Here is a 223,002-nt window from a genome sequence, read left to right as displayed (position 1 = left end):
CCGGCGACACCAAGTACCAGGGCGCCTTTGGCGGCTACACCTTCGGCCTGTTCGACATCAAGGGCGCCAGCATGACCCCCTCCTTCGGCACCCAGTCCACCGACGACGGCACCGCCAAGGTCACCAATTCCAAGTTCGCCCTGCGCGTGAACTACACCTTCTGATCCCCTGGGCCTGCCGGGGTCAGGTCCGGCAGGCCAGGTTTTTCAGGTTTGAACGAGCGAGGGATCGCGGCGCCATGCATGGCACGGCGGCGCCGCGATGGTTGTCAGGGTGTGTTCCCGCGGGAGCACACCCTCTTTTTTTTGTGGCGCACCCGAGCCCCGCGCGCCGCACCCACGCCACTCAGGCGGTGCCGGGGCCGCGGCCTGCCCACTCGCGCGCCAGCAGCCCGTAAAGCGCTGAATCCGACACCTCGGACCCCACGATCCAGCGCTCCCGCAGCAGGCCCTCCTGCACAAAACCGAGCTTGCGTAGGCTGGCCGCCGAGGCCAAGTTGCGCGGATCGATGTCCGCCTCCAGGCGGTGCAGCCCCAGCGGGCCGAAGGCCCAGTCGATCAGCGCGCCCACCCCTTCATGCATCAGACCGCGGCGCCAGTGCGGCCGGGCAATGCCATAGCCCAGCTCCGCCCGGCGGCAGGCGTGGTGGAGGTGGAACAGCGAGCCGGTGCCCACCAGCGCTTGTGTGGTGCGCAGGAACAGCCCCAGGCGCACATGCTCACCGGCGGCCATCTCCTTCAGGTCGCCCTCAATCAGGCGCTGCGCCTGCGCCAAGGACGTCCACGGTGGCGAACTCCAATACCGCATGAACTCCGCATCCGCATAGATGGCCCACAGCGCCGGCGCGTCGGTGGGCTGCAGGGGGCGCAACAGCAGGCGGGGCGTCTGCAGGCGGATCTGAGGGAAGGGGGGCATGGTGGGTTGTGGCCGTTCAGTATCTGGACTCAAGCGCCCCCTGCCCCGCCGCACACGCCCGGCACACGCAGGCCCTGCCCGCCTGGGCGGCGGGCACACGGGCCAGCACCGCGGCTTCGATGCGCACCGTGGTGCACCAGCAGTCGGCCGTCCATTGGCCGGTGGTGGCGGGGGTGCAGCCGTTGGGGCCGCCGCACAGGGGGCAGCGGCAGGCGTTGGGCGAAGTGTCGGGGGGGCTGTCGGGCGGAAGCCCGGGGGCGGTGGAGGTCATGCGGCGTCGGGACGGGCGAGGGGGGTGACGGGCAAGGTGGGGGCGGCACGCGGGTGCTCACCCCCGCGTGGCGGCGTCAGGCACCTCGGCGGTGATGGGGCCGGTGCCGGCCCAGCGGTCCAGGGCCAGGTAAAGGACCGGGGTGATGTAGAGCGTGACCACCTGGCTCACCAGCAGGCCGCCCACCACGGCCAGACCCAGGGGTTGGCGCAGTTCGGCGCCGGCGCCCAGGCCCAGGGCGATGGGCAGGGCGCCCATCAGGGCGGCCAGGGTGGTCATCATGATGGGCCGCAGGCGCAGCAGGCAGGCCTGGCGGATGGCCTCGGCCGGCGGCAGGCCCTGGTGGCGCTGCGCATCCAGCGCGAAGTCGATCATCATGATGGCGTTCTTCTTGACGATGCCGATCAGCATCAGCAGGCCGATGGTGGCGATCAGGGTCAGGTCGTGCCCGAACAGCCACAAGGTGAGCAGCGCGCCCACGGCCGCCGAAGGCAGTCCGGCCAGGATGGTGAGCGGGTGGATGTAGCTCTCGTAGAGCATGCCCAGCAGCAGGTAGATGACGGCCAGCGCCGCCAGGATGAGCACCAGCTGCCCGCCCTGGCTGTCCTGGAAGACGGCGGCGTCACCGCCCCAGCTGGTGATGAGGGTGGGCGGCAGTTGCAGCTCGGCGCTCAGCTCGCCCATGCGGCGGGTGGCGTCGCCCAGGGCCACATCGGGCGCCAGGTTGAAGGACAGGGTGATGGCCTGCAACTGGCCCTGGTGGTTGACCGCGGTGGGGCCCAGCGTGCGCTGCACGGTGGCAAAGGCGGTCAGGGGCACCAGGGTGCCCCCCTTGGCGCGCAGCCACACGCTGCCGAAGGCGTCTTCAAACTGGCGCTGCTCCGGCACGGCCTCCAGCAGCACGGCGTAGCTGGCCGAGGGGCCGTAGATGGTGGAGACCTGTCGTTCGCCAAAGGCGGTGTAGAGGGCGCTGCGCACGTCGGCCATGCTCACGCCCAGGGCGGCGGCCTTGTCGCGGTCGATCTGCAGGCTGGCCTGCAGGCCGCGGTTCTGGCTGTCGCTGGTCACGTCGCGGAACAGCGGGTCGGCGCGCATCCGCTCCTGCAGCTTGACGGCCCATTCGCCCAGGGCGCCGGCGCTCACGCTCTGCAGGGTGTACTGGTAGCGGCTCTTGCTCTGGCGGCCACCCAGCTGCAGGTTCTGCACCGGGCGCATGAAGACCTGCACGCCGGCCACGCCGCGCAGCTTCTTGCGCAGCCCTTCCACCACCTCCTTCATGGGCGGGCGCTGCTCACGTGGCTTGAGGGTGACGAACATGCGCCCGTTGTGGGTGTTGCTGGCCTGGTTGCCGCCGGCGCCGATGAAGGAGGAGACGTTCTCCACCGCCGGGTCGGCGCGCAAGAGGGCGGCCACCCGCGCCTGGGTTGCCAGCATGGCGGTAAAGGAGATGTCTTCGGCGGCTTCGGTGGTCACCTGGATCTGGCCGATGTCCTCCTCAGGAAAGAAGCCCTTGGGCAGGTGCTGCACCAGCCAGACGGTGGCCACCAGGGTGCCCGCGGCCAGGGCCAGGATCCAGGCGCGGTGGGCCAGGGCCCAGTCCAGGCTGCGGCCGTAGCCGGCTTGCAGGGCGTCAAAGCCGCGCTCGAACAGGCGGCCAAAGCCGGTCTCCTGGCTGGCATCGTGGTGGCGCAGGTAGCGGCTGGCCAGCATGGGCACCAGGGTGAGGGAGACGCCGGCCGACACCAGGATGGACAGCCCCACCACCACCGCAAACTCATGCAGCAGCAGGCCGATCACGCCGGGCATGAAGAAGATGGGGATGAGCACCGCCACCAGCGAGATGGAGATGGAGACGATGGTGAAGGCCATCTCGCGCGCGCCACGCAGGGCCGCTGCGAAGGGCGCCATGCCGTCTTCCACATGGCGCACGATGTTCTCCAGCATCACGATGGCGTCGTCCACCACCAGGCCCACGGCCAGGGTGATGCCCAGCAGCGAGATGTTGTTGAGGCTGTAGCCCATGGCCTGCAGCAGGGCCACGGCACCGATGAGCGAGACCGGCAGGCTCAGCGTGGGGATGACCGTGGCGCTGAGCCGGCGCAGGAAGACGAAGATGACCATGACCACCAGGGCCACGGTGAGGGCCAGGGTGAGGTAGACGTCGTGCAGGGCCTCGCGGATGGAGCGCGAGCGGTCGTTGACCGGGGTCATTTCCACCGAGGCGGGCAGCTGCTCGGCAAAGCGCGGCAGCAGGGCGCGCACGCGGTCCACCACCTCCACGGTGTTGGCATTGGGCTGGCGCAGCACGGCCAGCGTGATGGAGGGCTCGCCGTTGAGTTCGGCATGGGTCTTGACGTTCTCGATGCTGTCCTGCACCTCGGCCACCTCGCGCAGACGCACCGGCACCCCGTTGCGGCTGGCCACGATGACGGCGCCCCACTCCCGGGCGCTGGCCAGCTGGCCGTTGGCCTGCACGGTGAGGATCTGGCGCGGCCCTTCCAGCAGGCCCACCGGCGTGTTGGCGTTGGCGGCGGCCAGGGCGGTGCGCACCTCGTCCATGGAGAGGCCGCGCACGGCGAGCTGGTCGGGCCGGGCCTGGATGCGCACGGCGTACTTGCGCTGGCCAAACAGGTTGACCTGGGCCACGCCGGGCAGGGTGGACAGGCTGGGGGCGATGAGGTTCTCGGCGTAGTCGTTGAGCTCGGCCAGGTTCATCGACGGCGAGGTGAGCGCCACCAGCAGCACCGGCGCATCGGCCGGGTTGACCTTGCGGTAGCTGGGGGGCGTGCTCATCTCGGCCGGCAGCTGGCGCTGGGCGCGCAGCAGGGCAGCCTGCACATCCACCGCGGCGGCGTCCAGGTCGCGGGTGGGGTCGAATTCCAGCGTGATGGAGGTGTTGCCCAGCAGGCTGGTGGAGCTGATGACCGAGAGCCCGGCGATGGTGGAGAACTGCTTCTCCAGCGGCAGTGCCACCGAGCTGGCCATGGTCTCGGGCGAGGCACCGGGCAGGCTGGCCTGCACATTGATGATGGGCGTGTTGTAGCTGGGCAGGGCGGCCACCGGGATCTTGCCCAGGGCCAGCACGCCAGCGGCCACCACAGCCAGGTTCAGCAGCACCGTCATCACCGGACGGCGGATGAAGAGTTCGACCAGCCCGCTCATGGGGTGGCTCCTGCGCTGGCGGGGCGGGCCGCGGCGGCGGCCGTGGCGCCGCCACCGGACTTGCCGGCGGCTTCCCGCACCGGGGTGCCGGGGCGCAGGTTCTGCTTGCCTTCCACCACCACCTTCTCGCCGGCCTCCACGCCTTCGACGGCCACCCACTCGCCCTGCGGGGCGCGCACGCGCACCTTGCGCAGCTGGGCCACCCCCTGGGCGTCCACCACATAGACCTGCCGCTCCTGGCCACGCAGGATGAGCGCGGCCTGCGGCACCACGGGGGTGTCGGCCAGGGTGCGCACCTTCAGTCGCACCGTGACGTATTGGCCGGGCCACAGGCGCTGTCCGGGGTTGGCCAGCTCGCCCTTCAGACGCAGGGTGCCGGTGCTGCTGTCCACCGAGTTGTCCACAGCCAGCAGGCGGCCTGGCAGCGGGGTGGCCCCCGCCCCAGTACCGCGTGCGCCGGGTGGCGGGGCCCCCACCATCACCTGCAAGGGCAGGCGCTGCAGGCCCTGGGGGCCGCCGGCCTCGGTCAGCAGCTGGTTCCACTGCACCTCGGGCAGGGTGAAGACCACCTGCAGCGGGTCGAGCTGGGCCAGGGTCACCAGGGCGGCGCCACCGGGCTGCACCACGCTGCCGGGGTTGACGGCGATGAGGCCGGCGCGGCCGGCCTGGGGGGCGGTCAGGCGGGTCAGGCTCAGGGCCACTTCGGCGGCCTGCAGGGCGGCCTCGTCCTGGGCCACCAGGGCACGCTGCGCCTCCACTTGGGTCTGCACGGTGTCGGCGGCGGCCTGGGCGATGAAGTGCTGCCGGCGCAGCTCCTGGGCGCGCTCATGCTGGCGTTGCAGGTCGGCCAGGGCGACGCGGTCGCGCTGTAGGGTGGCGCGGGCCTTGTCCAGGTTGGCTTGCTCCACCCGGTCGTCGAGCTGGAACAGCAGCGCGCCGGCGCGCACCGCCTGGCCTTCCTGCACGGCGATGCGCCGCACGGTGCTGCTGATCTGCGGCCGCACCTCCACCGTACTGGCCGCTGCCAGGGTGCCCAGGGCGGTGAACTCCACCGCCACATCGCGGGTGCGCACGGTGTGCAGGGTCACGGTCTGTGCCGGGCGCGGGGCGGAGGCGGCGGGCGCCGCGGTGGCGGCGGCGCCCGCCGCAGGCTCGGTCTTCTGGCAGGCGCCCAGGCTGGCCAGGCCGGCCAGCAGGGGCAGCAGGCCCAGGCGCAGGGGGCGCAGCAGTCCGCGCTGCAGGGGGTGGGGGTGCGGGCGGTGGCGGGTCGGGGGCATGCGGGGCTCGTCAAGGTGGCCCGCGGACAGGTCGCGCGGGCGGGGGCGGGCCACGTTACCAAGGGTGTCCGTCCCGGGGCAGGTGGAACACCCTGCCTGCACGCGGGGGCTTGCCGCGCGCCCGGTTCAGCCGGCGCGTTCCCAGTAGCCGGGGTCGCCGTAGCTGTGCTTGAGGAAGTCGATCCACAGCCGCACCCGTAGCGGCAGATGGCGGGCGCTGGGGAACATGGCGTAGATGCCATTGGGCGGCGCGGCAAAGTCGTCCAGCACGCTCACCAGGCGGCCGGCAGCCAGGTCGGCCCGCACCTCCCAGGTGCTGCGCCAGGCCAGGCCCAGGCCCTGCAGGCACCAGGCGTGCAGCACCTGGCCGTCGCTGCAGTCCAGCCGGCCGGGCAGGCGCAGGTGCTGCACCTCGCCATCCACCGCAAAGGCCCAGCCCCGGGTCTGGCTGGCGTCGGAGGAGAGCACCAGGCAGTCGTGCCGCGGCAGCTCGGCCGGATGCTGCGGGGTGCCGGCACGCGCCAAGTAGGCTGGCGTGGCCACGCACAGCCGCCGGTTGTCGGCCAGGCGCACGGCCACCAGCGACGAATCGGGGAAATCGCCCACCCGCACCGCGCAGTCGTAGCTCTCGTTGACGATGTCCACCACCCGGTCCGAGAGGTTGAGCGACAGGCTCACCTCGGGATGCTGGGCCAGGAACTCGGGCACCAGCGGGGCCACATGCCGCCGCCCAAAGCCGCCGGGGGCGGTGATGCGCAGGTGCCCGCTGGCCTTGACGCCCCCGGCGGAGACGCTGGCCTCGGCGCTGTTGAAGTCGGTGATCAGGCGCTGGCAGTCCTCCAGGAAGGCCGCGCCCTCGTGGGTGAGCTGCAGGCGGCGGGTGGTGCGCACCAGCAGCTTGACGCCCAGGCGGGCTTCCAGCGCGTCCATGCGCCGGCCAATGACCGCCGGGGCCACGCCCTCCAGCGTGGCGGCGGCGGTCAGGCTGCCTTTGGAGGCCACGGCCACAAAGGTCTCGATCTGCTTGAGGCGGTCCATCGCGGGGGTGCTTTCATTCCAACTTAAAAGTCACAAATCAATCAACTTTCGGTCTATTAATGTTTGTTGAAGTATCCAATACAGTGGGCGCATGGAAAAGCGCCATGCTCCCGCCCGTGTCCCGGCCGCCGCCCCCAAGGCGGTGCTGTTCGATGCTTTTGGCACCCTGTTCGACGTCTACAGCGTGGCGTTGACGGCCGAGCAGCTGTTTCCCGGCCACGGCCAGGCCCTGGCCAGCCAGTGGCGCACCCGCCAGATCGACTACACCCGCCTGGTGTCGATGAGCGCCCCCGACGGCGCACGCTACCGCCCCTTCTGGGAGCTGACCCTGGCCGCCCTGCGCACCAGCGCTGCGGCTTTGGGCCTGGCGCTCACCCCGTCCACCGAGCTGCGGCTGATGAACGAGTACCGCCACCTCTCCGCGTTCCCGGAGAACCGCGAGGTGCTGGCCGCGCTCAAGGCCCGGGGCATCCGCGCCGGCATCCTCTCCAACGGCGACCCGGACATGCTGGCCGTGGCCACCAAGAGCGCTGGTTTTGCCGAGCTGCTGGACCCGGTGCTGAGCGTGCATGCCGTGCGCCAGTTCAAGACCCACCCGGCCGCCTACCAGCTGGGGCCGGACGCGCTGGGCCTGCCGGCGCGCGACATCCTTTTCGTCTCCAGCAACGGCTGGGACGCCATCGGTGCCACCTGGTTCGGCTACACCACGCTGTGGGTCAACCGCAGCGGCGCGCCGCTGGAGCAGTTGGGCACCGAGCCGCACCGCATCGGCACCAGCCTGCGCGCCGTGCTCGATTTCTTTCCTGCGGCGGCCTGAGCCGGGCCGCCGCCTGCCTTCTTTCCCCTCCGACCCCCCTCAGGAGAACCCTCATGAAGACCAAACCCGTGCTCCAGGCCGAAGACGTGCAAACCCTGCTGGCCGCCGCCACCGCCGAGGCCCAACGCCAGGGCTGGGCCGTGACCATCGCCGTGGTGGACGACGGCGGCCACCCGCTGGGCCTGACGCGGCTGGACGGCGCCGCCCCCATGACCGCCTACATGGCCACCGAAAAGGCGCGCACCTCCGCCCTGGGCCGCAAGGAGAGCAAGGTCTATGAGGACATGATCAACAACGGCCGCACCGCCTTCCTCTCCGCCCCCGTGCTGCAGGGCACGCTGGAAGGCGCGGTGCCGGTGGTGGTGGACGGCCAGGTGGTCGGCGCCGTGGGCGTGTCGGGCGTCAAGTCTGACCAGGATGCCCAGGTGGCCCGCGCCGGCATTGCCGCCCTGCTGGGCTGAAGCACCACCCGCTGGCCCGCCAGCCCGCACACCCGCTCCGATTTCAGAACCCACGACAACCGCCTACCCGGAAGAAGGAACCACCCCCATGACCGCACGCACCCCGATCCACGGCCTGCAAGTGGCCACCGAGCTGCACCGCTTCATTGAAGAGCAGGTGCTGCCGGGCACCGGCGTCGACGCCGCCGCCTTCTGGGCGGGTTTTGACCAGATCGTGGCCGACCTGGCGCCCAAGAACGCCGCCCTGCTGGCCGAGCGTGACCGCATCCAGGCCGAGATGGACGCTTGGCACCAAGCCCACCCAGGTCCGATCGCGGACATGGCCGCCTACCAGGCCTTCCTGCAGCAAATCGGCTACCTGGTGCCCGTGCCGGCCGACGTGCAAACCACCACCGCCAATGTGGACGACGAGCTGGCCATCCAAGCCGGCCCGCAGCTGGTGGTGCCCATCCTCAACGCCCGCTACGCGCTGAATGCCGCCAACGCCCGCTGGGGCAGCCTGTACGACGCCCTGTACGGCACCGACGCCATCCCCGAGACCGATGGCGCCGACAAGGGCCAGGGCTACAACCCGGCCCGCGGTGCCAAGGTCATCGCCTTTGCCCGCCAGTTCCTGGACCAGGCCGCCCCCCTGGTCAACGCCAGCCACAGCCAGGCCGCCGGCTATGCCGTCGAGGCGGGTCAGCTGGTCGTGCGCCTGACCAATGGCACCTTCACCGGCCTGGCCAACCCCACCCAGCTGGTGGGCTACCAGGGCGCCACCCAGAACCCCAGCAGCCTGCTGCTGGCCCACCACGGCCTGCACCTGGACATCCGGATCGACCGCAGCACCGCCATTGGCGCCAGTGACGCCGCCGGCATCAGCGACGTGGTGGTCGAAGCCGCCCTGTCCACCATCCTCGACCTGGAAGACTCCGTCGCCGCCGTGGACGCCGAGGACAAGCTGGTGGGCTACGCCAACTGGCTGGGCATCCTGCGCGGCACGCTGACCGAGACCTTCACCAAGGGCGGCAAGGCCATGACCCGCGGCCTGAACGCCGACCGCGTCTACACCGCCGCCAACGGCCAGGGCAACGTCACCCTGCACGGCCGCAGCCTGCTGTTCGTGCGCAATGTCGGCCACCTGATGACCAATCCGGCCATCCTGTGGGGCGCAGAAGGCAAGGAAATTCCGGAAGGCATCATGGACGCGGTGGTCACCACCACCATCGCCCTGCACGACCTCAAGGGCCTGGGCACCCCCGGCCTGCGCAACAGCCGCAAGGGCTCGGTCTACATCGTCAAGCCCAAGATGCACGGCCCGGCCGAAGTGGCCTTCGCCTGCGAGCTGTTTGCCCGGGTGGAACAGCTGCTGGGCCTGCCCGACAGCACCGTCAAGCTGGGCATCATGGACGAGGAGCGCCGCACCAGCGTCAACCTCAAGGCCTGCATCGCCGCCGCCAAGAGCCGCGTGGCCTTCATCAACACCGGCTTCCTCGACCGCACCGGCGACGAGATGCACACCGCCATGCTGGCCGGCCCGATGATGCGCAAGGGCGACATCAAGACCAGCGCCTGGATTGCCGCCTACGAGCGCCGCAACGTGCTGATCGGCCTGCAATGCGGCCTGCGCGGCCGCGCCCAGATCGGCAAGGGCATGTGGGCCATGCCCGACCTGATGGCCGAAATGCTCAAGCAGAAGATCGGCCACCCCAAGGCCGGCGCCAACACCGCCTGGACCCCGAGCCCCACCGCCGCCACCCTGCACGCCCTGCACTACCACCAGGTGCTGGTGTCTGACGTGCAAAAGGCCATCGAAGCCAGCGGCGACGCCGACAACGCTGAAGTCACCGCCAAGCTGCTGTCTGACCTGCTGACCATCCCGGTCGTTGCCGAAGCCAAGTGGAGTGAGGCCGAGAAGCAGCAGGAAATCGACAACAACATCCAGGGCATCCTGGGTTATGTGGTGCGCTGGGTGGACCAAGGCGTGGGCTGCTCCAAGGTGCCCGACATCAACGACGTGGGCCTGATGGAAGACCGTGCCACCCTGCGCATCTCCAGCCAGCACGTCGCCAACTGGCTGCACCACGGCGTGGTGACTGAAGCCCAGGTGCGCGAGTCCTTCGCCCGCATGGCCGCCAAGGTGGACGCCCAGAACGCCGGCGACGCCGCCTACAAGCCCTTGGTGGCCAACCCCGATGGCGCCGCCTTCCAGGCCGCCCTGGACCTGGTCTTCAAGGGCAAGGAACAGCCCAGCGGCTACACCGAGCCGCTGCTGCATGCCTGGCGCTTGAAGGTGAAGGCCAGCGCCTGAGGCCCCGCAACGATTGAAGAGAAGAAGGTCTGAGGAGACATGAGCGGCGCCCTGCGGGGCGCCGCTTTTCATTCCGGGGTACGCCTGAACGGATCCCGCTCCCGCAGCTCATCCAGATAGGCCTCCACCCCTTGGCCCTCGCGGGCCAGAAAGTCCTCCACCGCGCGGGCGAACTGCGGGTGGGCCAGCCAGTGGGCGGAGGCCGTGGGCACCGGCAGCAGGCCGCGGGCCATCTTGTGCTCGCCTTGGGCGCCGCCTTCAAAGCGGGCAAAACCCTGGGCGATGCACCACTGCAGGGGTTGGTAGTAGCAGGCCTCGAAGTGCAGGCAGTCAATGGGTTCGGTGGCGCCCCAGTAGCGGCCCCAGGCGGTGCCCTGGGCGCGGTCGATGGCCACCAAGGACGCGGCCACAGGCGTGCCCTCCGGGCGCTGGGGGATGAACATCAACCAGTGTTCGGGCAGGGTCTGCGCCATGCGGGTGAAGAAGTCCCGCGTGAGGTAGGGCGTGGAGCGGTGGGCGGCGTAGGTGAGCTGGTAGCAGTGGTGGAAGAAGTCCCAGTCGGCTTCGGTGATGGCCGCGCCTTCCCGCATGCGGAAGGTGATGCCGGCGGCCTGCACGCGACGGCGCTCCTGCTGGATCTTCTTGCGTTTTTCGCGCTGGAGGCTGGCCAGGAAGTCAGGCCAGTCGGCATAGGGTGTGGGCTGGCGGTTGGTCCAGTGGAACTGCACGCCGCTGCGCAGCAGCCAGCCGGCGGCACGGGCGTCGGCCTGCTCAGCCTCGTCCAGGAACAGCAGGTGGGCGGAGGAGAGCTGCTGGCGGCGCGTCAATTCCCGCAGCGCCTCCAGCAGGGCGCGCCGGCTGGGGGCATCTTCGGCCAGCAGGCGGCTGCCGGGCACGGGGGTAAAGGGCACGGCGCCCAGCAGCTTGGGGTAGTAGGCCAGGCCGTGGCGCTGGTAGGCCTCGGCCCAGGCCCAGTCGAACACGTATTCGCCGTAGGAGTGGGTCTTGAGCCAGGTGAGGGTGGCCGCCGCCAGCGGGGCCTCGGCCGCCTCGCCCCGGTGCAGGGTGAGCCAGCAGGGCGTCCAGCCGGTGGATGGCGTGGCGCTGCCCGAGGCCTGCAGCGCGGCCAGGTAGGCGTGGCGCATGAAGGGCGTGGGCCGGGACTGGCGGGCGAGCAGGGCATCCCAGGCGGCGGCGTCCACGGCGGTGGGGTGGGTATGGACACGCAGGGTGAACGCGGGGGGCAGGGCGGTGTCGAGCACGATGGGGCGGGGGGACGTGGCGGCAGGCCCGCATCTTGGCGGCCCTGCGGCAGGTGGGGGGCGGCCGCGGCCAACGCCCCTGTCTGGGCGTGGGACATGCGTGCGGCGGACCGGCTGCCAGAATCGGCGGTTCCGATCCCCCGCGATCCGAACCACCCCGCACCGCCATGCCGCCCCTTCACGTGACCCCCGCGCCCGCCGACGCGCCGCTTTCCTTGCCCCTGCGTCGTGCCTGGTTGGCGCTGGCCGTGGGCACGCTGGCGCTGGGCGCCTGCGGCAGCAACCCGCCGGCCGCTCCGGCGGCCGCGCCCGAGCCCGTGGCGCCCCCGCCGCCGCCACCTCCGCTGGTGGCGCCGCCCGCGCCGCAGCCCAAGCTGGGCATCGCCCTGGGCGGCGGCGGCGCCAAGGGCTTTGCCCATGTGGGCGTGCTCAAGATGCTGGAGGCCTCGGGGTTCGTGCCGCAGTTCGTCTCCGGCACCAGCGCGGGCAGTGTGGTGGGGGCGCTCTACGCCTCGGGCCTGTCGGCCTTCCAACTGCAGGAGCAGTCCTTCGCCCTGGACGAGGGGCGGGTGCGCGACGTGACGCTGTTCGGCGCCGGCGGCCTGGTCAAGGGCGAGAAGCTGCGCGACTACGTCAACGAGCTGGTGCAGCAGCGTCCGCTGGACAAGCTGGCCAAGCCCTTTGCGGCCGTGGCCACCGAGCTGGACACCGGCAACCGCGTGATCTTCCGCACCGGCAACACCGGGCAGGCGGTGCGCGCCTCCTGCAGCATCCCCGGGGTGTTCCAGCCGGTGCTCATCAGCGGCAAGCGTTATGTGGACGGCGGCCTGGTGAGTCCGGTGCCGGTGGATGCCGCCCGCGAGTTGGGTGCCGAGCTGGTGGTGGCGGTGGACATCTCCAGCAAGGCCACCGATGGCCGCGCCGACAGCATCCTGGGCAACATCAACCAGACCATCACCATCATGGGCCAGAAGTTGGGTGAACAGGAGATGGCCCGGGCTGACGTGGTGATCCGGCCGCGGGTGGGCAAGATGGGCCCGGCCGACTTTGACCAGAAGCACAACGCCCTGCTGGAGGGCGAGCGCGCCGCCCAGGCGGCGCTGCCGGCACTGCGCGAGGCGGTGGCGGCCTGGCAGAAACGCTGGCAGGAGCAGTGGCTGGTGAATGCCCGCCGTGCGGCGGCCGCCGGCGCCACCGCCCCCGGGGTGGCCGCGGCGGCGTCCCAGGCCGGCGCGCGCTGAGTGCGGCGGCTCAGCCTCTCAGATCGACCAGGCGTAGTCGATGGTCAGCGGCGCGTGGTCGCTGAACTTCTGGTCCTTGTAGATGCTGGCCGTGCGGGCGCCTTCGGCCAGGGCAGGCGTGGCCAGGTGGTAGTCCAGCCGCCAGCCCACGTTCTTGGCATAGGCCTGGCCGCGGTTGCTCCACCAGGTGTAGCAGGCGTCGGTGGTGTCGGGGTGCAGGCGGCGGTAGACGTCCACCAGGCCGCCCTGGGCGGGGTCGAGCAGGGTGCTCATCCAGGCGCGTTCCTCGGGCAGGAAGCCTGAGTTCTTGAGGTTGCCCTTCCAGTTCTTGAGGTCGGCCTCGCGGTGGGCGATGTTCACGTCACCCACCAGGATGAACTCGCGCTGGGCCCGCAGCCGGGCCAGGTGCGGCGCCATCACGTCCAGAAAGCGGAACTTGGCGGCCTGGCGTTCCGGCCCGCTGGAGCCGCTGGGGAAGTAGCAGCTGATCAGGCTCAAGGCGCGGCCGGGGATGTCAAAGCGCAGCTCCACCCAACGCCCCTCGTCGTCGAACTCGGGCACGCCCAGGCCCACGACCACGTCGCTGGGCTCGTGCCGGGTGTAGAGCCCCACCCCGGAATAGCCCTTCTTCTGTGCATAGTGGAAATGGCCCTTCATGCCGGCAACGTCATCGAACTTGCCGGCAACGTCGGTTGCCTGGGCCTTGACCTCCTGCACCCCCATACAATCAGGCGCCACGCTGGCGGCCCATTCCGCAAAGCCCTTTGTCGCGGCTGAACGGATGCCGTTCAGGTTCAGCGTCACCAGCTTCAATCCCATTGGCTGTCTTTCCCTGCATTCATGACCGATACCGCACGCATCCACGACCTGGCCCAGGAATTCGTCAAGTTCTCCGTGGAGGCGGGGGTGCTGCGCTTCGGCGACTTCACGACCAAGGCCGGCCGGCAGTCGCCCTACTTCTTCAACACCGGTCTGTTCGATGACGGCGCCAAGCTGATGAAGCTTGGGGAATTCTATGCACGGCGTCTGATCGCTTCGGGCCTGGAGTTCGACATGCTCTTCGGCCCGGCCTACAAGGGCATCACCCTGGCCGCGGCGGTGGCCATCGGCCTGGCCAAGGAGGGCAAGAGCGTGCCCTACGCCTACAACCGTAAGGAGGCCAAGGACCATGGCGAAGGCGGCACCCTGGTGGGCGCGCCGGTGCGGGGCAAGGTCCTGATCATCGACGACGTGATCACCGACGGCGCCTCCAAGCGCGAGGCGGCCGACATGATCCGCGCCGCCGGCGCCACGCCGGTGGGCGTGGCCATCACCATGGACCGCCAGGAGCGCGCCAAGGACGATCCGGCCAACCGCCGCAGCGGTGTGCAGTACGTGGAGCAGGAGCTGGGCCTGCAGGTGGTCTCCATTGCCACCCTGGCCGACCTGATGGCGTTCCTGGACACCACCGGCGACGCCGCCCTGGCCGCCAACAAGCCCCGCGTGGCCGCCTACCGTGAGCGCTATGGCATCTGAGCGCGCGCTCGGCTGCGGCGCCTGCTGGCGCGGCCTGGGCCTGTCTCTGATGCTGCTGGGGGCGGTGCCGGCATGGGCCTCGCAGACCGATTACACCTGTGCTGACGGGCAGGTGCTGCGGGTGCGCAGCACCCCGCGCGAGGCCACCGTGCAGCTGCTGCCGGCCGAGGGCGGCAAGCCCAGTGGCCCGGGTGTGCGCCTGGAGCGCGTGCGCCAGACCGGCGCAGCGCTGTTCTTTGCGCCGGGCAAGAAGGCCAGCCTGCAGCTCGACCGCTCCACGGCCCTGTGGCAGACCGGCGATGCCCCGCCCCTGAACTGCCAGCTCAAGCTCAAAGAGTTCCGCGGCGGCACGCCCACGGCGCGCTGAAGCGGCCCAGGCATCCCGGGCAGGCACCGGCTTGGCCGGTGCCTGCCCCCGCGCCGGCGGCGCGGCCTCAGCCTGCCAGCTTGGCCTTGAGCAGCTCGCTGGCCTGGGCCGGGTTGGCCTTGCCCTTGCTGGCCTTCATCACCTGGCCCACCAGGGCGTTGAACGCCTTGTCCTTGCCGGCGCGGTATTCCTCCACCGACTTGGGGTTGGCGGCGATGACCTCGGCCACGATGGCTTCCAGGGCCCCCGTGTCGTTGGACTGGCGCAGGTCCTTGGCGTCGATGATGGCGTCCACGTCGGCGCCGGCACCGCTCCACAGGGCGTCAAACACCTGCTTGGCGGAGTTGTTGGAGATGGTGCCGTCCTGGATGCGCGTGATCAGCGCGGCCAGCGTGACCGGCGCCACCGGCGAGGCATCGATCTCGCGACCCTCGGTGTTCAGGCGTTTGCTCACCTCGCCCATCAGCCAGTTGGCCACCAGCTTGGGGGCCTTGCAGGCGTCGCGCGCAGCCTCGTAGTAGCGGGCGAAGGCCAGGCTCTGGGTCATCATCGTCGCGTCGTAGGCCGGCAGGCCATCGGCGTCGACAAAGCGCGTGGCCATGGCGCGCGGCAGCTCGGGCATCTCGCCCTTGACGCGCTCCACCCACTCCGGCGCGATCACCAGCGGCGGCAGGTCGGGGTCGGGGAAGTAGCGGTAGTCGGCCGAGTCTTCCTTGCTGCGCATGGCGCGCGTCTCACCCTTGTCGGGGTTGTAGAGCACCGTGGCCTGCTGGATGGCGTAGCCGTCCTCGATCTGGTCGATCTGCCAGTTCACCTCATAGTTCACCGCGTCCACCAGGAAGCGGAAGCTGTTGAGGTTCTTGATCTCGCGGCGGGTGCCGTAGGGCGCGCCGGGCTTGCGCACCGAGACGTTCACGTCGCAGCGGAACGAGCCTTCCTGCATGTTGCCGTCGCAGATGCCCAGCCACATGACCAGGGCGTGCAAGGTCTTGGCGTACTCAGCCGCTTCCTGGGCCGAGCGCATGTCGGGCTCGGAGACGATCTCCAGCAGCGGGGTGCCGGCGCGGTTCAGGTCGATGCCCGACTGGCCGTGGAAGTCCTCGTGCAGGCTCTTGCCGGCGTCTTCCTCCAGGTGGGCGCGGGTGAGCTGCACCACCTTCTTCTGGTCGCCCACGAAGAACTCCACCTTGCCGCCCTGGACCACCGGGATCTCGAACTGGCTGATCTGGTAGCCCTTGGGCAGGTCGGGGTAGAAGTAGTTCTTTCGGGCGAAGACCGACACCGGCGCCACCTTGGCGCCCACGGCCAGACCGAAGCGGATGGCGCGTTCGACCGCCGCGCGGTTGAGCACCGGCAGCGTGCCCGGCAGCGCCAGGTCCACCGCGCAGGCCTGGGTGTTGGGCTCGGCACCGAAGGCGGTGGACGCGCCGCTGAAGATCTTGGATTGGGTGGAGAGCTGGACGTGGTTCTCCAGGCCGATCACCACCTCGTAGCCACGCACCAGTTGGGGCTTGTTCGTCGTCGTCATGCTCAGATTCCTGCCGGGGCGCGGGTGTGCCAGTCGGTGACCTGCTGCAGCGCGTGGGCGGCGTGCAGCAGCGTGCCTTCCTGGAAATAGTTGCCGATGAGCTGCAGGCCCACTGGCAGACCCTGCGGGCTGAAGCCGGCCGGCACGCTCATGCCGGGCAGGCCGGCCAGGCTGGCGGGCAGGGTGAAGATGTCGGCCAGGTAGTCGGCCAGCGGGTCGGCGCTGTGGCCCTGCAGCGGCCAGGCCACCGTCGGCGCCACCGGCCCGGCGATCACGTCGCACTGGGCGAAGGCGGCCTGGAAGTCGTCGGCGATCATGCGCCGCAGCTTCTGGGCCTGCAGGTAGTAGGCGTCGTAGTAGCCGTGGCTGAGCACGTAGGTGCCCGTCATGATGCGGCGCTTGACCTCGGCGCCAAAGCCCTCGGCCCGGCTCTTCTTGTACATGTCCAGCAGGTCGCCGTGCTGCGCGGCGCGGTGGCCGAACTTCACGCCGTCAAAGCGGCTCAGGTTGGAGCTGGCTTCGGCCGGGGCGATGATGTAGTAGACCGGGATGGCCAGCTCGGTGCGCGGCAGGCTGATGTCCACCAGGGTGGCGCCCAGGCGCTGCAGCTCAGACAGGGCGGCACGCACGGCGCCGTCCACGTCAGCCGCCAGGGCGGCAGGGAAGAACTCGCGCGGCAGGCCGATGCGCAGGCCGGCCAGGGGCTGGCTGGCGCTGGCGCCTTCGCGCGCCTGCTGCATCTGGGCATGGAAGTCCTGCGCCGGGCGCTGGGCGCTGGTGGCGTCGCGCTCGTCAAAGCCGCTCATGGCCGAGAGCAGCAGCGCGCAGTCCTCGGCCGAGCGGGCCATGGGGCCGGCCTGGTCCAGGCTGGAGGCGTAGGCGATCATGCCGTAGCGGCTGCACACACCGTAGGTGGGCTTGATGCCGGTGATGCCGGTGAAGCTGGCGGGCTGGCGGATGGAGCCGCCGGTGTCGGTGCCGGTGGCGGCGGGCACCAGGCGCGCGGCCACCGCGGCGGCTGAGCCGCCCGAGGAGCCGCCGGGCACGCGGCCGCGGTCCCAGGGGTTGAGCACCGGGCCGTAGGCCGAGTTGGTGTTGGCCGAACCCATGGCGAACTCGTCGCAGTTGAGCTTGCCCAGGTTCACCGTGCCGGCGGCCTTCAGGCGCGCCACCACGGTGGCGTCGAAGGGGCTGCGGTAGCCGGCCAGGATCTTGGAGCCGGCCGTGGTGGGCATGTCGGCGGTGACGAAGATGTCCTTGTGCGCGATGGGCACGCCCGTCAGCGGGCCGGCCTGGCCGGCGGCGCGGGCGGCGTCGGCGGCGGCGGCGGCGGCCAGCGCGCCTTCGGCGTCCACATGCAGGAAGGCGCCCAGGGCGGCGTCGGCCTCGGTGCGGGCCAGCAGGTGGCGGGTCAGCTCGACGGCAGACACCTGGCCGGCGGCCAGGGCGCGGGCGGCCTGGGCCACGCCCAGGCTGTGCAGGGCGGGGGCGCTCATTCGATCACCTTGGGCACGAGGAACAGGCCGGCTTCCACGGCCGGGGCGCTGCGCTGGTTGAGTTCGCGCTGGTTGGTCTCGGTCACCACGTCGTCGCGCAGGCGCAGCTGCACGTCGTGGATGGCCGACAGTGGCGTGGCCAGCGGCTCGACGCCGGTGGTGTCCACCGCACGCATCTGTTCGACGATGGTGAAGAAGCCGTTGAGCTGGGCCAGCAGGCGCTCGGGTTCGTCGCCGGAGAGCTCCAGGCGTGAGAGCTGCGCGATGCGGCTCACGTCCGCAGGGGTGAGGGCCATGGGTGAGGGCAGTGCTAGTGGCTGCGGGGCCAGGGCGGCCAGGCATGCAGGGCATGCGCGGCAAAGGCCCGTCACAGCTGGGAAAACGACGGGAAATGACACCGGTCGCCCGCCGGCGGGGCGGGGGCTTGCGGTATTATCTCCGGTCAACCCCGATGCTCCCGTCGGCGTCTTATGGCGACACGGGGGCGGCCTTCCGGTGCAGGGTCTGATGCAGTCATGCGTCCCCGGCCAGAAGGCGCGCTCGCCCCGTACCGTCACCACCCGTCACCCATACATGCGCCCCGAGTCCTGGAGTCTGACCTGCCACCTCGGCCGGGCAGCCCTCGACCGCTCGCGGACGCACACCAAGCTTCCTCGCACTTGACCATGTTCTCTACGCTGCGCCGCTATGTGTCCACCGATCTGGCGATCGACCTGGGCACCGCGAACACCCTGATCTACGTCCGCGGCAAGGGCATCGTGCTCGATGAGCCCTCGGTCGTCTCCATCCGCCACGAGGGCGGCTCCAACGGCAAGAAGGTCATCCAGGCGGTGGGCCATGAGGCCAAGGCCATGCTGGGCAAGGTGCCGGGCAACATCGAGGCCATCCGTCCCATGAAGGACGGTGTGATCGCCGACTTCGTGATCACCGAGCAGATGATCAAGCAGTTCATCCGCATGGTGCACCCGAGCTCGATGCTCAAGCCCAGCCCGCGCATCATCATCTGCGTGCCGTGCGGCTCCACCCAGGTGGAAAAGCGCGCCATCCGCGACGCCGCCCTGGGCGCCGGCGCCTCTGAGGTGCACCTGATCGAGGAGCCGATGGCTGCCGCCATCGGCGCGGGCCTGCCGGTCTCCGAGGCCTCGGGTTCCATGGTCATCGACATCGGCGGTGGCACCACCGAGGTGGGCGTCATCTCCCTGGGCGGCATGGTCTACAAGGGCTCGGTCCGCGTGGGCGGCGACAAGTTCGATGAGGCCATCATCAATTACATCCGCCGCAACTACGGCATGCTGATCGGCGAGCCCACCGCCGAAATGATCAAGAAGAGCATCGGCTCGGCCTTCCCCGGCTCCGAGGTCAAGGAGCTGGAGGTCAAGGGCCGCAACCTCTCCGAGGGCGTGCCCCGCAGCTTCACCATCTCGTCCAACGAGATCCTGGAGGCGCTGACCGATCCGCTCAACCAGATCGTGTCGGCCGTGAAGAACGCGCTGGAGCAGACCCCGCCCGAGCTGGGAGCCGACATCGCCGAGCGCGGCATGATGCTGACCGGCGGTGGCGCCCTGCTGCGCGACCTGGACCGCCTGCTGGCCGAGGAGACCGGCCTGCCCGTGCTGGTGGCCGAGGAGCCGCTGACCTGCGTGGTGCGCGGCTGCGGCATGGCGCTGGACCGCATGGACGGCGTGCGCTCGCTCTTCACTTCCGAGTGAAGCCCGCGCCCTGCCGGGCGCCGACTCTGGCAGCACTGGGCTGAAGCGCGATGCCGCTGGGCACCCTGGACCGTTCCCCTCCGCCACTGTTCCGTCAGGGACTCTCGGCGGTGGGCAAGCTCGGCCTGTATTCCACGCTGGCCCTCTTCCTGATGGTGGCCGATCACCGCCTGGGTGTGACCACGCCCCTGCGCAATGCCCTGGCCACCGCCATGACCCCGCTGACCCGGGTGCTGGGCCTGCCGCTGGCGGGTGCCCAGGAAGCGCACGCTTACTTCGGGGGGCTGGAGGCTGCGCGCCAGCGTGAGGTGGACGCCGCCGCCCGCGAGGCCCGGCTGGCCGAGCGCGCGGCCCGGGCCGACCAGCTGGCGCTGGAGAACCAGCAACTGCGCACCCTGCTGCAGCTGCGTCCCACGCTCAAGGTGCGCAGCCTGGCCGCCGAGGTGCTCTACGAGGCCAGCGACCCCTTCTCCCGCAAGGTGGTCATCGACCGCGGCAGTGACAACGGTGTGCAGCCGGGCTCCCCCGTCATCACCGCCGAGGGCATCGTGGGGCAAGTCACCCGTGTGTATCTGCTCACTTCCGAGGTGACGCTGCTGGTGGATCGGGACGCCGCCATCCCTGTGCTCAACGCCCGTACCGGGCACCGGGGCGTGGCCTTTGGTGGCCAGGACGGCGGCCTGCTGGAGCTGCGTTTCGTGGCCGCCAACGACGATGTGAAAGCCGGCGACCTGCTGACCACCAGCGGCGTGGACGGCATCTATCCCGCCGGCCTGCCCGTGGCCACGGTGCGTACCGTGGACCGCCGCGGCGACGCCGGTTTTGCCCGCATCAGCCTGACCCCGGCCGCCCGTCCCGACACCGTGCGCCATGCGCTGGTGCTGGAGCCGGTGGGCCTGCAGCTGCCGCCACGGCCGCTGCCACAAGCCGCCGCCGCCTCGGCGCCGGCGGGCAAGAAAGGGCGAGCCAAATGATCATGCCGCGCGGTGACCAGCTGCTGCTGCCGGTCAACCCCTTCTTCCTGTGGTTCACGCTGCTGGCGGCTTTTGCCTTCAACCTGCTGCCCCTGGGGCGTCAGCTGGCCGCGCCGGACGTGCTGGCCCTGGTGCTGGTGTTCTGGAATGTGCATCAGCCCCGGCGCATCGGCGTTGGCGTGGCCTTCGTCTTTGGCGTGCTCATGGATGTGCATGAAGCGGCCCTGCTGGGTCAGCATGCCCTGGCCTACACCCTGCTGAGCTTTGGCGCCACCATGATCCACCGCCGCCTGCTGTGGTTCGGGGTGCTGGAGCAGGTCATCCAGGTGCTGCCGCTGCTGGCGGCGGCCCATCTGGTGTCGCTGCTGGTGCGGCTGGGGGTGGGCGACGGCTTTCCAGGCTGGACCTTGCTGCTGGCGCCGCTCTACGAGGCCCTGCTCTGGCCGCTGGCCACCTGGCTGCTGCTGGCGCCGCAGCGCCGGCCGCCGGACCCCGACAAGAACCGCCCGCTGTGACCCGCCGCCGCGCCGCCGGGGCCGCGCGGGCCGGGTCCCGCCGCTGAGGCCGCCATGCCCACGCTCTCCCACTTCGATTCCGACCAGGACCGGTTCCGCCTGCGCGTGGTCGTGGCCGCGGTGACGGTGCTGGTGTGCTTTGGCCTGCTGGTCTGGCGCCTGTTCAACCTGCAGGTGCTGCGCCATGAGGAGCTCTCTACCCGGGCCGAGGCCAACCGCATCGCGGTGCTGCCCATCGTGCCCAACCGCGGCCGTATCGTGGACCGCAACGGCGTGGTGCTGGCCACCAACTACACGGCCTACACGCTGGAGATCACGCCCTCCAAGGTGGAGGACCTGGAGGGCACCATCGCCGGCCTGTCGACCTTCATCGACATCCAGGCCCGCGACCGCAAGCGCTTCAAGCGCCAGTTGGAGGAGAGCAAGAGCTTCGAATCCTTGCCCATCCGCAACCGCCTGAGCGACGAGGAGGTCGCCCGCTTCATCGCCCACCGCTACCGTTTCCCGGGTGTGGAGATCAAGGCGCGCCTGTTCCGCCACTATCCCTTTGGCGAGGTGGGCAGCCACCTGCTGGGCTACATCGGCCGCATCAACCAGGCCGAGAAGTTGGCCATGGAGGACTGGGACGAGGAGCGCCAGGCCAACTATCGCGGCACCGAGTACATCGGCAAGCTGGGCCTGGAGCAGCGCTACGAGGAGGCGCTGCACGGCGTCACCGGCTTCGAGGAGGTGGAGACCACCGCCGGCGGCCGCGCGGTGCGCCGCCTGCGCAGCCAGCCCCCCACGCCGGGCCACACCCTGGTGCTGTCCATCGACATCCGCCTGCAGGCCATGGTGGAGGAGCTGTTCGGCGAGCGCCGAGGCGCCCTGGTGGCCATCGACCCGCGCAACGGTGAGGTGCTGGCCTTCGTCTCCAAGCCCACCTTCGACCCCAACCTGTTCGTCGACGGCATCGACGCCGAGAACTGGAAGGAGCTCAACGAGTCCATCGACAAGCCGCTGCTCAACCGCGCGCTGCGGGGCACCTACCCGCCGGGCTCCACCTACAAGCCCTTCATGGCCATGGCCGCGCTCAACAGTGGCAAGCGCGGGCCCTCGGTCATCATCCACGACAACGGTTCCTTCTTCTTCGGCGGCCACCGTTACGGCAGCCCGGAGAACGAGAAGGGCGGCGCCATGGACATGCGCCGCTCCATCGTCGAGAGTTCCAACGTCTACTACTACACCCTGGCCAACGAGATGGGCGTGGACCTGATCCACGAGCAGCTCTCGCCCTTCGGCTTCGGCCGGCGCACCGGCATTGACCTGGAGGGCGAACTCACCGGCGTGCTGCCCTCCACCGAATGGAAGCGGCGGGTCAACAAGCGCCCCGAGAACAAGAAGTGGTATGCCGGCGAGACCATCTCGCTGGGCATTGGGCAGGGCTACAACAACTTCACCATGCTGCAGATGGCCTCGGCCCTGTCCACCCTGGTCTCGGGCGGGCAGCGCTACGAGCCGCGGCTGGTGCGCGAGATCGAGAGCGCGATCGACGGCGGGCGCCGCCGCGTCTCGGCCGCGGCGCTGGCGCCGCTGCCGCTCAAGCCCGAGCATGTGGCGGTGATCCGCGACGCCATGTACGGCGTCACGGTGGCCGGCACCTCCACCCGCGTGTTTGCCGGGGCCCCTTACCTCTCGGGCGGCAAGACCGGCACCGCGCAGGCGGTGGGCCTCAAGGGCAACGCCAAATACAGCGCCAACCGCATGGCCGAGCACCTGCGCGACCATTCGCTCTACGTCGCCTTCGCCCCCCGTGACGAGCCGCACATCGCCCTGGCGCTGATCGTCGAGAACGCGGGCTGGGGGGCTGCCGCCGCCGCGCCCATCGCCCGGCGGGTCTTCGACCATGTCCTGCTGGGCCTGGACCCCAGCCCCGAGGACGTGGCCCTCACACGGCAGGGGCTGTCGGCAGCGCCGGTGGGCGCGCAGCGCCCCGCCTCCTCCGTGCCGCTGCCGCGCCTGGCCGGTGTGGAGCCGGCGGTGCCGGCGGCCCCGGCCAGTGCCGCCGCGCCGCGCGCGGCCCCGGCCGCCTCCGCCGCCCGGCCTGCCCGGCCCGCTTCCTCCGGAACCACTCCATGAACCAGGTGATCGAGCGGCCGCCCCTGTGGCGGCGACTGGCCCCCTTGGTGCAAGGCTATGACCTGCCCCTGCTGGTGGGGCTGGCCCTGCTGGCCACCCTGGGCATGGTGACCATGTACTCGGTGGGTTTCGACCACGGCACCCGTTTCGTGGACCATGGCCGCAACCTCTTGCTGGCCGCTGGCCTGATGTTCATCGTCGCCCAGGTGCCGCCCCAGCGCCTGGCCGCACTGGCGCTGCCGCTCTACACCGTGGGGGTGGCGCTGCTGGTGGCCACCGCGCTGTTCGGCATCACCAAGAAGGGGGCCACCCGCTGGCTCAACGTCGGCGTGGTCATCCAGCCCAGCGAGATCCTCAAGCTGGCCGCGCCGCTCATGCTGGCCTGGTGGTTCCAGAAGCGCGAGGGACAGCTGCGCACGGTGGACTTCTTCATCGCCGGTGCCCTGTTGCTGCTGCCTGTGGGCCTGGTCGTCAAGCAGCCCGACCTGGGCACCGGCTTGCTCATCTTGTTCGGTGGCCTGTACGTGCTGTTTTTCGCCGGGCTGAGCTGGAAGCTCATCATCCCGCTGGTGGCCACGGGTGTGATCGCCGTCACCGCCCTGGTGCTCTCCGGCGACTACCTTTGCCAGCCCGAGGTGGACTGGCGCGTGCTCCATGACTACCAGAAGCACCGCGTCTGCACCCTGCTCGATCCCACCAAGGACCCGCTGGGCAAGGGCTTCCACATCATCCAGGGCATGATCGCCATCGGCTCCGGAGGCGTGCCGGGCAAGGGCTTCATGAAGGGCACCCAGACCCATCTGGAGTTCATCCCCGAGCGCACCACCGACTTCATCTTCGCCGCCTTCGCCGAGGAGTTCGGCCTGGTGGGCGTGGGCGTGCTGCTGGCCCTGTTCACCCTGGTCATCCTGCGCGGGCTGGCCATCGCCCTGGCCGCGCCCACGCTGTTCTCTCGCCTGCTGGCCGGTGCGCTCACCCTGAGCTTCTTCACCTACGCCATGGTCAACATGGGCATGGTCAGCGGCATCCTGCCGGTGGTGGGCATCCCGCTGCCCTTCGTGTCCTACGGCGGCACCGCCATGGTCACCCTGGGCCTGTCCTTCGGCATGCTCATGTCCATCGCCCGCACCCGTCGCCTGATCCGGGCCTGATCCGGCACGGGCCCGGGGGGCGTGGCGGCTGCCTCAGGCCGGCCCGCCCGCGCCCTCGCTGGCCTGGGGGCCCGCTGGGGTGCCGGCCTCCAGCGGCCGCAGCGGAAAGCGCACCGTGAACTGCGCCCCCGGCCGGTCCTCCGGGTGGGTCGGCGTGCGCGCCGCGGTGATCTCCAGGCTGGCCTCGTGCTTGTCGGCGATCTCCTTGACGATGGCCAGCCCCAAGCCGGAGCCGTCCACGTTGGTGCCCAGCGCCCGGTAGAAGGGCTGGAACACCAGCTCGCGTTCGGCCTCGGGGATGCCCGGGCCGTTGTCCTCCACCTGCAGCACCATCACCTGCCCGAAGGGGTCGGGCGTCACCCGCACCGTCACCGTGCCGCCGGCCGGGGTGTACTGCAGGGCGTTGTCCACCAGGTTGCGCACCAGCTCCCGCACCAGGATGGGCTGGCCCAGCAGCAGGGGCACCGACTCACCCTCCACCGGGCCCTCGTAGCCCAGGTCGATGCGCTTGTCCATGGCCTTGGGCACGAAGTCCAGCACCGTCTCGGTGGCCAGGGCCACCAGGTCGAAGGACTTGAGCCGCAGGGCCTGTTCCTTGTCCTCGGCACGCGCCATGGCCAGCAGCTGGTTGACCATGTGGGCCGCGCGCTGGCTCGACAGCGCGATCTGCTGCAGCGAGCGCCGCACCGACTGCACGTCGCCGCTGGCGTCGATCTCGCGCTGGGCCAGCTCCGCCTGGGTGCGAAGGCCCGCCAGCGGCGTCTTGAGCTGGTGCGCCGCATCCGCCAGAAAATGCTTCTGCGAGCCCATCGAAGTGTCCAGACGCGCCAGCAAGTCGTTGATCGAGCGCACCAGGGGGGCCACCTCCTCGGGGGCGTCGTGTTCGTCGATCGGGCTCAGGTCATGGCTCTCGCGCCGGCGGATGCGTTGCTGCAACTGGTTGAGCGGCGCGATGCCCCGAGCCAAGGCAAACCACACCAGCAGCACCGCCAGCGGCAGGATCACGAACTGCGGCAGGATCACGCCCTTGATGATCTCGGTGGCCAGGCGCGAGCGCTTGTCCAGCGTCTCGGCCACCTGCACCAGCGCGATCTGCGAGGGCACCTCATCGCCTGCGGGCAGCCGCAGCAGCGCCACCCGCACCGGCTCGCCCTGGATCAGGTCGTCGCGGAACTGCACCTCGTTGTACGGTCCGGGCTCTCCTTCGGGTGTGGGGATCTCGCGGTCGCCGGCCACCAGGCGCCCGCCGTCGTCCTGCACCTGGAAGTAGATGCGGTCCACGTCATCGCTGCGCAGCAGGGCCGCCGCGGCCTCGGGCAGGCGGGTGGGCTGGCGCGACTCCAGCGCCGCCGCACCCTGCATCTGCTGGGCCACCATGCGCGTGAGCTGGCCCAGGTCGCGGTCGTAGGGGCGGGCGGCGATGTTCTGCGCCACCAGCCAGGTCAGCGCCACGCTCATCGGCCACAGCAGCAGCAGCGGGGCGAGCATCCAGTCCAGGATCTCGCCGAACAGCGAGCGCTGCTCGTGCGGCACGGCCTCACCGCTCTCGCTGCGGGCTCTCAGGCGGATGAGCATGTCGGCAGGCGGCCCGGTTGCCGGCCTCAGGCCGCGATCTTCTCCAGGCAGTAGCCCAGCCCACGCACGGTGGCGATGCGGATCGGTCCCTGCTCGATCTTCTTGCGCAGGCGGTGGATGTAGACCTCGATGGCGTTGTTGCTCACCTCTTCACCCCACTCGCACAGCCGGGCCACCAGCTGGTCCTTGCTCACCAGGCGGCCGGCCCGCTGCAGCAGCACCTCCAGCAGGCTGATCTCGCGGGCCGACAGCTCCACCATCTGGTCGTTGATGTAGGCCACCCGGCCGGTGGCGTCAAAGGTCAGCGGGCCATGCTTGATCACGCTGCTGGCGGTACCCAGGCCGCGCCGGGTCAGGGCCCGCACCCGCGCCTCCAGCTCTTGCAGCGAGAAGGGCTTGGCCATGTAGTCGTCGGCCCCCAGGTCCAGGCCTTTGACGCGTTGCTCGATGGAGTCGGCCGCCGTCAGGATCAGCACCGGCATGGCACTGCCCCGGGCGCGCAGCTTGCGCAACACCTCCAGGCCGTGCAGACGTGGCAGGCCCAGGTCCAGGATCACGAGGTCGAACTCGTGAGAGGCCAGTGCGGCATCGGCTTCGGTGCCCGTGCCGACCTGGTCCACCGCATATCCGGCGCCGCGCAGGGAGCGCAGCAGGCCATCCGCCAACACCTGGTCGTCTTCGGCAATCAGGATACGCATGGGGGTCTCCTTGGGGCCGGCTCCGCCAGGGGGCGGACGGCCCGTGTTCTTCGTGGGTTGATTCTAGGAGCCTGCCATGCCCTTGCCCTTGACGCCGCACGGGGTGCCGTCCGCGCACCCCGTCGCCAGGGGCCGTTGACGGCGGCGGCATACTGTACGAATATCCAGCCCAAGCCGAACTTTCCGGCACAATGGCGGCAATCTTCCCAACCTGTCGCCCTGACCCACCCCGCGGAGAAGCCCATGGAACCCAAGTCCCTCAACCCCGAAAAGGCCAAGGCCCTGCAGGCCGCGCTCTCGCAGATCGAGAAGCAGTTCGGCAAGGGGTCCATCATGCGCCTGGGCGAGGGCGAGGTGGCCGAGGACATCCAGGTCGTCTCCACCGGCTCGCTGGGTCTGGACATCGCCCTGGGCGTGGGCGGCCTGCCGCGCGGTCGGGTCATCGAGATCTTCGGCCCCGAGTCCTCGGGCAAGACCACGCTGACCCTGCAAGTCGTCGCCGAGATGCAGAAGCTCGGTGGCGTCGCCGCCTTCATCGACGCCGAACATGCCCTGGACGTGCAGTACGCCCAGAAGCTGGGCGTCAACCTGCACGAGCTGCTCATCAGCCAGCCCGACACCGGCGAGCAGGCCCTGGAGATCGTCGACTCCCTGGTGCGCTCCGGTGCCATCGACCTGGTCATCATCGACTCGGTGGCCGCGCTCACCCCCAAGGCCGAGCTGGAGGGCGAGATGGGCGACCAGCTCCCCGGCCTGCAGGCCCGCCTGATGAGCCAGGCCCTGCGCAAGCTCACCGCCACCATCAAGAAGTCCAACTGCACGGTGGTCTTCATCAACCAGATCCGCATGAAGATCGGTGTGATGTTCGGCAGCCCCGAAACCACCACCGGCGGCAACGCGCTCAAGTTCTACGCCTCGGTGCGCCTGGACATCCGCCGCATCGGCTCCATCAAGAAGGGCGAGGACGTCATCGGCAACGAGACCCGCGTCAAGGTCGTCAAGAACAAGGTCTCGCCCCCCTTCAAGGAGGCCGAGTTCGACATCCTCTACGGCGAGGGCACCAGCCGCGAGGGCGAGATCATCGACCTGGGCGTGGCCGCCCGCATCGTCGAGAAGGCTGGCGCCTGGTACTCCTACAACGGCGAGAAGATCGGTCAGGGCAAGGACAACTCCCGCGAGTTCCTCAAGGAGAACGCCGACCTGGCCTGCGAGATCGAGAACAAGGTCCGCGCCGCCTACGGCGTGCCCCTGCTCAACGTCCAGCCCCCGGCCCCGTCCGCCTGAGCCCTGACGCCCGCTGCGGCGCCGTCCGCCTGCCCGCCCCCCGTCCCCCGGCTCGCCTCGCGTCCTTCATCGCGTCCATGCGCCTCCTGATCCCCAGCGCGCCCACACGGGGCCACCGCGAGACGGTGGGCCCCGCCACCTCGGCGCCGGCAGCCCCCCGCGGCCCCCACCCTGAGCTGGCGGGCTTGCCGGCAGACCCGCCGGCCCGCCGCGGCCGCACCCCGCTGAGCCTCAAGGGCCAGGCCCTGGCCCTGCTGGCGCGGCGCGAGCACAGCCGCCAGGAGCTGCGCCAGAAGCTGCTGCAGCACGCCCGCCGGCGCCTGCCCCATGACGGTGCCGGTGCCGTGCCGGACCCGTTTGCGGTGACGGCGGCGGCCGATCCCTGGGGCGAGGACACCCTCCCGGCGCAGGCGCTCACCGAGGTCTTGCGCCAGGAGGTCGAGGAGGTTCTGGACTGGCTTGAAGCCCGCCAGTACCTCAGTGACACCCGCTTTGCCGAAGTGCGGGTCCACAGCCGCGCGGCACGCCTGGGCCAGTCCCGCATCCGCCAAGAGCTGTCCCGCGCCGGTGTCGAACTGCCCGATGCCCTGGCCCAGCAGCTGCGCGAGACCGAGTTCGAGCGCGCGCGCGCCGTCTGGCAGCGCAAGTTCGGTGGCCACCCCGCCACCTCGCCCCAAGACCGTGCCCGTCAGGCCCGCTTTCTGGCCGGGCGCGGGTTCGCGGCCTCGGTGGTCTGGCAGGTGGTGGGCGCGCGCCACGAGGAGCCGATCTGATCCGCCCGGGCGTCCGCGACCTTGCGGCGGTGCAGCACTCCCCCTGCCGACCCCTGGGTTTCCGCGATGTTGCGTTGCAACATGCGTGCTACATTCGCGCGTTCTGTGAAATCTTGATGTAACGCAAGCGGCAACGGTGCTGCGGACGTTGCCGCCACGGCCTCGCGCCGCCGTTCACACCTCCGCCACCGGCCGCGCGCAGCGGCGCTGCCCCCACCGCGTACCGCCGGTGCGGGTTTGGCGCATCCCGCACAGCCCTGGGTTTCGTCAGCAAGCCGCCAACAAACTGTCGCAGAATGCAGCGCCGGCCCGCGGGGCGGTGCGCTCCCCCCAGATGGCGCCCCCCGCGCCACTCCCTCTTTCGTCCTGACCTCACGAAAAGACCCCCATGAAGATCCACGAGTACCAAGGCAAGGAAATCCTGCGCCAATTCGACGTCCCGGTGCCCCGCGGCTATCCGGCGTTCAACGTGCAAGAGGCGGTGGAAGCCGCTCAGAAGCTGGGCGGCCCCGTGTGGGTCGTGAAGGCCCAGATCCACGCCGGTGGCCGTGGCAAGGGGGGTGGCGTCAAGGTCACCAAGTCGCTGGAAGGCGTGCAAGAGCTCGCCGGCAACATCCTGGGCATGCAGCTGGTCACGCACCAGACCGGCCCGGAAGGCCAGAAGGTCCGCCGCCTCTACATCGAGGAAGGTGCTGACATCGGCAAGGAGTTCTACGTTTCCCTGGTGACCGACCGCGGCACCCAGAAGGTGGCCTTCATCGCCTCCTCCGAAGGCGGCATGGACATCGAGGAAGTGGCCCACTCCACCCCCGAGAAGATCATCACCGAGATGATCGACCCGCTGGCCGGTCTGACCGACGAGCAGGCAGCCAAGATCGCCCGCGCCATCGGCATGGAAGGCCACACCGTGGACCAGGCCGTGTCGCTGTTCAAGAACCTGTACCGCTGCTACATGGCGACGGATGCCTCGCTGGTCGAGATCAACCCGCTCAACCGTGACAGCAAGGGCAACCTGATTGCCCTGGACGCCAAGTTCAACTTCGACGCCAACGCCCTGTTCCGTCATCCCGAGATCGTCGCCTACCGCGATCTGGACGAAGAGGACCCGGCTGAAGTTGAGGCCTCCAAGTTCGACCTGGCCTACATCAGCCTGGACGGCAACATCGGCTGCCTGGTCAACGGTGCCGGTCTGGCCATGGCCACCATGGACACCATCAAGCTGTTCGGCGGCGAGCCGGCCAACTTCCTGGACGTGGGCGGCGGCGCCACCACCGAGAAGGTCACCGAGGCCTTCAAGCTGATGCTCAAGAACCCGGACGTCAAGGGCATCCTGGTCAACATCTTCGGCGGCATCATGAAGTGCGACACCATCGCCAACGGCGTGGTCACCGCCAGCCGCGCGGTCAACCTGTCGGTGCCGCTGGTCGTGCGCATGAAGGGCACGAACGAAGACCTGGGCAAGCAGATCCTCAAGGACTCCGGCCTGCCGATCATCAGCGCCGACACCATGGCCGAAGCGGCCACCAAGATCGTCGAAGCCGTCAAGTAAGCCCGCCGAGACCGAAGGAACACGAGAAATGTCGATCTTCATCAACAAAGACACCAAGGTCATCACCCAGGGCATCACGGGCAAGACCGGTCAATTCCACACCCTGGGCTGCCAGGCCTACGCCAACGGCAAGAATGCCTTCGTCGCTGGCGTGAACCCCAAGAAGGCGGGCGAGAAGTTCTCGGACATCCCCATCTACGCCTCGGTGAAGGAAGCCTCTGCCGAGACCGGCGCCACCGTGTCGGTGATCTACGTGCCGCCCGCCGGCGCTGCCGCCGCCATCTGGGAAGCCGTGGAGGCCGACCTGGACCTGGCCATCTGCATCACCGAAGGCATCCCTGTGCGGGACATGCTGGAAGTGCGCAACAAGATGAAGGCCAAGGAAGCCGCCGGTGGCAAGAAGACCCTGCTGCTGGGCCCGAACTGCCCCGGCCTGATCACCCCGGAAGAGATCAAGATCGGCATCATGCCCGGTCACATCCACCGCAAGGGCCGCATCGGCGTGGTCTCCCGCTCGGGCACCCTGACCTATGAAGCCGTGGCGCAGCTGACCGAAATCGGCCTGGGCCAGTCCTCTGCCGTCGGCATTGGTGGCGACCCGATCAACGGCCTGAAGCACATCGACGTGATGAAGGCCTTCAACGACGATCCGGACACCGACGCCGTGATCATGATCGGTGAAATCGGTGGCCCGGACGAAGCCGAAGCCGCCCGCTGGGTCAAGGACAACATGAAGAAGCCGGTCGTCGGCTTCATCGCCGGTGTCACCGCCCCTCCGGGAAAGCGCATGGGCCACGCCGGCGCGCTGATCTCCGGCGGTGCCGACACCGCCGATGCCAAGCTCGCCATCATGGAAGAGTGCGGCTTCACCATCACCCGCAACCCGTCCGAGATGGGTCGCCTGCTCAAGGGCCTGCTCTGAGCTGAGACCCGGCCCGCCGCCGCGCGGGCCTGAGGGGCAGCCCAGTACTGCGCCCTCTTCGTCACCACAGGCCGCCTTCGGGCGGCCTGTCTCGTTTTTGGCCGCAGGGTCTGTAGTTCCACGCACGACCGGCGCGCCCCCGGCGCCTACACTGCCGCCAAAACGAACACTGCCCCCGCAGCCCACGGGGCCACCTCTGCCATGGAACAGTTCCTCCATCCCGACTTCTGGCTCGCCGTGGGCCAGATCATCATGATCGACATCTTGCTGGGGGGGGACAACGCCGTTGTCATCGCCCTGGCCTGCCGTGGCCTGCCGCCGCAGCAGCGCACCAAGGGCATCATCTGGGGCACGGCCGGCGCCATCCTGCTGCGGGTCATCCTCATCTTCTTCGCGCTCACCCTGCTGGGCATCCCCTTCCTCAAGTTGGCTGGGGCGGTGCTGCTGGTGTGGATCGGCGTCAAGCTGCTGGTGCCCGAGGATGAGGACGAACACGGCAACATCCAGAGCAGCGACAAGCTCTGGGCCGCGGTCAAGACCGTCATCGTGGCCGATCTGGTCATGAGCGTGGATAACGTCATCGCCATTGCCGGCGCCGCCCAGGCCGCCGGTGGCGATCACCAGATGCCGCTGGTTGTTTTTGGCCTGTTGGTCAGCATTCCCATCATCGTCTGGGGCAGCCAGCTGGTCATCGGCCTGATGAACCGCTTCCCGGCCATCATCACCCTGGGCGGCATGCTGCTGGGCTGGATCGCCGGCACCATGGCCGTGTCCGACCCCGCTGTGGCGGGTTGGGTGCCCACCGCCCCGGTGGCCGCTGACGGCCTGGCGGCCGAGGTGCTGCCGCTGTGGCGTTATGGCGCGGGCATCGCGGGTGCACTGCTGGTGGCGGCCATGGGCCTGTGGATCAAGCGGCGTCGCGCCCAGGTGGAGCAGGCCTCCGCCTGACCTGTCCACCGCTTCTGCGGCCGGGGACACCCTTGCCAGAGCCCGCTGCCTGCCCGCCCACCCCGGCGGGCTATCGGCTGGTGGCCCTGGCCGGTCAAGGGGGCCAGGCGCAGGTCTTTCAGGCCGTCCAACTGTCCAGCGGGCGGCCGGTAGCCCTCAAGATGGCCTGGCCGCCGGGTGGCCGGGACGATGGTTCCCATCCCACCGGGCTGACGCGGGAGCGTCTCGTCCTTCAGCGCCTTGGCCGGCAAGATGGCATTGCCTGTCTGCTGGACCACGGGCAACTGCCTGCCGCGCCACAACGCCCCCCCACGGCGTGGCTGGCGATCGAATGGCTGGACGGCCCCCGGCTGACCCAGGTGCTATCCGATGCCGACCGCCGGCTGACGCCCTATGACCTGACCGGTCTGGTGGACACCCTCGCCAGGCTCCATGCGCAAGGGGTCGTCCACGGCGATCTGCACCCCGACAATGTGCTGCAGTCCCTGGATGGGCGCCAAGGCTGGTGCCTGACCGACTTCGGCAATGCCGCCGCGCCAGGCATTGCGCCCCTGCGTCATGCCTCTGTGCTGCAGGGGCGCCTGGATTGGCTGGCGCCCGAGCAGGTGCTGGGCCACTCGCCCACGCCAGCCACCGATGTCCACGCGCTGGGCTGGATGCTGGCCAGCTGCCTGGGTGTCGTCCGCCCTGCCGCTTGCGTGGGCCTGGTCCAGCAGCTGCGGCGCCAAAATCTGGCTGCACCACCTGTGTGGCCGGCGGAGTTGTCGGTGACTTGGCGCGAGCTGCTGAGCCGAATGCTCCATCCAAAGCCCCGCGCGCGGCCCTCCGCCCAGGAGGTCGCGTCTCTCCTGCGTGACACTCGGTGACTTTGGGGGGCTCAGGCGGTTACGAAAGCCCTTGGGGCAGCGCAAAATGCGCAAGACGCCATCCCCAGCCCTGACGCCAGCCTGCCGTGAACATCAGCCTTGAATATTTCAGCGCCCTCGACCCCGGGCGCGCGCGGCGCAACAACGAAGACGCGGTGCTGGTGGACGAAAGCCTGGCCCTGTGCCTGCTGGCCGACGGCATGGGCGGCTACAACGCCGGCGAGGTCGCCAGCGACATGGCCATCCGCGAGGCCCGCGACGAGTTCGCCCGCTGGGTCGCCTCCGGCCAGGTCAGCAGCAGCGAAGGTGAGGTGCGGCGCGCCCTGGTGGCCAGTGCCCGCCGCGCCAACCGCTCGGTCTACGCCGCGGCCCAGCGCACGCCCGAGTACGCCGGCATGGGCACCACCCTGGTCCAGGCCCTGTTTGGCGTGGACCGCATGTGGGTCGGCCATGTGGGCGACTCCCGGGCCTACCGCTTCCGCCAGAACAAGCTCGAACAGATCACCCGTGACCACTCGCTGCTGCAGGAGCAGATCGACGCGGGCCTCATCACCCCCGAAGAGGCCAAGTTCTCTGCCCACCGCAACCTGGTCACCAAGGCCGTGGGCGTGGAGCCCGAGATCGACCCCGAAGTGCACGGGCACGATCTTCGCGTGGGGGATCTCATCCTGATGTGTTCGGACGGTCTGTCGGACATGGTGCCGGATGCGCAGATTGCCGACATCCTGCGCCTGCACCCCACCTTGCCTGCCATGGGCAAGGCCCTGATAGACGCAGCCAATGCAGCAGGCGGGCGAGATAACATTTCTGTCGTGCTGGCCAAGGTGCAGGGCGACGCCGCCGCGGCGCGCCGCCTGTGGTGGCCTTTCAACAAGCGCTGACGCCAAGACCAAGATTCCGGCCTAACAAATCAGAGGGAAAAGACCCATGGGCAAGCTGGTGGTGACGCTGGACAACGTCGTGATCAAGGAAGTGCAGATCCTCAAGGATCGGCTCACCCTGGGTCGGCGGCCGTACAACGACGTCGTGATCGACAACCTGGCCGTGAGCGGCGAACACGCGGTCTTGCATTGCGTGGGCAGCGACGTCTTCATTGAAGACTTGCAGAGCACCAACGGCACCTACCTCAACGGCAAGGCCATCAAGAAGCAGCTGCTGGCGCACAACGACGTGGTTGAGGTGGGCAAGTACCGCATTCGCTACGTGGCCGATGAGGCGCCGGACTACGAGAAGACCATGATCCTGCGGCCACCCAGCGCCGCCTCGCACGGGGGCATGCCGCAGCCCATGGCCGCGGTGCTGCCCGCCTCCATCCGCGTGCTCAACGGTGGCGCCGCCGGGCGCGAGGTGCTGCTCAGCAAGGCCGTCACCACCGTGGGCAAGCCCGGCACCCAGGTGGCGTCCATCGCCAAGCGGCCCACCGGCTACGTGCTGGCCCATGTGGAAGGCCCGCTGCGGCCCAAGGTCAACGGCAGTGATGTCGACGGCGACGTCATGCCGCTCAAGAACGGCGACCTGATCGAGCTGGCCGGCACCAAGATGCAGTTCATCCAGGGCTGAGACCCGCCCACCGGCGCACGCCGCCCCGGCGTCCCCCCCGGCGCCACCCCTACCGGGTGTGGGTCAGATTTCACGCCCACCCCCTGCAACAGGGCCACGGCCGCAGGGCCTGTGGCCCTTTTCCTTGTGGGGCCGCCGGGACTGCGGCAGCATGCAGCGCTTCTTGGCCCTGCAGCACCGCCCGTGAACCCCCTCGTCATGCCCCCCGCGCCAGTCCCCCTGCCGGCAGAGGACGTGCCGGCAGGGGGGCCCGGCATCCTGGTGTTGGGCTGTGCGGGCGGCCTGGCCGCAGGCTGCCACACCAGCGCCTTTCTGCTGGACGACGACGTGCTGCTGGACGCCGGCAGCGGCGTGGGCCGCCTCACCGTGGACCAGATGGCCGCCATTGACCATGTGCTGCTCAGCCACGCCCACCTGGACCATGTGCTGGCTCTGCCCCTGCTGGCCGATGCGGTGCTGGGCGCCCGGCGGGGTCGCCCGCCCATCCAGGTGTATGCCCTGCCGGCCACGCTGGAGGTGCTGCGCACCCACCTCTTCAACCACCAGCTCTGGCCCGACTTCACCCGCCTGCCCAGCGCCCAGGCGCCGGTGCTGGCCCTGCAGCCCCTGGCCGTGGGGCAGGCGCTGACGCTGGGCGCCCGCCAGCGCCGCATCCGGGTGCTGCCCGCCGCCCACTCGGTGCCCGCCGTGGGTTATGCCGTGGCCGGCACCGGCCCGGGCTGGTGGGTCTACACCGGCGACACCGGCCCCAACCCCGCCCTGTGGCAGGCGCTGCGCCACCTGCCGGTGCGGGACCTGCTGGTTGAACTCACCTTTGGCGACGACGAGGCCGACCTGGCCCGGCTGAGCGGCCACCACTGCCCCGCCAGCCTGCGGCAGGACCTGGCCGCGCTGCGGCCGCAGGGGGCCGACACCCGGCTGTGGCTCAGCCACTTCAAACCCCGCCCGGCGGGTGGCGCCGCGGCGGCGCCGGCCTGCCCCCCCGTGGACTGGTCGGCCCTGCTGGGCTGCCCCGCGGCGCCGCTGCGCGAGGGGCAGCACTTTGCCCTGGAGGCCTGAGCCGCCGGTCCGGTCCGGCCCTGTTCGGGCCGAGGCTGACACGTTATGTCACGGCCTGAACTGACAAAACTTGTCAGTTGATGGGTAAACCTGCCGCTAATCGTCACTTCACGGCCGACCCTGCCGTGGCAGCCGCCGGGATTGGCATGGGGCGCAAAAGCTGGCACGGTTCCCGCATAAGGGTAATCGTCGTTGGTTGCCAGGACCTCCTCAGAGAGGCAACCGCTTCCTCTACCGTCTCTCTCAAGTCAAGGAGTCAGCTATGCAAGCCAAGAAGCTCGTCCAAAAGGGTTTCACCCTGATCGAACTGATGATCGTGGTGGCCATCATCGGCATTCTGGCCGCCGTGGCCCTGCCGGCCTACCAGGACTACACCATCCGCGCCCGCATCTCTGAAGGTCTGGGCCTGGCGGGTGATGCCAAGAACATGCTGACCACCGGCGTGGCCTCGGCCAATGATCTGTCTGTGGCCGCCACCACCTGGAACGCCCAAGCCGGCGGCGCGGGTGCCACCAGCAAGTACGTCGACAACATCCAAGCTGACACCGCCACTGGCGTCATCACCATCACCTTCAACGCCACCGCCGTGGGTGTGGGCGCTGCCGAGAACACCATTGTCCTGACCCCCTGGATGCGTGACACCGCCGCCGGTCAAGCCTACGCGACCGGTCTGGCTGCCGGCGCCACCGGCGTGGTGGACTGGGGTTGCACCTCCGCCACCGGCACCACCGCCGGCAACGACGGTATCACCGCTGGCACGGGCACCCTGCTGGCCAAGTACGCCCCCAACAACTGCCGTTGAGGCGCCTGCGGGTGGTGGCTTGAGCTGAACCACCCGCCCGCCCCTCACCGCCCCCAAAGCCCGCCTTGGCGGGCTTTTTTTTCGCCCGTGTGACCCGGCGCCGCCGGGCGCAGCCCCCACGCCACACCGTGCCTCCCCCGGGTGGTGGACCCCTGAGGTGCTGCGTACCATATACATTCAGACTCAGTTTGAAACACAGGGATCCTCAATGAACGCTCGTTTCGACCCGTCCACCGTCCAGAACCTGCGCCGTACCGGTGCTGACCCGCAGACCGACGACCGCGCCGCTGAACTGCAGCTGGCCGACGCCCTGGGCCTGCCGGGTGTGCAGCCCCTGGTGACCGGCACCACCGGTGACGACACCCTGACCGGCACCGCGGGTGCCGATTTGCTGGACGGCGGCGACGGCAACGACTCCCTGGTGGGCCTGGACGGCGTGGACACCCTGCTGGGCGGCGCCGGTGCCGACACGCTGGACGGCGGCACGGGCAACGATTCGATGGTGGGCGGCGCGGGGCGTGACCTGTACCGCGTGGACACCGTGGGCGACCTGGTGGTGGAAGTGGCCGGCGGCGGCAAGGACACGGTGCAGCTCACCGGCACCACCCTGACCGGCTACACCCTGGGCGGCTTCGTCGAGCGCCTGGACCTGTCGCAGAGCACCGTGGCCACCACCGGCACCGGCAATGCGCTCAACAACGAGCTGCTGGGCAACGCCCTGGCCAACACCCTGGACGGTGGCGCGGGGGCCGACTCCATGGCCGGCGGCGCCGGCAACGACATTTATGTGGTGGACAACGTGCTGGACCAGGTGGTGGAAGCCGCCGCGGCGGGCACCGACACCGTGCGCACCAGCGTGAACTGGACCCTGGGCGCCAACCTGGAGAACCTGGAGCTGACCGGCAGCGCGGCCCTGTCTGCCACCGGCAACAGCCTGGCCAACAGCCTGGTGGGCAACACCGGCGCCAACACCCTGGACGGCGGCGCCGGCAACGACACCCTGGCCGGCGGCACCGGCAACGACATCTACGTGGTGGACGCCGCGGGGGACGTGGTGACCGAAGCCGCCGGCGCCGGCACCGACCTGGTGCGCGCCTCGGTCAACTGGAACCTGGGTTCCCTCAGCAATGTGGAACACCTGACCCTGACCGGTGCCGCGGTGAACGGCACCGGCAACGAGCTGGCCAACGCCATCACCGGCAACACCGCCGCCAACAGCCTGGTGGGCGGCGAAGGCGACGACACCCTCAACGGCATGACCGGCGCCGACACCCTGGTGGGCGGCGGTGGCAACGACACCTATGTGGTGGACAACGCCAGTGACGTGGTGACCGAGGACGCGGCGGCGGGCACGGCCGACCTGGTGCAGTCGTCGGTGGACTGGTCGCTGGCCGGTCAGGTCAACGTGGAGCAACTGACGCTGGTGGGCATCTCGGCCCTGACTGGCACCGGCAACGCCCTGTCCAACACCCTGACGGGCAATGCCCGTGACAACCTGCTGAGCGGCGGCGACGGCAACGACACCGTGGACGGCGGCCTGGGCGCCGACACCCTGGACGGTGGCAATGGCAACGACCTGCTGGTGGTCGACTCGCTGGGCGACGTGGTCGTGGACGCCGCGGGCAATGACACGGTGCAGGCCGGCGTGTCCTGGACCCTGGGCGATGGGCTGGAGCACCTGACCCTGTCGGGCACCACCCAGATCGACGCCACGGGCAATGCCCTGGCCAATGTGCTGACCGGCAACTCTGCGGCCAATGTGCTCAATGGCGGGGCGGGCAATGACACGATGCGCGGTCTGGCCGGTGATGACATCTACCTGGTGGACAGCGCCACCGACGTGATCGAGGAAGCCACCGGCGGCGGCACCGATTCGGTGGTGGCCAGCGTGAGCTACACCCTGGCCCAAGGCCAGGACATCGAAAACCTGACCCTGGTGGGCAGTGCCACGGTGGGCACCGGCAACAGCGGCAACAACTTCCTGCGTGGCACGGCCGGCGTCAACACCCTGAGCGGCGGTGATGGCAATGACCGGCTGGATGGTGGCGAGGGGGCTGACTCCCTGGTGGGCGGCGGCGGCAACGACGTGTACGTGGTGGACGACCTCAACGACAAGACGGTGGAGGCCGCCAACAGCGGCACGGCCGACCGCATTGAGGCCTATGTCAGCTGGGACATGGGGACCAAGTCCACCCAAGTTGAAAACCTGACCCTGCTGGGGGCCGAGGCCAACAACGCCACCGGCAATGGGTTGAACAACGTGCTCACCGGCAACGGCGCCTACAACCGCCTGCTGGGCGGTGCCGGCAATGACACGATGGTGGGCGGCGGCACGGCCACCTCGTCTGGCGGGGTGTGGACCTGGACCGGCAATGCCGGCGAGGCCGATTCCATGGAGGGCGGCTCGGGGGCTGACACCTACTTTGTCGACAGCCTGGACGACTTGACCGTGGAGTACGCCGCGGACACCTCGGTGGACACTGTGTATGCCACCGTGGACTGGACCCTGGCGGCCCACACCGAAAAGCTGGTGCTGCTGGGCACGGCGGCGCTGAACGCCAGCGGCAACGCCCTGAACAATGCCCTGACCGGCAACACCGGCGCCAATGTGCTCAACGGCGGGGCCGGCGTGGACACCCTGATCGGCGGCGACGGCAACGACACCTATGTGGTGGATGACGCGGCCGACGTGGTGCAGGAGTCGCTGCTGACCACCAATTCCAGCAGCGACCAGGTGCTGGCCTCGGTGAGCTGGAGCCTGATCGGCGCCGACGGCCTGGACGACGCCAACGACAAGGTGGAGAACCTGGTGCTGACCGGCGGCGCCGACCTGACGGGCCGCGGCAACAGCCTGGCCAACAAGCTCTGGGGCAATGTGGGGCAAAACACCCTGTGGGGCGCCGAAGGCAATGACACGCTGGACGGCGGTGCCGGCGCCGATGTGATGGAAGGTGGCACCGGCAACGACGTGTATGTGGTGGACAACGCCGCCGATGTGGTGACCGAGGCCGCGCTGGCGGGTCTGGACGAGGTGCGCTCTTTTGTGTCCTACACCTTGTCGGCCCATGTGGACAACCTCACCCTGCTGGGGGACGGGGGCGGCGCCGATGGCGGCGACCCGGCCCTGGACGGCACCGGTAACGCCGACGCCAACAAGATCACCGGCAACCAGGGGGCCAATGTCCTGTACGGCTTGGCAGGCGATGACACCCTGGACGGCCAGGGCGGCGCCGACACGCTGGTGGGCGGCCTGGGCAATGACAGCTATGTGGTGGACTCGGTGCTGGACAGCGTGAGCGAGGCCGCGGGCGAGGGCACGGACGTGGTGCAGGCCTCGGTGAGCTGGACGCTGGGTGACAACCTGGAGAACCTGACGCTGACCGGTTCGGGCAGTACGGCGGGCACGGGCAACGCCCTCAACAACCTGATCACCGGCAACGCCGGCAACAACACCCTGGACGGGGGCTCCGGCGGTGTGGACACCCTGGACGGGGGCGCGGGCAACGACACCTATGTGGTCGACAACGTGGGCGATGTGATCGTGGACGCCTCCGGCACCACCGACGTGGTGCGCAGCTCGGTCACCTACAGCCTGGCCGGGCTGAGCACCGTGGAAAACCTGGTGCTGACCGGCAGCGCCGCCATCAACGCCACCGGCAACGCCCTGTCCAACCTGCTGGTGGGCAACGCGGCGGCCAACTCGCTGGTGGGCGGTGACGGCAACGACACCCTGGACGGCGGCGCCGGCGTGGACACCCTGGATGGCGGCCTGGGCAACGACACCTTTGTGGTGGACAACCTGCTGGACGTGATCCAGGGCGAGACGTCCATTTCGGGCGGCGCCGATGCGGTGCAGTCCTATGTGAGCTGGACGCTGGGCGCGACCTTGGAGAACCTCTACCTGATGGAGGGTGCACTGGGCAACGGCGGCTCCATCAACGGCACGGGCAATGCCCTGAACAACATTCTGGTGGGCAACGGCGGCTACAACGTGCTGACGGGTCTGGCCGGCGACGACATCATGGCCGGTTCGGGCACGCTGACCAATTCCGGTTCCACTTGGACGTGGGCCAACTACAACCGCGACGCCGACTCCATGGTGGGCGGTGACGGCAACGACTGGTACTGGGTGGACAACATCGGGGACGTGCTGGTGGACAGCAGCGGCACCGACGACGAAGTGATCAGTGCCATCGACTGGACGCTGGCCGACGGGTTTGAGAGTCTCTACCTCCTCATCGGCTCCACGACCGCCCTCAATGGCAAGGGCAATGCCGCTGCCAACACGCTGGTGGGCAATGCACTGAACAACTGGCTGGATGGTGCGGGCGGCGCCGACCTGATGTCTGGTGGTGCGGGTGACGACACCTATGTGGTCGACAACGCGGGCGATGTGGTGACCGAGGCGGCCAACGCTGGCACGGACACCATCCGTTCCACGATCTCCATCAACCTGGGTCAGTTGACGCCCTACAGCCTGGCCAACGTGGAGAACCTCACCCTGCTGGGTTCTGCGGCCTTGAACGGCTCCGGCAACGCCTTGCACAACGTGCTCATTGGGAACGCAGGCGTCAACTTCCTGAGCGGCGGTGCGGGCAACGACACGCTGGACGGGGGCGTGGGCGCCGACAACCTGACCGGTGGCGCTGACAACGACACTTACGTGGTGGACAACGCCGGCGACCTGGTGACGGAGCTGGCCACTGAAGGCACGGCCGATCTGGTGGAGGCCTGGCTGACCTACACCCTGGCGGCCAATGTGGAGAACCTGGCGCTCAAGGGCGCGAACACCCTCAATGGCACGGGCAACACCCTGGCCAACCTGATGACGGGCAATGAAGCCGCCAACGTGCTGACCGGCCTGGACGGCCATGACACCCTGGACGGCGGCCTGGGTGACGACACCCTGGTGGGCGGCGCGGGCGACGACACCTACCGGGTGGACAGCGTGGGCGACGTGCTGACCGAGGCGGCGGCCGCCGGCACCGACACCGTGGAGACCTCGGTCAGCTGGACCTTGGCCGACAACTTCGAGAAGCTGACCCTCACGGGCACGGCAGCGGTCAATGGCTTTGGCAACGGGGCGGCCAACACCCTGGTGGGCAACAGCGGCAACAACATCCTGGGCGGCGGCGGCGGCGCCGACACCCTGAGCGGTGGCGCGGGCTCGGACACCTTTGTCATCACCGACCTGCTGGACACCATCAACGACTTCAGCACCTCAGGCGACAAGCTCTACATCACCCAGTCTTCTGGCGTGGTGGTGGGCGACGGCGACACGGTGGTGGATGGCGCGGTGAGCGTGGCCAGCACCGGCTTTGCCACCACGGCCGAATTGGTGGTCATCACCAACAACGTGGGGGGCGCCATCACCACCACCAGCGCGGCGGCGGTGATTGGCAATGCCAGCGCCAGCTACGCGGTGGGTGATACCCGCCTGTTTGCGGTGGACAACGGCAGCCAGTCGGCGCTGTTCCTGTTCACGGCGGCCAATGCAGACAACGATGTGTCTGCGGCGGAGCTGACCCTGGTGACGACCCTGGCCGGGCTGGGCACCGGCCTGACCACCACGTCGGTCGCGCTGGGGCTTTGAGCCGTGTTGGCAGCCCGGCTTGTTCGGGCTGCCCGGGTTGTCCGGGTGGCCACGGCCACCGTGCCGTGACCGGCCCGCCCTGGGGGCGGGCCGCAGTCAGCCGGCTGCGGGGCGCTGCCGCTGCCCAAACACGGCGGTGCCCACCCGCACCCAGCTGGCACCTTCCAGCACCGCGGCCTCCAGGTCGGCGCTCATGCCCATGGACAGGGTGTCCAGCGCCAGGCCCCGGGCCTGCAGGTCGCGCAGCAGGGCCTGCAGCCGGGCGTGCGGGGCGCGTTGGGCCGCCAAGGTGTCCGCCGGCTCGGGGATGGACATGAGGCCGCGCAGCTGCAGCCGGGGCAGGGCGGCCACGGCCTGGGCCAGGGCGGGCAGATCGGCCGGGGCCACGCCGCTCTTGCTGGCCTCGCCGCTCACATTGACCTGCAGGCAGACCTGCAGCGGGGGCAGCCAGGCCGGGCGCTGTTCGCTCAGGCGCTGGGCGATCTTGAGCCGGTCCACGCTGTGGACCCAGTCAAAGGCCTCGGCCACGGCGCGGGTCTTGTTGCTCTGCAGCGGGCCGATGAGGTGCCAGCACAGCTGGCCGCGCAGGTCGGCCAGCGCGGCCATCTTGTCCAGCGCCTCCTGCACGTAGTTCTCACCAAAGTCGCGCTGGCCCGCGGCGTGGGCGGCGCGTACCGCCTCGGGCGGGCAGGTCTTGCTCACGGCCAGCAGCCGCACCCCGGCGGATGGGCGGTCGGACAGGCGGCAGGCGGCCTGGATGCGGTGGCCAACCTGCAAAAGGTTCTCAGCGATACTCGACATGCGTGGTCTTCCCGCCGCCCGTGGTGTCGGACCGATCCGACGGGGCCCGGCGGCAAGGCCGCGAGCATAAGCCAACCCCCTCCCGGGCCGCCCCTCCCCTGCGTCTCCACCATGGACATCACCCAACTGCTGGCCTTCGTGGTCAAGAACAAGGCGTCGGACCTGCACCTGTCGGCCGGCATGCCGCCCATGATCCGCGTGCACGGGGATGTGCGCCGCATCAACGTGGAGCCGCTCAACCACAAGCAGGTCCACGCCATGGTGTACGACATCATGAACGACTCGCAGCGCAAGCACTACGAGGAGACGCTGGAGTGCGACTTCAGCTTCGAGGTGCAGGGCTTGGCGCGCTTCCGGGTCAACGCCTTCTTCCAGCAGCGGGGCTCGGCGGCGGTGTTCCGGACCATTCCGTCCAAGATCCTGACGCTGGAGCAGCTCAACTGCCCGCCGGTGTTTGCCGAGCTGGCGCTGCGCCCGCGGGGTCTGGTGCTGGTGACGGGCCCCACCGGCTCGGGCAAGTCCACCACGCTGGCGGCCATGATCGACCACCTCAACGAGAACGAGTACGGCCACATCCTGACGCTGGAGGACCCGATCGAATTCGTGCACGAGTCCAAGAAGTGCCTGGTCAACCAGCGCGAGGTGGGACCGCACACCCACAGCTTCCAGAACGCGCTGCGCGCTGCGCTGCGTGAAGACCCGGACGCCATCCTGGTGGGTGAGCTGCGCGACCTGGAGACCATCCGCCTGGCCCTGACCGGCGCCGAGACGGGCCACCTGGTGTTCGGCACCTTGCACACCTCCAGCGCGGCCAAGACCGTGGACCGTATCGTGGACGTGTTCCCCGGGGCCGAGAAGGACATGGTGCGCGCCATGCTCTCGGAGTCGCTGGTGGCCATCATTTCGCAGACGCTGTGCAAGACCAAGGACGGCAGTGGCCGGGTGGCGGCGCACGAGATCATGCTGGGCACCTCCGCCATCCGCAACCTGATCCGCGAGAACAAGATCGCCCAGATGTACTCCTCCATCCAGACGGGCCAGAACATGGGCATGCAGACCCTGGACCAGTGCCTGACGGACTTGGTGCGGCGCAACCGCGTCTCGCCGGCCGAGGCCCGCTCCAAGGCCAAGTTCCCCGACAACTTCCCGGGCTGAGCCGCCACGGCGGGCCCCGGTCCTCTTTTTCCAAGCCGTCCTTCAGGAGCGCGCAGGCCACATGGAACGCGACCAGGCATCCAAATTTGTCAGCGACCTGCTGCGGCTGCTGATCAGCCGCAAGGGCTCGGACCTTTTTCTCACCGCCGACTTTCCGCCCGCCATCAAGGTGGACGGCAAGGTCACGCGGGTCTCGCCCACGCCCCTGACCGGCGCCCACACCCTGACCTTGGCCCGTTCGCTGATGAACGACAAGCAGGCGGCGGAGTTTGAGCGCACCAAGGAGTGCAACTTCGCCATCGCGCCGCAGGGCATCGGCCGTTTCCGCGTCAACGCCTTCATGCAGCAGGGCCATGTGGGCCTGGTGCTGCGGGTCATCCCCACCACACTGCCCAGCCTGGACCACCTGGCCCTGCCGGCGGTGCTCAAGGAGGTGGCCATGACCAAGCGCGGCCTGGTCATCATGGTGGGCGCCACCGGCTCGGGCAAGAGCACCACGCTGGCGGCCATGGTGGACTGGCGCAATGAGCACTCGTTTGATCACATCCTGACCGTGGAGGACCCGGTGGAGTTCGTGCATCCGCACAAGAACTCCATCGTCACCCAGCGCGAGATCGGCATTGACACCGACGACTGGGACATTGCCCTGAAGAACGCCCTGCGTCAGGCGCCAGACGTGATCCTGATGGGGGAGATCCGCGACAAGCACACCATGGAGATGGCGGTCACCTTCTCGGAGACCGGCCACCTGTGCATGGCCACGCTGCATGCCAACAGCGCCAACCAGGCGCTGGACCGCATCGTCAACTTCTTCTCCGAGGAACGGCGCGAGCAGCTGCTGATGGACCTGTCGCTCAACCTCAAGGGCATGGTCTCGCAGCGCCTGATCCCGCGCGAGGACGGCCGCGGCCGCGTGGCCGCGGTGGAGATCCTGCTCAACACGCCGCTGGTGGCCGACATGATCTTCCGCGGCCAGGTGGCCGAGCTCAAGGAGCACATGAAGAAGTCGCGCGAGCAGGGCATGCAGGTCTTTGACCAGGCCCTGTTCGACCTCTACGAGGCGGGCTCCATCACCCTGGAGGACGCCTTGCGCAACGCCGACTCGGTCAACGACCTGCGCCTGAACATCAAGCTCAACAGCCAGCGCAGCCACCGCCAGGACCTGACGGTGGGCACCGAGCACCTGAAGATTCTCTGACCCCGCCCTCTGCCATGTCCCGCACCTACGACTCCATCGCCTCCCACCGCGTCGCCTTCCTGGGCTTGGGCGTGATGGGCGGCCCCATGGCCGGCCACCTGCAGGCCGCCGGCCATGCCGTCACCGTCTACAACCGCACCGCTGCCAAGGCCCAGGCCTGGGTGCAGGCCCACGCCGGGGGCGCTTGCGCGCCCACCCCGCGCGAGGCGGCCGCCGGCGCCCAGATCGTGTTTGCCTGCGTGGGCAACGACGACGACCTGCGCAGTGTGGTCCTGGGCCCGGACGGCGCCTTTGCGGGCATGTCGCCCGGCGCCATCCTGGTGGACCACACCACCGCGTCGGCCGAGGTGGCGCGCGAGCTGCACGCCGAGGCCGCCCGCCTGGGCCTGCATTTTGTGGATGCGCCGGTCTCCGGCGGCCAGGCCGGTGCGGTCAATGGCGTGCTCACGGTGATGTGCGGGGGCGACGAGGCGCCCTTCGAGGCCATGCGTCCGGTGGCCATGGCCTTCTCGCGCGCGGTCACCCGCGTGGGCGAGAGCGGGGCCGGTCAGCTGGCCAAGATGGTCAACCAGATTTGCATCGCCGGGCTGGTGCAGGGCCTGTCCGAGGCCGTGGCCTTTGGTCAGAAGGCGGGCCTGGACATGAAGCAGGTGCTGGGTGTCATCGGCAAGGGCGCCGCCCAGAGCTGGCAGATGGACAACCGCGGCCACACCATGGTGGACGGCCAGTTCGAGTTCGGCTTTGCCGTGGACTGGATGCGCAAGGACCTGGGCCTGGTGCTGGACGAGGCCCGCCGCAACGGCGCCAAGCTGCCCGTCACCGCCCTGGTGGACCAGTTCTACGCCGATGTGCAGGCGCTGGGCGGCGGCCGCTGGGACACCTCCAGCCTCATCCGCCGCCTGCGCTGAGGCGCGCTCAGCTCGCCGGCTTGGTGGAGGCGGGCTTGTCGCTGGCCGGACGGGCCAGGCGGGCCTTGATCTCCATGAGCTGGGCCTCGGAGATCGTCTCCGTCACCCGCACCACCTTCTGCACGCCGTCGATGGTGCGGATGAGGGTGGTGGCGCGCTCGGCCTCCTTGTCGGTGACCAGGCCCATCAGGTAGACGATGCCGCGTTCGGTCACCACCTTGAAGGCGTTGGCTTCCACATCGCCGGCATCCACCAGCGTGGCCTTGACCTTGGTGGTGATCAGGCCATCGCGGGTGCGCTCGCTCAGGGCGCTGGAGGTCATCACCGCGGCCTCGTTGACCACCGAGCGCACGTTCTCGATGCGGCTGGCGGTGTCGGCGGCCAGTGCCCGGTCGGCCTCGCTGGCCGCCTCGCCGGTGATCAGCACCACCCGGTTGTAGCTGGTGAAGTTGAGGTGGCCGCGGTCGCCCAGCGCCTTGGGCACGCGCATCATGGCCTTGACCTCGATGCTCTGGTCCTCCAGCTGGGTGCCGGAGGTGCGGCGGTCGGTCTGCACCAGCACGCCGCCGGCGGCCAGCCCGCCGATCATCAGCGGCACGGGCACGCAAGCGCTCAACAGGCTGGCCGCACCCAGCAGCAGGGCGGCGGAAGTCCATCCGGCCCGTCGCGGGGCCTGATGTTGTACGGTCATGGGGTCTCCTTCAGGAATGGCGGAAAAGACGGCGCACCGCCTGACGGGCCGGCGTCATTCGCCTTCGGCGGGCCCCAGCAGTTGCAGGTCGATCGCGTCGCACAGGGCATGAACGGCCACCAGGTGGATCTGGCGGACCTGCGCCGGCCGGCTTTCGGCCAGCGGCAGCCACACGTCGGTTTCCACCAGATGCTCGATCCAGGGTCCGGGTTCCCCGCCGGTGAACAGCAGCAGGCTCATGTCGGCCTCACGCGCAGCCTCGGCCAGGGTCAGCAGGGGCACGTGGGCCTCCACCGGGCCCGCCAGCAGCACCAGCAGGTCGCCGGGCGCGCCCAGCACCTGCAGCTGGCGCACCAGCGCATCCACCGGGTCGATGCCCGCGCCGGCGGGCAGGCCCAGCCCCGGGCCCAGGCAGAAGGCGGGCAGGGGTGGGCGCTCACGTTCATGGCCGTGCTGCAGCAGGCCGCACAGCAGGGCCGCCAGGCCGGCATCGGCGCCCAGGCCGGCGGCCAGGACCTTGCCGCCATTGGTCAGGCAGTTGACCACCGCTTCGGTGGCTTCTTCCAGCGGGCGCGCCAGGATGTCGGCCACCTGGTTGAGCAGGTCGGCCGCACCAAAGAACTGCTGCTGGATACGGGCTTGGAGCATGGGGCGGCATCATAAGTGGGGACAGGGCTGCCCCCGACCCGGCGCCGGCGCGGGGTCTGCACCAAAATGGGCCGATCGTTCAGGTTTCAGCCGGCCTCAAACGCCGCCTGCAGCCACTGGAGCTGCTCGCCGTCAACGGCCACCACGTCAAAGCGGCAGGGCGGCAGCCGGGGCCAGCGCTGCAGGTAATGCTGGGCCGCATGCACCACACGGCGCTGCTTGATGGCGGTGACACTGGCGGCCGCGTCCACCCGGGCCCCGGCCGCCCGGGCCCGCACTTCCACGAACACCACCGTGCCATCGCGGTCCTGCAGGATCAGGTCGATCTCGCCGCCGCGGCGGTAAGGCCCCAGGGCCACCCGATAATTGCGGGCCAGCAGGCGCAAGCCCTGCCGCTGCAGGAAGGCCGCGGCCCGCTCCTCGGCCTGCTGGCCGGTGCGGGCGCGGCCCGTTGCATCTGAAGAAGGCTTGCTGCCCGTGACCATCACCTCTCCTGCGCCGTCCCTGCTGCAGGCCGCCGCCTCGGCGGCCGGCGGCCAGCTCTTTCCGCCGGCCACCCTGTATGTGGTGGCCACGCCCATCGGCAACCTGGCGGACTTCAGCCTGCGTGCCCTGCATGCGCTGGCCCTGGCCGATGCCGTGGCTTGCGAGGATACGCGCGTCACCGGCGGCCTGCTGCGCCACCTGGGCCTGGAAGCCAAGCCCCTCATCCCCTTGCACGAGCACAACGAGCAAGCCGCCACCGACCGGGTGCTGGAGCGCCTGGCCCGTGGCGAGCGGGTGGCCCAGGTCAGCGACGCGGGCACGCCGGCGGTGTCCGATCCCGGCGCGGTACTGGTGTCGCGGGTCCGGGCGGCAGGGCACCGGGTGCTGCCCCTGCCGGGGGCCAGCGCCGTGGCCACCCTGCTCTGTGCCGCGGGGGATGCCGAGGCCGCCGCCCAGGGCAGCGGCTTCTCGTTTGCGGGCTTTCTGCCGCCCAAGGGGGCCGAGCGCCAGGCGGCGCTGCAGCAGGCCCTGGCGCGGGCAGGCAGTGTGGTGTTGTTCGAGGCGCCACACCGCATCGAGGCCTTGGCCGAGCAGTTGGCCCAGGCCTGTCCCGACCGGCGCGTGACCGTGGGCCGCGAGCTCACCAAACAGTTCGAGCAGATCCTGACCCTGCCCGCCCAGGCCCTGCCGGCCTGGCTGGCCGAGGAGTCCGGCCACCGCCGCGGAGAGTTCGCCCTGGTGCTGCATGCCGAGCCCAAGGCGGCGGCCGCTGCCGACGGCCTGCCGCCGCAAGCCCTGCGCACGCTGGAGGTGCTGCTGCGGGAGCTGCCGCTCAAGCAGGCGGCGGCCCTGGCGGCGGAGCTCACGGGGGTGCCCCGCAAGGCGCTCTACCAGGAGGCCCTGGCCCGGCGCCGCGGGCAGGAGGCGGGCGATGACCTGGACGACGCCCGCGGTGGGGCGGGCGACGAGGCGGGCGACGCGCGCGGGTAGGCCCGCCCGGACCGCTGGGGCCGCAGGGCCGATGGCGGGGTATCTCCCTTGGTTCGTCCCTGTAAATCCGGCGGCCGCCGCCGCAGCCCCCCTCCTACAATCATTTGATGATCTCGCGCGAAACCACCCTCGAACGACTGGCTGTCGCCCAGAGCCTCCTGCTGGACCCTTATGGCCTGGGCGAAGCCTCGCTCGCCAAGGCCTTGGGCACCATCGCCCAGCACCAGGTGGACGACGCCGACCTGTACTTCCAGTACACCCGGGCCGAGGGCTGGAGCTTGGAGGAGGGCATCGTCAAGAGCGGCAGCTTCTCCATCGACCAGGGGGTGGGCGTGCGCGCGGTGGCGGGCGAGAAGACCGCCTTCGCCTACTCCGACGACCTGTCCGAAGCCGCCCTGCTGGACGCCGCCACCACGGTGCGCGCCATCGCCGCGGCCGGGCAGAACCGCCGTGTCAAGCTGGCGCGCAAGCCGCAGGTGGCCCGCAGCCGCCTGCTCTATCCCGCGCTCGATCCCATTGCCACGCTGGACAGCACCCAGAAGGTGGCCCTGCTGGAGCGGGTGGAACGCATGGCGCGCGCCAAGGACCCGCGGGTGGTGCAGGTGATGGCCGGCCTGGCCGCCGAATATGACGTGGTCCTGGTCGCCCGCGCCGACGGCACCCGGGCCGCCGACGTGCGCCCGCTGGTGCGCCTGTCCATCACGGTCATCGCCGAGCAGAACGGCCGCCGGGAGGTGGGTTCCGGCGGCGGTGGGGGTCGATTTGGGCTGGGCTACTTCCAGCAGGAGCAACTGCAGGCCTATGTGGACCAGGCCGTGGGCGCCGCCCTGACCAATCTGGAAAGCCGGCCGGCGCCGGCCGGCATGATGACCGTGGTGCTGGGCCCCGGATGGCCGGGCGTGCTGCTGCACGAGGCGGTGGGCCACGGGCTGGAGGGCGACTTCAACCGCAAGGGTTCCTCCACCTTCTCCGGCCGCATTGGCGAGCGCGTGGCCGCCAAGGGCGTGACCGTGCTGGACGACGGCACCCTGGCCGACCGCCGCGGCAGCCTCAACATCGACGACGAAGGCCACCCCAGCCAGCGCAATGTGCTGATCGAGGACGGCATCCTGCGCGGCTACATCCAGGACAGCCTCAACGCCCGCCTGATGGGGGTCAAGCCCACCGGCAACGGCCGTCGCGAGAGCTACGCCCATGTGCCCATGCCGCGCATGACCAACACCTACATGCTGGCCGGCGACAAGGATCCGCAGGAGATCGTGGCCAGCATCAAGCGCGGCCTGTACGCCACCAATTTTGGCGGGGGGCAGGTGGACATCACCTCGGGCAAGTTTGTGTTCTCCGCCTCGGAGGCCTACTGGGTCGAGAACGGCAAGATCCAGTACCCGGTCAAGGGGGCCACCCTGATCGGCAACGGTCCGGACGCCATGAACCGGGTGAGCATGATCGGCCGTGACCTGAGCCTGGACGCCGGCGTGGGCGTGTGCGGCAAGGAAGGCCAGAGCGTGCCCGTGGGCGTGGGACAGCCCACGCTGCGCATTGACGGGCTGACGGTGGGCGGCACGGCGTGAGTGCGCCCGGGTCTGCTCCCGTGCACCGTCGACGGGTGAAAGAGGCATGAACAAGCCGTCCTGGATGAGTTGGGGCAAGCCCCTGGCCTCTGCGCAGAAGCTGGCCGACGGCTTGCGCGCCAAAGAGCGCAAGCAGGTGCTGGAGCAGGCCACCCACTTGGCTGACAGCAAGCGCACCGAAGAATCGCTGGCACTGCTCCAGGCCTACTTTGACCGCCACGGGGACGCTGTGGTGGGGCGGCGCCTGGCGGTGCAGCTGCTCAAGGCCGGGCAGTTCAAGGCGCTGACCGACCGCCCGGGCCTGCAGGCCCTGTCGTCCCGCGAGTTCAGCCTGGCGGCGCACCTCGCCGGCATGGACCTGGAAGACGTCTCCCCGGTGCTCACCCAGGGCCTGCCGCCGCGGCCGGACCTGGCCTACGTGGGCATGGTCAAGAACGAGGAGGACATCATCCTCTTCAATCTGGTCTGGCACTATGCCCTGGGCGTCAGGCGTTTCTTCCTGATGGACAACGGTTCCACGGACCAGACCGGCCCCTTGGTCTGCCTGTTCGAGCAGCGTTTTGCCGACGCCGTGGTCTACCGGTTGCATGACCCGGTCGTGGCCTACCTGCAGGGTCAGAAGATGACGGCGGCCTGCGCTTTCGTCGAGCAGATCTGGCCGGATGTGGCCTGGCTGCTGCTGGTCGATGCCGATGAATTCCTCTGCCTGCACCGGCCGTGGGACGAGGTCTTGGCCGACGCGGGCCCGGCCCAGGCGCTGGTGATGCCCAAGAGCGTCTACGGGCTGACCGAAGGAGACGATGCGCTGGAGAGCGCTCATTTTTCGGAGCGCCTCCTGAGCCGCAAGCTGCCGTTCCAAGTCTCCAACAAGGTGCTGGTGCGTGCGGGCCGCGGGGGGCTGGCCGTTGGTGCGGGCAACCACCGTTTGGTGGAGTCTGCTGCCGACGCCCCGCCGGTCGCGTACGCCTCGCCGCGGGGCCTGACCATGCGGGAGTATCCCGTCCGTTCCGAGGCCCAGTTCCTCGGCAAGATCGTCAATGGTGGTCGTGCGCTGGAGGCGGCCGCCCAGTTGGGCGCCGCGCCGATCGGCACGCACTGGTCCGCCTGGTACAAGCAGGTCTGTCAGCGCGGCGTGGCCGGTTTGCGGTCGGTGATGCGCACCCACCTGGAGCAACATGCCGCCGCCGCACTGCTCCGCGATCCCTTGCCTGTCACCGCAGTCATGGACCACCTGATGCCAGACTGGCGTGAAACCCTGGATCCCCTGCTTGCCCAGCGGCGCCGGGCGCACCAGGCCCTGATCGACGCGGGCCTGTCACCCGAGGCCCTGCTCGCTCCTCGGGCCTGAGCGCTGGGACAGGGCTCACTGCTGGCCCACATACAGGTGCCGGAAGCCACCACCGAGTTCGGCGCGGAACGCGGTGTCCGGGTTGTAGACCTCCTGGCCGACGTCGGTGGAGAGCAGGACCCATTGGCTGGTGTCGTTCCAACCGCCGCCCCAGAACTCGACCATCCGTGCCGCGTCCACGGAGGCCAGGGGCACGCCATGCTTGCGGGCCGCGATGATCTTCAGCGCATTCTGGAACTGCTCAAAGCTGATGGTCACGTCAAAGGTGCGTGCACTGAAGGTGCCGTGCTGCGTTGCGGAGCCTTGTGAGGACCACAGTGGCAGGCGGTGTTCGGCATCGACGGTGTCGGTGCCGCTGGTGCCGATGCGCCCATCCATGACGGCAATGCCGCCCTGCACCGGGTCGAACAGCACATTGGCCCGCCGGAACCAGCCCACCTCGGACCAGTCCTGCACCCCCCGGCGCACGATGGCCGTCGTGAGGATGTACTGCAGCTGGCACGGGGAGCTGCGCCGCTCTGCAAAGCACTGGCGGTTGAGGAAGCTCAGACCAATTTGCTGCTTGGCTTGTACCAGCTGGCCATTGCCGCCTTCCACCGTGGCCGTCCCCAGGGTTTGGGTGCTTTGCACCCGGGCTGGCTTGCCGCCGGCCCACGGCTTGAGCGCAGTCGTGGCGCTTGGGTTCATGCGGAAGGAGACGATGCCGACTTGCAGGTAGTTGTTGGTGCCCGCACCATCCTGTCCATCGGCCGTGAAGGTGTCGAAGAAGGGTTTGCTGCCGTCTTCCCGGGCGCCGGTGGTGGTCAGCAGCGCCACCCCTCCGTGCTCGTCGTCGGGCGAGAGGAAGGCGGCGGCGTCCCCCCCCAGCCAGGGCGCTTCGCCCGTGCAGCGGTCCACCGTGCCGACGGGGGTCCAGCGCAGCGTGGCAGGGACGGCCTGGGCGGCCATGCCGGTGCGTTGGGCCACGTCCAGCAGCCGGGCGTCATCGAAGGAGTCCAGCGGGCCTTGACGGCTGTTGTCGCACTGCGTGGCCCGACCGAAGAACAGCACCTTCATGCCCGGGCGCAAGGCCGTCTTGGCTTCAGAGGGGTTCCAGGCCAGGGCCAGGGCGGTGCCGCCGGCCACGCGGTCCAGTGTGGCCGCTTCTGTCATCTTGCTGTCCGGGCGGAACAGGAATTCGCCGTTGGCCGTGGCCAGTACCGGGCCTGTGCTCTGGCCGTCGTCCAGCATGTCCTGGTCGGGTGGGCTGTCTGGGTTGGCGTCTGCACTGCCACCGCCTCCGCAGGCCACGGAAATGACGCTGGTGGCCACCAGACCGCCGACGATTGCCGCAAAGCGCCACGCCGCGCCGCGTGGGCTCCGGCCCGCTGACAGTTGCGCCCAAGGGCGGGGCCGCTTTTCCATGGCCAACTCCTCATGCATCCAGGCGCACACACCGCGCCGTCTGACCGGGATGTCGGCAACTCCCTGGCGCAGCTTGAGGTCGTGTTGGCGCACGGGTAGGGGCGAGCGCCCGCGTGGGCGCAGCGGGCCAGGGCCGTTAGACTGCGATCGACTTCAGATCCACCCCTGGCGGCCAGGCACACGCATGAACATCAAGGACGAGGGCAAAGACAACCGCATCACCGTTGACAAGTCGGTGCAGGCGGGGCAGTTGTTGGTGACGGGCTCCGGCAATGAGATCACCATCGCCGCCGGTTGCCGGTTGCAGAACGCCCGGTTTGAAATCGCGGCCGACGGCTGCACGGTCCACATCGGCGCGTCCTGCGTCCTGATAGGAGAGTTCGTGCTCAAGGAGCGCGACACCGCGCTGACCATCGGCGAGAAGACGACCATGATGGGCGCCAAGATCACGATGCATGAGGCCGGGCGCATCCGCATCGGGCGGGACTGCATGTTTGCCGGGCAGGTGCGCATGGATACCAGCGACATGCACAGCATCCTGGATGCGGCCACTGGGGAGCGCCTCAACCCGCCGGGGGACGTGCTCATCGGCGACCATGTCTGGCTGGGCTTTGGCGTTTATGTGCTCAAGGGCGTCCAGATCGGGCAGGATTGCGTGGTGGGGGCGGGGTCGATCGTGGCCGACGACCTGGCCGCCGGCAGCCTGGCTGCCGGGGTGCCGGCCCGCGTGTTGCGCACTGGCGTGACCTGGGACCGCCGCCGCCTGCCCATGAAAGCCACCGAAACCCCTGCAGCGGTGCCGCGAGCCAAGCTGTTCAATTGGTGGCGTGGCCGTTGAATCTGATCCTCCAGAACCCAATTCATGCAACGACGCGAACTTCTTCAACTCGCCCTTGGCGCGGCACTGACGGGCTGCGGATCGGGCAGCGGGCAGCTCACCCCCAACATCCTCAACATTGCCCTGGATGACCTGAATGACTGGGTCGGTTTCCTGGGGCATCCGCAGGCCAAGACGCCGCACATGGATGCCCTGGCGGCCAGCGCCTTCAACTTCCGCCGTGCCTACTGCACGGTCCCGGTGTGCTCCGCCTCCCGGGCCAGCGTCCTGTCGGGCTTGTCTCCGCAGTCCACGGGCGTGTACGACCTCAGCGCGACCTTCAAGTCCAAAAATCCAGGCAAGCTGCAGTTCGACCAGATGCTGGCGGGCGCCGGCTATCAGGTGCAGCGCCACGGCAAGATTGACCATGAGTGGGCCGGCGCCCTGTCACAACCCGTGCCGGTGAGCCGGCCGTACCACAACAAGCAGTGCCCCGCGGTCCATGGCAGCACGGATCTGGACTTTCAGGGGGCATTTGACTGGGGGCCTGCCCCGGGACTGGAGTCCGGGCAGCCCGACTACATCCTGGCCCAGCGGGGCATTGACTTCCTCAAGGCACAGGCGGTCGGGCGGCCGTTCTGCCTGTCGGTGGGGCTCTATCGCAACCACGTCGCCTGGTACACGCCGCAGCGGTTCATCGACCTGTATCCGCTGGACCAGCTCATCCTGCCCACCGTGCCTGCGGATGAGCTGGAGGATTTGGGGCCGGAGGCCAAGGCCTTTGCGCTCAAGTGGAAATTCCACGAGTGCATCGTGCGGCAGGACCTCTGGGCCTCCGCCGTCCAGGGCTATCTGGCCACCATCTCCTGGGTGGATGAGCAGATTGGCCGGCTCATCGCCGCCCTGGAGGCCAGTCCCCATGCGGCCAACACCATCGTGGTGCTCTGGAGTGACCATGGCTTCCATCTGGGGGAGAAGTTCCATTGGCACAAGCTGGCGCTGTGGGAGCACGCCACCCGGGTGCCGTTCCTGATCCGCCTGCCAGGGCAGCGCCTTGGCCGCGCCATTGATTCCTGTGTGAGCCTGGCGGACCTGGCCCCTACCCTGATGAGCCAGTGTGGGGTGAAGCCCACCTACGCCATGGACGGTCGTGACTTGACACCGCTCATGACCCAGGCCGACCTCAGCTGGAGCGAGCCTGTGGTCACGACACTGGATCAGCACAACTTCGCCGTGCGTGACAGCCGCTGGCGCTACATCCGTTATGCCCGGGGAGAGCAGGAGCTCTATGACGAGCAGGCCGACCCGGGTGAGCACCGCAACCTGGCCGGGGATCCGGCCTACGCCGGTGTCATCGCCGAGCTGGCCCGGCACCTGCCCACTTGATCGTGCTACATTCAACGGCTATGCGCGCTTCGCGATTTTTCTTTGCCTACTTTTGGTTCTCGCCCCGTCTGGCGGCTGGAGAGGCAAACGCGCGCACCTGAGAAACAGCGAAGCGAACACCCCCAGAAGACCGCCGGCAGCCCCGGCGGTTTTTTTTCGCCGGTCCGCAGCAAGGCGCCACGTCCCTGATCGATCCACCCGATCCCATCCACCGGAGAAGACCTGATGAACGCCACCAAGACCGCCGCCCCCGTGGACAACCCCAGTGCCTGGTCGCTGCGTGAACGCACCAGCGAGACCGACGACCTGCGCATCCAGGAGGTGACCCCCTTGCCCCCCCCCGAGCACCTGATCCGCTTCTTCCCCATCGCCGGCGGTCCCGTCGAGCGTCTGGTCAAGGAGACCCGCCAGACCGTGCGCCACATCCTGCACGGTAAGGACGACCGCCTGCTGGTCATCGTGGGCCCGTGTTCGATCCACGACCCGGCCGCCGCCATCGACTACGCGCGCCGCCTGCGTCCGCTGCGCGAGAAGTACCAGGACAGCCTGGAGGTGGTGATGCGGGTGTACTTCGAGAAGCCGCGCACCACGGTGGGCTGGAAGGGGCTGATCAACGACCCCTACCTGGATGAGAGCTACCGCATCGACGAGGGCCTGCGCATCGCCCGCCAGCTGCTGCTGGAGATCAACCGCCAGGGGGTCCCCGCGGCCAGCGAGTTCCTCGACACCATCAGCCCGCAGTACATCGGCGACCTGATCAGCTGGGGCGCCATCGGCGCGCGCACCACCGAGAGCCAGGTGCACCGCGAACTGGCTTCCGGCCTGTCGGCCCCCATCGGGTTCAAGAACGGCACCGACGGCAATCTGCGCATTGCCGTGGACGCCATCCAGGCGGCGGCCCGGCCCCACCATTTCCTGTCGGTGCACAAGAACGGGCAGGTGGCCATCGTCCAGACCAAGGGCAACAAGGACTGCCACGTCATCCTGCGCGGCGGCAAGACCCCGAACTATGATGCCGTCAGCGTGACGGCGGCTTGCCAGGAGCTGGCCGCCGCCAAGCTGCCCGCCAGCCTGATGGTGGACTGCAGCCACGCCAACTCCAGCAAGCAGCACCAGCGCCAGATCGACGTGGCCCGGGACATCGCCGCCCAGCTCCAGCAGGGCAGCCGGCAGGTCTTCGGCGTGATGATCGAGAGCCATCTGGTGGCGGGTGCGCAGAAGTTCTCTCCGGGCAAGGACGATCCGGCCAAGCTCTGCTACGGCCAGAGCATCACCGACGCCTGCATCGGCTGGGACGACACGGAGCAGGTGCTGGCGCTGTTGAGCGCCGCGGTTCAGGCCCGCCGCGGCTGACCTGGCCCCGCCCCCTTCCGGCCCCGCATGACCGACGCTTCCGCCTCCTCCCTCCCGCCGCGCGCGCCTGGTCCGGTGCCCCTGTGGCACGACTCGCGCAGTCCGGTGTTGCTGGCCTTGCTGGCGCTGCCTTTCCTGGTGGCTTCCAGCCTGAGCCCGTCCACCACGGTGGTCAACCAGTTGCTGGCGGTGGCCGCCTGGGGCCTGCTGCTGCTGCTGGCACCGCCGGCGGCGTGCTGGTCCGGGGCCGTGGCCCGGCGGCTGGCGGTGCCGTCGGCTGCACTGTTGCTGATCCTGGCAGGCATTGCCCTGTCGGCCTGGCAGGGCCTGCCCGGGCCGCTGGCGCTGGGCCCGGCGCTGGGGGTGGCCGCCGCGCTGGGAGTGATGCTGTGGGCGGCTGCGCCGCCACGGCAGGGCGATGACGCCGCCACCGATTGGGTGTTGGGCGGGCTGCTGACGGCGGCGCTGCTGTCGGCGCTCGTCGGGCTGGTGCAAGTCTTCTGGCCGGCCGCCGCCGACGGCCAGTGGCTGGCGCGCACCAGCCTGGCCGGGCGTGCCGTGGGCAACCTGCGCCAGCCCAACCACCTCAGCACCCTGCTCATCTGGGGCCTGATGGCGCTGGCCGTGATGGCCCACCGAGGGCGCTGGCTGGGCCAGCGCCTGCCCGACGGGCTGGCCGCGGCCATGGGCCTGCTGCTGGTGCTGGCGGTGGTGCTCACCGCCAGCCGCACCGGCGTGGCGGGCATCCTGCTGCTGGCGGTGTGGGGGCTGTGCGACAAGCGGCTGCGGCCCGCGGTGCGCTGGTCCCTGGTGGTCACGCCTTTGTTGTACCTGGGGGGCTGGCTGCTGATGTCGGCCTGGGCCGAGGCCGCTGCACGCACCTTTGGCGGGCAGGCGCGGCTGGCCGAGAACGACCTGCGCTCCTCCCGGCTGGGCATCTGGCGCGACACCCTCACCCTCATCGCGCGGGAGCCCTGGACCGGCGTGGGCTTTGGCAACTTCAACTTTGCCTGGAGCCTCTCGCCCCTGCCGCAGCGGCCCCCTCCCTTCTTCGACCACAGCCACAACCTGGCCTTGCAGTGGCTGGTGGAGCTGGGCCTGCCGCTGGGCGGGCTGGTCCTGCTGGGGTTGGGGGCTGCTGCCGTGCTGGCCGGCCGTGCCGCCGCCGCCGCCCCGGGCGATGAGGGGGTGACCGCCCGCGGCGCCTGGATGATCGTGCTGCTGGCCGGTCTGCACAGCTTGTTTGAGTACCCGCTTTGGTACCTGTACTTCCTGCTGCCCACCGCCTGGGCACTGGGGCGTGCCCTGCGCGCCGGCGCCTGGGCCGCACCGGCCGACGCGGTGCAGGGCGTGCAGCCCTGGCCGCAGGGGCGGCGGCTGACCACCGCGGCCGGTGCCGTCCTGGTGCTGGGCGCCTTGGCGGCCGCGCTGGACTACCAGCGTGTGGTCGTCATCTACCAGCCCGGGCCGCACGCGCCGCCGCTGGATCAGCGCATCGCGGCCGGCCAGCGCAGTCCGCTCTATGGCCACCATGCCGACTATGCGGCGGCCACGCTGGCCGACCCGCTGGAGCGGGCCTTGGCACCGGCTTGGCGCACGGCGCACTCGCTGCTGGACACCCGCTTGATGCTGGTCTGGCTGCGTGCCCTGGAGGCCCAGGGCGACCGGGAGCTGGCGCGCCACCTGGCGCAGCGGCTGCGGGAATTCGGCAACCCCGATTCGCGGGAGTTCCTGGCCGAATGTCAGGACCCGCTGGCCCAGCAATCGCCGCGGCCGGTGCAGTGCGAAGCGCCGCAGACCCCGGCCGACTGGCGCGCCTTCCAGGCCCTGGATCCGGCACGCGCCCGGCGGTGAGCGGCGCCGGCGCGCCTCAGGCGGGCGCCACCCAATGCCCGCTCTTGCCGCCCTGCTTCTCCAGCAGGCGCACGTCGGTCATGACCATGCCCTTGTCGGCGGCCTTGCACATGTCGTAGATGGTGAGCAGGCCGACCTGCACGGCGGTCAGGGCTTCCATCTCGACGCCGGTCTTGCCCACTGTCTCCGCCTGCACGGTGCATTCCACCCGCGGCGGGTCCTGATGCAGGCTGAAGTCCACCGCCACGCGGGTCAGCGGCAGGGGGTGGCACAGGGGGATCAGCTCGCTGGTGCGCTTGGCCGCCTGGATGGCGGCGATGCGCGCGATGCCGATCACGTCGCCCTTGGCGGCTTGACCGGCCTGGATCAGGGCCAGCGTGGCCGGCAGCATCTGGATGACGCCGGCGGCGCGGGCGACGCGGTGGGTGTCGGCCTTGGCGGCCACGTCCACCATATGGGCCTGGCCCTGGGCGTCGAAATGGGTGAGGGGAGAAGAGGACATGGGGCGGCCACCTGCGCTTGACAAACCGGTGCGATGATATCGGCGCCCTTTTTCCCGGGCGTCCCGGCCCCGCGGCCGGCTGCCGCCCGCCAGCCAGGATTTCCCGCCTTGACCGCACGCCCCGCCTCAGCACCGCCCAGCCGCCTGCGGGCGCTGGCCCTGGCCCTGTGCCTGATGGGGGCAGGCGCCGCGCCCCTGGCCCCCGCCAGGGCCCAGAGCAGTCTGCCAGCCCTGGGCGATGCCTCCTCCGAGGGCCTGGACATCCTGGGCGAGCGTCGCCTGGGCGAGCGGATCATGCGCGAGGTGCGCCGTGATCCGGACTACTTGGACGACCCCCTGCTGAGCGACTACCTGCAGCCGCTGTGGAGCCGGCTGCTGCAGGCCGCGCGCGCCCGGGGCGAGATCAATCCCGACCTGGACCGCACTTACGGCTGGGAGCTCTTCCAGGTGCGTGACCGCTCGGTCAATGCCTTTGCCCTGCCGGGGGGCTTTGTCGGGGTCCACCTGGGCCTGATCGCCATGACGGCCAGCAGCGATGAGCTGGCTTCGGTGCTGGCCCACGAGCTGACCCACGTCACCCAGCGGCACATTGCCCGCAGCATGGAGAACTCGCAGCGGCAGGGCATGGCCTCCATGGCGGCCATCCTGCTGGGCATCCTGGTGGCTTCGCGCTCCACCGCGGTGGACGGGGCGCAGGCGGTCATCATGGGCGGGCAGGCCGCGGCCATGCAGGGTCAGCTCAACTTCTCCCGCGAGATGGAGCGCGAGGCCGACCGCATCGGCCAGCAGGTGCTCAGCGAGGCGGGCTTTTCCGCCTGGGGCATGGCCGGCATGTTCGAGAAGCTCGACGCCGGCGCGCGCTTGAACGACAGCAACCAGTACCCCTATCTGCGCAGCCACCCGCTGACCATAGAGCGCATTTCCGAGGCGCGCCTGCGCGCCTCGGGGGCCGAGCCGGGGGCCGCCCCGGCCGAGGTCCTGGCCCTGCACGCCCTGATGCAGGGCCGTGCCCGTGCCTTGGTGGACCGCAGCGAGCAGGCCTGGCGGCGGCTGCAGGACAGCGCCAGCGCCGCCGCCCCTGCCGGACAGCCCGAGACCACGCGCTTGGGGCAGCACTACGCGGCGGCGCTGGCCTCGCTGCAACTGCGTGAGCCGGAGCGGGCCGAGGCCTTCCTGCGCTCGGCCCAGGCGCTGGAGGGCGGCCGGCTGGCCACCCTGCCGGCGGTGGCCGGCGTGCTGGACCTGCTGCAGCTGGAGGTGAGCGCACTGCGCCAGGGGCCTCAGGCCCTGGCCCTGCTGCAGGACGGCGGCGCCTTGGCCGCACGCCCCGGTCGGGCGGCGTTGCTGGCCCGCGCCCAGGCGGGTTTGCTGCTGCGCCGCCATGGCGTGGCAGGCACCGAGGGCGTGCTGCGCCGTGAGACGCAGGCCCTGCAGACCTGGGTGATTGAACACCGCCGGGATGTGTTGGCCTGGCAGACCCTGTCGCAGTTGGCCGAGGCCCAGGGCCAGACGCTGCGCGCGCAGCGCGCCGCCGCCGAGGCCGCCGCCGCCCAGGGCGATGTGGTCGGCGCCGTGGACCGTTTCCGGGCGGCGCAGCAGTCGGTGCAGCAGGACCCCAAGGCCGACTACATGGAGGTGGCCATCGTCCAGTCCCGGCTGCGCGAACTGGAGGCCGAGAAGCGCCGGCTGCTGGCCGAGGCGCGCGGGGAGCGGCCGGATTAAGGGGGCGGAGCGGGCGGCAGGGCCGTTCGCCGGGGCGTGCGGGGCCTGCGTCGTGCCCCGGGGCGCTCAGTCGGTCCGGCGGGGCGCCGTCAGGCTGTCCAGCGCGGTGCCGATGACCAGGCCGCAGAGGCTGTAGATCAGCGAGCCCAGCAGTGCCGCGCCAAAGCCCTCCACCGCCAGACCTTCCAGCACCTCCGCCGCCAACCAGAACAGGGCGGCGTTGATGACGAACAGGAACAGGCCCAGGGTGAGCACCGTGACCGGCAAGGTCAGCAGCACCAGCACCGGCCGGGCCAGCAGGTTGAGCAGACCCAGCACGCAGGCGGCCACCAGGGCGGCGCCGTAGCTGTTCACGCTCACGCCGATGTCCAGGTGGGCCACCAGCAGCAGGGCGGCGGCCAGCAGGCCCCAGCGCAGGAGGAGCTTCATGGGAAAGGCCTCAGGTGAAGGAGAAGGCGGGCGATGGGCGCAGGTGGCGGCGATCACGCCCGTGGGCTCATCATGCCTGCAGGTGGCGCCGGGCCTGCCGGCCAGTGCGGCGGGCGGGCCACACTCGGCGCCCGCCGGTGGCGCTGCGAGGGCGGGAACCGCGTTTGCCGCGAGAATGCGGCTTCTCAGCCCCATACAGGGGCAGTACCATTACCCGCGCCGTGGTGACGCTCGAGCGAAACGGGCGCCTGGCGTGAGGCGCCGACACGGCAAATCGAAATTTCATCAGACGGAGAGATTCCACATGGCAACTGCGAAGAAGGCTGACGCCCCCGCCAAGAAGGCTGCCGCGGCGGCGACGCCCGCTGAGGCCGCCCCGGCCAAGCGCAAGCCCAACGCGGCCTTCATGAAGGCAATGACCCCCAGCGCTGCCCTGGCCGCTGTCATCGGCAAGCAGCCGATGCCGCGCACCGAGGTGACCAAGAAGGTCTGGGAATACATCAAGAAGCACAAGCTGCAGGATGCCGACAAGAAGACCTTGATCAACGCCGACGCCAAGCTCAAGGCGGTTCTGGGCAAGGATCAGGTCACCATGTTCGAGATGACCAAGCTGGTCAATGCGCACCTGAGCTGACCGTGCCGGGGCGGCCCACGCACCGCCCCTGCGCCGCTGCTGACGAGCCGGCCTTGTGCCGGCTTTTTTGCGCCGATGGTTTTGCCGCCCTGCCGGCGGCCCCCGGCTCGCCAGGGAACCTGCTGCCGTCTCCGGGGTCGGACGCTGTAGCGTACCGTTTGCTGTCGCACCCACCAGGAAAGCACACCCGTGAATCCCACCGTACTTCTGCCGTCCGATCCAGCCCCCCATGCGCCTGCCGCCCAGGTGGTGCCGTCCGGCGCCTCTGGCCCGTGGCGGCGGCGGCAATGGCTGGCCGCCACCGCTGCCGCGGGGCTGGGCCTGACGCCTGCCGTGGCTGTGCGCGCCCAGGGGCAGGCCGCCCCCCCGATCAAGTTGGCCCCCGAGGAGGCCTATGCGCTGGCCGCCGGCGGACATGGGCTGAGCGTGGGCCCGCTGATGGCCGCACACCCGGTCTATGTGTTCTTTGACACCACCTGCCCGCACTGCGCCCACCTCTGGCAGGCCAGCGAGGCCCTCACAGGCAAGCTGCGCTTTGTGTGGATGCCGGTGGGGCTGTTGCGCCCGGGGGTCTCGCTGCGACAGGGGGCGACCATCCTGGCCGCCGCCAGCCCCCAGCAGGCCATGCGCGAGAACGAGACGCGCGTGGCCCAGCGGCTGGGCGGCATTCCCATCGCCCAAGACCTGTCCGAGGAGGTGTTGGGCAAGGTCCGCACCAACACGCAGATCTTTGAAAAGCTGGGCGCCGACAGCGTGCCCCTGATGCTCTATCGCCATGCGCGCACCGGCGCCTATGGCGCGCGCGCCGGCTCGCTGGACGAGCCGCGCCTGCGGGAGCTGCTGGGCCAGTGAGGCCCGCGCCGCGGGGCTTTCAGCCGGCGGCGCTGATCACGCCGCCACCCAGGCAGATCTCACCGTCGTAGAGCACGGCCGACTGGCCGGGGGTCACGGCCCACTGCAGGTGCTCGGCGCCGAAGTCCAGCCGGAAGGCTTCACCCGCGCCGGCAGCCAGGGTGCCTGGCGCATCGGCCTGCCGGTAGCGGGCCTTGCTGCCCAGCAGGCCGGCCGCAGGCGCATGGCCCGCCACCCACGAGGTGTCCGCGGCCTCCAGCCAGCGGTACTGCAGCCACGGGTGCTCATGGCCCTGCACCACCACCAGCGTGTTGGTGGCCAGGTCCTTGCGGGCCACAAACCAGGGCAGGTGCTCCCCACCGCCCCGCGGCGCCTTCTTGTCCTTCACCCCGCCAATGCCCAGGCCCTGGCGTTGGCCCAGGGTGTAGAAGCTCAGGCCCACGTGTTCACCGAGCTTGCGGCCGCGGTCGTCACGGATCGGGCCGGGCTGGTTGGAGAGGTAGCGGTTGAGGAAGTCCCGGAAGGGCCGCTCGCCAATGAAGCAGATGCCCGTGGAGTCCTTCTTCTTGGCATTGGGCAGGCCGATGGCCTCGGCGATGCGGCGCACCTCGGTCTTGGGCAGCTCGCCCACCGGGAACATCGTCTTGGCCAGCTGGGACTGACGCAGCCGGTGCAGGAAGTAGCTTTGGTCCTTGAGCGGGTCCAGGCCTTTGAGCAGCTCAAAGCGCTCGCCCCCCTCCCGGCTGGCATCGGGCACCGCGCGCACGCGGGCGTAATGTCCGGTGGCAATCTTTTCGGCCCCCAGCCGCATGGCGTGGTCCAGGAAAGCCTTGAACTTGATCTCGGCGTTGCACAGCACGTCGGGGTTGGGCGTGCGGCCGGCCTGGTACTCGCGCAGGAACTCCGCGAAGACGCGGTCCTTGTACTCGGCTGCGAAGTTGACGTGCTCGATCTCGATGCCGATCACGTCGGCCACGCTGGCGGCGTCCAGGAAGTCCTGGCGCGACGAGCAGAACTCGCTGTCGTCGTCGTCCTCCCAGTTCTTCATGAAGATGCCGATGACCTCATGCCCAGCCTGCTTGAGCAGCCAGGCGGAGACCGCCGAATCGACGCCGCCGGACAGGCCGACGACCACACGTTGTGGGGCAATTTTCCGCATCATGAAATGCTTGGTGACCCCTGCTTACTTCTGGAGCAGGGTGACACTGGGGTGGGTATGGAGCAGGTCCAGCGGAAAGCGCCGTCCGGCCTGGTGGTCCTCGATGCATTGCAGCACCAGCGGACTGCGGTGGCGCGCCACGCTGGCGCGTACCTCCTCCAGGCTCATCCAGAGTGTGCGCTCGACCGGGGCGTCGAAGGTCCGTCCCGGCACGGGATCGCCCAGCTCACCCGTGAAGGCGAAGCGCAGGTAGGTGATGTCCTCCTCGGTGCGCGGATGCCGCAGCCGCGCCAGGTAGACCCCCACCAGCGCACGGGGCGTGAAGGGGCAGGTGGTCTCCTCCAGGGCCTCTCGGGCGGCCGCCTCGGCGAGGCCTTCGCCAGGGTCCAGATGGCCGGCGGGGTTGTTCAGCCGCAGGCCCTCAGAGGTGCGCTCCTCCACCAGCAGGTAGCGGCCCTCGCGCTCGATGATGGCCGCCACGGTGACGCTCGGTTTCCAGCGAATCTCGGACATCCGGGCATGTTACCGGGCCCCCGCCGGCGCCGTTCTGTCAGGGCCTTGCCACACCCCGCAAGCCCGGACTGATCCCAGGTGCGCCGCAGCGCGCCGGCTCCGCTAAGCTGTGCCCCCAAACCCATGCGTCATGCGCGGCCCCGGGGGCACAGGGAGAGCCCTGCCGCGCACGTCGGCACCGTACACCGGCGGTGTGCGCCGGCCCGTCCGGGCCGCCGCCGCCAGGCATCCAAGGCAACAGAGGAGAGTTCCATGCAGATCGGAGTTCCGCTCGAGACCGCGGCCGGGGAAACCCGTGTGGCCGTGACCCCCGAGACGGCCAAGAAGCTCGTGGCCCAAGGCCATGCGGTGCGGGTGCAGGCCGGCGCCGGCGTGGCCGCCAGTGCCACCGATGCGGCTTACGAGGCCGCGGGCGCGCAGATCGTCGACCGGGCCACCGCCCTGGGCGCCGACCTGGTGCTCAAGGTGCGCAAGCCAGGCGCTGACGAGCTGGGCCTGATGAAGGCGGGTGCCACCCTGGTGGGCATGCTCGACCCGTTTGACAAGGACGGCCTGGCCGCCCTGGCCGGCGCCGGCCTGACCAGCTTCGCGCTGGAGGCCGCGCCGCGCACCACCCGGGCGCAGAGCATGGACGTGCTGTCCTCGCAGGCCAACATCGCCGGCTACAAGGCGGTGATCATGGCCGCAGACCGCTACCAGAAGTTTTTCCCGATGCTCATGACCGCGGCCGGCACCGTCAAGGCCGCCCGCGTGGTCATCCTGGGCGTGGGCGTGGCTGGCCTGCAGGCCATCGCCACCGCCAAGCGCCTGGGCGCCGTGATCGAGGCCTCGGACGTGCGTCCGTCGGTCAAGGAGCAGGTGGAGTCGCTGGGCGGCAAGTTCATTGACGTGCCCTACGAGACCGCCGAGGAGAAGGAGGCCGCTGAAGGCGTGGGCGGCTACGCCCGGCCCATGCCGCAGAGCTGGCTGGATCGCCAGAAGGTGGAGGTGGCCAAGCGAGTGGCCGCGGCGGATGTGGTGATCTCGACGGCCCTCATCCCGGGTCGCGCCGCCCCGGTGCTCATCACCGAGGACATGGTCAAGTCCATGAAGCCGGGCTCGGTGATCATCGACATCGCGGCGGGCAAGGGCGCTGGCGGCGTGGGCGGCAACTGTCCGCTGACCGAGGCCGGCAAGACCGTGACCCGCCACGGGGTGGTCATCGTCGGCGAGACCAACCTGCCCGCGTTGGTGGCCGCCGACGCCTCGGCGCTCTACGCCCGCAACGTGCTCGACTTCCTCAAGCTGGTTTGCCCCAAGGACGCCGCCGCCGTGCAGGTGCCGATGGACGACGACATCGTCGCAGCCTGCCTGATGACGCAGGGCGGCGAGGTCAAGCGCCCGTAGGTCGTCGGCGGGTGGCCCGTGCCGGCCTCGTGCGGTTCCGCTGCGGCCCCCCGCCCCGACGTCCCCGTTTCCCACTTCCAGGAGCCTCCTCATGGATGCCGTCTCTCCCACCCTGATCAACCTGATCATCTTCGTGCTGGCCATCTACGTGGGATACCACGTGGTCTGGACCGTCACGCCCGCCCTGCACACGCCGCTCATGGCGGTCACCAACGCCGTGTCGGCCATCGTCATCGTGGGCGCCATGCTCGCGGCGGCGCTGACCGAGACAGGCCTGGGAAAATCCATGGGCGTGCTGGCCGTGGCGCTGGCCGCCGTGAACGTGTTTGGCGGCTTTCTGGTGACCCGTCGCATGCTCGAGATGTTCAAGAAGAAGTCACCGAAGCAAAACAAGGATCCCCAGTCATGAACGCCGCCCAACTCGCCCTCACCGTCGCCTTCGTCGTCGGTCTCGTCAACGCCGGATTCGTGGGCGTCGTCGCCTCTGAAGTCTCGGGCATTGGCTACGTCGGTGGCATCGCCGCTGTCATCACCCTGATCGCCGAAGCGGTGCTGGTGCACCGCCTGGGCAAATTCATCGCCGCACGTCCGGCAGAAAGCCAGGGAGGCACCGCATCATGAGCATGAACCTGGTGACGCTGCTGTATCTGGTGGCCAGCGTCTGCTTCATCCAGGCCCTCAAGGGCCTGTCCCACCCCACCACGTCGATCCGGGGCAACCTGTTCGGCATGGCGGGCATGACCATCGCGGTGCTCACCACCGCGGCGCTCATCGTCAAGCTGGCCGGCTCGGCCAACGGCTTGACCCTGGTGCTCGCCGGGCTGGTGGTGGGGGGCGGCCTGGGGGCCTACATGGCCAACAAGGTCGAGATGACCAAGATGCCTGAGCTGGTGGCCTTCATGCACAGCATGATCGGCCTGGCCGCGGTTTTCATTGCCGTGGCGGCCGTGGCCGAGCCCTATGCCTTCGCGATCACCGCCAAGGGCCAGCCCATCCCGGCGGGCAACCGCCTGGAGCTGTTCCTGGGGGCGGCCATCGGGGCCATCACCTTCTCGGGCTCGGTCATTGCCTTTGGCAAGCTCAGTGGCAAGTACAAGTTCCGCCTGTTCCAGGGCGCGCCGGTGCAGTTCCCTGGTCAGCACAAGCTGAACCTGGTGCTGGGCCTGGCCACTGTGGGCCTGGGCCTGGTCTTCATGGCCACCGAGAACTGGACGGCTTTCTTCGCCATGCTGGCCCTGGCCTTCGTGATGGGCGTGCTCATCATCATCCCCATCGGCGGTGCCGACATGCCGGTGGTGGTGTCCATGCTCAACAGCTACTCCGGCTGGGCGGCAGCGGGCATCGGGTTCTCGCTCAACAACAGCATGCTCATCATCGCCGGCTCGCTGGTGGGCAGCTCGGGCGCCATCCTCTCGTACATCATGTGCAAGGCGATGAACCGCTCGTTCTTCAACGTGATCCTGGGCGGCTTTGGTGGTGACACCGCCGCGGCCACCGGCGGCGCGCAGCAGCAACGCAACGTCAAGAGCGGCTCGGCCGACGACGCGGCCTTCATCCTGGGCAATGCCGAAACCGTGGTCATCGTGCCCGGCTACGGCCTGGCCGTGGCGCGCGCGCAGCACGCCGTGAAGGAACTGGCCGAGAAGCTCACCCACAAGGGCATCACGGTGAAGTACGCCATCCATCCGGTGGCAGGCCGCATGCCGGGCCACATGAACGTGCTGCTGGCCGAGGCCGAAGTGCCGTATGACCAGGTCTTCGAGATGGAGGACATCAACGGCGAGTTCGGCCAGGCCGATGTGGCCATCATCCTGGGCGCCAACGACGTGGTGAACCCGGCCGCACTGCAGAAGGGCTCGCCCATCTACGGCATGCCCATCCTGGAGGCCTACAAGGCCAAGACCATCATCGTGAACAAGCGCTCCATGGCCGCCGGTTATGCCGGCCTGGACAACGAGCTGTTCTACATGGACAAGACCATGATGGTCTTCGGCGACGCCAAGAAGGTGGTCGAGGACATGGTCAAGGCGGTGGAGTGACCGCAGGCGGGGGGCGTGGCGCCCCTTGCCGACCAGGGCGCCTGCGGGCGCCCTTTTTCATGGCCGGCCCACAATGCCCGCGCATTGAAGGAGCTTTTTGCCATGACCCTGGCCATCGTCTCGGCCCTGCCCGAGGAACTGGCGGCGATCGACGCCGCGCTGCACACCACCCGCACCGAGTCCCTGGCCGGTCGCCAGTGGCGCTTTGGCCGCCTGGGCGACGAGGAGGTGGTGCTGTGCCTGGCGGGGGTCGGCAAGGTGGCGGCGGCCACCACCACCGCGCTGCTGCTGGACCGCTTTGCGGTGCGGTCCCTGCTGTTCACCGGCGTGGCCGGTGGCCTGGGGCCGGGCGTGGCCGTGGGCGACGTGGTGGTGGGGCGCGAGTTCCTGCAACACGACATGGACGCCTCGCCGCTGTTCCCGCGCTGGGAGGTGCCGCTGACCGGCCGCAGCCGCTTTGGGGCGGATGCCCCCTGGGCCGACCGCCTGGCCGCAGGGGCTCGGCGGGTGCTGGCCCAGCCGCATGCGGCCCTGGCGGGCTTTGGCATCGTCCAGGCGCCGGCCTTGCATCAGGGCCTCATCCTGAGCGGTGACCAGTTCATCGCCTCCGGCGCGGTCTGCCGCCGCCTGCAGGCAGAGCTGCCCGATGCTTTGGCGGTGGAGATGGAGGGCGCGGCCATCGCCCAGGTCTGCGCCGATTTCGATCGGCCCTTTGCCGTGCTGCGCACCATCTCCGACCGGGCCGACGACCAGGCCCATGTGGACTTTCCGCGCTTCTTGCGGGAGGTGGCGGCGCCCTATTCGCGCGACATCGTCATGGCGACGTTGCAGGGCGCCTGAGCCGTCTTACTGCACGGCCGCCTCGGCGTCCACGATGCCGGCACCGCATTGCCGGCAGGTTGCCGGGAAGGGGCGCGCGGTGTCCACCAGCTTCTGCGCCACCTGCGCCGGCGTGAGGGCCGGATGGCGGGCCATCACCAGGGCCGCCACCCCGGCCACATGGGGGGTGGCCATCGAGGTGCCCTGCAGTTCGTCGTAGCTGTCGGCCTTGGGCTTGATGAAGCCGGCGTTGTAGGTGGAGAGCACGCCGGCGCTGCCGTCGCCGCCGGGGCCGGCGATGCGCACCACGCTGCCGAAGTTGGAGTAGGAGGCCTTGCCGCCCTGGCGGCCCACAGCCGCCACGGTCAGCACGTCCTGGCAGTTGGCGGGGTTGTGGCCGCTGGCGTTCTCGTTGTCGTTGCCGGCGGCCACCACCACCAGCGCGCCCAGCGCGGTGGCCTCGGAGATCGCCCGCTGGAAGAACGACGGGCAGGCGCCGCTGCCGCCCAGGGACATGTTGATCACCCGCGCGGGGTGGGCGTTGGCCGGCACGCCCTTGACCGCACCGCCGGCGGCCCAGTAGACCCCGGCGGCGATGTCGCTGGTGTAGCCGCCGCCACAGCCCAGCACCCGCACGGGCAGCACCCGGGCCGACGGCGCCACGCCGGCCACGCCCAGTGCGTTGTCGGTCAGCGCCGCCACGGTGCCGGCCACGTGCGTGCCGTGCCAGCTGCTGCCGTAGAGCTTGCCGATCGGGCCGCAGCCGTCACCGGGGTCGGTGGGGTCCGCATCGCGGCCATCACCGTCCACCGCCACGGTCTTCTTGCGGATGAAGTCGTAGCCGGGCACCAGGTTGGCGCTCAGGTCGGCATGGGGGCGCACGCCGGTGTCCACCACCGCCACCACCACGCCTTCGCCCTGGGTCAGTGCCCAGGCTGGCAGCAGGTTGATGCCGCCGGCCGGCTCATGGTAGTGCCACTGGTCGGGCCAACGCGGGTCGCTGGGCGCGGCCACCGGGGTGGCCGCGGTGGGGCGCAGGCGACGGTCCGGCTCCACCTTCAGCACGCCGGGATGGGCGGCCAGGCGCTGGCGCAGTTCGCCCAGCGTGGCGGCATCGGCCTCACGGTCCAGGCGCAGCACCTCCATCACCTGGCTGCCCAGTTGCAGCCGCTGGCTGGCCACCACCCGGGTGGCGGCGCCGCTGGTGCGTTGCTGCCAGGCGGCCAGGCCCGCGGGTTCGGTGCCGGGCTGCAGGGTCAGCACCAGCTGGTCGGTGCCGGCGGCGTGGGCGCTGGCGCCCAGCAGGGCAAGGGTGGCCAGGGCCACGGCGCGGCGCAGGGGTTTGCGCAGGGAGGGGGACGGCTTCATGGGCTCTCCTGAGGTGACTTCACATGGGGGGCCGGCAGCGTCGGGGCGGGTTGGCCCCGGCCGCGGGCGGCGCCGATCCTAGGCAGGCCCGGGGCCCGCGACGTGGGAGAAGCGCCCTTGTCCGGATGAAGGGTCGATCCGCTGTGCCGACCGTGCCCGCGGCGCCCGGCGCCGCAGGCGGGGCCGCAGGCGCCGACCTTGCTCGAATCCCCTGATGCCTGTGGCCGCAGGCCGCAGGAGAGAATGACTTGAAACTGACGGAGTCTTTCGCCATGCAGAAGCAGTGGGTCAAACAGTACCCGGAAGGGGTGCCCGCACAAGTCCGGACGGATCTGTTCCCGTCGCTGGTGGCGCTGATGGAGGAGAGCTTCCGTAAGTTCGGGACGCTGCCCTGCGCGCGCTTCATGGGCCGCGCCTTCAGCTTCAGTGAGTTCGACCAGCGCTCGCGCGAGTTCGCCGCCTACCTGCAGTCCCTGGGGCTGACCAAGGGCGACCGTGTGGCCATCATGCTGCCCAATGTGCCGCAGTACGTGGTGGCCGTGGCCGGTGTGCTGCGCGCGGGCTGCGTGGTGGTCAACGTCAACCCGCTCTACACCCCGCGCGAGCTGGAGCACCAGCTCAAGGACGCCGGCGCCAAGGCCCTGCTGATCCTCGAAAACTTTGCCGCCACCTTCCAGCAGATCCAGCACCATGTGCCGACCCAGCACGTGATCCTGGCGGCCATGGGCGACTCTATGGGCTGGCTCAAGGGCTTGCTCATCAACTATGTGGTGCGCAAGGTCAAGAAGATGGTGCCGCCCTTCGAGCTGCCCCAGGCCGTGCGTTTCAATGACGCGTTGTCCCAGGGGCAGGGCATGACACTGCGCCCGGTGCCGGTGGGACCGGACGACATCGCGGTGCTGCAGTACACGGGCGGCACCACCGGGGTCAGCAAGGGGGCTGTGCTGCTGCACCGCAACCTGGTGGCCAATGTGCTGCAGTGCGAGGCCTGGTACCAGCCGGCCCTGCGCAAGATCCCCGCCGGCGAGCAGGTGGTCACCATCTGCGCGCTGCCGCTCTATCACATCTTCGGTTTCAACACGAACCTGATGCTGGGCTTGCGCATGGGCGGCTGCAACATCCTCATCCCCAACCCGCGTGACCTGCCGGCAGTGCTCAAGACCCTCAGCGTCGAGCGCTTCCACAGCTTTCCGGCGGTCAACACCCTGTTCAACGCCCTGGCCCACCATGCCGACTTCAACACGGTGGACTGGAGCCACCTGAGGATCTCGGTGGGCGGTGGCATGGCCGTGCAGCAGGCCACCGCGCGCCTGTGGCTGGAGAAGACCGGATGCGCGATCTGCGAGGGCTACGGCCTCTCGGAGACCTCGCCGGTGGCTTCGTGCAACCCGGTGGATGCCACCGCCTTCACCGGCACCATCGGACTGCCGGTGCCCAACACCGAGATGCTGCTGCTGGATGACGACGGCGCCGAGGTGCCCCCGGGCCAGCCCGGCGAGATCGCCATCCGCGGCCCGCAGGTCATGGCCGGCTACTGGCAGCGCCCGGACGAGACGGCCAAGGTCATGACCGCCGACGGCTTCTTCCGCACGGGCGACGTGGGCATCGTGGACGAGCGCGGCTACTTCCGCATCGTCGACCGCAAGAAGGACATGATCCTGGTCTCTGGCTTCAATGTGTACCCCAACGAGGTGGAGGACGTCATCACCCAGATGCCCGGCGTGCTGGAGTGCGCCGCCATCGGTGTGCCCGACGAGCACTCGGGCGAGGCGGTCAAGGTGGTCATCGTGCGCCGCCAGCCCGGCCTGACCGAGGCCGAGGTCAAGCAGTGGTGCGAGGCCAACCTCACCGGCTACAAGCGCCCGCGCCACATCGAGTTCCGCCAGGACCTGCCCAAGACCCCGGTGGGGAAGATCCTGAGGCGCGAACTGCGCGACAAGCCCACCATCAAGACCTGAGTCGCCTGAAGTTCAGGGGAGGCAATCCCGCCGACCCGTCCCAAGGCGCCGTCGGTCAATCGCTTGAGGGAGGTGGCCTGTGCCCAATCGTTTCGTCAAGACGTCCGCGGGCCAGCAGGAGATCCAGGCCCGCGCCAGGGCCCTGTCGCGGCCGCTGCGCAACCTGCTGCTCGTCATCAACGACAGCCAGCCGGTCGAGTACTGGCTCGACAGCGTGCGCGGCCTGAGCGAGGGCGATCTGGACCTGCTGGTGGCTGAGGGCCTGATCGCCCCCGTGGTCGACCCCCGTGTTGCCAAGGCTGTGCCGGCTTCGCCCGGGACCACGCGGGTTGAGACCGTGAGCCCCGATTCCGACTGGACCGAGTTGCTGCAGGCTGTGGAGGCCGCGCCTTATGTGCCCCTCTACGACGTGCTCACCTCGCAAGGCAAGGCCCACCTGGGCCTGATGAAGGGCTACCGATTCGTGCTCGAAGTCGAGAAGTGCAATGGCCCGGAGGCCCTGCGCGCCTTGGCCCGCAGCTTTGTCACCCAACTGCGCGATGAGGCGGGCATGAACGCCGTGCGTGGCTTTGCCGAGGCGCTGCGCAAGGCCTGAGCCGGCGGCCTGGCAGCGGGGGGAGGCGCCGGCATGACACACTGCTGGCATGACTCTCCGCGTCTTTGTCGATCTTCCTTTGCAGGACGGCGCCACGCTGGACCTGCCGGCGGGCGCCGCCCGCCATGTGCAGGTGCTGCGCCTGCAGCCCGGAGACGGGCTGGTCCTCTTCAACGGCCTGGGCGGCGAATGGGCGGCGCAGGTGCAGGCCATGGGCCGCAGTTCAGTGCAGGTGGTGGTGGGCGTCCACGGCGAGCCGGGTCGCGAGCCCTCACGCCGCATCGGCTTGGCGCTGGGCATGCCCGCCAACGAGCGCATGGACGCCCTGGTGGAGAAGGCGGTGGAGCTGGGCGTGTCCTGGATACAGCCGCTGCAGACCCGGCGCTCGGTGCTGCGCCTGCAGGGTGAGCGCGCCGCCAAGCGCGTGCAGCACTGGCAAGGGGTGGCCCAGGCGGCGGCCGAGCAGTCGGGCCGCACCGTGCTGCCGCAGGTGCTGCCCATCCTGGAACTGGACCGCTGGTTGGCCGGCCTGCCGGCCGGACCCGAGGCGGCGGCGCCCGGGGTGGACCGTCTGCTGCTGTGTTTTCGTCCGGAGGCCCGCTTGCCGGGCCGGTGGGGTCAGCCGCTGGCGTCCACCGTCTGGTGCCTGAGCGGTCCGGAAGGCGGGCTGGAGGAGGCCGAAGAGGCGCTGGCGCTGGCGCGCGGTTTCGCGCCCCTGCGTCTGGGGCCGCGGGTGTTGCGGGCCGACACCGCCCCCCTGGTGGCCTTGAGCTGGGCCGCCGGACTGCTGGACGGCTGACCCCCGGGGTGCTGCGACCCTCGTTCGCGGGGGAAACAAGGTGTATCAGGGGCAAACCCTGTCTTGAAACCCGACCGATTGGCGCAAGCTCGGTGCAGGGGCTGGTACGCGACATGCAAGGCGTCCCCGGTGACGACCTGGCGGCAGTTCCAGGTCGCGCCAGTCCCGGGAGACAAGAACATGAGCATTGACATCGGTGAAACCGTTGAACGCCTGGGCAGGAGCCTGGAGGCCCTGCAGGCCGGGGAGATCACGCCCGATGTGGTCTGCGCGCGCTTCCGCCTGGCCAGCCTGCAGTGGCCCGACCTGCCCCCCCGCTATGACGCGGTGCTCGAGCGCCTGCTGCAGCCCCTGGACACCGCGGCCATGCTGGGCGAGGAAAGCTGCTCCTTCAGCCGCACTGAAGTGGTGCAGGCCTTGCGCCAGTGGTTGGAGCATGCGGCGGCCTTGAACCGCCACCACGTCTGAGGCGCAGCCGCCGCGCGGCTGCCGGCGGTGCCCCTGGCCGCCACGGCCGTGCCGCCACCATGAAAAACGCCCGACACCGTGAGGTGCCGGGCGTGTGCAGGTGTGCGGCGCGCCTGGGGCGCAGGGGGGCCGCGGTAAGCGGTGCGCCGAGGCCTGGCGGCCTCAGGGCTCAGGCCTTGCCTTCGTGGCGGGCGGCGGCGGCGTAGAGGTCGGCGGCAAAGCCGGGATCGCTCTTCTCATGCTCGCGCGCCAGGCTGCGCACGGCCTCGGCCTCCTGGGCACGGGTCAGCCGGGCCGGTTGGGTGCCGCCCAGCCAGTGGCGCAGCAGGCGCATGCCGGCAAGGAACACCTCGGCGCCGGCGCGTGCGCCGCGCGGCATGCGCGGCAGGGCGTGGGCGTGGAAGGTTTGGGAGGTGATGGCGGCCATGGTGGACTCCTGTGGTGATCGGTGACGAAAGGCGGGACGCTCAGTGCTGAACGTCGCGGGCCAGGCGGGCGAGCTGGTCGGCCAACTCGGGGCGGCTGCTGCGGTACATCGCGGCGGTGCGCTGCAGTTCCTGCACGGCGCGGCGCTGGCCCAGCTGCTCCAGGGCGGTCCAGACGCCCCGGGCAGCGGCCAGGGCCTGCTGGGTCAACACCTGGCGCAGCGAGGCGGCACGCATGGGGCGGAGACCGTAGGTGTGGGAGGTCAGGGTGCTCATGGAGCGGTCCTTTCATTGATCGATGGTTCGCATCCTAGGGTTTTCCCGGGTTGTGGGCCAATGAATGATGTTCAGGTACGCTATGCGCTAGACAAATATCAATAACGCCGAAACATGCGGTCACTGAATTTCCGGACGTTGGACCTGAACCTGCTGCGGGTCTTCGATGTGGTGATGTCCGAGCACAGCCTGACCCGCGCCGCCACTCAGCTGGCGATGACGCAGCCGGCGGTCAGCCACGCGCTCAAACGCCTGCACGATGCGGTGGGCGAGGCCCTGTTTGTGCGCAGCTCCCACGGCATGCGCCCCACGCCGCGGGCCGAGGCGCTGTGGCCCCAGGTGCGGTCGGCCCTTTCGGGGCTGCAGCAGGCCCTGGCGCCCACCGAGTTCGATCCCTGCGGGGATGCGGTGAGTTTTCGGCTGGCGATGGTGGACGCCACGGCGGTGCTGCTGATGCCGGGCCTGGTGCAGGCCATCGAGACCACCCAGGCCCAGGTCAACCTGCGGGTGCTGCCCCTGGCCACCCGTGACCCGCGCGGCCTGCTGGAGCGCGGGGACGCGGACCTGGCGGTGGGGCATTTCCCGGATGCACTGGCGGCCATCGTGGCCGAGGGCGATGAGGCGGTGCTGCGTCACCGCCGGCTCTACGACACCCGCTATGTCTGCGTGATGCGTGCCGGCCATCCCCTGGCCCAGGGGCCGCTGACCCTGGACGCCTACTGCGAGGCGCATCACCTGCTGGTGAGCTTTTCGGGCAAGCCCCATGGTTTCATCGACCAGTCGCTCAGCGCCCTGGGCCGACGTCGGCGCATCGTGCTCACCGTCAACCAGTTCTTCACCGCGGGAGAGGTGGTCACGGGCTCGGATCTCTTGACGGTGCTGCCGCAGTCCTTCCTGTCGGCCACCGGCTACCAGCAGGAGCTGGTGGTGCGGGAGCTGCCGTTTGAGGTGCAGCGCGTCCAGGTGGAGATGATGTGGCATCGCCGCCGCGATGCCGATCCCGCCCACCGCTGGCTGCGTGAGCGCATCGTGGCCACCCACCGCGCGGTGCCCGATCCGGCGCCGGTGCCGCCGGGGGGCTGAGGTGCAGCCGGTTCAGCCGGCAGGGGCGTGGCCGTGGGCCGCCGTGGGCCCCCACTGCACCCGCACCGACAAGCCGCCCAGCAAGGCGGACTCCCCGGCCTCGACCTGCGCGCCGTGGGCGGCGGCGATGCGGCGCACGATGGACCAGCCCAGGCCGCTGCCTGCAGCGGCGCCGGGGCGCAGCACGCGGAAGAAGCGCTCACCCAGCCGGGCGCGGTCGTCCGGGCCCAGGCCGGGCCCGCCGTCCTCCACCACCAGCGCCGGGCCCTGTGGGCCGTCGGCCGGGTGCAGGCGCAGCAGCACCTGGGCGCCGTCGGGGCTGTAGCGCAGCGCGTTGTCCAGCAGGTTGCGCAGCAGCACCCCCAGCAAGGTGGGGTCGCCGGCCACCGGAACAGGCAGCTCGGCGCCTTCCAGTGCCAGGGTTTGGGCGCGGTCCAGGGCGCCGGGCGCCAGGTCGGCGGCCACCTGTCGGGCGACGGCGGCCAGGTCGGTGGGGGCCAGGGCGGCGGGGCCGGCGGCTTCCAGCCGAGACAGCGTCAGCAGCTGCTGCACCAAGCGCGTGGCCCGATCGCAGCCCTGCAGGGTGGCTTGCAGGGCGTGCTGACGGCTGGGCTCGTCCTGGGCACCCTGGGCCACCTGTGCCTGCATGCGGATGGCCGCGATCGGGGTGCGCAGCTCATGGGCCGCGTCAGCGGTGAAGCGGCGCTCGGCCGCCAGCAGCTGGCCGATGCGGGCGAACAGGCTGTCCAGGGCCTGGCGCAGGGGTTGCAGCTCGGCGGGCTCGGGCTGGGCCGCCGGGGCCAGCGGGCCGTCGGCATCGGGCGGGCGCTGCGCCAGGGTCCGACCCAGGGCGTGCAGCGGGGCCAGACCCCGGCGCAGGATCCAGGCGCTCAGCAGCGCCACCGCCGGCAGCACCAGCAGCAGCGGCAGCAGCAGGCCGCGCAGCACGCCCCCCAGGATCTCGCGTCGGGCCCCGACCTGTTCGGCCACGTAGACCTGCACATCGGCCTCGCCGCCCTGGGCGGCGAAGAGCCGCCATCGCTGCCCGGACACCTCGCGTGTCTCAAAGCCCTGGGCCACCGTGCCCAGCGGCGTGGCGGGCGCGTTGCGTGAGCGGCGCAGCAGCCGCCCCTCGTGCCAGACCTGGTAGGCCACCCGGGGGGCGTAGCGGTGCAGCTGCGGGGTGTCGAGCAGGCCGTCGTCATCGTGGTGGCCGGGCAGCTGGCTGGCCACCAGCAGCGAGGCCGACTGGGCCAGGTGGGCATCCAGCAGCTCGTCCAGCTCGTGGCTGGTGTCCACCGCCAGCAGCAGGCCCGAGCCCAGCCACAGGCCCCCCAGCACCAGCACCAGTGGCCGCAGCAGGCGCCTGTGCAGGGAGGTGGGGGCGTTCCCGCTCATGGCTGGCCGAGGCCCTGCGGGGCGCGGGGCACGGTGTAGCCCACCCCGCGCACGGTGACGATCAGCGCGGCCCGCAGCTTGCGCCGCAGGTGGTGGATGTGCACTTCCACCGCGTTGGAGTCCACCTCGTGGCCCCAGCTGTAGAGATGCTGCTCCAGCTGTTCGCGCGAGAGCACGCGCCCCGCATTGAGCATCAGGGCCTGCAGCAGGTCGAATTCTCGGGTGGACAGGGCCACCGGCTGGTCCGCCAGGCAGACCACGCGGGCGGCCGGGTCCAGGCTCACGTCCAGGGCGCGCAGCAGCTCCTGGGGTTGGCCGTGGGCCCGCCGCACCAGTGCGCGCAATCGGGCGGCCAGTTCCTCCAGGTCCACCGGTTTGACGACGTAGTCATCGGCCCCGGCGTCCAGGCCGCGCACCCGGTCGGGCACGCCGTCGCGAGCGGTCAGCACCAGCACCGGCGTGGCCAGGCCGGCGGCCCGCACCCGGGCCAGCACGTCCATGCCATCCAGCAGCGGCAGGCCCAGGTCGAGCACCGCGGCGGCGTAAACCCCGCTGCGCAGCTCGCGCTGACCAGCGTCGCCGTCACGCACCCAGTCCACCTGAAAACCGTGCTGGCGCAGGCCGGCGCGCAGGCCGTCGCCCAGCAGGGGGTCGTCTTCCACCAGCAGGATGCGCATGGGTTCAATCGTCCTCGTGGTCGTCTTCCGCGTGGCCATGGGTGCCCGCGGCCTGCAGCCCCGCCGGGGCCTGAGGCGCACTCTGCCACTGCCAGGCCCAGAAGCCCAGCACGGCGCACAAGAGCAGGGCCGCCAGGGGGCGGTGCGGTGTGGCCAGGGCCTGCGCGGCCCGCTTGCGGCCGGTGACCATGGCGCGCGCCAGGTTCTCGCCATGTGCCCAGCTGCCGCTGGCCACCCCCAGCAGGTGCACGCCCACCAGGGTCAGCACGGCGGCGGCGGTGGCCTCATGGGCCTCTTCCAGGGCGGCGGGCAGCCACTCCATTTCGGTGGCCCACCCCAGCGCGACGGTGACGGCCAGGCCGGTCAGCAGGCCCAGCACGGCCCAGCCGCCGGCGGGGTTGTGGCCGTCGTGGTGCTCCGGCCGGCCATGCAGCAGGCTGCGCAGGTAGCGCGTCACGGCGGCCGGGCCGCGCACAAAGTGGCGGAACCGCGCGGCCGGGCTGCCCACCCAGCCCCAGACCAGGCGAAACGCCACCAGTCCGCCCACGGTGTAGCCCAGGGTGATGTGCAGCAGGTGCCAGCGCTCGCTCTCGGCGCTGAGCCAGGCGCCGGCAAAGCACAGGGCGGTGAGGGCATGGATCAGGCGCACCGGCAGGTCCCAGACCAGGGGGGTGCGGGTGGAAGGTGGGGGGCGGGACATGGGGGCTCCTGGTGTGACTCAGCGCGGAATGCGGATCTCGTGCTCGGCGTAGCGGCCTTCCGCAGCCCCGGCATGGCAGGCGGCGCATTGGGACGCCTTGCCGATGGCCGGGCGCTGCCAGACCTCGGGCCGGACCTCGCGGTGTTCGCGCTGGAACCAGGCGCTGCGGGTGAGGCGGTCCTCGGGCGGGGTGTCCTGTGCGCGGCGGCTGGCGCCGGCTTGCAGGTAGGCGCTGATGTCGGCGGCGGTGTCCGCATCCAGCGAGGCGTCGCTGCCAAAGTGCTGCGGCAGCCGGGCCATGAGCCGCTGCCAACTGGCAGTCGGCAGGCCCTGCGCCGGAAAGGCGGCGTGACAGGCGGCGCATTCCTGGCGGTAGCGCTCGGGCATGCGCACCCGGGGGCCGTGGTCGTCCGCCCAGGCGCCTGGGCTGGCCAGCGCCGCCAGCGCCGTCAGCATCAGCAGGGCGGTGTGCCGACGCAGGTTGCGGGAGGGTTGGGGTGGCCGGGCGGTCATCACGCAGGCTCCTTCACTTCAGACTGATCAGGTAGGCCAGCACGTCGGCCTTTTCAGCCGGGCTGCAGGCGCGGCCGAGCACGTCGCTGCAGTTGCGACGGAACCACTTCTCGGTCTTGCCGTCGTCGGTGAAGCGCGTGGCGTTGTAGGCCGGTGCCAGCGGCGTGATGCGCTTGCCGGTGCTGGCGTGCTGGCCGTCCTGGGTGGGGGGTTGGCCGTGGCACTGGCTGCAGCTCCATTCCCGGCCATGGCGGGCGGTGAACAGGGCCTGGCCCCGGGCGGCGTCGGCCGGCTGGCCGGCGGCAGCGGCGTAGGCGTCGCGCAGGGCCTGCGGGGTGGTGGGCGCGGCCTGCGCGCCGCGGGGCATCAGGCTGCCCAGGGCCAGCGCCAGGAGCGCGGTGGCGGCGCAGGCCCGCCGGCCCGGGGGGCGGCGGGCGGGGCGGGGGCGTGAGGTGGAAGGCATGCCGCCATGGTGGGCGGCGGCCATGAAGGCCGGCTTAAGGGGATGTCGCCGGGGTGGGCGCCCCGGCGGCGTCCAGGTTCAGGCCAGCACGGCGGCCATCGCCTCGGCGGTGCGCTCCACGTTGCTGTTGTTCAGGCCGGCCACACAGATGCGGCCCGAGCGCACCAGGTACACGCCGAATTCCTCGCGCAGGCGGTCCACCTGGGCGGGGTTCAGGCCGGTGTAGCTGAACATGCCGCGCTGGGTCAGGAAGTAGCTGAAGTCGCGTCCCGGCACCTTGGCGCTGATGACGGCATGCAGCCGTTCGCGCATCTGCTGGATGCGCACGCGCATGGCGTCCAGCTCGCCCACCCACAGGGCGTTCAGCTCGGGCGTGCCCAGCACGGTGGCCACCAGCTGGCCGGCGTGCAGCGGCGGGCTGGAGTAGTTGCGGCGCACGGTCGCCTTGAGCTGACCCAGCACCAGGTCGGCCTGGGCGGCGTCGGGGCAGACCACGCTGAGGGCGCCGCAGCGCTCGCCGTACACCGACAGGCTCTTGGAGAAGCTGTTGGCCACAAAGAAACTCAGGCCGGCGGTGGCCAGGGCCCGCACGGCGTAGGCGTCTTCCTCCACGCCGTCACCAAAGCCTTGGTAGGCCAGGTCCAGGAAGGCGATCAGGCCGCGCTCGCGCAGCACCGGGATCAGCGCGTCCCACTGGGCGCGGGTGAGGTCCACCCCGGTGGGGTTGTGGCAGCAGGCGTGCAGCAGCACCACGCTCTTGGCGGGCAGGGCCTGCAGCGCCGCCAGCATGGCGTCAAAGCGCAGGCCGCCGGTGGCGGCGTCGTAGTACGGGTAGGTGCCCACGGTCAGGCCGGCACCTTCAAACACGGCCTTGTGGTTGTCCCAGGTCGGGTCACTCACCCAGATGCCGCTGCCCGGGAACCAGCGGGCGATGAAGTCGGCGCCCACCTTCAGGCCGCCGGAGGAGCCCACGCTCTGGAGGGTGGCCACGCGGCGCTCAGCCAGCGCCGGGTGTGCGGCGCCGAACAGCAGCTTTTGCACCTCGGTGCGGAAGGCGGCCAGGCCTTCCATGGGCAGGTAGGGTTTGGGGCCGGTTTGTGCGGCGATGCGCTGCTCGGCCTGGGCCACCGCGGCCATCACCGGGATGCGGCCGGCGTCATCGAAGTAGATGCCGATGGACAGGTTGATCTTGCCCGCGCGAGGGTCCTTCTGGAAGTTCTCGTTGAGCGTGAGGATGGGGTCGCCGCCGTAGGGCTCGATGTGCGCGAACATGGTGGGTCCAGGGGGGCCGCGGGGGCCGGAGACTTGGGGGCCTGGATTATCGGACGGCGCCTCGGGTGCTCAGGCGCTCAACGCCCGGTGCAGCCAGGCGCGGGCCAGGGCCCAGTCGCGCTTGACGGTGGCCAGGGAGACGCCCAGGGCGCTGGCCACCTCCTCGTTCTCCAGGCCGCCGAAGAACTTCATCTCCACCACCTGGGCGGCACGGGCGTCCACCGCCTCCAGGGCCAGCAGGGCCTCATGCACCGCCTGCACCTCGGCGGCCGGGCCGTCGCTCACCGCCAGGGCCTCGGGCAGGGTGAGCGAGACCTTGACCGCGTCGCGCTTGGCGGCCCGGCGGGCCGCGGCATGGTTGAGCAGGATGCGCCGCATCATCACCGCGGCCACCGCCAGGAAGTGACTCCGGCTCTGCCAGGGTGTGCGCTCCTGGGCCGCCAGCCGGAACCAGGCTTCGTGCGCCAGGGCGCTGGCGCTGAGGGTGTGGCCGGGCGCCTCGTGGCGCAGTTGGCTGGCGGCCTGCCGGCGCAGGTCGGCATACAGCCGTTCGAACAAGGTGTGGGTGGTGGCCGCGGCGGGCGGGGCCGTGTCCGCCTGTGTGCTGGCCAGCCAGGCGGTCACTTCACCGCGGAGGTCCTGTGCGCTCATGCCGCGAATTCTCTGCGGACCTTGGCCCCCTATGGCTAGGGGGGGGTGAGCTTTCCCTGTGCCGTGCTCGGCGCTAGTGCACAGGAGGTCCGTCCACAGGGGGTGGCCGGCCCCGCACAGGAGTCCTCACCATGTCCGTCCTTCTCCATCCGATGCCGCCCGGGCTGATGCCCGCGCCCCGGCGCCTGAGCCGCTGGGCCTTGTGCCTGGCCGCCGGCCTGTCCCTCACCCTGGCGGGCTGTGGCGGCGGCGGGGCGCAGGACGAGGGCGGTGGTACGCCGCCCCCGGCGGACATCACCGTGATCGAGGGCGCGGTGGTCAAGGGGCCGGTGGAGGGGGCTGAGGTCTGCGCCCACCGGCCGGCCGGGGCCGGCGCCGGCGCGTTGCTGGGCGCCTGCGTGCGCACCGCCGCCGACGGCAGCTATCGCCTGGAGGTGCCGGCCGTCAGCGGCCTGGTCCTGCTGCAGGCCCGCGGCGGCAGCTATGTGGACGAGACGACCGGGGTGCGCACCACGGTGGCGGCAGAGGCCGTGCTCAGTACCCTGGCCACCCTGACGGGCGGCCGCTTCACGGCGGCCGTCACGCCCCTGACCACCTTGGCGGCCAATGCCACGCTGGCCGATGGCAGCCCCAGTGCGGCGGCCTTCGCCGCCCAACTGCAGACGGTGCGTGACACCTTCGGCCTGCCCGGCGCCCTGGACCTGGCGGCCACGCTGCCGCAGGTCGGCGTGGAGGGCGATGCCTATGCCGCTGCCTTGGCGGTGGTCTCGCGCATGGTGGCCGATGGCCTGCCGCTGGCGGAGCTGCTGTCCACGGTGGACCCGCAGGCGCTGCGCGAGGCCTGGGAGGCCGCCGCAGGGGGCGGCGGTGGTGGCGGCGGCACTGAGCCCCCGCAGCCGGAGATCAGCGCCACCGGCACCCTGACCGTGACCGGCGGCCGGCGCGACTTCACCCCGCAGGCCGACGGCTTTGAGGTCAAGGTCAACGAGCTGTCCGTCCAGTACGCCTTCACCCGGGAGACCGTGGTGCAGCAGGGCAGCGCGCTGGTCACCCAGACCGAGCGGGTGGAGCTCACCACCGACCGCAGCGGGCAGGTCACCTTTGTCTCCTACCTTGACGACGCCGATGCCCTGGCGCTGTACACCTGTTTCAGTGCTTGCGGCGTGACCGTGTCGGCCCCGGCGGGCACGCGGCATCCGGTGACCGTGCGCTTTGACGGCACGGCCTTGAGCGGTGGTCGCAGCCTGCAGGGCAGCCTGACCGGCGAGGTGGCCGGCGCGGTGTGGCACCCGCTGGAGATGCCGCGCGGCACCGATGGCCTGGTGGCCGTCAACGGCGTGTCGCAGACCGTGGCCTTTAGCCAGTACGACCGCAGCAGCCTGAGCGGCGTGGTCAGCCGCAACCTCTCGCTGTCGCTCATGGATGGCAGTACGGTGGGCGTGAGCCAGCGTGGCGACGGGGCCGCCACGGTCACCCGGGTCACCTCGGGCGGCGCTTTCCAGATGTGCTTCAGCGCCTGCCGCGTCACCCTCACCGACGTGGCCGGTGGCGTGACCGTGGCGTTTGACGCCACCCCGCTGAGCGAGGGCGTCACCCTGGGCAACACCCTGTTCGTGGCCCGCACAACCGGACAGGTCAGCGGTGGCGAGGGCCTGAGCGTGACGCCGGACGAGAGCTCGGTCAGCGCCTTCAACGACACCCTGCGCTATACCTTCGTCGACACCGCCGGCCTCTCCAGCGTGCTGGTGGAGTTCCGTGGTGGGCAGGTGGTCAGCGCGAGCGTGAACTTTGGCGGCAAGCTGGAGACCTACCAGTGCCAGGCCGGTGGCGGACTGGGTGCACCCACCTGCGCCGGCATCACCCTGGCCGCCGACCGGCGCACCGTGCGGCTGGCCAATGTGTCCCTGGCCCAGTTCACCTTGAGCGGCTTTGGTGCCACCCGCAGCTTCAGCGGCGAACTGGTGGCCACCGGCTACTGAGTCCTGCACAAGGAGACCGACCATGTCGACCCCGATGCCCTCTCGCCCCCGCCGGCGCCTGCTGGCGCTGGCCGCCGCCCCCGCGCTGGGGGCCACCTGGCTGGCCGCCGGCCCCGCCCACGCCGCCGACGCGCCCGAGCCCGTGCCGCTGGACGAGCGCTTTGATCCCGCTGCGCAGGCGGCGGGCCTGCTGGCGGTCAGCGCCACGCCGGCCCTCAAGGGGCAGCGCCGCGTGGCGGTGCCCATGTTCACGGTGGAGTTCGTCACCGCCGACCAGATCACCGCGCAGACCAGCGGCTTCGCCTCGGCGGGCCGGGCCAGCAGCAGCCTGTACTACACGCTTCACGGCCTGGATCCCGCGCTCTGCCAGGCCTTGGCCGAGCAGCTGCACACCGCCTTCCTGGGCCAGCTCAAGGCCGCAGGCCTGGAGGTGGTGGACACCGCGCAGGTGCTGGCCTCGCCCACCTGGGCCAAGGTCTCGGGCAGCGGCAAACCCCTGCCGGTGGTGGCCGAGCGCAGCCTCACCGTCGGCCCGGCCGGCATGCGCCTGTATGGCGCGGCGCAGGCCGCGCAAGGCGCCCGCGGCGGCGGGCTGATGGGGGGCTTGAGCGCCTTTGGCCAGATCGCCAGCGCCATCGGCAGCATGGGCGACCGGCTGACGCTGCAGAAGGAGCTGGATGCGGCGCTGCTGGAGGTGCAGCTGCGGGTGCATTTTGTGCAGCTGCAGAGCAGCACCCGAGGCTTCTGGGGGCGGATCTCGGACACGGCGCGGGTGGACGGCAAGGTCTACCCCGCCCTCACCCTGGAGGGCACGCAGGTGGAGGTGACGCAACCCGGCGGCGCGGTCTCCCGGGTGACCCTCAAGGCCCCGCTGGCCATGGACCCGGGCGCCATCGCCAAGGTGGCGCCCAAGCCCACCTCGGCCGGCGATGTGGCCGGTGCGGTGGCCGTGGGCCTGCTGCGCCTGGCCACCGGCAGCCAGGACCGCTCCAGCAGCGAGGAATTGCAGGCCTTCGTCGACCCTCAGCGCTACCCGGAGGTGCTGGCCGCCGGCCTGCAGCGCGCGCAGGCGGCCATCGTGCAGGCGCTCGTGGCGCCCTGAACGGCCGGCGGGCGCCGCGGCCCGGGCGGGGGGCCGGCCTTCAGCGCTGCAGCGCCGCCAGCAAGGCGGCTGCCAGGATCAGGCCGCCGCCCAGCAGCAGGGCCGGGCTGAGCGTGCCCGCACCGGTGGCCACTGCCGAGCCCGAGGCCCACAGCACCTCGGTCAGCATCACCACCGCCGTCACGCCCGCCGGCAGGCGTGAGGCCCCGTACTGCAGCGCCAGATTGCTCATCAGGAAGCACAGGGCCAGCGCCAGGGCCAGGCCCATCCAGCCCGGCGCCGCCGGCGGCAGGCCGGGCACACCCAGCACCCCCACCAGGGCCAGGGAGACCAGGCAGCCGCCCAGAAACATGGCCAGGCCGCGGGCCCCGTCGCTGCGCGCCGTTTCCCGGCGCAGCATGATGTTGTTGAGGGCGAAGCTGAAGCCGCCCAGCAGCCCCAGCAGGTCGATGGGCTGGAAGCCGGCGCCCAGCGACTGGCCCGGCGGCGGCCACATCACCACCGCCGCCCCGGCCATGGCCAGCCCGGACCGCAGCAGCGCCGCCCGCGTCAGCGGCTCATGCAGCAGCCAGCGCGCCAGCAGCACCGCCCACAGCGGCATCAGATAGAACAACAGCACCACCCGCACCACGTCACCCTCGGTCACGCCCCAGTTGAAGGCGGCGTTGGTGGTGCCGGCGGCGGCCACGATGATCCACAGCCGGGGATGGGCGCCGAACTCCTTCCAGGCCCCGGGCTGGCGCAGGCTGATCAGGCCCACCGCCAGGAGGAACACGAAGGCGGTGGCCCACAGCGGGTGCAGGCCGGCGGCATGCAGCTCGCGCATCGGCCACCACGACAGGCCCCAGACCATGGCGTTGAACAGCAGGCCGCCGACGGCCAGGGCGGAAGAGGGGGGGGCAGCAGGAGACACAGGCAGATCAGCCGGCCAGATGGGGCCGGCGCAGGGCAGGAGGAGGGCGGCGGGCGGGCCGGCCGCCAGGGGTCAGGCGCCTTCGCCCGAGCCGCAGCGCTGGCGGCGGCGGCGGCGCCACCAGACCACCCCGCCGGCCAGCAGCCCCAGGCCCAGCAGGCCGAAGATGCCGTACTGGAAGCTGTGGACCATGCGCCACATCCAGTCCCAGTTGCGGGCGCCGAAGTAGCCCAGGTAGACCCAGATGGGCACGCTGATGAGGGCGGCCACGCCGTCCATCAGCAGCCAGGTGAAGAAGGAGACGCGCCGGCTCATGCCCGCGGCGAAGAACACCGGCGTGCGCAGCCCCGGCAGGAAGCGGGCCACGAACATCACCCAGCGGCCGTATTTGGCGAAGGCGCCCTGGGCGGCCTGGAAGCGCTCGGGGGTGAGCACCTTGCGAAAGCCCGGCGCCCGCATCACCCGCTCGCCCTGGAAACGCCCCAGCGTGAACACCAGGCCGTCGCCGATCAGCACGCCCGCCATGCCCACCGCGAACATGGTGTGCACGTCGGCATAGCCCATGCCGGCGATCACGCCGCCGGTGACCAGGGTGACGTCCTCGGGCACCGGCACGCCGAAGCCGCACACCAGCAACATGACAAACACCGCCAGGTAACCGTATTCGGTGAAGATCGGGAGCAGTGCGTTGAAGACATCCATGGGGGTCGGTCCGGGGTCCGGCGATGAGCGGCAGGCTCCAGGCCGGCGGCCCGTCTGATGCGGCAGGGCGCGTTTATAGCAGTATCGCGCCGCTGATCGCCTTCGGGCCTCTCCCCGTCAGGGGCAGGGGTAGACCGGTATGACCCCGGTCAAGTTCCGCGGGGGTGGGCTTTCTGTGAGGTGGCCTGCGGCAGAATCCGGCCCGCCCGGGCGGGCGTTCGGACCGATCCCGAGCCGCTCCCACCGCCAGGCCAGGCCTGGCGCCCGCGGCCCCTCACCCCTGCCGAGAGACGCCCACCATGCCCCGTCCCATCGAGGCGCGCATCCACCCCCGCGCGCTCACCCACAACTTGGCCCGCGCCCGCGCCTGCGCCCCCGATGCCCGCGTCTGGGCCGTGGTCAAGGCCAACGCCTACGGCCACGGCGTCGAGCGCGTGTTCGACGCCTTGCGCGGGGCCGACGGCTTCGCGCTGCTGGACCTGGCGGAGGCCGAGCGCCTGCGCGCCCTGGACTGGCGCGGCCCCATCCTGCTGCTTGAGGGCTGCTTCGAGCCGCGTGACCTGGAGCTGTGCTCGCGCCTGGGCCTGTGGCATGTGGTGCACTGCACCGAGCAGATCGACTGGCTGGCCGCCCACAAGACCCACACCCCGCACCGCGTCTTCCTCAAGCTCAACAGCGGCATGAACCGCCTGGGCTTCCGGCCGCAGGCCTTCCGGGCCGCCTGGGCGCGGCTGAACGTGCTGCCGCAGGTGGAGGAGATCTCGCTGGTCACCCACTTCTCCGATGCCGACGGCCCGCGCGGCATCGCCCACCAACTGGCCGCCTGGGCCGAGGCCACGGCCGACCTGCCCGGCGAGCGCAGCCTGTCCAACAGCGCGGCCACGCTGCGCTTTGCGCAGGACGCGGGCGTGCGCGCCGACTGGGTGCGTGCCGGCATCATGAGCTACGGCGGCGTGCCCGACTTTCCTGAGCACGACATGGCCCACTGGGACCTGCAGCCCGCCATGACCCTGCGCTCCAAGTTGCTGGCCGTGCAAGACCTGCAGCCCGGAGACACCGTGGGTTACGGCAGCCGTTTCACGGCCGAGGCGCCCCTGCGCATCGGCGTGGTGGCCTGCGGTTACGCCGACGGCTACCCCCGCCACTGCCCCACCGGCACCCCGGTCCTGGTGGACGGCGTGCGCACCCGCACCGTGGGCCGCGTGTCCATGGACATGCTCACCGTGGACCTGGGGCCTGTGCCCCAGGCCCGGATGGGCAGCGAGGTCACGCTCTGGGGCCATGGCCCGGGCGGCAGCGTGCTGGGCATTGACGAGGTGGCGCAGGCCGCCGGCACCATCGGCTACGAGCTGATGTGCGCCGTGGCCCCGCGCGTGCCGGTGGTGGTGGACGGGGACTGAGCGCCTCTCCGGGGCGGCGTGTGCCGCCCGTCCCCTGTTCGTCCGCCCGCGCTCCAGGGCCATTGCCCCTTCGCTAGGATGCGGTCATGAGCTCCTCCCGTACCGACGCCCCGGCTGACGCGCAGTTCACCTGCAGCGTCATCACCCAGTACCTGCCTGAGCAGTCCTCGGCCGCGACCGGACAGTACGCCTTCTCCTACACCATCACCATCCGCAACACCGGTCAGGTGACGGGCCAGCTCATCGCCCGCCACTGGGTCATCACCGATGCCGCCGGCCACACCGAGGAGGTGCGTGGCCTGGCGGTGGTGGGTCACCAGCCCCTGCTGCGCCCGGGTGAGCAGTTCGAATATTCCAGCTGGACCCGCATTGGCACCCCCCGCGGCCAGATGCAGGGCACCTTCTTCTGCATGACCGAGGACGCCCAGCCCTTCGAGGCGCCGGTCGGCCCCTTCGAGTTGTCCCAAGCCCAGGCCCTGCACTGATGGCAGGGGTCTTGGTCGACCTGAGCAGCCTGCTGGCGCAGGCCGATCCCCAGGCCCCGGCCGCGCAGCGGCATGCCTGGCTGCTGGCCGTGCTGGACTGGCTGCGCCAGCCCGGACCGCCCAGTGCCTACGCCCCCGGCGACCTGCCACCGCCCGAGGAACTGAGGCCCTGGCCGGTGAGGCGCCTGGCCCACCTGCTGGAGGTGCTGGACCAGCAGCCCGAGCCCCGTGCCCGGGTGGTCGCGCTGCTGCAGGCCAGCCTGGCTGGCCTGGACGCCACAGGCCTGCTGGCCGATCACGGTTTTCCACCGCGGCCGGGCTTCCTCAGCGAGCTGGGGGAGCGCCTGCGCATGGCCTGGCTGCCGGGCACCCCCGAGACGCGCGACCTGGGCGAACTCTTCGCCCTGCTGTTTGCCCATGCCGAGGACGCCGTCTGGCTGCAGGCCCTGGACGCCCCGCTGCTGGCCCGCGTGGTGGCCCTGCTGGCGCCTGGGTCCGGGGCACCGGGCGAGGGCGCACGCCAGGCGGTGATCGAGTCGGTCCAACTGCTGGCCGGCCAGGTGCGGGCCTCGGGTCTCTCGGGGGGCATGCGCCGGCGCATGGACCCGCAGGCCCTGGGGGCGCGGCCTTTCCAGGCCTTGGTGCAATGCGCAGAAGACCTCGACGAGCCCGACCGGCGTGAGGCGGCGCTGGCCGCGCTGCCCGCCGTGCTGGCCGGCTGCACCCGGGCCGCCGACAGCGTGCGCCAGCACCTGGATGAGCACGGCATCTCGGTGGAGCTGGTCTTCCAGATCGAGCAGATCCATGCCCGGGCCGACCGTCTGCTGTCGCTGCTGCCCCTGGCCGCAGCGCCGCAGGACCTGGGCGCTTGGCAGGCGCTGCTGCTGCACCTGCTGCAGCGGGGCCAGGAGCGGCGCGGCATCGGGCGGCTCTTCGGCCGGCACTATGCGTTGCTGGCCCGCAAGGTCACCGAGCGCAGCGCCGAGACCGGCGAGCACTACATCACCCGCACCCGCGACGAGTACCGGGCCCTGCTGCGCCAGGCCGCCGGCGGCGGTGTGGTCATCGCCGGCACCACCTTCCTCAAGTTCGCCCTGGGCGCCCTGGGCCTGTCCATCTTCTGGGCCGGCTTCTGGGCGGGCATGAACTACGCCGCCAGCTTTGTGCTGGTGCAGCTGATGCACTGGACGGTGGCCACCAAGCAGCCGGCCATGACCGCGCCGGCCATGGCCGCGCGCCTGGAGGCGGTGCAGGCTGCCGCCGGTGCGGGGGGCGACCGCGACGCCGCGGTGGAAGGCTTTGTCGATGAAGTCGCCCACCTGCTGCGCTCGCAGATGGCCGGCATCCTGGGCAATCTGCTGCTGGTGGTGCCGGTGGTGCTGCTGGGGCAGGGTCTGGCGCAGGCACTGGTCGGCTCGCCGCTGGTGGGGACGGCCAGCGCCGGGTACGTGCTGCACTCGCTCACCTTGCTGGGGCCGACCGCGCTCTTTGCCGCCTTCACGGGCGTGCTGCTGTTTGCCAGCAGCCTGATCGCCGGCTGGGTGGAGAACGGCTTCGTCTACCACCGCCTGGAGAGCCGCCTGGCGCATCACCCCCGGCTGGTGCGCCTGGCCGGTGCGGCCCGCGCCGCCCGCTGGGCGGGCTGGTGGCGGCGCCACATCTCCGGCCTGGCCGCCAACGTGTCGCTGGGCCTGATGCTGGGCATCGTGCCCGCGGTGGGCACGTTCTTCGGGCTGCCGCTGGAGGTGCGCCACGTCACCCTGGCGGCCGGCCAGCTGGCTGCGGCCGTGGGCGCGCTGGGGCCGGACCTGCTGCAGCAGCCAGCCTTCTGGTGGTGTGTGGCGGCCATTCCGGTGATCGGCCTGCTCAACCTTGGCGTCAGCTTCACCCTGGCCTTCCGCGTGGCCCTGGCCTCACGCGGGCTGCGCCTGCAGGACCGCCACCTCATCACCCAGGCCCTGCGCCGCCGCTGGCGGCAGCAGGCCCGCAGCTTCTTTCTGCCGCCCCACTGAGCCGGCGCACACCGCGCCGGCCGCGGTGCCGGCGGTGTCCGCCGCCCGGCCCCGGCCCGGCCGCCCCCGAGCCGCCGCCGGGCGGTGGCGTGGCCGCCGATCTCCCGCCCCTCTCGCCTATCGTCTGCCCATGCGCCCGTTCCTGAACCGACGTCTTCTGCCTGCCGCTGCCGCCCTGGGGCTGGGACTCTTGCTGGCGGCCTGCACCTCCATCCCCCTGCCGCCCCTGGAGACCCCGCCGCCGGTGGCGCCTGCGGCCGCCGCCGAGCCCCCACCGCCGGCAGCACCCAGCCTGGAGCGCCCACGCGCCCGCTGGGTGGCCGCCCGTTTCGAGGACCTGCCCGGGTGGGAAGCCGACCGCCTGCAGGCCTGGTGGCCGGCCTTCCTGGCGGGCTGCGTGCGGCCGCCCGCCCCGTGGCAGGCGGCCTGTGCCCAGGCCCGGCAGCTGGCTGCCACCGGCCTGGCGGGGGATGAGCCCGCGCTGCGCCGCTGGCTGCAGGGGGAGCTGCGCGTTTGGCGCGTCGAGGGCCTGGAAGGCCAGACCGAAGGCCTGATGACCGGCTACCACGAGCCGCTGATGGCGGCCAGCCGCCGCGCCTCCACCCAGCGCAAGGTGCCGCTGCATGGCGTGCCCGCCGACCTGGCCAGCCGCCGCCCCTGGTGGACCCGCCAGCAGATCGACACCCTGCCCGCGGCCCAGGCCGCCCTCAAGGGCCGCGAGATCGCCTGGCTGGAGGATCCGCTGGACGCCCTGGTCCTGCACATCCAGGGCTCGGGCCGGTTGCGGGTGACCGAGCCCGACGGCAGCCAGCGCTGGGTGCGCCTGGCCTTTGCCGGCCACAACGACCAGCCCTACCGCAGTGTGGGCCGGTGGCTGATCGAGCAGGGCGAGCTGACCCTGGCCGAAGCCTCCTGGCCCGGCATCAAGGCCTGGGCCCGGCGCAACCCCAAGCGCCTGCAGGAGATGCTGTGGCAGAACCCCCGCTACGTCTTCTTCCGCGAGGAGCCGCTGACCGACCCGACGGTGGGGCCGCGCGGGGCCCAGGGCGTGCCCCTCACCCCGGGGCGCTCCATTGCCGTGGACCCGCTGAGCATCCCCTACGGCACCCCGGTCTGGCTGGACACCACCGAGCCCCTGTCGCCCCAGCCCCTGCGCCGCCTGGTGCAGGCCCAGGACACGGGAAGCGCCATCACCGGGGCGGTGCGGGCCGACTACTTCTGGGGATGGGGTGAGGACGCCGAGTCGCAGGCCGGACGCACCCGGCAGCCGCTGCGCGCCTGGGTGCTGTGGCCGCGCGACCAGACGCCCTGATCGTTGCCGAATGTAAATTTCCCCTAGACTGCGCGGCCCATCGGCCCAACGGCCGGGTTTTGAATCTCCAGGGGATCCTGTCATGCGTCCTTTCCGCTCCACCCACCTCCTCCGCGCCGCCTTGGCCGGCCTGGCCCTCGCTGCCGTTTCCCTGTCGGGCCAGGCCCAGACCCGCCCCTTCATCACCGGCATGATCACCGCTGGCGGGGACACCATGAGCACGGCGGAGTTCACCGACGGGACCTCGCGCGCCATCAAGGCCGGCGGCCTGTTCCAGTTCGGCGGCGGCCTGGAATACCGGCCGGAGGCGGCGGGCTACAGCCTGCAGGCGAGCCTGGGCTATCACGTGGACACCGTGGTGGCCCGTAACGGCGACATGACCTTCAGCCGCCTGCCGCTGGAGCTGCTGGCCTTTGCCCACGGGTCGGAGCAATGGCGCTTTGGCGCCGGCCTGCGCAAGGCGCTGCGCGCCAAGTACAGTGAATCGGTGGACGGCACCCCTGACTACTCCACCCGCATGACCGCCAAGCCCGGCTTCATCGTGCAGGCCGAGTACCTCTGGGACGAACGCGGCTCGGTCTTCGTGCGCTACGTCGCCGAGAAGTACGAGCACCACTACGCCGGCTGGGGGGGGGAGTACACCGACACCTACAAGGGCGACCACGTCGGCGTGGGGCTGTCCTTCCGCTTCTGAGCGTCCGACGCCCCCCACACCTGGGCGGCCCGCCGGCGGCGGGCCCCGGGGGTGCGCCGCTACACTGATCCGATGACAGGGTGATGACCCCCGCAGGTGGCGGGCGGCCGTCAGGCCCTGGGGACACAGTCAAGAGCGGAAAGGGTGGGCACATGCCTGCGGACAAGGAATCGGGGGGCTGGAAAGGCGCGTTGCGGCAGGTGGTGCGTTCGGGTCGAAAGGCCGACCCGGTGAGCGCGCCCGTGGCGGCGCCGGCGGCGGTGCCGCCACCGCAGGCCGTGCCTGCCCCGCCTGACCCCGACCTCACCCTGGACGCCTGGGTGCAGGCACTGCTGCAGGCGGCACGGCCCGGGCGGCAGATGGTGGACAGCTTCCAGCGCGGCGGCGTCATTCCGCTGCATCGCCACATCCAGCGCCTGCGCATCCGTGGCAGCCAGAAGGCGGCGATGCGCATCGAGGACCTGTGCCTGCTGGGCCGGGAGTGTGCGCGCCAGCTCAGCTGGGGAACCCGGGTCAAGCGGCTGGCGGCCCAGGCCCACTGGACGGCGGTCACCGTCGACGACATCGCCAACACACCGCTGGAGATCACCCTGGAGGAGCCCGGCCATGTGGACCAACTGGTCCTGCGCCTGGCCCAGCGCCAGTACCGGCAGCGGGCGGCGCACTACGGCATGAGCGTGGAGGTGCAGGAGTTGGACGGGCGCTGGGTCTCGGTGTTCGCACCGGCCCAGCCGGCGCAAAGCGCCCGTCGCCTGCTGGCCGCCCGCCGCGAGGCCGCCAGCGACGACGCTACGCGCCGCGCGATCGATTTCCACCTGCTGCGCCTGGGCGCGGCCTACCTGGACGACATCGAGGGCCTGCAGGCCCTGATGGAGCAGGTGCGGGCGCAGCTTGCCCAGGACAGTGCCGGCTTCAAGGTGCTCTACCGCGAGCTGCTGGAATGGGCCTATCCCCTGAGCCTGGCCAACCACGGCCTGCACCAGCGCTTGGGCACCCGTGACGAGACCGAGGTGCTGCAGGCCGTGGCCGAGGTGGCGCGCAAGGTGGCCACCCTGGGCTGGCCCGTCATCGTCAATTCCGGCACCCTGCTGGGCCTGGTGCGCGAGGGCCGTCTGCTGGCCCATGACGACGACATCGACCTGGCGGTGCTGCTGCCAGCCGGCAGTGCCGCCGAAGTGCGCCGTCGCCGGGCCGAGTTCACCCAGGCGCTGGAATCCGCCGGGCTGTCCATTTCCGAGCGTCCGGCGCACTGGAAGGTCATGCGCCTGGGCATTCCCTTCGACATCTTCCCGGGCTGGGTCGACCAGGCCGGGCAGGTGCACATCTATCCCTATTGCGGCGGGCAACTGCCGGCCACGGCCCTGTTGCCGTTGGTCGAACGCGAGTTCCGGGGCGTGGCCCTGCCGCTGCCGGCGCAGCCCGAGGCCTTGCTGGCCGTCAACTACGGCGAGGGCTGGCGGCAGCCGGACCCGACCTTCCGTTTCGACTGGGCGGCCTCCCGCCGCACCTTCAAGGACCTGTTGACCGGTCCCAAGGCCTGAGCCCCGGGCCGGCGGGGGGCCTCAGGGGCCCGGGTCCAGCAGGCCCTTGCTGCGCAGGGCCTGCTCCAGGCGCTCCACCTTCTGGGTCTGCACCACCAGCGCCTCGGCCAGCAGGAACACCAGCTCCTGGGTGTCCACGGCGTTGGACTTGGCGCGCAGCGGGTCGGTGTCGATCGGCGGCTGGCCGCCCTTTTGCAGCAGCTGGTCGACCAGCGTGCGGTCCTCCCGCGCTTCGTCCGAGGCGTCTTGCAGGTCTTGCGCCGAAGGCAGCAGGTGGGCCATGTAGCCGTCGGGCCGCTCGCCGCCGGACCAGCCGGTCTGCATGACCTGGTCAAAGCGCTCGGGCAGCACCTTGTCCTCGATCCGGGAATTGAACAGCGCGCGCAGCAGCAGCTCCGCGTTGCTGGGGGTCACGTTGTCCCGGCTGATGGTCAGCCAGTCCAGCTCGATGCCGCACAGCGCCATGAAATCCGGGATGGCGTCCTTGACCGCATCCAGGTTGCGCACGGTGACCCGGTCCGGGAACTGGGTCTCCAGGGACCACAAGGGCTGGCCAAAGCGCGCCGGATGCGACTTGATCCACTCCAAGAAAGGCTTGGCTGGCCCCTTGTAGGTCTTGTGCTTGATGCCCCACTGCGCATAGGCCGAGCGCAACCAGGCGTCGTGTCGCCGCACATAGGCCACGATGCGCACGTCCACGCCGGCGGCCAGCAGGGCCTGCAGCACAGGCCGCGCGCTGTGGTTGCGGTTGAAGAACGACTCGTTGCTCCAGATCAGCGTGTGGCAACCGCGCTGGCGGGCCTGGGCGCAGGCGTCCAGCAGCACCTCGGAGAGCTGCGCCGTGGCGGCCTGGGGCGGCAGGTTGTGGAAGATCTCGCTGCCCCCGGCCTTCTGCCAGGGGTGGCGCTGCAGCGGGGCGTGCTCCAGCATCAGGCCCAGGTACTGCACGCCGTGGCGGTGCAGGGCCTCCAGCGAGGCGCGCAGGCTCTGCTGGATGGAGCTGGTGCCGGTCTTGCCGGCGCCGATGTGGAAGATCAGCCGCAGCGGGCCTGGGGCGGTGGAGTGATCGGCCATGTCCATGTCCTTGGGGGTCTTGTGCCGGGCGCGGCGTGGGGCAGCGGGGTGTCAGGCCGGCTCGGCCTGTGGCAGGGTGGGGTCCAGCCTGCTCAGGGCGGCGGCGTCCTGCGCCAGCACCGCCTGCCAATAGGGCTGCTGCTCGGCAGGCAGGGTTTTCAGGCTGGCCTCATACGGCGCCACGGCGGCCTGAAGCTGGGCCAGCAGCGGCGCCAGGCGGGCGTCGGCCGGGGCGCGGCGGGCCAGGGCCGCCAGTGGCAGCACATGGCCCTTGAACAGGTGGGTGGAGAGCTCATGCTCCAGCGTGAAGCGGCGCTTGAAGCGCTCGCGCCAAGCCGGTGTCCGGGTGGTCTTGACCGTCTGCAGGATCTGCCGCATGCGGTCGGCCAGGGCCTCGGCGCTCAGCGCCCGCTCGCCCCGGGGGTTGAGCGTGCAGCCGGGTTGCTCGGGGTGGCGGGTGCAGGTGACCTGGTCGACCGCGCAGACGGTGGTGGCGGCCAGCCAGGCCTGTGCCATGAAGGCGGCCTCGGGATAGTGCCGCTGGGCGGCAAAGCGCAGGTCCTGCCCGCGCAGGAAGGCGGTGCGCCAGAGCACGCCCCGCAGCGACAGCGGGGCCAGTGCCTTCCAGGGCATGGCCTGCGGCGGCGACGGGGGCAGGGTCGGCGCCAGGCGCTGGGGCCGGCCGCGGCCGGTCTCGGGATCGATGCGGGTGTGGTTGCTCAGCAGCAGGTCGGCTTCGGGCGCCATGGCGGCGGCCAAGTGGCGCAGGCCCTGCTGGACGATCTGGTCCTGGGCCTCCAGGAAGAGCACCCGCCCGGTGGTGCAGCGGGACAGGCCCAGGTTCAGGGCCTCGCCGGCGGTGGCGCCCGGGGCGGCCAAGTGCTGCACCAGCGGGAAGTGCCGGCTCAGCCGGGCCACCGCGTCCGCGGTGCGGGGGTCGCCGGAGGCGTCAGCCACCAGGACCGGGGAGGACAGCCCGCCGTGGGCCAGCACCGAGACGATGGCCTCGCCCAGCGGGGCCTGGACGTCCAGCGCCGGGATGACGACGGTGATGTCTTGCGGTTCGATCATGGGCAGCGCACGGCGGGGGCCGTGTCCATCGGGTGAAGGCCAAAGGCGGTCAGCCCTTGAGCTCTTCCTTGATCTGAGTGGTGGAGATGCCGGGCGTGCGGGGCAGGTATACCACCTCGCACAGCGGCTTGAGGAAGTCGAACTTGCCGGTCCAGTCGTCGCCGATGACGAAGACGTCGATGCCCAGGCGCTGCACGTCCTCGACCTTCTGCTCCCAGGACACCTCGGGGATCACCTCGTCCACATAGCGGATGGCCGACAGTACGCTGCGGCGGTCGCCGTAGTCGTGGAAGCAACGCTTGCCCTTGAGGGCGTTGAACTCGTCGGTGGACAGGGCCACGGTCAGGTGGTCGCCCAGTGCGCGGGCGCGCTGCAGCAGGTTCACGTGGCCGTGGTGCAGCAGGTCGAAGGTGCCGTAGGTGATGACTTTTTTCATGGCTGCTGCCGGGGTCAGAGGGCGGGCTTGGTCACGCGCTGGTAGAAGGCCTGCGGCGAGAGGCCCGCCGAGAAGACTTGGTCCAGGTGGTGCACGATGGGGAAGCGGTCTGCTTCGGTCTGGGTGTGGGCGGCCAGCAGGCGGGTGGCCTTGCGGCCCTCCATGACCGGGCCGCCGGTCTGGCCGACGAAATCGAAGCCGCGGCCGATGAGCAGGCCCAGGGTGCGGTTGCGGCTGGCGTCGTTGAGCGAGGTCATCAGCATGTCGCCCAAGCCGGCGAAGGTGAACATCACCGACGGGTCGTAGCCGAAGTGCCCGACCAGGCGGTGGGCCTCGGCGATGAGCTTGCTGACGACCATGAAGCGGGTGTTGGGGTTGTCCTCGATCGCATCGCACAGGCCCATGGCGATGGCGATCACGTTCTTGACCGCGGCCACGAACTCGATGCCGGAGACGTCCGCATGTTCCTCCACCTGGACGTTGGAGCCCTGGAACCAGGCCTGGCCGCGGCCGGGGGCCACACCGGGAGGCAATGCAAGCGTCATGCCGGTGGGCGCGCCATGCAGCAGCGGCCGGGCAAAGTTGGGGCCCTTGAGGGCGCCCACGGCGCAGTGGGGCAGCACCTGCTGCAGGGCGCGGTCCAGGGTGATGTGGTGCTCGTGCAGGCCCTTGGCCAGGTTGAGCACCACCGTGCCGGGCCGCAGCAGTGGCTGCAGCAGGCCGGCGGTGGCCAGCAGGCTGTGGGAGGGCACGGCCAGGAAGACGGCTTGCGCGCTGGCGGCCACCGCGATCTCGGCGGTGGCGTGGATGCCCTTGGGCAGTCGGGCGTCGGGCAGGTACTTCTCGTTGACGCGGCGGGTCTGGATGCTGGCCACGACCTGGGGGTCGCGCACCACCAGCGTCACCGGCCGGCCGGTGCGGGCCAGCGCTGCCGCCAGCGAGGTGCCAAAGGTGCCGCCGCCCAGGACGACCAGGGAAGGTGGGGGCTGAGGAGTCATGTCGTGTGGCTGTGGGGTGGGGCCCCGGCCCAGCGGGGCCGGGCCGCTGCGGGTCAAGCGGGCGCGGTTTCGGCCTCGGGCCGTGACGGGGCGGTGTCCTCGACGGTGTCCGCCGGGTCCAGGCCGGGCCGCACGCCCTCGCGCAGGCGGTAGAGCAGGTCCGGTACCTGCCAGCCCGCCCCGTAGCGGGCTTGGAGGAAGCCCTCGGCCTGCTTGGGCACGCGGAAGTCGTGGCCCAGCAGGTTCAGCGGGCGGTGGTCCTCCACCAGCGACCAGGGCATTTCGCCGTAGGCCACGTTGCCCATGGGCAGGCGGGCGAGGGCGTCGGCGCCTTCACCGACTTTCCAGCCGATGAAGATGTCCACCGTCAGGGTGTCGGCGGACTTGCACTGCAGCAGGGCGTAGGGCGGCGTGCGGGTGCGCTTGCGCTCCAGGCTCAGGCCGGCGGCGCGGGCCACCTTCTCTATCCGGGGCAGTGCCTTGGTGTAGCTGTCCGGGCTGGGCAGCAGCACCAGCAGGTCCACGTCGTCGTCGTGGTCCAGCAGGTGCCCGTGGCGCACCGCACCCAGCAGTGCACCGTAGGCCAGGTAGGTGCGCTCGAAGCCCTCGGCCACCAGCCGGTCGGCCAGCGTGCGGGCCAGCTGCACCGCCGCCTGCGGATCGGCCTTCTTGCGCAGCGGCAGCAGGCCGTGGCTGAGGAAGGCGTAGGCCTCACCCAGGCAGGCCACCACCTGCGGCTCCTGCAGCCGGCGGTTGAAGTAGTCGTACAGCGCGTTGTCGATCAGGGCGGCCGGGCCGAGCTTGAGCTTGTTGAAGGCCAGCCGCGCGTCCTGCCCCAGGGTGGTGATCAGCAGCTCGGCAAAGAGCATGCACGGGCTGGCCTGGCCACGGGCCCGCAGCTGCAGGGCCAGGGTGAGCAGCAGGCGCGAGAGCTTGCGCAGCGAGGGCGCCCCGCTCGCGGGGCGGACGACGAAGCCGAAGCCCTGGGTCAGCAGGCGTTCGAAGAGCGCTTCGAAGCTGTTCAGCGCCCGCGCGTCCTCACCGGCCAGGAAGGCCTCGCCCAGCTGGCCCAGCGCCTGGCGGGTGCCGGCGTCCGGGCAGTCCACCCGGGTGCGGGTGAACAGGCGTTCAAAGTAGTGCCGGGTGCCGGAGGCCGTGTCCAGGTCCAGCCGCATCACATGCCGGCCATCCTGGGCCTCCAGGGCGACCTCAAGACGGGACATGCCCTGCCAGTTGGCATCAGGACGGTTGTGCACCCGCACCCCCGTGATGGGCAGGGAGGCCTTGAACTCCACCCGCAGCTCGATGCGGCGGCCCGCGCGCGTGGTCACCGGGAAGCCGCAGGCCTCATGCTGGGAGTGCCGGCCAAAGCCGGTGGAGCACTTGAGGGTACGCACCAGCGTGGCGTCCAGGGGCCGCCAGACCTTGCCGATCTGGACGTCGATGCCCTCAATGCGCAGCGGTTCTGACCGCGGGTGGCTCAGCCGCAGGGCGCAGGCCTCGGTCTCGTGGAAATTCAGGCTCAGTTCGCTGCCGTCGCCGCAGCCGAAATACACGGGCAAGAGGTCCTCCTTGATCTTTTGGCTTGCCATTCACGCAAACCCTTGATTGTGCTTTGTGACGGCGCCGTGACCTTGTGCCGCCTTGGGGGGACACCCGGGCTTCAGGCCATGGGGGCATGGGCTTGCGGGCGGGCGTCACGCCGCCCGGCGTTCAAGGCCCACAGCACGCCGGCCACCAGCAAGGCGGCGCCGGTCAGCGACAGCCCGTCGGGCCAGTGGCCGCGCCACGCGTAGGCATAGCCCAGTGCGGCCAGGGTTTCAAAGACGATGAGTTGGCCGGCCAGGTGGGTGGGCAGGCGCTGGCTGGCCTCGTTCCAGCACAGGGTGCCCAGCCAGGAGGCGCTCAGGGCGATGAGCAGCATCAGGCCGGCGAACAGGGCCGGGCGCGGCCCCAGGGGCATCGGCAGCGGGGCGTCGGTCAGGGTGAAGGTGATCCAGGTGGCGGCATAGCCGGCCAGGCCCAGGGGCAGGGTCATCAGGCCCTGGGCGGTGGCCCAGGAGCGTGGTGAGCGGTCGGGGTGGGCTTGCAGCCAGTCGGCGTTGCGCAGCGGGTACCAGGTCCAGCAGGCCACCGCCCCCACGGCCAGCAGCGCTCCCAGGGCGTAGCGGCCCAGGTCCGCCTGGGGGTCTTGCCGCAGTGCGGCCAGCTCCGCCTGGTTGACCAGGCCGATGCCGGCGGCGATGAGCAGCAGCGGCGGCGCCAGGCTCGTCCAGCGGGGCAGCGCCGCCGGCGTGCCGCCCTGGCGGGACCGCAGCCGGGCACTCAGGGCAATGACCACCGGCAGGGTGCCGATGAACAGGGTGGGCAGGGGCACACCCGAGCGCTGGATGGCCGAGGACAGCAGCAGGTAGTACAGCACGTTGCCCACGACCGCCAGGCGCAGGGCCTCGCGCCAGTCGGCCCGGCTGAAGCGCCGCAGGCTTGCCCGGTCCAGCCAGGCCAGGGGCAGGGCGATCAGGCCGAAGGCCAGGTAGCGGCCGAAGGTCAGCATCACGGCCGGGTAGTCGGATAGCAGGACCGGGCCGATGAAGACCAGGCCCCACATCAGGCCGGCGGCCAGGGCGAACAGGGTTCCAGAGAGCATCCGAGGGGCGGGAGCGCGGGCGGGGGCGCATTAGAACCCAGGGGGTGGGCGCCCGTCGCGGGCGCCGGAGGGCTCAGCGGCCCAGGGCCAGGGGCAGCAGGCCAGCGCACAGCGCCAGCATCATGGCGCCGATGACGGTGTCCAGCACCCGCCAGGCCACGGGGCGGGCGAACCAGCCGGCCATCGCCCGTGCCCCGTAGGCCAGGCCATGGAACCACAGGGTGCTGGCCAGCGCCGCACCGGCCACGAAGGCGGTGCGTTCCGTGGGGCCGGGCCATTGGGCGCCCACGCTGCCCATGAGCAGCACCGTGTCCAGGTAGACATGCGGGTTGAGCAGGGTGAAGCCGGCCAGCTGCAGCACCGCGGCGCGGCGGCTGAGCCCCGGACCGGCGGCCACGGCCATGGACTCCCCGTGCCAGGCGCGGCGCCAGGCTTGCAGGCCGTAGGCCAGCAGGAAGAGCATGCCGGCCACGGCCATCCAGCGTGACAGGCCGGGATGCGCGGCCACCAGGCCGGCCACGCCGGCCACGCCGGCGGCGATCAGCAGCGCGTCGCTGGCGCTGCACAGCGCGGCCAGCAAGCCCACGTGCTCGCGCCGCAGGCCCTGGCGCAACACGAAGGCGTTCTGGGCGCCGATGGCGACGATGAGGCCCAGGCAGAGCAGAAAGCCCTGCAGGGCGGCCGAGCCGGCGGTGCCGGCGGGCAAGGTGGAGGGGATCCAGTCAGACATGCCGCCATGCTCGCTGCCGTGGGGGTGGGGCGCCAGTTAGACTTTCTTCAGCCGGTGAAGCGCCGCTTCAGGCGGCGCAGCGGCCGCGGCCCGCCGTGCGTTTTCCACGATCCCGACCATGTTCGACTACAAGCTGCTGGAGGCCCTGGCCGCCGTGGTGCGCGAGGGCAGCTTTGAGCAGGCCGCACGCGCCCTGCACCTCACGCCCTCGGCGGTGTCGCAGCGGGTGCGGCTGCTGGAGCAGCGTGCGGGTCAGGTGCTGGTGGTGCGCGAGGCGCCCACCCGCGCCACGCCGGCCGGCCTGTCCCTGTGCCGGCATGCCGAGCAGGTCGCGCTGCTGGAGCAGGCGCTGCAGCAGGACTGGCCGCAGCTGGCCCCCGAGACGGCCGGCCCGGTGACCCTGCCGCTGGCCATCAATGCCGACAGCCTGGCCACCTGGTTCGTGGCGGCGGCGGCGGCGCTGTGCGAGGGCGGCACCCTGCTGCTGGACCTGCGGCTGGAGGACCAGGACCACACCGCGGAGCACCTGCGCTCGGGCGAGGTGGTGGCCGCGGTCACGGCCTTGGCCGCGCCGGTGGCGGGCTGCCGCAGCGTGCCCTTGGGGGCGCTGCGTTACCGCGCCACCGCCAGCCCCGCCTTCATGGCCCGGCACCTGCCTCAGGGGGCCACGCCGCAGGCCCTGGCGCAGGCGCCCTGCCTGACCTTCAGCCGTCGGGACCGTCTGCAGGCGTTGTGGCTGGCCCAGATCTTTCCCCAGCCGCCGCAGCCGCCCACCCACTGGTTGCCTGCCACCCAGGCGTTTGTGGACGCTTGCCGGGCGGGTCTGGGCTGGGGCATGAACCCCGAACCCCTGGTGGCACAGGCCCTGGCCAGCGGGGAGCTGGTGGAGCTGGTGCCCGACACCCCGCTGGACGTGCCCTTGTACTGGCAGCACCGCCAGGCCCTGCCCGGTGCCGCCGTCCTCACCGACGCGGTGTGCCGCGCCGCGCGCACCGGCTTGCGGCCGCCGGCCGGGCCGGTGCGCTGAGCGCGCCGCGGCCCGGGGGTCTGCCGCCGCTCAGCGCAGCGCCAGCTGCAGGCCCAGGGTGGTGGTGCGGCCGCGCGGGTCGGTGTAGCTGGGGTCGTAGCCGTTGATGAAGTGGTAGGCCTGGTTGGAGTAGGGCGGCGCGGTGTCCCGCAGGTTCTGCACGCCCAGGCGCAGGCGCAGCTGGGGCGTGGCCTGCCAGCTGGCGGAGGCGTCCCACAGCGAGTAGGCCTTGACCCGGTTGGCGGCCACCACACTGCCGGAATCGGTGTCGATGGCCGAGTTCTGGTCGGTGTAGCCCGCACTGTAGGTGTTGCCCAGGCTGGCGGCCCAGGCGCCGTGGCCCCAGTCCACCGAGAGGCGATGGCGCCAGCGCTGGACCACGCCGTCGGTGACGAATCGGCCCAGGTTGCTCACATAGGGGTCTCCGGGCGCCGTCTGCCGCTTGGCGCTCAGCACCTGGGTGCCGGCCAGCTTGGCGCCCCATTCGCCCCAGGCGGTGCGCGCACCGCGCAGCTGCACCACCAGGTCCAGGCCGCGCACCACCTCCTTGCCGCGGTTGGCCTTGTGCAGCTCGATCAGGCAGATCGAGCTGTCGTCGGGGTCGTAGTCGCACAGCCCCTCGTCCTCGTTGTAGCGGTGGATCAGGCCGGCGTACTTGGCCGGGTTGGCCAGGATCACGTCCTCGCCGATCTCGCTGATGAGGTCGCGCTTGTGGATGGCCCACCAGTCCAGGCTGACGAACCAGTGCCGGCTGGGATCCATCACCAGGCCCAGGGAGAACTGGCGGGAGCGTTCGGGCTTGAGCCGGGGGTTGCTGAAGTGGGCGGTGTCCCAGTTGTCGGCGCAGACCGAGTAGTCGTTGTCGTTGTCGGCGCAGTAGACCGGGTCGGGCAGCACCGAGGTCTGGCCGGCGCGGGCGGGCCGGTACAGGTCGGAGAGCGAGGGGGCACGGAAACCCGTGCCTGCCGAGGCCCGCAGCAGCCACTCAGGCGCTGGCTGGAAGCGCAGGCCGGCCTTGGGGTTGGTGGTGCCGCCCACCTGCTGGTAGTGGTCGTGGCGCACGGCCAGTTGCAGCAGCCAGGCCGGTGCCAGCGGCAGGGCCAGCTCGCCGAAGGCGGCGGCCACGCGGCGACGCTGGTCGGTGGCCTGGCCGTCGCCGGGGCTGGGATCCCCCTGGATTTCATCGCTGACCAGCAGCTCGGAGGGCTTGAACCAAGCGCGTTCGCGGCGCAGCTCGGCGCCCAGCGCCAGCTGGACCGGGCCGCCCGACAGCCGGCCCAGCTGGCGGCTGGCCTTGGCGTCCACGCTGTCCAGGGTGCCCTTGGCGCGGCGGGCCACGTCGTCGACCTGGAGGCTGTCCAGGTAGGCGCGGCCGGCGGCGTCCATCTGGCCGAAGGGGTTGAGCACGCCGCTGGCGTAGCCGTCCATCAGCGGGGTGTAAAGCAGGTAGCCGTGCGCGTCGCGGTCCTTCACGCCGTTGACGCTGTGGGTCAGCGCGGCGTCGTAGTCCCAGGCGCCGGAGGCGCCGCTCAGGCCCAGCACCCAGCGCTGGGCGGTGCTGGTCAGCTCGCTCTGGCGCCGTCCGGCCTCCAGAATGCGGGTGCGCACGGTGATGATGCGGTCCTCGTCGTCCTCGGCCAGGGCGCCCAGGCCGGTGGCCGCCAGCCGGGGGATGAGGCTGACGTCCAGGTCGGCGTTGACGCGGTTGGAGGTGCCCACGTAATAGGTTTTGGCCCGGGCCAGCAAGGCCTCGGCGAAGAGCTGGGTGCCGCCACCCAGGTCCAGGGTGCCGCGGGTCAGCAGGCTGAGGCTCTCCGACCGGGGGGCGAGCTCCACGTCGCGCATGTAGTCGTAGGTGCAGCCGTCCACCCCGCCCACGCCCTGGGGCAGGTACAGGCTGTGGGGCGCCTGGCAGTCGGGGGCGGAGAGGTTGATCGTGCGGTTCTGGATCACGTCCACGCCGTTGGTGGAGAAGCCTTCGGCCTGCAGCAGGTCGCGCTGTGAGCCGCTCAGCCGGATGTTGCCGGGGCTGGTGTAGCTCGACAGCAGGTGCGGCAGGCGCTCCGGGATGCGCAGGTCGGAGATGAAGCGGCGCTGCGAGGTGCTCAGGGCGTCGGTGCGCTGCAGGTCCAGCACGCCGAAGACGTTGAAGCCGTCGCGGCCGAGTTCGCCCGCGCCGGCGGCCAGCGAGGCGGTGCGCTTGCCGGCCCCACCTTCGCGGGTGCGGCTGACCGAGGCATTGAGCTCCAGCCCCTGGTAGTCCGAACGGGTGATGAAGTTGATGACGCCGCCAACGGCGTCGGTGCCGTAGAGCGCCGAGGCGCCGTCCAGCAGCACCTCCACCCGGTCCAGGGCGGCCGCGGGGATGTTGTGGAGGTCCACGCCCGCGTCGTCACCGGGCGAAGCGAAGTTGGCCAGGCGCCGGCCGTTGAGCAGCACCAAGGTGGAGGACACGCCGATGCCGCGCAGGTTGGCGGCGTTGAGTCCGGTCTGGTCGCGGTAGCCGCCGGTGGAGATGCTGACCCCGTCGGTCAGGCCCTTGGTGTTGGCGCTCACCAGGGCCAGCACCTCTGAAGCGGTGGTGGCGCCGGCCTTGCCGATCTCCTCGCGCGTCAGGGTCTGCACCGGCAGTGCGGTTTCGCCTTCCAGGGTCTTGAGGGCCGAGCCGGTGATCACCACCCGCTGCGCGCCGGTGCCGCTTTGGGCGGTGGCGGGCCCGGCGCACAGGCCAGCCAGCAGGGCGGCTGCGGCCCAGGCGCAGGCGCAGGCCTGGCGGGGCAGGGCGTGGGGCGGTGCCTCGTGCCGGAGGGCGGGGCAGAGGGCGGAGCGGGATGGGGACTGGGCGAGGGCGCGCGCGCCGGGGGCGCCGCGTCGGCGGGTGGGCATGGGGGCTGGACTCCGGGCTGGACGCGGGGGCCGGCGGTGGCGGCCCCCGCGGGGCATGTGTCGGGGGGGTGTCCGACATGTGTCGGCTTGCGCACGGAGTCTAGAGGGGCGGGCCGGGGCCGGGGTGGGCGTGGCGGCGCCGCAACGCCCGGCGGAGCGCTTCAGGCGGTGATGGGTCTCAGGCCTGGGGCGCCAGGTAGCGCCGCTCCCATTCGCTGATGTGGTTCAGGTAGCTGTCGTGCTCCAGCGCCTTGACCGCGCCGTAGGCCCGCACGAAGTCGGCGCCCAGCAGGCGGGCGGCGTCGGGGCTGGCGTTCAGGCGCTCGTGCGCGGCCAGGAAGGTGCGCGGCAGGCCGTGCGCGGCGTCGTAGCCGTTGCCCTGCACCGGCGGGGTGGGCGTGAGCTGGCGCTCCAGGCCGTCCAGGCCGGCGGCCAGGGACGCGGCGATCGCCAGGTAGGGGTTGGCGTCGGCGCCGGCGATGCGGTTCTCGACCCGCCGCGCGGCCGGGGCCGAGGTGGGCACCCGCAGGCCGACGGTGCGGTTGTCCACGCCCCAGTCCAGCGTGGTCGGGGCCTGGCTGCCGCTGACGTAGCGCCGGAAGGAGTTGACGAAGGGGGCGTACAGCAGCATCAGGTCCGCCCCGTGCGCCTGCAGGCCGGCGATGTAGTGGCCCAGGGCGGCGCTGTCTCGGCCCTGTTCGTCGGTGAAGACGTTGCGCCCCTCAGCGTCCACCAGGCTCTGGTGCAGGTGCATGCTGCTGCCGGCCTCGCCCTGGATCGGCTTGGCCATGAAGACCGCGCACAGGCCGTGCTGCAGCGCCACCTCCTTGGCAGCGCGCTTGAAGAGGAAGGCCTGGTCGGCCACCGCCAGGGCGTCGCCGTGCAGCAGGTTGACCTCGTACTGGCTGCAGCCGACCTCGTGGATCCAGGTGTCGGTGCGGATGCCCAGCGCGTCCACGGCGGCGTGGAAGGCGTCCCAGAACGGCGCCAGCGCGGTCAGCGCGTCCAGGCTGAAGGCGGACTGGCCCACCTCGGTCTGGCCGCCGCGGCCGCTGGGCGGGCGCAGGGGCTGGGCCGGGTCGGGGTTGGGAGCGGTCAGGTAGAACTCGATCTCTGGGGCGACCACGGGGGTCAGGCCACGCGCGGCGTAGCGCGCCAGCACCGCCTGCAGCACCTGGCGCGGGGCGAAGGCGCAGGGGCGGCCGTCCAGCTCCAGGCAGTCGTGGATCGCCATCCAGCGCGGCACGCTGGCCCAGGGCACCGGGCGCAGGGTGGACAGGTCGGGCACCAGGCGCACGTCGGGGTCGGCGTCCGGGAAGATCGGGTCGTAGGAGTACTCGCCGGTCACGCACTGCATCGGGATTGCCTGGGCGATGCGCAGCTCCTGGCCGCGGGCGAAGGCGGCGGCGGGCATCAACTTGCCACGCGGGTGGCCGCTGACGTCGGGGAAGACGCATTCGATGTCGCGCACGCCCAGGGCGGTGAAATGCTCGGCCAGGCGCTCGGGGGTCCAGGAAAGGCTCATGTCACTCCAGGGGGGCAGGGGCAGGCCGTGGGCGGCCATCACCGCGCATCGCCCCATCGTACGCCGTGCCCGTTGGCACCGCGGCCCGGCGGCTCAGCCGCGCCAGCGCGCCATCAGCGCCTGCCACTTGGGCCGCACCGCGGCCAGGTGGCGGGTCTTGACGTGGCCGAAGCCGCGGATGTCCTCGGGCAGGCGGGCGATCTCCAGGGCCAGGGGCAGCCGCTCGGCGCTCAGGCCGCGCAGCAGTTCGTCCACGGTGGCGCGGTACTCGGCGATCAGGGCGCGTTCCTCGACCCGCTCGGGGTGGCGGCCGAAGGGGTCGAAGGCGGTGCCGCGCAGGCCCTTGAGCCGGGCCAGCAGGCCCATCGCGTGGCGCACCCAGGGGCCGTAGGGCTTCTTGACCATCTGGCCGTGCGCGTCGGTCTTGGCCCACATCGGCGGGGCCAGGTGGTGCACCAGCTTGACCTCGCCGTCGAACAGGGACGCGACCTTGGCGCTGAACTCGGGCGCGGTGTGCAGGCGCGCCACCTCGTACTCGTCCTTGTAGGCCATCAGCTTGAACAGGTTGCGGGCCACGGCCTCGGCCAGGCGGGTGCCGCCCAGCGGGGCCTCGGCGGCGCGCACGCGCTCGACCACCGCCCGGTAGTCGGCCGCGTACGCGGCGTTCTGGTAGCCGGTGAGGAAGTCGGCGCGGCGCGCGACCAGCTCGTCCAGCGACGGCCGCTTGAGCACCCGGATCACCTGCGCGGTGGCGAACAGGGCCTTCACCGCGGCCAGGTCATGGGCGCAGCGGCGGCCCCACTCGAAGGCGGCCTTGTTCTTCTCGACCTGGGTGCCGTTGAGCTCGATCGCCCGCATCAGCGCGGCGTGCTGCAGCGGCACGCGGCCCTGCTGCCAGGCAAAGCCCAGCATCAGCGGGTTGGTGTAGATCGAGTCGCCCAGCAGCTGCACCGCGACCTCTTCGGCGTCGAAGGCGGCGAAGTGCTCGGCGCCCACCGCCTGGCGCACCGCGTCGTCGCAGGCGCCGGCCGGGAAGGCCCAGTCGGCGTCGTGGATCAGCGCGGCGGTGGGGGTGCGGTGGTTGTTCATCGCCACGTAGGTGCGGCCGGGCTGCATCGCGGTCAGCGTCGGCTTGGCGGCGGTGACGATGGCCTCGCAGCCGATGACCAGGTCGGCCTTGGCGGTGTCGACCTTGGTGGCCAGGATGTGGGCCGGGTCGTCGGCGATCTGCACATGGCTCCAGGTGGCGCCGCCCTTCTGGGCCAGGCCGGCGGCGTCCTGGGTGATGACGCCCTTGCCTTCGAGGTGGGCGGCCATGCCCAGCAGCTGGCCGATGGTGATCACGCCGGTGCCGCCGATGCCGGCGACGACGATGCCCCAGGCCTGCGGCGCGGCGGGCACGCGGGGTTCGGGCACCGGCGGCAGCGCGGGGGCCTGGCGGGCGCCCGTGCCGGGCTTCTTCAGCGTGCCGCCCTCGACGGTGACGAAGCTGGGGCAGAAGCCCTTCACGCAGGAGAAGTCCTTGTTGCAGGTGTTCTGGTTGACCTGGCGCTTGCGGCCGAACTCGGTTTCCAGCGGCTCGACCGACACGCAGTTGCTCTGCACCGAGCAGTCGCCGCAGCCCTCGCAGACCAGCTCGTTGATGACCACGCGCTTGGCGGGGTCGACCAGGTTGCCGCGCTTGCGGCGGCGGCGCTTCTCGGTGGCGCAGGTCTGGTCGTAGAGGATGGCGGTGGTGCCCTTGAGCTCGCGGAACTGGCGCTGGATGGCGTCGAGCTCGTCGCGGTGGTGCACGGTCACGCCCGGGCTGAGCGCCACGCCCTGGTACTTGGCGGGCTCGTCGGTGACGATGACCAGCTTGGCCACGCCCTCGGCGGTCAGGCTCTGCATGATCTGCAGCACGCTGTGGCCCTCGGGCCGCTCGCCCACGCGCTGGCCACCGGTCATGGCCACCGCGTCGTTGTAGAGCACCTTGTAGGTGATGTTGACGCCCGCGGCGATGCTCTGGCGGATCGCCAGCAGGCCGGAGTGGAAGTAGGTGCCGTCACCCAGGTTGGCGAAGATGTGGCCTTCCTTGGTGAAGGCGGCCTGGCCGACCCAGGGCACGCCCTCGCCGCCCATCTGGGTGAAGGTGCTGGTGGCGCGGCCCGGCATCCAGTTGACCATGTAGTGGCAGCCGATGCCGGCCACCGCGCGCGAGCCCTCGGGCACGCGGGTGCTGGTGTTGTGCGGGCAGCCCGAGCAGAACCAGGGCGTGCGCTCGCCGGTGTTGACCGTCAGCGCGGCGAGTTCACGCTCCTTGGCCTCGATCACGCGGATGCGCGCGTCCATGCGCGCCTTCACGTCCTCGGGCACGCCGAGCTTGGTCAGGCGCTTGGCGATGGCCTTGGCGATGATCGCCGGGCTCAGGTCGGCCTTGGCGCGCAGCAGCCAGTTGCCGCTGGGGTTGGCGTGGCTCCACTCGCCACCGGTGGCGTCGCCCTCGGGCTCGTCGAACTTGCCCAGCACGTTGGGGCGCACGTCGGGGCGCCAGTTGTAGAGCTCTTCCTTGAGCTGGTATTCGATGACCTGGCGCTTCTCCTCGACCACCAGGATCTCCTGCAGGCCCTGGGCGAAGTCGCGGGTGATGGTGGCCTCCAGCGGCCAGACCACGTTGACCTTGTGCAGGCGCAGGCCGATGGCGCGGCAGACCTCGTCGCTCAGGCCCAGGTCGGCCAGGGCCTGGCGGGTGTCGTTCCAGGCCTTGCCGCTGGCGATGATGCCGAAGCGGTCGTGGGGGGTGGCGACGACGTTGTGGTTCAGGCGGTTGGCGCGCACATAGGCCAGGGCCGCGTACCACTTGTAGTCCATCAGCCGGGCTTCCTGCTCGAGCGGCGGGTCCGGCCAGCGGATGTGCAGGCCGCCCGGCGGCATCGCGAAGTCCTCGGGCAGGATGATTTTCACGCGGTCGGCCGAGACATCGACGCTGCTGCTGGACTCGACGATGTCCTGGATCGTCTTCATGCCGGTCCACACGCCGGCGAAGCGGCTCATGGCAAAGGCGTGCAGGCCCATGTCCAGGATGTCCTGCACGCTGGACGGGAAGAAGGTGGGGAAGCCGCAGGCCTTGAAGACGTGGTCGCTCTGGTGGGCGGCGGTGGAGCTCTTGGCCACGTGGTCGTCGCCGGCGATGGCGATCACGCCGCCGTGCCGGGCGGTGCCGGCCATGTTGGCGTGCTTGAACACATCCAGGCAGCGGTCCACGCCCGGGCCCTTGCCGTACCAGATGCCGAAGACGCCGTCGTGCTTCTTCTTGTCAGGGAAGAGGTCCAGCTGCTGCGTGCCCCAGACCGCGGTGGCGCCCAGTTCCTCGTTGACGCCGGGCTGGAAGACGATGTGCTGCGCCGCCAGGTGCTTCTTGGCGGCCTGCAGGGACTGGTCGTAGGTGCCCAGCGGGCTGCCGCGGTAGCCGCTGATGAAGCCGGCGGTGTCCAGGCCGGCGGCCGCGTCGCGGGCGCGCTGCAGCATCGGCAGCCGCACCAGGGCCTGCACCCCGCTCATGAAGGCCCGCCCGGCGGGCAGGGTGTACTTGTCGTCCAGACTGGCCTGGGCCAGCGGGCGCGGTGTGCCACCGGGGGCAGAGCCTGCCGGCTTGGGCGAGCCGAGCGGGGCCGCACTGGGGAGGGACTCGGTCAGGACCTCGGACAGAGGGGCATTCATGGCGGCGGCTCCTGTGAGGGCGCGGCGTGGGGGCGCGCCGGGGGCGGGGGCCCGGCGGTCGGTGCACCGGCGCTTGTGGCGCGGTGCCGCCGCCAGGGAAAGGGGATGCAAAAAGTGTAGGCCTGGGGGCCGGAGAGGTGCTTTCTTTCGCTTGCCGCAGGGCGGTCGAGATAGCAACATCCTTTCTTCCATTTATAAAAAGGTGCAGATAAGTTGCCTGAAATCGAGGATTCGGGGAAAACCCTAGGCGCGGAGCGGCTCGGTGCACCGGTGCTGGACCGCTATGACGTGGCCATCCTGCAGGCCCTGCAGGCCGATGGCCGCCTGAGCAATACCGAGCTGGCCCAGCGCATCGGGCTGTCGGCTGCGCCCACCTGGCGACGGGTGCGCCGGCTGGAGGAGCTGGGCGTCATCACCGGCTACCGCGCCGAGATCGACCGCCGCCGTCTGGGCCTGGGGGTGCTGGCCTTTGTGCGGGTGGACGCCGAGCGCGACAACGCACCGGCCATGCAGGCCCTGGAGGCCGCGCTGCATGGCATGCCCGAGGTGCTCTCCTGCCACTACATCAGCGGCGCCGGCACCTTCGAACTGCAGGTGCTGGCCACCGACCTCGACGCCTATTCCCGTTGGGTGCGCGACGTGCTCTTTCGCCTGCCCAACATCAAGGACGTGCACACCAGCTTCTCCCTGGGTGAGGTCAAGGCCGGCGGCCCGCTGCCGCTGCGCCACCTGCTGCCCTGAGCCCGGGCGTCCCGCCGGGGCTCCACTTTGGAGGCTCGCGGCCGATACCGCTTCCATGAGCGCTGCCGCCGCCCCCTCCTCACCGGCTGCCTGCAGCCCGCCGCCGCCTGACGCGGGCTGGCGGGAGCGGCTGTCCGCCCGGCTGCTGGGGCCCCCGGGCCGTCAGCGGGTGCGCGTGGCCCAGACCCTGCTGTCCTTTGGCGTCATCGCCGCCTATGTCCCCATCCAGGGGGCGGCGGTGCTGCTGGGGCTCATGCCGGTGGCCGACATGCTGCTGTTCAATGCCTACAACCTGAGCTGGGCCTTCGCCTTCTACCTGCTCATCCGCAGCGGCTGGAACCTGCGCCTGTCCCGCGACCCGGCCCTGACCGTGCCACAGTGCGTCTTCGCCCTGGTCGGGTCGGCCTGGGCCTATGGCATCTGCGGACCCACCCGCGGCGCCATGTTGGTGGCGATGATGCTGGTGCTGGTCTTCAGTTTCTTCGGCCTGCGGGTGGGGCAGGCGCGGTGGCTGGCGCTGCTGGGCTTCGGGCTGCTGGCCGGGGTGATGGCCTACAAGGTCAGCACCGATCCCCTGGCCTATGAGCCTCGCGTCGAGATGATCCACCTCACCCTGGCGGGCCTGTTCCTGTTTGCGGTGGCGGTGCTGGCCGGGCGCCTGACCCGCATGCGTCAACGCCTGACCGAACAACGCACGGCGCTGCAGGAGGCCCTGACCCGCATCCAGGAGCTGGCCACGCGGGACCCTTTGACCGGCCTGCTCAACCGCCGCGCCATGGGCGAGCTGCTGGCGCAGGAAGCCGCGCGCGCCCAGCGCCTGGGCACCCCCTTCAGTGTGGTGCTGTTCGACCTGGACCACTTCAAGCAGGTCAACGACCGGCTGGGGCATGCCGCCGGAGACGAGGTGCTGCGCAGCTTCGCCCAGGTGGCCATGGGCCGGGTGCGCAAGACCGATGCGTTGGCGCGCTGGGGCGGTGAGGAGTTCCTGCTCTTGTTGCCGGATACCGTTCCCGCCTGTGCCCTGACCGTGGTGGCCCGGGTGCGGGAGGGGCTGGTGGCCCTGCCCTCACACATCGGCCTGCCCGGGGGCGTGCGCTTCTCGGCCGGTGTGGCCGCCTGCGTTGCGCCGGAGGATGTGCAGCCCGCCCTGGAGCGGGCCGACGAGGCCCTCTACCAAGCCAAGGCCGCGGGCCGGGACCGTTGCCTGGTGGCCGCCTGAAGGGCGCCCGACGGCGGCGCGACCCGGCCGACGCCGCGGTCCTGGGGCCTGAGGGCGGACCGGCGGCCCCTGGCCTCAGGCCTCAGGCCGCCAGCGGCAGCGCGGCGGACGACGGCAGGCGGCCCTGCAGCAGCCAACCCACCAGCTCCTGGTCGGCCAGGCTGGAGTCCGGCTGCTCATTCTTGGCGATGGCGTGGCTGCGCAGGTCCTCATGCGGCACCAGGGTCACGCCCTCCAGCCCGGCCAGGTGCTCGGCCCAGGCGCGGTCCCAGAACAGGTTGGCCGGGTAGTGCAGGCGCACCTGGACCTTCTGCGGGCACAGTGACAGGGCCTTGCGGCCATCGAACTGGTGCTGGCTGCCCAGGGCTTCCACCATGCGCTCACGGTGCCGGGCCACGCGGTCGCGGTCCAGCTTCTCGTCCTTGACCTTGCGCTTCTCCTTGAACCGCTCCTTGAACATGCGGTCGTAATAGTCGCGGGTCAGGATGGTGGCGGCGGAGAACAGCGCCAGTCGGCGGCCGCCCAGCGCGGCGGCCAGGGCGATGGCGCCCGGGCCGCCGCCGGAAGACGCGCAGCACAGCAGCTCAGTGGTGCCCAGCGCGCCCATCAGCCGTTGCACCGCCGCGATCATGGCCGCCCGGTCCGGACCGAACAGCTCCACGCCCTTGCCGAAGAACTGCTTGCTGAAGTCCTCGAGGATGAGCACATGCGCACCGCGGCCCAGCAGGGCCGACCAGAAGCCTTCATTGGGGGCGCCATTGGGCGGCAGGGGGCGGCAGACCACGACCAGCTGCGCACTGGCCTGGCCGCACAGGTAGAGCTGGGCCTGGGTCTTCTCGCCCTTGGGCCACTCCGCGCTGGCCTCACGCCAGCTGCCGCGGTCCAGGTCCACGATGACCTGACCCTGGGTTGGCAGCTCGGCAGGTATTTGGGGAAAGGCGCTTTGCAGCGCCGCCAGGTCCAGTGCAGACATGATGTCCTCTCGCTTGGAATCGTGCGTGGGTGGGGCGTGTGACCGTCTCAGGCGCCCGGGGCCGTGAGACGGGCCGCGGCGCGCCGCGCGAAGCGGAAGCGACCTGATGGCCAAACCAGTCTATGCAGCGTTCATGCCTGAAGCACCCCTAGAACGAAGGATTTTTGCCCGTCGTGGGGTCGGACGGTCGTTCTGCACGGATCGGGCGACGCTCGCCGCCCAGCCGGCGATTGGCGTGGTGTTGCCAGCCGTTGCGCAAAGATGCGGCTGCTTACGGTTGGGGCGGCGTCCGTCCGCCCATGGGGTGCGGGCTCAGCTCCGGGACACCTGAGGCGCTCAGGCCTGACCCATGATGGCCGCGGTGGCCACCAGCTCCTCGAACAGGGCCGCCGTGGCCCGGCCGGACACCGCGTAGGGGTCCAGCGTGGCCGTCTCGCCATACTTGAGCAGCACCGCCGGGTTCAAGCGGGTCATGTTGACCTGCCCCATGGACCAGCCGGCAAACCGCCGCTCGGCGATCTCCTCGTAGGTCAGCAGCACCACATCGGCGTGGCGGGGGTCGCCCACCAGGCGGGCATAGAGCTGATTGACCGCATTGCGGCCGCCTTCCAGCACCTGGATGAAGATGCCACCCGAGAAGCACAGCACCCCGGTGATGCCCAGGCCGGGGTTGCGCTGCTTGGATTGGCGCAGGATGGCGGTCAGCTCCTCCTGGTCCACCGGGCTGGCGGCCCGGCTCGCGTACATCAGGCGCACCAGCATGGCGGTCCCCTCAGTCCTTCTTGCTCAGCAGGGACAGGAATTCCCGCCGCAGGTTAGGGTCCTTCAGGAAGGCGCCGCGCATGACGCTGTTGGTCATGGCCGAGTCGCTGTCCTTCACGCCGCGCCAGTGCATGCAGAAGTGGTCGGCCTCCATCACGATGGCCAGCCCGTCGGGTTTGACCCGCTCCTGCAGGGCGTCGGCCAGCATGATCACCGCTTCTTCCTGGATCTGCGGGCGGGCCATGATCCAGTCGGCAATACGGGCGTACTTGGACAAGCCGATCAGGTTGGAGTGCTCGTTGGGCAGCACGCCAATCCAGATCTTGCCCAGGATCGGGCACATGTGGTGCGAGCAGGCGCTGCGCACGGTGATCGGGCCGACGATCATCAGCTCGTTCAAGCGCGAGACGTTCGGGAACTCGGTCACCGCCGGCATCGGCTGGTAGCGGCCGCGGAACACCTCCTCGATGAACATCTTGGCCACCCGCTTGGCGGTCTCTTGGGTGTTGTGGTCACTCTCGGTGTCGATCACCAGGGCCTTGAGCACCTCGGCCATCTTGGCCTGCACTTCGGCCTTGAGCTGGTCGAGTTCGCCCGGGCGGATGAACTCGGCGATGTTGTCGTTGGCGTGGTAACGGCGGTCCGCGCCCACCACGCGGTAGCGGATGCGCTCCGAGGCCGGCAGCCGGGCCAGATCCTCCTCGTGCAGGATCAGGGCGGGGGTCTGGGCGCGGGCGCCGCGCAGGGTGTGGCTCATGCCGATCTCCTGATGAGGGGCGGGCGGACAGGCCGCACCGCCGAGACGGGGTGGATCGGACATTCTGCGGGAGCAGCCAAAGCCGTGCCTGCAACCCTGGCATAGACTCGCCCGGTGAGTGCCAAAGAATCCGCTGTTTCCGCGCCCGCCGGCGCCCCCGCCCTCTCGCGTCTTCTGCTGAGCACCGCCCAGGCCGTGCGCGGCGTGCGCGAAGGCCGCTCCCTCTCCGACCTGCTGCCCCAGGTGCCGGCTGCCCTGCGCCCGGGCACCCAGGCCCTGGCGTTCACCGTGATGCGCCGCCTGGGCGTGGCCCAGGCACTGCGCGCCCGGCTGGCCCCCCGGCCCCCGGCCCCGCCGGTGGAGGCCCTGGTGCTGTGCGCCTTGGCCCTGCTGTGGCCGCAGGACGGCCCGCCGCCCTATGCCGACCACACCCTGGTGGACCAGGCCGTGGCCGCCACCCGGCGGCTCTCACCCGGGGCTGCGGGCTTTGTCAACGCGGTGCTGCGCCGCTTCCTGCGGGAGCGCGAGGCCTTGGTGGCCGCCGTGCGCCAAGACCCGGTGGCCCGCGCCAACCACCCGCGCTGGTGGATCCAGCGTCTGCAGGCCGACTGGCCTGACCAGGCCGAGGCCCTGATGGCCGCGGCGGCGCACCATCCGCCCATGGCCCTGCGCGTCAATTCCCGTCAGCAGGACCGCGACCGCTACCGGCAGGCCCTGGAAGCGGCCGGTTTGGCGGCCGACCTCCCCCAGGATCCGCAGCTGCCGGATGCGCTGGTGCTGCACCAGCCCTGCCCGGTGGAGCGGCTGCCAGGCTTTGCCGAGGGCACCGTTTCGGTGCAGGACCTCTCGGCCCAACGCTCGGCAGCGCTGTTGCTGGGACCTCAGGGCCAGGCCCTGCCACCCGGCGCCCGGGTGCTGGACGCTTGTGCGGCACCGGGCGGCAAGACCGCCCACCTGCTGGAGCGGGCCGACCTGGAGGTGCTGGCGCTGGACGCCGACCCGTCGCGCCTGACACGGGTGGACCAGACCCTGAGCCGCCTGGGCCTGCGCGCCCGCACCCAGGCCGCCGATGCCCGCGCGGTGGCCCACTGGTGGGACGGCCAGCTTTTCGACGCCATCTTGCTGGACGCGCCCTGCAGCGCGTCGGGCATCGTGCGGCGCCATCCCGACATCGCCTGGCTGCGGCGCGAGGCGGACATCACCGCCCTGGCCCAGGTGCAGGCCGAACTGCTGGACGCCCTCTGGCCGCTGCTCAAGCCCGGTGGCCGCCTGCTCTACGCCACCTGCTCGGTCTTCAAGGCAGAGGGTCAGGACCAGATCGCAGCGTTTTTGCAACGCCTGGGCACCGACCAGGTGCAGGTGGACCCGGTTTCTCCCGGCCACCTGCTGCCCCTGGCCGACAATGCGGCGGGCCGACCGGCCGCCCTGGCGGGCGACGGCTTCTTTTACGCCCTGCTGCACAAGCCCTCACCGGCCTGAACGGCCCCTCCGACCTCCTTCCGTCCGCCGTGACCCTGCGCCGACCGGCTTTCGCCCCACCGCAGCGCCTGCCGCGCCGCCGCGCCCTGGCCGGCTGGCTGGCGGCGTCGCTGCTGGTCACCGCCCTGGGCAGCCAGGGCGCCCCGGCCGCCCAGGCCAACGGCGTGGAGCTGCGCACGCTGGACGTGGTGCGTCAGGACAATGCCCTGCTGCTGAACTTCATCGTCCAGCCCAACCTCTCGCGTGCGGTTGAGGACGCCATGCAACGGGGCATCCCGCTGTATTTCGAGGCCCAGGCCACCGTCTACCGTCCGCGCTGGTACTGGCGTGACGAACGCGTGGCCCGCGCCACCCGGGTCTGGCGACTGGCCTATCAGCCCCTGACCTCGAGCTGGCGCATCAGCCTGGGCGCCCTGAACCAGACCGTGGCCACGGCCCAAGAGGCGCTGGACATGGTCTCGCGCACCGTGGGCTGGAAGATCGCCGAGGCCGATCAGGTCGAGGCCGGCGACAAGTACTACATCGAGTTCAGCTACCGGCTCGACAGCACCCAGCTGCCCCGGCCGATGCAGCTGGACCTGGCCGCACAGGCCGACTGGCGGCTGCAGGTGGAGCGCACCCTGCGCCTGGACTGAACGGGGCCTGCCATCCCCGTGTCCCTCCCATGACCATGCAGGCACCTTCCCTCCGCTGGGCTTGGGCCCTGGCGCTGCTGGGCATCCTGGGCATGGTGCTGGTGCTCAGCTTCGTGCTGTCGCTGCTGGCGCAGGGGCCGCTGGTGGTCGAGCGGCACTTTGTGTGGCTGTTCTGGGTCAACTTGTCGGTGACCACTGTGCTGGCCGTGGTGCTGACCGGGCTCACCATCCAGCTGCTGTCCAACCTGCGCCGGCGTTTGTTTGGCAGCCGGCTGCTGTTCAAGCTGGCGGCCATCTTCGGGCTGGTCGGGGTACTGCCCGGCGCCCTCATCTACACCGTCAGCTACCAGTTCGTCTCCCGCACTATTGAAGCCTGGTTCGATGCCCGGGTGGAGAGCGCGCTGGATGCCGGTCTGGCCCTGGGCAAGGGCACGCTGGCGGCGCTGTCCGAAGACCTCTCGCTCAAGACCCGCAGCGCCGCCGAGCGCCTGGGCGACGCGGGCACCGGCAGCCTGGCCTTGGCGCTGGAGCGCAGCCGCGAGCAAATGGGAGCCGAGGTGGTGGCCGTGGTGGCCGGTAACGGCCATGTGCTGCTCAGCGCCACCGAGCGCCCCGCCATGGTGGTGGACCGGCCGCCAGCGGCCATGGTGCGCCACGCCCGCGAGCTGCGGTCCATCAGCCAGATCGAGGGCCTGGACGACGAGACCGCCCCGGCCAGCGGGGTGGAAGCCCGTGTCCGCGCCCTGGCCCGCATCCCCAGCGTGCATGTCTCGCTGGCGGGTGAGGAGGAGCGCTACCTCATGGCCCTGCGGCAGGTGCCCGCCAGCGTCACCGGCCCTGCCCTGGTGGTGCAGGCCGCTTACAAGGAATACCAGCAGCGCCACCTGGCCCGTGACGGCCTGCGGCGCATGTACATCGGCACCCTGACCCTCACCCTGGCGCTGTCGGTCTTCGGTGCGGTGGTCCTGGCCGTGGTGCTGGGGCGCCAGCTGGTGCGGCCGCTGCTGGTGCTGGCCGAAGGCGTGCGCCAGGTGGCGCAGGGCGACCTCACGGCCAAGCCGGTACTGGCCTCGCGCGACGAGCTGGGGGGGCTGACCCGCAGTTTTGCCGACATGACCGAGCAGCTCAGCAGCGCCCGCGCCCAGGCCGAACGCAGCCTGCGGGCGCTGGAGGCCTCGCGGACCCGGTTGCAGACCATCCTGGACCACCTCAGCACCGGCGTCATCGTCTTCGACCCCGCGCGCCGGGTCGAGGTGTCCAACCCCGCGGCGGCCCGCATCCTGCATGAGCCCGCGGTGCCGGGCTGGTCGCTGGGCGAGGGCGATGCCTCCGCCCCGGTGGCCGCCTTCCTGGAAAGCCTGTGGCGCCATTTCGATGCCCTGGCCCAGACCGACGAGGACCGGCGTGAGGAAGGCTGGCAGGACTCCTTCCAGCTGCCCGTGCCCCAGGCCGACCACAGCCTGACCCTGCTGGTGCGGGGCGCGCCCCTGCCGGGGGGGGCGAGCTTGGTCGTGTTTGACGACATCACCGAGCTGGTTTCGGCCCAGCGCACCGAGGCCTGGGGTGAGGTGGCGCGTCGGGTGGCCCATGAGATCAAGAACCCGCTGACGCCCATCCAGCTGTCGGCCGAGCGGCTGCGCCACAAGCTGGAGGCCAAGCTCGCCGAGCCCGACCAGGCCTTCCTGGGCCGCGCCGTCGACACCATCGTGGTGCAGGTCCAGGCGCTCAAGAAGCTGGTCAACGAATTCCGCGACTACGCCCGCCTGCCGGCGGCCAAGCTCGTGGCGCTGGACCTCAACGCCCTGGTCGCCGAGGTGCTGGCCCTTTACGGCGACGAGTTGGAGCGCCAGCGCCTGGAGGCCCGCTGCCTGCCCGATCTGCCCCCGGTGCGGGGCGATGCCACCCAGCTGCGCCAAGTCATCCACAATCTGGTGCAGAACGCGCTGCAGGCGGTGGAGGGCCAGCCCGACGGCCGGGTGCTGATCGAGACCGATTTGGCCAAGGCTGCCGAGGGGCAGGCCCGTTTCGTGCGACTGCGCATCAGCGACAACGGGCCGGGCTTCAGCGAAAAGGTGCTCAAGCGGGCCTTCGAGCCCTACGTCACCACCAAGAGCAAGGGAACGGGCCTGGGATTGGCGGTTGTCAAGAAGATTTCAGACGAACATGGCGCTCGGGTGCGCATCGTCAATCTTCCGCCGCGTGAGGGGGTGCAGGAATTGGCCTCAGGTGCCCAGGTTTCGTTATCATTTTTGAGCATCACAGAACAGAGGGCTCCCACCGTGTCAGCGCCCAGCAACACTGGCGCGCCATCATGACCGGCGCAGGACATACATGGCAACGATTCTGGTAGTTGACGACGAGATGGGCATCCGCGCCCTCCTGTCGGAAATCCTCGCTGACGAGGGCCACACCATCGAGCTGGCAGAGAACGCTGCCCAGGCCCGGGGGGTGCGCGAGCGTCTTCGTCCCGATCTGGTCCTGCTGGACATCTGGATGCCCGACGTCGACGGCGTCACCCTGCTCAAGGAGTGGGGGGCCACGGGCTTGCTGAACATGCCCGTGATCATGATGAGCGGCCACGGCACCATCGACACGGCGGTGGAGGCCACCAAGTTCGGCGCCGTGGCCTTCCTGGAAAAGCCCATCACGCTGCAGAAGCTGCTGCGGGCGGTGGAGCAGGCCCTGCAGCGGCCCGCTGCGCCTGCCCCGGCACCGGCCCCTCTGCTGCGGACCCTGACCCTGCCGGTCGAGCCGCCCCGCACCCTGGTGATGCCGCTGGCCGAGCCGGTGATCCATGGCAGCGTCCTGGCTGGCGCCCATCCACAGGTCCACGCTGCTGTGGGACATGGCCACGACGGGTTGTTGCCACCCGAGCAGAGCTTCGACCTGGACCGCCCCCTGCGTGAAGCCCGGGATGCCTTCGAGAAGAGTTATTTCGAGTTCCATCTGGCGCGCGAAAACGGGTCCATGACCCGCGTGGCCGAGAAGACCGGGCTCGAACGCACCCATCTCTATCGCAAGCTCAAGCAGCTCGGTGTGGACTTAAACAGAGGAAAGCGAAATTCGCTTGCATGACGCGCTGAAATGCGTTTAGAATGCTAGCTTCAGCGGCCTGGTAGCTCAGTTGGTAGAGCAGCGGATTGAAAATCCGCGTGTCGGTGGTTCGATTCCGCCCCAGGCCACCAAAAAAATTCAGCACCTAGACTTCCGTCCTTGGGTGCTGTTTGCTTAAAAAGCCCGCTTTCAGCGGGCTTTTTTGCGTGCGTTTCATGAAATCCTCCATCCATGTCGTGGACGTGGATCGCCTGGAGACCTGGAGCCGCTACCGGCCTGGCCTGTGTGATCGCTGCGCCGCGAACTGCTGCACCATGCCCGTGGACGTGCGGCTGCCCGATCTGGTGCGGCTGCAGTTGGTCGATCCCTTCGAGACCGAGCATGAGGAGCCGCGCCGCATCGCGCAGCGACTGCAGAAGGCCCGGCTGATTGACCATTTCAATGCCCGCCACGGTCTGTTCACCCTGGCGCGTCGGGCCAGTGGCGATTGCCATTTTCTGGACCCGCGCAGCCGGCGCTGCACCGTCTATGCTCAGCGGCCCGACACCTGCCGCAAACACCCCCAGGTAGGGCCGCGCCCGGGCTTCTGTCCGTTTGGTGCCCGCAGCGCGCTGCCGACGACCTCCCGAATCGACTGACGCCCGCCGGGCCTCCGCGGGCCATCACCCGTGCCGCTCAGCCCGGCGGCAAGCCTTCCCAATCCAGCAGCGCCTGCTTGAGCGGCAGTCCGGCGGCAAAACCGGTCAATGTGCCGTCCTGGCCGACCACCCGGTGGCAGGGCACCAGCAGCAGCCACGGGTTGCGTGCCACCGCCTGTGCCACGGCACGCACGGCACGCGGGCGTCCCACCGCCGCTGCCACGTCGCCGTAGGTGCGCGTCTGGCCAGGCGGAATGGCGCGCAGGGCCTGCCACACGGCTTGCTGCAGCGGGGTGCCCACGGTGCTCAGCCTCGGGTCGGCGTCTGTCGCGCCGCGGCCGCTCCACCATGCCTGCACCGCGGCCACGGCCGGCTGCAGTGCGGGGTGTGTGGGCGGGACCTCGGTCACGGCCTCCACCACCGGGGCATGGCGTTGGCCGGGCACGTAGACGTGACGCAGCCGGCCGTCGCGTGTGTCGACCACCAGCACCAAGGCGCACAGCGGAGCGTCCAGCCGGCAGCGCAGGGCGGCGTTGGCGGGCAACGGGGTGGTGAGGGAGGGGCTCATGTCGGAAGGTTCCGGTCGGGGGGCCAGGGCGTTTGCCTTGCCCACAGGTGCAGCACGGCATAGGAGCGCCAGGGACGCCAGCGTTCGGCCAGGGCTTCGCGCCCGGCGGGGCTCAAGCCGGGGAGCCGCTGGGCCAAGGCGCCGTCGGTGGCCAGGAAGACATCTGGCCAGTGCCACGCCCGCATGGCGATCCAGCCGGCTGTCCAGGGGCCTACCCCGGGCAGGGCCTGCAGCCGCGCCAGACCGTCCGGCAGGTCGGTGGCGGTTTCCAGGTCCAGCGCCCCTTGGGCCACGGCCGTGGCCAGCGCGTGCACGGCCTGGGCGCGCAGCCGCGGCAGGCCCAGCGCGGCCAGTGCGTCCAGAGGAACCTGGGCCAGTGTGGTGGCGTCGGGAAAACGCCGGTCCAGCCCTGGCCACGGGGTGGGCTGCGAGGCGCCCCAGCGCTCGACCAGCCGCCCCAGCAGGGTGGCTGCCGCGGCGGTGCTCACCTGCTGTTCGAGCAGTGCGCGCACGCCGGCCTCCAGGCCGTCCACCGCCCCGGGCAGGCGCAGGCCGGGGCGTTCCTGTGCCAGCGGGCCCAGTGCGGCCAGGATGTCCTGGGGGGAGGCGTCCAGGTCGAGCAGGCGGCGTACCCGCGTGCGCACTTCGGCCCAGGCGGGCAGCAGGTCCGGCGCGCAGCGCAGGGTCAGGGCGTTGGCGTCTCCGGGGCCGACTTCGATCCAACCCTGGCGCAGGGTGCCGGCGTGCGGCACGCTCAGGGTACGGCGGTAGCGGCGTGCGGGCAGGTCGACCTGCTCCATGGCCGGCAGCGCACGCTGCGCCAGCCACCGCAGCTGCCAGTCCCAGTCCAGCGGCGGCCGGTAGGCCAGGCGCAGCGGTGGCGAGGCCTCGGGCGTGGCCCGCTGGCGCTGGGCCCGCTCACGCAGTTCGCTGGGCTGCATGCCGTAGCGTGCGCGCATCAGGGCATTGAAGCGCCGGAGGCTGCCAAAACCGGCCAGGGCGGCGACCTCGGTCATGGGCAGTGCGGTCTCACTCAGCCATTGCTTGGCCAGCAGCAGCCGCTGGGTCTGGGCCCAGGCGATGGGCGACACGCCAAAACGTTCACTGAACACCCGCCGCAGGTGGCGCTCCCCGATGCCCAGCCGGGCGGCCAGCGCGGCCATGCCGGCCCGGTCCAGCAGGCCCTGGCCGATCAGCGCCGCGGCGGCGTCGGCGTATCGCAGGCCAGCCTCCTGGGGCGCCCAGCCGGGGGCGAGTTCGGGACGGCAACGCAGGCAGGGGCGAAAGCCGCCGGCCTCCGCCGCGGCCGCGCTGGGGAAGTACAGGCAGTTCACCGCCTTGGGCGTGCGCACCACACACACCGGCCGGCAATACACCCCGGTGCTGCGCACGCCGATGAAGAAACGGCCGTCAAACCGCGCATCCCGCGCCTGGAAGGCGCGATAACGGGGATCGGAGGCGGCGGTGTCCATGGCGGTGTCGGACGGGTCAGGCCTGGCGGGGCGGGCGCGGCCACAGGCCGGTGGACAAGGTGACGCCGGCGAGGATGACGGCTGCGCCCAGCGCCATGTGCAGGGTCAGTGGTTCGTGTAGGAAGACGGCGCCCCACAGCACGGCAAAGGCGGGGATGAGGTAGGTCACGGTGATGCTGCGCGCCGGGCCCAGTCGGGCCACCAAACGGAAGAACAGCACGTAGGCCAGGGCGGTGCAGAGCACGCCCAGGGCGGCCGCGCTGACCCAGGCCTGGGCGGGCACGGCCTGCGCGGGCCAGCGCCACAAGGCCAATGGCGCCAGCACCAGGGCGGCACCCAGCTGGCTGCCGGTGGCCAGCACCAGGGGGGCGACCTGGCTGGCGTGACGCTTGGTGTAGCTGGCCGCCACGCCGTAGGACAAGGTGGCGGTGAGCGCGGCCACCACCGCCAGGCCGGCGCCCCCGGGCTGCAGTGCCACCCGACCCCACACCAGGGCCAGCACGCCGGCAAAGCCCAGGCCCAGGCCGAGCAATCGCCAGCGGCTGGGGCGGTCGCCCAGCCAGGCCCAGGCCACCAGCGCGCCCCAGAGCGGGACGGTGGCGTTGAGGATCGCCGCCAGGCCAGCCGTCAACGACAGCGTGGCGTAGCCGAGCAGCACAAAGGGCAGGGCCGAGTTGATGGTGCCCAGCAGCAGCAGCAGGCCCTTGTGGCGCCACAGCGCGGCCAGCTCGCCGCGCAGGGCCAGCCAGACCAGCAGCAGGCCGGCAGCGATGAGTACCCGCACCTCCATCAGGGCCAGAGGGCCGAAGTGCGGTGCCGCCACCCGCATGAACAGGAAGGAGGCGCCCCACAGGGCGGCCAGCAGCAGCATCTCGGCAAGGTCAGGGGTCTTCATGGGGGTGGGGGTGGTGCGGGCTGACCATGGTAGGCGCGGGGCGGCGCTGGCGCTCGCCATTTCCGGACATCACGGTGCCGCGCCCCGACAATGCGGTCATGAGTGAGCTGTCCTGCGCCGGCGCGCCGCCTTCCCCGGGCGCCCCTGACGATGTGGCCTTTCTGGCCGCCCTGGTGGCGGCGGTGGGCGCCGCCCACGTGCTGACCGACGCGGCGGAGATGGCCGCCTTTCTGCGCGACTGGCGCGGCCGCTTCCACGGCCAGGCCTTGGCGGTGGTGCGCCCGGGCAGCACCCCGGAGGTGGCTGCGGTGCTGCGCCTGTGCCATGGCCACCGCGTGGCGGTGGTGCCGCAGGGCGGCAACACCGGGCTCTCCGGCGGGGCCACTCCCGCGGGCGCCCGCCGCCAGATCGTGCTGCAGCTGGGCCGCCTGAACCGGGTGAGGTCCTTGGACCTGGCCAACGGCACGGTGACGGTGGAGTCAGGCTGCGTGCTGCAGCAGGTGCAGCAACTGGCCGAGGCGCATGACCGGCTGTTCCCGCTCAGCCTGGCGGCCGAGGGCAGTTGCACTGTGGGCGGCAACCTGGCCACCAATGCCGGCGGCACGGCCGTGCTGCGCTATGGCAATGCCCGCGAGCTGTGCCTGGGGGTGGAGGCGGTGATGGCCGATGGCACCGTGTTCCAGGGCCTGAGGGCGCTGCGCAAGGACAACACTGGCTACAGCCTGCGAGACCTGCTGATCGGCAGCGAGGGCACGCTGGGCGTGCTCACCGCGGCGGTGCTCAAACTCTATCCCCGGCCCCGGGCGCGGGCCACTGCCCTGGTGGCGCTGCAGGGCGTGGCCGACGCCGTGGCGTTGCTGGGTCAGGCCCAGGCCGCCCTGGGGCCGCTGTTGACCGGCTTTGAGCTGATGAGTGGCGCCTGCCTGCAGGCGGTGGCCCGCCACCGCCCCGCGCTGGCCCAGCCCTGGGCGGTGGAGCCGCCGCTGGCGGTGCTGGTGGAGCAGAGTGCGTTTGACGACCAGGCGGCAGCCGACGACCGCCTGCAGGCGCTGTTGGCGTCTGCGCTGGACAGCGGCTTGATCCAAGAGGCGGTGCTGGCCCAGAGCCAGGCGCAGGCGCAGCGGCTGTGGGCGATGCGCGAGGGCATCTCCGAGGCCCTGCAGCACGAGGGCGTGCAGGCCAAGCACGATATCGCGTTGCCCATCTCGGCCCTGGCCGACTTCCTGGCCGAGGCCCAGGCGGCCCTGGACGGGCTGGAAGCGCCGCTGCGGCTGATGCTGTTCGGTCATGTCGGCGACGGCAACCTGCATTTCAACGTCGTCTGGCCCAGCCGCGGCGCCCAGGCCGATGCGGCCCTGCACGAGGCGGTCAACACGCGGGTGCACGACCGGGTGGCGGCCTGGGGGGGCTCGATCAGTGCCGAGCACGGGTTGGGTCAGCTGCGCCGCGACGAGAACCGCCGGCTGAAGGATCCTGCCGAGCTTGGCCTGCAGCGGGCGCTCAAGCAGGCGCTGGATCCGCTGGGCCTGCTCAATCCGGGCAAGGTGCTCTGAGGCCCCGAGCGCCGGTCGGCGCCCGCCTCAGGGCAGGTGCTGCAGCACCGCCAGCCACAGCGGCACGGCCAGCAGCACCAGCAGGGTGGACAGCACCACGGCGGCGGTCACCTCCTGCTCCAGCACCCGGTAGCGCTGCGCGAACATCAGCGCATTGCTGCCCGAGGGCAGACAGGCCAGGATGACGACCACGCCCAGCGGCAGGCCGCCCAGGCCGAAACCCCAGTGGGCCACGGCCAGCACGGCGGCCGGCAGCACCAGCACCTTGAGCAGCACCAGCTCCAGCGCACTGCGCCAGCGTGCCGGCCAGCCCAGGTACGCCAGGGACATGCCGATGAGGGTCAGGCACAGCGGCACCACGGCCGAGCCCAGCACCTGCAGCAGCTCGTCCAGCGGGCCGGGCAGGGGCAGCCCGACCAGGTTCCAGGCCAGGCCGGCCAGCACCGGCAGCACCACCGGGTGGATGACCGTCTGGCGCAAGGTGCGGCCCAGCATGGCGGCCAGGTGGCCCTGCCCGGAGGCGCGGGCGATGTCGGCCTCCACCAGCGTGGTGGCCACCACGAGCAGGACCACGGCATGCAGGCTGACCAGCGTCAGGTGCAGGGCCAGCCCTGCCTCGCCGAACAGGGCCGCCGCCAGCGGAATGCCGATCTGCACCGAGTTGCCGAACGTGACCGTGATGGCCTGCACCGCCGGCGCCTCGCAGGGCGCCTGGGGCTGGCCGCGCTGGCGCCAGCGGCCCAGCGCATAGGTCAGCAACATGGCCAGCACGGCCGGCACGAAGAAGGCCGCCAGCATGCGCCAGGGCAGCGACCCCAGGTCCACCCGCGCGGTGGTGCGGAACAGCAGGGCGGGGGCGAAGAGGTAGAAAGCGGCGTTGGACAGCACGCGGGCCGGGTCGGCCCGCTCGTCGCCCAGCCAGCGCAACTTGCCCACGCCCCAGCCCAGGGCCGCCACGGCCACGATGGCCAGCAGCTTGCCCAACAGGAGGCTGTTCATCACGGAAGGATCTCCAGAAAGCGCCGACGGCGCCGCAGGGCGCCGTCGGACGGTTCGGCATCAGGGCGGCACCGGGGCCGCCCACGCTTTAGCCGGCGGTCGTGGTCTTGCGGGCGCCCTTGCGTGCCGGGCCCGCCGCGCGCGGCTCGAACTCGAAACCCACCTTGCCGGTCTTGGCGTCCCAGGCCAGGAAGGCCTTGAACTTGCGCTTGGTCTTGTTGGACACAAAGTTCTCCAGCAGGTCGGTCTTGCCGGCCACCAGCAGCTTGCTGAACTGCTCATGTGTCACCGGCTGCTGCAGGATCACCACGCCGCTCTTGAAGTCGCAGGTGGCCGGCTGGGCCACGGCGTGCTCGCACACATAGTTGCTGCCGTGCTCGAAGACCTGGCCCTTGCACTTGGGGCAATGGCCCAGCGGCGTTTGGTGGCTGAAGTCCGGCGCCTCGCCCTCGCCCTCGGCCGGTTGGTTGTCGTCGCCGAAGTCGAACTCCAGTTTCCAGTTGTTCAGCGTTTCGTCCTTGACCAGCTTGAGCTCGGCGGTGAAGGGCCAGCCAGCCTTGGAGCGGAAGCCTTCCAGCGGGCCGATGCGGTGCTCGGCCAGGAACTGCTCCACCTCGTGCAGCTCGAAGCTGCGGCCGCCCGGAATCTTGGTCATGGAGAAACCGCAGCCCTCGCCGTGGCCGTCGGCCCCGGTGCAGGTGAAGCGGCGGTAGTTCTCCTTGACCACACCGCCGCAGTGCGGGCAGGGCGCTGTGAGGGTGGCGTAGTCGCCCGGGATGGTGTCGCGGTCGTATTCCTTGGCCTTCTGCACCACACGCTGGGCCATGGTGGCGATCTCGGCCATGAAGCGCTCGCGCGAGAGGCGGCCCTTCTCCATCTCGGCCAGCTGGTGCTCCCAGTTGCCAGTCAGTTCGGGCTTGGTCAGGTCTTCCACGCCCAGCCCGCGCAGCAGCGTCATGAGCTGGAAGGCCTTGGCGGTGGCGATGAGGTCGCGCCCTTCGCGCAGGATGTACTTCTCGGCGATCAGGCCTTCGATGATGGCCGCACGGGTGGCCGGCGTGCCCAGGCCCTTCTCGGCCATGGCCTCGCGCAGCTCGTCGTCGTCGATCAGCTTGCCTGCGCCTTCCATGGCCGACAGCAGGGTGGCTTCGTTGTAGCGCGCCGGCGGGCGCGTCACCAGGGCCAGCAGGTTGACCGATTCGTTGCCCACGGTTTCACCCGGCTGCACCGGCACCAGGTTGGCGTCCTCATCCTGGGCCTCCTTGCCGTACACCGCCAGCCAGCCGGGGTTGACCAGCACCTTGCCGTGGGTCTGGAAATGGTGGGTGGCGCCGGCGGCGGTGGCCACCTTGGTCAGGCGCGTGGTGACCTGAAACTCCGCCGCCGGGTAGAACACCGCGATGAAGCGCTTGACCACCAGGTCGTAGAGCTTGGCCTCAGGCTCGGTCAGCGAGCGCGGCGCCTGCTGCGTGGGGATGATGGCGAAGTGGTCCGACACCTTGCTGTTGTCGAAGACCTTGCGGGAGGGTTTGACGTAGCCGTCATTGAGTGCCTTGCGGGCATGCTGGCTGAGCGGGCGCAGCGGGCCGGGAAGGTCCTCGTCGGCCAGCAGGGCCAGCGTGCTCTTGACCGTGGGCAGGTAGTCCTCGGGCAGGTGGCGCGAGTCGGTCCGCGGGTAGGTCAACACCTTGTGCTTCTCATACAGGGCCTGGGCCAGGCCCAGCGTGGTCTTGGCCGAGAAACCGAAGCGGCTGTTGGCCTCGCGCTGCAACGTGGTCAGGTCGTAGAGGAAGGGGCAGCTCTGGGTGCTGGGTTTGGACTCCTCGGTCACCACGCCGGACCGGCCGCGCACCGCGTCGGCGATGACGCGGGCCTCGGCCTCGGACCACAGCCGGTCGGCGCGGCGGTCGGCGTCCTCGTTCTTCTTGAACGCCGGGTCGAACCACTTGCCCTCGTAGCCGCCGGCGGCGGCCCCAAAGGCGGCCTTGATTTCCCAATAGGGGCGGGCCACGTGCTTGCGGATCTTCTCCTCGCGCTCCACCACGATGGACAGCGTGGGCGTCTGCACCCGGCCCACGGTGGTGAGGAAGAAGCCGCCGTCACGGCTGTTGAAGGCCGTCATGGCGCGGGTGCCGTTGATGCCGACCAGCCAGTCGGCCTCGGAGCGGCTGCGCGCGGCGTCGGCCAGGCCCTGCATCTGCTGGTCGCTGCGCAGCCGGTCAAAGCCGTCGCGGATGGCCTGGGGTGTCATGCTCTGCAGCCACAGTCGGCGCACCGGCTTGGCGATCGGCGTCTTGGCCGTGCCGGCGTACTGGACGATGAGCCGGAAGATCAGCTCGCCTTCCCGCCCCGCGTCGCAGGCGTTGATCAGCTCGGTCACGTCCTTGCGCTTGACCAGCTTGACCACGGCCGACAGTCGGGCCTTGTTCTTGTCGATGGGCGCCAGGTCGAAGTGCGGCGGCAGCACCGGCAGGTGGGCAAAGCTCCACTTGCCGCGCTTGACGTCAAACTCCTCGGGCGCCTTGATCTCCACCAAGTGGCCCACGGCGCTGGTGACCACATAGCGCTCGTTCTCGAAGTGGTCGGCCAGCTTCTCGAACTTCCCCGCCACGGGCGTGAGCGCCCGCACGATGTCCTGCGCCACGCTGGGCTTTTCCGCGATGATCAGTGACTTGCTCATGGTTCCGGGACTTGCGGAGCCCTTGAGGGGCCCGTGCCTACAATCGCTGCGCCTCGCGCGCCTGCCTGTGCAGGCACGCAGGCGTGCATGCCTGTGTGCGGGCGCGCTTGCACACTCGCTCACACGCGCGCCCATGGTTTCACTTTACCCACAATGAGCCAGCGTCCCGCCACTCCCGCCTCCGATTCCGCCGCCCGCCGTGGCCGCCGCACCCAGGTCCGCCGCAGCGGCGTGCATGGCAAGGGGGTCTTTGCCCTGCTGCCCCTGCAGGCCGGTGAACTTCTGTTCATGTACGAGGGCGAGCACATCAGCTGGGAGGAGGCGCTGGACCGCCATCCCCGCGATCCGGCCAATCCCGACCACACCTTCTATTTCCAACTCGAGGACGGCACCGTCATCGACGGCGAGGTCGGCGGCAACAGTGCGCGCTGGATCAACCACGCCTGCGAGCCCAACTGCGAGGCCGAGGAAATCGACGGCCGCATCTACATCCGGGCGATGCGTGACATCCCTGCCGGTGAAGAGCTGACCTACGACTACGGCCTGACACTGGACGAGCGCTACACCGCCGCCGTCAAGCGCCGCTTTGCCTGCCACTGCGGCAGTCCGCACTGCCAAGGCACCATGCTGCGGCCCAAGCGCGGCCGACGCACGCCGCGCCCAGCGCCATGAGCGGCCCGGCGGACCCGTGGGCCGGCTGGCCCGGTGCCGCACTGGCCCGGGGGCTGGCCGAAACCTGGCCCGGACTGCAGCTGGAGGTGGTGCAGACCTCGCCTTCCACCAATCAGGCGCTCGCGTCCCAGGCACAGGCCGCCTGGCGCGACGGCCAGACCGAGGTTCCGCCCTGCCTGCTGGTGGCCCGCCGCCAGACCGCCGGTCGCGGGCGCCTGGGTCGGCAGTGGGTGTCCGGACTCGATGACTCGCTCACCTTCTCCCTGCGCTGGCAACCCCGGCGCGCCGACTGGTCCGGGCTGTCCCTGGCGGTGGGTCTGGCCGTGGCCGAGGCGCTGGACCCCGAAGGAGGCCAACTGGGCCTGAAGTGGCCCAACGACCTGTGGCGCGTGGATGGACCGGGCCAGGGCCGCAAGCTGGGGGGCATCCTGATCGAGGGCCTGGGCACCGGCGCCCGCCGTACCGCGGTGTTGGGCATTGGCCTGAACCTGCGGCCTCCGCAGGTGGACTGGCCGGTGGCCAGCGTCTCGGAGTGGCGCGCCGACCTGGCTTCGCCACCCGATGTCCTGGACGCGCTGCTGCCGGGGTTGGTGCGGACCTTGCAAGCCTTTGATGCAGGAGGATGGTCTGCCATGTCGTCGCGCTACGCCGCCCGTGACCTGCTGCGGGGCCACCCGGTCATCACCACCCATCCCGACTGTCCGCAGGGAATCGCCGACGGTATCGGCGACGACGGCTGCCTGTGGGTGCGCGACGGCGCACGGCGGGTGGCGATCGTGGGCGGGGAGGTCAGTGTGCGGCCGGTGCCCGGCCGGTCGGAAGGCGCCAGATGCTGAGGGCCTTGGTGCTGCTGCTGGCGTTGGGCAATGCCGGCTTGGCGCTGTGGCTGTTCGGCCCCTGGCGCGACGGCCCGGAAGCAGCGGCGGCGGCGGGACAGGCCCGGGTGGCGGCCCAGATCCAGCCGGAGCGCCTACAGGTGCTGACCCCCCAGGCTTGGCAGACCCTGCAGGCTGGGGGACGCGCGCCGGCGGCGTCATCGACCTTGGCACCCCTGGGCAGCGAGTTGCTGTGCCTGCAGTCCCAAGCCGTGGACGCTGAAGCGTTCCGCCCACTGCCCGAGGCCTTGGCGGGTCTGGGACTGGGCGCGGCCGACTGGACTGACCTGCGGCGCGAACTGCCGGCCCGCTGGGGCGTGGTCATGGGGCCCTACAACGACCGGGCACTGCTGCGCCGCAAGGTGGAGGAGCTGCGCCGGCTGAAGCTCGAGTTCCAGGAGCTGGCACCGCCCTCGCCATGGGCGCCGGGCCTGCTGCTGTCGCAGGCTGGCAGCGAAGCGGAGGCCCTCAACCGCCTGGCCGGGCTGGCCAAGCGCGGCGTGCGCACCGCGCGGGTGGAGAGGCTGCAGGGCGACCGGGAGGAGCACCGGGTGCGCATCGACGCCTTGGCGCCGGAGCAGGCGCTACGCCTGCAGCAGGCGCTGCCGGCGCTGGCCTGGGGCGAGTGCCAGGACTGAGCTGACCTGGCGCTCTGCCCCGGCAAGCGGGTGCAGCCGGGGGGGGCGACGGGCTTACTGGGCCGGCGCAGCGGCCGGAGCGGCCGGTTCGGCGAACTTGGCACCGCCTTGGTTGGCCATATAGACCACGGCGCGGGCCACTTCGTAGTCGGAGAACTCGCCTCCACCTTGGGCGGCCATGTTGCCCTTGCCCTTGAGGGCGGAGTTCAGCAGCGCCTCGAAGCCATTCTTCACGCGCGGGCCCCAGGCGCCGGCGTCCCCCAGCTTCGGCGCGCCCAACGCGCCTTCCTTGTGGCAAGCCGCGCATTGGGCGGCAAACACCTGCTCACCGGTCCGGGCCGGGCCGGCCGCCGCCTTCTTCAGGGTGATCAGGCCCACCGGTTGGATGCGCTCGGCCACGGCCAGGGCTTCGGCCGACGCCGTGCCCGCGCCATTGGTGGTCGGGTGGATCAAGGTCTTGCCCAGGGCCAGGATCACCAGCACCGGCACGGCGAAGGCGGCGGCGATCTTGAGGGGCGAGGAAGAACCAGACGTGCTCATGGACAGGATTCCCAGGAAAAGTGGAAAAGACAAGCGATGCGGGAGCGCGCCTGCGCGCGCTGGCGCGGCGGGAACGGATCCGGCCGCGGCTTCTGGTTCCAAGCGCCGCAGGTCGGCCCGTAGGGCGCCTGGGAGGCGGCGGCCGGAGCAGCCATGCTCCTGCCGATGGACGGCCAAATCGCCAGATTGTAATAAGGGCAAACCTGGGGCTGGGCGACAACCCAGGGCAGCCCCCGGACTCTGTGCGGCGGATGGAGGTTGGGCTGTACCGAGCACAGCGCCGACTTTTCCTGCTAGACTGCAAAATTCGACATCACCAAGCAACGCGCCCGTAGCTCAGTGGATAGAGTACTGGCCTCCGAAGCCAGGGGTCGCTGGTTCGATCCCAGCCGGGCGCGCCACCCCTTCAAAGTCTCCGCCTACAGGTCTCCCACAGGCCCAGCAGTGCGGGGTGCAGCCGGTCCGACGCACGGACCCGCCGGGGTTCAGGCGCCATGTCTGCGCTTGCCGTCTCCAGCCGTGAGGCTGGTTCATGTTGTGATGCCTCCTCTTCAAGTACCGCTCTCCCGTTTCTGCGGACGTTGGTCGTTCGTCCTGATGGCCATGGTTCTCGTTTGGCTGACGGGCTGCGGGTCCACGCCCACCCCCTCAGGCACGCCGGGGCGCATGGCGGCCGATCCGGTGCTCCGTGATGGCGGTCCCGGGCCCGAGGCCGCTTCGCTGCCCTTGGTGGCCGACGCGATCCCGCGGGTCGAGCCCATACAGCCGGGGGGGCCCAACAAGCCCTATGTGATCGCTGGCAACACCTACCGGCCGGTGGCCGAGGATGTGGAAATGGTCGAGCGGGGTCTGGCCTCGTGGTACGGCCGGCGTTTCCAGGGGCGGCGTACGGCCAGCGGCGAGGCCTTCAACATGTATGCCGCCACCGCGGCCCACCGGACCATGCCGTTGCCCAGCTATGCCCTGGTGCGCAATCCGGCCAACGGGCGGGAGCTGATCGTGCGCGTCAATGACCGCGGACCCTTTTCCCGTGACCGGGTGATCGACCTGTCCTGGGCTGCGGCCCGTTCGCTGGGCGTGCTCAATGGGGTGAGCCCGGTGGAGGTGCGGCGGCTGACCTTCCGTGAAATCCAGGAGCGCTGGCCACCAGACGACAGCGGCAGCGTGCCTGCGGGGGTGACGGGGGCGGCCCCCGATGTGGCCCCGGTGGTCCGCGCACGCACCAGCGGGGCGGTGGGGTTCTGGCTGCAGTTTGGGGCGTTCCAGAAGACGGACGGCGCCCTGCGCCTGCAGCAGGACCTGGCCGATGCCCAGCCCTGGCTGCAGCACCTCCTGGCAGTGGTCAGCGAAGGGGGGCTGCACAAGGTGCAGGCCGGCCCCTTCCCGGACCGGGAGCAGGCACAGGCTGCGGCCGCGCGTGCCCGGGCGGCGCCGCGTCCGGCGCCGCTGCTGCTCGAGCGCCGGTGAACGTGGTGCCGCCGGTCGCCTGAGGCCGCGTTCCAGCGCCTCAGGCCGCGGCTGGTCGCACCCCTGCGGTGCGGGGTGCGGCGGCTGGCTACAGTGCCATCCATTGCCCAGGAGTCCCGCCATGCCGTCCGATGTCCTTGCCCGAGTCCACCCGCGCTGGCGCCGGCTGTCCCTGTCCTGCCTGCGCGCCTTCCATGCCTATGCCAGCTGGCTGGTGGCGATGCGCTGGCGTCGTTTCCTGCTCCTGTCCCTGCTGCTGATGATCGGGGTCTCGGTGCTGCAGAACCTGCCGCCTTTCAGCTGGACGATCTCTGAGACGGTGGAGACGCCGCCGTCCAAACCCCGGCGGGTGGCGCCTCCGGCGCCGCCCGCACCGCCGTCGGCGCCTGCGGGTGTCAAGCCGCTCGCAGGGGCGGCGGAGGTGTCGGCCGTCGGGCCGTTGATCATCCTGGGGCCGTCTTCCGCCGCCAGCGCGGGCGAGGCGGCTTCCAGCCCCAAGGTGGTCACCATCGACACCGGGCATCGGCGCATTCGCATCGAACTGCCGGCCGATCCGGATGGCGACGCGGTGCGCGAAGCCATCGGGGATGTGGCCGAGGCGCTGCGCGGCGCCGCCGAGGACGCGGCGGCTGAGGAGGAGGCGGCGGCTGCAGCCGACGAGGTGGTCGTCACCCGCCACCGGCTGGGCGACGGCCTGACCGATCTGGCCTTCTTATGGATCGTGGCGTCGGCCATCGTCAAGATCACCTACCGCGGCCAGCTGGCCGCTGAGGCCCAGGCGGCCCAGGCCACCGAGGCGGCGGAGGCCGAGGCGCTCAAGCGCCAGGTGATCGAGGCCCGCATGGCTGCCATGCAGGCCCAAGTGGAGCCGCACTTCCTGTTCAACACCCTGGCTTCCATCGAGCACCTGATCGAGACCGACCCGCCCCGGGCGGCGCAGATGCAGCGCAACCTCATCTCGCTGCTGCGCGCCAGCATGCCCACACTGCGCGAAACAGGGCAGGACTCTGCCTGCCGAGATCTGGAGCGCGAGATGGCGATGGTCCGCCCCTATATCGAGATCCTCAAGGTCCGCATGGAGGACCGGCTGCAGGCGCACATTGAGGTGCCCGACGGCCTGCTGTCCGCGGAGTTCCCCGGCATGATGCTGCAGACCCTGGTGGAGAACGCCATCCGCCATGGCCTGGAGCCCAAGGCGGAAGGGGGGCGGCTGCAGGTGAGCGCCGAGGTGCGCCATGGTCGCCTGCGGGTGAGCGTGCTCGACTCCGGTGTCGGCCTGGGGCGCTCCAGTGCGTCAGGCACCGGCATTGGTTTGGCCAATATCCGCGAGCGCCTGCAGCTGCTGTATGGTGGGCAGGCCAGCCTGACGCTGGCGGCCCCGGAGGGGGGGGGCACGGTGGCCAGCATCGAGCTGCCCTACCGTGTCAGCCCCAACGGGGCGGCCGCCCGCCACCCCCCTGCCTGAGGTGGGCCGAGGTCGCCGGTGCCGTCCAAGGCCCCCTTCACCCGCTGCTGCTGACCCTTCTGGATTGCCATGGAACCGTCTTTGCCCGCCGCCCGTGCCGTGATTGCCGACGATGAGCGTCTGATGCGCGACCAACTGCGCAGCCGCCTGCAGCAGGTGTGGCCGGCGCTGGAGATCGTGGCCGAGGCCCGGCACGGTGCCGAGGCGGTGGCCATGGTGCGCGAGCACGCGCCGGACATCGTCTTCCTCGACATCCGCATGCCGGGCATGACCGGAATCGAGGCGGCGCGCGACATCGCCCAGCTGGACCTGGGGGAAGACCAGCTCCTGCCGGACGTGGTCTTCATCACCGCCTACGACCAGTACGCGGTGGAAGCCTTTGAGCAAGGGGCGTGCGACTACGTCCTCAAGCCTGCGGAGCGCGAGCGCCTGGCCCGCACCACCGCACGCCTGGCGCAGCGACTGAGCGCCCGCCGGCAGCGGCAGGATCCGCCCGCCGAGAGCCTGCCGCAGGTCAGCCTGCAGCAGTTGCTGCACCGCCTGTCGCAGCCCATGGGCCAGGCGCCGCGTCCCGCCCTGGAGTGGATCCAGGCCAGCGTGGGCAGCACCGTGCAGATGATTCCGGTGGCGGAGGTGCTGTTCTTCATCAGCGACGAGAAGTACACCCGTGTGCAGACGGCCGCACTGGAGGCGCTGATCCGCAAGCCCATCAAGGAGCTGGTGGAGGAGCTCGATCCGCGCCGCTTCTGGCAGATCCACCGCTCCACCCTGGTGGCGGTGGACGCCATCGCCAGTGTCAGCCGTGATGACCGAGGGCGCCAGCTCGTGCACCTGCGCGGCCATCCGGAACGGTTGGAGGTCAGCCGCAGCTACCACCACCTGTTCAAGGGCATGTGAGGGCGCGTCGCGCTAGCGGGCGACTTCCAGTGTGTAGTCCATGGTCGAGGCACCGGGGGTACCCGTCACCCGGACGATCCGGATGAACAGGTCCACTCCGGCGCCGCTGCCGTTGCGCCAGGACAGCCGGTCGGCCAGTCCCGCAGCCCGATCGCTGCGCAGCATCACCACATTGGCCGCGTTGCGGAACACCAGGCTGAGGTTGGCGGCCGGATTGGCCAGCAGCCGGGCGGTGACCGTCACCCCAGGGGCCACGCGGACTTTGTAGGTGTCCACATCTTGCAGCGTCCCCAGGTGCCCGCTCAATTTGACCGGAAGGCTGCCCAGTGTCTGCGCCTGGGCGTGGGCGTCGTTGGGCTCCTGCTCCGCGGCGGCAGAGGCCACAGCCGCGCCCACGTTGGCCGCGGCCACGGCGGCGGCCGCGTTGGCGATGCCCGTGCCGCAGCCACTACAGGTCACAGGAAAGGCCCGGGCCGTGCTGCGCAGCAGGGTGCGGATCTCGTCGGGCCGCAGGTTGGGGTTGCGGGCCAGCATCAGGGCCACCAGCCCGCTGATGTGGGGCGCTGCCATGGAGGTGCCCTGCAGGAACTGGTAGCTGTCGGCCCCCGGTGCCAGGGAGCCGCTGTTGTGGGTGGACAGCACACCCATGGCCGTGCCGGCGGCCATGTTGCCGCCGGGTGCGGCCACGTCCACCCGGGGCCCGTAGTTGGAGTAGGGCGCCCGCGCGCCCCCCCTGCCGACAGAGGCCACGGTGATCACGCCCCGGCAATTGGCAGGGAAGAAGCCGGAGACGGCGGCGTTGCTGTTGCCTGCCGCCACCACCACGCTGACCCCGGCCGCCATCACCTCGTCGATCGCCGACTGGAAATCGCTGGGGCAGCCGCCCCCGCCGCCTAACGACAGGTTCAGCACCTTGGCCGGTTGCGAGGGCGGCGGCGTGCCATCGCTCAGCAGGCCGGCGGCCCACCGCATGCCATCGGTGATGTCCGAGGTGTACCCCCCGCCGCAGCCCAGCACCCGGACCGGCAGCAGCAGGGCGTCCCACGCCACGCCTGCACCGCCCTGTCCGTTGTTGGCCGCCGCGGCGATGGTGCCCGCCACGTGGGTGCCATGCCAGCTGCTCTGGCCGCTGCTGCACCCATCACCCGCGTCGCTGCCGTCGCCGTCGCGCCCGTCGCCGTCACGTGCGGCGCTGGCGCTGCTGATGAAGTCCCGCCCGGACAGCAGGTTGGCGGACAAGTCCGCATGGGGCAGCACGCCGGTGTCCACCACCCCTACCACCACGTCCTGACCGGTCGAAAGGTCCCAGGCCGCGGCCAGGTTCAGGCTGCCCGGCTGTCCTTGGTAGTGCCATTGCTGGCTGTAAAGCGGATCGGTCGGCACCCGCTGCGGCTGGGCTTTGAGGTCCGGTTCGATCCGGCGTACGCCTGCGATCTGGCCCGCCAGGGCCTGCGCTGCTGGCCTCAGCTGGGTGGCAGGCAGCGCTTGCTCCAGCTTCAGCACCGCGCGGTCCTGCCCGCGCGCCCGTGCCTGGATGACGACCAGGCCCTGGGCGTGGGCGGCGCTGCGCAGGGCCTGCAGTTGACTCGCGCGTGTCCGCGGTGCGGCCAATGCCCGGCTGCGTGAGGGGTGGAACTGCACGATCAGCTGATCCGTGGGGACCTCCTCCTGCGCCTCCTCCTGGGTCGCCTCTCCGTCCGGATCCCGGGCGGGGCGTGGCGCCAGGGGCTGGGCAATCTCCAGCACCTCGCCCGGCTCTGCCGAGGTCATCCAAGCCGGACGTGTGGCCGCCGTGCCCTGGGTGGCCCAGGGCGCCAGGCAACCCAACAGGAGGATCCACCTGCCTATGGGGAATCTGCCAAGGTGATGAGCCAGGCAAAGTTCGTCCCCTTTTAAGGTGACTTCTTTGGCGGTGTGAAAAAGGGCTTGTGTGGTTTTTGCGGATGCATTCCGCATCGTAAAAAGCGAAGTCGATGGATGGAAGTTGGGCCGTGTTGAGCTGGAACGCCACATGTCAACCCTTTCGCAGCGCTGGTTTTCACGTTCTTTTCGACCGAATGAGGCGGGTGTGTAGGGGGCAACCCGAATTCCTTCGTACCTCCGCGGTAACGGCGCCGCACCACAATCAGTCCCCTTCTTCGCCTCCGTGGATTCCGTGCCCCATGTCCCACGTCGACACGCCTGACTTCGACGCCTTGCCTGTGCCGCCCTGCGAACTGGGAGAGTCTCCGCTCTGGCATCCCGATGAGCAGGCGCTGTACTGGGTCGACATCCCTGGGCATGCGCTGCACCGGTTCGAGCCGTCCTGTGGGCGGCATGACCGCTGGGAACAGCCGAGCGAGCCGGCCTGTCTGGCGCCGATGCTGGGCGGTGGCCTGCTGATGGCTCGCCGAGACGGTCTCTGGCATGTGCAGCCACAGGCCGGTGCCCCCATGGCGGCCCCCGAACGTTTGGCGCCCCCTCCCTACGACCCGGCCAGCGAACGCTTCAACGATGGCAAGGCCGACGCCTGGGGGCGCTTCTGGGTGGGCACGATCTACGAGCCCCGCGACCGTGAGGCCGCCTCGCTCTACTGCTGGGAGCGGGGCCAACTGACCCGCATCGAGGGTGGTGCCACCGTGGCCAACGGTCTGGCCTTCAGCCCCGATGCCCGGTGGATGTACTGGAGCGATACCAAGTCCCACCGCATCGACCGCTTCGCGATCAGTCCTGTGGATGGTTCTGCTGCCCGTCGCGAGCCGTGGCGACAGTTTGAGCACCGCCCGGTGGGGGCTCCCCTGGAGGCCTATGGTGGTCGGCCCGATGGGGCGACCGTGGATGCAGAGGGCTGCTACTGGGTCGCCATGTTCGAGGGGCAGCAGTTGCTGCGCCTGTCGCCGAAGGGTGAGGTGCTGCGGCGGGTCCGGCTGCCGGTGCGCTGCCCCACCATGCCATGCCTGGGAGGCGCCGACCTGCGCACGCTGTTTGTGACCACCGCCCGCCACAACCGGCCGGCGGCCGAGCTCGCGGCTCAGCCCTTGGCCGGACGGGTGCTGAGCCTGCGTGTGGACGTGCCCGGGCTGCCGGCCCACTTCGCTCAGCGCTGAGCGTGGACCGCTGTGCCGGTTTGGCACGGCGGCCACCACGCGGCGGCAAGCGATGCACCGAATTGGTGCTTATCCTGCTTTGCGGGTGCTGTCACCGGTGCCTCCAACGCCCAACCAAGCGCGGCGGGCTAGCACATAAGAATGCGCTTGCGACAGTGTCCGACCCGACATCGGGTGTGCACTGTTTCGGGGCCGGGTAAGCCCTATAATCAGCAGGCTTTACCCCCGCAGAAGGAGTGTCCATGTCCGTTCCACCCAGCCCCACTGGCAGGCGTGACGGCTGGCAGGATACGGATGATGCGGACGATTCGCGGCCTTTCAAGGTCCTGTCTCGACAAGAGGCGCAGGCTTTGGCGGCGGCGAGCCCTTCCGTGTCACCGTGGAAGGTGGTGGTGGTCCAGGTGCTGGTCGGCGTTGTTGTCGCCCTGTGTGCCGGACTCTGGGGAGGGCAAGTCAGGCATGTGCTGTCCGCGCTCTATGGTGCATGGGTGGTGGTGGTGCCCGCTGCCTGGGTGGCTTGGAAACTGAGCCGCCGGCGCGGCGGTTCCACCCCGGCGCTGAGTGTCGTCAGTTTCATGTTGTGGGAAGTGGGCAAGATCGCGTTTTCGGTCGCCATGCTGGGCGCGGCGCCGTGGGTGGTGCCTGACCTGAGTTGGCCGGCGCTGCTGGTTGCCCTGGTGATGTGCCTCAAGGTTTACTGGGTCGCGCTGAAGTGGCGTGGCCCGAAGATGAGTTAAGAACGGACGTCATAGACATGTCAGCTGAAAGCAACGCCACGGCTCATGCGCCCACCGCGGGCGAGTACATCTCGCACCACCTGACGCACCTGACCAACCGTGCGCAGACCGGCATCGCCGATTTCTCGCTGAGCGATCCGGTGCTCAAGCTGGACTCGTTGTTCTTCTCGGTCCTGCTGGGCGTGCTGGGCAGCTTCCTGCTGTGGCGCGTGGCCCGCAGTGTCACCTCCGGCGTGCCAGGCCGCCTGCAGGCGGCGGTGGAGTTCCTGGTCGAGATGGTCGATACCCAGGCCAAGGGCATCGTGCACAACGCCGAGTCCCGCAAGGCCGTGGCGCCGCTGGCCCTCACCGCCTTCGTCTGGATCTTCCTGATGAATGCCATGGACCTGTTGCCTCTGGATCTGCTGCCTACGCTGTGGGCCGGCCTCTACGGCGCCATGGGCCACGACCCGCACCACGCCTACCTGCGCGTCGTGCCCACCGCCGACCTGTCGGTCACGCTGGGCATGTCCGTCACCGTGCTGCTGGCCTGCCTGTACTACAGCATCAAGATCAAGGGCCTGGGTGGCTGGGTGGCTGAGCTGTTCTCGGCGCCGTTCCATGCGCATGGTCCTGCTGCGCTGCTGCTGGCCCCGATCAACTTCACGCTGCAGATGATCGAGTTCGCCGCCAAGACGATCTCGCATGGCATGCGGTTGTTCGGCAACATGTTCGCCGGCGAGTTGGTGTTCATGCTGATCGCGCTGATGGGTGCCGTGGGCTTCGGCTCCTTCGGTGGCATCGCGCTGTGGGTGGGCAACGTCATTGCCGGCACCGCCTGGGCCATCTTCCACATCCTGATCATCACCCTGCAGGCCTTCATCTTCATGATGTTGACCTTGGTGTACGTCGGCCAAGCGCACGACAAGCACTGATCAGGCGCTCGCCCGCCCTCTTCGAAATCTGTACAGTCGCGCCGGCCCGAATCCGGGCCGGCGAGGCTGGAGGCTTGTCCTCCCGTCACGTTTTTTTCTCCCGTCCGTCAACTACCTTTCTCTAGGAGCAATCATGGAAAACATCCTCGGTCTCGTCGCTCTGGCTTGCGGCATCATCATCGGTCTGGGCGCCATCGGTGCTTGTATCGGTATCGCCCTGATGGGCGGCAAGTACCTGGAAGCGTCTGCCCGTCAGCCCGAGCTGATGAACGAACTGCAGACCAAGATGTTCCTGCTGGCCGGTCTGATCGACGCGGCCTTCCTGATCGGCGTCGGTATCGCGATGCTGTTCGCCTTCGCGAACCCGTTCGTGCTGAAGTGATCGGTCTTTCTCGTCGTTCCACGTTTTTCCAAACGACTTAAACGAGAAAGGTCGAAGCCATGAATCTGAACGCAACACTGTTGGCGCAGATCGTGGTCTTCGGGATCCTGTGGTGGTTCACGATGAAATTCGTGTGGCCGCCGATCACGAAGGCCCTCGATGAACGCGCCCAGAAGGTCGCGGATGGTTTGGCTGCGGCCGACAAGGCCAAGCTGGAACTCGCTAGCGCCAACAAGCGCGTCGAGGAGCAGCTCGCCCAGTCGCGCAACGAGACGGCCCAACTGCTGTCCGATGCCGAGAAGCGCGCCCAGGCCATCGTCGAAGAAGCCAAGCGGCGCGCCGAAGATGAGGGCGCCAAGATCGTGGCTGCAGCCAAGGCGGAAGCCGAGCAGCAGATGATCCAGGCCCGCGAAGCGCTGCGCAACCAAGTGGCCGCGCTGGCCGTCAAGGGCGCTGAACAGATCCTCAAGCGCGAAGTCAATGCCGGCGTCCACGCCGAGCTGCTGACCCGCCTGCAGACGGAGCTGTGACCATGGCCGAGCTCACTACCATCGCACGTCCCTATGCCGAGGCCCTCTTCCAGGTGGCCTCCAAGGGTGATCTGGCGTCCTGGAGCCGTCAGGTCCAGGCGCTGTGCGCCGTGGCTGCCGATGCGCAGCTGCAGCAGTTCGCCGACAACCCCAAGGTCACTGGCGCGCAGGTCTTCGACCTGATCGCCGGCGTCGTGGGCATGCCGCTGGAGACGGGTGTGCAGAATTTTCTGCGCACCGTGATCGAGAACGGGCGCCTGGTGGCGCTGCCGGCCATGGCCGAGCAGTTCCAGGCACTGGTCAACGGCGCCTCCGGCGTCGCAGACGCCGTGATCTTCAGCCCTTACCCGATCGAGGGCGCACAGCTCGCTGATGTGGTCGCCAGCCTCGAGAAGCGCTTCGCCCGCAAGCTGGCCGCTCGCGTCGAGCTGGAGCCGGCGCTGATCGGCGGCATCCGCGTGGTGGTGGGTGATGAGGTCCTGGACACCTCTGTCCAGGCCCGACTCGAACGCATGAAGGTGGCGCTGAGCGCTTGAATCGAATCCAACATCCGCATCGGTCGGTGGCAGCGTGTCCCTCGCTGTCCTGGCCGCCACGGACTGGGAGCATGCTATGCAATTGAATCCCGCAGAAATTTCTGAACTGATCAAGAGCCGCATCGACGGCCTTGGCGCCGCCGCCGACATCCGCAACCAGGGCACCGTGGTTTCGGTGACGGACGGTATCGTCCGGATCCACGGCTTGTCCGATGCGATGCAGGGCGAAATGCTCGAGTTCCCCGCAGGCAAGGACGGCCAGCCGTCCTTCGGCCTGGCGCTGAACCTGGAGCGTGACTCCGTGGGCGCCGTGATCCTGGGCGAGTACGAGCACATTTCCGAAGGCGACACCGTGAAGTGCACGGGCCGCATTCTGGAAGTGCCCGTCGGCCCTGAGCTGATCGGCCGCGTGGTGAACGCCCTGGGTCAGCCGATCGACGGCAAGGGCCCGATCAACGCCAAGATGACGGACGTGATCGAAAAGGTCGCGCCGGGCGTGATCGCCCGTAAGTCCGTGGATCAGCCGGTGCAGTCGGGCCTGAAGTGCATCGACTCGATGGTGCCCGTCGGCCGTGGTCAGCGCGAGCTGATCATCGGCGACCGCCAGACCGGCAAGACTGCCGTGGCGATCGACGCGATCATCAACCAGAAGGGTCAGAACATGACCTGCATCTACGTTGCGATCGGCCAGAAGGCTTCGTCGATCAAGAACGTGGTGCGTGCCCTGGAAGCCGCCGGCGCGATGGATTACACCATCGTCGTGGCCGCCAGCGCCTCTGAGTCCGCTGCGATGCAGTACGTGTCGGCCTACTCCGGCTGCACGATGGGCGAGTACTTCCGCGACCGCGGCCAAGACGCCCTGATCGTCTACGACGACCTGTCCAAGCAGGCCGTGGCCTACCGTCAGGTGTCGCTGCTGCTGCGTCGCCCGCCGGGCCGCGAAGCCTTCCCTGGCGACGTGTTCTATCTCCACAGCCGCCTGCTGGAGCGCGCCGCCCGCGTGAACGCCGACTACGTCGAAGCCTTCACCAAGGGTGAAGTCAAGGGCAAGACCGGCTCGCTGACCGCCCTGCCGATCATTGAGACCCAGGCTGGTGACGTGTCTGCCTTCGTGCCGACCAACGTGATCTCGATCACCGACGGCCAGATCTTCCTGGAAACCAACCTGTTCAACGCAGGTGTGCGTCCCGCGATCAACGCCGGTATCTCGGTGTCCCGCGTGGGTGGCGCTGCCCAGACCAAGCTGATCAAGGGCCTGTCCGGCGGTATCCGTACCGACCTGGCCCAGTACCGTGAACTGGCTGCCTTCGCGCAGTTCGCTTCCGATCTGGACGCTTCCACGAAGAAGCAGCTTGACCGTGGCGCCCGCGTGACCGAGCTGCTCAAGCAGGCCCAGTACGCCCCGCTGTCCATCAGCCTGATGGCGGCTTCCCTGTATGCCGTGAACAAGGGCTACATGGATACCGTGGACGTCAAGAAGGTGCTGGCATTCGAATCCGGTCTGCATCAGTTCCTCAAGACCAGCCATGCCGCTCTGCTGGCCAAGCTGGAAGCCGACAAGGCCATGGACAAGGCGGCCGAGGAAGAGCTGAACGGCGCGATCGCCGCCTTCAAGAAGTCCTTCGCCTGAAGCCCATGACCCCGGGGTGGCGCTGATCTCCTGATCGGTCCACCCCCGCAGAACAGGAGAAACTGTCATGGCAGTCGGAAAGGAAATCCGCGGCAAGATCAAATCGGTGGAAAACACCAAGAAGATCACCAAGGCCATGGAGATGGTCGCCGCGTCGAAGATGCGCAAGGCGCAGGACCGCATGCGCAGCGCCCGTCCGTACAGCGACAAGATCCGCAACATCACCGCCAACCTGTCCCAGGCCAACCCTGAGTACAAGCCGGCGTTCATGCGCACCGGCGGCAACGCCGGCGTGGACGGGTTTGTCGTGGTGACCACGGACAAGGGCCTGTGCGGTGGCCTGAACACCAACGTGCTGCGCGCCGTCACCAACCGGATGAAGGATGTGCAGGCGGCGGGTTCCAAGGTCGAGGCCGTCGCCATCGGCTCCAAGGGCCTGGGCTTCCTGAACCGCCTGGGTGTGACGGTCGTCTCGCAGGTGACCGGTCTGGGCGATGTGCCTCAGGTCGAGAAGCTGATCGGTGCCGTCAAGGTGATGCTGGACGCTTTTGTCGAAGGCAAGGTGGATAAGGTGTACCTGTGCTACACCAAGTTCATCAACACGATGAAGCAGGAACCGGTGGTCGAGCAGCTGTTGCCGCTGGCCCCCGAGGCGCTGAGCCAGTCCGAGGCGGAGAAATCGGCCTACGGTTGGGACTACCTGTACGAGCCGGATGCAGCCACCGTCATCGATGAGCTGCTGACCCGCTACCTCGAAGCCCTGGTCTACCAAGCCGTGGCTGAGAACATGGCGTCGGAGCAGTCGGCCCGCATGGTCGCGATGAAGGCGGCCACTGACAATGCCGGCACGTTGATTGGTGAGCTCAAGCTCATCTACAACAAGACCCGTCAGGCAGCGATCACCAAGGAACTGTCCGAGATCGTTGGCGGCGCGGCCGCGATCAGTGGTTGACGGCGGCCCAGCCGCGAACGAATCGAATCAAGATTGAAGGATCTGAAATGACTCAAGCCCAAGGCAAGATCGTTCAGTGCATCGGCGCCGTGGTGGACGTGGAGTTCCCGCGTAACCAGATGCCCAAGGTGTACGACGCCCTGAAGATGGAAGGCTCCGCGCTGACCCTGGAAGTGCAGCAGCAGCTGGGTGACGGCATCGTCCGCACCATCGCGCTGGGTTCTTCCGACGGCCTGCGCCGTGGTGTCACCGTGACCAACACCGGCAACCCCATCACCGTCCCGGTCGGCAAGGCCACACTGGGCCGGATCATGGACGTGCTGGGCAACCCCATCGACGAGCGCGGTGAGGTTTCCCAGTCGCTGACCGCCTCCATTCACCGCAAGGCCCCGGCCTACGACGAGCTGAGCCCGTCGCAAGAGCTGCTGGAAACCGGCATCAAGGTGATCGACCTGATCTGCCCGTTCGCCAAGGGCGGCAAGGTGGGTCTGTTCGGTGGCGCCGGCGTGGGCAAGACCGTGAACATGATGGAACTCATCAACAACATCGCCAAGGCCCACAGCGGTCTGTCGGTGTTTGCGGGTGTGGGCGAGCGTACCCGTGAGGGCAACGACTTCTATCACGAGATGGCCGACTCCGGCGTCGTGAACCTGGAGAAGCTCGAGGACTCCAAGGTGTCCATGGTCTACGGCCAGATGAACGAGCCCCCGGGCAACCGTCTGCGCGTGGCCCTGACCGGCCTGACCATCGCCGAGTCGTTCCGCGACGAAGGCCGTGACGTGCTGTTCTTCGTGGACAACATCTACCGCTACACCCTGGCCGGTACCGAAGTGTCCGCGCTGCTGGGCCGTATGCCTTCGGCTGTGGGCTATCAGCCGACGCTGGCCGAGGAAATGGGCCGTCTGCAAGAGCGGATCACGTCGACCAAGGTCGGCTCGATCACCTCGATCCAGGCCGTGTACGTGCCGGCGGATGACTTGACCGACCCGTCGCCCGCCACCACCTTCGCCCACTTGGACGCCACCGTGGTGCTGTCGCGTGACATCGCCTCGCTGGGTATCTACCCGGCCGTGGACCCGCTGGACTCGACCTCGCGCCAGATCGACCCGAACGTCATCGGCGAAGAGCACTACTCCACCACCCGTGCGGTGCAGGCCACCCTGCAGCGCTACAAGGAACTGCGCGACATCATCGCCATTCTGGGTATGGACGAACTGTCGCCGGAAGACAAGCTGGCCGTGGCCCGTGCCCGGAAGATCCAGCGTTTCCTGTCGCAGCCGTTCCATGTGGCCGAAGTGTTCACCGGCTCGCCCGGCAAGTACGTGCCGCTGAAGGAAACCATCCGCGGCTTCAAGATGATCGTGGCTGGCGAGTGCGATCACCTGCCCGAGCAGGCCTTCTACATGGTCGGCACCATCGATGAGGCTTTCGAGAAGGCCAAGAAGATGCAGTGATGAGGTCGGCGGCCGGAGTTCCGCTCCGGCTGCGGTCCTGTCCTGAGGTCTTCTCCTACCCTTTCACGAAAGATCGAACATGGAAAGCATCCACGTCGACGTGGTCAGCGCGGAAGAGAGCATCTTCTCCGGTGAGGCCAAGTTCGTTGCGCTGCCGGGCGAAAACGGCGAGCTGGGTATCCTGCCCCGCCATACGCCGTTGATCACCCGCATCAAGCCGGGCGCGGTGCGCATCGAGCGTGCCGACAACGGTCAAGAGGAGTTCGTCTTCGTCGCGGGCGGCATCTTGGAGGTGCAGCCCAACGGCGTCACCGTGCTGGCCGACACGGCCATCCGTGGCCACGATCTGGACGAGGCCAAGGCCAACGAGGCCAAGAAGCTGGCCGAGGAAGCCATGCGCAACGCCAAGAGCGACATCGACTTTGCTGCGGCGCAGAGCGAGTTCGCGACCATGGCCGCGCAGTTGGCCGCCATCCAGAAGTTGCGCCGTACGCGCTGAGTCCGCGGCTGGCTCCGGCCAGTCGGTCGCGATTTGGTGCGGGGCTGCCCGGATGGGTGGCCCGGCGCGCGGAGGACCCTCCACCACCCACCCCGGGGACGCCCGCGGTGGGTTTTTTCATGTCTTGCCGCAGCCTGGTCGGATGGGGGCGGCATCGAGTTGGGGTACCTGCCGGGGGATGAGCGCCCGGTCATGCCGGGGCTCAGAGGCGCTGGATGCGGCTGAAGCCGAAAGTCCGGGTGAGCAGGCGGGTGGGGAATTCAGCCACTGCGGTGTTGTAGTCGTCCGCGGCGGCGTTGAAGGCCTGCCGGGCGTAGGCCAGCTTCTGGGCCTGCTCATCCAGGGCGCGGCGGGTGGGCTTGACGGTCTCGTCCTCGCGCAGGGCTTCGCGTTGATCGATCAGGGCCTGAAGCCGGAGCAAGGGGGACACCAGGGCCAGCTCGGCCGCACTCCAGGCCTGGAGCCGGCCCGCGCGTGTGGGCTTGGGGCGCACGGCTCGCGCGGCGCTTCCCTGCTGCTCCAGGGCTTGGCGCAGGGCGGCCAGGCTGGCGGCTTCGTCTTGCAGGCTGGGGGCCACGGCAGCCAGCAGGGTTTCCAGGGTGGCGGCGCGGCGCTGCAGCAGTTCGTCGATTTGTAGCCAGGCGGTGTTGACGGCAGCGCGGTGGCGCATGAGGCGGTTGCGGGCGCCCACCATCCAGAACAGCAGGACCAGGATGAGGCCCAATTCCAGCAGCCAGGCGCCGATGCGCTGTCCGTCTTCCAGCAGGGCGGAGAGGTCTTCCATGCGGTCTCCTGGCGGTCGGGCGTTCAGGCCGACTGCAGGGCCTGACGGGCGCGCCATTCGGCGTGGCCGCGGGCACGCAGTTCGCAGGCGGGGCAGGTGCCGCAGCCGTGGCCCCAGTCATGGCGACGTCCACGCTCACCCAGGTAGCAGGTGTGGGTGTGGGCGACGATCAGGTCGTTGAGCGCCTCACCGCCAAGCTGGGTCGACAGGTCCCAGGTGTCAGCCTTGGTGAGGAACATCAGCGGGGTCTGGAGGCAGACCGGCTGGTCCAAGCCCAGGCTGAGTGCGACCTGGAGCGCCTTGAGGGTGTTGTCCCGGCAGTCCGGATACCCGGAGTAGTCGGTTTCGCACATGCCCCCCACCAGCACCTGCGCCCCCCGGCGGTAGGCCAGGGTGGCCGCGAAGGTGAGAAACAGCAGGTTGCGACCGGGCACAAAGGTGTTGGGCAGGCCGTTGGCCTGCATCTCGATGGCCCGCTCCTCGGTCAGCGCGCAGGCGCTGATCTGGGACAGCAGCGAGAGGTCCAGCAGGTGGTCCTCGCCCAGTCGGGCACCCCAGGCCGGAAAGCGCTGCACCAGCGCCTGGCGGACGGTCTGGCGGCAGTCCAGCTCGATGCGGTGACGCTGGCCGTAGTCGAAGCCCAGTGTTTCCACCTGGCTGAAGTGCTGCAGTGCCCAGGCCAGGCAGACGGTGGAGTCCTGACCCCCGGAGAAGAGCACCAGGGCCCGACGCGGATCGGCATGGCTCAGGGGCAGCAAGGTCATGCGCGCACCTCGCCCTGGCCCAGCACCACCCACTTCATCGAGGTCAGGCCCTCCAGGCCCACGGGGCCGCGGGCGTGGAACTTGTCGGTGGAGATGCCAATTTCGGCGCCCAGGCCGTACTCGAAACCATCTGCGAAGCGGGTACTCGCATTGACCATGACGCTGGCGGAGTCAACCTCCCTGAGGAAACGCATGGCGCTGGGGTGGTCGGTCGTCAGGATGGCGTCGGTGTGGTGTGAGCCGTAGCGGTTGATGTGCGCGATGGCCTCATCCAGGGCGTCCACCACCTTGACGCTGATGATGGGCGCCAGGTATTCCTCGGCCCAGTCCGCTTCGCTGGCGTCGGCCAGGTTCAGGCCCGGCACGTCGGCCAAGACGGCCCGAGCCCGCGGACAGCACCGCATTTCCACGCCTTTGGCCGCGAACAGCATCCCCAGGCGAGGCAGGAAGTGGGGCGCGCTGGCGGCGTGCACCAGCAGGCTTTCCGTGGCATTGCAGGGGCTGTATTTCTGGGTCTTGGCGTTGTCGGTGACCACCAGCGCCTGCTCCAGGTCCACCTGGGCGTCCACATAGGTGTGGCAGTTGCCGTCCAGGTGCTTGATGACCGGCACCCGGGCCTCGCGGCTGATGCGCTCGATCAGCCCCTTGCCGCCGCGCGGGATGATCACGTCCACATGCTCGGGCATGGCAATCAGCCGTCCGACGGCTGCACGGTCGGTGGTTTCCACCAGTTGGACGGCCTGGGTGGGCAGACCGGCCTCGGCCAGCGCGTCCTGGACCAGGCGCCACAGGGCCAGGTTGCTGTGGATGGCTTCGGAGCCGCCGCGCAGGATGCAGGCGTTGCCGCTCTTGATGGCCAGCGAGGCGGCCTCGATGGTCACGTTGGGCCGGCTTTCGTAGATCATGCCGAAGACGCCCAAGGGCACCCTCATCTGGCCGACGCTGATGCCGGTGGGGCGTCGGCGCACGCCAGTGATCTCGCCAATGGGATCGGGCATGGCCGCCAGCTGCTCGCAGCCCAGCGCCACCGTCTCGATGACCTTGGGGGTGAGCCGCAGCCGGTCCACCATCGGGGCGCTCAGGCCGGCCGCCTGTGCGGCGTCGGTGTCGCGCTGGTTGGCCTGCTGCAGCGCCGGGCCGGCCTGACGCAGTCGGCGGGCCAGGGCCAGCAGGGCCTGGTCCTTGGCGCGGGTGCTTGCGCGGGCCATCACGGTGCCGGCGTCACGGGCCTGGCGGCCCAGGCCGTCCATGTAGCGGAGGAGATCGTCTTGGTGGGTGGCGGCGGCGTCTTGCATGATGGCGGGATTATCCCGGAGCCTGCGCCCGGCCGTCCGGCAGGCCGAGGGGTGCCGGTGCTGCCAACGCGACCGGCGGACATGCGCCCCTGAAGCCTGCGTGGGCGGCAGAATCGGCGCTTGGGGTCGACGCGGCGGGTCGTGGGCCCCTCTTCACAGGAGAGGACGACGATGGGACTCTGGCAGGCAAGGGCCGCAGCGGTGCTGTGGGTGGGCATGGCGGTGGGCGCGGTGGCGCCGGCGTGGGCGGGCAAGATGGTGGAGGCTGTCCGCCAGCGCGACCAGCTGGTGGTGGGCGTGAGCACGGGGGTCCCGGGCTTCTCGGCGGCCGACAGCCAGGGCCGCTGGAGCGGCCTCGACGTGGACCTGGCCCGCGCGGTGGCTGCTGCGGTGTTGGGGGATGCGAACAAGGTCAAGTGGGTGCCCCTGGCCTCGGCGCAGCGCTTTGCGGCCCTGCAGTCAGGTGAGGTGGACCTGCTGTCGCGCAACACGACCGTCACCCTGACCCGCGACGCCGGCATGGGGCTGGCCTTCACGGCCGTGGCGTTCTACGACGGGCAGGGCTTCATGGTGCCGGCCAAGCTCAAGGTCAAGAGCGCCCAGCAGCTGCGCAATGCGACGGTGTGCGTGCAGAGCGGCACCACCTCCGAGAAGAACTTGGCCGACTTTTCCCGTGCCCACAAGCTCGGCCTCAAGCCGGTGGTCTTCGAGAAGTTCGATGCCGCCAATGCCGCCTACTTCGCCGGCCGTTGCCAGGCCTACACCACCGATGCCTCCGGTCTGGCGGCCGTGCGTGCGCGCGAAGCCAGGGATCCCAAGGCCCATGTGATCCTGCCGGACCTCATTTCCAAGGAGCCGTTGGGGCCCCTGGTGCGGCGAGGGGACGAGGAATGGACCACTGTGGTGCGTTGGGTGCTGCACGGGCTGGTCGAGGCGGAGGAGCTGGGGGTGACGCAGGCCAATGTGGACCAGTTGCTGACCGAGAGCACCGATCCGGCCGTGCTGCGGCTGCTGGGCAAGGGCGAGGACCTGGGCAAGCCCCTGGGTCTGGACAAAGACTGGATGGTGCGCGCGATCAAGGCGGTGGGCCACTATGGGCAGATCTACGAGCGCAACGTGGGGGAGGCCACGCCGGTGGGCCTGCCCCGCGGCCGTAACCGTCTCTGGAAGGATGGCGGCCTGATGTACGCCCTGCCACTGCGTTGAGGCGGCAGGACCTGGCCGGCGTGGCGCAGCGGGGGGCATCCGGCCCCGATTCAGGGCGATGGCCCGCCTGGGTCTGGTCGCTGCTGGCCGCGGGGGTGGTGGCCGCGGTGCTGACGCTCCTGGTCCTGCGGGCACAGCATACGCTGTCGGCCCGCGGCATCCAGGCGGGATGGCAGTTCCTGCTGGAGCCGGCCGGGTTTGACGTGGGCGAACCCCGTGACCTGGGCGTGGAGGCCACGGGACCTTTGTGGCAGGCCCTGGCCGTGGGGCTGCTCAACACCCTCAGGGCCGCGGCGTTGGCCCTGTGCCTGGCCTTGGGCCTGGGGACGGCGGTGGGCCTGGCCCGGCTGACGCCCCATCCCCTGTTGCGCGCCCTGGCGGCGGCCTGGGTCGGTGCGCTGCGCAATGTTCCCTTGCTTGTCCAGCTGCTGCTGGGCTATCTGCTATGGGTGGAGATGCTCCCGCCCATGGAGGCGCCCTGGCTGGGGCCGGGAGGGCTGCTGTTGTGCAAGGCCGGTCTGGCCTTGCCGGCCTGGACGCCGACGACGTCCGGTGGCGTGAGCTGGCCGGTGGTCGATGGGCTGTCCGTGAGCGGTGGCTGGGTGCTCACCCCCGAATTCCTCACCCTGTCCCTGGGCCTGGGGCTCTATACCTCCGCCTTTGTGGCGGAAGTGGTGCGGGGGGGGCTCATGGCGGTTGCGCAGGCCCAGTGGCAGGCGGCGCAGGCCCTGGGCATGACCCGCTGGCAGGCCTTGCGTGGTGTGATCGCTCCCCAGGCGCTGCGGGTCATCGTGCCCCCGCTCACCAACCAAGTGCTCAACCTGGTGAAGAACTCTTCGCTGGCGGTGGCGGTGGGTTATCCCGATCTGGCCTCCGTCACCCAAACCACCCTCAACCAGACCGGTCGGGCGCTGGAGTGCATGGCCATCCTGATGGGGATCTACCTCGGCTTGTCAGCCTTGGTGGCCTGGCTGGGTCATGCCTTGGACCGCCGTGCCGGGGTCTGGCAGGCGGGAGAGCGGGCATGACGGCGCCACCTTCCCGACGCCGCCTGTGGCAGCGGGTCATCGGCCTGCTGCGTGCCTGCTTCTGGCCCCCTTGGGCGCTGGGGGTCAGCGGGATGGTGGCCGCGCTGGCCTGGGCCTGGGGGCCGGCGCTGCTGGACTGGGCCTGGTGGTCAGCTGTCTGGCGTCCAGATGCCGAGGCTTGCCAAGCCGTCCGTGGTCAAGGCGCCTGCTGGGGGGTGGTGGCGGAGAAGCACCGCCTCATCCTGCTGGGGCGATACCCCCAGGAGCTGGCCTGGCGGCCGGTGCTGGCCACGGTGCTGCTCCTGGGGGCGGTGGCCGGGGCGCTGTGGCCCCCGGCGGCCGCCGGTGGGACCTCCATGGGGCGGCGGGTGGGGCTTGCCGTCTGCGGTCTGTGCGGTGCTGTGTTCCTGTTGCATGGTTGGCCTGGTGCACAGGCCTGGGGGCTGGGGGTGGTCGAGACGGACCGCTGGGGAGGCCTGCCGCTGAGCCTGCTGCTCTCGGCAGGGGCGCTGGTCGCGGCGCTGCCCCTGGGCACGGCGGTGGCGGTGGGCCGCCGTGAAGGGGGGCCGGTGCTGCGCCGGGTGCTGGCCTGGGGGGTGGAGCTGGTGCGTGGTCTACCGCTGGTGGCGGTGCTCTTCACGGCCAGCTTCCTGTTTCCACTCTGGTGGCCCGGCGCCACCGCACCGGACGTGCTGCTGCGTGTGTGGCTGGCCATGACGCTGTTCGCCACGGCCTACCTCAGTGAGACGATCCGGGCCGGTCTGCAAGCGCTGGAGGTCGGGCAGCAATTGGCCGGTGCCAGCCTGGGCCTTCCGCGCCGGGCCATCTACCGCTGGATCCTGTTGCCGCAGGCGCTGATCCGGATGGTGCCGGCCTTGGTCAACAGCGCGATCGGCCTGTTCAAGGACAGCGCGCTGGTGACGGTGGTGAGCCTGTACGAGCTCACCGGTTCATTGGGACTGGCGTTGCAGGGGGACCCGGTCTGGCGGCCGTTCCTGCTGGAGGGCACGCTGTTCATCACGGCACTGTACTTTGCCGGGTGTGCGGGCCTGTCCGCCGCCGGCCGCGCGCTGGAGGCCCGATGGACGCTCAGACGGGGCCGTTGACGTCAGGCCCGAACGGGTCGCGATAGCGGCCCAGACGTTCTTGCAGCATCCACCACAGGAAGCGCGTGTTGCGCCCGTAACGGCGCAGGTAGCGGCCCGGCTCCGAGCCGATGCGGTAGGCCCACTCCAGGCCCATGCGGCGCATCCAGACCGGCGCGCGACGCACTGCACCGGCTTCGTAGTCCAGGGTGGCGCCCACGCCGAGCAGCACCTTGACACCGGGCAAGGCGTGCCGGTGGCGGGCCAGCCAGACCTCCTGCTTGGGTGCTCCCAGGCCCACCAGCAGCACGTTGGCACCGCTGGCCCGGATCGCCGCCAGGGCCGTTTCCGTCTCCTGGGGGTCGTCCACGAAGCGCATGGATGGCCCGAGCGCACCAACCACCAGCGCCTGGCCGGCCCGTTCATTCATGCGGCGACGCGCTGTTTCGGCCACACCGGGGGCGGCCCCCAGCAGGAAGAAGCGCCAAGGCACCTGCTGCCGGACCGCGTGGTGCAGCATGGCCGGCACCAGATCGGAGCCGGTGATGCGCTCGCGCAGGGGACGACCGGTCCAGCCCATCAGGCCCCGCAATGGCGCGCTGTCCATCGTCACCCAGTCGGCCTGCCGATAGGCGGCGAGGAAGGCTGGGTCGTGCTGCAGGTGCCAGAGGTGGTCGGGATTCAGGGTGAAGACCAGCCCACCCCGGGTGGCCAGCAGGTCCAGCAGCTCTGACCGGCTCAGGTCGTCGACCCAGATGTTGAGCAGCGGCCAGCGCCGCACCGGACCGCTCACGCGGACCTCACAGGCCGGTGAGCCGGCGTCGGGTTTCGGCATCCAGATGGGTCACCAGGTCGTTGACGAAGCGCTGGTGCAGCACAAAGGCGCGGGCGCTGTCGGGATCGATGGAGGACACGCGCACCAGCATGCCGTCCACGATCTTGCCCCGCAAGCCGTAGCGCAGCTCCTTGAGTCGCTTGTCCCATCCCCCCAAGGTGGCTTGGTCGCCGATCATGAGCCAGTAGGTCACCGGCTCAGGACGGCGCTCAGTCAGGTTGGTCTCCAGACGGCGCACGGGCAGTGCGGAGCCGGCCACGGGCAACTGGCCCACGACATTGCTCAACACCTTGAAGCCTTGGGCTGGGTAGCAGACCTCGGGGTAATGCAGTTGGACGCCCGGCTGCGACTGGTCGGGGCCGTAGGCAATGGTGAGCATCACCCGCTGGCCTTGGCCGTTCACATAGGTGCGTTCCAGCAGGTCGCCGTAGAGCTGATCCAGCAGCGCCTTGGTTTGCGGGTTGACGATGCCACCCCGCGCATAGGGTTCAGGCCCCCACTCGCCAAAGCGCTCAGGCACCTTGCGATCCAGACGGAAACCGCCCCGCTCGGCGGCAAGGTACTGGGTGGGCACCATGGCCTGGCCCACAGCGGCGGCACCGACCATGGCCACACTGGCCGTGATGGCGCGGCGCCGGTTCAGGTCGTGCGCGCTCATGTCGGACGGAACCTCGATTCGATCCAGCGCAGCAGGCTGTCGACCACCATGGTCAGCAGCAGGGCAGCGAGGAAGAGCACCATGCCGGAGAAGCTGTGCAGGAACCCCTGACCCGCAGCGTCACCAAAATGGAAGGTGATCAGCGACAGGGTCATCACCCGGATCACGTTGGCCGCGAACGAGATCGGCACGATCAGCACGGCCAGGGTGATGTTGCGGAAGGCGGAGGCGTACTTGACCACGTTCAGGTACAGCAGCCCCATGGCCTCGAGCGTGAACAGGGTGTGCAACCCGGCGCAGGCGTCGGCCACCAGCAACTGGTACTGGCCCACTTGCAGGATCACCCCGCTGCGCGCCACCGGATAGCCAATCGAAGACATCACCCAAGCCGCCACCGTGGAGACGGCCAGCTTCATCGGTTGGGTGACGGTGTCCACCAACACGGCAGGCAGCGGCACCATGAACAGTAGGAAGAACAAGCCGAACCAGACGCTGCGCAGGCCCCGCGGGCCGCGCAGCAGCAGCACCAGTCCCAGCAGCATCAACAGCACGGCCAGGGTTTGCGCGCTGAGCACCCGGCCGCCACGCCCGGCAATGTAGAGCAGTGCCCCCAGACCCAGCCACAGGTGTCCCCAGCGGCTGGAGTCGCCCGGCTCCACAGTCGAGGTTGGCTCCGGGTTCAACTCCGCCCAGCGCCGCCAGATCAGCCAGCAGCCCAAGGCCATCACGATCGGACCGTGGCCCTGTTCTTCGGTGGTCCAGATCTGCTGGTAGAGGTCCCACAGCATGGGCAAGGCCACCACCAGCAGGCCGGGCAGCGCCCACCACCAGCACTGCAGGTCCGGGCGCCGCCAGCCGCCTGGCAGGCGAGGCGGCGCAGAGGTCGTCTCAGAACTCATTCATCACCACGCCAAGCAGACGGGTCTGGGCAGACTGCAGCCGGGCCGTCAGGTCCCGCAGCTCGGCCATCCGGGAGGTGTTCTTGCGCCCCACCACCAGTGCACTGCCGCAACGCGAGGCCACCACCATGCCGTCCACCCCCAGGGAGATGGCCGGGGTGTCCACCACCACATGGTCGAACTTCACGGTCACCTCGCGCAGCAGCAGGCCAAAGGCCGTACTTTCGACCAGCTCCAAGGGATTGGGGGGCTGCACCCCGACGGGAATGAGGAAGAGGTTGTCGATGCCGTGCACCGACTTGATCACACCCCGCCCCCCTCGGCCCGAAAGCACGTTGGTCAGGCCCTTGCTGTTGTCCACGCCGAAGACATGATGCAGACGCGGGCCGCGCAGGTCGGCGTCGATCAGCAGGACGCGGCCACCCAGCTGGGCCAGGGAGACCGCCAGGTTGGCGCAGAAGAAGGACTTGCCGTCTCCGGGCCGGGTGCTGACCACCGCCATGGGCATGCGCGGAGCACCGGCGTCAGCCCGCGCACGCAGCAGGAACTGGCTGCGCATGGCACGGAACGCCTCGGCCTGGTGGCCGAAGGGCTGGACGAGCGTGACCAGCTCGTCGCTGATGGACTGCTGGTCCGGTTTGCCCACCGCGTAGTTGAACTGCTGCGACAAGGCCTGCAGCACGTCTTCGGCCGTGGCCAGACCCAGCGCAATGGCGGCCTCGCCAAAACGCAGACCGTGGGCTCGCTGGTACTCGGCGATCTTCTCCAGGTCCTCCGGGCTCAGGTGCTTGGCGTCCTGGATCAGCTCCCCGATGGAGCGGGTGCCGTGGGGCTCACCGCCGGAGCCGGTCTGGAACTGACCGAAGATGGTGTCGGGAGGAGTGTCTGCTTTGCCCATGTGGCTCAGGATTTGCCAGAAGAGCCCAGGAGGCGGCGGCCGGAGATCACCCGCTGCTTGTTCATGGACAGGAAACCGCGCCAGGACCGTTCGGCCTTGGGCTGCGGCATGATGCCGATCACCGGCAGGCCCAGGGCGGTCACTGTGTCGGCTGCCCCGCGCAGACGCTGATCCAGTTGCTCCACCAGCAGCGCGGCCGCCAAGCCGGCCAAGATGGCCAGCAGCACCGACGTGGCCACATGCTTGCGCACCTTGCTCTCAGGGGTGTTGGGCGGCAGGGCTGAGGTCAGCACGGTCACGTTGGCCTGCCGGTTCTGGCTTTCCAGATCGGTCTGTCGGGCACGGTTGAAGACCATGTCATACATGCGCTGGGCGTTGTCGACGTCTCGCTCCAGCACCGACCCTTCGTCACGCACCTCCTTGAGCTGCATGATCCGGGCGCGCTGGGCGTCGACGCTGGCGCGCACTTCCGCCTCGCGGCTGGTCTGGATGGTGGCCGTGCTGCCCAGGGATGTGGTGGCCCGGCGGATCTCCTGATCCAGGCGCGTGCGCAGCTCGGCCAGGCCGCTGCGGGCCTCCTGCACGGCCGGGTGGTTGTCGCCGTACTTCAAGGACAGCTCTGAGAGCTTCTGCTCGCCCCGGGCGATGTCTGCACGCAGGCCTGCGACCACGGCATTGGCGTTGATCTCCTGCATGGAGTCCGCGCTGCGGGTGGCCTGGCGGGCCCGGGTGGTGGCGTCCACCCGCTGCGCCTGGATGGCCAGCAGCTCGTTGGTGAGCTGGCTCAGCTTGGCCGTCTCCAGGTCGACCCGCTCATCGGTGACCAGCAGGCCGCGTTCCTGCTGGAAACGAGACAGCTTGGCCTGTGCCTTCTCCAGGTTGGCGCGGGCCTCGGTGGCCTGCTCGCTGAAGAAGCTGTTGTACTGCTTGGCCGGGTCGATCTTGAGCTCGATCGACGTTTCCATGTACGCCTGGACGAAGGCATTGGCGATGGCGGCGGCAAAGCGGGGTTCACTGCCTGCATAGGCAATATTGATCACGCTGCCGCCGGCACGCCCTACCGAGACGTCCAGCCCACGCTGGATCAGTTCGGTGATCCAGGACTCGAAACTCACGTTGCCGCTGCCCTGGGATTCCCAGTCCTTGCGCAGGTCCGCCATGTCCACCAGCTTGAGGTTCTTGACCACACGCTGCGCCACGCGGTCGCTGCGGATGATTTCCAGCTGGGTGTTGATGTAGCCGGGCGCGGTGCCGGTGCCATAGAGCATGGAGCTCACCGGATCCGCCTTGCCCTCCACGATCACGGAGGCGGTCGCGATGTAGAGCTTGGGCCGGGTCAGCGCGAAGGCAATACCCGCGGCGATGCCAAGCACCGTCACCAGCAGCGCCACCCACCAGCGGGCACGCATGACGCCTATCAGGCGCTCGACGTTGAACATGGTTGTCTGCCTGCCGGGTGTTAGAAAAGGCTCTCTCTCACGTAAATCACGTCGCCATCGCGCAGGGTGTCCTCCATCCGGGGTTCCAGCTCCCGGGTGCCACCCTCTGGCTGCGTGCGCGTCAGCTTGAGCCCACGCAGCGTGCCGCGCGGGCTGACCCCGCCTGAAGCGGCAATCGCCTGCATCAAGGTCATGCCGCGTGTCAGGCGGAAGGCACCCGGACGCAGGATCTCGCCATAGATGTACACCTGGGGCGCCTTGCCGACCCAAAGCACATCCCCAGGATGGATCGCTTCGTTGAGGGACTCGCCTCCGGGCTCGAACAGCCGCTGGATGTCGATCTGTCTTCGAATCGATTGGCCCTGGCGAGTTCCCATCAACACCAACTGGTCGCCGGCCTCGCTGTCCACACCACCCACCAAGGCCAGCACGTCGGTCAGTCGCATGCCCATCACGTCCAGCGGCAGCTTGCCCGGCTTGCCGAAATTGCCCAGGACGTTGATGGTGTTGGCGCGGTTGTTCACCACGCTGACGGAGATCTGCGGGTTGCGCAACAGTCCGGCAGCCTGCAGCATGGCGCTGATCCGCGACTCCGCTTCGAAGGTGGTCAGCCCCCCCAGTTGCAGTTGGCCCAGCAGCGGCATGGTGACCATGCCGTTCTCGGCGATCTTGGCCTCTTGGCTGAGGTCCGCGTTCTGGTAGACCTGAATGCGGATCTGGTCACCGGGGCCCATGCGCGAGATGCTCGCCGTGGTGGTTGCCGCAGGCGATGTCTGGGCGAGGCCTGCCCCGCAGAGGGCCAGGCCCACGGCCAGGACCAGCGCCTTCAGGCCGGCAAGGCGGAGGGGCGCGCTCATTTTCCGGACAGGCCGCCACGCAGCGTGCCGGCATCCACGGCCGAAGCGCCCGGTGCGGCCACGTTGACCTGCACGCCTGCGGACACATTGTTCAGCCGCACCTCGGCGCCGGCCGCGCTGGCCGCGCCGCTGAGGTTGACCTCGGTGCTGGGTGTGGCGGCGCCCGGCATCGAGACGCTCACGCCCGAAGCCCCGGGCAGGGTCACAGACAGGCTGCCGTCTCGGGTGGAGGACAGTGCCGGTGCCGAGGCCGCCGTGTCCACGAATTTGCCGAAATACTCCACCTTGCCGCCCGTGCGCAGGCCGGCCATGTTGGACTGCAGCAGCTCCCGGCGGGCCTGGTTGCTCAGGAAGGCCATGATCGCCGGCTTGGCCTGGTCGAAGGACATCGGTTCGGCGCGGCTGGCGGCGCGGAAGGCGATGCGCATCGCGCCCGGGGCCTCGGACAGCACCATGCCCTTGCCGTCCGGCAAGGCCGAGAAGGCCTGCAGGTAATTCATGGGCAGCTGCTCGGCTGGCCGGATGGCCACGCTGACGCCGGCATTGAGCTTCTGGTCGCGCAGCCAGTTGGTGAAGTCCGTGGACGTCTTGGCGGCCGCCAGCTTGGCCTTGAGCTCACCTTGTATTTCCGCTGGGGCCTGGACCACGATCTCCTGGATGGAGTAGATCCGTCGCGCGGAGAACAGCGCCGGGTTGTCGGCGTAGTAGACCCGTGCCTGCTCTTCGGTCGGCACCGGCACCCCACGGGTGGCGTGGTCACTGTAGGCCCGCACCATCACCTCGCGGCGGGCGGCTTCCAGCGCCATCAGGACCTGGGGATCCTGGTCCAGCTTCATCTGGATCGCCTTCTGAACCATCAGCTCCTGGTCCACCAGCTGGCTCAGCACTTGACGGCTGGCCTGCTCGACCTGGCTGGCGGGCAACCCGCGTTGGGCCTGCAGCAGAAAGTTGACCTGGTGGACGGTCAGCTCCTGACCATTGACCTTGGCGACCACCTGCGTGGCGGGGGTGGCGGTTTCGGCCTCCTTCTTGCCGCAGGCACTCAGCAAGGCGGCCGCGGCCATCAGGCACAAGGCGGCAGGACGAAGAGAAGAAGGCTCGAGTCGCATGTGGTTCCGCACAGTGGTCCCCCCTGGGCATGCCCGACCGGTCGCTCGCCGGTGCAGGCTTGTTGGATGTGTTCAGGCCCGCGCCGCAGGCGGACAGACCTTATCAGATTGTAATGGCCGGCATGTGGCCCAAGGGTTGACCGCCACCCTGGGACATGCCCGGGCCGCGGGCAGCTCTCAGGCCACCAGGGCCATGATCTTCTGGACCTGTTCAGCGATGCCCGGCGTGTTGGCGATGCCCGCACGCAGACGGGGCCACAGCGTCGGGTCGTCCAGTGCCATTTCCAGGGTGGCGGCCAGCGAGCCGGCGTCCCGGGCACGGAAGTGCAGGCCGTCGACGTCGTGCCGGACCTTCTCGGCCATGCCGCCGATGTTGGCGGCGATCACCGGGCGGCCCAGGCTGAAGGCTTCCTGGATGACCAGTGGGGAGTTCTCCCACCAGATCGAGGGCACCACCACCCAGCCGGCCTCGGCCATGAGCTCGGGCAGGTCTTCCTTGCGGTAGGCGCCATGGAACTGCACATGCGGCCGCAGCTTCTCGAGTTTGGTGGAGATGCGCTCGCGCACGGCGGCTTCCTGGTTCTCCAGGTTGGCGCCGTGCACGTTGAGGGTGGGCAGCGGATCGCCCTCCTTGCGGCGGTCCAGCACGATGGCCAGCGCGTCCAGCAGCAGGTCCAGGCCCTTCCACTTGTTGATCTGACCGAAGAAGGCGAACTGCCGGTTGGGGTGGGTGCCGGGGCGGTCGACCACGCGGGTGAGGGCCTGGGCCTGGCCGTTTTCCAGGGTGTGCACGCGATGCGCCGGCAAACCCCAGTCGACATAGCGCTGACGCAGGAACTCGGAGGGCGTCACGAACGCGTCCACGCCGGCCAGATGGGACTTGATGAAGCTGTTGCGCAGCAGGAAGTCCTCTGGCGTGTAGGCCGGGAAGCAGGCGTGGCAGGCACGGGGTGTGGCCTCGCTGCACAGGCGGTCGTCCTGGGCGCGCACCATCAGGCCCTCGCGGTGGCACAGGGCCCAGAACTCGTGCAGGGTGAGGATGATCTTGGCCTCGGGCAGGGTGCGGCGCACCTCGCTGATCAGTTCCACACCGAGGAACACGTAGTGGTGGAAATGCACCACGTCGGGCCGCAGCTTGAGCAGGAATTCCCGGAAGCCCGACCAGACCATGTGCTTGATGGGCTGGGACAGCTTGAACAGGTCCGGCATGTCGGAGTGGAAGAGAAACTCCGAAGGGGCGCGGTAGACCGAGAAGGGCGTGCCGCCGTGCGAGCCCGACAGGGGCGCGCGGGCCAGCAGGAAGGACTCGTGGCCCGGCATGGCGCCCAGGGCGCGGTATTCGTCGTAGGCGGCCTGCTCGGCGCCGCCGCGGCTGAGTTCAGGGTGGCCATGGGCCACCACCAGGACGCGTCGTGCGCGGCTCATGATTGGGTTTCCTCGCTCAGGGCTTGCAGGGTGTCGCCCCAGCGCTGGGTGTGTCGCCAGCAGTTGAAGACGGTCAGCAGGGTCCGGGTGTCCACCCGGGCGTTGATGTCCTGGGACTGGCGTTCCAGGTGAAAGAGGCGCACATCAGGCACCAGGTAAGGCAGCAGGCCCTCGGCCCGGATCTTCAGGCACAGGTCGGAGTCTTCGAAGTCTCCGCGGATGAATCCCTCGTCCAGGCCGCCCAGGGCGCGGTAGCGCTCGGCATCCATCAGCATGCAGGCGCCAGTGAGGGCCGGCATCACGGCGGGCCCCTGGCTGTCCACCCACTCCACCGGCCAGCCCTTGCCCGGGTGCAGGTTCGTCCAGAGGTCGCCCCAGTGCGGATAGGTCTGGAACTGCATGCCTGCATGCTGGATGGCGCCATCGCCGTACATCAGCACCGGGCCGACCACGCCGGCCTGCGGGGCGGTGTCCAGGGCCTGTGTCAGGCGGGAGATCCAGCCCGGCTCGGTCGGGATGACGTCGGAGTTCAGCAGCAGCAGGCGCCTGCCCTTGGCCACGGTGGCCGCGGCGTTGTTGGCGCCGGCAAAGCCGAGGTTCTCACCCGCATAGGCCAGGGTGAAAGGCAGCTCGTACAGCGGCCAGGTGCTGCGCCAGTACTGGACGATGCCGTCGTAGATGCTGGGATCGTCCACATAGTAGATGAGCTCGTGGCGGCGCAGTTCGGGGTCGTGCACGAACTGGGCGATCTGGTACTCCATGAAGTCCCAGCGGCCATAGAGCGGCACGATGATGCTGACCTCGGGGTCCACCGGGGCGGGACCGAAGTACTGGGCCTTGACCTGTGGGCGGTCCTGCCGGCGGCGCAGGCGGAACAGCGACTCCAGCGCCGGACCTGTGTGCAGGTCGTAGGTGCGGCGGAAGGCCGACGACGACAGCGGCACGCTGTGGAGCATGGCGGTGACGGTCTGCTCCTGGGCCAGCCCGTCCTGCACGCTCAGCCGGCGTTCCACCAGACCGCCCTCGCTGTCTCCGGCCAGCAGGCTCCAGCCCTGACGACCGGCGTCCGCCCCCAAGCCCGGCACCCAGGCCACCAGGCCCAGGTCTTGGTCGCGCACGGGCCGCTGGCCATTGAAGGCGGCCACGACGTCGGGACGCGCCACATGGCCGGGCGTCACGACCCGCATGGTGCTGCTGCCCTCGCTGCGCAGCAGCAGGTGCCTGGGGGCCTTGCCGGCCTGCGTCAAGCCCCAGCCCATCAGGAACAGGCCATCACCGATACGGGCGGCCAGGTCAATTTCCAGGCGTCCCGTGGTGCTGTTGGCGGGTTGCCGCAGGGGGATCTGGCGCCCCAGTTCACCCAGACGCTCCTGCATGACCTCCGGCAGCTCGTGCAGGGCGTCCAGCACCAGGCCGACAGCCGCAGGCAGCCACACCGCCGCCGCTTCGCGGCGCATGAAGGCGACGGCCTGGGCGGGGTCGTCCTGCACGGGCAGCGACCAGCGGCGAGGCGTGCCTGCGTCCAGCTCGGCCTCCACCGTCACGCTGTCCTGACCGGCCGACAGCGTCACCAGGCCGAAGAAGCCCTGGGTGCAGCCTTCCGGCAGGCTCAGGCCCCGACCCTCGAAGGCCGGGCGCAGACCGTCATCGACGTCCGGCCGGCCGTGGGTGGCGGGTCCGGGCACCAGGGGCAGCGACGGTTGCGCGGGGCGCGTGGCCACCAGTTGGCGCAGGCGGCGTGCCGGATCGGTCATCCACCCCTGCAGCAGGGCCAGGCCCGGGCTCAGGCGCACGCAGTGGTCCACGACGAGATAGGCCGGCGGCAGGCGCAGGCCATCGCTCTGCTCGACCTCGGGAAACTCGACCAGGGGCAGGGGGGCCTGCCGCGGCGGCGCCTCGGCGGGCGAAGACGCGGGGGGCGCCGCGGAGGTGGCCTCGGGGCCGGGGTCTTGGTGGTCCATGGGGGCTGTGCGGGAAGGAGGGGTTCGAAAGGGGGTCAGAGCAGGCTGAGGTCCAGTGGTCGGGTGCCGGGGAACAGGCGTGAGGCGGCGGCGGCGTCCAGGCCATGCTGGCGGGCCAGCACGCCGCCCAGGACCTGGCGGTAGTCGTTGAGCACGGGCAGGTCGCGCTGTTCGTGCAGGTGGCGCCAGCGCACGGGCACCTGCTCACCGGCCACCCTGCCGCCGTGCAGGCCGCCGCCCAGCAGCCAGATGAGGCCACCATGGCCGTGGTCGGTGCCGCGGTTGCCGTTTTCCTTGAAGGTACGGCCGAACTCACTGATCACGATGACCACTGTATCGGCCCAGGCGCTGCCCAGGGTGGCCGACAGGCGCTGCAATCCCGAACTCAGATCTGCGAGCCGGTCCGCCAGCTGCCCGGTCACCGCGCCCTGGCTGACGTGGGTGTCCCAGCGACCCACGTCGACAAAGCCGACCTGGAAGCGTTCGAGCATCATGCGGCCGATGCGGTCGGCCGCAGCGGTGAAACTGCCCGGGCTGACGGCTTGCCGGTCGGCTGCATCCATCTCCTGGGCCAGGTCGGCGGCCATGGCGCGGTTCTCCAGCGCTTCGGCGGCGAGCCGCCCCTCGGGTTGACGCTGGTACATCTCGCGCATCAAGTCCTGGGTGCGGGTGTCCAGGCCGTGTGCACGGCCGCGCGTGGCCAGCGGGATGTTGGGCCAGGTCACGGGGCCGCTCAGCACCAGCGGCACCTGCCGCGTGAAGGCGGCGGCCTTGCGGCCCTGGGTCTCGGCCAGCAACCGGGCCAGGAAGCCGGAGCGGTAGTCCCGGGGCTGGCTGCCCTGGCCCAGCTCCATCTTGTCCTGCATCTCGAAGTGGCTGCGCGAGGGGTCCGGCATGCCCGCGAAGGGCACGAAGGCCAGCTGGCGTTGGCGCCAGAGCGGTTCCAGGTGCTGCCACACCGCCGGATGCAGGCCCCAATCGGCGTCCAGGGCCTGGCTGCCGGGCTGCCCGCCCTGGGCGCGTGGAATGGCGATCTGCGGGCGGGCCTCGCGGTAGTCGTCGCTGTCGAGCGGGCTGAGCACGCTCAGGCCGTCGCAGGCGCCTCGCAGAAAGACCACCAGGGTTCTGGGGGCGCGTGCCGGCGCGGCGGCCAGCAGGGCCGGCGAGAGGGTCAGGCCCATGGCCTGCACCAGGCATTGGCGGCGGTTGATCATGAGGGTCTCCTCAACGGCGCATGAAGTCCGGGCTGGCCAGGAAGAGCGCGGTGCGCTGCGCGCGGCTGCTGGCCTTTTCCAATGCGGCCAGGGTGTCCGGGGCCAGCCGCGCCCGCGTGCAGGCCCAGGCACCGCCAGCAGTGATGTCCACCGGGATGAGGGGGGCGTCACTGGCCGGGGCTTTGAACGGCAGGCCTGCCGCCAGGTCGCGAGCGACCTCGAAGCGAGCGGCCAACTGGCCCGAACCCTGCCACGCCGCACTGTCCAGCGGGTAGCCGTCCGGGGTGCTGCGCTGGTAGAGGCCCTGACCCAGGGCGCTGAGCATGGGCCGCAGCCGTTCGGCCTGCAAGGGGCGGGGGTCTACATGCAGGCACCACCTCGCACCGCCGACCAGGAACTGCCAGGGGCTGCGGAACTGCTGCCCCAGCGACCGGGTGAAGGCGGGATGGCGCAGCAGGTGGGCCGTGGTGCGCCCCAGCTGGCCCTGGCTGTCTCGGAAGGCCTGGGCCACGCTGTCCACCAGCTCTACCGGGGGCTGATCCCCCACCCAGTACAGGCAGAGCTTGCGGGCGATGTGGCGGGCGGTGGCCGGATGGGCCACCAGCCGGTCCAGGAGCTGCTGCATCGCCTGCCAGCCCTGACCTCCCAGGGGGCGGCCCAGCACGGTGCGCTCGCCCTTGGCATGCAGGCGCAGGTCAAAGCGGCTGGCCCCCTCGTGGAAGGACTGGTCGGGCTTGCCGGGCCGGGCCTTGCCCGGGCGGCCGTCCCCGCTCACGCCCAGGCCGGTCAGGACCTTGCCCACCTCCTGCACGTCGGCCTGGGTGTAGCCGCCATCGACCCCCAGGGTGTGCAGCTCCAGCAGCTCGCGGGCCAGGTTCTCATTGATCCGGCCGGCTACGTTGCGGTCGTTGTTGAGGTAGATGAGCATGGCCGGATGCGTGATCACCGCCTCCAGCATCTCCCGGAAGGAACCCAGGACATGGGGCCGGATGCACCGCTCCTCCATGTCGCCGACCAGACCGGGCAGGACCGGGCCGGCGCCGGCCACATTGAAGTGGTTGAACCAGAACCAGACACACTGCTCGACCAAGGGGTGGCGGCTGCCGGCGGCGCGCAGCAGGGCGCGCTGGCTGGCCTGCTGCATCAGCTCCCGGGCGAATTCGCGGGAGTCCTTGCGGCCCTCGCTGCTGCGCAGCTTGGCGATTTCCTCCAGCACCGCGCCCGCGCCCAGGCGGCTGACAAGCAGGGAGTCCGTGGTCGTCTGCACCGCCGCGGACCAGCCGGGGCCTCGGGGTGCCAGCTGGGCCTGCAGCCAGGCATCCGGTTCCCGGGGATCGTCCGGACCCAGGGGCGTGGCGGCCAGTCCCACGCGGTCGCGCAGACGCCAGCCCGGGTCTTCGACGTCACAGCGGGGAGCGGTCTGGGCCCGGACCCCGCTCCAAGGTGACAGGGCCGCCAGGCCCAGCCAGTCGCGGCGCCTCATGGCTGCGCTCCCGCCGGGACGGGCCAGGTGTCAGAGGCTGTAGCGGGCGTCTTCCAGGTAGCCATAGCGTTGCATCATCTCCCCGCAAAGCGAACGGAAAGTGTCAACCTGCTCCGGCGGCCAGCCCAAGTCCTGAAGACCCACGGGGTGTTGCTCGGCCTGCAGGGCGGTTTGCTCCGGCCGCTGGTGGCGCAGGTATTCGGCCAGCCGCTGGTGCTGATCGGGCTCCAATTGCAAGTGCTGGGCCAGGCGCTGGGCGACGGTGTCGGGGGCCAGCGCCAACTCGCGCTGCTCCACCTGCAGCCAGCTGCCCGGGCTGAGCAGGGCGCTGCTCTCCAGCCAGACGCGCATGGCCATGCTCCAGTCTTGGCAATGGCCCTGGAAATCGCCTTCGGCGCCGAACTTGCGGAGTCGCGAAGCCACGTTCTCGACTCCGCGCCGGTGGCAGAAGATGAAGCGCGCGTCGGGCCAGACAACCTGGGCCAGCGGCAAGGCGCGCAGCATGGGCACGCCAGGGGTCTTGTCACAGAAGCTCTGGCCGGCATGCAGGTGCCGGTACATCTGACGGAACAGCGTGCCCAGGCGGCTGCGGATCTCCTCGGGCGGGACGTGGGCCACGAGGTTGCTCACGTTGGCGCCGGCTTCGCGCACGGAAGGGGTCTCCCACAGCCGGTCCAGCGCCTCGATCAGGCCGTGCAACACCGGCAGCAGGTGGGCCTCCCCGTAGTTGGGCAGGCCAAGCGCACCGCGGATGGCATTGCCCACGGCTGTGGTGCCACTGCGGGGTGAGCCGACCACAAAGACCTTGCGGCCGGCGTTGGCCGCGACGCTGCAGATCAGCGTGGCCAGGTGCATGCCTGGCGCGCCGGCCAGTGGCTGCCCATGCACCATGACGGTCAGCGGATCCTGGCAGTCCTCGCCCTGGGGCAGCGGCAGGGCAACGCTGAAGCGGCAGCGTGCTGCCCAGGGCTGGGCGGGGTAGACCTGGGCGACGTCCGGACTGGGGTGCTCCAGGGCGACGGCCATCCGTTCCTCCCCCAGGCACAGCCAGAGTCCTGGCACTTCGCCCTGGCTCGATAGGGCCCAGCCACTGACCTGCAGGCGGTCACCTTGCAGCGAGGCCTCGACGCTGGCAGCCCAGCCGAGCTCCTCCACCGGCCGAGCGCCCACCAGGTTGTAGACCGCGGGTGCGTTCCAACGGGTCATCGACTGCTTGCCTTTCTGCTGCGGCAGGCGGCGGGTTCAGCGCCACGCCATGCCTGGGGTCGGGAAAATCGGCTCACGCGCCGGGCTCTTGGCCGGCGGCCGGCTTGTCGGCGGTGACCCGGCCAGGACCGGTCAGGCCGGCGCGGCGAACCAGCTGCTCCAGCCGCTCGATCTTGTGGGCCTGGGCCGCCACGATCTCTGCCAGTGCCAGCACCAGGGCCTGGGTGTCCACCTGGGTGGACTTGGCGCTCAGGGGGGTGGTGGCCACCGGCGGTTGGCCCTGTTGGGCCAGCAGGTCGTCCAGCAGCGCGCGGTCCTGGGCGCAGGCCTGGCCGGCGGCGGCCAGGTCCTCCGCCGTGGGCAGCAGCTGGCCCAGATGCTCGGCAGGGGTGTGCGCCCCGCTCCAGCCGCAGGGCATGGCGCGGTCGAAGCGCTCGGGCAGGGCCTCGCCCGGCACGCGGCTGTTGTAGAGCGAACGCAGCAACAGCTCCTCGGGCTCCGGCGAGATGTTGTCGCGCAGGATGTGCAGGCCCTGGGGCGTCAGGCCGCAGACCTGCAGGAAGTCCTGCACCGTGTCGCCGGCGGCGTCGAAGTTGCGCACCACCAACTGCCCCGGGAAGGCCTGGGACAGGCCCGAGAGGGTGTGGCCGAAATGCGCCATTTGCGGCTGCATCCACTGGCGGAACGGCTGAACCGGCCCCGGCTGGGTCTTGTGCTTGATGCCCCACTGCACATAGGCCGAGCGCAGCCAGGCGTCGTGCCGGCGCACGTAGGCCAGCAGCAGCGCTTTGCCGCCCTGGCCGGCCATCTGGTGCAGCACGGGGCGCACCGCATGGTTGCGCTTGAAGAAGGACTCGTTGCTCCAGATCAGGGTGTGCAGCCCCTCTGCCCGGGCCTGTGCCAACGCATGGAACAGGACTTCCCGCAGCTCGGCCGTGGCCTGCGCCTCGGGCAGGGCGTGGAAGACCTCGCTGGCCGAGGCCTTTTGCCAGGCGAAGCGCTGCAATGGGGCGTGCTCAAGCATCAGGCCCAGGTAGCCCACCCCCTGGCGGCGCAGCGCCTCTCGCGAGCGCCGCAGGGTGTTCTGGATGGAGCTGGTGCCGGTCTTGCCCGCGCCGATGTGGAAGATGAATCGCACGGGCGGGGTGGCGGTCGGGTCGTGGCTGCTCATGGGCTCAGGGCAGTGACGTGGCGGTGGAGGCGGCGCTGGCCACCGGGAACCGGTCGAAATAGTCGAGGTGCTGTTGGGCGCAGCCGCCATGGCTGAGCACCTGGGGCAACCCCGCGGCCAGGCGCTCCCACAGGCCGGGCTCGGTGGCGGCGGTCAGCAGGGTGCGCGACCACTCCAGTGGGTTGGCGGCGGGCACGTGCAGGCCATCCACGCCGTGCCGCACCTTCTCGGCCATGCCACCGATGTCGGAGCACACCACAGGGCGTCCGGCGCCGAAGGCCTCCTGGATCACCAGGGGCGAGTTCTCCCACCAGATCGACGGCACGACCACCCAGTCCACGCGGGCCAGGCGGCGGCTCATCTCTTCGGGGCGGTAGGGGCCGACCCACTGGACCACGCCGGTGGGCACCAGCTGGTCAAGGTAGCCGGCGATGCGTTCGCGCAGTTCCTGGGGTTGGTGCTCGAAGTGGGCACCATGGACCTCCAGGACCAGCTGGCGCTGCTCGGTCTTCTTGAGCAGGGTCAGGGCGCGCAGCAGCACATCCAGACCCTTGTAAGGGTTGATCTGGCCGAAAAAGGCGAAGCGGTTGCGGGTTTCGCCGGGCAGCAGTTCGCGGGCAGGCAGGCGCTCGCGCGCCGGCTGACCGTTCTCGATCATGATGATCCGGTCGGCCGGCAGGCCCCAATCCACGTAGCGCTGGCGCAAGAAGTGGCTGGGCGCGACGAAGGCGTCCAGGGACAGGAGGCGGTCCAGCATGAAGGACTTGCGCAGCCAGAAGTCCTCGACGCTGGACTCGGGGAAGCAGCGCTGGCAGTCCTGTGCGCTGGCCTCCTTGCACAGGCGCAGCGAGCCGGTCTTGATCATCTGGCCGTTGTGCCGGCAGATGGCCATGAACTCATGCAGCGTCAGGAAGATGCGCAGCGCGGGGAACTGCTCCTTGAGGAACACCAAATGGTCCAGGCCCAGGTGGGCGTAGTGGTGCGCATGCAGGATGGTGGGCTGCAGGGTGCGGATCAGGTCGGCGAAGACCGAGCCGATGGCGCGCCGGTGATGGGCACGGTGCATGGGCCAGTCATGGACCGACTGGTACCAGAGGTACTCGCCGGGCCGGCGCAGGCCAATCTCCCCGGCGGGTTGTCCGCCGGGCTTCTCCGCCCGGGCCAGGAACCAGGTGCGGTCGACCTGCGCGTGCTGGCCGTAGGCCTTGAAAAGGTCGTAGGCGGCGATTTCTCCGCCACCCAGACTGAAGTCGGGGTGACCGTGGGAGGTGACGAGGATGCGCTCTCGGGAGGCGTTTGCGGGCATGTTCGGTTCTGGGGCTTGCGTCAGGCGATGCACGTGGCGTCGAGGTCCTGGCCGGACAGCGACTGCAGCCGGCTGGCCCAGCGCTTCTGGTGCCGCGCGGCGTTGAAGATCACCAGCGAGGTGCGGAAGCCGCCGTCGCCCAGCGAGGAAAGCGATTGCCGCTCCAGGTGGGTCAGCACCTGGGAGCGCAGGCAGGCCGAGAGCAGGCCGCGTTCGGCCAGCTTCAGGCAGAGGTCGGAGTCTTCGAAGTCCCCGACCAGGAAGCCTTCGTCCCAGCCGCCCACGGCATCGAAGTCGGCGCGGCGCATGAGCAGGCAGGCGCCGGTGACAGCGGGCACCTGCACCAGCCCCTGGGCGGGCCGCTCGGCGGGATCCAGCCCCTTGAACCGGTGTTCATTGGCCCAGATGTCCAGCGTTTCCAGGTGCTGGAAGACCATGCCGTCGTGCTGGATGCTGCCATCGGCATGCAGCAGGCGGGGGGCCACGGCGCCAATGTCCGGATGCTGCTCCAGCACCTGGGTCAGGGCCTGGAGCCAGCCCGGCCGGGTCGGGAACACATCGCTGTTGAGGAACAGCAGGTCCTGGCCGCGCGCCTGGCGCGCGCCCAGGTTGTTGGCGCCCGAGAAGCCGCGGTTCATGCCGCCCCACACCCAGGTGAAGGGCACGCCATAAAGGGTGTGCAGGATCGACGCCTCCGCCTGCATCAGCGGCACCAGGGCCGGATCGTCGACGACGTAGATGAGCTCGGCGTGCTGGCGCAGCCAGGGGTCCTGGCGGAACTTGGCCAGCTGGGGCTCGACGAAGTCAAACCGCCGGTACAGCGGCACGATGACCGAGCAGCGCGGGTCCTGCAGCTGAGGACCGACGGCGTGCGTCTCCACCGGGGCCTGGGCCTGGCGCAGGCGTGCCGAGCGGATCAGCCCCTCCAGCACCGGACCGTCCACTTCGGTATAGCGCCGGGCCTTGCGGTCGTCGGGGGTGTACAGGCCGTGCATCATCCGGAAGGCCTGCAGCGGTTCGCTGGGCAGCCGGCCCACGTTCACCGTGTTGAAGGTGTGGGTGCGGCCTTCGTATTCGTAGGCCAGGGTGAGCGGGGTGTCGGTCTCCAGCGGCGTGGGGGCCAACAGGAATCCGGCGTCGATCCCGCCGACCCGCCCCAGGGCCGGGTGGTCGCTGTTGACCAGGTCTTCCCGGGTGAAGCGGACGGCCTCGGTCAAGGGCCATTTGCGGGAGCCTGCCTGCACCCAGGCCTTGACCCCGGTATGGTGGCCGGCGGCGAACCAGCCGACCACACAGCAGGTGCCGTCCACCCCGTTGCTCCATGCGGCCTCGAGGTAGCCGCCGATGTCCTTGGGCACTTTGGTCTCTTCCTGCAGTCCGACGGCGGGTTGCGGTGCCTTGGCCGACTTGCCTTTGCTGCCCTTGAGGGGCCATTTCCAAGTGTTCATCACAGGCTCAGTGCGACCTTCGCCGCGACGGCGATCTGGTAGATGATGGAGGTGATGCCACGGGTGACTTCCAGGTTCTTGGAGTCGATCTTGGGCAGGATCATGATCTCGTCGCCCGGCCGGGGCAGCTCGCCGACGGCGGCCACGCTGCCGTTGGCGCGCAGGACCAGGCGCTTGGAGGTGTCCGCGCTCTGGGTATAGCCGCCGGCCTGGGTGATGTACTCATCCAGCCCGTTGCGCTCGCTGAAGACGATGGCGTTGGGGAACAGGACCTCGCCGCTGACCAGCACCAGGTTGGTCTTCTCGGGGATGTTGATCGTGTCACCGTCCTCCAGGATCAGCTTGCGGGCTTCCTGAGGATCGCTGAGCACCACCTGCCCCAGGGGCTGGACGCTGCGTGCCCGCGTGACGAAGGACAACATCATGTCGGCCTCGACCTTGCGCAGTGCGGCCTCCTCGCTGGTGGCCGACCGGGCGGTCAGCGCCGCGGTCTCCAGGTTGCGCAGCGTGATCTCCAGGGTCTGGCGCTGCCGTGCCTGCACCGAGCGGCGGAACAGTTGCAGCGCGGCCATGTTGGCGTTGGGTGAAGGCGTCAACCGTGACAGCAGGTCGCCCAGGGTGGCGCCGGCCGGCAGCACCAAGGAGCGCTCGCCCATCTGGGCGCCTTCGACACGCACCAGGAGGGTGGTGGTGTACTTGTCGGCGGTGAAAGTGACCACGTCACCGCTCTGGATGCGCACCGCGCCCAGCTCGCCCAGGCGGTGGTATTCGCTCTTGAGCTCCACGCCGGTGTTGCGCACCACGCTCAGGTGGGTGGCGTTGGCCTTGGGCAGGGCCAGCGCGGTCACGGTCGAGGCGGGGACGGCGTCGGCCTCGATCTCGAACACATAGGCGTTCTGGGCCTCACCCGTCACGGTGACCGCATGACGGCGCGCCTGCACCACCACCGTGTCGCCGTCCTGGAACTGCAGCCGCTCGAGTTTGCCCAGCAGCAGGAAGTCGTAGAGGTTGAGCTCCGCGCGCGGCTTGCCTTGCCGCAGGATCTGCACCTTGAGGTAGGAGCCGCGGTCCGGGTCGATGCCACCGGCCTTGTCCAGGAAGGCCAGCACCGAGTCGGAGGACAGGCCGCCGTAGAGGCCTGGCGCGCGGACGAAGCCGGTGACATAGACCTTGACGGGCTGGGCCGAATCCAGCGTGGCGTAGACGCCGACGTTGGACTTGAAGGTGCGGCGAACCTGCTCCTCGACCTGGCGGTTCAGGTCCTGGTTGCGCACTCCCAGCACCTGGATGGGGCCCACGTTGGGAATGAACACATTGCCCTGGGCGTCGATGTTCTGGGCGGCGTCATAGGTGATGGCGCCCCACATGCGCACCAGCACCCGGTCGCCCACGGAGAGCTGGTAATCGGGATTGAAGCCGGTGAAGTTCAACGCGGCGAAACGGCCGGTGAACATCTGCGAGCCGAACACCACCGCCTTGGGCGGGGCATACGGGTTGGTCACGGGCTGGACCATGCCGGGGCTGCCGGAACCCAGCGCCAGCTCACCGGTGGCCGGTGCGGCGGCGGTGGGTGGCTGCGCGTTGGCCCCCGCTGGGGCGGCGGACGAGGCGGTGCCGGTGCCCTGCGGCGGGGTCTGCGACTGGGCCAGGCCTGGCAGCAGGCAGGCCGCCGCCAGCAGCCAGGCGTGGAGGATGTGGAGTCGAGGACGCATGGCGGTCAGTCCTGGTGTTCGAGCACGGTGGCGATCAGCAACTTGACGATGGTGAACAGCATCAGGCAGCCAACAAAAAATGACAGGAAGTCATAGAGGCGCTTGGGGTAGGCGGCCAAGCCGGGCAAGGTGGGCGGCTCCATGACGACCAGGGTCTTGAGCTTGCGCATGGTGTCCATCCGCGCCGACTCGTAGCTGATCTGGGCGGTCTTGAGCGCCTCCTCCGCGAAGGCGGCCTTGCTCACCAGGGCCTGGTACTCGATCTGCAGCGCCGCCAGCTGCGCGCCGCCGGTGCTGGCGGTGGCACGCAGGGACTCCGCGGCGATCTGGGCCTTGGTGGCGGCGATCTGGCTGCGCAGGTTGCGCACCTGGTAAGAGTCCTCGCTGAGGTAGGCCAGGGCGGCGTTCAACGCGGTTTCGTGTCCGGACAGCGTGGCCTGCAGGCTGGCGGTCAGGGAGCTGTTGGCGCTGGCCTGCAGCACGGGGTCCAGCAGGCGATGCTTGACCTGGAATTCCAGCACTTCCTTCTTGGCGGCCTGCAGCCGCTTCTTGCTGGACTCGACTTCCGATTCCGCAAAGCGCCGGCGTTCGTCGGCGATGCGGTGCATGTAGTCGTTGAGGAAGCGCTCGCTTTCTTCCAGGATCGCCTGGTTGAGCTTGCGCGACATCTCACGGTCGAAGGCCTGGGCCTCGACGACCAGCACGCCGGTCAGGTCGTCAAAGTGCACGTCCACACGGCTGACGAAATACGCCAGGAACTTCTCGGCCGGCGCGTCCTTGGGCAAGCGGTAGACGAAGTCCACGGCAGGCGACTCGTAGTGCTGGCGCAGTTGCAGCCGCTCCTCCAGCCGTTGCAGCATCTGCGACGAGTGGATGTAGGCGTTGAGCGAGAGCATGTCGCCGAAGGCAGCGCTGGCCGAGCCGCCAATCAGGCTGCCCAGGCCGCTGCTGGTCGAGCTGCTGGAAGACATGCCGGAGATGTCGCGCACGCTGATGGCCGCACGGCTGGCGTAGCGGTCCTGCGCCACCAGGCTGTAGTACAGCCCGGCCAGCAGCGAAGGCAGGATCACGAATACCAGCAAGGGCCAGTGGCGCCGGAGTTGGGCGAGCTTCTTCATTTGCTGCGTGCCTGCTTGATCTTCTTCTGCATGGTCATGTAGATGTCGAGTCCTTCCGCGACGTTCTCGTAGAGCGTGGCCTGTCCGTCATGCAAGATCACCACGTTGTGGCACATCTCCTGGATGTCCTTGATGTTGTGGGAGACCATGATCACGTTGCTCCGTGCGATCTTGCTTTCAAAGGTGGCCTTGGCACGGGCGCGGAAGGTGGCGTCGCCCGCAGCCATGGCCTCGTCGATCAGGTAGTAGTCGAAGTCGAAGGCCATGCTCAGGCCGAAGGCCACCCGACCCCGCATGCCTGAGGAGCAGGCCTTGAGCGGCATGTCGAAGAAGTTGCCGATCTCCGCGAAGCGTTCAACGTATTCCACCCGCTCTTCCACCTCGCGGCGGGTGAGCCCGAACAGCCGGCAGACGAAGCGGGCGTTGTCCCGCGGGGTCAGGGAACCTTGCAACCCGGCGCCGGAGCCGACAGGCCAGGAAATGGTCTTGTCGCAGCGGAAGTGGCCCCGGGAAGGGGCAGACAACCCCGCCATGATCCGCATCAGCGTGCTCTTGCCGGCGCCGTTGAGGCCCATCAGCCCGACGTTGATGCCGTCCGGAAAGCGGAAATTCAGATCCCGGAAGACGTAGTACCTGCCGAAGCGCGTCGGGTAGTACTTGGTGAGGTTGACGAATTCGATCATGGCGTCAGCTGCGGCCGGCCAGTTCCTGGCGGTTGACCCAGTAAGTGCAGACAGCCAGGAAGGTCAGCACGACCGTGAACTTCACCGGGTAGGCAAACTCAATGCCTCGCATGATGGGATAACCCGACAGGAAGAACAGCCGCGAGAGCTCGGTGAGGTGCAGCAGCGGGTTCCACATCAGCACCTGCACCACGGTCGGCGGCAGGTTGTCCACCCGGAACAGGGCGCCCGACAGCAGGTACAGCGGCATCTGGGTCAGGCTGATCAGCACCGACAGCCGCGGCACGAAATGGACGACCACGCAGCTGATCAGGCCGATGGAGAAGCCCAGAATGGTGAACAGCAGAATCACCGTCAGGTAGCCCAGCGTGTCCCGCGGCCACACCGGGCCGTAGTCCAGGCGGCTGGCCACCATGAAGGCGATGCCGTAGACCAGGAATTTGATGATCAGCTCGACGATGGTCCGCGCCCAGGCGGTGTCCAGCGGCTTGACCTGCTTGTAGATGAACAGTGCCGAGTTGGAGGTGATCGCCCGGCTGATCTGGGTCCACAGGTTGCGGAACATCAGAAAGGGCAGCAGCGACACCATGGTGTAGATCACCATGTCGTAGCCGGCCCGCTCGGTGCGGTCGCGGATGTCGGTGCGCAACCACAGCATCACCGTCATGGCGGCCAGCGGCTCGCCCACCAGCCAGACCACGCCCATCCAGCGCCCCCCCAGGCGGGTTTTGAGCTCTCTCATGACGAGCGCGAAGACGACGGCGCGCTGGATCTGCCATGCGGAACGCTGTTGCACGATGGGGGTGAACCTGGACGAAAGGATGAAGGGACGGGGCGGGAACGCGGCCCAGACTGTAGTGCAAGAGTCTGACGGTCTGGATTCACCGCAAGGACGGAAGAGCCTGCCAATCAGGGGTTGACCTGATGGGCAAGCTTGTGGCGTGCAGGGGCTTATGGAGTGTCCTGGGGCTGCGGTCTGCGTACCCCGGCGGGCGGCGCGACCTGCTTGAGCTCCCAGGTCAGGCGCTGCAGCAGATGCTCAGGATGCTCAGACAAGGCCAGTGGCACGACCACATGCTGCGGATGGTGTTTCCGGACCCGCTCGGCCTGGGCGCCCAGGTCGAACACCATCACCCTCCGGTTGCACGACAGGGCGCCGGAGAGCACGTAGCAGTAGGTTTCCGGCCAGATGGAGGGCACCAGGATCAGGTGCGGGTCCAACTCGGTGATGCGCTGGGGCAGTTCATGGTCGAAGTAGCGACCGTGCAGGGTCACGCCCAGCCCGGCCAGCACGGCATCGTCGGAGGAAAAGCCCAGCAGTCCCAGGCTGATGGGGGCTGCCTGCTGCCGGATTTCCCGGGCCAGGCCGGCCACCACCTCAAAGCCCTTGATGCGGTTGATCGCCCCGATCACCAGCAGGCGCAGCGGCATGCCCTCCTGAGGCGGGGGCATCTGCAGCACGTGAGCCGGCGTGATCTGGTCGTGCGGTTCCACCTCGACGGCCAGCGCCGGCAGCAGGGTGCGCAGGCGCCGCGCCACATCGCCCGAGGGCACCACCACGCGCTGGGCCGCAGCCAGCAACTGTGCCGAGGCCTCCCGCCAGGACTCGATGCTGCCCACGGTTTCGCCCAGACGGTCGGCGGCCAGGCACTGGTTACAACCCGAGGCTGTCGGTTCGCCGCAGTAGCGGCCGCTGGCGTCCACCAGGTTCACCCTCGGGCAGACCGTGTAGTAATCATGGATGGCCAGCCGCAAGGCGATGCCCAGGTCTGCACAGACCTCGGCCAGCTGCGGGCCCGCCGAGGGTGGAAAGTCGATCAGGTGGTGGATGTGCAGTTCGGAAATCGCCAGGGTCTGCAGCACTTCCTTGAGCAACTGGCCCGGAAAGAGCGGGATGGCCGCCAGGTTGGGCAAGCCGAACAATCCGGCGTGGGTGATGGCCACGCAGCCCGTCTGGGAGGACGGCCGCATCTCAAACACGCCGCAGCCTTCTTGGTCCAGGCTCTCGGCCTGCTCCACCAGGTGCCGCTCGGTGCCGCCGCCGCGGTTGTGGCAGACCAGCAGCACATTGCGTTCGGTGCATTTGCGCTGCAGACGCGCCAGGTCCAGGCGGGCGCGGTGGAGCTTGACCGGGTCCTCGACGATGAAGCGCTGCACATCACCCAGGTACTGCGGGTGCAGGCGCGAGAGGGTCTTGAGCGCCTTTTCCGTGCGCTGCTGGGCTTCGGCCTTGAAGCTGACCGAGCCGACGTGGCGCACGTACACATCGCAGGCCAGGCCATTGCGCCAGCCCTTGCGCAGCATGCGCTGGCACAGGTCGTTCTCCTCGCCGTAGCCGCGGCCAAAGCGCCGCTCGTCCAGTGTGCCGGTCTCCAGCAGCGCCTGCCGGCGGATGTACATGCAGAAGCCCACGCCGGTGGGCGCCTCCACATGGCTGCGGGCATTGGCCACCGCCGCCAGGCGGTCAAGCTCGGCGTGGTCCAGCTCCAGCGGCAGGCGGTTGTCGCCCAGCCATTCCGGGTAGGAGCAGATGGTGGCGTTGTTGGACAACGGCGTGATCGTGCCCAGGCGGGGGAACTGCTCGGCGTGCCAGAGCAGGCGGTCGAGCCAGTCGTTGTAGACCTCGGTGTCGCTGTTGAGGATCACCACCTCGTCCTGCCCGCTCAGGGCCAGACCCCGGTTCACGGTCCGCACGAAACCCTGGTTAGCCTTGTTCTGCTCCAGCGTGAACAGGCCCCGGGCCGCCAGGCTGCGCAGCATGGCATTGAGCTCGGGCACCGGGCCAGCATCGTTGATCACCAGCCGGCGAAACGGCGTGCGCACCGGAGCGGTCAGCACCGACCACAGGCAGCGCAGGGTTTCCTTGTGGCCGGCGTACACCGGCACCAGCACCGTCACGGCGGGCGGCTTGTCCCAGCGGCGCGGCTCGAGCCGGCTCCAGGTGGCGGGGTCCTGCACGTCCTGCTTCAGGCTCCGGCCAGTGGCATCTAGCTGGGGGCGGGTTTCCTGCGCTTGCTGGGCCAGGCCCGCCTGGTGCTGCAGCCAGTCCGCGGCCAGCAGTCCCAGCGCTGGCCCCCGAAGCACACGCAGTTCCGGGCGTTGCTGGATCAGGCGACGGATATCCAGGCCTGGCAGCGGGCTGCGGCCGTCGCGCCAGCCCCACTTCTGGAAGTGTTCCAGCGGGTCGGTGCCGGACTGGGCCACGTCCGGGTTGGTGCGCAGGTAGTACTCGGCATCGAACCAGGGCGTGGGCAGGCGGCCCTGGAAACGCGAGATGAGTCCGTAGTGCAGCAGGCGGTTCAGGCCGTGGCGCGGGCCGCCATGCTGGTCGTAGTGGTGCACGTCGAACAGGGGACTGGGCGACAGGCCCAGGGCATCGCCAATCTCGACATAGTGGCGCAGGGCTGAACGTTGGCCCACTGAGCCGGGGTCCAGCTGGCCGAGGTAATGGTCGCGGTCGAACAGGCCCACCGAGCGGGTCAGCTCGACCTCGAAGCGCAACAGCCATTCGGGCTTTCCGGTCCAGCGGGTGAGGCCGTGGATCAGACGCAGCGACATCAGCATGACCTGCGCATCGAGATACCGACGGGGCACGGCGATCACGTCCACGCCCCCTGAACCATGCTCATTACAACGCCTTGCAACACTGCACCCTTGTCCGAACCCACGTCATCCAACCAGACCGTCCTGTCGGCCGGCGCAGTGGATGCCGGCGCCGGGGCGGCCACCATGGCGCGCCGCCGGACGTGGGGCACTGTAGCTGACCTTGCCCGGCGCAGGGCATCCCAAGCTGCGGGGGACGCCATGGTTCGCCGGGACGACAGGGGAACCTCTCTCATGCGGACCACGCGCCGTGTCCGGAGGGGGGCAGTTCGGTCAGGCCTTCCCGGCGCCAGCGGCTGAGCAGGGCGGCCTCAGCCCCCCAGTCGTGGCGACCGCCTTGCCGGCGCCCCGCGCGGGCCAGGTGCCAGCGGCCGGCGGAGGCCGGCCCGCGGCCGATGCCGGTCACCTGCAGGCCTGTCCAGCCGCCGTTGAGCTCCCGCAGCCAGGCCAGGGTCAGCACCCCCGCGCTGGGCGGGGCGTTCAGTGTCTTGACCAGCGTGCGCCATACCGCCAGCGGCACCGCCAGGTGGCCGGCCGATGCCGCACTCCACCAGCCTGGCCCACTCACCACGGTCCAGTGCGCGGCCGGCGGTTCGAACCCTGGACCCCGGGGGGCGATGGCCACCGCGGGGGCGCAGACCCAGAGGTCGACCCGCTGGCCCAGGTCGGCCACGGCGTCCCGGGGCCAGTGGTTGAAGCGCACCACCAGGGCGTGGGCATCGATCTGGGCGCCGCGACCCTGACCCAGCAGCCCCGCACCATTGCCCACCACACACACACCGGTCTGACTGCAGGCGGCGCGCACGGCCCGCTGCAGGGCGTCGCGTTCCCGGGCTTGGCGGGCTTGCAGGGCGCCGTCGGCATCGAGGGCAGCATGCCGCTGCCGCACCGGACCCCGCTGCCCGTCGGGCAGGCAGTACCGTGCACGCCGTGGCCAGGGCAAGCCCAGGTCGCGGCGGAACAGCAGCCATTCCTGGCAGGCCGCCGGGGTGTTGCGCCAGCGGGCCATCCACCACCACAGCGCCAGGGTGGCGCGGTCGTAGTGTCCCTGGCGGCGGCGCCAGGCGGCCCACAGCCGCACCGGCCACAGCCAGAGAACGTGCCAGCGGCTGGCCAGCACAAAGGGCCGCGGTACCGCGCTCATGCGTCCAGCCCCGCCCAGCGCAGCCAGGGGTCGACCAGGGCCTGGACCTGAGCCCGGGCCTGCACGCTGGCCCGCAGGCGCTCGCCGGCGTCCAGTGACCAGCCCGGCTCGCTCACCGCCCGCTCCAGCAGCGCCTGCCAGGCCTCCGGGTCCGCTGGCGCGGTGGGGGCCTCGGGGTCCAGGCGTAGGGCGTCGGGCAGGGGAGAGCCGAGCACTGGGCGGCCCCAGCAACCGCCCTCAATCCACTTGAGGGCGGACTTGCAGCGGTTGAAACGGGTGTTCTCCAGCGGGGCCAGCAGCAGGTCGGCCTGCTGCACCCAGGGCTGGTAGCGCGAAAAGGGTACGCGCGGATGCAGCTGGACCCGTGGATGGCCGGACAGGGCCGTGCTGTCCACCTGGCCGACGATGTCCAGGCGCAGCTGGGGGTGTCGGTCCAGCAGCGCGCGCAGCGGGCCTTCGACCAGCGCCAGGTCACGGTCGTGGCTGCGGGTGCCCGCCAGGTAACGCAGCAGGCGCGGGGGCGCGTGGCGGTCTGGGGCCTGGGTCGCGGGGGGGGCCGCGGCGCACCGCCAGCCGGCATAGGCGGCGTTGGGCAGCAGGTGCAGCCAGGCGGGCGCTGGGGTGGCCGCAGGCAGCGAGGCCTGCCCGTGTAGCCGGGTGGCCTCTTCCAGCAGGGGCTCGGTGGACACGCTGAGCCCCGCCACCCGTGTCAGCGCTTGCGCATGGGCCTGGTACTGGCGGCGCATGTCCGCAGTCGTGGCCAGGCCGTTGCGCACGGCGGGGCTGTCTTCCGCCGCGTCGGGCAGAAAGATCAGGTCATCCACATCGGCCAGCAGGCGGCCGGCGCTGCGTTGCAGCCGCCGCCAGTGCCAGGCCAGGGAAAGGGTCCAGCGCGGACGGTGTAGCACCACCACGTCGGCCCGCCGGTGCGCCGGCCAGCGGCTGTAGTGGCCGTGCAGCACCCGCACGCCCCGGGCCCGCAGGGCCAGGCCCAGGTTGCCGCAGCGGTAGAGGTAGGAGGCGTCCTGCCAGTACCGGTCCGCGTTGCGGTTGCACGCGAGGAAGGCGACGGTGAAGAGTGGGGTCGGGCCGGTGGCGGACATGGACACCGGTCAGTTTACGGTGCGGGTCGGCGGCGCCTCAGGCGCCCGGCAGGCTGCGGCGGTACTGGATGGCTTCGGCCAGATGGGGCACGTCGATGTCGGGGCTGGCGGCCAGGTCGGCGCAGGTGCGGGCCACGCGCAGCACCCGGTGCAGCGCCCGTCCGGACCAGCCCAGGCGCGTGGCGGTGGTGTTCAGGAAGGCCTGGGCGCGGGGCGCCAGGCGGCAGTGTTCGTCCAGACCCGGCGGGGGCAGGGCGTGGTTGATCAGCCCCTGCCGGGCCAGTTGCCGTGCCCGCGCCTGCACCACCCGCTCCCGCACCTGCTGGCTGGATTCGCCGGCCGCGCCGGCCAACAGCTCGGCCGGCGGCATGGCCGGCACCTGCAGGGTGAGGTCGATGCGGTCGAGCAGGGGGCCGGACAGCCGGGCCTGGTAGCGCGCCACCTGGTCGGGCGTGCAGCGGCAGCTGCGCCCGCTGCCAGCGGCGGCGCCCAGCCAGCCGCAGGGGCAGGGGTTCATGGCCGCCACCAGCTGGAAGCGGGCTGGAAAGCGCGCTTGGCGCGCGGCACGCGAGATGGTGATCTCGCCTGTCTCCAGCGGCTCGCGCAGTGCCTCCAGCGCGCTGCGTGGGAATTCCGGCAGCTCGTCCAGAAAGAGCACGCCGCCATGGGCCAGGGAGATCTCGCCAGGTCGAGGGGTGCCGCCACCGCCAACCAGCGCCACGGCGCTGGCGCTGTGGTGGGGGCTGCGCATCGGCCGCTGGCCGAAATGCCAGGTGCCAGGGGGCTCCCGAAGCAGGCCCATGAGGGCGGCGGAGGACAGGGCCTCGTCCAGGCTCATGGGGGGGAGCAGGCCGGCCAGGCGTTGGGCCAGCATGGACTTGCCGCTGCCCGGGACGCCCGACAGCAGCAGGCTGTGGCCGCCGGCGGCCGCCACTTCCAGCGCCCGCCGGGCCCCGGCCTGGCCTTTCACATCGGCCAGGTCCGGGCCATCGGCCTGAGGGGGCTCGGGCAAGGGCTCCGGAACGCGCAGCGCTGCCTCGGGGGCAGGACCCTGCAGGGCGAGCACCAGTTCGCCCAGGTGGCCCACCCCCCGCACCCGCACGCCGGGCACCTTGGCGGCCTCGCGGGCGCTGGCGTGGGGCAGCACCAGGCAACGTGTGCCGCCCGCGCGACGTGCCGCCAGGGCCAGGGCCAGGGCGCCGCGTACTGGACGCAGTTCTCCGGCTAGCGAGAGTTCACCGGCGAACTCGAACTGGTCCACCGCCGCTTCGGGCAGCAGCCCCTGCGCGGTCAGGATGCCCACAGCGATGGGCAGGTCAAAGCGCCCGGACTCCTTGGGCAGGTCGGCCGGGGCCAGGTTGACGGTCACCCGTTGGTTGTGGGGGAAACCCAATCCGCTCTCCTGCAGCGCGGCACGCACCCGCTCGCGTGCTTCCTTGACCTCGGTGTCGGCCAGGCCCACCAGGGTGAGGCTGGGCAGGCCGTTGGAGAGGTGGACTTCGACTTCGACGGCCGGCGCGAGCAGGCCTTCGAGGGAGCGGCTGTGGACACGGGCCAGGGCCATGGGGGGGTTCCGCCGGCCGCGCCGCCCGCAAATGGGCCGTCCCGGTGCGGCCGGAACGTGAAGAAGTGGACGTCATGAATTCTGGTGGGGCATCCGGGCGTCTCCATCCCGCCTGCGGGGGATGCGGCTGCACCAGGGTGGTTCGTGCTCGCAATCGTGCACCACGATCGTGCATTGCCTGGGCATGGGGCGGCGATGCGGGCGGCGGAGCGGCCGCCACCGGGGCGCGCAGGGCGGAAAACCGGTCTGCCGGGGCACACGCCGTCTGGCACGGAAGCTGCAAACCCAGGACTCAGGCAGTGTCCGCCGCCGCTTTTATTTCACCCCACCCACGGGAAGTCCGGCCGAGCCGGGTGGACCGACAGACTGGAGAACCTGACCATGAAGATGGTGACCGCCATCGTCAAGCCCTTCAAGCTTGATGAAGTGCGTGAAGCCCTGAGCGCCATCGGCGTTCAAGGCATCACGGTGACCGAAGTGAAGGGCTTTGGCCGCCAGAAGGGCCACACCGAGCTGTACCGCGGTGCCGAGTACGTCGTGGACTTTCTGCCCAAGGTGAAGATCGAGGCGGCGGTGGACGACGCCCTGGTGGACCGGGTCATCGAGGCCATCGAATCCTCCGCGCGCACCGGCAAGATCGGCGACGGCAAGATCTTCGTGTCGCCACTGGAGCAAGTGGTCCGCATCCGCACCGGCGAGACCGGCAAGGACGCCCTCTGACGTACCCCACCCACAAGTTCTGCCCATCATGAAAAAGTTCATTGCTTCCCTGGCCCTGGGCTTCGCCGCCCTGGGGCTCTCGGGGTTGTCCTTCGCGCAGGACGCCGCTTCTGCCCCCGTGGCGGTGACGGCGTCTGCCCCTGCTGAGGCCGCCGCGCCTGCCGCCGCGGCCGCACCGGCTGCCGAGCCCGCTTCTGCGGCCGAGGCCGCCGCCGCCCCGGCCCCCACCCCCAACAAGGGCGACACCTCCTGGATGATGGTGTCCACCCTGCTGGTGATCCTGATGACCGTGCCGGGCCTGGCCCTGTTCTACGGCGGTCTGGTGCGCAGCAAGAACATGCTGTCCGTGCTGATGCAGGTGATGGTGACCTTCTCGCTGATCGTCGTGCTGTGGGCCGTGTACGGCTACAGCCTGGCCTTCACCGAGGGCAACGCCTTCATCGGTGGCTTTGACCGGCTGTTCCTCAAGGGCACCTGGGACAACGTCGCCGGCACCTTCGCCAACGCCGCCACCTTCAGCAAGGGTGTGGTGATCCCGGAGATCGTGTTCGTCGCCTTCCAGGCCACCTTCGCCGGTATCACGGGTGCCCTGATCGTTGGCGCCTTTGCTGAGCGGGCCAAGTTCTCCGCCGTGCTGCTGTTCATGGTGCTGTGGTTCACCTTCAGCTACGCCCCGATCGCCCACATGGTCTGGTTCTGGATGGGCCCTGACGCCTACACCGGCGCTGAGGTCGTGGACGCCATGAACGGCAAGGCCGGCTTCATTTGGCAAATGGGTGCGCTGGACTTCGCCGGCGGTACCGTGGTGCACATCAACGCCGCTGTGGCGGGCTTGGTGGGCGCCTACATGATCGGCAAGCGCGTGGGCTACGGCAAGGAAGCCATGGCGCCGCACAGCCTGACCCTGACCATGGTCGGTGCCTCGCTGCTGTGGGTGGGTTGGTTCGGCTTCAACGCCGGCTCCGCCCTGGAAGCCAACGGCTTTGCCGCCCTGGCCTTCGTCAACACCCTGGTGGCTACCGCCGCTGCCGTGCTGTCCTGGTCCGCTGGTGAGGCGCTGCACAAGGGCAAGGCCTCCATGCTGGGTGCCGCTTCCGGCGCCGTGGCGGGTCTGGTCGCCATCACCCCCGCCGCCGGCAACGTCGGCGTGGGCGGCGCGCTGATCATCGGCCTGCTGGCGGGCTTTGCCGGTCTGTGGGGCGTGAACGGCCTGAAGCGTCTGCTGGGCGCTGACGACTCCCTGGACGTCTTCGGCGTGCACGGTGTCTGCGGCATCCTGGGTGCGGTCCTGACCGGTGTCTTCAACTCGCCCAACCTGGGCGGCCCCAGCGCCGTCGGCGACTGGGTCACCGTGGGCATGATCGCCCCGGACGCCTACAGCATCGCCACCCAGGTGTGGACCCAGCTCAAGGCTGTGCTGATCACTGTGGTGTGGTCCGGCCTGGTCTCGGTGGTCGCCTTCAAGATCGTGGACCTGGTCATCGGCCTGCGCGTGCCGGAAGACGAGGAGCGCGAAGGTCTGGACATCACCTCGCACGGCGAAACCGCCTACAACAAGTGATGTGAGCCATGACGCTGGCGGCCCCCGCGCCGCCAGCCCGACAAGTTTCGGAGCGAGTTTGGGGGCCGCCGTGAGGTGGTCCCCTTTTTTCATGGTCGCGGGCGCAGGGCGGGCGGCCCTTGCAGTCCTGCCGGACGGCCCCACATGCCAGAATTCCCTGGACCCCGGGCCGTTGCGGACAGGGGCCTTCGTGCTGGAGTGCGCCCATGGTTCCCCACCTTGTCACCGCCCTGACGGGCCCCATCAACGAGCTTGAGCAGCGGGTGCTGGAGTCCATGCCGGCCATCGAGCGGTGGTTCCGCCTGGAGTGGATGGAGCACACGCCGCCGTTCTACACCTCGGTGGACATCCGCAACGCCGGCTACAAGCTCGCGCCGGTGGACACCAACCTCTACCCCGGGGGCTTCAACAACCTCACCCCGCAGATGCTGCCGCTGGCGGTGCAGGCCGCCATGGCGGCCATCGAAAAGATTTGCCCCGAGGCCAAGAACCTGCTGCTCATCCCCGAGAAGCACACCCGCAACGGCTTCTATCTGCAGAACGTGCAGCGGCTGATGCAGATCTTCACCCTGGCGGGGCTGAACGTGCGGCTGGGCTCGCTCGACGAGGGACTGACCGCCCCGACGGACCTGCCGCTGCCCGACGGCGGCCACCTCACCCTGGAGCCGCTGCTGCGCACGCCCCGTCGCCTGGGCCTCAAGAACTTCGACCCCTGCACCATCCTGCTCAACAACGACCTCTCCGCGGGCGTGCCCGAGGTGCTCAAGGGCCTGCACGAGCAGTACCTGCTGCCGCCGCTGCACGCCGGCTGGGCGGTACGGCGCAAGACCCGGCACTTCGAGGCCTATGAAGAGGTGGCCAAGAAATTCGCCAAGCTGCTGGGCATGGACCCGTGGCTGATCAATCCGCTCTTCACCCAATGCGGCGAGGTGGACTGGAACGACGGCAGCGGCATGGACTGTGTGCAGACCCAGGTCGACGCCCTGTTGTCCAAGATCCGCCGCAAGCACAAGGAATACGGCATCAACGAGAAGCCCTTTGTCGTCGTCAAGGCCGACAACGGCACCTATGGCATGGGCATCATGACCGTGCGCGACGCCAAGGAGCTTGACGAGGTCAACCGCCGCACCAAGAACAAGATGGCCACCGTCAAGGACGGTCAGCCCGTGACCCAGGTCATCATCCAGGAGGGCGTGCCCACCTACGAGCGCATGAACGACGCGGTGGCCGAGCCGGTGGTCTACATGATCGACCGCTATGTGGTGGGCGGCTTCTACCGCGTGCATGCTGCCCGCGGAGTGGATGAGAACCTCAACGCCCCGGGCTCCAGCTTCGTGCCGCTGGCCTTTGCCGACAGCCCGCAACTGCCCCGGCCTGGCGAGCGTCCGGGCGCCAGCGCCCCCAACCGCTTCTACATGTACGGCGTGATCGGCCGCCTGGCCATGCTGGCCGCGGCCTACGAGCTGGAGGCCACCGACCCCGACGCCGAAACCTTCGACTGAGCGGGCCGCGCCGGGTGGCGATGCCGCCACGGCCGATCCGCGGCTGCTGGCGGCCGGGCGTGGGCGGGGCGACAATCGCGCTCCTTTCCTTGTCGCGGACCCCTACCCTTGAGCGCCCCATCTGCTGACGCCGGCACCCGCAGTGCCCTGCCGGCCCTGACCCTGGCCGCCCTGGGCGTGGTGTATGGCGACATCGGCACCAGCCCGCTGTATGCGCTCAAGGAGGTGTTCCATGCGGGTCATGTGCCGGCCACGCCCGAGAACATCCTGGGGGTGCTGAGCCTGATCTTCTGGACGATGACGCTCATCGTCTCGGTCAAGTACGTCCTGCTCATCCTGCGCGCAGACAACAACGGCGAGGGGGGCCTGATCGCCATGCTGGCGCTGGCCACCACCGCGGTGAAGGACCGGCCGGCCTTGCGCAACGTCCTGATGGTGGTGGGCCTGTTCGGCACCGCCATTTTTTATGGCGACGGGGTCATCACCCCGGCGGTTTCGGTGCTGTCGGCGGTGGAGGGGCTGGAGGTGGCCGAACCCGGACTGCATGCCTTTGTCATCCCCATCACCCTGGTGGTGCTCACCGGCCTGTTCGCCGTGCAGCGCTTCGGCACCGGCGGCATCGGCAAGTGGTTCGGCCCGATCACCCTGATCTGGTTCTTCACCCTCATCGCCCTGGGCCTGCCGCATGTGATGCGCAACCCGGCGGTGCTGGTGGCCATCAACCCCTGGTATGCCATGCAGTTCGTGCAGCAGCAGCCGCTGGTGGCCTTCATCGCCCTGGGGGCGGTGGTGCTGTGCGTGACCGGCGGCGAAGCGCTCTATGCCGACATGGGCCACTTCGGCAAGCGGCCCATCCGCATCGCCTGGTACGGCCTGGTCATGCCCGCGCTGGTGGTCAACTACTTCGGGCAGGGGGCGCTGCTGCTGGGCGACGTCAGCGCGGTGGAAAACCCCTTTTTCATGATGGCGCCGGAGTGGGCGCAGCTGCCGCTGGTCGGGCTGGCCACCGCGGCCACGGTCATCGCCTCACAGGCGCTCATCTCGGCGGCTTTTTCGGTCACCAAGCAGGCCATCCAGCTGGGCATCCTGCCCCGCATGACGATCAAGCACACCTCCGAGCGTGACACCGGCCAGATCTACGTGCCCTTCGTCAACTGGGGCCTGTATGTCTTCATTGTGCTGGCCGTGGCGCTGTTCAAGAGCTCCTCCAGCCTGGCCTCGGCCTACGGCATTGCGGTGACGCTGGACATGACCATCACCACGGTGATGACCTTCTTCGTGATCCGCTACGGCTGGAAGTACCCGCTGGCGCTGTGCGTGGCGGCCACCGGCTTCTTCTTCGTGGTCGACATCCTGTTCTTCCTCTCCAACCTGCTCAAGCTGGTGGCCGGTGGCTGGTTCCCGTTGGTGATCGGTGCCGGCATGTTCCTGCTGATGCTGACCTGGCAGCAGGGTCGGGCCCTGATGCACGCCAAGCTGCGTGACGAGGCCATCGATCTGGAGGGCTTTCTGGAGGCCGTCTTCATCAGCCCACCCGTGCGCGTGCCCGGCACCGCCGTCTTCCTGGTGGCCGACCAGGGCCTCACGCCCAATGCGCTGATGCACAACCTCAAGCACAACAAGGTGCTGCACGAGCACAACCTGTTTGTCACCGTGCGCCACCATGAGGTGCCCCGGGTGCCCGCCGCCCAGCGCCTGGCCGTTGCCGCGCTGGGGCACGACTGCTGGCAGGTGAGCCTGCACTTCGGCTTCAAGGACGAGCCCGACGTGCCCGAGGCCCTGCGCATGCTCCAGGAGCACGGGGTGCCGCTGGATGACATGGACACCAGCTACTTCCTGTCCCGGGAGACCATCACCCCCACACTGGGGCAGGGCATGGCGCTGTGGCGGGAAAAGCTCTTTGCCAGCATGCACCGCAACGCCACGGACATGGCCGACTTCCTGAACCTGCCCTCCAACCGCATCGTGGAGCTGGGCGCCAAGGTCGAGATCTGAGCGCGCCCCCCGGGCCCTGCGGCCCGGGGGGGTTTCAGGCCGCCGGTGAGGCGCTGCCGCCTTCTTGCAGCCGGGCCCGCACCATGTCGATGTGCTGGCGCAGGGCGTAGAGCTCCTCGGCGTAGGACAGCGGCACCTTCACCTGGCCCACCCGCTGTTCCAGCTCAGCCAGTTCCGCCAGCAGGGCGGCGTGGTCGGCCGCGACACCTTGGCCGGCGGTCTCGATCTCGCGCAGCCGGGCATACCAGCGGAACACCCGCGAGCGCATGCGGAACACGTAGAGCGGCGGCAGCAGGCGGGAGAGCGGGATCAGCACCACCATGATGGACAGCAGCGCCACCCACATGCGGTCGATCAGGTTGGCCATCCAGAAGGGCATGTAGCGCTGCAGCAGGGGCTTGCCGCTCTTGTAGTAGCGCGTGGCCTCGTCGGCCAGCGGAAAGTCGGCGCCTTCGGCATGCGGAAACTCGCCCGCTCGGGCGAACCAGCCAGGGGTGCCGTGCACCCGGCCGGCCGCCTGCATCAGCAGCTGCACCAGGGCCGGGTGCAGGCTTTCGCGCGCCACCAGCGAGGCGGTGGGCGCCACCAGCTGGATGTCCCGCGAGGGCAGGTCGCGGCCCAGATCGACCACGCCGCGCGGCAGCGTCACCGCACTCAGGAAGGGCAGCTTGCGGGCATAGGCCTGCGATTGCTCGAAGCTCATGAGCTTGATGCCCGGGGTCTGCAGCAGCATCTGGATCAGCGAGGCCTCCGGCGCGGAGATGAACACCATGGCGTCGAGCCGGCCCTCCAGCAGCTCCACCACGGCGGGCGTGTTGGCCTGGTGGCTCAGCGTCAGGTCGCGGTGGTCCAGGCCCGCGGCCTCCAGCAGCCGGCGTGAGAGCAGCTGCACGCCGCTGCCGTCGGCGCCGGCGTTGACCTTCCAGCCGCGCAGCGCATGCAGGCCGGGCAGCTCGCCGCAGACCTCGGCCACCACCTTGCCGGGCTCGCTGGCGGCGCTCTTGGCCAGTTTCAGGCGGGCTGGGCGGGCGCCCCAGCGCAGGGCGCGCAGGCGCTCGGCCTCCGTGTCGCGGTTGTCGCAGCCGCCCAGCAGGCGCACCGCACTGTCCTCCCGGTAGAAGACCCAGACCGGCTCATGGAACAGGCCGCCCAGGGCCACCAGCTCCGGCAGCTCCTCCTCGTCGCTGACCGGCGCCTGCCAGGTGCCCCCCTGCACGAAGGCCACATCCACCGGGCCGTCCTCCTCGGTCAGCAGGCGCAGGTTCTCGGCCGAGCCGGCGGTGTTGCGCAGCTCCACGGTGATGCCGTAGGGCCGCAGCGCGTCCCGGTAGCGCAGGCCCAGCACGTGATAGGCGCTCTGTTCACCGGCGGTGGCCATCACCAGGCGGCGCGGCGGCGTGGGGTCGAGCAGGCGGTAGGCCACATACACCGCCACCAGGGCGGCCACCACCAGGATGAGCATGGCCGGCGCCCATTCGCGGGCGGCACCAAGCCAGAGGCGCAATCGATTCATGGGCAGGAACTCGGTTGGGGGCGCCCCGGGGCGCGGACTGATCCAGATCAGGCTCCCTTGGACAGGGGCCCGGGCGGGTGGTGGGGACTGGCGGTGGCCGGCCCACAATCGGCGGCCCGGCCCCAGAGGCTGGCGTCCGCCGTGCCACCGCGGTCAGCCCCCGGGGACAGCGGCGGGTTCACCCGCCCGCCAGCAGCAGGAGCCGCGCTTGAACGACCCCCTTTCCGCCCCCGATTCTGTCTTGAATGTGTACATCGGCTGTGAAGCGCCGCAGGCCGTGGCGGCCAAGGTGCTGACCCACAGCATCCTGCGGCATGCCCAGGCCCCCGGGCCGATGCGTGTGCAGGTCCAGCGCCTGGACGAGTGCACCCGCCGTCTGGGACTGCCGCTGGGCTGGCACACCTTGTTCTCGCTGCAGCGCTTCTGCATCCCGCTGCTCAACGACTACCAGGGCACGGCGGTGTACCTGGATTCCGACATGCTGGTCTTCGACGACATCCGCAGCCTGCTGCGCTGGCGCGATCCGGCGGTGGCGGTGTGCTCGGCGGCGGCCACGCCCGACAGTGGCCGCAAGCCCCAGTACAGCGTGCTGCTCATCGACTGTGCCCGTGCGCGCTGGGCGCCGGAGCAGGCCCGGGCCCTGGCCGCCCAGGACTACCTGGGCCTGATGACCCGGCTGAGCCTGGAGCCCTCCAAGGCGGCCTGCCTGCCCTACACCTGGAACTCGCTGGAGCGCTGGGAGCCCGTCACCGGGCTGCTGCATTACACCGCCATGAACCTGCAGCCCTGGATCTCCAGCCGCAACCCGCTGGCGCCGCTGTGGTTCGAGGCGCTGTTCGAGGCCCTGGACGAGGGCGCCGTCACGCCAGCCGATCTGGAGGAAGCCCATCGTCACCGCTGGGTGCGGCCCGGCCTGATGTGGCAGGTGGAGCACCGCGAGCCCGATCCGCGGCGCGTGCCCTGGCACCTGCTGGCCGCCGAGCTGGCCTATGTGCCGCCGCACCGGCCCCCGCTGCGGGCCCGGCTGGCCACCTGGCTGGGCCATGGCCGCCGGCCCCGGGGGGCGGCGGCCTGATCCGCGGCCCCGTGAGCCTGCCGTCCGGGTCCGCCGCCCGGACCCGTTGCCGCCCTAGCGCACCCCCGGAAAGCCGGCCACCTGGCCCAGGGCCAACGCCCACTGGCGGGCCAGGGCTTCGGGGGTGGCCTCGGCCGCCAGGCGGGGGCGGGCAGCGGCCACCTGGGCCTGGCGCCACCCCGGCTCGGCCACCGCACGGGCCAGGGCCGTCTCCCAGTCGCCCAGCGGCACCAGATCGGCCCAGGGCTGGTAGCTGGGCACCGGGTCGGCCAGCACGGCCACCCCGCGGGCCAGGGCGGTCAGCAGCCGGTTGGCGCTCTTGCAGCGGGTGAAGGGGGTGAGGGTGACCGGGATCAGCGCCAGGTCCTGCCAGCCCAGCACCGCATCGAAGGTGGCCGGGTGCCAGTCCAGGTAGTGCACCGGCAGGCGCCAGCCCGCGGTGAGTGCGCCGGCCCGGGCCCGGTGGTTGCTCACCACGGTCAGATGCAGCGGCCGCTGGCGTTGCAGGTCCTCCAGCCAGGGTTGCAGCCGCGCCAGCTCCTGCAGGCCGCCTCGGGCATAGGCCGTGCCGTGCTGGCCAAACCACACCAGCCGCGTGGCGTGCCCGCGGGGGGGGAGGGCCCGGCCCAGCACGGTGGCCTGCCAGGCGGCGTGGGGGTGGCGCAGCGCGGCCCAACCGTCCAGCCGCCGAGCCGGCTCCACCGGATCGCCCACCACCTGCACCGCCGTGCCGGGCCGGGCCAGGCGGATGACCTCGGCCAGCGCGTCCGAGGCGGCCACCACCCCGTCCACCTGGTCCAGGGCCTGCAGCAGCCACGCGCGCCGAGCCGCCCAGGCGGGGTCGTCCGTCTCGGCGTCGAGGTGGTTGTCGCACAGGTCCAGCACCAGCCGGGTGCCATGGCGCCGGCGCAGGTCCTGGGCCTGCGCCAGGCTGGCCGGGTCGTAGCGCTTGCCCAGCACCAGCACCTGGGGGGCGGTCACCTGCGGGTACAGGCCGGTGGCCCAGCCCCAACGTCGCAGGGCCGGCTGCAGCACGGCGCAGCGCAGGCGGTAGCTGGCCAGGCCGGGCCGCGTGGCCGCCGGCCACCAGGCGACCCGCAGCGGCTGGGGCGGCGGCGGTGCCTCGGGGGCAGCGGCAGTGGGCACAGCGGTGGGCATGCCCGGCATCATCGCCGCTCCTGTGGGGGCCTCAGGCCGCGGGTGGGGCGCTGGCGGCGGCCTTGGCGGCCAGCTCGGCGCGCAGGCGCTTGAGGCGGTCCTTGGGGTCCTCCTGCTGGGCGGCCTCGTGCAGTTTCATCTCGGGGATGAAGCGGCTGGGGATGCCGGCCACCAGTTCGCGGCCCTTCTTGCGCCGGCGCAGGGTGCTGACCACCAGCGACTTCTGCGCCCGGGTGATGCCCACGTACATCAGGCGCCGCTCCTCCTCCAGGCGGGCGGCGGTCATGTCCTCGCCCTCGCTCTGGAAGGGCAGGATGCCCTCGTTGACGCCCACCAGCACCACATGCGGCCATTCCAGGCCCTTGGAGGCGTGCAGTGTCGTCAGCGTCACCTGGTCCTGCTCCTCGCCGCGTTCGGCCAGGCTCAGGATGACGCTGATGGTCTGGGCCACCTCCAGCACGCTCTTCTTCTCGCTCTCGAAGGTGGCGCCGCCTTCCTGGCTGATCTGGCCGCCGCAGCGCCGGGCCACCCAGTCCACAAAGTCCAGCACATTGCTCCAGCGCGCGGCGGCCACCTTCTCGCTGTCCTCGTGGTCATAGAGGTGCTGTTCGTAGGCGATGTCCTTGAGCCAGCCCAGCATCAGCGCCTTGGCGTCCTCGGCGCCCACGGTGGTGCGGGCACGGTGCTCCAGGTCGTTCACGCAGCGGCCGAACTCGTGCAGGCCGGCCAGGGCCTTGGCGCCCACCAGCGCCGGCAGGCTCTCGGCGAACAGGGCCTCGAACATGCTCACCTTCCACTGGCCGGAGAACTCGCCGAGCTTGCCCAGGGTGGTGTGGCCGATGCCGCGCTTGGGCGTGGTGATGGCCCGCAGGAAGGCGGGGTCGTCATCCTGGTTGACCAGCAGACGCAGCCAGGCGCACAGGTCCTTGATCTCGGCCTTGTCAAAGAAGCTCTGCCCGCCCGAGACCTTGTAGGGGATCTGCGCGGCGCGCAGCTTCTGCTCCAGCGGGCGGGCCTGGAAGTTGGTGCGGTAGAGCACCGCGAAGTCGCTGGGCTTGAGGGTGGGGTCCTGGGCCATGAGGGCCTGGATGCGGCCCACCGCGCGTTCGGCCTCGTGCTCTTCGCCGTCGCACTCGACCACCCGCACCGGTTCGCCCTCGCCGCGGTCGCTCCACAGCCTCTTCTCGAAGAGCTTGGGGTTGCCGGCGATGACCGCGTTGGCCGCGCGCAGGATGGCGGTGGTGGAGCGGTAGTTCTGCTCCAGCGGGATGACCTTGAGCCCGGGGAAGTCTTCAGGCAGGCGGCGCAGGTTCTCGATGGTGGCGCCGCGCCAGCCGTAGATGGACTGGTCGTCGTCGCCCACCGCGGTGAACTGGCCCCGGCGGCGCTCCTCGGGGTGGTCCACCAGGGCCTTGAGCAGCTCGTACTGCACGGCGTTGGTGTCTTGGTATTCGTCGACCAGCACATGGCCGAACTGGGCCTGCCACTTGGCGCGGGCGTCGTCGTTCGTGCGCAGCAGCTTGAGCGGCAGGCTGATGAGGTCGTCGAAGTCCACCGCCTGGTAGGCCACCAGGCGCTCCTCGTAGAGCTTCATCACCCGGGCGGCCACCTGCTCGTCGGCGTTCTGGGCCGCGGCCAGCGCCCCGTCGCTGTTGAGGCCCTGGTTCTTCCACAGGCTGATGGTCCACTGCCACTGGCGTGCCACCTTGTTGTCGGTGCTGCTGCCGGCGTCGCGCAGCACGCCCAGCACATCGTCGCTGTCGAGGATGGAGAACTGCGCCTTCAGGCCGAGTTTCTCGCCGTCCTCGCGCAGCATGCGCACGCCCAGGCTGTGGAAGGTGCTGATGGCCAGCTCCTGCGCGGCCCGTGGGCCCACCAGGGCACGGGCACGCTCGCGCATCTCCAGCGCCGCCTTGTTGGTGAAGGTGATGGCCGCGATGCGCTTGGGACCCAGACCCGCCTGGAGAAGCCGAGCGATCTTGTGGGTGATCACCCGTGTTTTCCCTGAGCCGGCACCCGCCAGCACCAGGCAGGGACCTCCAAGGTAATGCACGGCTTCCATCTGGGCCGGGTTCAGCGTGGCGGGGGCGGACATGGGGCGTGGCACCTCTCGGCGTCGAGGGGGAAGGCGGCTGGGGCGCGGATCATAGCCAAGCCGTCCCCTGCCGGCCGGACCGTGGCGGCGTCAGATTGGTGTCAGTATGGATTGACTTTGATCAAGCGTTCTGGCTGGAAATGCTCCATTCGGGGTCAGCCCACGGTCAGACTTGGCTCCCACACTCGCCGCAAACGACGGGCCCAGGCCCGCCCCAGCGTTTCCAACCTGCGAGGAGTGAGACAGATGACAGACCCCGTGGTCGCCCGCATCCGGGCGAATCCGAAGTACCAGGAGCTCAAGGCCAAGCGCAGCGCCTTCGGCTGGATGCTGACCGCGCTGATGATGGTCGTGTACTACGGCTACATCGCGCTGATCGCCTTCAATAAGGAGTTCCTGTCCCAGCCCCTGGGCACTGGCGTGACCACCATCGGCGTGCCCATCGGCATGGGGGTGATCGTCTTCACGATCGTGATCACCGGCATCTACGTGCGGCGGGCCAACAGCGAGTTCGACCGGCTGACCAAGGAAATCCTGGCGGAGGAAGTCAAGTGATGCGCGCATCTCGTTTCATGGCCCTCGCCGCCGGCCTGCTGGCCAGCGGTGCGGTGCTGGCCGCCGGCGGTGACGTGGGGCAGGCCGCCAAGCAGGCCACCAACTGGACGGCCATCGTCATGTTCGGCCTGTTCGTGGCCGGCACCCTGTGGATCACCAAGTGGGCGGCAGCCAAGACCCGCTCGGCCGCCGACTTCTACACCGCTGGCGGTGGCATCACCGGCTTCCAGAACGGCCTGGCGATCGCCGGCGACTACATGTCGGCCGCTTCCTTCCTGGGCATCTCCGCGGCCGTCATGGCCTCGGGCTACGACGGCCTGATCTACTCCATCGGCTTTCTGGTGGGCTGGCCGGTCATCACCTTCCTGATGGCCGAGCGCCTGCGCAACCTGGGCAAGTTCACCTTTGCCGACGTGGCGGGCTATCGCTTCAAGCAGACGCCCATCCGCGCCTTCGCCGCCAGCGGCACGCTGGTGGTGGTGGCCTTCTACCTGATCGCCCAGATGGTCGGCGCCGGCCAGCTCATCAAGCTGCTGTTCGGCCTGGAGTACTGGGTGGCGGTGGTCATCGTCGGGGCCCTGATGATGGTCTACGTGCTGTTTGGTGGCATGACCGCCACCACCTGGGTGCAGATCATCAAGGCCGTGCTGCTGCTGGCGGGCGTGACCTTCATGGCCTTCATGGTGATGGCGCAGTTCGGTTTCAGCCCCGAGGCGCTGTTCGCCAAGGGCGTGGCGGTCAAGGCCGCCATTGCCGAGGCCGCCGGCAAGACGCCGGAGGAGGCCGCCAAGGCCGGTGAGGCGATCATGAAGCCGGGCGGCTTCGTCAAGGACCCGATCTCGGCCATCAGCTTCGGCATGGCGCTGATGTTCGGCACCGCTGGCCTGCCGCACATCCTGATGCGCTTCTTCACCGTGCCCGATGCCAAGGAAGCCCGCAAGAGCGTGTTCTGGGCCACCACCTGGATCGGCTACTTCTACGTGCTGATCTTCATCATCGGCTTTGGCGCCATCACCCTGGTGCTGACCAACCCCGAGTTCGCCGACACCGCCAAGGGGGTCATCAAGGGCGGCGCCGGCACGGCCAACATGGCGGCGGTGCTGGTGGCCAAGAGCGTGGGTGGTGACGTGTTCTTCGGTTTCATCTCCGCGGTGGCTTTTGCCACCATCCTGGCGGTGGTGGCCGGCCTGACGCTTTCGGGCGCCTCGGCCGTCTCGCACGACCTCTACGCCACCGTGTTCAAGGGCGGCAAGGCCGACAGCGCCTCGGAGCTGAAGGTCTCGCGCATCACCACCCTGGCACTGGGCGCGCTGGCCGTGACCCTGGGCATCGCCTTCGAGAAGCAGAACATCGCCTTCATGGTGTCGCTGGCCTTCGCCATCGCCGCCTCGGCCAACTTCCCCGTGCTCTTCATGAGCGTGCTGTGGAAGGACTGCACCACCAAGGGCGCGGTGATCGGCGGCTTCCTGGGCCTGATCAGCTCGGTGGGCCTGACCGTGGTCTCGCCCTCGGTGTGGGAAGTGACGCTGGGCAACCCCAAGGGCTCGGCCTGGTTCCCCTACACCTCGCCGGCGCTGTTCTCCATGACCATCGGCTTCGTGGGCATCTGGCTGTTCTCTGTCCTGGACAAGAGCGCCCAGGCGGCCAAGGAGCGTGCCGACTTCGAGGCCCAGCAGGTCCGCTCCGAGACCGGCCTGGGTGCCGCCGGCGCCTCCGGCCACTGAGCCCCACCGGCCTGACGCTTGGCGTCAGGCCGCCGTCGCCCCGGCGCTCCAGCGCAGGGGCACGGCCCCGCCCCAAGGCCTGGCCCCGTGCCGGGCCTTGTGCGTTTTCAGATGCCCAGCGGGTCCACGTCCAGTGCCCAGCGTGCCACGCCGGGCGTCTGCGCCCGCAGGCCACGCAGCCCCGGCAGCCAGTCGCGCAGCAGGGCCTGCAGGGCCGGTCGGCTGCCGCTCTCCAGCAGCATCTGCCGCCGCTCCAGACCGGCCACCCGCGCCAGATAGGGGGGCACCGGCGGGTAGACCGTCACCTCCGCCGCCTGCGCCTCCACCCAGGCCATGGCGTCCCGGCGCGCCAGCGCCAGGAAATCCTGGGCGGCCTCCGGCGTGCGTGCCTCCACCCGCAGCAGGGCCAGGTGGCTGTAGGGCGGCAGCCCGGCCATCTCCCGCTCGGCCAGTTGCGCCGCGGCGAAGGATTCGTAGTCGTGCCGGCGCAGCGACTGGAACAGCGCATGCGCCGGGTTCCAGGTCTGGATCCACAGCTCGCTGCGGGCGGCCGCCTCGGCATCACGCCCCGCCCGGCCGCCGGCCTGCATCAGCGTGGCAAACAGGCGCTCCGGCCCCCGGAAATCGGTGGTGAACAGCGCGCCGTCCGGGTTGACGGCCACCACCAGCGTGATGCGGCGGAAATCGTGGCCCTTGGTCACCATCTGCGTGCCCACCAGGATGTCCACCTCCCCGGCATGCACGGCCGAGAGCTGTTGCTCCAGCGTGCCCTTGAGCCGGGTGCTGTCGGCGTCGATGCGGGCCACCCGCACCCCGGGCAACCACTGGCCGATCTGCTCCTCCAGGCGTTCGGTGCCCCGGCCCACGGGCTGGATGTCGGGGTTGCCGCAGCTGGGGCAGGCCCGCGGCACGCGGTCGGAGAAGCCGCAATGGTGGCAGCGCAGTGTGCGGTCGAGCTTGTGGAAGACCCGCCAGGCCGAGCAGTGCGGGCAGTCGCTCTTCCACTGGCAGGCCGGGCAGTGCAGCACCGGGGCAAAGCCTCGGCGGTTGAGGAACAGCAGGCTCTGTTCTCCGCGCTCCAAGCGCTCGCGCAGGGCGGCCAGCACCGGCGCGGCCAGTGGCGGCGGCTCCTGGCCGCGCGGCGCCTGCGGCTGCTGGGTCATGTCGACCAAACGCACCTGCGGCAGCGCCCCCTGTCCCACCCGTTGGCGCATGGGCACCAGTGCATAGCGCCCCTGCTGGGCGTGCCGCCAGCTCTCCAGCGAGGGCGTGGCCGAGCCCAGCAGCACCGGCACCCCTTCCAGACGGCCGCGGTAGACAGCCAGGTCGCGGGCCGAATAGCGCGCGCCTTCCTGCTGCTTGTAGCTGGCGTCGTGCTCCTCGTCGACCACGATCAGGCCCAGGCGCGGCAGGGGGCTGAAGACCGCCATGCGCGTGCCCAGCACCAGATCGGCCTGGCCCAGGTGCGCGGCCAGCCAGTGGCGCAGGCGCTGCGCGGGCGTCAGGCCGCTGTGCTGGGTCACCAGCAACCGCCCCGGAAAGCGGTCGCGCAAACGCGCTTCCAGCTGCGGGGTGAGGTTGATCTCGGGCACCAGCACCAGCACCTGGCGGCCCTGGGCCAGCGCCTCCTCGGCCCGCCGCAGGTAGACCTCGGTCTTGCCGCTGCCGGTTACTCCCAGCAGCAGGGCGGTGCCACCGGGCTCGCGCGCCTGCAGCGCGGCCAGCTGGGCCAGGGCCTGCGCCTGGTCCTCGGTGGGCTCGGGCCGGGCGGCGGTCTGTGGTGCGTCGGTCGGCGCGGGGGCGCTGCCCAGACCGCCCTTGCGTCGCAGCCGGCGCGTCAGGCTGGCGGGGTCGAGCTTGCGCAGCTCGGGCGGCAGCACCGACAGGGCCATCTCGCCCAGGCTGCGCTGGTAGTAGCTGGCGGCAAAGCGCACCAGGCGCCGCCAGGCCAGGGGCAGCGGGGGCAGGGGGTCCAGGGTGCCCAGCAGGGCACGCAGTGTCTGGCCCGGCGCCACGAGGTCATCCGACGGTGCGTCCCAGACCAGGCCCAGCACCTCGCGGTGGCCCAGTGGCGCCCGCACCAGACTGCCAGGAGGCAGTGCCGGCCCCAGGTAGCTCAGCGTGGAGTCCAACGCACCATGAAAGGGCATGTCCACCAAGACCGGCAGGACCTGCTGCGCGGTCTCGACCGGGTCATCCACAGCCTCATTTGGCGCCGGAACTTCGGGCATCTTGTCAGGGGTGGCCGCTAAGTGCTTGATTCGAGGCTGTGGAGAAAGTTGCCCACGGTTTCTGTGGATAACTTTGTTGGCAACCTTGGGTAGGGGCCGCTAAGGCCTTGATTCTTAGGGCGCCGCCTTGGATTGCCTCATGGCGAGGCAGTTGGGCGTAGTCCTTATGAATCAACAACTTGCGTAAAGGTCTCTGGGGGGGCGCCGGGGCCGGTTGTCGCCGGGGGGAGGCCCCCTCCGCAAGCCCCGCGCTGGGGACAAGTCAAGCCCCCCGCGCAAGCGTCGGCCTTTGTCCTGGCCGTCTGGCGGCCTGTTCAGGCCTGGCGCAGCACCCGCGAGTGGGCATGCACCGCCTCCACCAGGGCGCTCACATGCTCGGGCGGCGTGAACTGGCTGATGCCGTGGCCCAGGTTGAAGATGTGGCCATCCCAGCCGCCATCGGCACGCTGCGGGCGGCCGAAACTGTCGAGCACCTTGAGGGCCTCGGCCTGCACCGCCGCCGGGGGCGCGAACAGCACATTGGGGTCCAGATTGCCCTGCAGGGCCACGCGGTGGCCCACGGCGGCGCGGGCCTTGCCCAGGTTGACCGTCCAGTCCACCCCCACCACATCGGCGCCCACCGCGGCGATCTCCTCCAGCCACAGGCCGCCGCCCTTGGTGAAGACGATCACCGGGATGCGCTGGCCGTCCTTCTCGCGCTGGAGTTGCGACACCACGCGGCGGGTGTAGTCCAGCGAGAAGGACTGGAAGGCGCCATCGGCCAGCACGCCTCCCCAGCTGTCGAACACCATCACGGCCTGCGCGCCGGCGTCGATCTGGGTGTTGAGGTAGGTGGCCACGGCGTCGGCGTTGACCTGCAGGATGCGGTGCATCAGGTCGGGGCGGCTGTACATCAGGCTCTTGACCTGGCGGTAGTCGTCCGAGCCGCCGCCTTCGACCATGTAGCAGGCCAGGGTCCAGGGGCTGCCGGAGAAGCCGATCAGGGGCACGCGGCCGTTCAGGGCCTTGCGGATCGACGTGACCGCGTCGAAGACGTAGCGCAGCTTGTCCATGTCCGGCACGGCCAGCGCGGCCACCGCCGCCTCGTCGCGCACGACCTTGGCGAACTTCGGGCCCTCGCCGGCCTGGAAGGACAGGCCCAGGCCCATCGCGTCGGGCACGGTCAGGATGTCCGAGAACAGGATCGCCGCGTCCAGCGGGTAGCGCTCCAGCGGCTGCAGCGTGACCTCGGTGGCGTAGTCCACGTGGGTGGCCAGGCCCATGAAGCTGCCGGCCTTGGCGCGCGTGGCGCAGTACTCCGGCAGGTAGCGTCCAGCCTGGCGCATCAGCCAGACTGGCGTATGGGGGGTGGGCTGGCGCAGGCAGGCGCGCAGGAAGCAGTCGTTTTGGAGCGGGGCGAACATGCGCCCGATTATCCGCCCCATGGGCCTGCGCCAGGCTGACCTGCCTCAGGCCCCGGCCGCTCAGGCGGTGCCGCGCGGAAAGGTCACCACATGGTCCACGCAGGCGCGCACGCCGATCCACTCGCCCACCTGGTGGTCGTGGTGGGAGGGCACATGGGCCAGCACCTCCAGGCCCTCGGCCAAGGCCAGGGTGTAGAGGAACTCCGCTCCGCGGAAGGACTTGCGCAGAATGCGCGCCTTCACCGGCGCATGGTCGTCGTGGACGATGTCGTCGGCCCGCAGCAGCACCTGGCATTCGCCGCCGGGATAGGCCTCGGGCAGGGGGCAGCCGGCCACGTCGTCCAGCAGGCCCAGCGGGGTATCCACCCGCGTGCCCTGCGGCGTGGTGACGATGCGGGCCGGCGCGAAGACCCCGTGGCCGATGAAGTTGGCCACGAAGGCCGTGGCCGGCCGGTGGTAGAGGTCGTAGGCCGAATCCCACTGGTCCAGCACGCCCTGGTTCATCACCCCGATCACATCGCCCAGGGCAAAGGCCTCCTGCTGGTCGTGGGTGACGAACAGCGCCGACGTGCCCATCTGCTTGAGGATGTCACGCACCTCGTGGGCCAGCCGCTCGCGCAGCTCCACATCCAGGGCTGAGAACGGTTCGTCCAGCAGCAGCAGGCGTGGCCGCGGTGCCAGCGCCCGCGCCAGCGCGATGCGCTGCTGCTGGCCGCCGGAGAGCTGGTGCGGCGCCTGCCGCGCATGGGCCGACAGGCCCACCAGCGCCAGCATCTCGCTCACCCGGGCCTCCCGCTCGGCCCGTGGCCAGCTGTGCAGTCCGAAGCCCACGTTCTGCGCCACGCTCAGGTGCGGGAACAGCGCATAGTCTTGGAAGACCATGCCGATGCGGCGTCGCTCAGCCGGCAGGTGCAGGCGCTGTGCGGCGTCGCCCAAGACCTCTCCGCCCAGCGTGATGCGGCCTGCGTGCAGCCGCTCCAGCCCGGCCACCGCCCGCAGCAGCGAGGTCTTGCCGCAGCCCGAGGGGCCGATGAGCACGCCGATGCCGCCGGCCGGCAGGCTCAGCCCGACGCTGCGCACCGCCTCCCGGCCGCTGCCGTCGACCTGGCTGCGGTATCGCACGGACACCTGATCAAGTTGCAGGAACATGACGGAAGATCATAACTGGATGGTTATCATTCTCAACAACGTCCCCGCGTCCCGTCCGCCGGCTCGACGACCGTGTGCTGCCTCCTGCACCACGGCCGCTGGCTGACCCGCCTCCGTTCTTCCTCTGCCTGCCCACGTCCTGGCGCCACGCCGCATGACCCTTTTGCTGTGCCTGATCTGCGTGCTGTTGGTGCTGCCGGTGCTGGCCCTGGCCAGTGCCTGGTGGAGCGCCGACGGTCAGAGCTGGGCCACCCTGGCCCACATGGTCCAGACGGTGATGCCCGAGTACGCGCTCACCTCCATGGGCATCGCGGTGGGCGTCGGGCTGGGCGTGGCGGTGGTGGGCAGTGCCACGGCGGCCACCGTCACCCTGTTCGAGTTCCGTGGGCGGCGCCTGGCCGAGGTGCTGCTGCTGCTGCCCCTGGCCATGCCGGCCTATGTGCTGGCCTATGCCTGGACCGACACCCTGCAGTTCGGCGGGCCGGTGCAGACCGCGTTGCGCGGCCTGACCGGGGCGCAGGGCGCCCTGTGGCCTGACATCCGCAATGCCTGGGGCGCCATCGTCCTGTTCATCGCCTGCCTCTATCCCTATGTGCACCTGCTGGTGCGCGGCGCCCTGGCCGAGCGGGGGGTACCCCTGATGGAGGCCGCGCGCCTGCTGGGCGCGGGGCCGGCCCGGCGCATCCTGGCGGTGGCCCTGCCGCTGGCCCGCCCGGCCATCGCCGCCGGCACGGCCCTGGCCCTGATGGAGACCCTGGCCGACTATGGCGTCGGCGCCTACTTCGGCCTGAGCACCTTCACCACCGGCATCTACCGGGCCTGGCTGTCCATGGGGGACCGCCATGCCGCCGCGCAGCTGGCCACGGTACTGCTGCTGGTGGTGGCCCTGCTGGTGTGGGCCGAGCAGTCTGCCCAGCGGCGGCTGCGCTTTGCCATCACCCGCCTGGGGGCGGTGGAGTCGCATGAGGCGCGGCCGGTGCCCCTGCGCGGCGGCCGGGCCCTGCTGGCCTGGACGGTCTGCCTGCTGCCGGTGCTGGTGGGATTTGTCCTGCCCGTGCTGGCGCTGCTGAGGCTGCTGGCCCAGGGCGGCGACGGGGGCGACAGCGGCGAGGTCGGTCTGCCCTGGGACCGGTTTCTGGGCTGGTGCGGCAACAGCCTGCTGCTGGCGGGCCTGACCGCCGTGCTCGCCGCCGCCCTGGCCCTGGGTTTGGGCTTTCTGCGCCGGCGCCAGCCCGGACCGCTGCTGCAAGGCCTGGTGCGTGCCGTCTCCCTGGGCTATGCCGTGCCTGGCGCGGTGGTGGTGGTGGGCATCCTGCTGCCTGCAGGCATGGTGCAGAGCCTGTGGCCCCAGACACAGGCCGCGGCCTGGCTCACCAGCACCCTGGCCGGGCTGGTGTACGCCTACCTCGTGCGCTTCTCCGCGGTGGCCTTGCACAGCGTCGAGGCCGGCTACGCGCGCCTGCCCCAGAGCCTGGACGAATCGGCCCGCATGCTGGGCGCCCGTCACGCCGCCCTGTGGCGCCGGGTGCACTGGCCGTTGATGCGGCGCACCGCCGGCACCGCGGCGCTGCTGGTCTTTGTGGATGTCATGAAGGAGCTGCCGGCCACCTTGGTGCTCCGCCCCTTCAACGCCGACACCCTGGCCATCATCGCCAACCAGTTCGCCCGCGACGAGCGCCTGGCCGAGGCGGCGCTGCCCTCGCTGGCCATCGTCGCCGTCGGCCTGCTGCCGGTGATGCTGCTGGTGCGCTCCACCCGCCCCACGCGCTGAGTGGGCCTTACTGACACGCATTCTCATTTGCGAATAGACTCCGGCCCGCGCGGCGTTCCCCTGCCGCGCCCCGTTTCCAACCCGCTGTGCGCCTTCTGCACGGCGCCACCGGAGTGAGTGAATGTTTGCGCTGCGTCCCTGGGCCCGTCGGGCCGCCTTGTTGACCGCTGCCCTGGCCGGTCTGTCCTCGTCCCTGGCCCTGGCCCAGGACGACAAGGTGCTGAACCTGTATTCCGCCCGTCACTACCAGACCGACGAGGCGCTGTACGCCGACTTCACCGCCGCCACCGGGATCCGCATCAACCGTGTGGACGCCGACGACGCCGGCATCCTGGAGCGCCTGCGCAACGAAGGCGCTGCCAGCCCCGCCGACGTGATCCTGCTGGTCGACGCCGCCCGCCTGTGGCGTGCCGAGGAGTCGGGGCTGTTCCGCCCCATCAAATCCGCTGTGCTGGAGCAGCGCATCCCGGCCAAGCTCCGTGGCGCCGACAAGGGCCAGGGCTCTCAGTGGTTCGGCTTCTCCACCCGGGCCCGGGTCATCGTCTACAACAAGACGACGGTCAAGAAGGAAGACGCCGACACCTACGAGGAACTGGCCGACCCGAAGAACAAGGGCAAGGTCTGCACCCGCTCCGGCGCCCACCCCTACAACCTGTCGCTGTTCGGCGCCCTGCTGGAACACCACGGCCCGGCCAAGACCGAAACCCTGCTCAAGGGCATGGTCGACAACATGGCCCGCCCGCCCAAGGGTGGCGACACCGACCAGATCAAGGCCGTGGCCTCCGGCGAGTGCGCCATCGCCTTGAGCAACAGCTACTACGTGGCGCGCATGATGCGCTCCACCAAGCCCGAAGACCGGGCGGTGATGGAGAAGGTCGGCGTGGTCTTCCCCAACCAGGCCGACGTGGGCGCGCATGTGAACATCGCCGGCGGCGCCGTCGCCCGCCATGCCCCGCACGGTGAGGCGGCCATCAAGTTCCTGGAGTACCTGGCCAGCCCCAAGGCCCAGGGCTACTTTGCCAACGGCAACAACGAATACGCCGTGGTGGAAGGCGCCAGCGCCGACAACCCCGCACTCAAGGCCCTGGGCCCGTTCAAGGCCGAGGTGATCCCGGTGGCCGTGGTGGGCGCCAACAGCGCCAAGGTCCAGCAGCTCCTGGACCGCGTCGGCTTCAAGTGAGCCCCAGGGGCGCCCGTCGGCGCCCCTGCCCGCCAGTGGGTCGACAATCCGCAGGGTGATGCACAACCTGCGGGCCCCTGTGGCCCGCTGCTCCGGATCCCCCTGACATGAAGACCCATTCCATTGAAGTCCAGCGCCTGAAATCCCTGCGCCACGACAAGGGCCTCATCGAGATGCGCCTCGACGCCCTGGTGCTGCCGCGCCCCCCTCGTGACGAGGGTGAGCCGGCCACGGTGCTGAGCCTTTCGGTGGACGACGCCCGCACCCTGCTGATGCTGCTCAAGCAGCAGTTCGCCGAGCTCGACAAGCTCCAGCCGCGCAGCCGGCGTTCGGGCCGTTGCTGAGCGCCGATAGGGCTCGTTCGCGCCCTGAGGGCCCTCAGTCTCAGGCGATCCCAATGACCTTGTGCGTCTGCAGGCTGAGCCGCCACTGAGGGTGCTGCAAGCAGTAAGCCACCGCCTTTTGCAGGTTTTCCCGCTGGCTCGGGCCGTCCATGGGCTGCAGGAAGAAGTGCTGGAAGTCCAGGTGCGCGAATCGCTCCGGCGGTGCGTCCGCCTGCGGGAAGACCAGCTTGAGCTCGGTGCCGCGGGTGAGCGCCAAGGGGGCATCGGCCTTGGGGCTGACGCAGATCCAGTCCAGGCCCTCTGGAGCAGGCTGGGTGCCGTTGGTTTCCACGGCAATCTCAAAGCCCTGGGCATGCACCGCCTGCACCAGCACGGCGTCCAGCTGCAGCAGGGGCTCACCACCGGTGAACACCACCAGCGGGCGGCCGCCGGCCTGGCCTGTCCAGGCGCTCTGGATGGCCTGTGCCAGGGCCAGGGCTGAAGCGAATTTGCCGCCGCCCACCCCGTCGGTGCCGATGAAGTCGGTGTCGCAGAAGCGGCACACGGCCTGGGCGCGGTCCTCCTCCCGCCCGCTCCACAGGTTGCAGCCCGCAAAGCGGCAGAAGACGGCCGCGCGGCCCGCCTGGCCACCCTCGCCCTGCAGCGTGTAGAAAAGCTCCTTGACCGTGTAGGCCATCGTCTTACACCGGCAGCGCCGGCCCCTGTTCAGACAACAGCGCAATGGCGCCGCAGCCGCGCGTCTCGTAGAGATCTACCCGGTCGAGCGGGGGCAGATCGGGGCGGGCCTTGCGCAAGATCCAGTGCGCCAGGCTGGCCGTGTCGCAGTCGGGCAGGTCGGCAATCTCATGCAGCGGCCGGTGGTCCAGCGCCTTGAACAGCGGGTCGAACAGTGTCTTGACGTCGCCGAAGTCCACGGTCCATCCCATCACCTCGTCCAGCGGGGCCGACAGGTGCAGGCGCAGCGTGTAGGTGTGGCCGTGGATGCGGCGCAGCGGGCTGCCCTCGGGCGCCTGGCGCAGCTGCAGGGCACTGTCCAGGGTCATCTCCTTCCAGATGCGGTAGCGCTGGCCGTCGAAGTTGGCCCCGCAGGAGCCGGTCTCGTACACGGTGATCCAAGACAGCTCAGGCAGCTGCGGCTTGATGCGCGCCCACAACCAGCTCGACAGCATCTCGCTGGTGGGGTTGTGCAGGCCGGGCAGGTCGTTCAGGCAGGCGTGGTCCAGCTGGGCCTGGAAAGGAGCCCAGATGTGGTCCAGGTGGTCGAAGTCGATGCTGAGGTCGCCTTCACCCAGATCCTGGTTGGCGTGAAGGATGACCTCGAAGCCGTGACCGTGCATGCGGCCGCACTTGTGGCCGGCCGGCACATTGGGCAGGCGGTGGGCGGACTGGAACAGGTAGCGGCGCCACACGTGCGCATGGCCCAAGCCGTCCAAGTCCACCCCTTCATGCGCTGTGCTCTGGATGCCCACCTGCTCCAGCCCCGGCACGCTCGCCTGAAGCTGCCGCCGCACCCAGCGCGCCAGGTTCTCGTCGGTGGGCTGGCTGACCTGCTCGTTGAGCAGGCGGTAGTCCAGTCGGCTGATGTGGGACTGCAGCTCGGCGCGCAGGCGTTCTACCTCTCCGCCTGCAAACGCTGCCCAGCCCGCCGGCAGCGCGCAGCGCACGCTGGCCAGAAAGCTGTGGCCGTGCAGGCGGCGTGAACGGTGGCCAGCGGGCAGCAGGTCCACGTGCCGGGCGGCTTCAAAGCCGGCCGCGGCGCAGTGCAGGGTGCGCAGTTCCATGGTGGGGCGGGTGGGGCTGCGGCGACGGGCCCGGATGGGGGCCTGCGCCACGCGTCACGCGTCAATATTCGCCGCCCTCAGCGCATTCGTCTCAATGAAGTCCCGCCGCGGCTCGACCTCGTCGCCCATGAGCATGGTGAAGACCTTGTCGGCCTCGATGGCGTCTTCGATCTGCACGCGCAGCAGGCGGCGCACGGTGGGGTCCATCGTGGTTTCCCAGAGCTGCTCGGGGTTCATTTCGCCCAGGCCCTTGTAGCGCTGGCGGCCCACGCTGCTCTCGGCCTGCTGCATGAGCCAGCCCATGGCGGCGCGGAAGTCGGCGCCGCACTTGCTCTCCTTGGCCTTCTCGCCCTCGCCGCGGCGCACCGTGGCGTCTTCGGCCAGCAGGCCCTTGAAGCTCAGGCCGGCAGTGGCCAGGGCTTCGTAGTCGGCGCCGTGGATGAAGTCGGGGCTGATGACGCTGCTCTTGACGTTGCCGTGGTGGCGGCGGCTGATCCGCAGCAGGTGCTTGTCGGTGCGCTCGTCGTAGACAGCGGCGACCTCGGCATCATGCAGGGCCGCCTTCAGGGCGATGGCGCTGGCTTCGGCCTGCGCGGCGTCGTCCAGTTGCAGGGTCAAGCCGTCGGCGATGGCGCGCAGGGCTTCCACGTCCATCCAGGCGGAGAGCCGGTCGATCACGTGGTTGGCCCGCACGTAGGTGGTGGCCAGTTCGCTCAAACCGCTGTCGCGCAGGGCGGGGCGGCCTGCGCCGGGCTCGATGACGGCGCTGTCCAGCGCCACGCGCAGCAGGTAGTCGTCCAGGGCGCTGGCGTCCTTCAGGTACTGCTCTTGTTTGCCGTGCTTGACCTTGTAGAGCGGCGGCTGGGCGATGTAGATGTGGCCGCGCTCCACCAACTCGGGCATCTGCCGGTAGAAGAAGGTCAGCAGCAGGGTGCGGATGTGGGCGCCGTCCACGTCCGCGTCGGTCATGATGATGATGCGGTGGTAGCGCAGCTTGTCGGGGTTGAAGTCGTCCCCGCCCATGCCCTTGCCGATGCCGGTGCCCAGCGCGGTGATGAGGGTGAGGATTTCCTGGCTGGACAGCAGCTTCTCGTAGCGCGCCTTTTCCACGTTCAGGATCTTGCCGCGCAGCGGCAGGATGGCCTGGAACTTCCGGTCGCGGCCCTGCTTGGCCGAGCCGCCGGCGGAGTCGCCCTCCACGATGTAGATCTCGCAGCCGGCGGGGTCCTTCTCCTGGCAGTCGGCCAGCTTGCCGGGCAGGCCCATGCCGTCGAGCACGCCCTTGCGGCGGGTCATCTCGCGGGCCTTGCGGGCGGCGTCGCGGGCGCGGGCGGCGTCCACGATCTTGCCGCAGATGGTCTTGGCGTCGGTGGGGTTCTCCAGCAGCCAGTCGGTGAGCAGGCGGCTGACGATGTCTTCCACCGGGGCGCGCACCTCGGAGCTGACCAGCTTGTCCTTGGTCTGCGAGCTGAACTTGGGCTCGGGCACCTTGACGCTGACCACGCAGGCCAGGCCTTCGCGCATGTCGTCACCGCTGATGTCGACCTTGGCCTTCTTGGCGATGTCGTTGTCGTCGATGTACTTGTTGATGACGCGGGTCATCGCGGCGCGCAGGCCGGTGAGGTGGGTGCCGCCGTCGCGCTGGGGGATGTTGTTGGTGAAGCACAGCACCGACTCGCTGAAGGAGTCGTTCCACTGCATCGCCACCTCGACGCCGACGTTGGTGCCCTGCTCGCTCATCTTGTCGCCGATGGCGTGGAAGATGTTGGGGTGCAGGACCTTCTTGCCCTTGTTGACGAACTCGACGAAGCCCTTGACCCCGCCGGCGTAGGCGAAGTTGTCTTCCTTCTGGTTGCGCTCATCGACCAGGCGGATCTTGACGCCGTTGTTCAGGAAGGAGAGTTCACGCAGGCGCTTGGCCAGGATGTCGTAGTGGAACTCGTTGTTTTCCTTGAAGATTTCGGTGTCCGGCAGGAAGTGGACTTCGGTGCCGCGCTTGTCGGTGTCGCCGGTCACGCGCATCGGGCTGGTGTCCACGCCGTCGCGCACCTCAATCAGGCGGTCCTGCGGCACGCCCTGCTTGAACTCCAGCTGGTGCACCTTGCCGTCGCGGCGCACGGTCAGGCGCAGCCACTTGGACAGGCCGTTGACGCAGGACACGCCCACGCCGTGCAGGCCGCCCGAGACCTTGTAGCTGTTCTGATTGAACTTGCCGCCGGCGTGCAGCTCGGTCAGGGCGATCTCGGCGGCACTGCGCTTGGGCTCGTGCTTGTCGTCCATCTTCACGCCGGTGGGGATGCCGCGGCCGTTGTCGGTGACGGAGATGGAGTTGTCGGTGTGGATGGTGACGACGATGTCGTCGCAGTGGCCGGCCAGGGCCTCGTCGATGGAGTTGTCCACCACCTCGAAGACCAGGTGGTGCAGGCCGGTGCCGTCGGAGGTGTCACCGATGTACATGCCCGGGCGCTTGCGCACGGCCTCCAGGCCTTCCAGGATCTGGATGCTGCCTTCGCCGTAGGCGGCCGAGGCCTCCGCGCTGGCGGCCTGGGGGGCGGCGGCGGTGGGGTTCTGGGGCAGTTCGGCGGGGTTCTGGGCGTCGCTCATGGGGCTTCGGATCCGGAGGGTCAGTGGGGGCGTGCGCTGCGCGCCGGCGGGGGGCACGGGCCGCGGCGCAGGCCCTTCAGAAATGCGATGGCGGGCCAGGGGGCCCGCCGGGTGTGTGAGGTCAGTGGGTCAGGCGCAAGGCAGCCTCAGATCCGCATGGGCATGACCACGTACTTGAAGCCTTCCTGCTCCGGCACGGTGATCAGGGCGGCGGAGCTGCCGTCGTGCATTTCCAGTCGCACCATCTCGGCACTGATGTTGGACAGCGCGTCCATCAGGTAGGTGACGTTGAAGCCGACGTCGATGGTGGGGCCGTCGTAGTCGATCTCCAGCTCTTCCTTGGCCTCTTCCTGCTCGGCGTTGCTGGAGGCGATCTTGAGCACGCCCGGCTCGATGGACAGGCGCACGCCCTTGAACTTCTCGCTGGTCAGGATGGCGGCGCGCTGCAGGCTGGCCAGCAGCGGCGCCCGGCCGGTGACGATGATGTTCTTGTGGTTGCGCGGGATGACGCGGTTGTAGTCGGGGTACTTGCCCTCGACCAGCTTGGTCACGAACTCCAGGCCCGAGAAGGTGAACTTGGCCTGGTTGGGCGCAAAACGCAGCTCGATGGCCTCCTCGGCGCCGTCCTTGCCGTCCTTGAGCAGGCGCATCAGCTCCAGCACCGTCTTGCGCGGCAGGATGACCTCCTGCTTGGGGATGTCGGAGGCCAGCTGGGCCTGCGCCAGGGCCAGTCGGCTGCCGTCGGTGGCCACCAGGGTCAGGGTCTTGCCCTCGGCCACGAACAGGATGCCGTTGAGGTAGTAGCGGATGTCGTGCACCGCCATGGCGAAGTGCACCTGGTCGATCAGGCCCTTGAGCGTCTTCTGCGGCACGCTGAAAGCGGGACCGAAGTCGGCGGCCTCGTTGACCAGGGGGAAGTCGTCGGCCGGCAGGCTCTGCAGGGTGAAGCGGCTCTTGCCGCCCTGCAGCGTGAGCTTGGCGCCGCTGGCCGACAGCGAGACCGTCTGGTCCGCCGGCAGGGTGCGCAGGATGTCGATGAGCTTGCGGGCGCCCACCGTGGTGGCAAAGCTGCCGGCGTCACCGCCCAGGGTGGCCGTGGTGCGTACCTGGATCTCCAGATCGGAGGTGGTCAGCTCGATGTTCTCGCCGGTCTTGCGCACCAGCACATTGGCCAGGATGGGCAGGGTGTGACGCCGCTCGACGATGCCGGAGACGGCCTGCAAAGCGCCCAGCAGTTGTTGTTGCGCGGCCTTGAGAACAATCATGTCTTCCTCTTTCGCTGGAGTGCAGGGTCCACGCCGCGGCCCCAAGGGACGGGCCCGCGTGCCCAATCGTGCATTTTCGCTGAAAAAGGGGGCCACGGCCGGCGCCCGTGTGGGCAAACGGCGCCTCAGAGCGGGGCTTGCGCCACGCTGGCCGGTGCGGCCTGTGCCGTCTCGACCGCCGCACGGTCCAGATGCGGGGCAAAGGTCTGGATGAAGTCGTAACCGAAGGCCCGCAGCAGGCCGCCACGGCGCACCGCCACGCTGGTGGTGTTGATGGGGAAGAGCTGGCGCGCGTCCAGGGCCTGCAGTGGGGCGTCGCGGGCCTCGTCAAAGGCGATGGCCGCGATGAGGCCCACGCCCAGGCCCAGGCCCACGTAGGTCTTGATGACGTCGGCATCCATGGCGGTCAGCGTCACCTGCGGGTGCAACCCGGCGCGGCGAAAGGCCGTGTCGATGCTGCTGCGGCCGGTGTAGCCCTGCTCGTAGGTGATCAGCGGATGTGCGGCCAGGCGCTCCAGCGTGAGTGGGGCGTTCAGCAGCGCATGGCCTGGCGGCACCACCACCGAGTGTGTCCAGCGGTAGCAGGGCAGGGCCACCAGGTCGGGATGCTCGGCCAGCTCGTGCGAGGCGATGCCGATGTCGGCTTCCCCGCTCAGCAGCATCTGCGCCACCTGCACCGGCGAGCCCTGGTGCAGCTGGAACTGCACCTGGGGATGGGTGGTGCGGAAGTCATGCACCGCCGAGGGCAGGGCGTAGCGCGCCTGCGAGTGGGTGGCCGCAATGCTCAACGTGCCGCTGTCGCCATGCAGGAAGTCCTGCCCGGCGCGGTGCAGGTTCTCGGCGTCCAGCAGCAGGCGCTCCACCCAGGGCACCACCCGCTGCCCGCCGGCGGTCAGGCCGGTCAGGCGCTTGCCCGAGCGGATGAAGAGCTCCAGCCCCAGCTCCTCCTCCAGCTCGCGGATCTGGCGGCTCACCCCGGGCTGTGAGGTGTGCAGGGCCAGGGCGACCTCCGTCAGGTTGAAGTCTCGGCGCACGGCCTCGCGCACGGCGCGCAGTTGCTGGAAGTTCATGGTGGGGGCGGTCCACGGCGGGGCCGCAGGCATTCAGGGTCGGAGGGCCACATTCTGTGGATCCGGCGGCCACCTTGCCAACGCCGCAAAACGCACATGCAAAGGCGCCCGGCGCATAAGGCGCTCGGCGCACAAGCTCAGACGGTCTTGTTCCTTCCGTTGGCGCTGCGGCGGCCCGACGATGCCCGTCATCCCAGCGGCGCACACCGCCCCGCTGCACCAGGAGCCGCCACATGTTCCCCACGCCCCACCTCCGACTGCCCACCACCGGCCAGGCCCTGCGCCAATCGCTGGAGCGGCGCGACAGCGTCGTGCTGAGCCGGCTTACCGCCCAGCTGAGGGTGCTGGGTTGCCGCATCCCGCCCGAGGAGCTGGCCCGGCAACTGCTCACCCACGGCAGCGCCCGGGTGCGTGATGCCTTCGGGCAGGAGCTGCTGCTGGAGGTGTCGGTGCCGCCCTGCGTGCCCCGCCAGCGCCCCGATGAGGCGCTGGGCTTCCGCCTTTCATGCTGAGCGCCTTGCCCCTTTCCCGATCTTCCCCACCCCCTCCACAGGAGAAATTGCCATGGGTCTTCTTGCCGTCAACGCACGCAACCAGTTTCAAGGTCGCATCCAGGAAATCATTGAAGGCCCCGTGGTCTCGGAGGTGGACGTGCTCCTGCCCTCCGGGCTGCAGGTCACGGCCGTGATCACCACCCGCTCGGTGCACGAGCTGGGCCTGCGCGTGGGGCGCGACGTGGTGGCCCTGGTCAAGTCCACCGAGGTGTCGATTGCCACGCTCTGACCACCCCACGGCGCGGCCTGCCCCGGCAGCCGTGCCGCGACACGAGGCCCGCCGAACCGATCTTGCGCGCCGGCGTTGGCTGGCGGCGGCCGTTGGCGGGGCTGCCTGCGGCGTCAGCCGGGCGGCCGGCCGCGAGATCAGCCTGCTCAACGTTTCCTACGACCCCACGCGCGAGCTGTACCAGCAATACAACGCGGCCTTTGCTGAGCACTGGCGCGCCCGCACCGGCGACCGCGTCACGGTGCAGCAGTCGCACGGGGGCTCGGGGCGCCAGTCCCGCGCGGTGGTGGAGGGGCGCGAGGCGGATGTGGTCACGTTGGCACTCTCGGCCGATATTGACCAAATCGCCGAGCGCGCCCGCCTGCTGCCGCTGGACTGGCAGGGCCGCCTGCCCCACCGCAGCACGCCTTACTACTCGACCATCGTCTTCCTGGTGCGCCTGGGCAACCCCCGGGGCATCCGGGACTGGGAGGACCTCGCCAAGCCCGGTGTGCAGGTGATCACCCCCAACCCCAAGAGTTCTGGCGGGGCCCGCTGGAACTACCTGGCGGCCTGGGCCCACGCGCTGCGACGGCCGGGCGGCAATGAGGCCGGCGCCAAGGCCTATCTGGCGGCGCTGCTGCGCAACGTGCCGGTGATGGATACAGGCGCCCGGGGTTCGACCCTGACCTTCATTGAGCGTGGCATCGGCGATGTGCTGCTGGCCTGGGAGAACGAGGCGCTGCTGGCCGTGAACCGCAGTGCCCGGGGGCGTTTTGAGGTGGTGGTGCCGTCGTCCAGCATCCGTGCCGAGCCGCCGGTGGCCGTGGTGGACGCGGTGGTGGACCGCCGTGGCACCCGGGCCGTGGCCCAGGCGTATCTGGAGCACCTCTACAGCGACGAGGGCCAGCGCATCGTGGCCGAGAACTTCTACCGGCCGGTGATGCCGGCGATGGCGTCGCGATATGCCTCGCGCTTTCCTGGCGTCCGGCTCCACGACTTGCCGGCGGTCTTTGGCAGCTGGCGTCAGGCCCAGAAGGTGCACTTCAGCGAGGACGGCCTCTTCGACCAGATCTATGCCGCCAACGCGCAGTGGCAGCGCATGTTGTGCCCTTCTGCGCTCTGAGCCGTCACTCGGGCGCTGCGGCCCGGGGCGCCACATGCGCAAACCGCATGAGCATCACCACAAGCCTTCGTTGCGCCGCGGGCCCCAGGATTTCCAGAATGGGCCTACGTCGTCCAGCCTTCGCCCCACACCTCAGGAACACATGACCATGCCCCACCTTCTGACACGCCATCGCGCCCTGCGCGGTGCTGCCGCCTTGTTGTTGGCCGGCCTGCTGGGGGTGTCCAGCGCCGCTCAGGCCAAGGACGTGACGCTGCTCAACGTCAGCTACGACCCCACCCGCGAGCTGTACCAGGACTTCAACAAGTCGTTTGCTGCCCACTGGCAGGCCAAGACGGGCGACAAAGTCACCGTCAAGCAAAGCCACGGGGGCTCGGGCAAGCAGGCGCGCTCGGTCATTGACGGCCTGGACGCCGACGTGGTGACGCTGGCCCTGGCCTATGACATTGACGAGCTGGGCCAGAAAGCCAAGCTGATCCCGGCGGACTGGCAAAAGCGCCTGCCGCACAACAGCAGCCCCTACACCTCGACCATCGTGTTCCTGGTGCGCAAGGGCAACCCCAAGGCCATCAAGGACTGGCCGGACCTGGTCAAGCCCGGTGTGGCCGTCATCACCCCCAACCCCAAGACCTCCGGGGGGGCGCGCTGGAACTACCTGGCGGCCTGGGGCTACGCGCTGAAGGCGCCGGGCGGCAGCGAGGCCAAGGCCCAGGCTTTCGTCACCGCCTTGTTCAAAAACGTGCCGGTGCTGGACTCCGGCGCCCGCGGCGCCACCACCACCTTTGTGGAGCGCGGCATGGGCGATGTGCTGATCTCCTGGGAGAACGAGGCCTTCCTGGCGGTCAAGGAGCTGGGGCCGGACAAGTTCGAGATCGTGGTGCCCTCGGTCAGCATCCTGGCCGAGCCGCCGGTGGCGCTGGTGGACAAGGTGGTGGACAAAAAGGGCACCCGCGCCGTGGCGCAGGCCTATCTGGAGCACCTCTACAGCCCCGAAGGCCAGAAGATCGCCGCCGAGAACTACTACCGCCCGATCGACCCCAAGGTGGCCGCGCAGTACGACAAGTTCTTCCCGAAGATCAAGCTGTTCACCATCGATGACAGCTTTGGTGGCTGGGCCAAGGCGCAGAAGACGCACTTTGCCGACGGCGGCCTGTTCGACCAGATCTACACCAAGCGCTGAACCCGGCCGCGGCCCGCCTAGATCAGCGTGCGCACCACTTCCGCCAGGGCCAGGCCCAGGCGGTGGTGCTCGGGGGCATCCAGGTGCACGCCATCGGTGGGGCTGCTGCTGACCACCTGGCCGGCGTCAAAGAAGGCGCAGCCCAGCTCGGCGCATTGCGCCTGCAGCAGCGCAGGCAAGCCCACGCACTTGTGCTGCCCGCCGGCAAACTTGGGCGCGATGGCCCCGGCCGGTGTGCCGATGGGCGGCGGCGCCACCACCAGGATGGGCGGCACCGGCATGCCGGGCTCGATGGGGGCCGTGCGGATGGCCCCCACCAGCGCGGCCACGCCCGCCGCCGCATGCCAGGCGGTATGCGGGTGCATGGACTGGAAATCGTTGGTGCCCAGCATCAGCACCACCAGCGCCAGCGGCGATTGCGCCTCAATGCGCTGGGCCAGGCCGTCGATGCCGCGCCGGCCGGGCTTGTACGGGTCGTCATAGACGGTGCGGCGGCCGTTGATGCAGTCTTCAGCCACACGCACGCGGCGGCCCAGGGTGTGCAGCGCGCCTTCCATGACGCCGGGCCAGCGCTGGTCAAAGGGCAGGCGCTGGCGGGTGCCGGGCACGATGCCCCAGGACAAGGAATCGCCGTAGACGAGGATGTGCTGCATGGGCCAGGGCTCCTGCTTGCGTTGCCAAAGGAGCCCCAGCGTAGCGGCCGGGGTGCTGCGAGGGCAAGCGGGTGGGCCCGTGGTGCTGCAAGCGGACAAGGCCGCAGTGCCGCGAGCGGACCAAGCCGCAGGGCGCTCAGCCGCCAGCGCGCTTCACTGTCCAGCCACGCCCGTCCAGCAGGGTGAGGAGCTGGGCCACATGGTCGCCCTGGATCTCGATCACGCCGTCTTTGACGGTGCCGCCGGTGCCGCAAGCGGCCTTGAGGGTTTTGGCCAGGGCCTGCAGGCCGGCCTCGTCCAGCGGCACGCCGCTGACGGTGCTCACGGTCTTGCCGCCCCGGCCCTTGCTGCTGCGCTGCACCTTGACCACACCCGCGGCGCGGCGGGCAGCCAGTGCGGCCTCGGCCTGCTGGGCGGCGCAGGCGCACTGGGCCTGGGCTTGTCCACAGCCGGGGCACAGACGCCCGCTGTCGGTGGAGTACACCAGCGAAGACAGGCCGCTCAGGCCCGAGACGCTCTTGGGGCGAGGGGCGCGGGACATGCTCAGAGCGCCCGCACTTTCACCGAGCGGCCCTTGACCTTGCCCCGGCTCAGCCCGGCCAGGGCCTGGGGCGCGATCTCGCGGGCCACGGCCACGTAGCTGCTGAAGTCGTTGATGCTGATCTTGCCGATCTGGTCGCCCGGGAAGCCCAGGTCCTTGGTCAGCGCGCCCAGCAGGTCGCCGGGGCGGATTTTTTCTTTGCGGCCACCCAGGATCTGCAGCGTCACCATCGGCGGCTGCAGCGGGGCGGCGTTGTCAGCGGCTTGCAGCTCGGCCAGCGGCTGCCACTCGAAGGCCCAGCCCTGGGCGTGCTCGATGCGGCCCACGCGGCCCATTTCGTCCAGGCTGGCCAAGCTCACGGCCAGGCCGGTCTGCCCGGCGCGGCCGGTGCGGCCGATGCGGTGGGTGTGCACCTCCACCTCGGGGCTGATGTCCACATTAATCACCGCCTCCAGCTGGGCGATGTCCAGGCCACGGGCGGCCACATCGGTGGCCACCAGCACGCTGCAACTGCGGTTGGCAAAGCGCACCAGCACCTGGTCACGGTCGCGCTGGTCCAGGTCGCCGTGCAGCTCCAGCGCGGCCATGCCCTGGGCCTGCAGCACGGCCACCAGGTCACGGCACTGCTGCTTGGTGTTGCAGAAAGCCAGGGTGCTGACCGGGCGGTGGTGCTTGAGCAGCAGGCCCACCGCGTGCAGGCGCTCGGTCTCGGCCACCTCAATGAAGACCTGGCGGATCTGGGCGTGCGCGCCGGTGGGGGTCTTCTCTGAGAGGGTGACGGTCTTGGGCTGGCGCATGAAGCGCGTGGCCAGGGCCTGCACACCTTCGGGGTAGGTGGCCGAGAACAGCAGGGTTTGGCGCTGCGCGGGGCAGTGGCGCAGCACCTCTTTGATGTCGTCGGCAAAGCCCATGTCGAGCATGCGGTCGGCCTCGTCCAGCACCAGGGTGTTCAGGGCGCCCAGGTCCAGGCTGCCGCGGCTGAGGTGGTCCAGCACGCGGCCGGGGGTACCCACCACGAGGTGGGCGCCATGCGCCAGGCTGGCCAGCTGCGGCTGGATGGGGCTGCCGCCACACAGCGTCAGCACCTTCACATTGTCTTCAGCGCGGGCCAGGCGGCGCAGCTCGCCGGCCACCTGGTCGGCCAGCTCGCGGGTGGGGCACAGCACCAGGGCCTGCACGGCAAAGCGCCGCACCTCCAGGCGGGCCAGCAGCGGCAGGCCAAAAGCGGCGGTCTTGCCGCTGCCGGTCTTGGCCTGGGCGATCAGGTCGTGCCCGGCCAGGCTCAGCGGCAGGCTGGCGGCTTGGATGGGCGTCATGCGCTCGTAACCCAGGGCCTGCAGGTTGGCCAGCTGGGCGGGTGGCAGGGGCAGACGGGCGAAGTCGCTCGCCATGTCTGAGGCCGCAGGGATGGGCGCGTCTTGGGGTTCGGTCATGCGCCATTGTCGGTGCCGGGCGGCATGGCGCCGTCGGACAAGGACCAGGACGCTTGCCCCGCACGGAACTCCCGCACGGTCTGCAGCATCGCGGCCAGCAGCGGCGAGTCGTTGTCGCGCAGGTAGAAGCAGTGCAGGTCCATGGACACCGGCTGCAGCGTGCGCAGGCGGCGGTAGGCAATGCCCGGGATCTGCACCTGGGTCATCGAGCCCGGCACCAGCGTCACCCCCGCGCCGGTGGCGGCCAGCACGGTGGCGGTGACGATGTCGCTGCTGGGCGTGCTCAGCCGGGGCACAAAGCCGTGGGCGCGGCACAGTTGCAGCGTCATGGCGGTGATGGCGGGCGAGGAGCCCACGATGAGCGTTTCGTCGCGCAGCTCGGCCACGTCCACCTCGGCCTGGGCGGACAGCGGGTGGTGAGCCGCCAGACCCAGCAGCACGGGCTCGCGGGCCACGGGCACCACGGCAATCTCGTCTACCTCGGGCAGCAGGCGCTCAAACACCAGTTGCACCCGGCCTTGGCGCAGCGCTGGCAGCTGCAGCGGGGTTTGGGCGTGGTGCAGCACCAGCTCCACCTCGGGGTGGCGTTGGGCAAAGGCCTGCAGCACCTGGGGCACCACGCCAAACACGGCTGAGCCATACACGCCCACGTCCAGCCGGCCCACCTGGCCCTGGCCCGCCCGTTGGGCCCGTTCGGCGGCCTGGGCCACCAGGCTGTGGATGTTGCGGGCGTCGTGCGCCAGGGCCTCGCCGGCCGCCGTCAGGCTCATGCCGCGTGGGGTGCGCTTGAACAGCTGCACGCCCAGCTCGGCTTCCAGCTGCTGAATCTGCCGGGTCAGCGGCGGTTGCGACAGGTGCAGTTTCTCGGCCGCCCGCCCCAGGTGCTGGGTGTCGGCCACGGCCATGAAGTAGGTGAGTTGGCGCAAGTCCATGTGCCACATCTTACGGAAAAGGTATCAAGTGGCCGGAAAACAAGCATTGGATTTTGGTGACTATCGTCTGCAGACTGCCCGTGTCACGGCCCGGTCGAGGCCGCAACGAGGAGACAAACACCATGACCACCCCCCATCCGCGCCTGGGTGCGGCTGCTGGCGCCGGCGTGCTGGGCCTGTCGGCCCTGGCGCTGGCGGGCTGCTTGGGCAGCAACAGCGACGCCCCTTTGACACAGCCTACGCTGGGCGTGCGCAGCAAAGCTGTGATCAGCCGAGACGGCCACCATTTCCGCGATGCCAATGGCAACGGCCAGCTCGACCCGTATGAGGACTGGCGCTTGTCGGCCCAGGCCCGTGTGGCTGACCTGCTGGCGCGCATGAGCCTGCAGCAAAAAGCCGGGCTGATGTTGATCGACACCCTGAACGCCGGCTGTGCCGGGGCCACCGACGGCACCAGCGCTGCGAACTTTGTGCAAACCCAGCAGATGCGCCGCTTCATCCTGCGCAACGCGGCCAACGCCACGGCCAGTGACTGCAGTGGCTCGGCAGGGCGGAGCGGTTTCACCGTCACGCCCGCGCAGTTGGCGGGTTTTGCCAACGCCGTGCAGGCCCTGGCGGAGGCTGAGCCGCTGGGCATTCCGGTGCTGTTCAAGGACAACGCCCGCAACCACTACAACAACGACCCGCGCTTTGGCATCTCGGCCGCGGCCGGGGCGTTCACCGAATTTCCTCGGGAGGCGGGCATGGCGGCGGCCGCCCTGGGCACGGGGGACATGGCGCCCGTGCAGGCCCTGACCGAGGTGATGGCGGCCGAGTGGCGTGCCGTGGGCCTGCGTGGCGCTTATGCCTACATGGCCGACCTGGCCACCGAGCCGCGCTGGTACCGCGTCTCCGAAACCTTCACCGAAGACGCCGACCTGAACGCCCGCATCATGACCGCGCTGGTGCAAGGCCTGCAGGGTGGGCCGGTGAGCGACAAAACCGCCGTGGCCCTGACCATGAAGCACTTCCCCGGTGGCGGGCCGCAAGAGCAGGGCCTGGACCCGCACTATTCGTTTGGCAAGCAGCAGGTCTACCCCGGCGGCCGCTTTGGCGAGCACCTCAAGCCCTTCATGGCGGCCATCAACGCGGGCGTGTCCTCGGTCATGCCCTATTACGGCGTGCCCATCAGCGTGACCTACGAAGGCGTGACCTACGACCAGACCGGTTTTGCCTTCAACAAGCAGATCGTCACCGACTTGCTGCGCGGCAAGCTCGGCTTCCAGGGCTATGTGAACTCCGACACCGGCATCATCAACGACCGCGCCTGGGGCCTGGAAGGCCAGACCGTGCCGCAGCGGGTGGCGGCCGCCGTCAACGCCGGGGTGGACGTGCTCTCGGGCTTCAGCAGCAACCAGACCCTCACCGACCTGGTGGGCGCAGGCTTGTTGAGCGAAGCGCGCATCACCGAGGCCGCCGGCCGCCTGCTGACCGAGCAGTTCAAGCTCGGCCTGTTCGAGAACCCGTATGTGGACGTGACGCAGGTGGACGCGGTGATTGGCAGCGCCGCGCACCGCGCCAAGGGCCAGCTGGTGCAAAAACAGTCCATCGTGCTGCTGCAAAACAGCGTCACCGAAGGCAGCACCCGCCGCTTGCCGCTGGCCACCGGGCTGAAGGTCTACACCCTGGGCATGGGCAAGACCGATGTGGAGGCTTATGGCTACACCGTCACCGATGGCAACACCACCACGCCCGGCACCCGGCCCAGCGCGGCCGGCCACGATGTGGCGGTGATCCGCGTGCAGGTCACCAACCCGGTGTCGGTGACGGCAGCCTACCGCAGCAAAGGCGCCACCACCGGGGCGGATCCGACCTACCTCAATCCGCGCACCGGCCAGGTGTGGGGCGCCGAGGACCCGTGCGTGACCCATGCCGCCCAGAACCCGACCTGCGTGGACGATGCCGGCCTGATCTTTGGTGGCGCCTTCCCGTGGGAAGCGGGCCAGCTCTCGTTCACCACCATGGCCGCCGCCCAGTCGTGGAAGGTCTCGCCTTCCTTGTCTGACATCCAGGCCGTGATGAACGAGGTGGGCGCCAAGAACACCGTGCTGGCCATCTACTTCCGCCAGCCCTATGTGCTGGACGAGGCCAGCGGCCTGCGCAACGCGGGTGCCATCGTGGCCACCTTCGGGGTCAGCGACGTGGCGCTGATGGAGGTGCTCACCGGCAAGTTCAAGCCCCAGGGCAAGCTGCCATTCGCCTTGGCCAAAACCCTGCAGGCGGTGCAAGACAACCAACCCGACGCCCCCGGCTACCCGGCGGCCGACACGCTCTACCCCTATGGCTTTGGTTTGAGCTATTGAGCGCCGCCAGCCGGCTACGCCAACAAGAAGGGGCCGTTGGGCCCCTTCTTCGTTGATCGGCGCATAAGCATGCGCGTTTTGCTTCGTTCGTGACCAGGGGGCCGCTGCCTAGCATCCGGCGCCATGCTGCTGTCCAAAACCCTGCTCAAACGCCACACCGTGCTGCCCGGCTTCGACCTGTCGCTGGGTTTTGCCGTGCTGTACCTGAGCCTGATCGTGCTGATCCCGCTCTCCGCGGTGTTCCTCAAGACCTTCACGTTGAGCTGGGAGGGTTTTGTGGCTGCGGCGTTCTCTGAGCGGGTGGTGGCCAGCTACCGACTCACCTTTGGGGCCTCACTGGCCGCCGCGCTGCTCAATGGCGTGTTCGGCCTGCTGGTGGCCTGGGTGCTGGTGCGTTACCCCTTTCCGTTCAAGCGCATCGTCGATGCGCTGGTGGACCTGCCTTTCGCCCTGCCCACGGCGGTGGCCGGCATCGCGTTGACGGCGCTGTACGCGCAGAACGGCTGGATCGGTTCGGTGCTGCCGTTCAAGGTGGCTTTCACGCCCATCGGCGTGTTCGTGGCGCTCACCTTCATCGGCCTGCCCTTTGTGGTGCGCACGGTGCAGCCCATCCTGGAAGACCTGCACAAGGAGTTGGAGGAAGCCGCCGCGACGCTCGGCGCCAGCCGCTGGCAAACCTTCCGCCTGGTGATCCTGCCCACGCTGCTGCCGGCGCTGCTCACCGGCTTTGCGCTGGCCTTTGCGCGGGCATTGGGCGAGTACGGCTCGGTGATCTTCATCGCCGGCAACATGCCCATGGTCAGCGAGATCACGCCGCTGCTCATCATCACCAAGCTGGAGCAGTACGACTACGCCGGAGCCACCGCCATCGCCACCGTGATGCTGGTGATCGCCTTCACGCTGCTTCTCAGCATCAATTTGCTCCAAGCCTGGGCCAGAAAGCGTTGACCCCATGACTGCCACCACCGCTCCTTTGCCTGCTCCTGCGCCGCGTGCCGGCGTGGCGCCCCGCTCGGCCTTGGCCGCCACGCAGGAGCCCGCGTGGGTGCGCCGGCTGCTGATCGCCGGGGCGCTGCTGTTCCTCTCGCTGTTCTTGTTCACACCGCTGATTGCCGTGTTCGTGGAGGCGTTCAAAAAGGGCTGGCAGGTGTACCTGGCGGCCATCGTCGAGGAGGATGCGCTCTCCGCCCTGAAGCTCACCTTCATCGCCGCGCTGATTGCCGTGCCCTTGAACCTGGTGTTTGGCGTGGCGGCAGCCTGGGCCATCGCCAAGTTCGAGTTCCGCGGCAAGAACGTGCTGCTCACGCTCATCGACCTGCCGTTCTCGGTCAGCCCGGTCATCGCCGGCCTGATCTACATGCTGGTGTTCGGCCTGCAAGGCTGGTGGGGTGAATGGCTGCGTGACCACGACCTGAAGATCGTCTTCGCCGTGCCGGGCATCGTGCTGGCCACGGTGTTCGTCACCTTTCCCTTCGTGGCCCGGGAGCTGATTCCGCTGATGCAGGCCCAAGGCCAGGAGCAGGAAGAGGCTGCCCGCGTGCTGGGCGCCAGCGGCTGGCAGACCTTCTGGCGCGTCACGCTGCCCAACGTGAAGTGGGCCTTGCTCTACGGCGTGATCTTGTGCAACGCCCGCGCCATGGGCGAGTTTGGTGCCGTCAGCGTGGTCTCGGGCCACATCCGCGGCCAGACCAACACGCTGCCGCTGCACATCGAGATCCTCTACAACGAGTACCAGTTTGCGGCGGCCTTCGCCGTGGCCTCACTGCTGGCCGGGCTGGCCCTGGTGACGCTGGTGCTCAAGTACCTGGTCGAGCAACGCATGAAGAAGGAATCCGCATGAGCATCGAAGTCCGCAACCTGGTCAAGCGCTACGGCTCGCTGGCGGTGTGCAACCAGCTCAACCTCACCATCCCCTCGGGCGAACTGGTGGCCCTGCTGGGCCCCTCGGGCTCGGGCAAGACCACACTGCTGCGCATGATTGCCGGTCTGGAGCAGCCCGACAGCGGCAGCGTGCTGTTCCACGGCGAAGACGCCACCCACACCCATGTGCGGGAGCGCAACGTCGGTTTTGTGTTCCAGCACTACGCGCTGTTCGGCCACATGAGCATCTTCGAGAACGTGGCTTTTGGCCTGCGGGTGCGCCCACGCGAGACCCGCCCCAGCGACGCGCAGATCAAGGCCAAGGTGACGGAGCTGCTCAAGCTGGTGCAGCTGGATTGGCTGGCTGACCGCTACCCCCACCAGCTCTCCGGCGGTCAGCGTCAGCGCGTGGCCCTGGCCCGCGCCTTGGCGGTGGAGCCCAAGGTGCTGCTGCTGGACGAGCCCTTTGGCGCGCTGGACGCCAAGGTGCGCAAAGAGCTGCGCCGCTGGCTGCGCCGCCTGCACGACGAGATGCACGTGACCAGCGTCTTCGTCACCCACGACCAGGAAGAAGCCATGGAAGTGGCCGACCGCATCGTGGTGATGAACGAGGGCCGCATCGAGCAAGAAGGCAGCCCCGACGAGGTCTACGACCACCCGGCCACACCCTTCGTGCTGAAGTTCCTGGGCGATGTGAACCTGTTTCACGCCCGCGCCGACCATGCGCCGGGTGAAGAGGTGAGTTATGTGCGCCCGCACGAGTTGGACATCGTGGCCCAGCCCGGCGACGGCACCTGGGCAGTGACGCTGGCCGACACCCTGACGGTGGGTCCCAACACGCGCCTGGAGTTCAAGCGCCATGACGACGGCAGCACCGTGGATGTGGAACTGCCCCGCGCCCAATGGCTGGCGCTGCGCGCCGAGTTCAAGCTGGCCCCGGGCCAGGTGGCCCACTTGCGGCCGCGCCGGGTGACTCGCTTCACGGTGGGCACTTCGGCAGGCTGAGACGCCACCGCTGGGCGCGGCCGCGTCGCCACCTGGCGCCTAGACTGACGCCATGGACAACGCCGTGACCCTTCCCCTGCGCCAGTTGCTGGCGCGCCAGCCCGTGGCGGCGCTGGCCACCCTGCACCAGGGTGCGCCTGCCAGCTCCATGGTGCCGTTTGCCTGGCGGCCCGCCAGCGGCGAGCTGCTGCTGCATGTGAGCCGGCTGGCCACCCACACCGCCGACATGCTGGCGCAGCCGGCGGTGTCGTTGCTGGTGCAGGGGCTGCCGGACATGGCCGACACGCCGCTGGCCTTGCCGCGCGCGGCCTTCAGCGGGCAGGCCCGGCCCTTGGCGCCGGGCAGTGAGGAGGCCGAGGCTGCCCAGGCGGACTACCTGGCGCGGTTGCCCGATGCGGCGCCCCTGTTCAACTTTGGGGATTTCGGCCTGTTTGCCGTGCAGGTGCGCAGCGTGCGCCTGGTGGCGGGCTTTGGCCGGGCCCATTCACTCACGACGGCCCAGTGGCAGGCCGTGGCCGCTACGGCCCCACTGGGCCTCGGCGGCAACCTGGCCACAGACTTATCCACAGGCGTCTAGGCCTGCGGGCGCGGGTTCAGCCCAGCGTCCAGCGGCCTTCGGCCACCAGCTCGGACAGCGGCTTGCGCGGGCTGGGTTGTTCGCGGGCTTGCAGGGCCTCGGGCAACTGGGACTTGTCGCCCTGCTTGCCAATGGCCACCACGGCCTGGATGGCCACATCCTCCGGCAGCGCCAGGCTGGGGCGCAGGGTGTCGGCCACAAAGCCGCCCATGCCGTGTGTCATCCAGCCCAGCTGGTAGGCCTGAAACGCGAAGCTGGCCCAGGCGGCACCGGCGTCAAAGGCATGCCAGGCATTGGGTTTGGCCTCGGTCTGACCCGGGGCGGTGGCCGTGGTCTTGGCCAGCATCACCACCAGGGCCGAGGCGTTGCGCGCCCAGGCCTGGTTCATCGGCATCAGGCCGGCCAGGATGGCGTCGAAGGCGGGCGTGCCGCGCAGGCCGTAGACAAAGCGCCAGGGCTGGTGGTTCATGGCCGAGGGGGCCCAGCGGGCCGCCTCGAAGCAGGTCATCAAGGTCTCCAGCGGGATCGCCTCGCCGGTGAAGGCGCGGGGCGACCAGCGGCCGGTGAACAGGGGATCGGCCGGGTAGCCGGGAACGCGGGAGGAGGGGATGGGAGTGCTCATCTCGGCAGTGTGTGGCCGGTCCTCCGGTTCACCATTCAAGCGCCTTGAATGAGGGCGACGAGATCAGCCCTTGAGCGTCTGCTCCAGCACATGCAACTGCTGGTTGAGCTCGGTGTCCTTCTGCCGCTCGCCACCGATCTTGCGCACCGCGTGCAGCACCGTGGTGTGGTCGCGGCCGCCGAAGAGCTCGCCGATCTCCGGCAGGCTCTTCTGGGTCAGCTCCTTGGCCAGGTACATGGCGATCTGGCGCGGGCGGGCGATGCTGGCCGGACGCTTCTTGCTGTACATGTCGGCGATCTTGATCTTGTAGAAGTCCGCCACCGTCTTCTGGATGTTCTCCACCGAGATCTGCCGGTTCTGGATGGACAGCAGGTCCTTGAGCGCCTCGCGCGCCAGGGCGATGGTGATTTCCTTGTGGCTGAAGCGGGCGTAGGCCAGCACCTTGCGCAGTGCCCCCTCCAGCTCGCGCACATTGGCGCGCACGTTCTTGGCCACGAAGAACGCCACATCCTCGGGCAGCCCCGCGCCTTCCTGGCGGGCCTTGGCCAGCAGGATGGCCACCCGCATCTCCAGCTCGGGCGGCTCGATGGCCACGGTCAGGCCCGAGTCGAAGCGGCTGGTCAGCCGCTGGTCGATGTCCACCAGCCCCTTGGGGTAGGTGTCGCTGGTCATGATGATGTGTGCACCCTTGGCCAGCAGGGCCTCGAAGGCGTTGAAGAACTCCTCCTGGGTGCGCTCCTTGCCCGCGAAGAACTGCACGTCGTCGATCAGCAGCAGGTCCAGCTGGTGGTACTTGGCCTTGAGCTCGTCAAAGGTCTTGCGCTGGTAGTTCTTCACCACGTCGGAGATGAACTGCTCGGCGTGCAGGTACAGCACCCGTGCCTGCGGGTTGTCCTTGAGCAGGGCATTGCCCACAGCATGCACCAGGTGCGTCTTGCCCAGGCCCACCCCGCCGTAAATGAACAGCGGGTTGTAGGTCACGCCCGGTGCACCGGCCACGTGCAGGGCAGCGGTGCGGGCCATCTGGTTGGCGCGGCCGGGGACCAGGGTGTCAAAACTCAGCTCGGGCCGGATGTTCAGGCGCGGCGCCTGGGCGGTGCCCAGCCGGGACGTGGGCGCAGGGGCCGGCGCGGGGACGGCGCTGGCCTGCGGGGCGACGGCGCGGGCCACCTGGCGGGTGGTCTGCGCGGCGGCATCGCTGGCTTGGCGTGCGGCACGTTCGGCCAGGCGGGCGGCGGCCTCCTCGGCCAGCTGATGCACCGTCTTGCGGGTCCGCGCGGCGGGTACCGGCAC

At 70.0% G+C, this 223,002-nt stretch carries 196 protein-coding genes and 2 tRNA genes; 102 read left to right on the top strand and 96 right to left on the bottom strand.

What is annotated here, in order from left to right:
• Window positions 1-345: 345 nt before the first annotated feature.
• From G3A44_RS07570 to G3A44_RS07550, 5 genes are all read right to left on the bottom strand, one after another.
• Window positions 346-915: a GNAT family N-acetyltransferase gene (locus tag G3A44_RS07570; protein ID WP_163456899.1), complete on the bottom strand. Its 570-nt coding sequence runs from the start codon at window positions 913-915 to the stop codon at window positions 346-348.
• Between the two features lie 16 nt (window positions 916-931).
• Window positions 932-1,186 (bottom strand): cysteine-rich CWC family protein, encoded by a 255-nt coding sequence (locus G3A44_RS07565; RefSeq protein WP_163456898.1) that lies wholly within the window; start codon window positions 1,184-1,186, stop codon window positions 932-934.
• A gap of 57 nt (window positions 1,187-1,243) precedes the next feature.
• Window positions 1,244-4,348: an efflux RND transporter permease subunit gene (locus G3A44_RS07560; protein ID WP_163456897.1), complete on the bottom strand. Its 3,105-nt coding sequence runs from the start codon at window positions 4,346-4,348 to the stop codon at window positions 1,244-1,246.
• Entirely contained in the window at window positions 4,345-5,625 is a 1,281-nt protein-coding gene (locus tag G3A44_RS07555) for an efflux RND transporter periplasmic adaptor subunit (protein ID WP_163456896.1), read from the bottom strand. The genes G3A44_RS07560 and G3A44_RS07555 overlap by 4 nt, the downstream gene beginning before the upstream one ends.
• A 126-nt stretch (window positions 5,626-5,751) precedes the next feature.
• Window positions 5,752-6,663 carry a LysR family transcriptional regulator gene (locus G3A44_RS07550; protein ID WP_163456895.1) on the bottom strand — a complete coding sequence of 304 codons (912 nt, stop codon included), beginning with the start codon at window positions 6,661-6,663 and terminating at the stop codon, window positions 5,752-5,754.
• 91 nt (window positions 6,664-6,754) lie between these two features.
• Here G3A44_RS07550 and G3A44_RS07545 point away from each other — a divergent pair, with 91 nt between their 5' ends.
• The 3 genes from G3A44_RS07545 (at window position 6,755) to G3A44_RS07535 (ending at window position 10,234) form a co-directional block, all read left to right on the top strand.
• Window positions 6,755-7,480, top strand: a complete 726-nt coding sequence (locus G3A44_RS07545; protein ID WP_163456894.1) for a haloacid dehalogenase type II — start codon at window positions 6,755-6,757, stop codon at window positions 7,478-7,480.
• Window positions 7,481-7,533: 53 nt separating this feature from the next.
• Window positions 7,534-7,941 (top strand): heme-binding protein, encoded by a 408-nt coding sequence (locus G3A44_RS07540; RefSeq protein ID WP_163456893.1) that lies wholly within the window; start codon window positions 7,534-7,536, stop codon window positions 7,939-7,941.
• Window positions 7,942-8,029: 88 nt separating this feature from the next.
• Window positions 8,030-10,234 (top strand): malate synthase G, encoded by a 2,205-nt coding sequence (locus tag G3A44_RS07535; RefSeq protein WP_163456892.1) that lies wholly within the window; start codon window positions 8,030-8,032, stop codon window positions 10,232-10,234.
• A gap of 68 nt (window positions 10,235-10,302) precedes the next feature.
• Here G3A44_RS07535 and G3A44_RS07530 read toward each other — a convergent pair whose 3' ends face one another.
• Entirely contained in the window at window positions 10,303-11,496 is a 1,194-nt protein-coding gene (locus G3A44_RS07530; protein ID WP_310734343.1) for a GNAT family N-acetyltransferase, read from the bottom strand.
• A 167-nt stretch (window positions 11,497-11,663) separates the two neighbouring features.
• Here G3A44_RS07530 and G3A44_RS07525 point away from each other — a divergent pair, with 167 nt between their 5' ends.
• Window positions 11,664-12,737: a patatin-like phospholipase family protein gene (locus tag G3A44_RS07525; RefSeq protein WP_163456891.1), complete on the top strand. Its 1,074-nt coding sequence runs from the start codon at window positions 11,664-11,666 to the stop codon at window positions 12,735-12,737.
• 18 nt (window positions 12,738-12,755) lie between these two features.
• On the opposite strand, the gene G3A44_RS07520 is transcribed toward G3A44_RS07525, so the two are convergent.
• Window positions 12,756-13,556: an exodeoxyribonuclease III gene (locus G3A44_RS07520; protein ID WP_163456890.1), complete on the bottom strand. Its 801-nt coding sequence runs from the start codon at window positions 13,554-13,556 to the stop codon at window positions 12,756-12,758.
• Between the two features lie 21 nt (window positions 13,557-13,577).
• On the opposite strand from G3A44_RS07520, the gene pyrE reads away from it, so the two are divergent.
• Entirely contained in the window at window positions 13,578-14,252 is a 675-nt protein-coding gene (pyrE, locus tag G3A44_RS07515; RefSeq protein ID WP_163456889.1) for an orotate phosphoribosyltransferase, read from the top strand.
• Window positions 14,242-14,619 (top strand): hypothetical protein, encoded by a 378-nt coding sequence (locus G3A44_RS07510; protein ID WP_163456888.1) that lies wholly within the window; start codon window positions 14,242-14,244, stop codon window positions 14,617-14,619. The genes pyrE and G3A44_RS07510 overlap by 11 nt, the downstream gene beginning before the upstream one ends.
• A gap of 67 nt (window positions 14,620-14,686) precedes the next feature.
• Here G3A44_RS07510 and gatB read toward each other — a convergent pair whose 3' ends face one another.
• The 3 genes from gatB to gatC are packed head-to-tail and all read right to left on the bottom strand — an operon-like array spanning window position 14,687 to window position 17,939.
• Window positions 14,687-16,147, bottom strand: a complete 1,461-nt coding sequence (gene gatB / locus G3A44_RS07505) for an Asp-tRNA(Asn)/Glu-tRNA(Gln) amidotransferase subunit GatB (RefSeq protein WP_163456887.1) — start codon at window positions 16,145-16,147, stop codon at window positions 14,687-14,689.
• A gap of 2 nt (window positions 16,148-16,149) precedes the next feature.
• Window positions 16,150-17,643: an Asp-tRNA(Asn)/Glu-tRNA(Gln) amidotransferase subunit GatA gene (gene gatA / locus G3A44_RS07500; RefSeq protein WP_163456886.1), complete on the bottom strand. Its 1,494-nt coding sequence runs from the start codon at window positions 17,641-17,643 to the stop codon at window positions 16,150-16,152.
• A complete protein-coding gene (gene gatC / locus G3A44_RS07495; protein ID WP_163456885.1) occupies window positions 17,640-17,939 on the bottom strand; it encodes an Asp-tRNA(Asn)/Glu-tRNA(Gln) amidotransferase subunit GatC in 300 nt (99 codons plus the stop codon). Before gatC ends, gatA begins: the two co-directional genes overlap by 4 nt.
• Before the next feature lie 369 nt (window positions 17,940-18,308).
• Here gatC and G3A44_RS07490 point away from each other — a divergent pair, with 369 nt between their 5' ends.
• From G3A44_RS07490 to rodA, 5 genes are read left to right on the top strand one after another with little or no spacing between them, the layout of a single operon-like run.
• Entirely contained in the window at window positions 18,309-19,352 is a 1,044-nt protein-coding gene (locus G3A44_RS07490) for a rod shape-determining protein (RefSeq protein WP_163456916.1), read from the top strand.
• A gap of 50 nt (window positions 19,353-19,402) precedes the next feature.
• On the top strand, window positions 19,403-20,326 hold the full coding sequence (gene mreC, locus G3A44_RS07485; RefSeq protein WP_163456884.1) for a rod shape-determining protein MreC: 924 nt from the start codon (window positions 19,403-19,405) through the stop codon (window positions 20,324-20,326).
• Entirely contained in the window at window positions 20,323-20,841 is a 519-nt protein-coding gene (gene mreD / locus G3A44_RS07480; RefSeq protein ID WP_163456883.1) for a rod shape-determining protein MreD, read from the top strand. The genes mreC and mreD overlap by 4 nt, the downstream gene beginning before the upstream one ends.
• A gap of 54 nt (window positions 20,842-20,895) precedes the next feature.
• On the top strand, window positions 20,896-22,959 hold the full coding sequence (mrdA, locus tag G3A44_RS07475; protein WP_163456882.1) for a penicillin-binding protein 2: 2,064 nt from the start codon (window positions 20,896-20,898) through the stop codon (window positions 22,957-22,959).
• Complete coding sequence (rodA, locus tag G3A44_RS07470; RefSeq protein WP_163456881.1) at window positions 22,956-24,110, top strand: rod shape-determining protein RodA; 1,155 nt, start codon at window positions 22,956-22,958, stop codon at window positions 24,108-24,110. Before mrdA ends, rodA begins: the two co-directional genes overlap by 4 nt.
• Before the next feature lie 33 nt (window positions 24,111-24,143).
• On the opposite strand, the gene G3A44_RS07465 is transcribed toward rodA, so the two are convergent.
• On the bottom strand, window positions 24,144-25,685 hold the full coding sequence (locus tag G3A44_RS07465) for a sensor histidine kinase N-terminal domain-containing protein (RefSeq protein ID WP_163456880.1): 1,542 nt from the start codon (window positions 25,683-25,685) through the stop codon (window positions 24,144-24,146).
• Window positions 25,686-25,711: 26 nt separating this feature from the next.
• Complete coding sequence (locus G3A44_RS07460; RefSeq protein ID WP_163456879.1) at window positions 25,712-26,383, bottom strand: response regulator; 672 nt, start codon at window positions 26,381-26,383, stop codon at window positions 25,712-25,714.
• A gap of 243 nt (window positions 26,384-26,626) precedes the next feature.
• Here G3A44_RS07460 and recA point away from each other — a divergent pair, with 243 nt between their 5' ends.
• From recA to G3A44_RS07405, 11 genes are all read left to right on the top strand, one after another.
• Entirely contained in the window at window positions 26,627-27,667 is a 1,041-nt protein-coding gene (gene recA, locus G3A44_RS07455) for a recombinase RecA (RefSeq protein WP_163456878.1), read from the top strand.
• A gap of 77 nt (window positions 27,668-27,744) precedes the next feature.
• On the top strand, window positions 27,745-28,440 hold the full coding sequence (locus G3A44_RS07450; protein WP_163456877.1) for a regulatory protein RecX: 696 nt from the start codon (window positions 27,745-27,747) through the stop codon (window positions 28,438-28,440).
• A gap of 388 nt (window positions 28,441-28,828) precedes the next feature.
• Window positions 28,829-29,989, top strand: a complete 1,161-nt coding sequence (gene sucC / locus G3A44_RS07445) for an ADP-forming succinate--CoA ligase subunit beta (RefSeq protein WP_163456876.1) — start codon at window positions 28,829-28,831, stop codon at window positions 29,987-29,989.
• A 28-nt stretch (window positions 29,990-30,017) separates the two neighbouring features.
• Complete coding sequence (gene sucD, locus G3A44_RS07440; protein WP_163456875.1) at window positions 30,018-30,911, top strand: succinate--CoA ligase subunit alpha; 894 nt, start codon at window positions 30,018-30,020, stop codon at window positions 30,909-30,911.
• Between the two features lie 201 nt (window positions 30,912-31,112).
• Complete coding sequence (locus G3A44_RS07435; RefSeq protein WP_163456874.1) at window positions 31,113-31,859, top strand: TerC family protein; 747 nt, start codon at window positions 31,113-31,115, stop codon at window positions 31,857-31,859.
• Window positions 31,860-31,891: 32 nt separating this feature from the next.
• Window positions 31,892-32,725 (top strand): serine/threonine-protein kinase, encoded by an 834-nt coding sequence (locus G3A44_RS07430; protein ID WP_163456873.1) that lies wholly within the window; start codon window positions 31,892-31,894, stop codon window positions 32,723-32,725.
• An 86-nt stretch (window positions 32,726-32,811) separates the two neighbouring features.
• The gene (locus tag G3A44_RS07425; RefSeq protein WP_310734342.1) at window positions 32,812-33,606 is read left to right on the top strand and encodes a Stp1/IreP family PP2C-type Ser/Thr phosphatase; all 795 of its coding nucleotides are present in this window, start codon (window positions 32,812-32,814) and stop codon (window positions 33,604-33,606) included.
• Window positions 33,607-33,652: 46 nt separating this feature from the next.
• Window positions 33,653-34,285, top strand: coding sequence for an FHA domain-containing protein (locus G3A44_RS07420; RefSeq protein WP_163456872.1), 633 nt, complete (start codon window positions 33,653-33,655; stop codon window positions 34,283-34,285).
• 183 nt (window positions 34,286-34,468) lie between these two features.
• Window positions 34,469-35,344: an MBL fold metallo-hydrolase gene (locus G3A44_RS07415; protein ID WP_310734341.1), complete on the top strand. Its 876-nt coding sequence runs from the start codon at window positions 34,469-34,471 to the stop codon at window positions 35,342-35,344.
• A gap of 262 nt (window positions 35,345-35,606) precedes the next feature.
• A complete protein-coding gene (locus G3A44_RS07410) occupies window positions 35,607-36,146 on the top strand; it encodes a pilin (RefSeq protein ID WP_163456871.1) in 540 nt (179 codons plus the stop codon).
• Window positions 36,147-36,354: 208 nt separating this feature from the next.
• On the top strand, window positions 36,355-41,739 hold the full coding sequence (locus tag G3A44_RS07405; protein ID WP_163456870.1) for a beta strand repeat-containing protein: 5,385 nt from the start codon (window positions 36,355-36,357) through the stop codon (window positions 41,737-41,739).
• Window positions 41,740-41,835: 96 nt separating this feature from the next.
• On the opposite strand, the gene G3A44_RS07400 is transcribed toward G3A44_RS07405, so the two are convergent.
• Window positions 41,836-42,540, bottom strand: coding sequence for a YggS family pyridoxal phosphate-dependent enzyme (locus G3A44_RS07400; RefSeq protein WP_163456869.1), 705 nt, complete (start codon window positions 42,538-42,540; stop codon window positions 41,836-41,838).
• Window positions 42,541-42,651: 111 nt separating this feature from the next.
• On the opposite strand from G3A44_RS07400, the gene G3A44_RS07395 reads away from it, so the two are divergent.
• From G3A44_RS07395 to G3A44_RS07385, 3 genes are all read left to right on the top strand, one after another.
• Window positions 42,652-43,695 (top strand): type IV pilus twitching motility protein PilT, encoded by a 1,044-nt coding sequence (locus G3A44_RS07395; RefSeq protein WP_163456868.1) that lies wholly within the window; start codon window positions 42,652-42,654, stop codon window positions 43,693-43,695.
• Between the two features lie 61 nt (window positions 43,696-43,756).
• A complete protein-coding gene (locus G3A44_RS07390) occupies window positions 43,757-44,893 on the top strand; it encodes a PilT/PilU family type 4a pilus ATPase (RefSeq protein WP_163456867.1) in 1,137 nt (378 codons plus the stop codon).
• 14 nt (window positions 44,894-44,907) lie between these two features.
• Complete coding sequence (locus G3A44_RS07385; RefSeq protein WP_163456866.1) at window positions 44,908-45,801, top strand: NAD(P)-dependent oxidoreductase; 894 nt, start codon at window positions 44,908-44,910, stop codon at window positions 45,799-45,801.
• A gap of 7 nt (window positions 45,802-45,808) precedes the next feature.
• Here G3A44_RS07385 and G3A44_RS07380 read toward each other — a convergent pair whose 3' ends face one another.
• The 3 genes from G3A44_RS07380 to G3A44_RS07370 all read right to left on the bottom strand — a co-directional run bounded on the left by G3A44_RS07380 (window position 45,809) and on the right by G3A44_RS07370 (window position 47,625).
• A complete protein-coding gene (locus tag G3A44_RS07380; protein WP_163456865.1) occupies window positions 45,809-46,492 on the bottom strand; it encodes a BON domain-containing protein in 684 nt (227 codons plus the stop codon).
• A gap of 54 nt (window positions 46,493-46,546) precedes the next feature.
• Window positions 46,547-47,140 carry an SIS domain-containing protein gene (locus tag G3A44_RS07375; RefSeq protein WP_163456864.1) on the bottom strand — a complete coding sequence of 198 codons (594 nt, stop codon included), beginning with the start codon at window positions 47,138-47,140 and terminating at the stop codon, window positions 46,547-46,549.
• Window positions 47,141-47,226: 86 nt separating this feature from the next.
• Window positions 47,227-47,625 carry a YraN family protein gene (locus tag G3A44_RS07370; protein WP_163456863.1) on the bottom strand — a complete coding sequence of 133 codons (399 nt, stop codon included), beginning with the start codon at window positions 47,623-47,625 and terminating at the stop codon, window positions 47,227-47,229.
• Between G3A44_RS07370 and rsmI the strand changes: the two genes are divergently transcribed.
• From rsmI to G3A44_RS07355, 3 genes are all read left to right on the top strand, one after another.
• The gene (gene rsmI, locus G3A44_RS07365; RefSeq protein WP_375138638.1) at window positions 47,624-48,616 is read left to right on the top strand and encodes a 16S rRNA (cytidine(1402)-2'-O)-methyltransferase; all 993 of its coding nucleotides are present in this window, start codon (window positions 47,624-47,626) and stop codon (window positions 48,614-48,616) included. The two genes, G3A44_RS07370 and rsmI, sit on opposite strands and share 2 nt — an antisense overlap.
• 107 nt (window positions 48,617-48,723) lie before the next feature.
• A complete protein-coding gene (gene tldD / locus G3A44_RS07360; protein ID WP_163456862.1) occupies window positions 48,724-50,187 on the top strand; it encodes a metalloprotease TldD in 1,464 nt (487 codons plus the stop codon).
• A gap of 46 nt (window positions 50,188-50,233) precedes the next feature.
• Window positions 50,234-51,535, top strand: coding sequence for a glycosyltransferase family 2 protein (locus G3A44_RS07355; protein WP_163456861.1), 1,302 nt, complete (start codon window positions 50,234-50,236; stop codon window positions 51,533-51,535).
• Window positions 51,536-51,550: 15 nt separating this feature from the next.
• Here the strand turns inward: G3A44_RS07355 and G3A44_RS07350 are convergent, their stop codons facing one another.
• The gene (locus G3A44_RS07350; RefSeq protein WP_163456860.1) at window positions 51,551-52,939 is read right to left on the bottom strand and encodes a hypothetical protein; all 1,389 of its coding nucleotides are present in this window, start codon (window positions 52,937-52,939) and stop codon (window positions 51,551-51,553) included.
• Between the two features lie 184 nt (window positions 52,940-53,123).
• On the opposite strand from G3A44_RS07350, the gene G3A44_RS07345 reads away from it, so the two are divergent.
• The 4 genes from G3A44_RS07345 to G3A44_RS07330 all read left to right on the top strand — a co-directional run bounded on the left by G3A44_RS07345 (window position 53,124) and on the right by G3A44_RS07330 (window position 58,349).
• Window positions 53,124-53,777, top strand: coding sequence for an acyltransferase (locus G3A44_RS07345; RefSeq protein ID WP_163456859.1), 654 nt, complete (start codon window positions 53,124-53,126; stop codon window positions 53,775-53,777).
• Between the two features lie 24 nt (window positions 53,778-53,801).
• A complete protein-coding gene (locus tag G3A44_RS07340) occupies window positions 53,802-55,142 on the top strand; it encodes a sulfatase (RefSeq protein ID WP_163456858.1) in 1,341 nt (446 codons plus the stop codon).
• Between the two features lie 225 nt (window positions 55,143-55,367).
• Window positions 55,368-56,495: a 3-deoxy-7-phosphoheptulonate synthase gene (locus tag G3A44_RS07335; protein ID WP_163456857.1), complete on the top strand. Its 1,128-nt coding sequence runs from the start codon at window positions 55,368-55,370 to the stop codon at window positions 56,493-56,495.
• Window positions 56,496-56,522: 27 nt separating this feature from the next.
• Window positions 56,523-58,349, top strand: a complete 1,827-nt coding sequence (locus G3A44_RS07330; RefSeq protein WP_163456856.1) for a PglL family O-oligosaccharyltransferase — start codon at window positions 56,523-56,525, stop codon at window positions 58,347-58,349.
• A 16-nt stretch (window positions 58,350-58,365) separates the two neighbouring features.
• Here G3A44_RS07330 and moaC read toward each other — a convergent pair whose 3' ends face one another.
• Complete coding sequence (gene moaC / locus G3A44_RS07325) at window positions 58,366-58,851, bottom strand: cyclic pyranopterin monophosphate synthase MoaC (protein ID WP_163456855.1); 486 nt, start codon at window positions 58,849-58,851, stop codon at window positions 58,366-58,368.
• A 108-nt stretch (window positions 58,852-58,959) separates the two neighbouring features.
• On the opposite strand from moaC, the gene G3A44_RS07320 reads away from it, so the two are divergent.
• Window positions 58,960-60,573: a M48 family metalloprotease gene (locus G3A44_RS07320; protein ID WP_239061743.1), complete on the top strand. Its 1,614-nt coding sequence runs from the start codon at window positions 58,960-58,962 to the stop codon at window positions 60,571-60,573.
• 66 nt (window positions 60,574-60,639) lie between these two features.
• Here the strand turns inward: G3A44_RS07320 and G3A44_RS07315 are convergent, their stop codons facing one another.
• Entirely contained in the window at window positions 60,640-61,002 is a 363-nt protein-coding gene (locus G3A44_RS07315; RefSeq protein ID WP_163456853.1) for a phage holin family protein, read from the bottom strand.
• A 304-nt stretch (window positions 61,003-61,306) separates the two neighbouring features.
• Here G3A44_RS07315 and G3A44_RS07310 point away from each other — a divergent pair, with 304 nt between their 5' ends.
• Window positions 61,307-61,636, top strand: coding sequence for an SWIB/MDM2 domain-containing protein (locus tag G3A44_RS07310; RefSeq protein WP_163456852.1), 330 nt, complete (start codon window positions 61,307-61,309; stop codon window positions 61,634-61,636).
• A 189-nt stretch (window positions 61,637-61,825) separates the two neighbouring features.
• Window positions 61,826-62,488 (top strand): thioredoxin domain-containing protein, encoded by a 663-nt coding sequence (locus G3A44_RS07305; RefSeq protein ID WP_163456851.1) that lies wholly within the window; start codon window positions 61,826-61,828, stop codon window positions 62,486-62,488.
• Between the two features lie 19 nt (window positions 62,489-62,507).
• Here the strand turns inward: G3A44_RS07305 and mnmA are convergent, their stop codons facing one another.
• Both mnmA and G3A44_RS07295 read right to left on the bottom strand, forming a co-directional pair.
• Complete coding sequence (gene mnmA / locus G3A44_RS07300; protein WP_163456912.1) at window positions 62,508-63,647, bottom strand: tRNA 2-thiouridine(34) synthase MnmA; 1,140 nt, start codon at window positions 63,645-63,647, stop codon at window positions 62,508-62,510.
• Window positions 63,648-63,671: 24 nt separating this feature from the next.
• Window positions 63,672-64,160, bottom strand: a complete 489-nt coding sequence (locus G3A44_RS07295; protein WP_163456850.1) for an NUDIX domain-containing protein — start codon at window positions 64,158-64,160, stop codon at window positions 63,672-63,674.
• 252 nt (window positions 64,161-64,412) lie between these two features.
• On the opposite strand from G3A44_RS07295, the gene G3A44_RS07290 reads away from it, so the two are divergent.
• The 5 genes from G3A44_RS07290 to G3A44_RS07270 all read left to right on the top strand — a co-directional run bounded on the left by G3A44_RS07290 (window position 64,413) and on the right by G3A44_RS07270 (window position 68,425).
• Window positions 64,413-65,546 (top strand): Re/Si-specific NAD(P)(+) transhydrogenase subunit alpha, encoded by a 1,134-nt coding sequence (locus tag G3A44_RS07290; RefSeq protein WP_163456849.1) that lies wholly within the window; start codon window positions 64,413-64,415, stop codon window positions 65,544-65,546.
• A 91-nt stretch (window positions 65,547-65,637) separates the two neighbouring features.
• The gene (locus G3A44_RS07285) at window positions 65,638-65,955 is read left to right on the top strand and encodes an NAD(P) transhydrogenase subunit alpha part 2 (RefSeq protein WP_163456848.1); all 318 of its coding nucleotides are present in this window, start codon (window positions 65,638-65,640) and stop codon (window positions 65,953-65,955) included.
• Window positions 65,952-66,167: a hypothetical protein gene (locus tag G3A44_RS07280; RefSeq protein WP_163456847.1), complete on the top strand. Its 216-nt coding sequence runs from the start codon at window positions 65,952-65,954 to the stop codon at window positions 66,165-66,167. The genes G3A44_RS07285 and G3A44_RS07280 overlap by 4 nt, the downstream gene beginning before the upstream one ends.
• Complete coding sequence (locus G3A44_RS07275; protein ID WP_163456846.1) at window positions 66,164-67,585, top strand: NAD(P)(+) transhydrogenase (Re/Si-specific) subunit beta; 1,422 nt, start codon at window positions 66,164-66,166, stop codon at window positions 67,583-67,585. The genes G3A44_RS07280 and G3A44_RS07275 overlap by 4 nt, the downstream gene beginning before the upstream one ends.
• A gap of 102 nt (window positions 67,586-67,687) precedes the next feature.
• On the top strand, window positions 67,688-68,425 hold the full coding sequence (locus G3A44_RS07270; protein ID WP_163456845.1) for a 5'-methylthioadenosine/adenosylhomocysteine nucleosidase: 738 nt from the start codon (window positions 67,688-67,690) through the stop codon (window positions 68,423-68,425).
• A gap of 6 nt (window positions 68,426-68,431) precedes the next feature.
• Here G3A44_RS07270 and G3A44_RS07265 read toward each other — a convergent pair whose 3' ends face one another.
• Window positions 68,432-69,772 carry a S8 family serine peptidase gene (locus G3A44_RS07265; RefSeq protein ID WP_203561326.1) on the bottom strand — a complete coding sequence of 447 codons (1,341 nt, stop codon included), beginning with the start codon at window positions 69,770-69,772 and terminating at the stop codon, window positions 68,432-68,434.
• 272 nt (window positions 69,773-70,044) lie between these two features.
• Between G3A44_RS07265 and G3A44_RS07260 the strand changes: the two genes are divergently transcribed.
• From G3A44_RS07260 to G3A44_RS07245, 4 genes are all read left to right on the top strand, one after another.
• On the top strand, window positions 70,045-71,730 hold the full coding sequence (locus tag G3A44_RS07260; protein WP_163456910.1) for a long-chain-fatty-acid--CoA ligase: 1,686 nt from the start codon (window positions 70,045-70,047) through the stop codon (window positions 71,728-71,730).
• A 79-nt stretch (window positions 71,731-71,809) separates the two neighbouring features.
• Window positions 71,810-72,325 carry a hypothetical protein gene (locus G3A44_RS07255; RefSeq protein WP_163456844.1) on the top strand — a complete coding sequence of 172 codons (516 nt, stop codon included), beginning with the start codon at window positions 71,810-71,812 and terminating at the stop codon, window positions 72,323-72,325.
• Between the two features lie 49 nt (window positions 72,326-72,374).
• Window positions 72,375-73,124: a 16S rRNA (uracil(1498)-N(3))-methyltransferase gene (locus G3A44_RS07250; protein WP_163456843.1), complete on the top strand. Its 750-nt coding sequence runs from the start codon at window positions 72,375-72,377 to the stop codon at window positions 73,122-73,124.
• A 180-nt stretch (window positions 73,125-73,304) separates the two neighbouring features.
• Window positions 73,305-73,592, top strand: a complete 288-nt coding sequence (locus G3A44_RS07245; protein ID WP_163456842.1) for a hypothetical protein — start codon at window positions 73,305-73,307, stop codon at window positions 73,590-73,592.
• Window positions 73,593-73,761: 169 nt separating this feature from the next.
• On the opposite strand, the gene G3A44_RS07240 is transcribed toward G3A44_RS07245, so the two are convergent.
• Both G3A44_RS07240 and G3A44_RS07235 read right to left on the bottom strand, forming a co-directional pair.
• Complete coding sequence (locus G3A44_RS07240) at window positions 73,762-74,019, bottom strand: hypothetical protein (RefSeq protein WP_163456723.1); 258 nt, start codon at window positions 74,017-74,019, stop codon at window positions 73,762-73,764.
• 40 nt (window positions 74,020-74,059) lie between these two features.
• The gene (locus tag G3A44_RS07235) at window positions 74,060-74,293 is read right to left on the bottom strand and encodes a hypothetical protein (protein ID WP_163456841.1); all 234 of its coding nucleotides are present in this window, start codon (window positions 74,291-74,293) and stop codon (window positions 74,060-74,062) included.
• Between the two features lie 114 nt (window positions 74,294-74,407).
• Between G3A44_RS07235 and G3A44_RS07230 the strand changes: the two genes are divergently transcribed.
• The gene (locus tag G3A44_RS07230; RefSeq protein ID WP_163456840.1) at window positions 74,408-75,376 is read left to right on the top strand and encodes a LysR family transcriptional regulator; all 969 of its coding nucleotides are present in this window, start codon (window positions 74,408-74,410) and stop codon (window positions 75,374-75,376) included.
• A 12-nt stretch (window positions 75,377-75,388) separates the two neighbouring features.
• Here G3A44_RS07230 and G3A44_RS07225 read toward each other — a convergent pair whose 3' ends face one another.
• From G3A44_RS07225 to G3A44_RS07195, 7 genes are all read right to left on the bottom strand, one after another.
• The gene (locus G3A44_RS07225; RefSeq protein WP_163456839.1) at window positions 75,389-76,774 is read right to left on the bottom strand and encodes an ATP-binding protein; all 1,386 of its coding nucleotides are present in this window, start codon (window positions 76,772-76,774) and stop codon (window positions 75,389-75,391) included.
• Window positions 76,771-77,451: a winged helix-turn-helix domain-containing protein gene (locus tag G3A44_RS07220; RefSeq protein WP_163456838.1), complete on the bottom strand. Its 681-nt coding sequence runs from the start codon at window positions 77,449-77,451 to the stop codon at window positions 76,771-76,773. The genes G3A44_RS07225 and G3A44_RS07220 overlap by 4 nt, the downstream gene beginning before the upstream one ends.
• A gap of 4 nt (window positions 77,452-77,455) precedes the next feature.
• A complete protein-coding gene (locus G3A44_RS07215) occupies window positions 77,456-78,151 on the bottom strand; it encodes a cytochrome b/b6 domain-containing protein (RefSeq protein WP_163456837.1) in 696 nt (231 codons plus the stop codon).
• Window positions 78,152-78,169: 18 nt separating this feature from the next.
• A complete protein-coding gene (locus tag G3A44_RS07210) occupies window positions 78,170-78,664 on the bottom strand; it encodes a cytochrome C (RefSeq protein WP_163456836.1) in 495 nt (164 codons plus the stop codon).
• 13 nt (window positions 78,665-78,677) lie between these two features.
• Entirely contained in the window at window positions 78,678-79,127 is a 450-nt protein-coding gene (locus tag G3A44_RS07205) for a DUF1924 domain-containing protein (RefSeq protein WP_163456835.1), read from the bottom strand.
• Between the two features lie 78 nt (window positions 79,128-79,205).
• Window positions 79,206-80,399, bottom strand: a complete 1,194-nt coding sequence (locus G3A44_RS07200; RefSeq protein WP_163456834.1) for an amino acid aminotransferase — start codon at window positions 80,397-80,399, stop codon at window positions 79,206-79,208.
• 69 nt (window positions 80,400-80,468) lie between these two features.
• Window positions 80,469-81,050, bottom strand: coding sequence for an ECF-type sigma factor (locus tag G3A44_RS07195; protein ID WP_163456833.1), 582 nt, complete (start codon window positions 81,048-81,050; stop codon window positions 80,469-80,471).
• Window positions 81,051-81,181: 131 nt separating this feature from the next.
• Between G3A44_RS07195 and G3A44_RS07190 the strand changes: the two genes are divergently transcribed.
• Window positions 81,182-83,029 (top strand): hypothetical protein, encoded by a 1,848-nt coding sequence (locus tag G3A44_RS07190; protein ID WP_163456832.1) that lies wholly within the window; start codon window positions 81,182-81,184, stop codon window positions 83,027-83,029.
• 22 nt (window positions 83,030-83,051) lie between these two features.
• Entirely contained in the window at window positions 83,052-84,131 is a 1,080-nt protein-coding gene (locus G3A44_RS07185; protein WP_163456831.1) for a hypothetical protein, read from the top strand.
• A gap of 40 nt (window positions 84,132-84,171) precedes the next feature.
• On the opposite strand, the gene G3A44_RS07180 is transcribed toward G3A44_RS07185, so the two are convergent.
• Window positions 84,172-85,044: a DMT family transporter gene (locus tag G3A44_RS07180; RefSeq protein ID WP_310734339.1), complete on the bottom strand. Its 873-nt coding sequence runs from the start codon at window positions 85,042-85,044 to the stop codon at window positions 84,172-84,174.
• A 72-nt stretch (window positions 85,045-85,116) separates the two neighbouring features.
• Window positions 85,117-85,746 carry a DedA family protein gene (locus G3A44_RS07175; protein ID WP_163456830.1) on the bottom strand — a complete coding sequence of 210 codons (630 nt, stop codon included), beginning with the start codon at window positions 85,744-85,746 and terminating at the stop codon, window positions 85,117-85,119.
• 299 nt (window positions 85,747-86,045) lie between these two features.
• On the opposite strand from G3A44_RS07175, the gene alr reads away from it, so the two are divergent.
• From alr to G3A44_RS07145, 6 genes are all read left to right on the top strand, one after another.
• Window positions 86,046-87,146: an alanine racemase gene (gene alr / locus G3A44_RS07170; protein ID WP_163456829.1), complete on the top strand. Its 1,101-nt coding sequence runs from the start codon at window positions 86,046-86,048 to the stop codon at window positions 87,144-87,146.
• 86 nt (window positions 87,147-87,232) lie between these two features.
• Entirely contained in the window at window positions 87,233-87,631 is a 399-nt protein-coding gene (gene apaG / locus G3A44_RS07165) for a Co2+/Mg2+ efflux facilitator ApaG/CorD (protein ID WP_163456828.1), read from the top strand.
• Entirely contained in the window at window positions 87,631-89,643 is a 2,013-nt protein-coding gene (gene tlpB / locus G3A44_RS07160; protein ID WP_163456827.1) for a transporter-like protein TlpB, read from the top strand. Before apaG ends, tlpB begins: the two co-directional genes overlap by 1 nt.
• 130 nt (window positions 89,644-89,773) lie before the next feature.
• Window positions 89,774-90,955: a murein transglycosylase A gene (mltA, locus tag G3A44_RS07155; protein WP_163456826.1), complete on the top strand. Its 1,182-nt coding sequence runs from the start codon at window positions 89,774-89,776 to the stop codon at window positions 90,953-90,955.
• A gap of 82 nt (window positions 90,956-91,037) precedes the next feature.
• Window positions 91,038-91,649 (top strand): hypothetical protein, encoded by a 612-nt coding sequence (locus tag G3A44_RS07150; RefSeq protein WP_163456825.1) that lies wholly within the window; start codon window positions 91,038-91,040, stop codon window positions 91,647-91,649.
• 152 nt (window positions 91,650-91,801) lie between these two features.
• Window positions 91,802-93,190, top strand: a complete 1,389-nt coding sequence (locus G3A44_RS07145) for a LicD family protein (protein WP_163456824.1) — start codon at window positions 91,802-91,804, stop codon at window positions 93,188-93,190.
• 21 nt (window positions 93,191-93,211) lie between these two features.
• Here G3A44_RS07145 and G3A44_RS07140 read toward each other — a convergent pair whose 3' ends face one another.
• The 7 genes from G3A44_RS07140 to G3A44_RS07110 form a co-directional block, all read right to left on the bottom strand.
• Window positions 93,212-94,264, bottom strand: a complete 1,053-nt coding sequence (locus G3A44_RS07140) for a hypothetical protein (protein WP_163456823.1) — start codon at window positions 94,262-94,264, stop codon at window positions 93,212-93,214.
• Window positions 94,265-94,315: 51 nt separating this feature from the next.
• Complete coding sequence (locus tag G3A44_RS07135) at window positions 94,316-95,335, bottom strand: glycosyltransferase (RefSeq protein WP_163456822.1); 1,020 nt, start codon at window positions 95,333-95,335, stop codon at window positions 94,316-94,318.
• 49 nt (window positions 95,336-95,384) lie between these two features.
• Window positions 95,385-95,771 carry a glycerol-3-phosphate cytidylyltransferase gene (tagD, locus tag G3A44_RS07130; protein WP_163456821.1) on the bottom strand — a complete coding sequence of 129 codons (387 nt, stop codon included), beginning with the start codon at window positions 95,769-95,771 and terminating at the stop codon, window positions 95,385-95,387.
• A 14-nt stretch (window positions 95,772-95,785) separates the two neighbouring features.
• On the bottom strand, window positions 95,786-96,769 hold the full coding sequence (locus tag G3A44_RS07125; RefSeq protein WP_163456820.1) for an NAD(P)H-dependent glycerol-3-phosphate dehydrogenase: 984 nt from the start codon (window positions 96,767-96,769) through the stop codon (window positions 95,786-95,788).
• A 53-nt stretch (window positions 96,770-96,822) separates the two neighbouring features.
• Entirely contained in the window at window positions 96,823-98,361 is a 1,539-nt protein-coding gene (locus tag G3A44_RS07120; RefSeq protein WP_163456819.1) for a LicD family protein, read from the bottom strand.
• A gap of 71 nt (window positions 98,362-98,432) precedes the next feature.
• On the bottom strand, window positions 98,433-99,416 hold the full coding sequence (locus G3A44_RS07115; RefSeq protein WP_163456818.1) for a DMT family transporter: 984 nt from the start codon (window positions 99,414-99,416) through the stop codon (window positions 98,433-98,435).
• 73 nt (window positions 99,417-99,489) lie between these two features.
• Window positions 99,490-100,146 (bottom strand): LysE/ArgO family amino acid transporter, encoded by a 657-nt coding sequence (locus G3A44_RS07110; protein ID WP_163456817.1) that lies wholly within the window; start codon window positions 100,144-100,146, stop codon window positions 99,490-99,492.
• A gap of 118 nt (window positions 100,147-100,264) precedes the next feature.
• Between G3A44_RS07110 and G3A44_RS07105 the strand changes: the two genes are divergently transcribed.
• The gene (locus G3A44_RS07105; RefSeq protein WP_163456816.1) at window positions 100,265-101,173 is read left to right on the top strand and encodes a LysR family transcriptional regulator ArgP; all 909 of its coding nucleotides are present in this window, start codon (window positions 100,265-100,267) and stop codon (window positions 101,171-101,173) included.
• 30 nt (window positions 101,174-101,203) lie between these two features.
• Here G3A44_RS07105 and G3A44_RS07100 read toward each other — a convergent pair whose 3' ends face one another.
• The 3 genes from G3A44_RS07100 to G3A44_RS07090 form a co-directional block, all read right to left on the bottom strand.
• A complete protein-coding gene (locus G3A44_RS07100) occupies window positions 101,204-104,059 on the bottom strand; it encodes a TonB-dependent receptor (RefSeq protein WP_203561325.1) in 2,856 nt (951 codons plus the stop codon).
• A 178-nt stretch (window positions 104,060-104,237) separates the two neighbouring features.
• Window positions 104,238-105,584, bottom strand: coding sequence for a glutamine synthetase family protein (locus G3A44_RS07095; RefSeq protein WP_163456815.1), 1,347 nt, complete (start codon window positions 105,582-105,584; stop codon window positions 104,238-104,240).
• Between the two features lie 93 nt (window positions 105,585-105,677).
• Complete coding sequence (locus G3A44_RS07090) at window positions 105,678-109,283, bottom strand: indolepyruvate ferredoxin oxidoreductase family protein (protein ID WP_163456814.1); 3,606 nt, start codon at window positions 109,281-109,283, stop codon at window positions 105,678-105,680.
• A 213-nt stretch (window positions 109,284-109,496) separates the two neighbouring features.
• On the opposite strand from G3A44_RS07090, the gene G3A44_RS07085 reads away from it, so the two are divergent.
• Complete coding sequence (locus G3A44_RS07085) at window positions 109,497-110,024, top strand: Lrp/AsnC family transcriptional regulator (protein WP_203561324.1); 528 nt, start codon at window positions 109,497-109,499, stop codon at window positions 110,022-110,024.
• 55 nt (window positions 110,025-110,079) lie between these two features.
• Window positions 110,080-111,243 carry a GGDEF domain-containing protein gene (locus tag G3A44_RS07080; RefSeq protein ID WP_163456813.1) on the top strand — a complete coding sequence of 388 codons (1,164 nt, stop codon included), beginning with the start codon at window positions 110,080-110,082 and terminating at the stop codon, window positions 111,241-111,243.
• Between the two features lie 82 nt (window positions 111,244-111,325).
• Here the strand turns inward: G3A44_RS07080 and G3A44_RS07075 are convergent, their stop codons facing one another.
• The 3 genes from G3A44_RS07075 to folE form a co-directional block, all read right to left on the bottom strand.
• On the bottom strand, window positions 111,326-112,216 hold the full coding sequence (locus tag G3A44_RS07075; RefSeq protein ID WP_163456812.1) for a hypothetical protein: 891 nt from the start codon (window positions 112,214-112,216) through the stop codon (window positions 111,326-111,328).
• 336 nt (window positions 112,217-112,552) lie between these two features.
• Window positions 112,553-112,978 carry a BLUF domain-containing protein gene (locus G3A44_RS07070; protein WP_163456811.1) on the bottom strand — a complete coding sequence of 142 codons (426 nt, stop codon included), beginning with the start codon at window positions 112,976-112,978 and terminating at the stop codon, window positions 112,553-112,555.
• Window positions 112,979-112,988: 10 nt separating this feature from the next.
• Window positions 112,989-113,735, bottom strand: a complete 747-nt coding sequence (gene folE, locus G3A44_RS07065; protein WP_163456810.1) for a GTP cyclohydrolase I — start codon at window positions 113,733-113,735, stop codon at window positions 112,989-112,991.
• A 114-nt stretch (window positions 113,736-113,849) separates the two neighbouring features.
• Between folE and rsmB the strand changes: the two genes are divergently transcribed.
• From rsmB to G3A44_RS07035, 6 genes are all read left to right on the top strand, one after another.
• The gene (gene rsmB, locus G3A44_RS07060) at window positions 113,850-115,214 is read left to right on the top strand and encodes a 16S rRNA (cytosine(967)-C(5))-methyltransferase RsmB (RefSeq protein WP_163456809.1); all 1,365 of its coding nucleotides are present in this window, start codon (window positions 113,850-113,852) and stop codon (window positions 115,212-115,214) included.
• Window positions 115,215-115,243: 29 nt separating this feature from the next.
• Window positions 115,244-115,849 carry a DUF4390 domain-containing protein gene (locus G3A44_RS07055; RefSeq protein WP_310734338.1) on the top strand — a complete coding sequence of 202 codons (606 nt, stop codon included), beginning with the start codon at window positions 115,244-115,246 and terminating at the stop codon, window positions 115,847-115,849.
• Between the two features lie 35 nt (window positions 115,850-115,884).
• Window positions 115,885-118,164, top strand: a complete 2,280-nt coding sequence (locus tag G3A44_RS07050; RefSeq protein WP_239061742.1) for an ATP-binding protein — start codon at window positions 115,885-115,887, stop codon at window positions 118,162-118,164.
• A gap of 16 nt (window positions 118,165-118,180) precedes the next feature.
• Window positions 118,181-118,924, top strand: coding sequence for a response regulator (locus G3A44_RS07045; protein ID WP_163456807.1), 744 nt, complete (start codon window positions 118,181-118,183; stop codon window positions 118,922-118,924).
• Between the two features lie 34 nt (window positions 118,925-118,958).
• Window positions 118,959-119,034 (top strand) — tRNA-Phe (locus G3A44_RS07040).
• Window positions 119,035-119,118: 84 nt separating this feature from the next.
• Complete coding sequence (locus G3A44_RS07035; RefSeq protein ID WP_163456806.1) at window positions 119,119-119,541, top strand: YkgJ family cysteine cluster protein; 423 nt, start codon at window positions 119,119-119,121, stop codon at window positions 119,539-119,541.
• Window positions 119,542-119,578: 37 nt separating this feature from the next.
• Here the strand turns inward: G3A44_RS07035 and G3A44_RS07030 are convergent, their stop codons facing one another.
• From G3A44_RS07030 to G3A44_RS07020, 3 genes are read right to left on the bottom strand one after another with little or no spacing between them, the layout of a single operon-like run.
• Complete coding sequence (locus G3A44_RS07030; RefSeq protein WP_203561323.1) at window positions 119,579-120,109, bottom strand: methylated-DNA--[protein]-cysteine S-methyltransferase; 531 nt, start codon at window positions 120,107-120,109, stop codon at window positions 119,579-119,581.
• On the bottom strand, window positions 120,106-121,581 hold the full coding sequence (alkA, locus tag G3A44_RS07025) for a DNA-3-methyladenine glycosylase 2 (RefSeq protein WP_163456805.1): 1,476 nt from the start codon (window positions 121,579-121,581) through the stop codon (window positions 120,106-120,108). The genes G3A44_RS07030 and alkA overlap by 4 nt, the downstream gene beginning before the upstream one ends.
• Before the next feature lie 16 nt (window positions 121,582-121,597).
• On the bottom strand, window positions 121,598-122,476 hold the full coding sequence (locus G3A44_RS07020; protein WP_163456804.1) for a DMT family transporter: 879 nt from the start codon (window positions 122,474-122,476) through the stop codon (window positions 121,598-121,600).
• A 98-nt stretch (window positions 122,477-122,574) separates the two neighbouring features.
• Here G3A44_RS07020 and G3A44_RS07015 point away from each other — a divergent pair, with 98 nt between their 5' ends.
• Window positions 122,575-124,029, top strand: coding sequence for an FAD-binding oxidoreductase (locus G3A44_RS07015; protein WP_163456803.1), 1,455 nt, complete (start codon window positions 122,575-122,577; stop codon window positions 124,027-124,029).
• A 27-nt stretch (window positions 124,030-124,056) separates the two neighbouring features.
• Here the strand turns inward: G3A44_RS07015 and G3A44_RS07010 are convergent, their stop codons facing one another.
• Together G3A44_RS07010 and G3A44_RS07005 are read right to left on the bottom strand one after the other, a co-directional pair.
• Window positions 124,057-125,028: an AEC family transporter gene (locus tag G3A44_RS07010; RefSeq protein ID WP_163456802.1), complete on the bottom strand. Its 972-nt coding sequence runs from the start codon at window positions 125,026-125,028 to the stop codon at window positions 124,057-124,059.
• 88 nt (window positions 125,029-125,116) lie between these two features.
• Complete coding sequence (locus G3A44_RS07005; RefSeq protein ID WP_163456801.1) at window positions 125,117-127,708, bottom strand: DNA topoisomerase III; 2,592 nt, start codon at window positions 127,706-127,708, stop codon at window positions 125,117-125,119.
• Window positions 127,709-127,861: 153 nt separating this feature from the next.
• Between G3A44_RS07005 and G3A44_RS07000 the strand changes: the two genes are divergently transcribed.
• Genes G3A44_RS07000 through G3A44_RS06990 form a run of 3 tightly spaced genes read left to right on the top strand, consistent with a single transcriptional unit; the run spans window position 127,862 to window position 129,893 of the window.
• Window positions 127,862-128,380, top strand: a complete 519-nt coding sequence (locus G3A44_RS07000) for an SET domain-containing protein (protein ID WP_163456800.1) — start codon at window positions 127,862-127,864, stop codon at window positions 128,378-128,380.
• Window positions 128,377-129,216, top strand: a complete 840-nt coding sequence (locus G3A44_RS06995; RefSeq protein WP_163456799.1) for a biotin--[acetyl-CoA-carboxylase] ligase — start codon at window positions 128,377-128,379, stop codon at window positions 129,214-129,216. The genes G3A44_RS07000 and G3A44_RS06995 overlap by 4 nt, the downstream gene beginning before the upstream one ends.
• The gene (locus G3A44_RS06990; RefSeq protein WP_163456798.1) at window positions 129,210-129,893 is read left to right on the top strand and encodes a hypothetical protein; all 684 of its coding nucleotides are present in this window, start codon (window positions 129,210-129,212) and stop codon (window positions 129,891-129,893) included. Before G3A44_RS06995 ends, G3A44_RS06990 begins: the two co-directional genes overlap by 7 nt.
• Before the next feature lie 54 nt (window positions 129,894-129,947).
• Here the strand turns inward: G3A44_RS06990 and G3A44_RS06985 are convergent, their stop codons facing one another.
• The gene (locus G3A44_RS06985; RefSeq protein WP_163456797.1) at window positions 129,948-130,433 is read right to left on the bottom strand and encodes a c-type cytochrome; all 486 of its coding nucleotides are present in this window, start codon (window positions 130,431-130,433) and stop codon (window positions 129,948-129,950) included.
• A 325-nt stretch (window positions 130,434-130,758) separates the two neighbouring features.
• On the opposite strand from G3A44_RS06985, the gene G3A44_RS06980 reads away from it, so the two are divergent.
• From G3A44_RS06980 to G3A44_RS06965, 4 genes are all read left to right on the top strand, one after another.
• Window positions 130,759-130,834: transfer RNA gene (locus G3A44_RS06980), tRNA-Arg, on the top strand.
• A 202-nt stretch (window positions 130,835-131,036) separates the two neighbouring features.
• On the top strand, window positions 131,037-131,900 hold the full coding sequence (locus G3A44_RS06975; protein ID WP_163456796.1) for a septal ring lytic transglycosylase RlpA family protein: 864 nt from the start codon (window positions 131,037-131,039) through the stop codon (window positions 131,898-131,900).
• A gap of 121 nt (window positions 131,901-132,021) precedes the next feature.
• Window positions 132,022-133,365, top strand: a complete 1,344-nt coding sequence (locus G3A44_RS06970; protein WP_163456795.1) for a sensor histidine kinase — start codon at window positions 132,022-132,024, stop codon at window positions 133,363-133,365.
• 69 nt (window positions 133,366-133,434) lie between these two features.
• Window positions 133,435-134,262 carry a LytR/AlgR family response regulator transcription factor gene (locus G3A44_RS06965; protein ID WP_163456794.1) on the top strand — a complete coding sequence of 276 codons (828 nt, stop codon included), beginning with the start codon at window positions 133,435-133,437 and terminating at the stop codon, window positions 134,260-134,262.
• Window positions 134,263-134,274: 12 nt separating this feature from the next.
• On the opposite strand, the gene G3A44_RS06960 is transcribed toward G3A44_RS06965, so the two are convergent.
• Window positions 134,275-136,032 (bottom strand): S8 family serine peptidase, encoded by a 1,758-nt coding sequence (locus G3A44_RS06960; protein WP_163456793.1) that lies wholly within the window; start codon window positions 136,030-136,032, stop codon window positions 134,275-134,277.
• Window positions 136,033-136,424: 392 nt separating this feature from the next.
• Between G3A44_RS06960 and G3A44_RS06955 the strand changes: the two genes are divergently transcribed.
• The 10 genes from G3A44_RS06955 to G3A44_RS06910 all read left to right on the top strand — a co-directional run bounded on the left by G3A44_RS06955 (window position 136,425) and on the right by G3A44_RS06910 (window position 144,982).
• Complete coding sequence (locus tag G3A44_RS06955; protein WP_163456792.1) at window positions 136,425-137,348, top strand: SMP-30/gluconolactonase/LRE family protein; 924 nt, start codon at window positions 136,425-136,427, stop codon at window positions 137,346-137,348.
• 242 nt (window positions 137,349-137,590) lie between these two features.
• Window positions 137,591-138,085, top strand: coding sequence for an ATP synthase subunit I (locus G3A44_RS06950; protein WP_163456791.1), 495 nt, complete (start codon window positions 137,591-137,593; stop codon window positions 138,083-138,085).
• 17 nt (window positions 138,086-138,102) lie between these two features.
• Window positions 138,103-138,999: a F0F1 ATP synthase subunit A gene (atpB, locus tag G3A44_RS06945; RefSeq protein ID WP_163456790.1), complete on the top strand. Its 897-nt coding sequence runs from the start codon at window positions 138,103-138,105 to the stop codon at window positions 138,997-138,999.
• A gap of 133 nt (window positions 139,000-139,132) precedes the next feature.
• Window positions 139,133-139,381 (top strand): F0F1 ATP synthase subunit C, encoded by a 249-nt coding sequence (atpE, locus tag G3A44_RS06940; protein ID WP_163456789.1) that lies wholly within the window; start codon window positions 139,133-139,135, stop codon window positions 139,379-139,381.
• Window positions 139,382-139,440: 59 nt separating this feature from the next.
• Window positions 139,441-139,911, top strand: coding sequence for a F0F1 ATP synthase subunit B (locus G3A44_RS06935; RefSeq protein ID WP_163456788.1), 471 nt, complete (start codon window positions 139,441-139,443; stop codon window positions 139,909-139,911).
• A gap of 2 nt (window positions 139,912-139,913) precedes the next feature.
• Complete coding sequence (locus tag G3A44_RS06930) at window positions 139,914-140,447, top strand: F0F1 ATP synthase subunit delta (protein WP_163456787.1); 534 nt, start codon at window positions 139,914-139,916, stop codon at window positions 140,445-140,447.
• 76 nt (window positions 140,448-140,523) lie between these two features.
• Complete coding sequence (atpA, locus tag G3A44_RS06925; protein WP_163456904.1) at window positions 140,524-142,077, top strand: F0F1 ATP synthase subunit alpha; 1,554 nt, start codon at window positions 140,524-140,526, stop codon at window positions 142,075-142,077.
• A gap of 67 nt (window positions 142,078-142,144) precedes the next feature.
• Entirely contained in the window at window positions 142,145-143,029 is an 885-nt protein-coding gene (gene atpG / locus G3A44_RS06920; RefSeq protein ID WP_163456786.1) for a F0F1 ATP synthase subunit gamma, read from the top strand.
• 47 nt (window positions 143,030-143,076) lie between these two features.
• Entirely contained in the window at window positions 143,077-144,483 is a 1,407-nt protein-coding gene (gene atpD, locus G3A44_RS06915; protein WP_163456785.1) for a F0F1 ATP synthase subunit beta, read from the top strand.
• Between the two features lie 79 nt (window positions 144,484-144,562).
• Window positions 144,563-144,982, top strand: a complete 420-nt coding sequence (locus tag G3A44_RS06910) for a F0F1 ATP synthase subunit epsilon (protein WP_163456784.1) — start codon at window positions 144,563-144,565, stop codon at window positions 144,980-144,982.
• 202 nt (window positions 144,983-145,184) lie between these two features.
• Here the strand turns inward: G3A44_RS06910 and G3A44_RS06905 are convergent, their stop codons facing one another.
• Genes G3A44_RS06905 through G3A44_RS06895 form a run of 3 tightly spaced genes read right to left on the bottom strand, consistent with a single transcriptional unit; the run spans window position 145,185 to window position 147,825 of the window.
• Complete coding sequence (locus G3A44_RS06905; protein ID WP_163456783.1) at window positions 145,185-145,766, bottom strand: LemA family protein; 582 nt, start codon at window positions 145,764-145,766, stop codon at window positions 145,185-145,187.
• A gap of 23 nt (window positions 145,767-145,789) precedes the next feature.
• Window positions 145,790-146,530 carry a 7-cyano-7-deazaguanine synthase QueC gene (gene queC / locus G3A44_RS06900; protein ID WP_163456782.1) on the bottom strand — a complete coding sequence of 247 codons (741 nt, stop codon included), beginning with the start codon at window positions 146,528-146,530 and terminating at the stop codon, window positions 145,790-145,792.
• Complete coding sequence (locus G3A44_RS06895; protein WP_163456781.1) at window positions 146,527-147,825, bottom strand: glutamate-5-semialdehyde dehydrogenase; 1,299 nt, start codon at window positions 147,823-147,825, stop codon at window positions 146,527-146,529. The genes queC and G3A44_RS06895 overlap by 4 nt, the downstream gene beginning before the upstream one ends.
• A 171-nt stretch (window positions 147,826-147,996) precedes the next feature.
• On the opposite strand from G3A44_RS06895, the gene G3A44_RS06890 reads away from it, so the two are divergent.
• From G3A44_RS06890 to G3A44_RS24045, 3 genes are all read left to right on the top strand, one after another.
• Complete coding sequence (locus tag G3A44_RS06890) at window positions 147,997-149,031, top strand: amino acid ABC transporter substrate-binding protein (protein ID WP_163456780.1); 1,035 nt, start codon at window positions 147,997-147,999, stop codon at window positions 149,029-149,031.
• Window positions 149,032-149,138: 107 nt separating this feature from the next.
• Window positions 149,139-150,059, top strand: a complete 921-nt coding sequence (locus G3A44_RS06885; protein ID WP_310734337.1) for an ABC transporter permease subunit — start codon at window positions 149,139-149,141, stop codon at window positions 150,057-150,059.
• Window positions 150,056-151,165, top strand: a complete 1,110-nt coding sequence (locus G3A44_RS24045; protein WP_203561322.1) for an amino acid ABC transporter permease — start codon at window positions 150,056-150,058, stop codon at window positions 151,163-151,165. The genes G3A44_RS06885 and G3A44_RS24045 overlap by 4 nt, the downstream gene beginning before the upstream one ends.
• Here G3A44_RS24045 and G3A44_RS06875 read toward each other — a convergent pair.
• The 23 genes from G3A44_RS06875 to G3A44_RS06765 form a co-directional block, all read right to left on the bottom strand.
• On the bottom strand, window positions 151,149-151,979 hold the full coding sequence (locus G3A44_RS06875; RefSeq protein ID WP_163456779.1) for a WecB/TagA/CpsF family glycosyltransferase: 831 nt from the start codon (window positions 151,977-151,979) through the stop codon (window positions 151,149-151,151). The two genes, G3A44_RS24045 and G3A44_RS06875, sit on opposite strands and share 17 nt — an antisense overlap.
• The gene (gene epsI, locus G3A44_RS06870) at window positions 151,945-152,637 is read right to left on the bottom strand and encodes an exosortase-associated protein EpsI, B-type (RefSeq protein WP_163456778.1); all 693 of its coding nucleotides are present in this window, start codon (window positions 152,635-152,637) and stop codon (window positions 151,945-151,947) included. Before epsI ends, G3A44_RS06875 begins: the two co-directional genes overlap by 35 nt.
• Window positions 152,634-153,536: an exosortase B gene (gene xrtB, locus G3A44_RS06865; RefSeq protein ID WP_163456777.1), complete on the bottom strand. Its 903-nt coding sequence runs from the start codon at window positions 153,534-153,536 to the stop codon at window positions 152,634-152,636. Before xrtB ends, epsI begins: the two co-directional genes overlap by 4 nt.
• On the bottom strand, window positions 153,526-154,434 hold the full coding sequence (locus tag G3A44_RS06860; RefSeq protein WP_163456776.1) for a polysaccharide biosynthesis tyrosine autokinase: 909 nt from the start codon (window positions 154,432-154,434) through the stop codon (window positions 153,526-153,528). The genes xrtB and G3A44_RS06860 overlap by 11 nt, the downstream gene beginning before the upstream one ends.
• A gap of 5 nt (window positions 154,435-154,439) precedes the next feature.
• Window positions 154,440-155,873, bottom strand: a complete 1,434-nt coding sequence (gene epsF / locus G3A44_RS06855; protein WP_163456775.1) for a chain length determinant protein EpsF — start codon at window positions 155,871-155,873, stop codon at window positions 154,440-154,442.
• Window positions 155,874-155,893: 20 nt separating this feature from the next.
• Window positions 155,894-156,730: a polysaccharide export protein EpsE gene (gene epsE, locus G3A44_RS06850; protein WP_163456774.1), complete on the bottom strand. Its 837-nt coding sequence runs from the start codon at window positions 156,728-156,730 to the stop codon at window positions 155,894-155,896.
• A complete protein-coding gene (locus G3A44_RS06845) occupies window positions 156,727-157,839 on the bottom strand; it encodes an EpsD family peptidyl-prolyl cis-trans isomerase (protein ID WP_163456773.1) in 1,113 nt (370 codons plus the stop codon). The genes epsE and G3A44_RS06845 overlap by 4 nt, the downstream gene beginning before the upstream one ends.
• A 177-nt stretch (window positions 157,840-158,016) precedes the next feature.
• Entirely contained in the window at window positions 158,017-159,264 is a 1,248-nt protein-coding gene (locus G3A44_RS06840) for a glycosyltransferase family 4 protein (RefSeq protein WP_163456772.1), read from the bottom strand.
• The gene (locus G3A44_RS06835) at window positions 159,261-161,225 is read right to left on the bottom strand and encodes a glycosyltransferase (RefSeq protein WP_163456771.1); all 1,965 of its coding nucleotides are present in this window, start codon (window positions 161,223-161,225) and stop codon (window positions 159,261-159,263) included. The genes G3A44_RS06840 and G3A44_RS06835 overlap by 4 nt, the downstream gene beginning before the upstream one ends.
• Before the next feature lie 35 nt (window positions 161,226-161,260).
• Window positions 161,261-162,439: a DUF1501 domain-containing protein gene (locus G3A44_RS06830; protein WP_203561321.1), complete on the bottom strand. Its 1,179-nt coding sequence runs from the start codon at window positions 162,437-162,439 to the stop codon at window positions 161,261-161,263.
• Window positions 162,440-162,449: 10 nt separating this feature from the next.
• Window positions 162,450-163,922 (bottom strand): DUF1800 domain-containing protein, encoded by a 1,473-nt coding sequence (locus tag G3A44_RS06825; RefSeq protein ID WP_163456770.1) that lies wholly within the window; start codon window positions 163,920-163,922, stop codon window positions 162,450-162,452.
• Window positions 163,923-163,952: 30 nt separating this feature from the next.
• On the bottom strand, window positions 163,953-165,128 hold the full coding sequence (locus G3A44_RS06820) for a sulfotransferase family protein (RefSeq protein WP_163456769.1): 1,176 nt from the start codon (window positions 165,126-165,128) through the stop codon (window positions 163,953-163,955).
• Window positions 165,129-165,201: 73 nt separating this feature from the next.
• Window positions 165,202-166,299: a hypothetical protein gene (locus G3A44_RS06815; protein WP_163456768.1), complete on the bottom strand. Its 1,098-nt coding sequence runs from the start codon at window positions 166,297-166,299 to the stop codon at window positions 165,202-165,204.
• A 4-nt stretch (window positions 166,300-166,303) separates the two neighbouring features.
• A complete protein-coding gene (locus G3A44_RS06810; protein ID WP_163456767.1) occupies window positions 166,304-167,605 on the bottom strand; it encodes a glycosyltransferase family 4 protein in 1,302 nt (433 codons plus the stop codon).
• Between the two features lie 20 nt (window positions 167,606-167,625).
• The gene (locus G3A44_RS06805) at window positions 167,626-169,053 is read right to left on the bottom strand and encodes a glycosyltransferase (protein WP_163456766.1); all 1,428 of its coding nucleotides are present in this window, start codon (window positions 169,051-169,053) and stop codon (window positions 167,626-167,628) included.
• Window positions 169,053-170,765, bottom strand: a complete 1,713-nt coding sequence (locus tag G3A44_RS06800) for a polysaccharide biosynthesis/export family protein (RefSeq protein ID WP_163456765.1) — start codon at window positions 170,763-170,765, stop codon at window positions 169,053-169,055. The genes G3A44_RS06805 and G3A44_RS06800 overlap by 1 nt, the downstream gene beginning before the upstream one ends.
• A gap of 5 nt (window positions 170,766-170,770) precedes the next feature.
• Window positions 170,771-171,883: a KpsE/RkpR family capsule polysaccharide export protein gene (locus G3A44_RS06795; RefSeq protein WP_163456764.1), complete on the bottom strand. Its 1,113-nt coding sequence runs from the start codon at window positions 171,881-171,883 to the stop codon at window positions 170,771-170,773.
• A complete protein-coding gene (locus tag G3A44_RS06790; protein ID WP_163456763.1) occupies window positions 171,880-172,566 on the bottom strand; it encodes an ABC transporter ATP-binding protein in 687 nt (228 codons plus the stop codon). Before G3A44_RS06790 ends, G3A44_RS06795 begins: the two co-directional genes overlap by 4 nt.
• Before the next feature lie 4 nt (window positions 172,567-172,570).
• On the bottom strand, window positions 172,571-173,362 hold the full coding sequence (locus tag G3A44_RS06785) for an ABC transporter permease (RefSeq protein WP_163456762.1): 792 nt from the start codon (window positions 173,360-173,362) through the stop codon (window positions 172,571-172,573).
• Between the two features lie 155 nt (window positions 173,363-173,517).
• Entirely contained in the window at window positions 173,518-176,175 is a 2,658-nt protein-coding gene (locus tag G3A44_RS06780; RefSeq protein WP_163456761.1) for a glycosyltransferase, read from the bottom strand.
• 226 nt (window positions 176,176-176,401) lie between these two features.
• Window positions 176,402-177,313, bottom strand: a complete 912-nt coding sequence (locus tag G3A44_RS06775) for a glycosyltransferase family 29 protein (protein WP_163456760.1) — start codon at window positions 177,311-177,313, stop codon at window positions 176,402-176,404.
• Window positions 177,310-178,416 (bottom strand): glycosyltransferase family protein, encoded by a 1,107-nt coding sequence (locus G3A44_RS06770; protein ID WP_163456759.1) that lies wholly within the window; start codon window positions 178,414-178,416, stop codon window positions 177,310-177,312. Before G3A44_RS06770 ends, G3A44_RS06775 begins: the two co-directional genes overlap by 4 nt.
• A 37-nt stretch (window positions 178,417-178,453) precedes the next feature.
• Window positions 178,454-179,980 carry a YifB family Mg chelatase-like AAA ATPase gene (locus tag G3A44_RS06765; protein ID WP_163456758.1) on the bottom strand — a complete coding sequence of 509 codons (1,527 nt, stop codon included), beginning with the start codon at window positions 179,978-179,980 and terminating at the stop codon, window positions 178,454-178,456.
• A 381-nt stretch (window positions 179,981-180,361) separates the two neighbouring features.
• On the opposite strand from G3A44_RS06765, the gene G3A44_RS06760 reads away from it, so the two are divergent.
• From G3A44_RS06760 to G3A44_RS06745, 4 genes are all read left to right on the top strand, one after another.
• A complete protein-coding gene (locus G3A44_RS06760) occupies window positions 180,362-180,700 on the top strand; it encodes a P-II family nitrogen regulator (RefSeq protein WP_163456757.1) in 339 nt (112 codons plus the stop codon).
• 28 nt (window positions 180,701-180,728) lie between these two features.
• Complete coding sequence (gene amt / locus G3A44_RS06755; RefSeq protein WP_163456756.1) at window positions 180,729-182,261, top strand: ammonium transporter; 1,533 nt, start codon at window positions 180,729-180,731, stop codon at window positions 182,259-182,261.
• Between the two features lie 206 nt (window positions 182,262-182,467).
• Complete coding sequence (gene gshA, locus G3A44_RS06750) at window positions 182,468-183,763, top strand: glutamate--cysteine ligase (protein WP_163456755.1); 1,296 nt, start codon at window positions 182,468-182,470, stop codon at window positions 183,761-183,763.
• A 108-nt stretch (window positions 183,764-183,871) separates the two neighbouring features.
• Window positions 183,872-185,758, top strand: a complete 1,887-nt coding sequence (locus G3A44_RS06745; RefSeq protein ID WP_163456754.1) for a potassium transporter Kup — start codon at window positions 183,872-183,874, stop codon at window positions 185,756-185,758.
• Between the two features lie 34 nt (window positions 185,759-185,792).
• Here the strand turns inward: G3A44_RS06745 and G3A44_RS06740 are convergent, their stop codons facing one another.
• A complete protein-coding gene (locus G3A44_RS06740; RefSeq protein WP_163456753.1) occupies window positions 185,793-187,271 on the bottom strand; it encodes a TAXI family TRAP transporter solute-binding subunit in 1,479 nt (492 codons plus the stop codon).
• A 208-nt stretch (window positions 187,272-187,479) separates the two neighbouring features.
• On the opposite strand from G3A44_RS06740, the gene G3A44_RS06735 reads away from it, so the two are divergent.
• Window positions 187,480-188,346 carry a hypothetical protein gene (locus tag G3A44_RS06735; protein ID WP_163456752.1) on the top strand — a complete coding sequence of 289 codons (867 nt, stop codon included), beginning with the start codon at window positions 187,480-187,482 and terminating at the stop codon, window positions 188,344-188,346.
• 54 nt (window positions 188,347-188,400) lie between these two features.
• Here the strand turns inward: G3A44_RS06735 and G3A44_RS06730 are convergent, their stop codons facing one another.
• The gene (locus G3A44_RS06730; protein ID WP_163456751.1) at window positions 188,401-189,504 is read right to left on the bottom strand and encodes a glycosyltransferase family protein; all 1,104 of its coding nucleotides are present in this window, start codon (window positions 189,502-189,504) and stop codon (window positions 188,401-188,403) included.
• 31 nt (window positions 189,505-189,535) lie between these two features.
• Window positions 189,536-191,599, bottom strand: a complete 2,064-nt coding sequence (locus tag G3A44_RS06725) for an ATP-dependent helicase (protein ID WP_163456750.1) — start codon at window positions 191,597-191,599, stop codon at window positions 189,536-189,538.
• Between the two features lie 246 nt (window positions 191,600-191,845).
• Between G3A44_RS06725 and G3A44_RS06720 the strand changes: the two genes are divergently transcribed.
• Window positions 191,846-192,154: a DUF485 domain-containing protein gene (locus G3A44_RS06720; protein WP_163456749.1), complete on the top strand. Its 309-nt coding sequence runs from the start codon at window positions 191,846-191,848 to the stop codon at window positions 192,152-192,154.
• A 17-nt stretch (window positions 192,155-192,171) separates the two neighbouring features.
• Window positions 192,172-193,878, top strand: coding sequence for a cation acetate symporter (locus G3A44_RS06715; RefSeq protein ID WP_375138637.1), 1,707 nt, complete (start codon window positions 192,172-192,174; stop codon window positions 193,876-193,878).
• Between the two features lie 107 nt (window positions 193,879-193,985).
• Here G3A44_RS06715 and priA read toward each other — a convergent pair whose 3' ends face one another.
• The 3 genes from priA to G3A44_RS06700 form a co-directional block, all read right to left on the bottom strand.
• Window positions 193,986-196,109 carry a replication restart helicase PriA gene (gene priA / locus G3A44_RS06710; RefSeq protein ID WP_163456747.1) on the bottom strand — a complete coding sequence of 708 codons (2,124 nt, stop codon included), beginning with the start codon at window positions 196,107-196,109 and terminating at the stop codon, window positions 193,986-193,988.
• A 314-nt stretch (window positions 196,110-196,423) separates the two neighbouring features.
• Window positions 196,424-197,512, bottom strand: coding sequence for a uroporphyrinogen decarboxylase (hemE, locus tag G3A44_RS06705; protein WP_163456746.1), 1,089 nt, complete (start codon window positions 197,510-197,512; stop codon window positions 196,424-196,426).
• A 60-nt stretch (window positions 197,513-197,572) separates the two neighbouring features.
• Complete coding sequence (locus tag G3A44_RS06700; protein WP_163456745.1) at window positions 197,573-198,661, bottom strand: ABC transporter ATP-binding protein; 1,089 nt, start codon at window positions 198,659-198,661, stop codon at window positions 197,573-197,575.
• A gap of 154 nt (window positions 198,662-198,815) precedes the next feature.
• Here G3A44_RS06700 and G3A44_RS06695 point away from each other — a divergent pair, with 154 nt between their 5' ends.
• The 3 genes from G3A44_RS06695 (at window position 198,816) to G3A44_RS06685 (ending at window position 201,956) form a co-directional block, all read left to right on the top strand.
• Window positions 198,816-200,432 (top strand): ABC transporter permease, encoded by a 1,617-nt coding sequence (locus G3A44_RS06695; RefSeq protein WP_163456744.1) that lies wholly within the window; start codon window positions 198,816-198,818, stop codon window positions 200,430-200,432.
• Between the two features lie 121 nt (window positions 200,433-200,553).
• Complete coding sequence (locus G3A44_RS06690) at window positions 200,554-201,612, top strand: Fe(3+) ABC transporter substrate-binding protein (protein WP_163456743.1); 1,059 nt, start codon at window positions 200,554-200,556, stop codon at window positions 201,610-201,612.
• A 107-nt stretch (window positions 201,613-201,719) separates the two neighbouring features.
• Window positions 201,720-201,956: a hypothetical protein gene (locus G3A44_RS06685; RefSeq protein WP_163456742.1), complete on the top strand. Its 237-nt coding sequence runs from the start codon at window positions 201,720-201,722 to the stop codon at window positions 201,954-201,956.
• A 40-nt stretch (window positions 201,957-201,996) separates the two neighbouring features.
• Here the strand turns inward: G3A44_RS06685 and queE are convergent, their stop codons facing one another.
• The 5 genes from queE to G3A44_RS06660 form a co-directional block, all read right to left on the bottom strand.
• Window positions 201,997-202,632 carry a 7-carboxy-7-deazaguanine synthase gene (gene queE, locus G3A44_RS06680; protein WP_163456741.1) on the bottom strand — a complete coding sequence of 212 codons (636 nt, stop codon included), beginning with the start codon at window positions 202,630-202,632 and terminating at the stop codon, window positions 201,997-201,999.
• Window positions 202,633-202,636: 4 nt separating this feature from the next.
• Complete coding sequence (locus tag G3A44_RS06675; protein ID WP_163456740.1) at window positions 202,637-203,737, bottom strand: 6-pyruvoyl trahydropterin synthase family protein; 1,101 nt, start codon at window positions 203,735-203,737, stop codon at window positions 202,637-202,639.
• Window positions 203,738-203,791: 54 nt separating this feature from the next.
• Window positions 203,792-206,341 carry a DNA topoisomerase (ATP-hydrolyzing) subunit B gene (gene gyrB / locus G3A44_RS06670; protein ID WP_163456739.1) on the bottom strand — a complete coding sequence of 850 codons (2,550 nt, stop codon included), beginning with the start codon at window positions 206,339-206,341 and terminating at the stop codon, window positions 203,792-203,794.
• 146 nt (window positions 206,342-206,487) lie between these two features.
• Complete coding sequence (gene dnaN, locus G3A44_RS06665; protein WP_163456738.1) at window positions 206,488-207,606, bottom strand: DNA polymerase III subunit beta; 1,119 nt, start codon at window positions 207,604-207,606, stop codon at window positions 206,488-206,490.
• 125 nt (window positions 207,607-207,731) lie between these two features.
• Window positions 207,732-208,676, bottom strand: a complete 945-nt coding sequence (locus tag G3A44_RS06660) for a CysB family HTH-type transcriptional regulator (RefSeq protein ID WP_163456737.1) — start codon at window positions 208,674-208,676, stop codon at window positions 207,732-207,734.
• Window positions 208,677-208,909: 233 nt separating this feature from the next.
• On the opposite strand from G3A44_RS06660, the gene G3A44_RS06655 reads away from it, so the two are divergent.
• The 4 genes from G3A44_RS06655 to G3A44_RS06640 all read left to right on the top strand — a co-directional run bounded on the left by G3A44_RS06655 (window position 208,910) and on the right by G3A44_RS06640 (window position 211,744).
• Window positions 208,910-209,188 (top strand): hypothetical protein, encoded by a 279-nt coding sequence (locus G3A44_RS06655; protein ID WP_163456736.1) that lies wholly within the window; start codon window positions 208,910-208,912, stop codon window positions 209,186-209,188.
• Between the two features lie 52 nt (window positions 209,189-209,240).
• Window positions 209,241-209,459 carry a TOBE domain-containing protein gene (locus G3A44_RS06650; RefSeq protein ID WP_163456735.1) on the top strand — a complete coding sequence of 73 codons (219 nt, stop codon included), beginning with the start codon at window positions 209,241-209,243 and terminating at the stop codon, window positions 209,457-209,459.
• Window positions 209,460-209,490: 31 nt separating this feature from the next.
• Window positions 209,491-210,564 carry a sulfate ABC transporter substrate-binding protein gene (locus G3A44_RS06645; protein ID WP_163456734.1) on the top strand — a complete coding sequence of 358 codons (1,074 nt, stop codon included), beginning with the start codon at window positions 209,491-209,493 and terminating at the stop codon, window positions 210,562-210,564.
• Window positions 210,565-210,712: 148 nt separating this feature from the next.
• Entirely contained in the window at window positions 210,713-211,744 is a 1,032-nt protein-coding gene (locus tag G3A44_RS06640; protein ID WP_163456733.1) for a sulfate ABC transporter substrate-binding protein, read from the top strand.
• A 17-nt stretch (window positions 211,745-211,761) separates the two neighbouring features.
• On the opposite strand, the gene G3A44_RS06635 is transcribed toward G3A44_RS06640, so the two are convergent.
• The 4 genes from G3A44_RS06635 to G3A44_RS06620 all read right to left on the bottom strand — a co-directional run bounded on the left by G3A44_RS06635 (window position 211,762) and on the right by G3A44_RS06620 (window position 215,303).
• Entirely contained in the window at window positions 211,762-212,397 is a 636-nt protein-coding gene (locus G3A44_RS06635) for an SGNH/GDSL hydrolase family protein (protein ID WP_163456732.1), read from the bottom strand.
• Between the two features lie 136 nt (window positions 212,398-212,533).
• On the bottom strand, window positions 212,534-212,938 hold the full coding sequence (locus G3A44_RS06630) for a translation initiation factor Sui1 (RefSeq protein WP_163456731.1): 405 nt from the start codon (window positions 212,936-212,938) through the stop codon (window positions 212,534-212,536).
• Window positions 212,939-212,940: 2 nt separating this feature from the next.
• Window positions 212,941-214,371 carry an ATP-dependent RNA helicase DbpA gene (dbpA, locus tag G3A44_RS06625; RefSeq protein WP_239061741.1) on the bottom strand — a complete coding sequence of 477 codons (1,431 nt, stop codon included), beginning with the start codon at window positions 214,369-214,371 and terminating at the stop codon, window positions 212,941-212,943.
• Window positions 214,368-215,303 (bottom strand): LysR family transcriptional regulator, encoded by a 936-nt coding sequence (locus tag G3A44_RS06620; RefSeq protein ID WP_163456730.1) that lies wholly within the window; start codon window positions 215,301-215,303, stop codon window positions 214,368-214,370. Before G3A44_RS06620 ends, dbpA begins: the two co-directional genes overlap by 4 nt.
• 122 nt (window positions 215,304-215,425) lie before the next feature.
• On the opposite strand from G3A44_RS06620, the gene G3A44_RS06615 reads away from it, so the two are divergent.
• The 5 genes from G3A44_RS06615 (at window position 215,426) to G3A44_RS06595 (ending at window position 221,087) form a co-directional block, all read left to right on the top strand.
• Window positions 215,426-217,645, top strand: a complete 2,220-nt coding sequence (locus G3A44_RS06615; protein WP_163456729.1) for a glycoside hydrolase family 3 protein — start codon at window positions 215,426-215,428, stop codon at window positions 217,643-217,645.
• A 123-nt stretch (window positions 217,646-217,768) separates the two neighbouring features.
• Window positions 217,769-218,593, top strand: coding sequence for a sulfate ABC transporter permease subunit CysT (cysT, locus tag G3A44_RS06610; RefSeq protein ID WP_163456728.1), 825 nt, complete (start codon window positions 217,769-217,771; stop codon window positions 218,591-218,593).
• A gap of 4 nt (window positions 218,594-218,597) precedes the next feature.
• Window positions 218,598-219,485 carry a sulfate ABC transporter permease subunit CysW gene (cysW, locus tag G3A44_RS06605; protein WP_163456727.1) on the top strand — a complete coding sequence of 296 codons (888 nt, stop codon included), beginning with the start codon at window positions 218,598-218,600 and terminating at the stop codon, window positions 219,483-219,485.
• Window positions 219,482-220,510: a sulfate/molybdate ABC transporter ATP-binding protein gene (locus G3A44_RS06600; RefSeq protein ID WP_163456726.1), complete on the top strand. Its 1,029-nt coding sequence runs from the start codon at window positions 219,482-219,484 to the stop codon at window positions 220,508-220,510. Before cysW ends, G3A44_RS06600 begins: the two co-directional genes overlap by 4 nt.
• A gap of 52 nt (window positions 220,511-220,562) precedes the next feature.
• Window positions 220,563-221,087: a pyridoxamine 5'-phosphate oxidase family protein gene (locus tag G3A44_RS06595; RefSeq protein WP_163456725.1), complete on the top strand. Its 525-nt coding sequence runs from the start codon at window positions 220,563-220,565 to the stop codon at window positions 221,085-221,087.
• Between the two features lie 16 nt (window positions 221,088-221,103).
• Here the strand turns inward: G3A44_RS06595 and G3A44_RS06590 are convergent, their stop codons facing one another.
• Both G3A44_RS06590 and dnaA read right to left on the bottom strand, forming a co-directional pair.
• Complete coding sequence (locus G3A44_RS06590) at window positions 221,104-221,709, bottom strand: nitroreductase family protein (protein WP_163456724.1); 606 nt, start codon at window positions 221,707-221,709, stop codon at window positions 221,104-221,106.
• Between the two features lie 63 nt (window positions 221,710-221,772).
• On the bottom strand, window positions 221,773-223,002 hold a 1,230-nt coding region (gene dnaA / locus G3A44_RS06585), incomplete at its 5' end, for a chromosomal replication initiator protein DnaA (protein ID WP_239061740.1).

It is taken from the genome of Ideonella livida, assembly GCF_010499455.1.
Taxonomy (GTDB): domain Bacteria; phylum Pseudomonadota; class Gammaproteobacteria; order Burkholderiales; family Burkholderiaceae_C; genus Ideonella; species Ideonella livida.
Note: the sequence above shows the minus strand (reverse complement) of the source record. Positions and strands in the feature narration are given on the sequence as shown.

Bases quoted from the DNA above. Each gene is read 5' to 3' on its own strand.
- G3A44_RS06620 (WP_163456730.1), bottom strand. From the start codon at position 215,303: ATGGACTTGCGCCAACTCACCTACTTCATGGCCGTGGCCGACACCCAG.
- G3A44_RS07565 (WP_163456898.1), bottom strand. From the start codon at position 1,186: ATGACCTCCACCGCCCCCGGGCTTCCGCCCGACAGCCCCCCCGACACT.
- G3A44_RS07295 (WP_163456850.1), bottom strand. From the start codon at position 64,160: ATGTCCGAGATTCGCTGGAAACCGAGCGTCACCGTGGCGGCCATCATC.
- gshA (WP_163456755.1), top strand. From the start codon at position 182,468: ATGGTTCCCCACCTTGTCACCGCCCTGACGGGCCCCATCAACGAGCTT.
- tagD (WP_163456821.1), bottom strand. From the start codon at position 95,771: ATGAAAAAAGTCATCACCTACGGCACCTTCGACCTGCTGCACCACGGC.
- G3A44_RS06985 (WP_163456797.1), bottom strand. From the start codon at position 130,433: ATGAGCACGTCTGGTTCTTCCTCGCCCCTCAAGATCGCCGCCGCCTTC.
- G3A44_RS06840 (WP_163456772.1), bottom strand. From the start codon at position 159,264: ATGAGCCGCGCACGACGCGTCCTGGTGGTGGCCCATGGCCACCCTGAA.
- epsI (WP_163456778.1), bottom strand. From the start codon at position 152,637: ATGAGCGCGCACGACCTGAACCGGCGCCGCGCCATCACGGCCAGTGTG.
- G3A44_RS06690 (WP_163456743.1), top strand. From the start codon at position 200,554: ATGTTTGCGCTGCGTCCCTGGGCCCGTCGGGCCGCCTTGTTGACCGCT.
- dbpA (WP_239061741.1), bottom strand. From the start codon at position 214,371: ATGACCGAACCCCAAGACGCGCCCATCCCTGCGGCCTCAGACATGGCG.
- G3A44_RS07185 (WP_163456831.1), top strand. From the start codon at position 83,052: ATGTCGACCCCGATGCCCTCTCGCCCCCGCCGGCGCCTGCTGGCGCTG.
- G3A44_RS07510 (WP_163456888.1), top strand. From the start codon at position 14,242: ATGGCATCTGAGCGCGCGCTCGGCTGCGGCGCCTGCTGGCGCGGCCTG.
- G3A44_RS07355 (WP_163456861.1), top strand. From the start codon at position 50,234: ATGAACAAGCCGTCCTGGATGAGTTGGGGCAAGCCCCTGGCCTCTGCG.
- G3A44_RS06615 (WP_163456729.1), top strand. From the start codon at position 215,426: ATGACCACCCCCCATCCGCGCCTGGGTGCGGCTGCTGGCGCCGGCGTG.
- G3A44_RS06955 (WP_163456792.1), top strand. From the start codon at position 136,425: ATGTCCCACGTCGACACGCCTGACTTCGACGCCTTGCCTGTGCCGCCC.
- G3A44_RS07030 (WP_203561323.1), bottom strand. From the start codon at position 120,109: ATGAGCCCCTCCCTCACCACCCCGTTGCCCGCCAACGCCGCCCTGCGC.
- G3A44_RS07490 (WP_163456916.1), top strand. From the start codon at position 18,309: ATGTTCTCTACGCTGCGCCGCTATGTGTCCACCGATCTGGCGATCGAC.
- G3A44_RS07315 (WP_163456853.1), bottom strand. From the start codon at position 61,002: ATGAAGCTCCTCCTGCGCTGGGGCCTGCTGGCCGCCGCCCTGCTGCTG.
- G3A44_RS07555 (WP_163456896.1), bottom strand. From the start codon at position 5,625: ATGCCCCCGACCCGCCACCGCCCGCACCCCCACCCCCTGCAGCGCGGA.
- G3A44_RS07375 (WP_163456864.1), bottom strand. From the start codon at position 47,140: ATGCTCCAAGCCCGTATCCAGCAGCAGTTCTTTGGTGCGGCCGACCTG.
- queC (WP_163456782.1), bottom strand. From the start codon at position 146,530: ATGACCTTGCTGCCCCTGAGCCATGCCGATCCGCGTCGGGCCCTGGTG.
- mreC (WP_163456884.1), top strand. From the start codon at position 19,403: ATGCCGCTGGGCACCCTGGACCGTTCCCCTCCGCCACTGTTCCGTCAG.
- G3A44_RS06760 (WP_163456757.1), top strand. From the start codon at position 180,362: ATGAAGATGGTGACCGCCATCGTCAAGCCCTTCAAGCTTGATGAAGTG.
- G3A44_RS06820 (WP_163456769.1), bottom strand. From the start codon at position 165,128: ATGACCCGTTGGAACGCACCCGCGGTCTACAACCTGGTGGGCGCTCGG.
- G3A44_RS07290 (WP_163456849.1), top strand. From the start codon at position 64,413: ATGCAGATCGGAGTTCCGCTCGAGACCGCGGCCGGGGAAACCCGTGTG.
- G3A44_RS07090 (WP_163456814.1), bottom strand. From the start codon at position 109,283: ATGAATGCCCCTCTGTCCGAGGTCCTGACCGAGTCCCTCCCCAGTGCG.
- G3A44_RS06810 (WP_163456767.1), bottom strand. From the start codon at position 167,605: ATGCCCGCAAACGCCTCCCGAGAGCGCATCCTCGTCACCTCCCACGGT.
- G3A44_RS06905 (WP_163456783.1), bottom strand. From the start codon at position 145,766: ATGGAAGACCTCTCCGCCCTGCTGGAAGACGGACAGCGCATCGGCGCC.
- alr (WP_163456829.1), top strand. From the start codon at position 86,046: ATGCCCCGTCCCATCGAGGCGCGCATCCACCCCCGCGCGCTCACCCAC.
- G3A44_RS06890 (WP_163456780.1), top strand. From the start codon at position 147,997: ATGGGACTCTGGCAGGCAAGGGCCGCAGCGGTGCTGTGGGTGGGCATG.
- xrtB (WP_163456777.1), bottom strand. From the start codon at position 153,536: ATGAGTTCTGAGACGACCTCTGCGCCGCCTCGCCTGCCAGGCGGCTGG.
- gatB (WP_163456887.1), bottom strand. From the start codon at position 16,147: ATGACGACGACGAACAAGCCCCAACTGGTGCGTGGCTACGAGGTGGTG.
- G3A44_RS07005 (WP_163456801.1), bottom strand. From the start codon at position 127,708: ATGAGCAAGTCACTGATCATCGCGGAAAAGCCCAGCGTGGCGCAGGAC.
- mreD (WP_163456883.1), top strand. From the start codon at position 20,323: ATGATCATGCCGCGCGGTGACCAGCTGCTGCTGCCGGTCAACCCCTTC.
- G3A44_RS07270 (WP_163456845.1), top strand. From the start codon at position 67,688: ATGACCCTGGCCATCGTCTCGGCCCTGCCCGAGGAACTGGCGGCGATC.
- G3A44_RS06805 (WP_163456766.1), bottom strand. From the start codon at position 169,053: ATGAACACTTGGAAATGGCCCCTCAAGGGCAGCAAAGGCAAGTCGGCC.
- G3A44_RS06790 (WP_163456763.1), bottom strand. From the start codon at position 172,566: ATGATCGAATTCGTCAACCTCACCAAGTACTACCCGACGCGCTTCGGC.
- G3A44_RS07050 (WP_239061742.1), top strand. From the start codon at position 115,885: ATGCAGGCACCTTCCCTCCGCTGGGCTTGGGCCCTGGCGCTGCTGGGC.
- priA (WP_163456747.1), bottom strand. From the start codon at position 196,109: ATGCCCGAAGTTCCGGCGCCAAATGAGGCTGTGGATGACCCGGTCGAG.
- atpE (WP_163456789.1), top strand. From the start codon at position 139,133: ATGGAAAACATCCTCGGTCTCGTCGCTCTGGCTTGCGGCATCATCATC.
- G3A44_RS07350 (WP_163456860.1), bottom strand. From the start codon at position 52,939: ATGGAAAAGCGGCCCCGCCCTTGGGCGCAACTGTCAGCGGGCCGGAGC.
- G3A44_RS07115 (WP_163456818.1), bottom strand. From the start codon at position 99,416: ATGCTCTCTGGAACCCTGTTCGCCCTGGCCGCCGGCCTGATGTGGGGC.
- G3A44_RS07330 (WP_163456856.1), top strand. From the start codon at position 56,523: ATGACCGACGCTTCCGCCTCCTCCCTCCCGCCGCGCGCGCCTGGTCCG.
- G3A44_RS07265 (WP_203561326.1), bottom strand. From the start codon at position 69,772: ATGAAGCCGTCCCCCTCCCTGCGCAAACCCCTGCGCCGCGCCGTGGCC.
- G3A44_RS07110 (WP_163456817.1), bottom strand. From the start codon at position 100,146: ATGTCTGACTGGATCCCCTCCACCTTGCCCGCCGGCACCGCCGGCTCG.
- G3A44_RS06975 (WP_163456796.1), top strand. From the start codon at position 131,037: ATGGTTCTCGTTTGGCTGACGGGCTGCGGGTCCACGCCCACCCCCTCA.
- G3A44_RS07335 (WP_163456857.1), top strand. From the start codon at position 55,368: ATGAACGCCACCAAGACCGCCGCCCCCGTGGACAACCCCAGTGCCTGG.
- G3A44_RS06700 (WP_163456745.1), bottom strand. From the start codon at position 198,661: ATGTTCCTGCAACTTGATCAGGTGTCCGTGCGATACCGCAGCCAGGTC.
- G3A44_RS07010 (WP_163456802.1), bottom strand. From the start codon at position 125,028: ATGAACAGCCTCCTGTTGGGCAAGCTGCTGGCCATCGTGGCCGTGGCG.
- G3A44_RS06845 (WP_163456773.1), bottom strand. From the start codon at position 157,839: ATGCGACTCGAGCCTTCTTCTCTTCGTCCTGCCGCCTTGTGCCTGATG.
- sucD (WP_163456875.1), top strand. From the start codon at position 30,018: ATGTCGATCTTCATCAACAAAGACACCAAGGTCATCACCCAGGGCATC.
- epsE (WP_163456774.1), bottom strand. From the start codon at position 156,730: ATGAGCGCGCCCCTCCGCCTTGCCGGCCTGAAGGCGCTGGTCCTGGCC.
- G3A44_RS07175 (WP_163456830.1), bottom strand. From the start codon at position 85,746: ATGGATGTCTTCAACGCACTGCTCCCGATCTTCACCGAATACGGTTAC.
- G3A44_RS07205 (WP_163456835.1), bottom strand. From the start codon at position 79,127: ATGCCTTCCACCTCACGCCCCCGCCCCGCCCGCCGCCCCCCGGGCCGG.
- rodA (WP_163456881.1), top strand. From the start codon at position 22,956: ATGAACCAGGTGATCGAGCGGCCGCCCCTGTGGCGGCGACTGGCCCCC.
- G3A44_RS06795 (WP_163456764.1), bottom strand. From the start codon at position 171,883: ATGAAGAAGCTCGCCCAACTCCGGCGCCACTGGCCCTTGCTGGTATTC.
- G3A44_RS07275 (WP_163456846.1), top strand. From the start codon at position 66,164: ATGAGCATGAACCTGGTGACGCTGCTGTATCTGGTGGCCAGCGTCTGC.
- G3A44_RS07340 (WP_163456858.1), top strand. From the start codon at position 53,802: ATGCAACGACGCGAACTTCTTCAACTCGCCCTTGGCGCGGCACTGACG.
- mltA (WP_163456826.1), top strand. From the start codon at position 89,774: ATGCGCCCGTTCCTGAACCGACGTCTTCTGCCTGCCGCTGCCGCCCTG.
- atpD (WP_163456785.1), top strand. From the start codon at position 143,077: ATGACTCAAGCCCAAGGCAAGATCGTTCAGTGCATCGGCGCCGTGGTG.
- G3A44_RS07310 (WP_163456852.1), top strand. From the start codon at position 61,307: ATGGCAACTGCGAAGAAGGCTGACGCCCCCGCCAAGAAGGCTGCCGCG.
- tlpB (WP_163456827.1), top strand. From the start codon at position 87,631: ATGGCAGGGGTCTTGGTCGACCTGAGCAGCCTGCTGGCGCAGGCCGAT.
- mrdA (WP_163456882.1), top strand. From the start codon at position 20,896: ATGCCCACGCTCTCCCACTTCGATTCCGACCAGGACCGGTTCCGCCTG.
- G3A44_RS07125 (WP_163456820.1), bottom strand. From the start codon at position 96,769: ATGACTCCTCAGCCCCCACCTTCCCTGGTCGTCCTGGGCGGCGGCACC.
- G3A44_RS07200 (WP_163456834.1), bottom strand. From the start codon at position 80,399: ATGTTCGCGCACATCGAGCCCTACGGCGGCGACCCCATCCTCACGCTC.
- G3A44_RS06875 (WP_163456779.1), bottom strand. From the start codon at position 151,979: ATGCCGAAACCCGACGCCGGCTCACCGGCCTGTGAGGTCCGCGTGAGC.
- G3A44_RS06740 (WP_163456753.1), bottom strand. From the start codon at position 187,271: ATGAATCGATTGCGCCTCTGGCTTGGTGCCGCCCGCGAATGGGCGCCG.
- sucC (WP_163456876.1), top strand. From the start codon at position 28,829: ATGAAGATCCACGAGTACCAAGGCAAGGAAATCCTGCGCCAATTCGAC.
- gatA (WP_163456886.1), bottom strand. From the start codon at position 17,643: ATGAGCGCCCCCGCCCTGCACAGCCTGGGCGTGGCCCAGGCCGCCCGC.
- G3A44_RS07150 (WP_163456825.1), top strand. From the start codon at position 91,038: ATGCGTCCTTTCCGCTCCACCCACCTCCTCCGCGCCGCCTTGGCCGGC.
- G3A44_RS07225 (WP_163456839.1), bottom strand. From the start codon at position 76,774: ATGAGCGGGAACGCCCCCACCTCCCTGCACAGGCGCCTGCTGCGGCCA.
- G3A44_RS06800 (WP_163456765.1), bottom strand. From the start codon at position 170,765: ATGCGTCCTCGACTCCACATCCTCCACGCCTGGCTGCTGGCGGCGGCC.
- G3A44_RS07215 (WP_163456837.1), bottom strand. From the start codon at position 78,151: ATGTCCCGCCCCCCACCTTCCACCCGCACCCCCCTGGTCTGGGACCTG.
- G3A44_RS06600 (WP_163456726.1), top strand. From the start codon at position 219,482: ATGAGCATCGAAGTCCGCAACCTGGTCAAGCGCTACGGCTCGCTGGCG.
- G3A44_RS07345 (WP_163456859.1), top strand. From the start codon at position 53,124: ATGAACATCAAGGACGAGGGCAAAGACAACCGCATCACCGTTGACAAG.
- amt (WP_163456756.1), top strand. From the start codon at position 180,729: ATGAAAAAGTTCATTGCTTCCCTGGCCCTGGGCTTCGCCGCCCTGGGG.
- G3A44_RS07525 (WP_163456891.1), top strand. From the start codon at position 11,664: ATGCCGCCCCTTCACGTGACCCCCGCGCCCGCCGACGCGCCGCTTTCC.
- G3A44_RS06715 (WP_375138637.1), top strand. From the start codon at position 192,172: ATGGCCCTCGCCGCCGGCCTGCTGGCCAGCGGTGCGGTGCTGGCCGCC.
- hemE (WP_163456746.1), bottom strand. From the start codon at position 197,512: ATGTTCGCCCCGCTCCAAAACGACTGCTTCCTGCGCGCCTGCCTGCGC.
- G3A44_RS06965 (WP_163456794.1), top strand. From the start codon at position 133,435: ATGGAACCGTCTTTGCCCGCCGCCCGTGCCGTGATTGCCGACGATGAG.
- G3A44_RS07390 (WP_163456867.1), top strand. From the start codon at position 43,757: ATGGAACGCGACCAGGCATCCAAATTTGTCAGCGACCTGCTGCGGCTG.
- G3A44_RS07545 (WP_163456894.1), top strand. From the start codon at position 6,755: ATGGAAAAGCGCCATGCTCCCGCCCGTGTCCCGGCCGCCGCCCCCAAG.
- G3A44_RS07395 (WP_163456868.1), top strand. From the start codon at position 42,652: ATGGACATCACCCAACTGCTGGCCTTCGTGGTCAAGAACAAGGCGTCG.
- alkA (WP_163456805.1), bottom strand. From the start codon at position 121,581: ATGGACACCGCCGCCTCCGATCCCCGTTATCGCGCCTTCCAGGCGCGG.
- G3A44_RS06640 (WP_163456733.1), top strand. From the start codon at position 210,713: ATGCCCCACCTTCTGACACGCCATCGCGCCCTGCGCGGTGCTGCCGCC.
- G3A44_RS07570 (WP_163456899.1), bottom strand. From the start codon at position 915: ATGCCCCCCTTCCCTCAGATCCGCCTGCAGACGCCCCGCCTGCTGTTG.
- G3A44_RS07560 (WP_163456897.1), bottom strand. From the start codon at position 4,348: ATGAGCGGGCTGGTCGAACTCTTCATCCGCCGTCCGGTGATGACGGTG.
- G3A44_RS07280 (WP_163456847.1), top strand. From the start codon at position 65,952: ATGAACGCCGCCCAACTCGCCCTCACCGTCGCCTTCGTCGTCGGTCTC.
- apaG (WP_163456828.1), top strand. From the start codon at position 87,233: ATGAGCTCCTCCCGTACCGACGCCCCGGCTGACGCGCAGTTCACCTGC.
- G3A44_RS06775 (WP_163456760.1), bottom strand. From the start codon at position 177,313: ATGAGCGCGGTACCGCGGCCCTTTGTGCTGGCCAGCCGCTGGCACGTT.
- G3A44_RS07135 (WP_163456822.1), bottom strand. From the start codon at position 95,335: ATGATCGAACCGCAAGACATCACCGTCGTCATCCCGGCGCTGGACGTC.
- G3A44_RS06655 (WP_163456736.1), top strand. From the start codon at position 208,910: ATGTTCCCCACGCCCCACCTCCGACTGCCCACCACCGGCCAGGCCCTG.
- atpB (WP_163456790.1), top strand. From the start codon at position 138,103: ATGTCAGCTGAAAGCAACGCCACGGCTCATGCGCCCACCGCGGGCGAG.
- G3A44_RS07035 (WP_163456806.1), top strand. From the start codon at position 119,119: ATGAAATCCTCCATCCATGTCGTGGACGTGGATCGCCTGGAGACCTGG.
- G3A44_RS07145 (WP_163456824.1), top strand. From the start codon at position 91,802: ATGCCTGCGGACAAGGAATCGGGGGGCTGGAAAGGCGCGTTGCGGCAG.
- G3A44_RS07540 (WP_163456893.1), top strand. From the start codon at position 7,534: ATGAAGACCAAACCCGTGCTCCAGGCCGAAGACGTGCAAACCCTGCTG.
- G3A44_RS06995 (WP_163456799.1), top strand. From the start codon at position 128,377: ATGAGCGGCCCGGCGGACCCGTGGGCCGGCTGGCCCGGTGCCGCACTG.
- G3A44_RS06815 (WP_163456768.1), bottom strand. From the start codon at position 166,299: ATGAGCAGCCACGACCCGACCGCCACCCCGCCCGTGCGATTCATCTTC.
- tldD (WP_163456862.1), top strand. From the start codon at position 48,724: ATGATCTCGCGCGAAACCACCCTCGAACGACTGGCTGTCGCCCAGAGC.
- G3A44_RS06765 (WP_163456758.1), bottom strand. From the start codon at position 179,980: ATGGCCCTGGCCCGTGTCCACAGCCGCTCCCTCGAAGGCCTGCTCGCG.
- G3A44_RS07450 (WP_163456877.1), top strand. From the start codon at position 27,745: ATGCGCCTCCTGATCCCCAGCGCGCCCACACGGGGCCACCGCGAGACG.
- G3A44_RS06825 (WP_163456770.1), bottom strand. From the start codon at position 163,922: ATGAGGCGCCGCGACTGGCTGGGCCTGGCGGCCCTGTCACCTTGGAGC.
- G3A44_RS06730 (WP_163456751.1), bottom strand. From the start codon at position 189,504: ATGCCCACCGCTGTGCCCACTGCCGCTGCCCCCGAGGCACCGCCGCCG.
- gatC (WP_163456885.1), bottom strand. From the start codon at position 17,939: ATGGCCCTCACCCCTGCGGACGTGAGCCGCATCGCGCAGCTCTCACGC.
- G3A44_RS06595 (WP_163456725.1), top strand. From the start codon at position 220,563: ATGGACAACGCCGTGACCCTTCCCCTGCGCCAGTTGCTGGCGCGCCAG.
- G3A44_RS06725 (WP_163456750.1), bottom strand. From the start codon at position 191,599: ATGTCCGCCCCCGCCACGCTGAACCCGGCCCAGATGGAAGCCGTGCAT.
- G3A44_RS07020 (WP_163456804.1), bottom strand. From the start codon at position 122,476: ATGAAGACCCCTGACCTTGCCGAGATGCTGCTGCTGGCCGCCCTGTGG.
- G3A44_RS07400 (WP_163456869.1), bottom strand. From the start codon at position 42,540: ATGTCGAGTATCGCTGAGAACCTTTTGCAGGTTGGCCACCGCATCCAG.
- G3A44_RS07380 (WP_163456865.1), bottom strand. From the start codon at position 46,492: ATGACCGTACAACATCAGGCCCCGCGACGGGCCGGATGGACTTCCGCC.
- G3A44_RS07070 (WP_163456811.1), bottom strand. From the start codon at position 112,978: ATGCTGGTGCGCCTGATGTACGCGAGCCGGGCCGCCAGCCCGGTGGAC.
- G3A44_RS07420 (WP_163456872.1), top strand. From the start codon at position 33,653: ATGGGCAAGCTGGTGGTGACGCTGGACAACGTCGTGATCAAGGAAGTG.
- G3A44_RS06895 (WP_163456781.1), bottom strand. From the start codon at position 147,825: ATGCAAGACGCCGCCGCCACCCACCAAGACGATCTCCTCCGCTACATG.
- G3A44_RS06630 (WP_163456731.1), bottom strand. From the start codon at position 212,938: ATGTCCCGCGCCCCTCGCCCCAAGAGCGTCTCGGGCCTGAGCGGCCTG.
- G3A44_RS06650 (WP_163456735.1), top strand. From the start codon at position 209,241: ATGGGTCTTCTTGCCGTCAACGCACGCAACCAGTTTCAAGGTCGCATC.
- G3A44_RS07080 (WP_163456813.1), top strand. From the start codon at position 110,080: ATGAGCGCTGCCGCCGCCCCCTCCTCACCGGCTGCCTGCAGCCCGCCG.
- G3A44_RS07410 (WP_163456871.1), top strand. From the start codon at position 35,607: ATGCAAGCCAAGAAGCTCGTCCAAAAGGGTTTCACCCTGATCGAACTG.
- G3A44_RS06590 (WP_163456724.1), bottom strand. From the start codon at position 221,709: ATGAGCACTCCCATCCCCTCCTCCCGCGTTCCCGGCTACCCGGCCGAT.
- G3A44_RS06770 (WP_163456759.1), bottom strand. From the start codon at position 178,416: ATGTCCGCCACCGGCCCGACCCCACTCTTCACCGTCGCCTTCCTCGCG.
- atpG (WP_163456786.1), top strand. From the start codon at position 142,145: ATGGCAGTCGGAAAGGAAATCCGCGGCAAGATCAAATCGGTGGAAAAC.
- G3A44_RS07240 (WP_163456723.1), bottom strand. From the start codon at position 74,019: ATGGCCGCCATCACCTCCCAAACCTTCCACGCCCACGCCCTGCCGCGC.
- G3A44_RS06930 (WP_163456787.1), top strand. From the start codon at position 139,914: ATGGCCGAGCTCACTACCATCGCACGTCCCTATGCCGAGGCCCTCTTC.
- G3A44_RS07520 (WP_163456890.1), bottom strand. From the start codon at position 13,556: ATGGGATTGAAGCTGGTGACGCTGAACCTGAACGGCATCCGTTCAGCC.
- atpA (WP_163456904.1), top strand. From the start codon at position 140,524: ATGCAATTGAATCCCGCAGAAATTTCTGAACTGATCAAGAGCCGCATC.
- cysT (WP_163456728.1), top strand. From the start codon at position 217,769: ATGCTGCTGTCCAAAACCCTGCTCAAACGCCACACCGTGCTGCCCGGC.
- G3A44_RS07100 (WP_203561325.1), bottom strand. From the start codon at position 104,059: ATGCCCACCCGCCGACGCGGCGCCCCCGGCGCGCGCGCCCTCGCCCAG.
- G3A44_RS06675 (WP_163456740.1), bottom strand. From the start codon at position 203,737: ATGGAACTGCGCACCCTGCACTGCGCCGCGGCCGGCTTTGAAGCCGCC.
- G3A44_RS07075 (WP_163456812.1), bottom strand. From the start codon at position 112,216: ATGTCTGCACTGGACCTGGCGGCGCTGCAAAGCGCCTTTCCCCAAATA.
- G3A44_RS06695 (WP_163456744.1), top strand. From the start codon at position 198,816: ATGACCCTTTTGCTGTGCCTGATCTGCGTGCTGTTGGTGCTGCCGGTG.
- G3A44_RS07250 (WP_163456843.1), top strand. From the start codon at position 72,375: ATGACTCTCCGCGTCTTTGTCGATCTTCCTTTGCAGGACGGCGCCACG.
- G3A44_RS07550 (WP_163456895.1), bottom strand. From the start codon at position 6,663: ATGGACCGCCTCAAGCAGATCGAGACCTTTGTGGCCGTGGCCTCCAAA.
- G3A44_RS06935 (WP_163456788.1), top strand. From the start codon at position 139,441: ATGAATCTGAACGCAACACTGTTGGCGCAGATCGTGGTCTTCGGGATC.
- G3A44_RS07210 (WP_163456836.1), bottom strand. From the start codon at position 78,664: ATGACCGCCCGGCCACCCCAACCCTCCCGCAACCTGCGTCGGCACACC.
- folE (WP_163456810.1), bottom strand. From the start codon at position 113,735: ATGAGCCACACCCTGCGCGGCGCCCGCGCCCAGACCCCCGCCCTGATC.
- G3A44_RS07235 (WP_163456841.1), bottom strand. From the start codon at position 74,293: ATGAGCACCCTGACCTCCCACACCTACGGTCTCCGCCCCATGCGTGCC.
- G3A44_RS06950 (WP_163456791.1), top strand. From the start codon at position 137,591: ATGTCCGTTCCACCCAGCCCCACTGGCAGGCGTGACGGCTGGCAGGAT.
- mnmA (WP_163456912.1), bottom strand. From the start codon at position 63,647: ATGCGGAAAATTGCCCCACAACGTGTGGTCGTCGGCCTGTCCGGCGGC.
- G3A44_RS06970 (WP_163456795.1), top strand. From the start codon at position 132,022: ATGCCGTCCGATGTCCTTGCCCGAGTCCACCCGCGCTGGCGCCGGCTG.
- G3A44_RS07015 (WP_163456803.1), top strand. From the start codon at position 122,575: ATGAGTGAGCTGTCCTGCGCCGGCGCGCCGCCTTCCCCGGGCGCCCCT.
- moaC (WP_163456855.1), bottom strand. From the start codon at position 58,851: ATGTCCTCTTCTCCCCTCACCCATTTCGACGCCCAGGGCCAGGCCCAT.
- G3A44_RS07385 (WP_163456866.1), top strand. From the start codon at position 44,908: ATGTCCCGCACCTACGACTCCATCGCCTCCCACCGCGTCGCCTTCCTG.
- G3A44_RS06990 (WP_163456798.1), top strand. From the start codon at position 129,210: ATGCTGAGGGCCTTGGTGCTGCTGCTGGCGTTGGGCAATGCCGGCTTG.
- G3A44_RS06910 (WP_163456784.1), top strand. From the start codon at position 144,563: ATGGAAAGCATCCACGTCGACGTGGTCAGCGCGGAAGAGAGCATCTTC.
- G3A44_RS07435 (WP_163456874.1), top strand. From the start codon at position 31,113: ATGGAACAGTTCCTCCATCCCGACTTCTGGCTCGCCGTGGGCCAGATC.
- G3A44_RS07460 (WP_163456879.1), bottom strand. From the start codon at position 26,383: ATGCGTATCCTGATTGCCGAAGACGACCAGGTGTTGGCGGATGGCCTG.
- G3A44_RS07140 (WP_163456823.1), bottom strand. From the start codon at position 94,264: ATGGCCGATCACTCCACCGCCCCAGGCCCGCTGCGGCTGATCTTCCAC.
- G3A44_RS07190 (WP_163456832.1), top strand. From the start codon at position 81,182: ATGTCCGTCCTTCTCCATCCGATGCCGCCCGGGCTGATGCCCGCGCCC.
- epsF (WP_163456775.1), bottom strand. From the start codon at position 155,873: ATGTTCAACGTCGAGCGCCTGATAGGCGTCATGCGTGCCCGCTGGTGG.
- G3A44_RS06720 (WP_163456749.1), top strand. From the start codon at position 191,846: ATGACAGACCCCGTGGTCGCCCGCATCCGGGCGAATCCGAAGTACCAG.
- G3A44_RS07120 (WP_163456819.1), bottom strand. From the start codon at position 98,361: ATGGCAAGCCAAAAGATCAAGGAGGACCTCTTGCCCGTGTATTTCGGC.
- G3A44_RS07220 (WP_163456838.1), bottom strand. From the start codon at position 77,451: ATGCGCATCCTGCTGGTGGAAGACGACCCCCTGCTGGGCGACGGCCTG.
- G3A44_RS06635 (WP_163456732.1), bottom strand. From the start codon at position 212,397: ATGCAGCACATCCTCGTCTACGGCGATTCCTTGTCCTGGGGCATCGTG.
- G3A44_RS06685 (WP_163456742.1), top strand. From the start codon at position 201,720: ATGAAGACCCATTCCATTGAAGTCCAGCGCCTGAAATCCCTGCGCCAC.
- pyrE (WP_163456889.1), top strand. From the start codon at position 13,578: ATGACCGATACCGCACGCATCCACGACCTGGCCCAGGAATTCGTCAAG.
- G3A44_RS07405 (WP_163456870.1), top strand. From the start codon at position 36,355: ATGAACGCTCGTTTCGACCCGTCCACCGTCCAGAACCTGCGCCGTACC.
- G3A44_RS07000 (WP_163456800.1), top strand. From the start codon at position 127,862: ATGAGCCAGCGTCCCGCCACTCCCGCCTCCGATTCCGCCGCCCGCCGT.
- recA (WP_163456878.1), top strand. From the start codon at position 26,627: ATGGAACCCAAGTCCCTCAACCCCGAAAAGGCCAAGGCCCTGCAGGCC.
- G3A44_RS06960 (WP_163456793.1), bottom strand. From the start codon at position 136,032: ATGACCTCGGCAGAGCCGGGCGAGGTGCTGGAGATTGCCCAGCCCCTG.
- cysW (WP_163456727.1), top strand. From the start codon at position 218,598: ATGACTGCCACCACCGCTCCTTTGCCTGCTCCTGCGCCGCGTGCCGGC.
- G3A44_RS07465 (WP_163456880.1), bottom strand. From the start codon at position 25,685: ATGCTCATCCGCCTGAGAGCCCGCAGCGAGAGCGGTGAGGCCGTGCCG.
- G3A44_RS07535 (WP_163456892.1), top strand. From the start codon at position 8,030: ATGACCGCACGCACCCCGATCCACGGCCTGCAAGTGGCCACCGAGCTG.
- G3A44_RS07285 (WP_163456848.1), top strand. From the start codon at position 65,638: ATGGATGCCGTCTCTCCCACCCTGATCAACCTGATCATCTTCGTGCTG.
- G3A44_RS06660 (WP_163456737.1), bottom strand. From the start codon at position 208,676: ATGAACTTCCAGCAACTGCGCGCCGTGCGCGAGGCCGTGCGCCGAGAC.
- G3A44_RS07245 (WP_163456842.1), top strand. From the start codon at position 73,305: ATGAGCATTGACATCGGTGAAACCGTTGAACGCCTGGGCAGGAGCCTG.
- G3A44_RS07095 (WP_163456815.1), bottom strand. From the start codon at position 105,584: ATGAGCCTTTCCTGGACCCCCGAGCGCCTGGCCGAGCATTTCACCGCC.
- G3A44_RS07230 (WP_163456840.1), top strand. From the start codon at position 74,408: ATGCGGTCACTGAATTTCCGGACGTTGGACCTGAACCTGCTGCGGGTC.
- G3A44_RS06830 (WP_203561321.1), bottom strand. From the start codon at position 162,439: ATGATCAACCGCCGCCAATGCCTGGTGCAGGCCATGGGCCTGACCCTC.
- G3A44_RS07045 (WP_163456807.1), top strand. From the start codon at position 118,181: ATGGCAACGATTCTGGTAGTTGACGACGAGATGGGCATCCGCGCCCTC.
- gyrB (WP_163456739.1), bottom strand. From the start codon at position 206,341: ATGAGCGACGCCCAGAACCCCGCCGAACTGCCCCAGAACCCCACCGCC.
- G3A44_RS24045 (WP_203561322.1), top strand. From the start codon at position 150,056: ATGACGGCGCCACCTTCCCGACGCCGCCTGTGGCAGCGGGTCATCGGC.
- dnaN (WP_163456738.1), bottom strand. From the start codon at position 207,606: ATGATTGTTCTCAAGGCCGCGCAACAACAACTGCTGGGCGCTTTGCAG.
- G3A44_RS07370 (WP_163456863.1), bottom strand. From the start codon at position 47,625: ATGGTCACGGGCAGCAAGCCTTCTTCAGATGCAACGGGCCGCGCCCGC.
- G3A44_RS07105 (WP_163456816.1), top strand. From the start codon at position 100,265: ATGTTCGACTACAAGCTGCTGGAGGCCCTGGCCGCCGTGGTGCGCGAG.
- queE (WP_163456741.1), bottom strand. From the start codon at position 202,632: ATGGCCTACACGGTCAAGGAGCTTTTCTACACGCTGCAGGGCGAGGGT.
- G3A44_RS06860 (WP_163456776.1), bottom strand. From the start codon at position 154,434: ATGGGCAAAGCAGACACTCCTCCCGACACCATCTTCGGTCAGTTCCAG.
- G3A44_RS06835 (WP_163456771.1), bottom strand. From the start codon at position 161,225: ATGGACCACCAAGACCCCGGCCCCGAGGCCACCTCCGCGGCGCCCCCC.
- G3A44_RS07195 (WP_163456833.1), bottom strand. From the start codon at position 81,050: ATGAGCGCACAGGACCTCCGCGGTGAAGTGACCGCCTGGCTGGCCAGC.
- G3A44_RS07260 (WP_163456910.1), top strand. From the start codon at position 70,045: ATGCAGAAGCAGTGGGTCAAACAGTACCCGGAAGGGGTGCCCGCACAA.